This is a genomic window from Vibrio kyushuensis (genome assembly GCF_050337325.1).
GTDB lineage: Bacteria > Pseudomonadota > Gammaproteobacteria > Enterobacterales > Vibrionaceae > Vibrio > Vibrio kyushuensis.
On record NZ_JAKJSV010000002.1, the window covers coordinates 230,687 to 461,372 of the forward strand.

Here is a 230,686-nt window from a genome sequence, read left to right on the forward strand (position 1 = left end):
TACCGGCGGCTAAATACGGTTTAATTAGTACATTGATCGTCGTGTTTACGCTGGTTGTTTGCGATTTTGGTGTCGCGAAGGTCATTGGTGGTAGCTATAACGTTTTAGCAACGGATATATTCAAGCAGGTAGTAGGGCAACAAAACTTCTCAATGGGCGCAGTGATTAGTATTGTACTGCTGTTACCAGCCCTACTTGCGTTTACTGTAGACCGTTGGGTTCAGAAAAAGCAAAAAAGCTTGTTTGATACCCGCTCTGTTGCCTACCAACCAGAGCCGAACAAAGTACGAGATGGAATCTGTTTTATCTACTGTTTAGCTGTTTCTGTGATTGTATTGGCTATTTTGGGCATGGCGGTTTATGGCTCATTGGTAACCTTTTGGCCTTGGAATAAAACGTTAACTCTAAGCAACTATAATTTTTCTGAAGTGAGTGCTTATGGTTGGGCACCGTACTTTAACTCATTAACGCTAGCGAGTTGGACGGCTCTGTTCGGGACGGTCATCATTTTCGTCGGCGCATACTGTATTGAAAAAGGACGCTCATTTGCGCCAGTGAGACAATTCATGCAAATGATGTCGGTAGTGCCAATGGCCGTTCCTGGTCTAGTGCTCGGTTTGGGATATATATTCTATTTTAATGACGCCAATAACCCACTTGGCTTCCTTTATGGGACCATGGCATTTTTGGTCATCAATACAGTGGTTCACTACTATACCGTTGGCCATATGACGGCAATTACAGCATTAAAGCAGCTCCCGGCAGAACTAGAAGCAACAGCAGCAGCGGTCAAACTTCCTCAATATAAGTTGTTTTTTAAAGTGACGCTCCCAGTTTGCTTACCTGCGGTGTTAGATATAGCCATTTACCTTTTTGTAAATGCGTTAACTACAACATCAGCGGTGGTATTTTTGTATTCAACTGACACAATACCTGCGTCGGTATCAGTTTTAAATATGGATGATGCAGGCCAAACTGGTGCGGCGGCAGCGATGGCTGTTATGATTATGATCTCCGCAGCAACAGCGAAGTTAGTGCATGTTGTGATCAGTAAATTGCTGGAAAACAAAACTCAAGCTTGGCGCAAGCGCTAATGGTAGTTCAAGTTAACGAGACAAGGGCATATAGTGCAGTACGTTAAAATTAAAGACTCAATTGTTGAACAGATTGCATCGGGCATGTTGGCCCCAAGACAAAAGTTACCCGCTGAACGTAAATTGGCGGAGTCATTTGATACAACACGTGTAACGTTGCGTGAAGCGTTATCGCTATTGGAAGCGGAAGGTACTATTTACCGTGAAGATAGACGTGGTTGGTTTATTTCACCAACGCCACTTAGATACGATCCGACCCAAACATTGAACTTTACTAACATGGCTCTGGCGCAAAACCGTGTTCCTAAAACAGAACTACTAGCTGCAAAAGGGATGCTGGCAAACAAACAGGCGTCTAGCTTGCTCGGTCTAGAACCTTTTGCCAATGTATTTCGAGTTGATCGTGTTCGATATTTGGAAGATCGCCCTGTCGTGTATGTGACTAATTATGTTCGCCCAGAGCAGTTTCCTGATTTACTCGATCATGATCTTTCAAAATCTTTGACTGAGATTTACCGTGAACATTACGGCGTTATATATCAAAAGATCCGTTACCGTATTTGCAGTAGTTCGTTAATCGGAGACGTTGCCCAAGCGCTTCGGGCGACTTCAGGAACGCCTGCTATGATCGTCGAACGGATCAATTACAGTTCCAAAGGCGAACTTATTGATTGTGATATTGAATATTGGCGTCATGACGCGATAAACATTGCTTCAGTAGCAGAGCTTATCGAAAGAAGCTAGCGAAAAGAAATACCGTGAAGGCCAATGCCGAAAAACGTTTCAATTGATACGTTCTTCGATTGGCCTTAATTATTTTTGCCGCTTGCATATGCGGTTACTCTCCCTTTAAAGTACCTACCTAATTGAACTCACATTTAAGGCCAAGTATGTATCTCGTGTTGTATTGCCATAACATAGGCATGACGGATTTCTCTTTTTTTGAAACGGAAGATTTCGATAGGGAAGAGGGCTATGTTGTTCGAGGAAAATGGCCGAATGAGAAAGCATTTAGGGAATATTTGAAAGGCGAATTTGGTGATATGGCGGACGTTCAAGTTCTTGACTTCATCTCTGAAGGTCAGAAAGCGGAAGGTTATTCTCAATCGGACCTAGTGCGCTTAGCTCAGCTTTAAGTTCATTAGTATTTGTTTATGGATAGGTAATGAGACGCCATTGTTATCTGTTTAGTTAAACCTCAAGAGTAAAGGGAGAAACTCTTATGATTACTGCGCTTTACGCGTCTGTATGTGCTTGCTTGATGATATGGTTATCAATTGAAGTGATTAAACAGCGCCGAACCCATAAAGTGGCCTACGATGATGGCGACATTAAATCATTACAGATAGCGCGAAGTGCGCAAAGTAATGCGGTCGAATACATCCCAATCACTCTCATTTTAATGGCGTTTCTTGAATATAATTTAGGGGTGGCAGTCTGGCTGCATATCATTGGCGTTGTCTTTGTTTGTGGTCGATTGATGCATGCGAGAGCTATTTTAACCAATACGTTCCCTGGTAGAAAACTCGGTATGCTACTGACATTTTCAGTCATGGTGGTGTTAATCGTATTAAACTTTGCTTATCTACCATTTGAAAAGCTTTGGTAATGCAATGACTCTACGTTTTCCTGCGCCTTGGGTACTAGTACTAATTGGTTTGATTCTTAATGTTATGGCGATTTTGATGTCTAGTGTCGTGCTTGATAGGTTGGGTGCTAGAATTGAAACGTTGTCGCAAGAAGAGACTCAAAATGTGTACTCTATTCAGCTTGCTTGGAAAACGGTGGAGGCGCTCGAACGAAAAAGAGAATCATTGCTTCTGCACATCCAACTTTCTGAAAATAATGATGCCTCTGATGAGTTACAGTCGGTACTTAAAACTCAACTTAGTTATTGGGTGGCAGATGAAGTTCCATCATTTATTAAAGCGAATCTACCTTCATTAATGACGTTGATAAACCAAGCTCAGCAGAATTCACGCGATCAGATTGATGACCACTACTTACGGAATTTGACGCTGATGGATGAGATGAATAGCCTGAAAGACAAAATAGCTTGGTACAAGAACATCGGGTTATTTTTACAAGTATTCGGTTTAGCGTTGATTTTGGCGCGTGATTTGGCAAAGCGTTAGGGGGCGGTTGAGTTTAACTCGATGTGTTTAAGTTCTGATAGAAAGAAAAAGACGCCTTTAGGTTACTGTTAGTAGCATAGGAGCGTCTTTTCTAATTAATAAATACTAACCTTAGGTTAGCTTTTTGAATATCAGTGATGTGTTAATTCCGCCGAATGCGAAGTTATTACTCATAATGTAATCGGTATTCAACTCGCGGCCTTTATCTGTGATGTAATCTAAATCCCCACACTGAGGGTCTAGGTTATCGAGATTAAGGGTAGGGTTAAACCAGCCAGTGTGCATCATTTCAAGGCTCAGCCATGCTTCAATAGCGCCACACGCACCTAGAGTATGACCGAAGTAACTTTTCAAAGAGCTGATCGGAACTTTACCGAGGGCATTGGCTGTTGCGTTACTTTCCGCAATATCGCCACGATCTGTTGCTGTACCATGTGCTGATACAAAACCAATCTTGTCAGCGGGTAGGTTAGCGTCGCGTAGCGCCATTTCCATACACGCTTGCATCGTTTCCATTTGAGGTTGAGTCACGTGCGCCGCATCGCAGTTACTCGCAAACCCAATGATCTCAGCATAGATAGTTGCACCGCGAGCTACAGCGTGTTCGTACTCTTCTAAAATAAGCGTTCCCGCACCCTCGCCAATCACAAGACCATCGCGATCACTATCGTATGGACGTGGCGTTGTTTTAGGGGCGTCGTTTCTTAGACTAGTAGCAAAAAGGGTGTCAAATACCGCAGATTCTGTCGGGCAAAGTTCTTCACCTCCACCTGCCACCATCACGGTTTGATAACCATGTTTGATCGCTTCATACGCGTAACCAATCGCTTGGCTACCAGATGTACAGGCACTGCTGGTCGGGATTACACGGCCTCTAAGACCAAAGAACAATCCGACATTAACTGCACTGGTGTGTGGCATCATTTGAACGTAAGTCGTTGCTGTGATCGCTTTGGTTGTTTTCTCGTTTAGCATGACTCCGAAAGCACCAATCGCGTCGGTACTGCCTGTTGATGAGCCGTAAGCAACCCCAGTTTGTCCATCAGTCAGTACAGAATGACCAATTAAGCCTGCTTGTTCTAATGCTTGTTCTGTTGCTACTGTCGCAAGCTTAGACACTCGGCCCATTCCTCGAACTTGCTTACGCTTGTAATGCTTTGGTAGTTCGAAATCATCAATGGGCGCTGCGAGTTTAGTGTTTAGACCATCGTATTGCTCATAAGATGGCATGTACTGTGTAGCGTTTTCACAGTCACGTAATTTAGGTTCAATGGTTTGCCAATCATTACCAAAAGCGGTAACTCCAGACATACCAGTGACAACAACCCTATGGCTCATATTAAACCTCCATTTACCGAAATAACTTGGCGTGTAACATAAGCTGCAATGTCAGACATTAGGTAGCTTACGAGGCCGGCCACTTCTTCTGGTTCGCCCATACGACGAAGTGGAACTTGCGGTAGAGCATGTTCTTTTACATGTTCATCAATCATGCCTGTATCAATTAAACCAGGCGCGACACAGTTGACGGTGATTTTTCGTTTTGCTAATTCAAGAGCGAGAGATTTTGTCGCACCAATAACACCGGCTTTTGCTGCACTGTAATTCGTTTGGCCTCGGTTTCCCATTAAGCCTGAAACGGAAGCAAGTGTGATAATACGTCCACCTTTACGTTTTTGAACCATAGGCATTACGCAGGGGTGAAGCACATTGTAAAAACTATCGAGGTTGGTATGGATAACGCCATCCCACTCTTCTTCTGTCATCGCAGGGAATGCGGTATCTCGTGTGATACCTGCGTTATTGACCACACCATAATATGCGCCGTGCTCTGCAATGTCTGCTTCGAGTTTAACTCGGCACGTTTCTCTGTCACTAATATCGAATTGAATTAAGCGACCCTGCCCACCATTTTCTTCAATAGTAGCAAGGGTGGCATTTGCGCCCTGTTCATCACCCATGTAATGCACGGCAATGGTAAATCCATCTTTAGCCAATTGAATTGCAATGGCCTTGCCGATGCCTTTGCTCGCACCGGTGACTAATACCTGTCGGGTCATGCTTGATTCCTAATTTTCATCTCTTGTAATTTTTGTTCGCTTGGCACGTAAACGTTAAGCTGGCACTTCGCGACTTGTAGACCGTTATGTTCAATATAAGCAGAAAAAACGGCCATACCATTATCTTCCATCACTTGTTCAGCGTAAATATCTAACGTCTGTCCTTGTGAAAAGGTGTCACAGTTTGCGACGTAGCGTCTGCTACCTAATAAAAAACCAATAGGTGGCTCTTCATTTCGCAAAGTCGCATGATATCCAGACCACGCTGCGACAGATTGAGCCATAAACTCAATGCCCAAATAAGCGGGAACAGAATTCGTTTCTTTATTAAAAAAGAGGTTATGCTCGTCAATATCCACTTGGCAATGGATAGACTCAGCTTCAACTGAGAGAGCACGATCAATTAAGATCATTGGCTTCTCATGAGGAAGTAATTGTTCAATAGTGGGGATGTTACTCATCGGCATAACCAAAAATAAGACTAATATTATTGCCACCAAAGGCAAACGAGTTGCTTAAGATGGCTTTTCTGTGAAGTTTCATTGTACCTTCAACCAATTTAATGTCGATATCGTCAGCTTTGTTGAGACAATTTTGCTGAGGAAGTGGTAGATCATGGTTAAGGATATGCCATGCAATCGCGCCTTCTGTAGCGCTCGCTGCACCAAGAGTGTGGCCTGTTAGTGGCTTGGTTGAACTAACGGGCACTTGGTCTTTGAAAAGGTTAAATATCGCTTTGCTCTCCATAGAATCGTTCAATGGTGTTGCCGTTCCATGGGCATTGATATAACCAATTTCACTGGGCTCTAAATTAGCATCGAGTAATGCTTTTTGCATCGCTTCTTCTGCACCTTTACCTTCAGGGTGTGGTGCTGAAATGTGGTGAGCGTCAGAGCTATCCCCAACACCTAAAAGAGCAACTTTGGGCTTAGCTGAATTGCAGTCTACAGGCTTATTGCTGAGCAACATAAATGCTGCAGACTCACCGATGTTAATCCCTTTACGTTGAGCACTAAAGGGTTGGCAAAGCGTATTTGAAAGTGCTTCTAGGCCATTGAATCCATTTAACGTTAGCTGACAAATGGTATCTGCACCGCCAACAATAACAGCATCAACAAGCCCCGCATTGAGCATTCGTTTCGCGCTAATAAATACGCGACCACTAGATGAGCACGCTGTTGAAATAGCGTAGCACGGCCCAGTTATGTCTAAGTACTTCGCTATAAACTCACTTGTATTGCCTAGCTCTTGTTTAGAGTAGTGAAAGTCGGCTGGAAAGGCTTCATTTTGAAGCATGCTATCAAATGCCACCTCACCATCAGCGATGCCTGAGGTACTCGTACCGACAATCACGGCTACGCGGTCGCTGCCAAATTGTGAGATTGCCGCTTGTATACTTTTTTCGATTTGCAGGAGCGCGGTAAGTGCGAGTTGGTTATTACGAGACTGGTAAGCTTGCAGTGAACTTGGAATCGACGCTAGGGGCGTGGTTACACGGCCAATAACGGTGTCTGTGGCGGTGTTCAATATCGATTTTTCTAGCAGCATGTTTGCTTTGCTAGGGTCTGCCAAAGTTTGCTGGATTTGCTCAGTATTACTGCCTATAGCACTGACAAATCCACAGTCTTGAATGTAAATGGGCTTTGAAGCTTGAGTCGTTAAATTAGGAGTTGTCATCTTACTGTCTTTCTAATCGTTAATTGTGTGCGTCAACAATGTCGGCATTAAGTGTTTGGATAGAAATCGTGTAACCGAGGTGTCGGTTTTCAAATTGAATCAACCCAGACAAAGGATCTGAATTTTCATATTCGATGACGATGACGGTGCTTCCTGCTGCATCAAAGATAGTTCGCTGATATTCCGTTTCTGATATTTTCCACTTTACCTGATTTAATGGGGCTTCCCAAGCGCTGATCGGCCAGAGAGTGATCATTAAATTAAATAGTATTTGCTCTGGAGCGGGAAGCGTGTTTTCTAACCCGCTTAATACGCTAGTTTCGATATTATCTTTTTGATAATCAAGAGATAAAATTCGAGTGCCCCAAGAAGAAAAACCAGCTAAAACTATCTGTTGTTTTGTTACTTCTAGGTGAACAGGCAATTGCTGATTTTGAGTTTTTCCAGAATTGCCCTCAACCGGCCACGTGGCTGAAATTAGCTGACCGGCAGTGACGTTGTAACCTAACTGGTCGGGTGAAGGAAGCGGTACAAAAACAGAAGGGCTGATTTCCACCAAAGTTGATGACGGAGTAGAGACCAATGAACAGCCACTGAGCAGAAATGCGGTTGATATACATGCCAACAAAGGAATCGTTTTTGTTAGGTAGTTATGGAGTGTACTAATGTTCATACCAGATCCTGTTCGCGCTTCTGCTGATGTAGATTGTTTGAGGATATTGCCAGCGGTGCAAGCAACCAAGCCACAAAAATGCCACTTAATACCGTAATACCAAAACTGTGAATCGCATGTGTATCACTAAGAGAAAGTAACCCAAAAGAGAGAAGGGTCGTCATGGCTGATAAAGTAATCGCAAGTAAGGTACTTTGACTGCGAGCTTGTTCTGCAAAAAACAGCGTATAGTCGATACCAATACCTATGATTAATATTAACGCTAGAAGGTTGAATAGGTTAAGCGTTGAGCCCGTGATCACCGTAACAGCGAGACCTGCGAGACAGGCGATAAGTGACGGAAGTAAGATCTTAAAGCTCTGAGTAGCGCCATATCGAACACTGAGTAGTGAGGCAATGATCAAGATAGCAATGCCTAATAACTCCATAATCTTCACTCGATATTGAGCAAACAGAGTCGATATCTCTTGAGCCTTATTCAAGTAGCTAATATGACCACTACTTTGAACAAAGTCAGTGATGGCTAGAGCATCGCTAACATCTTTAATTAATACCACTGCAGAGACTTGTTCATCTAATTTCCCTAAATACAAAAAGCGTGTCGGCTCAGAGACTGAGCTTTCTAAGTAGTGAGCCAGCGTTGTTGGCTCGAAGGTGGCTTCAAACCTAGGAACATCAGACAGTTGAAGAGCATCGGCAAGGCTTTGTGCTTGATTGTGATACAACGATTGAATAAGGGTGAAGTTGTTCTGCTGCTTCTCTTTTGAACTGGTGTATTGATGAAGGCTTTGATAGCCCGATATCACGCCATCACTTTTCCACTGAGTAAGAGTATGGGCCAGCTTTTCAGTTGCTTGGAGCAATTGTTCATCATTGTCTGCAGTAACGACTAACATTTGCTGGGATGACTGTATTCCGGTGATCTGCGCAATAAACTGCTCTTGACTCTTTAACTGCAGAGGCATCGCTTGAAGTTGGTGGATATCGTCATTGTATTGTACTTGCGTCATCGCAAGTGTGCTGACGGCAATAATTGAAGTAGGCAGGCCAAATCGAACCGTCGGTTTTTCCCACACTCTAAACCACCAAGTCCAAAATTGCTGTCCGGGAAGCGCTCTGTCTTGGCTTGGAGCATGAGCTAGGATCGGATACCAAGCAACCACTGTTGCATAGGCAGCTGCTAGCCCAATAGCAGAGAACAGAGCGAGTTGCTGCAACCCAGGGAATGGAGCAACGAGAAGGCCGAGATAACCAATTAAACTCGTAATCAGCCCCAACGTAATAGCTGCGATAATATGCTTAAGTGCTTTAACACTGTGCCAACGCTTTCCGGCTGCGAGTCGATCGGTAAGGTAGTGAAAGGCATAATCAATAGAAACGCCAATAAGGCTTGCCCCAAACACTAAGCTAAATAGATGCACTTGGCCAAAAATAAGGGTGGTGATTGATAGTGCAACGAACAAGCCAATGCTGATTGACAGTAACGCGAGCAATAGTGGCGTGGTACTGCGAAATACGACATAGATAAGTGCAATGACACCAAGCAGAGAAAAAACGCCTATGGTGCTAATTTCAGACTTAGCACTACGAGTACCAAAGTCGGCATAAAATAGCACACCAGTGTGATTAATCTCGACACTGTACTGCTGTAAGATTTGTTGCTGCCATTGCGCGATTTCAGGCACGCTTTTTTGGGCTTGAGCACTGTAGGGCGAGTCCGAAAGTTGTGCCGTGATGAGTAAGTAATGTCTATCGTTGTACTGGGTTACGAGGTAGTTATTATCGAGTGAAAAATTAGAAGATGACGCTGAGACGTCTTGTAAGTAATCTCGAAATAACAGAAAAGGGTCGCTGGCGAGTTCTTGCCCTGTTACGCCGGAAAATGGGTTGTAAATAGCCTGAACAACGGATTGAACTAGGTTCTCTGGCTCTGTTGAAAGTCTTCTTTGCTGCTCATTGGTCAGTTGGTTAAAGCGTGCATTATAATAATAGCTGGCCCATTCTCGCTGAATTGAGGGATTAACTTTGGACCGAACGACTTTAAAGTAGCCACTTTGCTCTAGTGTGTTTGCAAAGCTATCCGCCGCTTCAAATAGAGTGGTTTTATTATTACTGTCTTTTGCGTTGGCAGACTCTTTTGGGCTAGCAGAAAGTACGAAGACAACTTGGTCACTCATGCTATTGGTGATTTTATCAAACGCTTGGCTAGCAACGGGATCTTGTTGGTTGGTTGGAAGCAGCTTTAGAATGTCGGTTTCAATTGGTGAATCTGGGTTGACCACCCACTGCTTGACTAATAAACCAAGGCAAAAGACTACGATAGCGACCCATGAAAATGCCAGTATCTTTTGCTGCTTTGGCATTGAACTTAACACCGAGGTGCTTTTTTTTGATTCGGTGTGATTAGAACTCAAACTGCGCCTGCTCATCATCGGTTAATTTTTCTGGTAGATGATTCTGATTGGTAAACAGTATTTCTGTTTTATCACCTCTAAGTTCAACCAGAGTTAAGGCATCAATATCTTGCGAACCCTTTAGATTAATCTGTTCAAATACTGCATTGAGTGGTGCTTGAGTCGGTGTCAGTTTTAGAGTCCATTTGTCCCCTTCAGAAGAAAATCCAAGGTCAAATTGTTCTTTTAATTTGTCAGTGTTGCCGTGAAATACCGAGAGAAATATATGGCTAAAATAAAAGGCCATTGGGTTCTCTTTTGCTGTGATGATTTGTGATGGTTGGTCGGAAAAAGTTTGGCTCAGTCTGTTTTTAGTTAAGACTAAGTTCACCGGAAAGGGGGTGTTTTGCTGCCAAAGTAAGCCCTCTTCTTTATCAAGAGTAAATTGACCAGATGACGATAAGGGTTGCTTGAACATTTCAAGGTGGCGTAGTTGGGTGAAGTCGCCGCGTACAACTTGATATTGCGAAAGTTGATGTTGCAAAGCGTCGAGATCATTTATTGATGCGATACTCTGTGGCATCACTCCTAATGCGATAACACACGTAAACAATTGAACGCTTAACTTGCGTACTATTTTCGTGAACTTCATCGTTACTCCCATTACGTTCAAGGCTGCATCGACCATATTAAAGTGTCCCGTTTTGATGCCATTGTGCAACTTTGTCTGTGAATATTGTTGGAGAAACAAAACACATCTCTTCGTTTTTCATTTCAACCGCGACTTGCATCGTGTGCGCTTTGCACATGCGTTTATGGGTATTAGCGTCATAAATCACGTAATCCACGCGTAGGCGATTTTCCCACTCGGTAAGCTGGGCTGTAATACGAATTTCATGATTAAACGGAATTGCTTTCACGTATTTAACTCGTGTATCAATGATCGGCCACATGTAGCCAGATTCACTCATCGCTAAGTAGCCATATTGAATCTTTTCCATCAAGATACGGCGAGCTTCTTCGAAGAATCGAAAGTAATTGCCATGATAGATAACACCCATTGGATCGGCATCTTGAAATGAGGTGACTAATGTCACCTCAGAGTTCAGTGGATAAACGATATCGCTCATTATTATCCCTAGTACCTTATTTTCTAATACAGCGGCCAATGACGATTTTGGATTTGGCTGATAAAGTGTCGCAGATCATTTTCTAGCGGACGGTCTTCATTTACAAATTCAAACTCTTCAAGAACAGCGTCGCGAATCATCTTCAGGTTATCACTCATATGATGCTCATCAAGCTCATTGTGACGTTTACGAATTTCGATCGCTTGAGTACTTGCTAGTAGAGACGCCGCCGCAACTTGTTCTGTGAGCTCAAGAACACGTAAACAATCACGAGCTGCGATGGTCCCCATACTTACTTTGTCTTGATTATGACACTCTGTAGAACGAGAAAAAACGCTTGCAGGCATGGTGTGTTTTAGTGCTTCTGCTGTCCACGCTGAAATACCGATCTGCACAGCTTTAAAACCATGGTTGATAGGCTTTCTGTCACCTTGAGCACCGGTTAAGTTAAATGGTAAACCGTTATTGAACTTGTAATCCATTAATTGCGCCATCTGTCGATCAAGAAGATCAGCAAGATTTGCAATGCCAGTTTTTAACGTATCCATGGCCATAGCAATATGACCACCATAGAAATGACCACCATGAAGAACCCGCTCATTATCACCATCGATTATAGGGTTGTCGTTGGCGCTGTTAAGCTCATTTTCAATCATTTGACGTAGCCAAGGTAGGGTGTCTTGAACAACGCCTATAACATGGGGTGCACAACGCAACGAGTAGCGGTCTTGTAGGCGGTCACTATTACGTGGCGGTCTTTCTGCTTTAAGATCATCTCGAAGCCATGCAGCAACTTGCTGTTGACCTGGGTGAGGTTTGACGGCAAATAGAGCTTCATCAAAGTGGAAATCATTACCGTGAATACCAACAGATACCATCGCGGTGATTTTAGTACACAACTGAGTGAGGTATTCCGCACGGCTGTATGCAAGACAGGCAAGGGCTGTCATTACAGATGTGCCGTTCATTAGAGCCAAACCTTCTTTTGGTTTCAGCTTAATCGGTTCGATGTTGAGTTCTGCAAACACATCGCTTGTAGGTCGAAGCTCTCCTTTATAAAAAACCTCTCGCTCACCGATTAACGTCGCCGCTAAATAAGATAGAGGGGTAAGATCGCCGCTTGCACCCACAGAACCTTCTTGAGGGATTCTAGGTGAAATGTCTTGATTGATCAGGGTGATAATCTGATTTAGTAGATCATGCGTAACGCCTGAAACGCCTTGAGATAATGAACAAAGGCGAGTGGCAAGCACAGCGCGTGATTGCTCATGGCTAAGAACTTCACCCAAACCACAGCCGTGAAAGCGAGTCAGGTGCAAAGGAAGTTCATCAACTAAGTTAGGTGGAATTGCCACGGTACACGAGTCACCGTAGCCGGTGGTTACGCCGTAAATGACACCTTCATCTTTAAGTAAGCGTTCAAGAAAAGCGACGCCACGGTCAATCTTTGCATTAAATTCTTCGGATTGGTTAATTGTTGCCTTTGCACCTTGAGAGATAGCAACAACATCTTCAATCGTAAGGCGATCTTCGCCAAAAGTGATACTATTTTTCATTTTTTCCGTCATCTTGCTGCTTACTTAAAGTCCAAAAATTAAAGAAGTTATACCACTGTAAAGGAGCTTTAAGTGTGTAATGTTCTAGTCGTTCGGCGTAGCGCTGTACTGTTTGCTGTAAAGCTGCCTGCCTCTCTTTTCGGGGTAATGCTATCTTGTCACTAAAGTGTTCAAAATAGACGTTAAAGTGTGGTTCTTTGCGGCTATCGTCACGCAATCCAAATAATAAAAAGACCGGTGCTTTCAATATTGAGGCAAGTACAAATGGTCCTTGAGGAAACGGCGCGGCTTTGCCAAGAAAGTCTGCCCAAATAGAGCGGCTTTCTTTGCTGGTAGAAGTTCTGTCACCAACAATCACTATCCATTCACCTTGCTCTATTTTCTGTTCAAGCAATATCGCAATATCAGGCCCCATATGAGTGACTTGTATAAGGTTGAGATCTGAGTTTGGGTTCACCGCTTTCATCACGCTATTAAAACGCTCTGCATGCTCAGTAAAGACCAACGCATTGATTTTAATATGGGAGTGGCGGCGACTCATAGCACGACATAACTCAATATTGCCTAAATGAGACCCAAGCAGAATTATGCCTTGTTTATTCTTGATGATGTCATCAAATTGCTCTTGGCCATGCACGGTTAAGTTCTTAGGTGAAAAGTCACCTTTCCACGCTGCGAGTTTATCGAGTAGCGTATGGCCAAATGAGAGTAGGTGCTGGTAACTATTAAGATTGACGGGCAGTTCTAGGCCTTGCTCTTTCGCGTACTGATTCAGAGTCTCTAAGTACTGTTGTGACGCTTGTTTAGTCTGCTTGCCCGTAAGATGGTAATAGCGCATCACGACAGTCAAAAATAGATTGAAAACTTTTCGCCCCATAATGCTGTAAATCGTAAGTAATAGCTTTATTCCTAAAACTGTTCCTCTCTCTTGCTGTTTTGACCAATGCTTTTGAGTTGACGGTTGAGTGACTAAAGGTTCACTTTCTGATGATTGGTTTTTTGAAGAACGAAAATGACGTGCAATCAATTTTGGTATGCGCGGCAGCATGCCAAAGAAGAGCTTAGTGTGCATCTTGCTGATTTTGATGTTGTCATGAAGCGCATCAAAGTGGGAAATCCCACCTTCAGGGTAGATAACGTTAGTCTCAACAAAATCTATATCAATACCATCCCAATACATACGGACAAGTATTTCAGTATCGAAATCCATTCGAGTGCCAATGTTGTATTTGGCCAAAACAGCAGAAGTTTCCTGAATGGGATAGGCGCGAAAACCACACATGCTGTCTTTAATACTGAAAGAAAGGGTCTCAATCCAAACCCAGACATGAGTTAGGTAGCGCCCGTACAGACGAGCTTTCGGTACACTATCATCATAAATAGGTCGGCCTGATATGAGCCTTTGTGGCTGATCTTTCGATAATGTGATTAATTTTGGGAGTGCATTGATATCGTGCTGACCATCAGCGTCAATCTGAATGGCATGACTAAAGGCCATTTGATGAATGGCTTCGATCCCCGCCATAACAGCGCCACCTTTTCCTTGGTTAACATCAAGGGTGACAAGGTGAATGTTATCTTGCTCTGAAAGCAACAATAGCGCCTCTTTTGTTTCTAGATCACTGCCGTCATCAACTAGCATGACGGGTAAGTTAAACTCAGCTAGTGATTTTACAACCTGAGCGATAGTTGAGCCGTGGTTATAGCAAGGGATTAAAAAACAAGGAGAATAGCTACTCACTTGGTGCTCCAAGTTTCATCTTTCCTGTTGAGTGGACTACTTCCAAATCATCACGTATCGACGTGTATTTAAATGCGAGCTTTTGCTTGTCGTCATCCCAAGTTAGCGACAAACATACAGTAGCGTCGGGCAAAATGGGTTCTTGAAACTTAATCACTTCCATTCCTTTAAAGGCAGTCGGCGTGGAAAGATGCTTGATAGCATAATACAGTGCCCAATCGATTTGGGTTACGCCTGGTAGCAGAGGAAAATGCTGGAAATGACCAGAGAAATCCAAAATATCAGCGCTTACTTTAAAAGTAACCGTTGCCGATGGGTATTGGATCTCTGTATTCAAAATGGTTGGTTTTCTTTTTGCCATAATATCTTTTGAAAATAATGAATTGATTATAAAACAGCGAGCTTGCGTATTGTTTATCGCTATTCAAATAGTGTCTCTATCTGAGCAACAAGCCGTTTTCCTTGGCTATTTAAAGGGATCTCGTTAAGAATTCTAAAGCGTTTAGGTATTGAGATTGGTTCTAACCAATGACGTAGCTCAGAACGTAGCAATATCCAAAATTTACCCTTACCAATTTCAGTTAGCTTTTGCACACCGCTTTCCGTCAGTACAATCGCCGCGACTAAGGTTAAACGTGCACTCTCTTGGACTGGAACCACTGCACTTTCCTCGATCCATTGTAATTGTTCAAGCCGTTTCTCTACTTCTACCAGTGAAACTCGCTTTTCTTCAATTTTTACAACTCGATCGGAGCGGCCTTTCAGTAAAAACTGGCCATTACCTACCATCTCACATTGATCCGTTGTTTGATACCAGCGTGAGATATCGATGTAGGGTGACTTAAGCCTTAAACACCCTTCAGAGTTGAGTTCAGCATCAATGGCAGGAAACAACTGCCAAGGCTGTTCTTGAGTTTCTTGACGTCTGAAAGCAATACCACCTGTTTCGGTACTGCCAAATACTTCGACCGGATAATTGCTGAGTAGTTGCTTAGAGGTTTGTGCTGCTTTGTATGGCAGTGGTCCCCCTGAGGAGAAAACCATTCTACAAGTCGTTGCTTGTTGATTTGAGAGTCGCTTCAGTAAGGCTGGGCTAGATACGAGTAAAGTATCATTATTACTATGGGATATAACCTGTTCAGGGTATTCCAGGTTGATGGTATTAAATGCACGTCCTGCACATAGAGGCCATAAAACTCGAAATAGTAGCCCATAAATATGCTGATGAGAGACGGTACTTTCAATAACACAGCTGGCTAATTGCGGCCCCCATTGCTGTTCTAAAACATTAATCTCAGTGTCGAGCTGTTTCAGTGTCTTATTAATCGCTTTAGGCTGACCACTAGAGCCTGAGGTAAATAAAATGATCAATACGTAATCAAGTTTAAGTGGTTCAAAACTAGCAAGCTTGTCTTTTGAGTGAACCGCTAAGCTAGGCTCTAAGAGAGTGGCGGGAAGTAGCACCTGCCTTATGTTTGCACCGTTGTTCTCATTTGAGGCTGTGTTATCTAAAGAGTGAGCGATGTTTGAGTCACAAAGCAGTAGTTCGAATTGAGATGAAAGCTCGGCAAGCGCGCTTGACTGATAATTACCAGGAAGAACAATCGTTTTACCAGAATGGCAAAGAGCAAAGAAACCGACAGTAAATTGATAAGTATCTGTTGAGCACAAAGCTACTTTTTGAGCTTGGAGTCCATTAAGGTTGAGAACCAGTTGGTTTACGTCATGACGAAATTGAGTCCATGTCCAGGTATGCTCTGAAGAAAAAGCAACAGAATGGCTGTGACTGCGTGTTGCATTCATTAACTGACGTAAAGAGCAAAACAGCTCACTATTTTTAGTCATTTTACCAAACTTCCTTGAAGGCGATTTCAATATCAGCCATTCGGTTATAAACCTTTCTCTAGAGACTCATGTTTTTTTCGTACCATTAATCTTACGATCCACTCAATGGCAAAAAGCGCTCCAATTAACAGATAACTAATCAAACCGTTATAGAGAGTCCAAACTTCAATACTCTGAAAACAGGTATATAAAGCAATGGAAGCATTAATAACAAAAAACACACACCAGACCTTGGTTACTTTACGAGTATAAATAACACCGTGCACTGGAAGATCGGGTTCTTGCAGTCGAGCTAATCGCTCTATGATGGTTTGTGGCTGTTTCAGGCTATGGAAGAAAAGCGCCAACATACATAGATTCACAATCACGGGGTAAAATGTTAACCATCCGTATTGCTTAAAGATAATGCCAAATATCGTTAAACAAACGCCAGTTAACCCTGTAACCCATGCGATTTGTTTAAGTTCTTTTAGTTTTGCTTTACTGGCAGACATAATTCTTATCGCGAATAGTACAATAAGAATTATGCCAATTATCTGAATACCGAACTGTTCAATGCCGAAATAGACGGCGAAAGGGTAGGCAAGCAGCGTAATTGCAGACAAAGCTGTCAGCAATTTTTGCATTAGGCGCCTTTTAAAAGCTCTGTTACTGACTCAACGATGTCGTTGACGGTACGAACTGATTTGAATTCATCGGGCTTAATTTTCTTACCTGTCACATTTTGTAAATGGACCACGAGATCAACAGCGTCAATGCTGTCTAAATCGAGATCTTGATATAAGTGCGCGTCAGGTTTGATATCCGCTTCATCGATTTCAAAAAGTTCAACAAGTGCATCTTTTACTTGTTCAAAAACGTGTTCTTGGTTTACATCTGTCATAACGGTATCTATTTCTTATTAATTGGTTTTAGTCGAAATAAAATCAGCTAGATTTGCGACTGATGAAAAGTACTGGCGAGTATTAGAGTCGTCAGCATCAATAACGAAATTGTACTTTTTCTTAATTGCTAAACCAAGCTCTAAAGCATCAATGGAATCAAGCCCTAGGCCATCTCCAAACAAAGGTGCATTAGTCTCAATATCATCGATAGAAATATCTTCTAAATTAAGGGCATCGATGATGAGTTGTTTGATTTCGTTTTGTAGTACTTCCATTTGCACCTACTTAAATTTATATGTTCTTGGGAAAAATTGCGGTGGCTAAATATTTGTTTAACTTTCTGGCCGCCAAAGTCGCATTACTAGTTTGCTCTATAAAGGGTTCAACCTCAACTTTACCTTTTATTTCTACGTGAAAAAAAGGCTTTGTTTTTGGAACTTGATACCACTTTTTCTCTTTTGTTAAAAAGCTAGGTGTCACTGATATGTGAATAATACGCATATCTCGCCCGGTTCTCACTGCAATTTGTGCCGCGCCACGCTGTAACTTAGTTTCTTCATTTGATCGTGTACGCGTACCCTCAGGGAAAACGAGCAGAACATTTCCTTGCTCAAATTTTTGCTGACACTGTTCGACTAAGTCTTCTGGTGCTTCGTTGGGAATATAGCCCGCAGCCTTCACAACATGCTTCATGAACATATTTGACCATATCGCTGACTTGACTAGGCAGTCACATTGCTTGAGCTGTGAGGCAATTAACACGTAATCAATAAGGCTTGGATGGTTGGCAATGATCAAACAATGTTTGTCATCAGCTAAGTTCTCTGCCCCGACAATTTGATAGTCGATGGCACCTGTGAACTTCATGAGTCGACAGAATAGATCAAAACTTTGTTGAATAAGGTGCTGAACGTGGCGTTCCTGTTGTGAACTGTCACGATTAAAAAGGTGGATAAGTGGGATAAATACAAAGCTGAGAAAAAGCCCTCCAATGCCAAAAATTGAAAAGCAAAATCCGGTTGCAAATACTCGCCAGTATTGATTCAGTTTTATAAAAATCGCGTCCATTTCCATCCTTGTAGATCGCCGTTTAACTGCCACTCCGTGTGGTCTTGAATGTAGTGCTGTAAGAAGTCGAGACCCTGCGGCAATAACGAGGTTGCTGGTACGTGCTCGACGGTCGTTGACTTAATTGAAATCGAATTACCATGGCTTATAATGAGACCAAGACTGTAACCTTGATACTCTTCTTTCTCATATTGCTGATACACCTCTGGGACAGGCTCATCAAAATCAATCACTAGAACCTTATGAGTCGGGTTCTCTTCGAGGTAAAGCCAAGCATCGACAATGGCACTTTGAAAAGTATTACGTCCTGCCGCAATAGATGTCGCAGGAATCGTTTTTTTTGTGGCAATTGTCGTTAATCCTGCGGCGGTATTATGCACCGATTGGGAAAACGCCATCGGAGATGCTTCTTCACCTTGAACAATATCTTTAATAAGCGTAGCACTGCGGTGTAGCTCACCGTGTCGGCTTGCGAAAACTAAGTAGTCCACGTCATGTTTTTCTAGCAACTCCAAAGCCGTTTGCAGTGCCAATTTGCTAAGAGTGCTCATCCGACGGCGCATCATGGGCGGAATATGATTGACGTCTGCTTTGCCGTCTTGTGGCCATATGTTATTAATGGCCCATTGTTGCCACTGTTTTTTTTGATTCAACCCTGCTGACTGTGCAAAGTAGTCAACAACATTAAATGAGGCTATTTGAGTTTCATTTGACATAAGATATTGATTTGTTGCCTTACTGGCTAAATACTAGGGGCCACAATACTATGTGGTTATCAATACTATGTTAATGACAAGGACGAGTTATGAAAACAACTAAAATTATTATTTCCCTATTTTTAACGCTTCTTTTAGTGGGTTGTGGTCGAGTTCAACCTATTATGAATATTGAAGACACACCTGTTGCATATGAGATGAATAATCAACAAGTTAAAACGGTTATTCTAGAAGCCGCCATGAAACGTGGTTGGGTGATTAAAGAAGTAGCTAACAGCAAGATAACAGCAACTGTTGACGTTCGCTCACATTCAGCGACGATTGAGATCCCATACACTAACAAGTACTACTCAATTCTTTACGTCGATTCGAATAATTTAAAAGCAGATGATCAGAATATCCACAGAAGCTACAACAAATGGGTCTCAACCTTAAATCGTGATATTCAACAAAAATTGGCTCTTTTAGCCGCTTCTCAATAATCATTTAATCAATTAGGTTCAAACGTGTTAGATCAAAAAATTGACCCATTCAATGCTCTTGAAGCAAAAACTGAAGCTCAAAAACTGGCGTTCGCGCCAATCGTATTCCAAACCGCGAGAACGTTACGTGATTTGGGCATATTGGCCGCGATAGATGAAGCAGGAAGTCAGGGACTTAACGCAGAACAAATAGTTGCAGCAACTGGTGTGTCCGAGTACGGCGTAAAAGTACTGTTAGACATGGCAATAAGTGCCCACATAGTATTATGGGATGACACCAATTACTCGTTGGCAAACCTTGGGTTCTTTTTACTTCATGATGGCATGACCAACGCAAACATGGATTTCACAGCTGACGTTTGCTACGCAGCAATGATGCACCTAACAGAGTCAATTGAAGAGGGTAAACCGGCTGGCCTTAAAGAGTTAGGAGACTGGGAAACCATATATCAAGGCTTATCTCGCTTACCTGAAAAAGCCAAAGATAGCTGGTTTAAGTTCGACCACTTCTATTCGGACCGCTCGTTTCCTGTTTTGCTACAAGAAGTATTTACCTCTATGCCCAAACACATTGTTGATATTGGTGGTAACACAGGTAAGTGGGCGATGCAGTGTTGTCAGCATGATGAAGACGTTCAAATTACGATAGTTGATTTACCGCAGCAGCTAGAGATGGCTATGAAAAATGCGGAGAAGCATGGCTTTTCTAAGCGTGTGACTCCTTACCCTGCCAATATGCTTGATAAAAAGCAGAGCCTTCCGGAAAGTGCAGACGTTTGGTGGATGAGCCAGTTCTTAGACTGTTTTTCGCCAATGGAAATCTTGAGTATCTTGAAGCGTGTAAGAGCGCAGTTAAAACCCGATTCAACGGTATACATCTTGGAGCTATTTTGGGATGCGCAGAAATATGACGCAGCAGCGTTTAGTCTGAATGCCACTTCACTCTATTTTACCTGCCTAGCAAATGGAAATAGCCGTTTCTATCGCAGTGAAGATTTCTTAGAAATAGTTGAAGAGGCTGATCTCGAGGTTGTTGAACGTACTGATAACATAGGCTTGGGACATACATTGCTGCAGCTGAAAGCGAAATCTTAATCTGAGGCTATTATGATGGAAAGACAATCTGCTCAAGTTGTTATTGTTGGTGCTGGTCCATCGGGTTCTATTGCCGCCGCATTGTTGCTTAAACAAGGCATAGAAGCGGTTGTTATAGAGAAGGCTTTGTTTCCTCGATTCTCTATTGGAGAAAGCTTGCTGCCTGCTTGTATGGAAGTGATCGAAAAAGCAGGAATGAAGGCGGATGTAGAGGCTGCGAAATTTCAGTATAAGGATGGCGCAGCTTTTCGTTGTAATGGCCAATACACCGAGTTTGATTTTCAAGATAAGTTCACTGACGGTCCATGCACCACCTTTCAAGTTCAACGCGGTAATTTCGATAAAATATTGGCAGATTCAGCGCAAAAGCAGGGGATCGAGATCCGCTATCAACACGAACTCAAAAATATCGAGTTCGATTCCAGCGGTGCTGTATTAGATATATTAGTTGAAGATGGACTTCAATATCAAATACATGCTCAGTATGTGCTTGATGCGAGTGGTTTTGGACGCGTGCTACCCAAGTTATTGGATCTAGAAACACCATCATGCTTACCACCAAGAAAGGCTCTGTTTACTCACATCGTCGATAATATCGATGCTAGTCTTCATCCTCAGTATGATCGAAATAAAATTCTAGTCTCTGTCCACCCACAAAATCCAGACGTATGGTATTGGCTTATTCCTTTCTCAAACGGGGTGTGTTCATTTGGTATTGTGGGTGAGCCTAGCTTTTTTGCAAGCTACCCTCAAGACTCGATAGAAGCGATTCAAGCCTTAATCGGGGAAGAACCATTTCTAGCGTCATTACTAGCTCGAGCTGAGTTCCCGAATGCTATCGGCGAACTGAACGGCTATTCGGCTAACGTTAAACATTTAGCGACCAAATACTATGCTCTATTAGGTAATGCAGGGGAGTTTTTAGACCCTGTATTTTCATCCGGTGTCACTATTGCGATGAAGTCTGCCGAGCTAGCGACGCAATGTGTTGTCCGTCAGTTAAATGGCGAAGACATTGATTGGGAGAAGGAGTATGCAGCACCTTTGATGCTCGGTGTTGATGCATTTCGTACGTATGTTGAAGGTTGGTACAACGGGTCACTGCAAGATGTGATATTCCATCAAAATCCAAACGCTCGAATCAAACAGATGATATGCGCTATTTTGGCTGGCTACGCTTGGGATGAAAGTAACCCTTACGTGAAAGAGTCTGAGCGCCGATTAAGCCGTTTAGCGGAATTCGTGCGGTTAGATACGTAATTGTTTAGAGAGTGAAGCTTGTAAATTGAAAGGATATTAATCGAATTAATATCCTTTTTGATTTTAGGTGGCTTAGGAGCTGACTAGTTATAAAACGAAGTAGCTTATGAACTGGCTAACTTAAGGGGATGAAGTAGAAAAAGTGAGCAAAGCGGTTTCATTGCTGTTGATGTTTGGATGGGCAATATTTTGATATTCTGCGATTTCAGTTCTGAGCCCTTTAAACGTATTCAATGCGCTATCAATCGCAAGTTTATTGACCAACCAATCAGGTAATATCCCCGATGGATTTGCAAATGCGACATATTCAATATGTGTGGCGCCATTAGTTAGCTTCTCTAGCTTCCATAGCGCATTTACATCAGTGATCCTTATATAGCTGGGCTGTGTTGCTAGCATGCTTGGTGCATCTTTGATTAAAAGAACAAAAGCACCATCTTGGAAGTAGTAACGAGAGTAGGTCACCATGTCTCTATCTAATGCGGGCCAAGGTGCTTTAAACTGAGTGTATACGATGTTCTCATTTGGGCTAATCTGATGTAGAACTTGGCTTTTTTCGACGTTATCAATCCAAGCTGGAACTCGCTTAGTATCCTCTAACAAGAGTAAAAAAGCAGAATAATTTGTTGTGATGAACATTTGCGCGCGGATTTCAATTAACCCATCACTATGGGGGCGCGTATGTATTGTTATACCATCTTCGGTCTTTGCAAATTGCCAATTAACCTCTGGTGCAGAAAAAGTGAAAGTAGAGAAACAAAAGGAGAAAACCAAAAACAGTGTTCGCATGATTTTCTCCATAACCGTTACCGAAATAAGATTTTGTTTAATGGTGTTCTTTCTAATCCTAGAACTAAGATTGCAGTAAGTAAAACAGTGCCTAACCATACAGTTACGTCTTTCCAACCAAATGTTAATTCATAGAAACCTGCAACGTTAAGCATGACGATTATGACAAGCATATGGCTAACATAAATAGAAAGAACTCGTTTTGAGAGTGCAAATACAAGCGGCGAGTTTCCTAACGTCGGTTTTGATAATAACCATAAAAAGCAACAAACGGTCCAGATAGCTGTCCCTAACAAGAAATCATTGGCATTAAATGTTTGCCCTAATTGATGCAGATTCCACGCTTCACCCATATGTAAGAATAAACCAAACAGGGTTAACGCGAGTGCTTTCGAGCTACTAATGGCGATATTATTTTGGCGAATGGTGAAACCAATAGCGACCATTAGGGTTGCAAAGAAAGGTCCATTTCGAGTAAAAAATGGAGGCTCAAGGTCGGTGATGATTTGATAGCTTCCAGCAAGTAAACCATATGAATACAATACGACAGCAACAGGAATGATCAGATTCGCTTGTTTACTTTGTAGTAAAAAAGCCATGATTGCGACAGCGCTTATTAGTGCAGGTATAAACCATAAATGAACCAGCCCACCTTCAAGAAAAGAGTTTAGTGGTGAGCCCATTAAATAGTTCCAATAGCCAGAACGTTCAGCTATATAGCCATGCTCCATTAGCACCCCTAGATTAAAAGGCATTGCTAGGCTTAATACACTCCAAACTAGCCATATTTTGAGAAGAGGCTTGGAATATGCTTTTAGAGTTTCATAGGGTGACGCTAGGAGCTTTGGTTGAATTAGGTAGCCAGAGATTAGAAAAAAGAGTGGTACGGCGAATCGGGTGGATTGATTAAATATGTATCCAAACCATGATTCTCCATCTATTAGCCAATAACCAATAAACATTTGGCAGTGCATAGAGAGTATTGCCAACATCGCGACAACACGACCAAGCTCAATACTGGCTATTTTATTTGAAGAAGACATTTTGTTCATTTGAGTTGAATCATTTAGCTTATAAGAAGAGATAGGCTAATTTATCAATCTTCTACTTTATTACAATATCTTAGCTCTGCTTTATTGCTGTTTTGCTAGGCACTTTTCTTTTCGTTGTGCCTTTATGAAAACTTGATATCGATGGTGAATAAAAAGAACTCAAAAGGGCCTAGATCAGTTTTAGAGTTGAAAGCGCAAAAATGCCGATTGTGCAGGTAACAAGTGAAAGAACGGTTGTAAGAGCAATAATATTAGCAGCTAGAGTAGAGTTTCCTCCCATAGAGCTCGCCATTACGTAACTTGCCGCGGCCGTCGGTGCTGCGGCCATTAAGAAAATAAGCCCAAGTTCCTGACCATTAAAGCCAAATGCAATGGCTGCTAGGGTGGCTGTTATTGGAGCAAGAATCAGTTTGAAGCAAGTTGCAAACCAAGTTGGAAATTTATCGTGCTTAAGAGATTGAATATTGAGAGAGCCCCCGGTACACAATAGCGCGAGTGGTAGCGTCATATCCGCAAAATACTGCCCAGCATCAATGGCCATTTGGGGAATGGGAATTGAGAGGGAAAAGGCAATAACACCTAACAAAATCGAAATGATTAATGGATTACGTGTCAGCGTTTTGCCAATCACTTTAACCGCTTGTGCGCCAAAACCCTTATCTGTTTGTGAAAGAGCAATAACGGCTTGAATATTATATAAAACTGTCATGGAGGCGACATAGACGGCGGCAAGCGCAACGCCTGAAGCTCCATAAATATTGGCAACATAAGCTAAACCAATAATAGCTGTATTGGCGCGAAAGCTCCCTTGAATGATCACACCTTGATCTTTAGGGCTAGAGAACACTTTTTTGGTGATGATAGCTGTAATAATGAAGAATAGGGCGTTGATGACCAACCCAAAAAGTACTAAACCGCCGCTACTTACAAAATCGTGATCAGATTGAACAATACTTAGAAATAACATCGCTGGCAGGGTGACCTGAAAAACCAATTTTGAGGCGATATCAATGAAATTCTCATTGATCAATTGGATCCGCTTGAGAAACACACCTAGGAACAACATCAAGCAGATAGGGCCTGTTATGGATGCTGAAAACAGAAGTTGTTCAAAAAGAGTGTTCATGGTTTTCCTCAATATGCCACACAAGTACATTGTGCCTAGATTGGTAACGGATTAAAATTTAATTTGCAAAAAAGTACGAACGTGCTAAATATAATAGAGTGAATTAATATTGATGGTGAATATGAGTAAGGGAAGAGTTACTAAAGAACATATATTAAGCACTGCATTTGAGCTTGCGAGCGTCAATGGCTTAGAGAGCCTGACGATTGGCGAGCTGGCAAAGCAGTGTGGTATGTCAAAGAGTGGACTGTTCGCTCATTTTAACTCAAAAGATAATTTGCAGGTCGCGGTACTTGAACACGCCAATTTAATTTTTACAACACGTGTTATCGCTCCGGCTAGAGCACAGAATGATGTGAGTATTGAAAAAAAACTTACAGCGCTAATGGATAACTGGTTGAGTTGGAACCACTCTTTTCAAGGCAGTTGCATGTTTTTGGATGCTTGGAAAGATACAACTGCAGAACCGAGTGAGACACAGGTAGCCCTGAAAAAGACGATCTCTACATGGATAAACTATCTACAGATTCAAGTGGAGAAAGGTATTGAAAGCAATGAGTTCCATAAGGATTTGCAGCCAAGCCAAGCAGCCTTTGAACTGTATGGTCTCTATTTAAGTGCTCACCTTTTCTATTCGATACGAGGAGAAGAGGCCAGTTACGAGCACTTCTGGTTAGGTGTAAAGCGCCTATTCACTAGTTGGCGATCTGAAGTCGTCTAGAATAACGAGCGATTAAATTGTTTTCTTTTAATCTAAAATAGCACGGTCGTTCTATAAATGACGGCACATAGGAATGAACATGAGTGACAAAATCTATTTTAATACTTCTGCTAAGTTTAGTGTGAAACGAAGCCTGCTTAATGTGACGACTCGTTTGCATCATAGCGTTGCGCCTAAACATGCGAAAAAAGTAGCAAGGAAACTACTATTAACGCCCGTGCGAAGTCAGCCAAAAAATGCAGAACCGAAAGGTTTGATTAAAAACAAAGTCGACTGGAGTGGCGGTACGCTTGAAACTTATCAACTTGGGCAAGGGCCTGTTTGGGTGTTAAGTCACGGTTGGTCGGGAACAGCGAGTCAGTTCTTTCCTCTTATGGAACACATTGCAAGTAAGGGCTTTACAGCGCTTGCTTACGACCACCCTGCTCATGGTAAAAGTGATGGTGTTTATGGTCATATCCCTGTTTTTGTTGAGGGGCTTGAAGCAATTTTAGACAGTATTCCAAGTGAGATTGCGGGCATCGTCGCACACAGTATGGGAACGGCTTCAGCACTAGAGTGTCGCCACCGTAAATTAGAAAACCGCCCAATGCTGTTGATTGCACCTGTTCTGGACTACTTCGAGAACTTATTTGGCAGTGTTGCTCGCTCAGGGTATTCATTAAAATTATTCCAAGCGATAGTGTCGGAGATTGAAGAGCAGTATCACTATCCTATTCAGTCAGTAAATCCATATCAGAAGCTAGGCGTTAGGGAATCAAAAACAATTATCGTTCACGATGAAAAGGACAAGTTTGCTAATTTTGATGTTTCCATTCGAGCTGATAACGAATTTAATAAAGTCTCTTTAGAGATAACAAAAGGGCAGGGGCATGGAAGAGTGATGAATTGTCAGCAGGTTTTCGACAGTTTTGATTTGTTAAGCTGTGAATGAATTAATAAAACTATCGATTAAATCAGTCAAAAAAGTGATGAGTAATTTATTTTAATTCTCTAATTATTTCAGGGTGTTAACCGTATAAACCTTTCTGTTGATGTGGTTAACATCTTTATTAAACAAATTACTGAATTCGTTATTTATATGTAAGCATATTGTTGTCAAAACGCCCTTGTAAGGAATGATAACAATGAATAGAAATGACAGTGTGCCACTCCCCTCCAACACTCGTGAGTGGTTTTTAAATCGCAATAGCCTGATTATACTTTCCAACATCATTTTGTGTTTATTTATGTATAAAACACTGCCATTTGATCCTCAAGTTGTATTGGGTCTGAGTATGCTTACTTTCATCGCAATACTGTGGCTGACGGAAGCTTTACATGTCACCGTCACCGCCATATTAGTCCCAATACTGGCGGTACTATTTGGTGTTTTCGATACTCAAACCGCTCTAAATAATTTTTCTAACTCAATCATATTCCTTTTCCTTGGCGGCTTTGCTTTAGCAGCAGCAATGCACACGCAAGGGCTAGATAAAGTGATTGCTGACAAGGTATTAGTCTTAGCAAAAGGGCGTATGAGTGTTGCGGTGTTTATGCTATTTGGCGTTACAGCGGGCTTATCTATGTGGATCAGTAACACCGCAACCACAGCGATGATGCTTCCACTAGTGCTTGGTGTATTAAGTAAAGTAAACTCTGAATCGGGGCATAAAACGTATGTTTTCGTTCTTCTTGGGATTGCATATAGTGCAAGTATTGGCGGAATAGCAACTATAGTAGGCAGTCCGCCCAATGCAATTGCAGCGGTAGAGGTTGGATTAACCTTTACTGAATGGATGGCATTTGGTGTGCCTGCGGCAATGATCTTATTACCAGTCTCAATTTTGGTTCTTTATTTGGTGATCAAACCAGATTTAAAAGGGCAATTTGAACTAAACCAAGAAGCGGTCGAATGGGATAAGGGAAAGGTCGTTACATTAGCGATATTTGCTACAACCGTACTGCTTTGGATTTTTAGTAAGCCGATAAACTCGATGATAGGTGGATATGCTAAGTTTGACACCATTGTCGCTTTAGGGGCGATTGTGATGGTTAATTTCGCACGAGTTGTTCATTGGAAAGATATCGAAAAAACGGCTGATTGGGGTGTTCTGTTGTTATTTGGCGGCGGAATTTGTCTAAGTAATGTACTTAAAACAACAGGAACCAGTGTATTTCTCGCAAACGAGTTGAGCGGGCTAATTTCGCAGTTTGGGATTGTTTTAATAATCTTAGTTGTCGCTGCCTTTGTTGTATTTTTAACTGAGTTTGCCAGTAACACGGCGAGTGCTGCACTTTTAATCCCAGTTTTTGCAACGGTAGCTGAAGCCTTTGGTATGTCACCGGTTATTTTGTCGGTGTTGATTGCCGTCGCAGCGTCTTGCGCATTTATGTTACCAGTGGCTACTCCGCCGAATGCGATTGTATTTGGTTCAGGGCATATTAAGCAAAGTGAAATGATGCGGGTAGGGATTATTTTAAACGTAGTTTGTATAGGCGCATTAACACTGATCGCGATGATGTTTTGGGCGTAATTCTAAGAATGTAATGACCGTTTAGTCTATTTGTCGGCTTCTTTACTGCTTGTAAAGAAGCCGTTTTTGTATGGCTGGTTTATTTGTCTTCAGAGGTGTAGCTCGAATAGGAGCAGTAGTAGCAACCATTTGATTGAGGATATATTTTTTTAGCCGCACTTAACGCAGTACTGCAAGCTGTATGATAACCAAGTGGGTCACAATCATTTTTATTTGGGCTGTGGGTACATGTTGCGGTGTGAATTTCGTGGTCGCCATTCTCTTGCGCTTTCTTATCAACATAAAATAAACTCATAATCACCTCTGACAATTAATGTTCAACTTGTTGTGTAGCAATCCAGATTACTCCTATAAAACTATAGGAGGTAGCCGCGTGTGTGGATAGTTAGAAGGGCATCACTAGTATAAGTGACGATAGAGTAAAATTGAGATGTCGCTGCTAACAGGTGTTTGAGATTGAACTCGACAAGAAAGAGGCTGGAATATAAATGCCAACCTCTTTATAACCGTAATTATATTCTGATTAGCCTGTAAATGAAGGCAGCATTCCCACCATAGACATCAGATGAAAGAGAGCAGTGAAAATACCAAAAGCAATGACAGCAAACACCATTATATTGCCACCGGGTGCTCTAAAACCGTTATCTCCAGTCTCTGTTCTACGAGCTTTGTAGACAAGAAGTGCCGGAATGATACAAGTCCAAACTGTTGCCGCCGCGCCTGCGTAACCAATAGCAATAACAAAACCGAATGGAAATAGTAGGGAAAGAACTAGTGGAGGTAAAAAAGTCACTAACCAAGTTTTAGTCCGGTCTTGTTTAGTATCCCCAAATTTAAACAGATCGGCAAGGTAGTCAAATACGCCTAAACCAACACCGATGAACGACGAGAGTATTGCAGCCATTGAGAAAATGTTAATTGCATTCTCTACTTTTTCAGATTTTATAACTGAGTCCAATGCGGCTAGAAGGGCATCGACGTTTCCACCTTGCTCGATCACTGGGCCAAATTGCTCTCTAGGAAGGTTGCCGAAAATACTGAACAACCATAGGCAGTAAAGCCCCAGAGCAATCGCAGTGCCAAAAAGAATAGCGTGGCTCGCCTTTTTCTCTTCACCGTAGTAAGAACGCATAGAACTCACTGAGTGATGATAGCCAAAAGAAGTCAGCGCGACAGGTAACATAGCGAAGGCATAAGGGGCGTAGTTTGCATCTTTATTAGCGGTGTCAAAAAGGATCGACATATCAACTTTAGCGGCTAATCCTGATACACCAAAAACGAAGCTAAAGATCATAAAGGCGATTAATACAACAGAGATTCGATCAACTGCGCGTGTCGAGTGCCAAACAAAAGTGGAAAAGATCAAAACAAAGAGCACTGACGAGATTTTGCTACTGATCCCGAGTATATCTTGCAGAATTAAACCTGATGAGGTGATGTAAGCGTAGAGTAAAATACCACCAACAAAATAAACCATCAGGTTATTAAACATATTTACTTTTTCACCAAGGATGTCCTTGGTTACGGTATTGAATGAAGCTTTTAAATCATAGGTTTTAAATGCTTCAAGTAGCATCCAACCTGAAATCGTCATTACGATCATGGTTAAGCTGATTGCAATAATTGACCATACCGTCCAAGTTCCGGCACCCGCACTAGGAAGACCAAGCATCCCTGCACCGACACACACGCTGGCGATAATACACGCCCCTCCAATTAAAGAGGGGCTCTTATTTGTAACAGCATTGTCCACTGCTAATGTGGCGTTCTGTTCCATAAATATCCCTTTAGTTTCACGTTATTAAATTAAAGGCCCAAACCTATTCTGAAGATGGTTTTTTAGGCGGTCTATATTCAAATAGAGCCTCAAAGAGAGGCTCTATTTGAGGAAGGGGTTATGCTTCTTCTAGAACTTTATCTTCTGATTTTTGAGTAATGTTTGGCTCTACCTCTTTAAGTAAAGCGGTGAAGTGGCGCAATACTGGTGGCTCATAGGTGAACTCCAGTCCTTTTACGTTCGCCGCGTTTTCTTTCACTTTTTGGAATGCTTCGATGACGAAGTCCATGTGAGTTTGAGTGTAAGTTGCGCGTGGGATTGTTAGGCGTAGCAGTTCTGCAGGACAGGGGTGTTGCTTACCGGTAGCCGGGTCACGGCCAAGCAGTAATGAACCAATTTCTACTGCACGAATACCAGCAACTTTGTACAGTTCACAAGCCAGTGCGTGAGCTGGGAATTGACCTGCAGGAATATGTGGAAGAAGCTTTCCTGCATCAACGAATGCAGCGTGTCCTCCTGCTTGTTGGCAGACAATGCCCAAATCTTCAAGACCGTTAACAAGGTATTGAACCTGACCAATACGGTAAGCCAACCACTCTTGACGCATACCATCATAAAGGCCAACGGCTAGTCGCTCCATTGCTCCCCCTTCTAGGCCGCCATAGGTTGGGAACCCCTCTTGCACGACACACAAAGTACGGCACTCTGTGTATGCATCCATCATGGATTCGTCTTTGAAACAGAGTAGACCGCCCATTTGCACCATGGCGTCTTTCTTTGCCGACATAGCTAGTGCATCTGCATACTTGTAGGTTTCACGCGTGATCTCTTGAATGCTCCAGTCTTTGAAGCCCTCTTCGCGCTGTTGAATAAAGTAGGCATTTTCAGCGTAGCGTGCTGAATCCATGACGACAGGGATATCGTATTTCTGCGCGATTTCATACACCGCTTTCAAGTTGGCGATTGAAACAGGTTGTCCTCCAGCTGAGTTACAAGTAATCGTACTGACGATATAAGGTACGTTATTTGGCCCAGCTTCAATAATAGCGGCTTCTAACTTTTCAAGGTCAAAGTTGCCTTTGAAATCGGCATTAACGGCGGTATCAAACGCTTCTTCTGTGTAGACATTTTTGGCGACACAGCAGTTAACTTGCGTGTGCCCCTGCGTGGTGTCGAAGAAGTAGTTAGATAGTGCGACCATCTTGCTACGATCTAGTCCTTTTTCTTGTTCTCTCTTCTTAATAAGAACGGGAATATAGATTTGCTCAGCACCACGACCTTGGTGTGTTGGGATAGTATGCTCGTAACCAAAAATATCTTTAACAGCATTTGCTAGAGCGTAGTAGCTACGACTTCCGCTGTATGCCTCATCACCTCGAAGCATAGCTGCTTGCATCTCTTGGGTTATTGCTCCTGTACCGCTATCGGTTAGTAGATCAACAAAGACATCTTCACTATCTAACAAAAATGGGTTCATACCTGATTTTATAATTGCTTCTTCACGGTACTCACGCGTAGTACGTTTAACTGGTTCAATGACACGAATACGGAATGGTTCAGGAAGATGTTTAAAATCGTTCATAATAATACCTTTATATATGATTAGTGTGCTTACACACTCAACTCAATTTGTGTAATGAATTAATTTCTCATATCGTTGAATATTTATTTTTGGATGAGAAAGTCTGCACCAAATAAATATCGATGATGTGGTTAAATAGAATTAGACTAATAATTGTGACTGTAAACTTGATATGCAGAATATACTAACGCCAACACTCACATAATAAGCGAATTTTTATTAAGACGTAGCTGTTCTAGAAATCCTATAGATAGCATTACTTTGGCTAATGAAATAGAAGGTATGACCTAGCTATAACAAGAGCGTCAGTAGCAAAAAGCAATAGGTATCAAATTTAGATTGACGAAAAATCGCCGAATGAAATTATTCTGAAGAAAGAAGGAAAGATAACTGAGGATCAATAGTATACCAAGCCAACTGAGTTAGCTTCAAACGGGATTGCGCTTTAAGATACATAGTCATTTTTATGTTCCCTGTTAAAACTGCAATGTATTATTGATGAGTAAATAATAATTATAATTTATATAAATACAAATAAAATTAAAAGATATATGTGATGCATGTACAAATATTCATCACATATAAAGTGTGTACGCAAAGTTATTTCTAAAAAGTGAATGACTAAATGAACAAGGGTGACTGAAACTATATTCAGGTGAAGTGGTTGTTAATTTTAATTAGACGTAACATAAAAATAACCCCGTCTATGTTGATTGCTATCTTTGGTGTGTATATGAAAAAACTAAAGGAAAATTGGTGGAAGGTCAGGTAATCTGTTTTTTCTCTCATTATAAGTTAGTAAACATTCATGAAATACGAACCCTTTGACGACATATATTATCGTGCATCCCAACGTAAAGGGGGTGAAGCCGCACTAGAGTCATTGCTAGTTGAACCAATGAGTAATTCACAGTTGGCCACCATTTCCGATGATCGTTTCTTAGCTCAATTTACCAAGTCTATTTTTCAGTCTGGTTTTGTATGGCGAGTGATTCACAACAAGTGGCCTGCATTTGAGGAGGTGTTTTGGGAGTTTGATATCGAAAAGCTATTGTTGATGCCCGCAGATATGTTAGAGCGAAAAAGCCAAGATGTAAGAATTGTGCGCAACTTTACTAAGGTTAAAACAGTACCGGCCAACGCTCAAATGATCCGTAATATTCAAAGGGAAAATGGCAGTTTTGCTCAGTTCATCGCAAACTGGCCCGAGGAAGATATTATTGGTCTTTGGCTCTATCTCAAAAAGCATGGGCAACGCTTAGGAGGAAATACCGGGCCTTATGCATTGCGTCAATTAGGTAAAGATACCTTTATTTTGAGTAGAGATATTGAAAGCTACTTTCGAGCTCAGAACCTTATTGAGGGTGGGTTATATAGCAAACGCAGCTTAGAGGCTATCCAACGTGCTTTCAATCACTGGCAAGCTGAATCTGGCCGTAGCCTGACTGAAATTTCTCGTTTAATTGCGTATGGCGTTGGTGAGAACACCGTTCAAGCGTAATTCAGTAGTGCTCAATGTGAGCTATTGAGCACTATGTAATAGGGGAGTCGGGTACTGACATCTAGTAGAGTTATCATATGTCTAGCATCGATAAGCTTTATATCACGCCTGTCGACAGCCATAAATCGCGTGATCTAAAAGGCGATCCCCGATTTTTTCTTGATTGGTTATTATCCCCTCTAGAGTCATTCCCACTCGTTCAGCGACGGCGCGGCTAGCAAGATTATCCGTTGCTGCTGAGAGCTGTACCTTTTTCATTTCCATTTCATTAAAAGCAATATCAATCAACTGAAGAACGACTCGTGTGATGATTCCTTTTCCTTGTTCGCCTCTTGATAACCAGTAACCCACTTCTACTTTTTTAAGGCAATGGTCGATATTATTAAAGCTGCAATTACCAACGATTTTACCTTCAAAAATAATAGCGCATGTCATCGATTTTCCTTCTGCGTAGTCATGTAAAGACCGCTGAATAAACAGACGAAAATCTTGTTCAGTTTGGCAAAATGGCGGCCATGCGAGCCATTGTGATAAGTATTCAATTTGGTCATGAACAAGGTTTGCATAAGAAGTCGCAAAAGACTCCTGCACTAAGGCAATTTTTAGTTGGTCATCTATGGTGTAGGTAAACACAGTAAGGGGCTCATTCGCAGCTAGGGTTAGTTATGACGCTAGCAAACTCTCAATTATGTGACCATTAGTTTAGAGCGGAATTGTGAAAGCTGGGGGTAGATAAAAAGCATGAAGGTGAAAGAAAAAGTAGATGAATTCAATAAGTGCCATGCAGTCAAATTGTTAAACTGCATGGCTGAATAGGTGCTAGTACAGGCTATTTGTTTATGTGAGCTTTGAAGCGAGCTTTGGTCTCTTCATCTGCTTTGTCATACCAAAAGTGAAGCATCTCTTCTGCTGTGTCTGCTGACCCTGATTTTTCAGGTAATTGTACCGGAACAGGCTCGGGCAGAGTCACAGGTATAGCAACCCCCATTGCTGTAATTGCAGCAATACCGCCAGCTCGGTTGTAGTCTTCGACTTCACGTTGGTAATCGCGACCAATTTGCATACCGTCTTTCATCAACTTATCTTGTTTTACTTCAATGGATTGCTCCGATGTATTAACAAGAGCCCAATCAAGATCTTTGATCTGCGCTTGTGCTTCCCTTTCATTACGGAATGTCGGAAGAGAGAATGTTAGCTCTTCATCTTGGGCATCAAATTTAGCAATGATGGTGTCGCCTTCTACCGTAATGCGGTCGTTACTCTTATCAAAGTAAACGTTGTGTCGAAATGCGATCTGGTTTTCACCATTTGGCAGCGTTAATGTTTTTGTAGAGGAGAAAAAACCACCTGATAACTCAGGCTTTTCACCGTTTGCCGTGTATAGATCGATACTGTCTGGAATATTAATTGTGACATCAGCAAAGACAGATTGGCTAATGAGGAGTGCGCAAGTACAGGAGATTGTTTTTATTAGTTTCATTAAATTTTCCTAGCGTGAAGCTCAAAATTGACCTCATGAGATTGCCTAGTAACGGAGCTAAAGGCAATAGAGCAATGTGAGAAGTCTGAAAGTTTTTTGCTGATTATTGATGTGACTGATTGTTCTAAGCTTGAGACATTCGATGTGCTTGTATTATGAGCTATAGTCAATGTAATGGAATTACACGCAATCAAAGAGGCAGAGTCATGAGGACGTATTGTAAGCTCGACAGCACGCCACAGTTACTGCCTTGGTATAACCTTGATTATTGCTTGTCCCTTCTAAATAAACAGATCCTATAACTTCTTTTCTATCGATACGTCAGCGTATCTAAGCATTAACTGAACCGTCAAAGGTAACTGTTCTCAGCACGTAGCTTATACAGTGTTATTTGTATGAATTGCATAGAAAGGAAGTTCTCATGAAACGAATTCCGGAACCATTTCGAATCAAGATGGTTGAACCCATCAAAATGACCACATTTGAAGATAGAAAATCCGCGTTAGAAGAGGCGGGTCTTAACCCTTTTTCTCTTCGTAGTGATGATGTCTATATCGACTTACTCACGGACTCTGGTACTGGCGCCATGAGCGACCATCAATGGGCAGGTTTGATGATGGGAGATGAATCGTATGCTGGCAGCCGAAATTACTACCACTTGTGCGATGCCGTTGAGCACTTTTTCCGCTATAAGTTAACGGTTCCTGCTCATCAAGGTAGAGGGGCTGAGCAGATATTGTTTCCGGCTCTTATTGAACGCATGCGTCATGTCAGAGGCGGTGATAATCCGGTATTTATCTCTAACTACCACTTTGATACGACCGCAGGTCACATTGAACTAAACGGTGGCAAAGCAATAAATGTTCTAACGGAAGAGGCCTTTAACACTGATGTTCCATACGATTGGAAGGGAAACTTCAATTTAGAAAAACTTGAAGCGACGATTCGACAATACGGATCTGAAAATATTTGCGCCATTATAACCACGGTAACGTGCAACAGTTCAGGTGGCCAACCGGTTTCAATGGAGAACATGCGGGCCGTGTATAAAATCGCAACCCATTATGATATCCCCGTGGTCATTGATTCTGCGCGTTATTGTGAAAATGCCTATTTCATTAAGCAAAGAGAGGAGGGCTATCAAGATACAAGCATCTTAGAGATCATTCGAGAAATGTACCAATACGGCGATATGCTGACCATGTCCGCGAAAAAAGATCCGTTAGTCAATATCGGTGGTCTTTGCTGTATTCGGGATCATGAAGAGCTGTTCCAAGCAGTGAGAATTCGTTGTGTACCCATGGAGGGTTTCGTGACGTATGGCGGTATGGCTGGAAGAGATATGGAAGCCCTTGCTCGGGGGATGTATGAGGGAGCAGATGAAGATTACTTACATTACCGCATTAGCCAAGTCGCCTATTTGGGTGAACGCTTAAAAGAGGCTGGAATTCCAATTCAGGATCCCACGGGTGGACACGCTGTATTCGTTGATGCAGCTAAAATTTTACCTCATATCCCACCAGAGCAATTTCCAGCGCAAGTTCTTTGCAATGCGTTATACCTTGAAGCGGGGATAAGAGCGGTGGAAATAGGCTCTCTACTGCTAGGTCGTGACCCTAGTACAGGAGAACAAAAAACGGCAGAACTAGAGCTAATGAGATTAACTATTCCGAGGCGAGTCTACACTAATGACCACATGGACTATATTGCCGACGCAATCATTGAACTTGCAAAAACAGCGGGCCAATTAAAAGGGCTTAAGTTTGAATATGAACCACCAGTGTTACGGCACTTTACTGCAAAATTTTCCTCAATATAAGTGAGTTTATCTAACCTAATTCAGCCCTTTAGTTACCCTTTGAACAAAGGGCTGTAGCACGTATAGATGTTTTTTCCACTTCATTCTGCCATTTTTATTAAATATTGACTCAGTATTACTTTTGAGATGCAACATATTGCTAACAATTGTTTATTTTTTATTCATGACTCGAAAGTGAGTTTATTTTTTTGCACTAATAAATAAGTTTCTCGAATACTAAGGTTGATGTTCTTCAATTCCCACATTGGGAACAGAATGTGCTGGCACACGCATAAAATTGAGCAATAAAAATAGTGCCCACAACTTTATTGAAATATTCAAGGAACGATAACGATATGAATCGTATAACTATCTGTGCAGCGAGTGTCGCGATGAGCCTATCTGGCTTTGCGATCGCTGCTCCTACAGCACCTAGTGTCGACGTCTATGGATCGAATAACCTACAGTTTTCGAAAATAGAATTGGCGATGGAAACAACATCTGGTTACAACCAAATGGTGACCTACCATGATGAGGCTGATATTACTGTTAAGTTTAACCAGTGGAGTGGTGAGACTGGCGACACGTACAAAATCTACTTTGATGGTGTACAAGTTGCGACAGGGCCAATTTCAGGAGGCCAAACTGCGGCAAACTTTAAATACCCAACGGGCGGTTTATTTCAGATGGAGATCGAAGCCTGTGATGCGACCAGTTGTAGCAAAAGTAGCGCAGTAGAGATCACTATCGCAGATACTGATGGTGCACACTTAGCGCCACTTGCAATGAACATTGACACAAATAATAAAACTTATAATACCGATCCAAATACAGTTGTTGGTACCTATTTTGTTGAGTGGGGCATCTATGGACGTGATTACACTGTAGACAATATTCCTGTCGATAACTTAACCCATATTTTGTATGGGTTTATTCCTATTTGTGGCCCCAACGAGTCTGTAAAATCTGTTGGTGGTAATAGCTATAACGCATTAATGACAGCATGTAAGGGAGTCAACGACTACGAAGTGGTTATTCATGACCCTTGGGCGGCATTCCAAAAGAGCTTTACGCAAGCTGGGCATGAATACAGCACGCCAATTAAAGGCAATTACGCAATGATGATGGCGATGAAGCAGCGTAATCCAGACCTAAAAATTATCCCATCAATTGGTGGCTGGACATTATCTGACCCGTTTTTTGATTTCACCGTAAAAACAAACAGAGATACGTTTGTCGCATCAGTTCAGAAATTCCTAAAAACGTGGAAGTTTTATGATGGCGTAGATATTGACTGGGAATTTCCTGGCGGTGGCGGCGCAGCAGCGGATCTTGGTGACCCAGTTAATGATGGTCCAGCTTATGTTGCTTTGATGCAAGAGCTACGAGCTATGTTAGATGAGCTTGAGGCGGCAACAGGCCGTACTTATGAACTGACATCGGCGATTGGTGTTGGGCACGACAAGATTGAAGATGTGAATTATGCAGATGCGGTTCAATACATGAACTACATCTTTGCCATGACGTACGACTTTTACGGCGGTTGGAACAATGTTTTAGGGCACCAGACTGCACTTAATTGCGGTAGCTTTATGCGTCCAGGTCAGTGTGATGGCTCAGGCCTTGATGAAACGGGTGAGCAGTATAAAGGTCCTGCTTATACTGCTGATAACGGCATTCAATTACTATTAGCGCAAGGTGTACCAGCTAACAAGTTGGTTTTAGGTACGGCAATGTACGGTCGTGGTTGGGAAGGCGTGATGCCAGAGTCACTGACTGATCCTGCTGATCCTATGACAGGTGTTGGTAATGGCAAGTTAACTGGCACAACAGCACAAGGTGTTTGGGAAGATGGCGTTATTGATTATAAAGGCGTGAAAACTCATATGCTGGGCGCAAATAACGCGGGGGTTAATGGGTTTGAGTATGGCTATGATGAACAAGCAGAAGCGGCTTGGGTTTGGAACCCAACATCTGGAAAACTGATCACCTTTGATGACGACCGCTCAGTTAAAGCAAAAGGTGCTTATGTTCGAAGCTTAGGCTTAGCAGGGTTATTCTCTTGGGAAATAGATGCGGATAACGGTGATATTTTAAATGCTATGCATGAAGGATTGGCGGGTGGTACTACTGATCCTGTTAATCGTAAGCCGACTGCGAGTGCAGGTGTTGACCAAATTGTTGTTGGCCCCGCTACCGTTTCTTTAGATGGCAGTGCTTCAAAAGATACTGACGGAACAATCACTAGCTACTTTTGGGAGCAAGCTTCTGGTACGGCTGTGTCTTTGATTAATGCTACTTCAGCATTAGCAAGTTTTGACGCTTTAGAAGTGACTCAATCTGAAACTCTTACATTCACTTTAACAGTGACAGACAACGAAGGTGCTACAGCGAGTGATACGGTAGTTGTGACCGTTAACCCAGTTGATACCGGCCCTGTTAATACAGCACCTGTTGCAGCCGTAACCGCGCCATCACAAGTTAACGCAGGTGATGTTGTTGTGATCGATGCATCAGGCTCAACCGATGCGGAAGGTGATATTCTAACGTACTCGTGGACTGTACCAGCGTCGTTAGGTGCAACAATAGACGGTGCTACAGTGAGTTTTGTGGCGGCGGAATACACTCAAGATACAACGTTAAGCTTCTCTGTATCAGTTAGTGACGGGGCATTAAGTTCTGATGCATTAGCGAATGTATTGGTTCTGAAAACGTCGTCAGGAGGTGGTGCTTGTACCAACCTTTGGGAAACAGGCGCGGTTTATACCGGTGGCCAACAAGCTTCTTGGGCTGGGAAAGTGTACGAAGCGAAATGGTGGACAACTGGTGAAGATCCTTCTAAATCAGGAGAGTGGGGCGTTTGGAAAGAAGTTGGTGTTGCGGATTGTGCAACCAATTAATAGATAATTCGTCATACTCGATATTGTTTAATTGATATCGGTAGTAAAAAGAAAGCTCTGCTAATTAGCAGAGCTTTTTGTATTTAGGAGTAGAAGAACTTTGGCACTATAAACTAAATTTGATTGTGCATATGTCATTGCTACTACAACGAACGGAAAGTATCGCTAGAGGATTAACTCGTAGCGGTTCGAACCTTGCCTTGTTTTAAGTTTGTAAGTACTTGGTTCTTTGGCCCATCGGCAATAATACTCCCTTTTTCCATCACGATAACTCTGTCAACGATATCGAGCATAGATGTCTTATGAGTGATTAGAATTAAGGTTTCTTTTTCGGTCATTTGACCTAACTGATGTTTGATGTGCATTTCTGAACGGTTGTCCATTGCACTAGTCGGTTCATCTAGAAGGAGTACTGGAGGTCGTCCTAAAATGGCCCGAGCGATTGCAACGGCTTGGCGTTGACCACCAGACAGCAATAAACCACCTTCACCAACTTGGCGCTCTAAACCTGCAGGATCTTGCTGAGTAAAGACCGTTACACCCGCGCGATTGGCCGCGTCCATAACGTCTCTATCATCTGCAAGAGGACGACCAAGCGTGATGTTATCCCGAATAGATCCATAAAATAGGTTACTGTCTTGTGGGACACAGCCAATGTTTCGCCTGATATCGATGTGGTGCAGTTGCTTTATATCCGTATCATCAATTCTCACGCTGCCTTCTGTAGGCTGATATAAACCCATGATCAGACGCTCGAGAGTGGTTTTTCCTGAGCCAATACGACCTATAATCGCTACCTTCTCACCTGGATTAATGGAAAGGCTAAGATCACGTATTGAAGCTACGGGTGAATCAGGATAACTAAATGTCACACGGTCTAATTCGATTTTTCCCTGAACAATTGGCCTGTGTATGTATCGCTTTCCTTCTTCTTGTTCATCGGGCATTTGCATGACTTGTTCAATAATAGTCATTGAAGATTTAGCTTGGTTATAACGGGTTGACAGTAAAGAGAGCTGAACCATCGGGCCAATGGCTCGTCCACTAAGCATGGTTGCAGCGATGAGTCCACCCATTGTCAGTTCGCCTTCTGCAATTAAATAAACACCGACGATAATCATTCCAACGTTAGAGGCTTGCTGAACAAATCCGGCGGTATTTTGAATACCATCGGTAATGCGTTTACTCTTAATATTCCAATTCGCCATGTGAGCAACCGCCTCTTCCCAGCGATATTGGAATTGACTTTGCGCACCGAAAAGCTTGACGGTTTCAAGCCCCGAGATGCTTTCTATCAGGTTGGCATATTTTTGAGAGGCGAGACGAGATCCCTCTTCAATGGCTCGACGAAGTGGCCCTTGAATAAGCAGTGAGTAAATAACGAGAATTAGTACACCAACGATAGGAACATAAACGATATCACCGGCCATTAACCAGATAAGTACCAAAAACAGCAATGAAAAAGGAAGATCAATTAAAGACGAAATAGTCGCTGAAGTGAAGAACTCTCGTATTGATTCAAACTCTTGTAAATGCCGAGCAAATGCACCAACAGATGGTGGCTTAGATTCCATACGGATGCCAAGAACTTTACTAAATAGCTTCGAAGATATCAGGATGTCGGATTTTTTCCCTGCAACATCAATGAAATAACTACGAAGTAGCTTTAATGTAAGGTCAAATAAGAAGATAACGAAAATACCACTCGCCAGAACCCAGAGCGTCTCAAAGGCCAAGTTAGGGACGACTTTGTCGTACACTAAACGAGTAAACATAGGGGCTGCAACAGCGAAGATATTAATCAGAATTGAAGCGATGAGAACATCGCGATAAATCTTCTTTGATTGCCAAATTGTTCCCCAAAACCAGTGTCCTTCACGTGTTTTTAATACTTCTGGTGATCGCTCATCATAACGAAATTGCTTTTTGACTAGAAAGTATCGACCAGTAAATTGGGTCTCCAGATCCTCCAACGAAATGACAATGGGAACAAGCCCTGATTCGCCCGTTACGATCTCTGCTTCTTTGTTATCAGCATTGATGCTGTTCAATACACAGGCGTCGCCACCTTTAAGAAGCAAAACAACTGGGAGGATAAGGTCGGGGATTTCGTTAAGTTCAGCTCGATTTTCTTTTGCGACGAGGCCAGCACGCTCTGCTGAGCGTGGAAATAAAAAGGGTGTTAATTTCCCTTCTGATAACGGCAATCCATTGATCAACGCTTCAGGGGAGTTTGCTAATCCATAATAGCGGCTCACATAAATGAGCGAATTGAGTAGCGGGTCCTGCATTCAGTTAAACCTTCAATGTTATTTATCGACAATAAAGCCTTGGAAAACTTCAATAAAGTGCTCAGACAAGAAGTCGAGCTGTGTTTGCGTCTCTACTCTAGACGCGATGGTCTTAATGCCAAGGTTATGGGCAGTTCGAGAGATTGAGGTTAAAGTGAATTTCTGTTTTTCATCATCTAAATGGTGAGTGAATAGGTAATCAAGCTTCACATAGGCTGGTCTGAACTCATTAATATAATCAAGAGATTGGAAGTTTCGTCCGTAGTTATCTACACCAAATTCAGAACCAGCATTACGAACGGCATTACAAAACAGAGCCGTATGGTGTGGTGAGGTGTTGAAACATGTTTCTGGGATCTCGAAATGTAGCTTGTCAGCCACAGATTCGTGTTTAGCCAGTTTTTGTCCTATCCAACGAATGAAGCTTGGTTGAGCGATACTAGATTGCGAAATGTTGATCGCTATAGGGTCGACAAGTTCTTTGTTTTCAAGCTTATCTATCATTGCTGTAATGACGAATTCATCAAAGATGTGGCTTGCGTTTAGCTGCTCAAGAGCAAATAGATATTGGTTGGCACTAAATCGTTCGCCATCTTTTTCAATGGAAGAAAAGACTTCTCGGTGATAGGTTTGTCCCCAGCTATTGTTGGCTGCCTGAAAGCGGAATTGGAAAAGGTTATTGTGAATGGCTTCGTCAACCAATGCTTTCCACTGTTGTTTACCCATGAGGTTTTTACTGCTGTCGCTCGAAACGTACCCGTAGGCGATTTCCGGGTTTGATTTGGCGTTAGCGAGTGCATTATCAAGCAAACTCAAAATCTCAGTAGACGATTTCGATTCTTTAGTGTGAACAACGCCCAGTGACAAGTTAAGAGCAGCGGTTCCCGTTGGGTCAGAATTGATATCTTGGACATAGCTTAGCAAGCTATCAGCGACAATTTTAAGTTCACTGTCGTCCATGTTAGGGAAAATAAAACCAAACTCTTCTGTCGAGATACGAGCAATGGTGAGGTTAGGGAATGAGATTGAAATCTTTAGATGATCGGCTAATTGCTGAACCATGCCATCGCCAGATTCATAACCTTTCTCATCATACAGTTCTTTGATAAACCCAGCTTCAAGGATAGCAACCCCACCACTTGAATTTTCATTTAGCCAAGCGTTCAGCTGGTTCATATAGTAGGCGCGGTTACCGAGTTTAGACACAGGATCGATATATGCGCGTTCTCGTAATTGTTGTGCTTCCTTTGCTTGAGCTTGGAATGCTTTTTCGACTTGGGCCGACATTCGGTTGATCCCATCAACGACATAGATAAGATCTTTAGTGGCTGGTCTTGGAAGCGGTTCGCCAAATTGGTTCTTAGCGACTTGTTCCATCTTCTCTACAATGAGCTGCAGTGGTCTTAACGCGCGTTTAAGAATAAAGGCGATTGACACAAGACCAATGGTAAAAATCATGCTGAAGGCGATAACCAAGCGTTTGAGAGCAATCCAGAGTTGACTGTATGCTCCCCCAGGGTGACTAACAATTTCAACTTCCGCCAATTGCATCCAACCACTGGTTACAACGCGTCGATCGTGGATACGCTGAAAAAGATGTAAATCGGTAAACCACGTAGGAACATCGCTGGGTTTAACAGGGTAAGAGCGTAGAATCTCTTCCCCAGAGTCTAGGAAGATTAACCTAACAACAGCGTAGCTACTGCCATCGAAAAGGGCATTAATTACCGACTCAACCGCAACGGTGTCCTTATCTTCAAGATAAGGCGCAAGTGCTAACCCAACCGTGTTGATCGTGTTATTGACTTCAGAGCGTTGCTGCTGCTCTAGGTTATCTCGTGTGGTATTGAACTCGATAATAAATACTGATGCCATCAGCATAATAAATACCGCAATCATACCCGCGACAAGCTGTTTATATAGTGTCATGTTGCTTACTCATCGTAACTAACAATAGGTTTGTTAAGTTTTAGTGATCGTTCTCTTGCTCTTAGGTCGTTCCATAAGCTCAAGCGAGAGGATTTGCCAGCCAACTGGCCTTTTTTCGATTTCATCAGCCATAAGTTCTTACCGTTGAAACTGTATATTGGTAGTAGATCTTTTCGTTGTGAAGCTGGTTTAATCTGTCCGTTTATATTGTCTAAAATGACTGGTTCAGCACTTGGTGTAGAGTAGTACGCTAAAACCATATGAAACTGATTTAGTTCGATAGCTTTAACATAAACTAATCGAAGCTTTTTATCTGAAACACCTAGCTCAAGGAGGGAAAAATATTTCGCGATTGTGAAGTCTTCACAATCTCCTGCGTTACTTCCCAAAAACTCTAGTGGTGTCGCCCAGTAGTCTTTTTTTCCCCAGAGGTGAATGTCATTAACAAAATTGAGTTGGTTAAAAAATCGATTCACCTCTGTTAATTGATCTCGTTCGGGTAATCCATGAAAAATTGCGATCTGTTTGCGCCATGTTTCGACTCTTTTTCCGCCTCTTTCGCCATATGTACGACTTACGGCATCTACCCACTGTTGCTCTCTAGTATTTAGAGCAACAGAGCTAGTTGAAGTAAAAAGTACCAGTAGTAATACAAGGCAGTATTTATACATGACTACAAGTGCGTCAAAGTATTTAGGTGCACTAGGGCGATCAATTTCAGCATTTCTGATCCTTTAGAATATGAATTGTTGTCATTCTTTTAATGCGTTTTCTTTAGCACCTAATATAGGTTTTAGTAGATAATTCATGACAGTTCGCTTACCTGTAATGATATCAACAGAGGCTGTCATACCAGGGATTATGGGCAATGAATCATCTTCCCCAAGACCCGTATGTTCAGTTCGTACTCGCACAAGGTAATAACTATTACCTTCTTCATCTTGGGTTGTATCAGCACTGATATGTTCAAGTGAGCCTTCTAGTCCACCATACTTGGTAAAATCATAAGCACTAAATTTTACGATCGCTACCAAGTCTGGGCGTAAAAAAGCAATATCTTGTGGCGCTATTTGAGCTTCTACTAGCAAAGTATCTTCAGCTGGAACAATCTCGACAATGTCCATCCCTGGCTGTATTACCCCACCAACGGTATTAACGTACAGAGTTTTAACCGTGCCATTCACTGGGGATATAACAACAGTTCGATTAACTCTATCTTCAAGCCCAATCGTTGATTCGGTAATTGAAGAGAGTTTATCCTGTGCTTGATTGAGCTTTTCCTGCTGCTCAGAACGAAATTTCTGCGCGGCATCAATTCGACTGAGCATAGATTCTCTAATAGCAGACCGTAAAACGGGCACTTTTAATTCACTTGACGTCATTTCACGACGAGTATCATTCACTTGACGTTCTAACTTTAGTAATTCGATTTTAGGAACGACACCTTCATCTGCGAGAGGACGTGTAATTTCGAGTTCTTTTAGGGCAAAGCTGTAGCCTCTTTTGAGGTTTTTAACTCGAGCTTGAATTTCGACTAAATCTTGAAGTTTCTGAGTGACTTGTTGATCAATTACGGATATTTGGTTTCTCAAATTATTCAGATCTTGGCGGTACTCGGCAATTTGCCTTGCAACCAATTTAGGTTGTGCTTCGGATAAGATAGGTGGAAAGGCGAGTTTCCCATAATTTAAGGTAACGTTGGTGCGCCAGTTACTTTCATCGAAATCTTCATTAATGACAACACTAGTCATCGATGCTGATAGTTGTAGAACGTTTGCGGTTAGGTTGGCGACTTGTTGTTCGCGCTCGCGAAAATCGGAACGAAAACGAGTATCATCAATCAGTAATAGCTGCTGACCTTCCTCTACGAAGTCCCCTTCTCGCACGAGAATCTGTTTAACTAAGCCACCTTCTAAGTTCTGGATGACCTGAAGTTGAGACGAAGGAACGACTTTCCCTTGGCCCACGGTTACCTTGTCAATTTCAGCCCATGACGACCATGCGATCGCGATGATGAAGAAAAGAATCATGACCCACAACATGACTCGTGCGCTACTCGGAGTGTTTAGAAGTAGCGCAGCTGTTTTGTCATCAACATAATCTAATTCTGTAGGAGAGAGCTTTTCATAACTGCCTTTGCTCACGGTGTATCCTTACGATAACTATTATTCTATTGATTTTATTACTACTTGAGCCAAATGTTAAGGTTTTGATAACGATTATCAATCATATGTATTGGCTTTCGGTAATGCTTAGTGCCAGCTTTGTGACTCATCATTTAGTTTAGCAACCTTTTCAAAGTTCGTTTGCTGTGACATTTCTAACATCAGACTTGAGTTCTAGACGCTATCAGAGCACAATCGATGAAAAATAATCAGGAGTTGAAATGGAACTTTCAGATATTCGTCGTGAGTACGCGAAAGATGGATTGAGAAGAAGTGACTTAAACGCTAATCCAGTTGAGCAGTTCAATGTTTGGCTTCAACAAGCTATTGAAGCAAAGTTGACGGATCCGACTGCGATGACGGTCGCGACAGTCGATGAGAACGGGCAACCATTCCAGCGTATTGTGTTATTAAAAAATGCTGATCAAAACGGTTTTGTGTTTTACACCAACTTAGGTAGCCGAAAAGCACAACAAATAGGCGTAAATAATAAGGTGAGTCTACACTTCCCGTGGCACCCAATGGAGCGTCAAGTACATATTACTGGGACGGCTGAAAAATTGAGTGCGATGGAGAATATGAAGTACTTTACCTCTCGCCCTAAGGATAGCCAGATTGCAGCGATTGCCAGTCGCCAAAGTAGCCGAATCTCAGCTCGCGGAGTATTAGAGGGCAAATTTCTCGAGTTGAAGAAAAAGTTTGAGAAAGGTGAAATACCCGTACCAACATTTTGGGGTGGATTTCGAATTAGACCTGAAACTATTGAATTTTGGCAAGGTGGCGAGCGCCGCTTGCATGACCGTTTTTTGTTTTCTCAACATGACGGGCAGTGGGATATTGATCGACTAGCGCCGTAGGTCTGTTGTTTGTAAGTTATATAGAAAAGCCGCTAATCAATAGCGGCTTTGTTATTTTTATTGGTCAGAAAAGATTAGTTAATTTCTCTAATGATTCTAAACCCGACATAGTTGGATGCAGACTCTGGTGCAACAAACAGTCTTTCATGTGATGAGGCCATTGATGGAGAGAAGCTCCAAGCTCCGCCCTTTGACATGCCACGGCGATCATTGGTCCATTCCCATACATTACCAACAGTGTCATATAAGCCCATGTTGTTAGGTTTAAATGCACTTACTGGAGAGGTACTAGAGTTTGACCATGGTGTGCCACTCCAACCAGTATTCGCTTCGCCTGTTTTAAATTTGTCGCCCCACCAATAATTTGTTTCAGAGCCAGATCTCGCTGCGATTTCCCATTCATCTTCAGTAGGCAGACGATAGTTGTAACCGGTTTGTTCGCTAAGCCACTTTGTATAGGCTGTTGCGTCATTTTGGCTAATACAAACAACAGGGGAGTTCGAATATTGTTTGAAGCCAGGGTTTCGCCAGTAGCTATCTGGGATTGGCGTGATCTCAGATCGTTGAATCGTCGTACATACTTTGGTTAGCTCAGCATCAGTTTGGTAGTTGGTGCTATCGATGAAATTTTCAAACTGATTCACTGTTGTTGGTGTCGCTCCTATTGCGAAAGCATGATCAAGGTGAACTTGCTTTGAACCATGTTTTCCAATGAGATACGTTCCTGGCACAAAAGTAACTAGGCTAGGTGCAACTCCATCGCTAGACAATGCATCAGCAAATATATCGCCCGCTGCTAGTTCGTTCTGGTTCTCACGCAGAACAGCACGGAGCTGATGATCTGAATTTATTTTTAGCTCTTGGTTGAACGAGCTATAGCCTTCTTTGGCAACACTTATCATATGAGCGCCAACTGGCAGCATTATTTCAACAGGTGTACTGCCGTAGCTTACGCCATTCACTGATACGCGATCATTATGCTGATTCGAACGCACCACTAAATTAACCCAAGCGGTCTCTTTTTGCTTAACTTGGCTTTCATTGTATTGACCAGGTGCAAAACAGTACTGAGAATCAAGGCCAAGTAGGCTACAAGCAGTAACTTCAGTGGGCCTTGCATCTAATTGAACATCCATGACAGCGCGATAACGTTTACCATCATAAAAGCCTGATTCAATTGTTTTATGGCGTAATACATGAATGTTAAGAGAGACTTTATCTAGGTTCTGCTTAATCAGCTTTTCTTCTGTCGTGTCAGCAACCAACGTAGCTTGGAACTGATTGACGGATTTTTGCAGTGCAAGATCGACAGTTTGTTTGTCACATTGAGCAATCGTCATGTTGGCAGCGCAGACGTTAGTAAAGCTAACTTTTTGAGAGCCTGATTGTCTAAGTTCGTACTTTAATCGATCTGCTCGAGCGCGTAATTTAGAGCTGTCGAGGTGAGAGATATTCTCTTCGATCGCGGCGACGTTGCTTATTTTTGTCAGAAGAAGGGATTGTTGCTCTTGAAGCTTTTGCTCTGCGTCAAGACGTAAAATTTGGTTTTGCTTTACTTCAGCCCAAGCCTCTTGGTAATTAGTTTGAGAGGAAGTGAGATCGAGTTCCGGCTCATCGATCATGCGTTGATAGTCACGCTCTAGATTCGATTTCGCTTTCGCTAATGAACGATCAAGCTTTTTAGCCTGCTTATTGACGCTAGCTAATTGATCTTCTTGCTTATCAACTGCTTGCTGTTGGCTATCTCTGTCCTTTATAGCACTCGATAACTCAGCATGTTTAGTGAACAATGCATCATCTATTGCAATCACGGATGTAGGAACATCTTCTGCAATAGTAGAGGTTGCAACTAGACAAGGAGCGAGAGCTAGTAAGAGAGCGGGTAAACCTTGACGCATTGTTTTCCTACTTCATCAAATTAATAATATATGGCTGATTGTAAGTAAAACACCATTTTGTCTTAAGTCGCCGAGTGGTAGCTTGATGACAAAATGGTGTAGCTATTGAGTCCTTGTAAGAGCAAGTCGTTGTATGCTTAACCATAATTTCGACTTTCACTCAAATACCAGACTTATTAGCTTTGCTTACTTGGACGTAGTTTCACCCAAACGGTGTCATTACCATTAATAGTAAGAACACGATTGTAAGTTTCATATCCACTTTTAGATACGCTAACTTGATGACGTCCATTCGGTAGAACAACTTCAATAGGAGTACTACCGTAATCAACGCCATTGATAACGACAGAGTCATTATATTGATCTGAACGAACGGTTACGTTAGCCCATTTCTTATCGTTTTTCTTCGTAGTCGCTGCTGCTTCACCTCTTAAACAGTATCGAGGTGATACGTTAAGTAACTTACATGCTGCCACAGCTTCTGGTTTTGCTTGAAGCTGAGATTGTAGTTGGGTGAAGTACTCATTATTACCTTCAAAGCCGCTACGGATAACTTGGCTTTCTTGGATATGAATATTAAGCTGAACACCTTTAAGGTTTTGTTTCGCAATCACTGATTCAGTTAGATTGCCAAGCAACTTAGCTCTAAACGATTTTACTGCCTTTTGTTTAGTTAAGTGGCTACCTTGATTTGCACATTCGCCAAGTGTCATTGTTGTTGAACAAGTGGTTTTATAACTTGTTTCAAGAACATCACTTTCACGAAGCTCAGACTGAATTCGCTTAACTCTCGCATCGACACGAAGTTCTCTCAAATTTGAAAACTCAGTATTAAGGCGAGCTTGCTTTTGTTTTACTTGAGAAAGACGCATTTCTGCTTCAGTTATGGCTTGATCGTTTTCAAGCTTGCTCGATTGGTTTTCTTTAACCGCAGCCCAAGACTCCTGATACTTCTTCTGGAAAGAAATAAGATCAGTTTCAGGATCATCAAGCAAGCGACTGTATTGCTTGTCTAGCGCAGATTTAGCTCTGTTGCGCTTCGCATTAAGTTCTTTCTCATTGCGATTTAGACGAGCTTGCTCGTTTTTAAGCTGTTGAAGTTTGCTACCTTCAGCTTCAAATTCTGAAGAGATAGTATTCAGTTCGTTTTGCTTAATATTAATTTTTTCATCGATAGCGGCAACCGGATCGATCTGGTTGGCTTCTTCCGCGTTCACCGATAGAGATACCCAAAAAGGGATTAGCGCAAGCAATAGCGCTGGGATTCGACGTTTGATCATAGGTCCCTGCAACAAATTAACGTGTTAACCCACTTATTCATCAGTGGAAAAGACAAACTTTTGACGGGCTTTTGACTGCCTCATAACAAATATTTTGTTTCTATTTGTACGGAAAATTTATCAATAACAAGTCGATAGAAAAGTTTGGTAGATAAATTTTAAGTCGTACAACGTCCATTCTGGTCTTTATCTTAAAATATGCAAGCCTATAATTTGATGCAGCATCCATCTATATCGATTGAATAGACATGAACCGTAATTAATGTGCACTCGATCATTGTTCCTTTTGCTGTGGTGCTCAAATAAACATCAATCCCTATTGTGAGTGTGCGTATGTATTCATATTGTTATTCGTTAGCTACTCCTCATGCAATTTGCGATGGTTTTGCTGTAATATGCGAGATAACTACAGAGTAGAAAGCCTTAAATGAAAGATAATAATAAGACGACCAAATCAGATTTAATTGGCAGAGCCAATCTTTTGTCGCCAAAGCCAGCGGAATTAGTCACTCTACCGTCGTATATGGACTGTCATGACCATCAATACACTCAAATTGTGATTGGGCTAAAAGGAAAAGCCGAGTTTGAAGTTGCTGGCAAAGGCAACCTAGTTGGCCCAGGGCAAGGTTGTGTTGTGACATCAGGAAGTGATCATGCTTTTGGTGCTTTCGTTGGGAATTCACAAATATTGGTCTTGAATATGCCAATGCCTAGTGACGATGATCCTCTAATCTTGCAGAAGCTCAATCAACTGGCTAATTCGGACACTTACTTCCAGCTAGATGGACAGATTCAAAAAATCATTCAAATGTTGACCGTCGAAATGCAGTTGAACCCCGATGACCAGTTATTAAGCAGAGCATGCAATGACACGGTCATAGCGCTATTTCAGCGCCATATTTCTCATTTTGAGCACTCTAAAAAGGAATCTCGCTTTGATTTGGACGCTATTGAGCGCTATGTCGAACAGCATCTGACGCAAAAGATCTCGGTCGCTCAACTCGCTGGCAGCGTGTTTTTAGCTGAAAGCCAGTTCCATCATTTATTTAAAGAGCAGATGGGAATTACTCCTCATCAATACGTATTAGGTAAACGAATCGATCGGGCCAAATCTTTAATTGAGAAAGGGCAATACTCTTTAGGACAAGTGGCAGAGCTATCTGGGTTTTCTGGGCAAAGTACCTTCACTCACAGCTTTTCAAGGTTGCAAGGTATGTCACCAAGACAATATAAAAATATACATAATGTTAAGTGAAGCCAAATAATCCACACATTACATTGCTTAAATGAATGTGATTTTGTTTATGTTCTGTTAATTATCGTAGAAAACAGCAAAATACTCGGAGTTTTTGACAAGTAATCAACTCAAGCTCAAAATACACTGCCAGCCATGGTAGGAAATCTAAAGATTCTCTTTGGATGTGAGATTGAGGAAAACCATGTTTACAGCTACTGATGTGTTGAAAGCAGAGTTTATAGATCAGCCACTTGATACTTTGTGGTCACTGATCTCGCCACTCTATATGGTCGATGAATCCCAATGGCTTGAGCAATTATTACCTCTAGCAACGTCTTCTAATAACGAAAAACAGCAAATTGAAGAAAAGACGACGCTGCTAATTGAAGCTATTCGTGCGGATAAAAAATCGATTCAAATGATTGATGCGTTGCTACTTGAGTACAGCTTAGATACTCATGAAGGCATTTTATTGATGTGTTTAGCTGAAGCATTAATGCGTATCCCAGACAGCGCGACGGCTGACGCATTAATTAAAGACAAACTAAGCATTGCTGACTGGAAATCTCACCTGAAGAATTCAGACTCCGTATTTGTAAACGCCTCGACTTGGGGGCTGATGCTCACGGGTAAGGTTGTGGGGTTGTCTGGGAAAGAATCTAGTAGCCCGACTCAAGCGGTGAATCGCTTAGTGAATAAATTGTCAGAGCCGGTCATTCGCCAAGCCATGAATCAAGCCATGAAGATTATGGGGCATCAGTTTGTTCTTGGTCGAAGCATCGAGCAAGCACAGAAGAACGGAAAGCCACTGGTTGATAAAGGTTATAGTTACTCTTTTGATATGCTAGGTGAAGCAGCTCTAACCACAGCAGATGCGAATAAGTATTTCAAAAGCTACCTTATGGCCATCGAGTCTGTAGGGCGTCAAATACAGAGTCAAGCAAGCGGTTTACCTTCTTCTGTTTCGATCAAACTTTCAGCTCTTCACCCTCGATACGAAGTGGCTAATTCAGAACGTGTACTGACTGAGCTTTACGACACAGTCATCCAACTACTAGATCGCGCTGTTGAGCTAGACGTCGCTATATCGATTGATGCAGAAGAAGCCGACCGCTTAGAGTTATCACTGCACCTATTTAAAAAGCTGTATCAAAGTGACAAAGTAAAAGGCTGGGGTAAACTGGGGATCGTTGTTCAAGCTTACCAAAAGCGTGCATTGGCGGTTCTTGCGTGGTTAACGAAGCTTGCAAAAGATCAAGGCGACCTGATTCCACTTCGTCTGGTTAAAGGCGCGTACTGGGACACGGAAATTAAGTTGTCACAACAAGGTGGCTTTGCCAATTACCCAGTTTATACCCGTAAGGAAGCGACAGACGTTGCTTATTTAGCCTGTGCTCGCTTTTTATTAAGTGACACAGTGAAAGGCAATATTTTCCCTCAGTTTGCTAGTCACAACGCTCATACCGTTACCGCTATTTCAGTGATGGCGACTCATGATCAATTTGAGTATCAGCGACTGCATGGTATGGGTGACTCGCTTTATCATCATGCGAAAGAAGCTTATAAACAGTCTGTTCGTATTTATGCTCCCGTTGGAAGCCATAAAGATTTGTTGCCATATCTCGTTCGTCGATTGCTAGAAAATGGTGCCAACAGTTCTTTTGTCCACCGTCTGGTTGATGCTCGCTGCCCTGTTGATAGCCTAACTCAGCACCCGGTTGATATGCTCCTTGCGTACGACTCTTTAGGTAACCATAGCATCCCACTGCCTGGTGATGTTTTCCCTGAAAGAAAGAACTCTGCGGGCGTCAATATTGATATCGAAAGCGAAGCGACTCTGTTTGATGAAAAAGTTGCCTCATTCCTTGATAAACAGTGGCACGCTAGCCCAATCATTAACGGTGAGGATAAGAGTTCTATAGACGTTGTGACGGTTACTGCACCGTATGATCGTCGTATTGATGTCGGTAGTGTTGGTTATGCTAGCCTTGATCATGTTTCCGAGGCGATTGAGTGTGCCTCTGCTGCATTTAAAGGGTGGAATGAAACCGATGTAAGTGAGCGTGCTCAAGCGCTAGATACGCTTGCTGAACTGCTAGAGAGCAACCTCGCGGAGCTTGTTGCACTTTGTCATAAAGAAGCGGGAAAAACGATTCATGATGGTATTGACGAAGTTCGTGAAGCGGTTGATTTTTGTCGCTTCTATGCAAAACAGATAGAGAAGTTAGGCCCAACGAAAATACAGGGCTTTGATGGTACTCAGCAGATTGCTTCTAGAGAAGGCTTAGGCGTGTTTGTTTGTATCAGCCCTTGGAACTTCCCACTCGCAATATTCTTAGGCCAGATTACCGCGGCTTTGGTTGCTGGTAATACAGTGGTTGCAAAACCTGCGGAACAAACCAGTTTAATAGCAGATTTTGCGGTTAAATTGATGCATCAAGCAGGCTTTGCAAAAGACGCAATTCAATTGCTGCCAGGTAAGGGTAGTGAGATTGGTACTGCTCTAACCACGCACCCGGCCATTGCGGGGGTCGCGTTTACTGGTTCAACCATAACAGCCCAACGCATTAATCAATCTCTAGCAAAAAGAGATCAATCGCCAGTTCCATTTATCGCTGAAACCGGTGGCCAAAACTGCATGATTGTTGACAGTACGGCTCTGCCTGAGCAGGTGGTTCGTGATGTTATTCGTTCAGCATTTGCCTCCGCGGGTCAACGATGCTCAGCACTTCGTGTTTTATACGTTCAAGAAGACATTGCTGACCGTATCATTTCACTGATTCAAGGTGCGATGAATGAGCTCAGTGTTGGCGCTCCTTATCTACACAGTACCGATGTTGGACCTGTCATTGACACCTTGGCTAAAGAGAAATTACAAGCTCATATCGATCAAATGATGGTGACGTCGAAAAAAGTTGCCCAATTAACACTGGATGAAACGTGTGAGTTTGGTGACTTCGTTGCGCCATGTGCATTTGAAATAGAGAATATTTCGATTTTGGATCAAGAGCACTTCGGGCCAATTTTGCATATCGTCCGCTATAAAGCGCAGGAGTTAGCTCAAGTGGTTGAACAAATCAATCAGACAGGCTTTGGTCTCACAATGGGTATCCACAGTCGAAATGAAACGACATATCGATGGATAGAAAACCACGCAAGGGTTGGAAACTGCTATATCAATCGAGACCAAGTTGGAGCCGTGGTAGGTGTGCAGCCTTTTGGTGGTCAGGGCCTTTCAGGTACTGGACCAAAGGCGGGTGGGCCACATTACCTTTACCGCTATACACAATTGAAACTCACGGAAACGTCGGTTTAGGAGAAAGATCATGATGCATCAAATTACTCGTTACTCTGACTCCTATCTCGCGTGGGAAAGTTGGAATCAAGTCGATTATAAACTCAGAAGTAAGTACCTGCTATCAGCACAAGCAGAGATTGAAAAGGCAAAACCATCTCTGAGTGCTGTAATCAAGTTTCACGAACAACACGCTGCTAACTTTCTAAGCCAGTCGCATCAGTTGGTGGGGCCAACTGGAGAAACAAACGAGCTATACACTTCTGGTCGTGGAGTGGCGCTTATCATCCATGACAGTACGATTGCGAATTCTCGACTAGCCGTTGTTGCGCAACTATCAGCGGCATTATTAGCTGGCAATAGTGTGATTATGTGTAGTGATGATATGGAGTTGGTGTCGCTGCTAGAAAAATCGTTTAAAGCGGCATTGCTGCCAAGTAACGTATTGCAGTTTGAATCGCTAGAAGCCTACCAACCGTTACTTGAGACCAATATTCGAAGTGTTGGGTACATTGGTTCCATTGATACTGAAATTGGGATTAATCGCAAGCTGACAGCCCAAGAAGGCGCGATTGTATTACTGACAACAGAAACGGACATGTCAAAGCTAACAAGTGCGCAAGATCCTGCTTTATGCTTGCGCTTTATTACCGAACGAACTCGAACCATCAATATCACCGCAGTGGGCGGCAACGCTACATTGCTTGAGCTTGGAAACGAAGCTCACTAACAACGACAAGCAACAAGCTCTTTCAAAATGGCGCCCCGAACTATTGGGGCGTTCATGGAAGATTATTTTTATATAAGAGGAACAAAACATGGAAAATAGCTTTGCTATTACAACCACTTTTATTGCATATCTGATTATGATGATGGCAATAGGGATCATTGCATACCAACGTACGAAGAATTCTACCGATTACTTTTTAGGTGGCCGTTCATTGGGGCCGTGGCCTGCTGCACTTTCTGCAGGCGCGTCGGATATGAGTGGTTGGTTATTGCTTGGATTACCGGGCTATGCTTATGCCGCGGGTATCGAAGCGGTTTGGCTAGCGGGTGGTCTACTCCTAGGTACATGGGCTAACTGGTATATCAACGCTAAACGTCTTAGAACTTATAGCATCACCACTGATGCTCTAACACTACCTGAATTCTTATCGAGACGTTTTAACGATAACTCAAAGCTGATCCAGACTATATCTGCGTTTTTCATTTTGTTGTTTTTCCTTTTTTATACAAGCTCAGGTTTAGTGGCTGGCGGTAAATTATTCGAAACAGTATTTGGCTTAGATTACACCTACGCGGTGATTATCGGTACGTTATGTGTTGTTTCGTATACATTATTTGGAGGTTTCTTAGCTGTATCCTGGACCGACTTAGTGCAAGGGCTGTTGATGGCGGCGGCATTGATGATCGTTCCTGTAGCCGCAATGCAAGGCGGATTAGGTCAATTAACAACGGATTTAACTAATATCAACCCTGAGCTACTAACACTGTGGAATGACACGAAAGGTGAGCCACTATCAGCCATTGCCATTATTTCATTGGTTGCGTGGGGCTTAGGTTACTTTGGTCAGCCGCATATCTTGGCTCGTTTTAAAGCAACTCGCTCAAATAAAGACCTGACTACCGCTCGCCGTATCGCAGTGTTATGGACAGCATTGTCAATGGTCGGCGCGTTACTCGTAGGGTTGGTTGGTCTTGTTTATGTAACAAACTCGCCAATGGAAACCTTAGCAGACGGTGAAACAATATTTATGCTTCTAGTCGATGCGATTTTCCACCCGGTTATTGCTGGTATGCTTCTCGCTGCGATTCTAGCGGCAATTATGAGTACTGCAGATTCACAATTATTGGTGTCATCTTCTGCTTTAGCCGAAGATTTTTATAAACAAATCATTAATAAACAAGCAACGTCTGAAGAAATTGTCCGTATTGGTCGTTTTGCTGTTGTAGGGATATCTCTAGTTGCTCTTTTCTTAGCAATGAATCCAGATAGCTCTGTGCTTGATTTAGTTTCTTACGCATGGGCAGGATTCGGTGCAGCATTTGGCCCTGCGGTTGTACTTAGCCTTTACTGGTCGAAAATGAACCGTAACGGCGCATTGGCCGGCATTATCGTTGGTGGTGTGACCATTGTAGTGTGGAAGCAAATAAGCGGTGGATGGTTCGATGTGTATGAGATTGTCCCAGGGATTATTCTTTCAACAATCAGTATTGTGGTTGTTAGCTTAATGAGCGGAGAGCCTGAAGAAGAAGTGGTTCAATTACACGCTAAATTTGAAAAACAGTTGCAAGAATTAGACTAATAAATGAATGAACTGACGGGCTATTGTCAAACTTGAAGAAACAATGACCACAGCCTGACTGTTTAGACCGTTTTGCGTTTTAGTATCCACAATGTCCTGTTTATAGCAGGACATTGTTGTATTAAATATGAGACCCAGACGGTTTAGCTATTGTAATTAACGAAAGCACGGATTTTCTTTTTGAACTTCGCTCACGTTTTTCAAACTAATGTTTGGGTCAATTGAACTTACACATACACAATGTGTCAATTATCAATAACCCTATTATTGTTCTGGAGAAATGAAAATGTCGAAGGTCTACTGCAATTGTTGTCGCAAGCCAACTCACCACAAAGTTGTTATGAAGCGTTGTCAGTCAGAGAAACAAGAATCGACATTTCAAGGAATTCAAATGCTGTTTACCAGCTTATTCCAAGGCGATCATTACGTAAAAATGGAAAAGCAGGGTTTTTGCCGTGACTGCAATAGTCGTTCAGAATTAACGGCTACCAATTTTTCAGATATAAGAGTGATCTAAGCCACGCTCTAACGCTGATTGTGCATGTGTTTAGCGTTAACTAGGTCTGCTTAGTATATTATCAAAATCAAGTTTGATAGGTATGCGTATGAAAATGGACTTAGATCGAATTGACCGCGAAATATTAAGAACGCTTCACCTTAAGGGGCGTTTGTCGGTAGTAGAACTGGCAAAGCAAGTAAACCTCACCACCTCACCGTGTTCAGACCGTGTTAAGCGCCTTGAAAAAGAGGGCTATATAAACGGTTATCATGCTGAACTAAACCCTGAGAAACTAGGGTTAGATGTGCAAGTATTTATCCATATCCGTCTCGACCAGACAAGCTTCTCTATCTTTGAAAAGTTTTCAGATGCCGTATCCGTTATGCCTGAAATAGAAGAATGTTATTCGCTATCAGGTGATTTTGACACCATGATAAAAGTGCGTGTAAAAGACATGAAAGCATATCAAGTCTTTATGTCGAGCAAACTGGGGACTTTACCCGGAGTGATTCAAACACGAAGTGAAGTGGTTATTGAAGAGCATAAGCATGGCCTTGGTGTTAACCCTGAGCTGCTTTCGACGTTATAAGCCTTTAACTAAATAAACTCGTTTCGATATGAAAGAAAAAAGGAAAATACCTGAATATTTTCCTTTTTAAGTTTAAGTTGTTTTTTTGATTGGCCGTTTTGTTAAAGGACCAATGAAGAAATGATACCGATAAGACCACCAAGAATACCACCCCAAACGACAAGCCAACCTAAATGGGTTTTGATCATGGTTTGAACCATAGATTTAACCAGTTGAGGCGTGAGCTCATTAAGTCTTTGGTCGATGATATTTTCAATGTTGGTGGTGATCTCACTCATCATTTCTGGTGATTCAAATTGTTCTTTAATAGCTTGCTTAACCGTATCGCTTTGGCTGATTTCAACAACCGATTGCTGCATTTTTTCAACAAACGGTTCTTTGAGTGGGACTAATGCTTCTGTACCACCAAACATCGCTAACATTCCGCCAAATGAAGAGTTTGCGATAACCTCAACGAGTGAATCAAACGTTGGGTTGAAGTCTATCTTCTCAAGTATTGGTTCGAGGTTTAGAGATTTATCTCCGGCCATCTCTTTATTCAAAAAGCGATCGATGTTCTCTTCTGTAAAAAACTGTTCCATCATGAGCGTTTTTATCGCAGCTTTAAATTCTTCAAAGCGAGCTGGGATGATACCTGAGCCATAAAGCCCGGGTACCTTTTCAAATAGCATGTGCACAGCGAGCCAGTTAGTGACTGCTCCAGAGAAGGCAAACAGCCCAGCAAAAAAGATGATGTCGTTATCGAAGTAGTAACCACCGATAAGAATAATCAGCGCGATTAGGTTAGTAAGTAAGCTTTTGTTCATAGTTTTCGCGAAAAAGTAAATTATGGGCCGATATTAAGAGATCTTTTACCAATAAAAAAGGGTAGAAGTGCTTTTGTCCCTAAAGGATGAAAAATAGTTAGAATTTATAAAAACTTATGTCAATTAAATGCAAAACTCGACTAGTAACAAGTCACATAGTTGGCAATAAAGCTGTGAGGTTGATGTAATCATAAACAGGACTTTGTTTTGTTAAGCTGACTTGTTTGCTAGAATCCTGATAATTTTTTAAGCAATTGCACTGATGGAAGTATGGAAGAAAGAGTAGTAGTTTCAGTTTCGTCTATTCACGGAACTCGACATTTTCATTTAGGAAAGTGGATCCGCCACTTTCTAAAAGGGCTAGGCTATTTCTCGTTAATTGCGATTGTAGTGACAGCAGGTGTGATCTATCACCTGGTAGATGAGGTCGACTTTGCTAAGCTTAAGCAACGTGAGCTAGAAACAAAGTCAATGTCATTGACGGAAGAGGTCTCATCTCTTCAAGAATTAAAGCTAAGTCTGGAGAGTGACCTAGTGGTTCGTGAAGAACGTATGAACTTGGTCTCAGATAGGTTGGGAGACTTGGAAAAGGTTCTCGGTATGAGTGATACTGAGAACGAATTTGAACTGGAGTCACGCTTAGACACAGCAGCGATTACATCTTCGGTCAGAATGGTGATGTTGACTCAGATTCCAAGCGGTGCGCCTGTTCATAACGCTCGAATTTCGTCAGGATACGGGAAACGAATACACCCAGTGACGGGTGTGGTTAAAACACACCGTGGACAAGATTTCGCTGTGAATACTGGAACGCCAGTTTACGCACCAGCTGACGGTGTCGTTGAGGTCACAAGACCAAGTAATAAAGGTTCGGGTAATTTTCTTCGACTTCAACACAGTTATGGATTTACCAGTTCTTATTCACATTTAAATAAATTTTTGGTTAAAAGTGGCGATTTTGTTCAGAAAGGGGACTTAATTGCTCATTCAGGAAATAGTGGATTGTCTTCAGGTCCACATTTACATTATGAAGTTAGATTTGTTGGTCGTGCATTAGATCCTAGGCCCTTCGTGGATTGGGGTGTGGATGAATTTGAGACCATATTCAGTAAAGTAAGAGGTATCCGATGGGAATCTTTAGTAAACAAGGTCGAGTTAAGAGTCAGCAGTCAGCTACAACTGTCATCGCAAAAGGCTGTTCGATTGAAGGACAACTCAGGCTAGAAAGTGATCTACAAGTTGATGGTGCTGTGGATGGTGAAATCCGTGCAGAGCATACATTAACAATTAGCGAAACGGGCATTGTTAGCGGAGAAGTCTACGCAGAACGTGTTCTAGTGAATGGAAAGTTTGAAGGTACTTGTCACGCTGAGACAATTGAAATCCTTGCTCGCGGTAGTGTCGTTGGTACCATTTACAGCGATAACCTCAGCATTCAACCTGGCGGTAAATTTACCGGTGTGACTCACGCGACACCTGAACAACAAGTTGTTGAGCTTAGCGATGCAAAAAAGTTGGCTGACAATAACGTTGTGGAAAACAAAGTTGTTGAGAATAAGCTAGCTGAAAAGAAAATCGCCGATAAAAAAATGGCTGAAAAAAAAATAGCTGAAAACACTCGTCAGTGCAGTAACGCTAAGTAATCGATCTTTTTACTACTCAATACTATCCAAACCTCGCAATTATGCGGGGTTTTTTGTTGAAATACTCCCTAGAAATTGTCTATGTGGTATTTTAAACGCAAGACTATAGATAAGGTTCTTTTTCATATATCTACGTATAATTGAATTAGAGAAAGTAAAAAGTGTCGGTATTTCTCAATATTTTCATCTAATGACCGATAACTAAGCATCATAATATAAGAATTCGACGTATGAGTATTATAGGGATTGCGATTGGCGCAACCGGTTTATCATTGATTCTAGCCTTTCTGTGGATGCTTTCACTATCACTTCGCAGGAAGAGACTAGACGAAGAAAGAAAGCAACGAGAAGTGGCTTATCGTAAAGCGCTAGAAAAGTCTCGCCAGCTAGAAAGACAAGAACGTTTAGGTAAAGCTGAAAATGGTCATATTCCCACTATTCTTTTTCTAGCGAAAGAAGCGGAAAGAACAAACGTAAAAGAAGCATTGTATTGGTACGATAAAGCCGCTGAACTTGATAACGTAACGGGCATGTACGGTGTTGTTCGAATAAGTCAAAAAATGCGTGAAGACCTTATTCTCAAAGAAAAATCGAAGTTTTGGCAAACTTGTATCACAGCACTAGAAGGCAGTACCAAAGCCAAATTTGATATGGGGATGGCCTTGTTGAAAGGTAAGGGGACAGCGATTAATGTAGATAAAGCTTTGGAGATGATTCGAAACTCGGCGGAAGACAAACACCTGCCTGCAATACTATTTATGGGGGATTGGTGTACTTCACCAACTAACCCAATGCCTAGCCCGAAAGATTCAAATTTCTGGTACACAAAAGCTTCAAAGTTAAATAGTTCAGAAGGGCGGATGAAACTTGGTCTTAACTATTTGAATGGCATTGGGGTCGGTGTAGATCATAGTAAAGGGTGTTATTGGCTAGAGCGCGCTGCTGAAAAGGGTCATGCCCAATCTATGTATCACGCAGGAGAGGCTTGGATTGATAGAGGAAAAACAGGCAATGCTATAGCCTATATTTGGTTGTTTTTGTCAGCGCACTTTGGATATGAACCTGCGAAAGTTTTGAGGGATAAAGTTGGAGGCAACATTGGTGTAGATTCAGTTGTTGGCCTTCAATCACTTGCTAAGCCATTGATCCAAAAGATCACCGCAAAGAAAGTGGGTAAACATTCAATCATTAAAGCTCTGAATAAACTGTATAAGCGCGGTGTCTACCTTCCTGAGAAGGCTGTTCGAGTTGGTGCAGAGACAGAAACTAACGATACGAGTATGGCTGTTCCAGTCGAAAGTCATTCAGAAAAACTGGATGGAACAGAAAACAGCGCGAGCAGTGAGGTAAGTCATGATTTTGATTATTCTACGAATCAAATGGATAAACCAATAAACTAACGCTCACTGCGTATCGAGGGTAGATGAATTTAGATGCAATCGCGAGATTAAACTCGCGGTTGGTATTCGTATTTAAAACGGTTAATAAAACCACCCTGTCCTAAATGATACGCCGACTACTACAAATAAAATCGAAATTATGGTGACAGGAATGATATGCCATGCCATTAACGGCAGGGTTTCTTTTCCTAATTTAGGGTCACTTAGTTTCGGAACAACACGAAATCGAGCGCTTAGAGCAAAACAGAAAGTAACGAGAAGCAAAGTTAGCTTTAGCCAGATGACATGAATCAATGGATTGGAAAAGTCGAGCCAAAGCATAAAGTCTGGCGCTTTTTGGTAGGCAAGAGAAACCCCTGTCACTATTTGTATTATGAGTGCAGGCATGCCGATTTTTTCGAATACAGACTCGAACTTAAGCAGTTCTTCGGGGCTTTTTTCTTTGAGGATCCTTGGCAGAACGACGAATGCCAATACAATGTGCCCTCCAGTCCAAATGGTGGCACCTAAAATATGTAACAGTAATAAAAATCCAAACACCTGAGTTATCCTTCACTTTTTTCTAAAATTCGTTGCAGTCTTGGCCTGCTAATTTTGAGAATATCGCAAGCTTTCCCTTTATGACCAGAAACACTATTGAGCACACGTAATACGTGGTGGTATTCGTTATTTTGCAGGCTAAGGTTTGGTTCTTCAAATAGTTTATTCTGGTTTAGTTCAACTGTAGGTTTAAGTTCAGCAAATAGGTCAGCGCTAAGTATATTACCCGGACACAGAGCTATCGCTTTGGTTAAGGTGTTTTCTAACTCTCGAACATTACCCGGCCAATGGTATTGGCATAGCAGCTCCATGGCATCAAGCGCCACTTTAGCCACTTTTGTACCCAGCTCTTTATTGGCGCGAGCGAGTAAGGCTGGAATGAGATCTTCTAGGTCTTCACGTCGATCTCTAAGAGGTGGAATGTGAATACGCACAACTTGTAGGCGGTAGAAGAGATCTTCTCGAAATTCTTTGTCTTTGATCGCTTGCTCAAAGTCAACATTGGTTGCCGAGATGATTCGAGCAGACGTTTTTACGGTTTGTTTAGCCCCAATTGGTGTGAACTCTTTCTCTTGTAACACTCGCAGTAATTTGGCCTGAATTTGCGGAGTCAATTCACCCACTTCATCGAGAAACAGTGTGCCCTTGTTGGCAAGTTCAAATTTACCGGGCTGGTCAGAAACTGCACCTGTAAACGCCCCTTTCTTATGGCCAAACATTTCTGACTCTAATAGGTTTTCAACTAGGGCTGCACAGTTGAGAGCAACAAAAGGTGAGGTGGTTAATCTTCCTGCATTGTGAATGGCTCTGGCGACCATCTCTTTGCCTGTACCTGATTCACCGGTGATCATAATTGAAGCGTTAGTTAAGGCGACACGGCCTATGGTCTTGTAGACCTCTTTCATTGCATGAGAAGACCCCACCATAGAGTGGCCAAAGGCTTCAGGTATAATGACGGCATCAAGGTCATTGGAGGCTTGATATTCAAGCGCTTTAATCACGGCCTGATCAAGCTCATCAATATCAATCGGCTTGTGGATATATTCATCCGCCCCTTTTTGCATTGCTTGAATGGTGCTGTCCATGTCATGAAAGGCGGTGATCATGATCACTCGAGCTTCTGAGCATGCAGCCTTAAACTCGGGCAGCCCGTCAATCCCTGACTTTCCCTCCATGCGAATATCTAAAATAATCACATTTGGTTGCAGTGATAGCGCAAGTTTAACGCCGTCATCAACACAGTGTGCGATCTCAACGGTGTGTGATTGGCTTTGGTAATGGAGCTGTAAAGTTCTGCTAATACCAGAATCATCATCGACGATCAATATTTTACTCATGTCATTATTCTCGCAGTCCTTTGTTCATTAATTCATGCTTCTTGTACGTCTAAGCATTCTTGCTCATTTGTTGTTGGTGCAATTGTGGTTCGTGGTGGAGATGTTGGAATTCTAATTCTGGTTTGCGTGCCGGAAGGCATTATTGGACTTAAATGTATTTGCCCTTGGTGTGTGTCAATAATTCGTTTTACTATTGCGAGGCCGAGCCCAGTCCCTTTAGCTTTTGTAGTAAAAAAAGGTTCAAACACTTTTTCAGTTAAGCATGGATCAATGGACTGTCCGTTATTTTCGATGTCGATAAGAAGTTGAGTCGATGAATCTGTGATCATAATGTTAGTACAGACTTTCACCTGAGCTTTGTGCTTTGTGGTTGATTGCGAGGCTTGTATGGCATTGACCAAAACGTTTTGCATTGCTTGACGCAGTTTTATTGGGTCAGCATACACCGTCGGAAGATTTGGTTGGAATAACAAAAGCAGTTCAACGTTTGATTCTTGAGCCATCTTTTGCTGGCTTGCAATTAATGTTTCCAAAAGCTTATTTATATCGATCCATTCTGGTTTGAATTGATCGGGGCGAGAATACGTCAGTAGCTCTTCAAGTATCGCTTCCATATAGCGCACTTGCTCCAATGAAATATCAAACATCTCATTTTTCTCGTTACGAGCATGGATCTGCAACACCATTTTAATGGAGCTGAGTGGATTTCTAAGGTCGTGGGCAATCATGTTCACTACCTTACCGACTACAGCGAGTTTTTCGTGTTGAATGCGCTCTTTAGTTTGTCTTTCTACCTCTTTCGCAAGTCGCTTCTCTTCAGTAATGTCTTGTTTAACTGCAACGTAATAGAGTGGTCGACCTTCGACATCTTTTACTGGTGAAATGCGTGCTCGCTCCCAATAGAGTTCGCCATTTTGCTTTCGATTTTGAAACTCTCCACGCCATTCATTGCCGGTTTTAAGTGTTCGCCACAGTAATTCGTAACCTGAGTCAGGCATTTCTCCTGATTGTAAAAATTTCGGACTTCGGCCTATCACATCATCTCTTGAGTAACCTGTAAGTTCACAAAATACAGGGTTTACGTAGAGGATACTGCCATCAAGATCGGTCACCATCACAGAGTTTTGGCTTCTCTCTACAACATGGCTAAGCTGCTGTAATTGATCTTGGGCCATTTTTTGCTCAGTAACATCTTCCCCTAAAAGAGTGAGGCTTATAGATGCGTCATTGGATTCGGTAAAAGTCGATGTCCATGAGACCAGATGTATCTCTCCTGATTTACTTAATACTACGCTTTCACTGTGCGGCTGATGAGCTTGATGGCGAATGGCTTCTGTTAGTGCTTCTTGAGCCTGAGCCTGCAGGCGTTTAGGGATAAATCGTTCAATCCAATTAAATCCAACTACCTCGTTTTTGCTGTACCCCACCATATTCAAAAAGAAATCATTACAGAAGGTTATGACTCCTTTATGGTTGATACTCACTGCTGCTAGTTGAATGTTTTCTAACGTGTGACGAAATTGCTGTTCATAGCGCTGTTGTTGTCTTAGGTATCGAGTATGAACTCGGTAACGGCTAAATGAGATCGTGGATATGGTGGCGATGAGCAAAGCCAAAGCGTATAGCAAGGAGTACTGATTGCTGAAGGCGAGACGAGAAAGATTAAAGCGGGCTGTTGGAAAAACCGAAACGACGGTCCAGTTACCATTGTTAGGAGCACTTATCTGGGCGTAGGTGTAGTAATCGGTTTCAAATAGGTTCTGCCCTTCACCTCTTTGCTTTAAAAGCTCTAAGGCTTCTGTAGAGATATCTCGATTGGCATTAATGGCAAAGTTGGCTTGCCCATTGTCGCTGGGGTGAATAACAGCAACGCCCTGTGGATTATAGAGATAGACATGATTGGTAAAGCTCGGCGCGACAGTAAAAAGCTTATTGATTAACTGGCTCCCTTTATAGTTGAGGATAATAACGCCGAGTCTCTTTCCGTTATTGTCAAATACAGGAGTACCAACACGTATGGTTGGCTTTAACGGTTTTTGGATCTCTCCGCCTTCAATATTGAGGTCCATTGGAGAGATATAAACTTGACCAGAACTGAGCTTGCTTGAATGTTGCCAGTAATATCGGTGGGCTTTGTTTTGCAACAGTGCCTGAGGCACCAAATTGATCATGCCATCGACATTGTTAATGCGAAGCTTTTCATCACCGAAGCTATCAATGTAGCGAATTTGGTCGTAGTTATGGTTATTAGAGCTTAACTGGCTAAAAAACTCGGCTAATGCTTGAGTTTGATTGGAGTTGGTAGAGATCAGTTCACTGGTAATATACGACAGGTTTTTCGCATCGGCGCTCATTCTAACGAGAGTTTCACCAAGTACTTCTTTAATCAAGTCGACAATCACACGCTCATTATGTAGAGCGTATTGTTTGTCGTTCTCTACGCTAAGTAAGTAGTGAAAGCTCATAATTACAGCGAGAGCAATATACGCAGGGATCGCCCATATTAACCATTCGGTAATAAAAGCGCGTTTTGTTGGTACGTTGATATCGTTATCCATAACGTGAATCCCTGAGAATATAGCATTGATAATACTAATGAAATGGGAGGCGAACATCTGTGTCGTCTCCCATCTTTTTTGGATTTAAGTTACAAGTTTTTTGATTAAGATTTAGGTTAGCATTTCACCCAATAATTTAATGGCGTTAGGTTGTCTTTGATCGGCAAGCGTCATGAGCTTTTGATTAATTAACATTAAGATCGGCAACTTAAAGCGTTTAAACATCGTATTAGCAACGCTGTGTGACTCTTCATCATTTAATGCCAGATTTAATAAAGGTTCTAATTGCTCAGGTGTAATTATCTCGTCTTTTAACCTTAAGCAGCAAAGTCTCAAGGCCTGCTTTCTGACACCGCCTGCAGGGTCTTGAAGTGCTTTATAGATTGCTATTTTAACTTCGTCTCTGTGAGTGAGCTTGATTTTATCTAGATGTAACTCCAAAGAATTTAGACAGGTTAAGCGAACATGTTCATTGTCATCATTAAGGCCAACGAGTAGTAATGGAATCGCCTTACTGGTTGGCATGGTTGATAGAAAATGGCCAGCGGCTTGTTTGAGTAGTGGATCGCCGTGATGGATTGCATTACCCGCTGCCCCAATGCCGTTATCGATCTGTTTATCTTTCTTGTTACGTTTTTTTTGTAGCGTTAATGCTTGGAATATTTCACGCATTTCATTGGGCTCTGCCCCTAGAATAGATTCAACTAACCACCGGGTGGCAAGTGGGTGATGCGATTGACCGAGAGCTTTAACCCCAATTAAGCGATTGTCTAAGTTAGGCAGTTTGGCAATTTTTCTGCGGTTCATATCTAGGTGTTCTGCGCTATCAAAGTGCGCTTTCACAATGTTCGCATAGTTCTCTAGATCCCCGTCTAGCTCTTCGACCATCTCAACGATATTTTTTTGCTGATCTTCATGCTTCTTATCACTGCTTTGATTAGGCTGAACCAAAACAGACTCGACGTTTGCTTGCTGGATCATCCCCAGAGTTGAGCTCGGAGAGTTAGTATTACTCATCGGCTCAGCAAATTTTTCGTTGTGTTCATCGAGCAGCGCAGCTAACTCTGCTTGCTGCGCTTCTTCGGCTGAAGATGTTTCTGATTCTTGTTTGTCGTCAACAACGTTAATGTCAATCGCATTTGGATAAGCTTGTGCACCAAAGAGTGTGGTTTTTAGCATATGTTCGCAGCTTGGATGAGCTGAATGGCTAAGGGTATCGAAACAAGCCTGTCGTATACTGGATTCGTAAAATGGATGGCCATTTTGTTCATCTTCACGATGAATGAACTTTTCTAGTAGAGTAAGTGAGCGCTCTTCATGATCTTGAAATAGGGGTAGTTGACGAATGAGCTGGATCTGAACATGTGTTTCGGCTCTAAGGTCGGCTAAGTGAGTAATAAGACAATCAAGTAGTGTGCCTTTATGCTGGGAATTAAAGGTAATGCTATCCCAGTGTGATAAAAGAGCAGTGAGAGAGTGTGGGTTCGAACTGTTGGCTTTTTCTACTATTCGATCAATGTCATTCACACTAAGTTGCTGATTAAGGCACAGCTTTAATAGTTCTGGGTAGGCATTTGAAGAAGCATTTTCCAAATATCCAATGAGACGCCCGGTATCTAGGTTGTCTACTTGAGAAAAGCTATCCAAGGCCAAGATAGCTTGCTGTTGAACAAGTGTTGAGTCGTCTTGTAAGCATTTCACAATATCCCAGAAATACTCGCTCGCTTGTTTATTAGCTAGAGCAGCAATGGATGTTTTTCGAATAACAGCATCGTTATCGCGTAAATGTTTATACAGAAAAGCTCTCGCTATCTGGGTGTTGGAATGATTGAGCGACTTAAGCAATTTACGCTTTTTCATCAATGGAGCATTTTCTAGCTCTTCGATGATCCAGTTAGGATCTAGCTTCGCAATACCGTTGTAGATAAGCGCTTCAAGTTCCGGCTCTGGATCAAGATCAAGGATCTGTTTCAGTAACGGTAAGCTATTTTTCGTTGCATGTTCTACTAACACTGAGACTGCTTTTATTTGGATATCCCACCAATCGTCCCAATCACTTGCTAGCCCCCATTGGTCGTTTTGTTGTCTGCCAAGGGCAAAGTCCTCAAATAATACTCTGACGCTTGCATTTGAAAAGTGGTGGCTAAGTGCATTCAACGCTGCTAGGCGAGCATCACCCTCTGGATGGTTTCTTGCTACATCTTCTAAAGCGGCAACATCACCACTATTTAGCTGGGCTAGCGCATTGACACAATCAACGACAACGTCTGGATCGGCATGATATAGGCTCTTGTTAAGTTCGGCATCGGCTGCTGCTATTTGACTTTGGCCAATTGCTCTTGCGCTGTAGCACTTCTGTGCTTCGTCTCCGCTGGCGAGTAATTCGATGAGTAACGATTGAGATTTTTGGTTAGCGGCTTCGATTTCCACTTCTTTTAGTTCAACATCATGCATTCTCATATCCCTATTCCTTGATTGATCTGCTGTTACTTATATTTCACTAGCTCTCTTTGCTTATATGCATTTAAGCAGTTTCCATGCCTACTCTGTTGGTGGCTGTATATTTAAATGAAAACAACAACTTAGTTGGGTGTTGCTGCGTAATGGTATCGATACTGAAGCAAGATTTAACGTTTCGTTCAGATTCACTATTGATAAATACCACAAAACGTTCAATTTCCACTGGTGAGACCTAGCTCACAGTGGCCGTAACTGGTTGTTTTTCCAGAATAAATGAGGCGATCAAAAGTTGGCTCAATTTATGCTCTAGCTAGCTTGGAAAAATATAAAAATGTTGCATAAGGAATTGGAACCGAGTGCAACGATAGCTGGAAGCTAAGGAGCATAACAATGAGAAAAATGCTAATCCTTGCTGCGACTGTAAGCCTCTCTTTTTCAACTTTAAGTCAAGCGGATACCAATCAGTTTGGACCGTTACCTGAAGTTAAAATAGATGCAGCAAAAGCAGAGTTGGGGAAACGCCTATTCTTTGATACTCGTTTATCGGGTAACACTGCGCTGTCGTGCGCATCTTGTCACAATCCAGAAAGTGGTTACTCATATCCAGAAGCATTGGCCCCCGCTTACACGGGAAGCAAAGGCTTTAGAAACGTGCCTACTTTAATTAATACAACCCACAAAAAAGTGTGGTTCCATGATGGTCGTATTGGAACTAACTTAAATGATGTAACGCGTGAAAACATTACCGAAGATTGGTTAATGAACATGGACATGCGTTTGATGCAAGAGCGTCTTAAACAAGACTCAACTTATGTGAAAATGTTTAAGGAAGCGGGCTATGGCGAGCCGTCTAATGGCAGTGTACGTAAAGCGATTCCTGAATACTTAAAAACTCTTACCTCGACACCATCAGCATTTGATACCCAGCAATTGAGTGATCAAGCGTCAACTGGCTTTGCACTATTTAAAGGTAAAGCAGGGTGTGCATCGTGCCATAACGGTCCACTATTTACCGATCAAAACCCTTACAACACGGGTGTACCAGAAAACTTCGATATCTTCCGTGATCCTAGTCGTCACCATACGTTCATTGCATTTAACATGTTTATGGGTAATGAAAATTACATGAACTTAAAACGTGACGTTGGTGCGCATGTTCAGACGCACAAAGCAGATGGCACAGATATGGGTAAGTTCATCACTCCAACATTGCGTGAACTCAAATACACCGCACCTTATATGCATAACGGCATGCTTGAGAGTTTGGCTGATGTCGTGGCGTTCTATAACCATGGAGGTGGTGATGATTCAAATAAAGATCCGCGCATTAAACCGCTTAATCTAACGTGGAAAGAGCAAAAAGCCTTGGTGGCATTCTTGGAGTCGTTGTCTGGTGAGCCATTGACGACTGAAAAGCATGTTTGGATGAAGTCTGACTACAACTATGAGCTGATCACTGATTGGCGCAATGTGAAGAATTAAGGAGGACAGCATGAAAACGAATGCAATCAGCTTGTCTGCAATGGCTGCGATGTTATTGACCATCACTGCATTGCCAGCTTGTGCGAAACAAGAAGCGAAAGAGGTTGAAACGAAAATAACGGCTGAAGAAGTAGCGGCAGCGTTACCTGCAATTGAGCTCGATGGGAAGCAGTATCCAGCATTAGCTCCGTTAGGTGAAGTTCCGACACCTTTAGATAACCCGACAACACCTGAAAAAGTGGCATTAGGATATCAACTGTTTTTCGATGGCCGATTAGGTGGGGATATGTCGTCGCCATGTTCTGCTTGTCACAATCCTGCGCTGGGTTGGGATTTTCCAGCGGATCTATCACTTGGTTACCCTGGCACGGTTCACTGGCGTAATAGCCAGACCATTGTTAACTCGGCTTACTACCAAAAGCTGTTCTGGGCGGGATCTTCTAAGTCGTTAGAAGGTCAGGCGAAAAGTGCAGCAAAAGGCGGCGTAGCGGGTAATGGTGAAGACGACATCATGGAAGCGCGTTTGGCACTCGTGCCCGAATACGTCGAACAGTTTAATGACATCTTCGGTGATAACTATCCAAAAGTCAGTAATGCATGGAAAGCCATCGCAGCCTTTGAACGTACTTTGGTTCAAAAAGATACCCCATTGGACAAATACCTTCTCGGTGATAAATCAGCCCTGAGTGAGCAGCAACTTGCAGGTAAAACTTTGTTTGAAGGTAAAGCGAAGTGTATTGCTTGTCATAACGGTGCACTCGCATCGGATCAAAAAAACTACAACGTAGGTGTGCCAACAAACTTGCGCTGGGAAAACGATCCATTGGCACAAATTACTTTCCGTTACGAGCTATATGCTAAAGGCTCTAACGAGAAGATGTACCGTGAAACTAAGGCTGATCCCGGTATTTATTTCCGTGGTAAGCGAAAAAACATGAAAGGTAAATTCCGTACACCAAGTATCCGTTACACCAAATACACTGCGCCATTCATGCATAACGGAACCATTGCAACACTCTCTGACGTCGTGGATTTCTATGACCGTGGTGGTGTAGCCGCTGATGGTCGCTCAACGGATTTCCCTCAAACTAAGAGCCCGTTAGTGACACCTCTTGGGTTATCGGCAGAGGAAAAGTTGGATTTACTCGCGTTCCTCGATGCCTTCTCTGGAGAGAAGCTTGTTATGGACTATCCGGTAATACCTGAAGATAAACGTCTGTTCAGCGAGGAAGAGCTGATGGAGGTGAAAAAATGAGTATCGACAAAGATAAATCAAATAACAAAGAGAGTGCGTCGGAACATCGCAAATGCATGATGTCACGAAGAGACTTCTTAATGTATTCAGGCGCAACTGCCGGAACGGCAAGTGTCATGTCATTAACGCTCTTCCCGGGTACAGCCCAAGCACAAGGAACTCAAGCTCGAGTTGTAGGTTACCCAAGAAAGTTATTGGGCAAGTTAAGTGAGCTTAAAGAGAACGAACCTATGTATTTTAACTACCCAGACGATGGCCCTAATTCACAAGGTCTACTCGTTAAGATGGGTGTGCAAGCGGGTGGGGGTCTTGGGCCTAAGCAAGATGTTGTTGGCTTTTCATTAATGTGTACGCACCAAGGTGGACCTATGAATGGCCAGTACAAAGTCGTTGGCGAGCATCGAGTGTTAGGTCAGTGTCCTTTCCACTTATCGACCTTTGATATGCGTCGTCACGGCATTATCGTCTCAGGCCAGGCTTATGAAAGCTTACCTCAAGTGCTTCTTGAACTTGATGGTGATGAGATCTATGCCGTGGGCATTATGGGGCTGCTATTTGGTCGAACGGATAACATCATTGCGATGCAGGAGGCGTAACAATGACCACTAACTTTTATATTCCAGAAGATCACGCTCCGCTTCCCCCTAAGAATGCCGATGTGATCACAACCGCTTGTGACTATTGTGTCGTTGCTTGTGGTTATAAGGTTTACCGTTGGCCGTTAGAGCAAGCCAATGGTGGACAAAAGGCTGATGAAAATGCATTTGGAATTAACTTTCCAAGTGCGCCTCTTCAAGCGTGGGTTGCACCTGCTCAGCATAATGTAGTAATGCACGAAGGCAAACCACATAACGTTATTGTTGTACCCGATAAAGACACCAAAGCCGTAAACAAAATGGGCGATTCGTCTATGCGGGGTGGCTTGTTGGCTCAAAAACTCTATAACCCGTCAACGGGTACACGTGACCGTTTGACTCAGCCACTGGTTCGAATCGGTGGTAGCTTACAACCTGTACCTTGGGACTTTGCGTTAGATATCGCCGCAGAGGTTGGTCAGCATGTTATTGATACTCACGGCACTAATGCATATGGCGTAAAAACTTTCTCATATCAGTATATTGAGAATACATACGCGATCACCAAGTATGCACTTCGCCATGTGAATACAGCTAACTTTACCTTCCACGATACCCCATCAGATGTAACGTCAACACCGGGTTTCCGTGACGCGGGTTTTGATAACTTTGGTCCAAGTTACGATGATTGGGGCGCTGCTGACACCTTGATGATTTGTGGTACCGACCCATACGAAACGAAAACCATTATTTTCACTCAGTTCATTATGCCTGCAGTTCAACGCGGTATGAAAACAGTCATGCTGAACCCACGTGAAACGGCTGGTATTGCGTGGCTTAAGAAACACGGTGGCTTGCATATCGACTTAAACCCAGGTTCCGATAACTTGGTTGTTGGGGCGATTATCCGAGTGATCCTAGAAAATGGCTGGGAAGACAGTGAGTGGATCCAAAACTGGGTAAACAATAAATGGGAATCCAGTTCCGGCTTTGGTCAAGGTACTCGTAACACACCTTGGCAATGGCGCACCACTTGGGGCAAGTTCCAAACCGATGGCTTAGAAGGCTACAAAAAATGGAACTTCGATCAGAAAGAGTTTGATCCAACCTACGCAGCTGGAATGGCCGGTATAGATGTCGATAAGATCTATAAAGCAGCAGAAATGTTGGCTAAACCAGTCGATGGCGTACGACCTAAAACCTCTATTGGTATCGAAAAAGGTTTTTACTGGTCTAATAACACGGGTAACACCAACGCTATCTCTTCACTTGCGACCATTGTTGGCGCGGGTGGACGGGAAGGTCGCGTTGTTGGTCGTTTCGGTGGTCACCAACGTGGAGGTCAATCAGGAGGTAAACTGCCAAGAAACAAGTCACCAGAGAAAGTACCGGGACGCCGTCGTCGTTCGATAGATACTGACCGTTATTTGTACTCAGGTCATACTCGGTTTGCGCATGTTATCGGCACAACGTGGATCCAAGCGATGTGTGGCAGCCAAGGTTTGCAGAAGAAATTCTGGGAGTTGGTTACTGCCAATCCACATCAGGTCTATAGCTACGATAAGCAAGAGATCATTGATACGCTGAAAAAACGAGCGGATTCAGGCGGTATGGTAGTTATTAACCAAGATATCTATCTGCGCGATCCTATTGGGGCCAAATTTGCGGACATCGTTTTCCCAGCAGCAACATGGGGTGAAGAGGATTTCATGCGTGCTAATGGTGAACGACGTTTACGTTTGTACCAGAAATTTGCAGATGCGCCGGGTCATGCAAAACCAGATTGGTGGATCATTTCCCAACTAGCGACCCGTATGGGTTATGACGGTTTTGATTGGAATAACTCGAACGACGTGGCTGAGGAAGCATCTCGCTTTAGTCGCGGTAGTCGTAAAGACTTCCATATGATCAAGGTGGCTGCTCACGCAGAGGGTAAAACTCTGCATGAAAAGCTCAGAGAATATGGGACGGATGGTATTCAAGGGCCGGTGTTCTATAACTACGACACCAAAGAGCTGGTTGGCACCAAGCGTCTACATGACACTGAAATGACTCAAGCTGAGTTAGACAAAAAAGGGTTAGCGGATGGTCCGCAAGGCGCCAATGTATTGAAGAAACAGCTCACCGGGTTTAACAGCCAAACAGGTAAGGTCAATCTGCAGAAACACCCTTGGGATCTGTTTAGTGATTTTTATGCATGGCTGCAACCGAAAGAAGATGAGTTGTGGTTCTCGAACGGTCGAATCAATGAGATTTGGCAGTCAGGTTTTGATGATGTTGAGCGCCGTGCTTACGTTATTCAACGTTGGCCTGAGAACTGGGTTGAGATACACCCTGAGGATGCCAAGAAACGTGGTATCGAATCTGGTGATCAGGTGATGATGTACTCCGATCGTGTCGCTAACTTCAAAGACACTATTTTGGGTGTTCATGGTGACGACTTTCAGTTCAGTAGCCTGATGAAAAATGGGCATATTAAATTGGATAAGGCCGCTGTAACTGCTGTTGCTATCGTGACTCCAGCAGTTAAGCAAGGCGCGCTTTACGCCAATATGATTGATATGCGCCAACCCTCTAACTCACTGACAACACGTGTTGTTGACCAAATCAGTGGCAACTATAACTTTAAGATCGGGGTCGCCAATATTAAGAAGCTTGGTGAATCCAAATATAAAAATGAGTTCCGTGCATTCTCGTTTGCACCAAGGAATATCGTTTAATAAAGGAGCATAGCTAAAGGGAGGCGCCGAATGTGTAGGGCATTCGGTGCTTTTTCTTTTTTTGATTCAATAATCATATGTTGTCTAAATAATAAAAGAGACAAGGAGAAATCAATGAAAAATGGTCTAGCCTTAGTAATCGCAGCGTCTGTTCTTGGGCTTGCAGCTTCGGGTTCAGCGATTGCAGCAGATGCCAGTGCAGGTAAAGCAAAGGCGGGCACTTGCATAGCGTGTCATGGTGCAAATGGCATTTCACCAATGGATTTATATCCAAATCTAGCGGGTCAAAAAGCAGGGTATTTAGTCAAGCAGATGAAGGCGTTTAAAGACGGCAGCCGTAAAGATCCAACTATGAACGCAATGGTCGCTGCATTAAATGACGATGATATAGCCAATATTGCGGCGTTCTATGCTGAGATGAAATAAGCCTTTACTTCATCATTTCGTTTAAGTGTCTTGGCAGCTTTGTGGTGAAGCTGCCTTTTTTATTGTCTTGCTTCATCTTCCACAATAAATATCCTTTTGCTAGAATGCCGCCTCAAATTTGTAACCTGTTTCGATATGCTCAAGCAGTGTGTCACCAAAGCCACTTGTAGGCTGTAGAGATCAATTATGACAAAATCACGCGTTACCATTGGGCTGACTAACCCTAAAAGCCCATCAAATGTTGGTGCAGTAATGCGTGCAGCAGGGTGCTATCAAGCGGACGAGGTTCAATATACCGGTCAGCGCTATGAAAAGGCCTCTAAGTTTCAAACTGACACAAAAAACATAACCAGTAAGATTCCGTTGAATGGCGTGGATTCATTTCTCGATAATCTATCAGAAGAGACTCACATTGTTTGTGTGGATTTTGCAGAAGGTGCAACACCACTACCTGAGTTCGATCACCCTGAGAATGCGATTTATATTTTTGGTCCTGAAGATGGTTCAATTTCTCAAGACGTAGCAGATAGAGCGCATCATGTGGTCTACGTACCAACCATTGGTTGCATGAACTTAGCCGCTTCTGTCAATGTTCTGCTATATGATCGCCTTGCTAAGTCGCCTACCATAGATACGAGTGATACGTTAATTAAATCAAGCCGTGATAATCGCAATCACCTTGTTGTGAAAGGCTAACTCGCGAAAATAGATATAATGTCGCCAAACGTAATCGCCGAGTACAACTTACTCGGCTGATTGAAAGAAAGTTTTAGCCAGTTCATCACACCACTTTTTAATGTGTTGAATGGTACTGCTCTGTTCTTGACCTATCTGATGGAAATAGCCAAACCCAATCCTTACATCGTTAGCTAAAATATTGCTCTCTAACTTAGTCAACTTCACTTTATTCACTTCATCGTTTGCATAATCATTGGGTAAGATCGCCCAGCCATCGTTTTGTAAAAGGTGGACAATAAGACGATTGCTGCTGACCTGCCGTGTCTGAGATGAGAACTCTTTAATAATGCCATCAGCCTCCCATGCATTTTCGCTAAGGTACTGAGTCTCAAATTGCCCATCTTCAAGTGTAAACACAGCTTTGTTCGCTAATCGGGAATGTTTGCCGACATACAAGCCGTAGGATATGTACCCAAGCAATGTAAATTGCAAAGGATATTCAGGTTCAACTCGATTTCGGGTCGGTAAAATAGCGAAATCTAATGTTCCTTTCGCAATTAAAGGAACACCCTTTAGGCGAGTGGTTTTTCTCCAATGTACAGTTAGGTGTGGATACTTGCCATGTAGTCTTCGTTCTAGCTCCGCAATAAACTCGAACGGAAAGTCAGCGTCATATCCAATATTGATGATGCTTTTAGGCGTGGTGTATATAGATTTACTGTATTCGGTCAGCTTGGAGTTCTGTCTAAGAACTAAGTAAGCCTGTTTCACTAATTCAGTTGCGTAGGGAGTGGGGTGAGCTTTTCTCCCTTGGATCTCAAATAAAGAGAAACCAAGGTTGTCCTCGTATGATTTAACCAACTCTCTAATTGTAGTTCGGTCTTTATTTAGCTTACGCCCCGCAGCGCTATACGATTTTTGCTCAAAAACGGCAATGAAAGCGTGAAGTTGCTCTAAAGTATGCATGAATTGCCCTCTCTTGAACGTAATACCCCTGCATAAGTGGGTTTTAATGTTGAATCATTCGAATCATAATTGCGAGCGATTTTTATTTTAGCTGGAATGGTATTGTGTCGACTTCTTATTTAGCAGAGCAAAAAAACAGGTGGTTTGATAAGGCATTACTCGTCAGTATATTGAGTATTGCGATTCCTGTTACCTTGCAAACCATCCTTTTTTCAAGCAAGGGATTGATTGATCTGATTATGATCGGTCAGTTGTCTGAGCAGGATATTGCAGCCGTCGGTGTGGCGGGTCGTGCTTTGTTTGTCGCAACGATATTATTGTCGGGTGTTACAACGGGTGGGGCGATGCTAGCCGCGCAATATTTTGGTGCCAAAGACTACCTTGGTGTTACTCGTAGTATTGCGCTGAGTTGGATGATGGCATCGGTTGCCGCTCTTATACCATTAAGCCTGTTTTGGCTGGTTGGTGATTTTATCATTGGGCTCTCTTCTTCATTGGAGCTTGTTCAGCAACTCGGTCATGAATATCTTCAAATCACCGGATTGAGTCTTTTTTGTGTCGCCTTTTCGGGCAGCATCGCGGCGGGTCTGCGTTCAGCTCATCAAGCGTCTACGAGCACATGGCTTAGTGGGATTGGTGTAGGTCTTAATATCTTTTTAAACTGGGTACTGATCTTTGGTCATTTTGGAACTCCAGCTTTAGGTTTGAAAGGGGCGGCTATTGCAACGGTGATTAGTAGCGTCTTAGAAGTATTGATTACCATTGCCTACCTGCGTTATCGCAAGCACATATTGTGCTTTGGGATTAAGGACTTAAAAGCCGCACTTTGTTCAAAGCGCATTCGTCAGTTTACAAAGCTCGCATTTCCAACAACGGTGAATTTCCTATTATGGTCAGCGGGCTTATTTGCATATACCGCCATTATGGGTAGAAGTGGTGAACAGGGGTTAGTGGTATTTGCTGTTATCACGCCAATTGAGGCGTTTTCACTTAGCTTCTTGGTTGGTATTGCAAATGCGTCTTCTGTCATTGTTGGCAATCAACTTGGTGCTAACAAACCAGAAGCGGCTTATTCGTTGGCGATACAATTTACCATCATTGCATTTTTTGTCACCGTAGCAGTTTCTCTCGGACTGTACCTTTGTAAAGACCTAATTCTTGGAATGTTTGGGGCATTAGAAGAGGACACAAGGCAGTTAGCTGACAAGTTCTATTCCATTCTTTGTATTGGCATCATTTTGCGATCTCTTCCGACGACAATGGTTATTGGAGTCTTACGTGCTGGTGGGGATGTGAAGTTCTGTTTGTATCAAGATTTGTTTACCCAATGGCTGTTTGGTATTCCGCTAGCTGCGATTGGCGCGCTTGTTCTAGGGTTTACCCCTGATATTGTCTTTGCAATGTTTTTCCTAGAAACAATATTTAAATGGTTTGCTTGTATCTACCGATTCCGCAGCAAAAAGTGGATTAATTGTTTAGCAGATTAACTGATTGTTAGATTGAATTTATAAGGTTATTACTATGAATATTATGAGTTTATATGAAGCGTATGGTGTGACGATTGCGTTGGCTGTGTTTTTGGCAATCTATGTATTTATCCATATCAAATACATTCGCCATCATGAAGCGCATAAACGCTTCTTAGCTGCGCTGTGGGAACTGATGAAAAACACTATTCACGGTGAGCATATCCGTACCATGGGCTACAAGCACGAAAAAGAGCAACAAAAAAACGGAGAAAAAAACTAGCATTTTCAACCTAATGTTTGCTATTAGAATTTTAAACAAAAGCCCCAGATAATCATTTATCTAGGGCTTATTGGATTTATCAGCTATTACGGCTTTCGCGGTATTTATATTGATAATCAACTTCCACAACTGCGCGGTATTGTATTTTTCCACGCTCCTCAGAAAACTCTTCGATGGTTACCTTTGTGTTCGTGACCTTTACCGTTGGGCGCTGAACATTGTTTTCATAAATCGGCAACTCTTGCATAAGTTGATTAGTCGGCATTGCTTTGAACTCGTCCATGAGGTCATACCCTGCGTAATAGGCTTGTTCTTGTGTTTCAAACGCATCTGTTTTGAACTTGGCTTCAGAGGCTTGAGTGTTCACTGCAGCAAAGCTGGTTGAGCTAACCATAAGTGTTGCGATAAGTAGGATTTCTTTTTTCATCATAATTCTCCGGTGAATTCTTCTATCTACAAGATAAGAGGGAAATGTCCAATGAGTTGGCACAATCGATACTACGCATCGCCTTGTAAGGGGTCAGTCAAGCTAAGTAAGTTTTCGTCTAGTTTTCGTCTAGTTTTCGTCTAGTTTTGGTAATGGGTTTACTGACGTTGATTGCCTGTATGTTAAAGCGTTGTGTGCACAGCAGTGAATGTCAGCATGGCAACAAAATTAGGAATGTAGTTCATTAGAAGTTGGTGATAGATGATTTACGTATCGTGAGATATGCGACTTTTGTTATCGAAGAAAACTTATCTAGCGTAATCACTCGCTAACTTACACAGGTTTATGCCGAGTGATAAATTGTGACATGGATTGTTATTTTATCTCTTTGAGTTACAATGCGCGTTCGTATTTTTTTAGGTACATTCGTATTTGTATCGACATCAATATTGAACTCTAATTTAGACATGTTTTGTTGCTAACAAAACATATTACTGAACATGTGTTGCTTGGTATGCAACACCACTGTAAAGGACAAACAATGCCTATTATTACTCTTCCTGACGGCAGTCAGCGCCCATTTGAAAACCCTGTATCAACTTTAGACGTTGCTCTATCTATCGGACCTGGTCTTGCTAAAGCAACCATCGCCGGTCGTGTAGATGGTAACCGTGTTGATGCTTGTGATCTTATTGAAAATGACGCTAGTCTAGAAATCATCACAGCTAAAGATGAGAAAGACGGTCTTGAGATCGTTCGCCACTCATGCGCTCACTTACTGGGTCACGCTGTAAAGCAACTTTTCCCAGAAGCTAAAATGGCGATTGGTCCGACAATCGACAATGGCTTCTATTACGATATCGATTTAGAGCACTCTTTAACGCAAGACGATCTAGATAAGATCGAAAAGCGTATGAAAGAGTTGGCTAAGACTAAATATCAAGTTGTTAAAAAGACGGTTAGTTGGCAGGAAGCACGCGATGCATTTGAAGCTCGCGGCGAAACGTACAAAATTGAAATCTTGGATGAGAATGTTTCAAAAGACGATCGTCCAGGTCTTTACCACCATGAAGAATACATCGATATGTGTCGTGGTCCACACGTTCCACATATGGGTTTCTGTCAGCACTTTACTCTACTTAACGTAGCGGGTGCTTACTGGCGTGGTAACAGCGACAACAAAATGCTTCAACGTATCTACGGTACGGCTTTCCACGATAAGAAAGCTCTTAAGGCGCACTTAACGCGTCTTGAAGAAGCTGCTAAGCGTGATCACCGTAAAATTGGTAAGCACTTAGACCTTTTCCACATGCAGCAAGAAGCGCCGGGTATGGTGTTCTGGCACCATAATGGTTGGTCTATCTTCCGCGATCTAGAAGTGTTTATTCGTGAGAAACTGACAGAATACGATTACCAAGAAGTAAAAGGTCCATTAATGATGGATCGCGTTCTTTGGGAACGTTCAGGTCACTGGGATAAATACGCTGAAGCAATGTTCACAACCTCTTCTGAGAACCGTGAATACGCAATTAAGCCAATGAACTGTCCAGGTCACGTTCAGATTTTCAACCAAGGTTTGAAATCCTACCGCGATCTACCGCTACGTATGGCTGAGTTTGGCTCATGTCACCGTAACGAACCCTCAGGCGCACTACACGGTATCATGCGTGTACGTGGCTTTACTCAAGATGATGCACACGTATTCTGTACTGAAGAACAAGTACAGCAAGAAGTGAAAGCGTGTATTGAGATGGTTTACGATACTTACACAACGTTTGGTTTTGAAAACATTGTTGTGAAACTATCTACTCGTCCTGAACAGCGTGTTGGTTCTGATGAAATGTGGGACCGTGCTGAGGCCGATCTAAAGCTTGCTCTAGAATCTATGGATATCGCTTTCGAAATCCAAGAAGGTGAAGGCGCATTCTACGGACCGAAAATTGAATTCACACTGCATGATTGTTTAGACCGTGCATGGCAATGTGGTACAGTTCAGCTTGATTTTGCATTACCAGAACGTTTGGGTGCAACTTATGTGGGTGAAGACAACGAGCGTCACACGCCAGTTATGATTCACCGTGCAATTTTGGGTTCTCTTGAGCGCTTCATCGGTATTCTTATCGAAGAATACGCTGGCTTCTTCCCAACTTGGTTGGCGCCAGAACAAGCTGTTGTCATGGGAATTACTGACAAACAAGCCGAATATGTGCAAGAAATTACAAAAAAACTGCAAAAAAGTGGATTTAGAGTAAAAGCGGACTTGAGAAATGAGAAGATAGGCTTTAAAATCCGCGAACATACTTTGAAACGTGTACCGTTCATGTTGGTTTGTGGTGACCAAGAAATGGAAGCCGGTGAAATCGCAGTTCGTACTCGTAAAGGCAAAGACCTAGGCAAATTTAAAGTGGATGACTTTATTTCATACATCCAAGCCGAAGTTTCAAGCCGTAAGCTCAATCTGGAGGAATAGCTATTAAAGGCGGAAGACGTGGCCAACAACCGGCCAAGCAAAACCAGCACCGTTTAAACGGTGACATTCGTGGCGTTCGTGAAGTTCGTCTAACTGGCGCTGACGGCGAAGCCGTTGGTGTAGTATCAATTGCTGAAGCACTTGAAGCTGCTAATGAAGCTGGTATGGATCTCGTAGAGATCAGCCCTAACGCCGAGCCGCCAGTCTGTCGTGTGATGGACTACGGTAAGTTCCTCTTCGAGAAGAGCAAAGCTGCGAAAGAGCAGAAAAAGAAGCAAAAGCAGGTCCAGATTAAGGAAATAAAATTCCGTCCTGGGACTGATATTGGAGACTATCAGGTAAAACTACGCAACCTGACTGGTTTCCTAGAAGACGGCAACAAAGTGAAGGTAACAATTCGCTTCCGTGGCCGCGAAATGGCCCACCAAAGCATCGGTGTTGACGTTCTTAATCGTTTGAAAGCGGATACTGAAGAATTTGCAGTAGTCGAATCTTTCCCAACGAGAATAGAAGGTCGCCAGATGATTATGGTATTGGCGCCGAAAAAGAAGTAATTAAAGGCCTTACAAGTAACTAAAATGCATCTGCTGTTTCAGTGGATGTGTTTTGTTCGCCCTGATTACTATGTTATTAACTACTCAACAATGCGGAGTTATTCATCATGCCTAAGATGAAAACCAACAAAGGTGCTGCTAAGCGTTTCCAGAAAACTGCTGGTGGTATTAAGTTCAAGCACGCTGGTAAACGTCACATCCTGACTAAGCGTACTACTAAGAACAAGCGTCAACTACGTCCGAATGCAATCCTTCCTAAATGTGAAGTGGCTGCTGTTCTACGTATGATGCCATACGCTTAATTCTTTTTAGTTTAATAATCGTTTATTTAGGAGAAGCATAATGCCTCGCGTAAAACGTGGTGTACAAGCTCGTGCACGTCATAAGAAAGTTCTAAAACAAGCTAAAGGTTACTACGGAGCACGTTCACGTGTTTACCGCGTAGCTTTCCAAGCAGTTACAAAAGCTGGTCAATACGCATACCGTGACCGTCGCAACAAGAAACGTCAATTCCGTCAACTTTGGATTGCTCGTATCAATGCTGCGTCTCGTCAAAATGGTCTGTCTTACAGCCGTTTCATCAACGGCCTTAAGAAAGCGTCTATCGAAATCGATCGTAAGATCCTTGCTGATATCGCTGTATTCGACAAAGCTGCTTTCGCAGTACTAGTTGGAAAAGCTAAAGCTGCTCTTTAATTAGCAGTTATAGTTACGAAAAAGGAGAGCCTCGGCTCTCCTTTTTTATTGCGTCAAATATTTTCCTAAGAGCATGATCCACAACAGCCTGTTGGAGAGTCGTACTTTGTTTTTTTCTCTTCTTTAGTTTCTTCAACTGAACGATTCTCTGCACTCGCTTCTTGTGTTTGAACTGCTTTAGCTTCTTCGTCTTTCCCTGAAAATATTTTTTTGATAGAAAATGTCATTTTGGATTCCCGATAAACTGATTATGTGGTGATTACGAAATCAAAATACCAGACTAAAACACTCGGGTATTTGTTCGTGATCAATGTTGCATGTAAATTATTTATATTGGGAGTGCAATCATTGCATTGACTAATCATTACACTTGCTAATCATTGCTATCTATTGCTAACAGTCTTCAGGTAAGGATAATGCGGTAGCCCATTCACTGGAATATAGTAGTCGTTATGCGTCTTGATAAATTTGTATGTAAAAGCACTGAGTTCGAAAAATGTGAAGCCTTAAAACAGATCTACTCAGGGTGTGTCAGCGTGAATGGTGAGGTGATTACAGATGAGGCTACTCAAGTCCATGAAAATAATGAAATTAAAATGAATGGCATTCGATTGGAAGCTCGCGACTTTCGATACATCCTCATGAACAAGCCTTCAGGAACGATATGTTCAAATATTGATGAAGCGTATCCCTCTTTATTCAATTACATAGACGTCGACAAAGCATCTGAGCTTCACATTGCGGGGCGTTTAGATGCGGATACGACAGGATTGGTTCTGATTACAGATGATGGTAGGTGGTCGTTTAATATCACTGTGCCGAGTAAATTGTGTAAAAAGGTCTATCGGGTTAGTTTGTCGAAAGCGATAGCTGAAGATGTTGCACACAAGTTTGAACAGGGCATTAAACTACAAGGAGAGAAGCAGCTGACTGCTCCGGCTATTTTAAGGATCATTAGTCCTCAAGAGGTGCTGCTAACAATAACTGAGGGAAAGTTCCACCAAGTAAAGCGTATGTTCGCGGCGGTTGGTAATCGAGTTGTTTCACTACATCGCGAAAGCATTGGCGAGGTCTTGCTTGATGTGGGTGTTGGTGAATGGCGATATTTGACGGCGGATGAAGTAAAGTCGTTTAATAATCATAATGGTTAATTTAAACAGTTATGAAAACGAACTTCGAATTAGTCGTCACTTTGGAGTACTATGCAGCAATTGAGTTAATAGTAGATACTTATGACCATACCGATTAAAAACATAATTCAGGAAGAAGATAAAGCACCAGAGATCTTATGCTCAAACTGCCAAGCGTGTTGCTGCCGTCTCGAGGTAATGATCCTTACAGATACTGGAGTTCCGGAAGAGCACATTGCTTATGATCAGTGGGGTGGTGAGACGATGCTCCGCCTTGATGACGGGTGGTGCTCTGCGGTCGACCGTGAAACGTTAATGTGCACGATTTATGAGAATCGACCTTTAATTTGTCGAGAGTTCGAAATGGGTTCATATGAGTGTCGTGACGAAAGAGATGAATTACTCCCCCCTACGTAAAATCAAATGCCTAAGAGTAGTTAGCACTTATCGATAATCAATGCTTAAAGATTTAATAGGGACGTAAAGGCAAGTCTGCTAGAATCCTCCGCTCTTCCAGTAATCGTATTGATTGCACTGGGCTTACCTAAGACTAGGAACTATTTTGACCAATAATGATATTTTGCGCCGTATTCGCTACACATTCAATTTTAAGAACAGCTCGATGATTGAGATCTTTTCTCTAGCAGACATTGAAGTGACGGAAGAGCAAGTTGTAGGTTGGTTGAAAAAGGAAGAAGACGAGTCATATATCAAGCTTGAAAATACGGATCTGTCTTCGTTTTTAAATGGTCTAATTAACTTAAAGCGTGGTAAGCGTGAAGGGGAACAGCCAAAGCCTGAAAGTAACTTAAACAATAACATGGTGTTTCAGAAGTTACGTATCGCCCTGAACTTGAAGGCGGAAGATATCATAGAGATCTTACAGCTAGTTGATTTCCGATTGAGTAAGCATGAGCTAAGCTCGTTTTTCCGTAAACCGGATAATAAGCACTATCGTGAGTGTAAAGATCAGATTCTGAGAAACTTCCTGATGGGTGTACAACGCCAACTACGTCCAGAAGACAAGAGTGAGTTCCAAGACTAATATTGCTTTTCCGGTGAGCCGTCGAGATTATTTTACCTGTTAGATGAAGGTTAGATTCTTTATTTTTGAGTCTAACCTTTTGTACCGCTCACAAATTCCCCGCGTTTAATCCACATTCCCAGTATCAGTAACTACACTCCTATTAATTAGGGAGTAGTCAGAATGTCCGAACAATTGAAAATCATAGAAACGTTAGAGAGCTACGCACAAGCTTATTGCAATAAAGATATTAGCGCATTGATGGATGTCTTCGATAAAAGTGAAAGTATCTCTGTTATTGGAACAGGGGCCGATGAACTATGTACCGGAACTGAATCGGTTAGAGGACTCTTTTTAAGAAATTTCTCTGAAGCAACAGCGACTAAGTTTGAATGGAAGTGGCGTAACGTCATCGTTAGCGATGATCATGCAGTGGTTGCTCAAACACTCGTTATTCATTTAATGGCGGATAATGAGTTATTACAAGTACCGCTAAGGTGGACAGTGACGCTTAAAAAGGCTGAACGATGGTTATGGATGCATCGTCATGCATCTACGGCAGCAGGCTCTCAAGAAGAGGGAAGTGCGTATCCGACAGTAACGAACTGAAACTCTATGAATTGACCCGACCATTTCTCACTAAAGCTCGGCGAACATTTTTGCATAACTTACCAAAGCGATCTAATTCGTCAAAACCTGGTGATATCCCTCGATTTATTTGATGCTGCCAATACGACAACTCACCATCAACCAACTCCATCAACTTTTTAGGGCAGCCCATGCAGCTGTTATCGACACCACAGACAAATGTATCAGATTGATAGAGTGGGAACTCGGCTGTCACAGCGTCGATAATTTGTTGCATGGCATCAATTCTGTTTGGCTTGTTTGTCATAATAAACTCTTCACTAGCAAGTTGGTTATTTTAGTCCCAATATCCTCAATGCCAACCCCTAAAAAGGGTTAATCAATGTGCCCTAATAGAGCGCGGATATAGACATATTTCGTCGCTACGACTAAATTTCGAGTATGGAGGGATTTATGAACAAATCAAAGCGTACAACTGGCTCAGATTTGGAGACTAATAATATAGATTCTCCCTGTATCCGGCATTGTTGTCTAAATGAAGACGATGTTTGTTTAGGTTGCTATCGAACATTGGAAGAAATACTTGCTTGGAACTCAATGACACCGATAGGCAAACAACATGTATTAACACTCTGTAAAGGCAGGAAAAAATCTTCAAATCGGCTGTAAATATATAAAAATAAAAGAATGCTACTCATATAACGATCTTGGTTCAGCTTAATGGATTGATTCTCAAGGGGTTATTTACAGTGAGTGATCTTAATTCAATTAAAACTGGTTAGTATGAGGTTTGGGTTGTGAAGCTCAACTAATCACGAATTACAAAACAGATAGTTATATCAATTCAGTGTCAACTCGATGCGATCCACATATGCATCTATTGATTTTATCCGACTCACTTATCCTTTGTTATAAATATTTATAGTCTTTTAGTTCTTATCTATTCACCCCTTTGATATCTAATTAAGTTCGGCTTTAGTATCTCCGTTATGTATTACATGAAATTAGATATAACAAAAGTGAGATATATAAAGATGAATTCGATACAAATGAAAGGTGCTGCGTTAATAGCCAGTGCAATGCTCGCATTAACGGGTTGTAACTCTTCTGATACTACCGACACAGTAAATAGCCCCAATCCACCTTCTACGCCTGCACTAACCGAACTGGAAGTTACAGTAGATGCTTCGTATCTTCTAAAAGGTACGAAACGTACAGTCATTAATCCTGGCGTTAATGTATTAGTAGCTTCTACTGGTACATTATCAGATGGCAGCAAAACTAATGTTACTCATGAAGTGCAATGGAAGCTTAATGATGAGGATGTCGCTTTACACCAAGGTACAATTCATATTCCTAACGATTCTTCTGGCGTAGTAACTATAAGTTCAAATCACGACAGTATTGAATCTAATGTCGTGTCATTGAACATTAACTCGTTTCCAATTGAATCCGTTTCAATCGTACCCAATGGACAATATCATTACCAAGGTTCAATGCAGCAATACGCTGCTTATGGGCATTATTCCGATGGAACATCTGCAGATATTACTCCTCAGGTTCATTGGGAGAGTTCAAACAACACGAGCACAGTGATTAATGAAGACGGTTTTGCCTTTTCTATAAGCTCAGGCAGTAGTGATATTGTCGCTAAAGTAGAAGGCGTTTATAGTGATCCTGTCTCTCATGTCGCTGAAGAAGAACAGGTTCAGACTGATTCAGATGTAGTTGGTGTTGTTATTTCAAATGGTCACGCGGTGATTGAAGTTGAGAATACATTTAACTATCGCGCAGTTGCAGGCTTCACTAACGGAGATCTTCGTTATGTTACAGATGAAGTAACTTGGCACAGCAGTGACTCGTTAGTTGCGAGCATTGAAGAAGGTGGTCAAGCAACAGGTATCAAATCGGGCACGACCGAAATTTCAGCATCACTTGAAGACAAAGTAAGTGACTCTGGCACTTTGATCGTTTTAGGCGATGCAATTCACGACTCGATTGCTGAGCTATTCGTGTCACCGGATAATGCGACGATTGCTGAAGGCGATAGCCGCCGATATGTGTCTCGAGTAATCTATCATGACGGCTCAACTGCCAATGTGACAGACATTGTTGGCTGGGTAAGCACTAATGAAAACGTAGCGAGCATGTCATCAAAAGGGTTTGCTACAGGGGTTAGTCAAGGCTCTACACAAGTTTATGCAACTTTGGACGGCTATGAAGGTAAACCAGTTAGCTTGTTTGTAAGTAATAGTGCTATTGACGACATTACCATTGAAATTGACACGCATAACATGCGAGTTGGCACTACAAAGCAGTTAAAAGCGTTTGCCCATAACTCAGATGGTACTTCAGAGGATATTACAGATATCGCTAGTTGGACAGCTGGTAACCCTAGCTTGTTAACAGTTACAAATGACGGATTAGCTTCTGCTCATGATGCTGGCTTTACGACCGTTTATGCCGCTCTAGATGGTGCGAGGAGTTCATCGCTACCTATGTATGTTAACGATTCCGATATCCTAGATCTTGTATTGAATCCGGGCAAACCAATTATGGAAATCGGCGCAACTGTACCCGCTAAAGTAACGGTTTTTTACTCAGATTTTAGTTCCGAAGAGGTACAGGATGGTGTGACATGGGTAAGCAACAACAGAGATGTTGTGACAGTTACAAGCTCTGGCATATTACAAGCACAAGGTACTGGGACTGCTGAGGTTACGGCAATGTTCGAACATGCCCACAGTGATCAACCTATCCAAGTAACGGTTAAGTAACACAGTGTAATATTTATATAGCCATACTCTCAGTGAGCATGGCTATTTTCACTTAACGTATATCCATGCTGTTTAAGTGAGTATCCAGCCCTGCATTTCGAGGATCAAACTGAAGCGTTTGAGTCGGGAATGCAATGTCAGCCTCATGTTTATGGACGATAGCCAATATCTGCATTAACACGTTCTGTTTAACTTCATGGTAACGAATCCAATTGACCGTTTTGGTAAATGTATACACCATTAAATCGAGTGAAGATGGACCAAACGCATTAAAGTTAACAATTAATGTTTGCTGATTATCAATATCAGGATGGTTTTGAAGCATTGATTTTATCTCAGCGACAATAAGTTCCAAGCTTTTGCTGTCTTTGTATCGAATACCAATATCTTCTTTGATGCGTCGGTTGAGCATTCGAGACGGATTTTCAACCACGATGCTGCTGAATACGGAATTTGGAACATAAAGAGGGCGTTTATCAAAAGTTCGAATTATCGTCATTCTCCAACCAATACGCTCTACCGTTCCTTCAATTTGACGATCTGGAGAGCGAACCCAATCACCTACTTTAAATGGGCGATCAAAGTAAATCATCATCCCACCGAAAAAGTTCGATAGTAAGTCTTTGGCTGCTAGACCAACAATCAAGCCACCAACACCACCAAACGTCAAAAGACCAGATAAGCTCAAGCCGAATGCTTGCATGGTCGTAAGTAGTCCTATGGTGACAAAAAATAGTCGAGCTACCTTTGCGATTGCTTGAACAGTCGTTTCATCGCGTTTCTTTTGGCTTAAAACATAATGTTCAACGTTATGTATGAATCGCAATGTAATCCAAACAAAAATACTGATGACCAAAATGAGCTTTAACGTATTCAGCCAATTTAGCTGACTATTAAAGTGATCTTGCAGTAAAACACCAAGTGAAATGGTCGCGGGCCAACACCAAATTAGGGTACTAATCGGTGTTTTTAGTGCACTTAGAGTTAAATTATCCCACTGGAAAGAAGTTTTTTCTGTGAGTGCTTCTAAACGAGTATACGAGATACGCCATGCCACCCAAGCCAGCAAACTAGCAGCAGTAATAAAGTAAATACTGTTTCCTTCACTTTGCAGTAATGCTTGAGTAAAGATCTGAATTTGAGTCAGGAATCCATCCATAGGAATATTCTATATTGGTAAATAACGGTGTTAATTATAAAGCGTTCTCAAGGTTTTAAAAATCAAACAATTAACATAAAGAGAAAATAGTGTGATTGTTTAGAAGGGGAGGAGGGAAAAGAGAGGTTTCATGTGAATGAGACTGAACAATGCTGAAAATATATGTCTCGAATTCACGTTTTAGTTAATAGTTATATTGATCACACAGGTATGGAGTTGGGCTATTTTTTACTATTAAAGTGCTCAGATAGCGCGGCTCGCCGATTTTTACCGACCCCCGCACTATCACTATCGACGGTATGCTCATAGCCCTGTTTGATAAATCGCTTTATTGGGCCGCTTGGGTGAACACGTTTAATTTGTGGGGAATTAGGCGTTCCAGACAGTTGATAGATGAATTCACCTTGACCAGTATTGAGGTTGATTTCTTTACCGTCAAAATTAAAAGTCGTGGTAATTAATCGTTTGTTGCGAAAAACACCGTCAGCGGAGAGCGTGAGAATGTCCGTATCGTATTTAGGTGAGCCAATCTCTATCCAGCTGCCATAGACATGTTCGGGATTCACGTACTCTTGGTAGCTAAAATAGGTTAGCGAACCAAACGAAATGCCCAGAATTGTTAAGACTGTGAATAGGGCACTTCTAATGAACTGCTCTCTTGTCATCATGGACTTATGTTTTTGTTTTGGGGATGTTTTTGCTGGACGTTTCCCGCGGACCACAGCCATGAGTTTTCCTATAAATATATTTGATTGAAAAGTTAGGTTGTACTATCTGTGAGGCTCAATCAAACGGTGGATGAAAAAGTATGATCTTTAGCCCAAATGAACTAGTTAAATGATAGGTCTAAAGTTAAGTTTTGTCTGAAGACATTAGCACAGATTATCAGTTTGCAACGACGTGAACAGCATAAGAATTTGATTGTTGTATTAAAACTCTCTTGAGATTAATTTCATTTTTGGTTAAAACATTAATCTAAGCAGTTAAAGGCGGTATGCCTTTATGGTATTGAATGATTATAGGGAAGTAACAATGAATACAGATACGCAAATAAACGTAAATGAGTATTTTGAAGGAAACGTTAAGTCATTGGGTTTTTCTCAACAACAAGCTCAAAGCAGTGTTGGTGTAATGGCAGTAGGTAGCTATACGTTTGGTACAGCAGCAGCAGAAAAAATGACGGTTGTTAAGGGTGGATTGACAATTAAACGTGTTGACGACAACGATTGGGTCACATTTTCTGATGGTGAGTCATTTGACGTCATTGCTGATTCGTCGTTTGATGTAAAAGTGTCAGTGCCAACTGCCTACCTATGTGAGTATTTATAGCTTATGTTTAGATGCCCAAAGAACAGATCTGTTCTTTGGGTTACTCCGCATAGAGCATAGTCATGAATAATCTGGTCATGGAAATAGATCGACTTGGCGAGAAATTTGCTAGATATCAAGGACTACCTGTTGAAAACATGAGCTAATTAACGTTGTTTAAAGCAGAGTTTACTACACTATAAGTAACGCATGTAAATATAGGACAGTTGTTAAGGAGGAGATTATGGCTGTTGTACCTAAGCATTCAGACGCTCAACGTTACGATCCAAGCAAAGAGCTAACGACTGAGCAACGGCACCGATTTACTGATGTTGCGAACAAAGCTCAGCTGCGCAGGGACCAATACGAAAAAAATCCCACTATTATTTCTGCTGCACGAGCCGCCGCTATAAAACCTGTGATTCAACCTAAGAAAGGCAAACCGAATAATGCTAGATATATAATCTGGCTAATTGTGCTCGCTGCCGTCAGCTTGTGGGCAATGTACATGGCGGGTTAAGTGTACGGCACGCTAGTTTTTTTTAGCGGTGTTATGTTACTTTGGTCATCAGTTTCTTGTTGTACTTTTTCTTTAGCAATATCATCATGATAATAGCAATACTGGTTCTTTCCTCGGTGTTTAGCTGAGTACATAGCTTTATCGGCACATCGTGTTAGCTCTTGTAAGCTTGTTGCATCTGTCGGGTATATCGCGGCTCCAACACTGACCGTTAAAGTGTTTATACGCTGTTCAGTTTTGTAATTATCAGTAAAGATCTGACAGACCCTTTCTAGTATTCCGTTTAAATCCTTGCGCGATTTTACGTCATATAGCAGAACAACAAACTCGTCTCCAGCAAAGCGAGCTATCGAGTAATCATATTTATTTGTTCGACGATCCTTAGTTCTAATGTTATTTTTCAAACGTCCTGCGAAGTGTTGTAGTACCCGGTCTCCGACATCGTGACCATAGTTGTCGTTAATCTCTTTAAAGTTATCAATATCGATAAATATAAGTGCAGTTAGTGTTCCAGCGCTTTGTGTATCTCTTAACTTATCTACTGCCCAGTTCTCAAAGCTCCACCTATTGGCAAGCCCAGTGAGTTGATCCATGTAAGCGAGATCTTCGATCCCCTCCTTGTAGAGGCTCTGGATGTAATTGACCGCTTTTGCGTAGTAATAAGATGAAACATTACAGATCAATAAAAGGGTAAACAGGCTAAGTAACAATCGATCAGTAGAGAAGTCTGTTGGAACGATGACGCTCTCAGGGAACAAGACAGAAAAGAGTACGATGAAGAAGAAAGAGCAACTAAATAGAAGACCTACTTTAAATTCATTGATGAAAGTAATAGAAGCAATTATTGGGAACAACCATAAAACACGGTTTGCTATGCTCTCACCGTAAAGGAGAAGCACTAATGCTTGTAGCAGCAGGACGCCACTTAGAATTATCTCAGAGTAATTAGACTGTGGGTGCTTTAATAAATATGAGACGTTAATAATGACAATAGATAAACAGCCAAGATTAAATAAACCAAAAAAGTAGTGGCTGTTACTCAATTGTTCTATGGCGTAATAAAACAGGAGTAAAGCAACGATTAGAGAAGAAATGAGCACGATTCTTCTCTTTCGAGATGTACGCATATTGGCCATTTCTTCTAAATGTCGTCCTACCAGCTGTGGCATTTTTTTCACTTATTCAAATTTCACAATCACTCGATTAAAGTCTAGGTGAAAAAAATAAGTTTGAAGCAAGTCTACGAATTTTGAATGTGACAGTCATCACGTATCAGGTGTTTTTATATAAGCTTCGTCCTTTATTTGCCCCGTGAATCTATTTGCTTGTTAGGCCAAAAGGAATATTGGTAAATACACTAGGGTGCTTACTTACGTATGGAGCAGTATTTGGTGATTGCCAATCAAGTAACATAATCGCGAGTACATTTCGATGTTCCCCGTAACTTAAATCAAAGTCCCCTTTAATTGAGGGAATCATTCCCTTCTCTTCAACAATGGAACCCTGAATAGCTTGACGTGTTTTTTCTACGACAGGATCGTCTTCCAATCCTGCTAGTAAAAAGGCGATGCCTACCTCTGCAATGATGTCTTCTTTGGTTCGAAGCAAGATAGTATCGATGTTTTCACGGAAGTAATCATAGACCCACTGATGATCTTTTTCTTGGATGGGCCTTTGATAGTATTGTGAGTCTGCAAAAATGATGTGTGTCATACCGTAAATTTTATTACCGTATTGTTGTGGTGATAATGCTTTATCTTTTTCATCAGGATAAACGGATTTGAATGTATCGGTAAATTTTTCTACGACATCTTGCTCATTTAACTGTCTTAACCAATAGACTTGATTGGCGAGTTGGGCTGCCCATGCTTTGATCATCTCTGGGTTGGTGACAAAGGGTTCAAAATCGTAGCGTCGTAATACCTGTCTAAGCTTTTCATCTTTTTTATGTTTTAAACCATATTCATTAGCACGAGCCATTGAGCCTAATAAATCGACGCCCAGATAAAGGTATTCAGGGTGATGGACAGTTGTCGTATAGCGACGAACGCTACGTTCATCTGTTTGCCCTTTGTATCCAGATAATCGCTTTTCTGAGTAGACCAAAATGTCTTCGGCTGTATTTACTTCTGATGAAAATTGGTTCAATCGGCTTGCCACTCTCGCCATATCACTCCATATAGCGGCTTCATATTTTTTGTGTAATGTTTGACGGTACATTCGTAAACCATAATGCCCCTCTTTAAACGCTGGAAGAGTATAGAGTTGGCTCTCATAGGTTTGCTTAATTAAGTTTGCTGAAGATTGATAGCTAACTGTGTTATCACTGGAAATACTTTCAACAACATTGACATCACTCTCCGCAGCGTAATTCACTGACGAATCCGCAGCGAATTCGGTGTTTGCTGCCCTAACCGCAAGAGAACTTGCAAGAAGTGTTATCGCTAGGGTAACTAGGTTGAATTGCTTGGTGTTGCGCATGGTGAACCTTTCCTTTGGTGATATATAACTTCAACTTATCAGCGCTATTAATTGTCGCTGTGAGCTTAATGTCAGAGTTTAGCTTGAAATGATAATTAGTGAGGCAGGTCTAATGAAACTGCATCAATCGCCGAAGAATACTACTGACGACTTTGTCATTAATGTAGATGGAATCTACGCAAATTGAGATTCGAGAGCTATCCTAAAGAAGCGCGTTTGTTAAGTGAATAATGATGGAAAGGGCAGAGGATATTGCTCCTAGTTTGGTCATCATTGCGAGTATGACTTGAGGTATTAATGAAGTCTACAGAGCACAATCGTTTTTACATAAGCACGATATTTTTCCTCTATATTGTCTCAGCCATTGCATCCATAGAGTGGATCAATCGGGGCCAGGTTGACTATTTACGCAGTGAGCATTTATCACGAGCAAAGGAGGAGTTGTTAATTGTTCGGGCTCAGCTTGAAGCGGCTATTGTGTCTGACGCATATGTTGCTAAAAGCCTATCTGCTTTGGTTACCGTTAATCCCAATATTGAAATAGAAAATTTGAAAGATATTGCTAGCTATGTTTTGCGTGAAGGGAAGCATATTCAAGTTATTGCCCTTGCTCCGGATGATGTTGTTCGTTTGGTTTACCCTGAAACGGGAAACGAAAACATAATTAATCTTGATTATAGAGACATACCTGAACAGTGGACTTCGGTAAAAAAGGCTCGTGAGATCCAGCAGGTATTTATTTCAGGTCCAGTCGATCTGATACGAGACGGGCAGGGGGTTATAGTCCGAGTTCCTATTTTTACGGACCCTCCTTACAATACGAATTACTGGGGGTGCAGTAGTGTACTCATTGATCTTGATTCTCTATTTCATGAGGTTGGTGTTGACTCATTGAATTATAAGTACAACCTAGCCATCCGAGGTGTGGATAGCAAGGGTCTCGATGGTGAGATCATTTTTGGGTCTTCAGACGTTTTTAATCAGGCATTTGAAATTCAAACAGTGTACTTCCCTTATGGGAGCTGGGTGTTAGCTGCTTCAGTTCGTGAGAATATATTAGCTCACACCCCTTGGTATCGCGTCAACATCGCTCGTCTACTCGGGTATCCTATTACTCTGCTCTTAATGCTTTCATTCTTCGTAATCTATCGCCAATACATTAATGCTTATAATCGTTCGCTTCATGATGAACTGACTTCTTTACCAAATAGACGCTACTTTATGTACACGTTAAAAAGCTTATTTCTAGATTGCTCACAAGAAGATTGCGTCGACGCTTTTGCTGTTTTGAATATTGATTTAGACAAATTTAAAATGATTAATGATCATTACGGACACGCTGCTGGTGATAAGGTTCTTGTTGCCTGTGCTGAAAGGCTAAAAAGTGTTTTGCGCTCATCTGACTTAGTTGCGCGAGTTGGGGGTGATGAGTTTCTGGTTCTTTTAACCCGAATTTCAAATACAAACGATGTAGATGTGGTCAATATTGAGCTGCAAAAAGCACTTTGCCAAACGCCTGTGATTTATGGGAAGCATCTAATTAATATTAATGTAAGTATTGGCTATGTACTGTACCTTCATGACTATCCAGATATAGATAGTATTTTAAAAGTGGCTGATGAAAGAATGTATCAGCAAAAAAGTCGTCAACTTGAGAGCTAACTCTAATCTGATTTTCGTCTATTTTGAGATGAATATGGATGCAATCAATGTCTAATATGCGATGATTTTCTGATACTCAATGCAGTGGATGAGGACTCCTTTTAATCTGGTGTAATTGGTATGAGTACGAGTTTTAACAAACCCGTTATTTGTTAGAACTCGTTGTGAAGCAATGTTATCAGTAGCGGCTAATGCGATTAAGGACTCAAGCTGAAAATAACCTTTACACAATTCAATCACCTTTCGTGAAGCGGTGGTTGCTACCCCATTTCCTATCGCATTTTTTGCGATTCTATAACCAAGGTGCGCAGTACGTTCATCTAGGTCGATACTGTGTAGATTGATTCGACCAATGATGTTACCAATATCGTCCTTAATAAGCATAGGTAGCATCTCATCTCTTTCATGAAGGTCTAAGCACTCACTAATATGTTGAGTCATACCTGATTCCGTATAAAAGCCAGTTTCACGAGGTGGAACATAGGATTCAAACCAAGACTGATTAACTCTTTCAAACTCGAGTAATGATTGATCATCTTGATGAGAGAGTAATTCTAAGTTGAGCAGCACTTAAGGATCTCGAAAGGATAAACTTCATAAAACTGTAGCACGATTTGCTAATAGTGCGGTTAGCTAGAAAACGAATGAGTTGTAAATATTCTTAATTTGCGTTCGCATTTTGCAATTAACTTGCATCTTGCAACCGCCTTATGCATTGCGTTTGCATGAAACTGGTCGTTAATTCATCGGTTTGTATGCATTTAGCACAAAATAAAAGTTGGCACACTAACTGCATTATCTATATTGACCCTTCTTAAGCCGAGGGTCACCTAGCCAACTGACGTTGTTAGTGAACCCAATTTTGTTCACAGATATATATAGCCAATCCCCACATATTTTGGGATTGGCTTTTTTCTTTTTGGGTGTCTACTCTTCTTAGCACAACACTGCTTGGATCCTAACCTTCACATTTGCTATAACAACTTGGTTTACGTGGGCATACAGCACCGCGAGAGCAAATTACTCGAGCATCTGATTCAATTCCCCTTTCAATCCAATTAATATTCAAGATTTTGGCGATGGTTGTGAACTCTTTCTTAATGTAATTTGGTATAGCGGCACTACCACCGTTTGACACACATAACGACTTCAGATCTTCCGCAATTGAGCGAGCGTCACCGCCTTGCGCATCAATGGCCGGGTTAAGATCAATACCAGCGCAGAGTACTCGATTATTTCCTGCTGGATCGGTCATATTCACCGACTCACAGCAATAGATTCTTGGCTCATCTCCAACATTTAGAATCGATATTTGTGCGGAACTGTGGTCTTTTGGTTCTGATAGTCGTCTAAAGACTGCCCAGTGCTGGCAAGGATCATTCACTTTCCGCATATTTCCCCACGGAAGCGGAATGCCATTTCCTCGATATACTGCCTTGAGTTTGTTTTGCCCATAAGCATCAAAGTAATGCCAATGAGGGTATGGAGAAACAACGGTCATACGACGCATTGCAACAGAAGGGGATACTCCCGCTTTCTGGTGAACATCGATCTCATAGCCACTGCGGTCAAGGAGCTGTCTAAAGGGTACTTTCGGGCATAGTAACGCACCAGCAAAGAAGCTAGATTCGAAATCCCGCCACGCTTGTAAGATATCCTGTGAATTTAGCTCAGAGGTGGTAGGGCTAGAGGCGTCTTCCCAAGTGTTGGTATGGCCAACCGATAGAACGCTTTTTAGCCCCTCTTTACGATGTAAAATACAGTGACCGATGTACACCGCCAAATCATATTTTAGTCGTGTAGGGTAATCTCTTAATATTTCGTTGAGATAGATAGTGCTCGGCGATTCAAAAAATGACGTGACTAACTGTTTCGCACTGACACCGAGTTCATCAACGACATCCTGCGGTGTCCGTTTGATCCATCGAACCCTTACCCCTAAGCTTTTAGCGATATCCATAAGATCTTCGATGGCGAGGTTCAGCCTCTTAAGCCCAACTTCTTCGGCAGCTCGTTCTAAATGAGGGAAATGGTTCTGATTGCTTTCCTGATGAGCTCGAATGAGAAGATGAGCGAATTGACGGCCAGTAATGCCCGTCTGAGAGAGCATTTCCGGAATAGCAATCTGCAAAATATCATTAGAGAACAGAAAACTGGGCTCGAGCGCCATGCCGCTAATGCCCCCCCGATTCCCTTTATCTGGTGTGATAGCACTTTGTTCTGGTTCGTCATCAAGAAACCATCGCGGATCTTTTTGAAAAACTTCTGCGACAACTTCTAACATATCGACGCTAGGAACACGTTTTCCACGCTCTATCATCGAGAGGTAAGAAACCGAAGGCGCGTACTCAGGATTAACACGGATACATCTCGCAGAGAGATCTTCCATGGTTAAGTGATTGCGTTTTCTCAGGTTTCTAATCTTAGTACCTAAGAAATGGGACTGGCGAACTAAGCTTTTTGATAGAGACATTTTGTAAAATTCACATTGTAAAATTTTTGTTGTGAAATTGTAGTCAAAAATTAGCTAATCTTCCAAGTAAGCAAAGTCACATATTTACAGAGAAACGAAAGTAAATTTTGAATATTTGCTCTAAATGAGATTTTACACAGTAGTAGCTATCTATTTTGCAGGAGCGATCCAATTCAGTAGTAGCAATCTATTTCAAGAGTGCAGAAATTGTTACCGAACTTAATTGGATAAACAGAGGGAAAGACTATGAATATGCTTAGATTCGATAAAAAAGAGATGAACACAAACAATAAACCATTTATCGCTGAAGCCGTCTTTGCCGTCGAGACTATCAGTGCGAAACAACAGAGTGAAAAACAAACTAAATCAAAGCAGCTGCTTGATAGTCTTTTTCCCCTACAAAATGGCTCTCATCAAGACGTAACCGCTTATATGATTGATTACAGACATATGGTTGCTTACTTCAAAGATGGTACACACAGTGGCTTACAGAGCAATAAACACTTTGTTGCCTACACAGGAGAGAAAGAAGATCCATGTTCAATTCTTTTAAAAGATGGTAATGGCAGCCATGTGGAAGTGATATTTGGTTGTCATAAAGGGACAGGGTGCGTTGAGCTGGTGGAAATAGATGATATTGAATTAGAGACCTGTACAACGTTTACTCAAGAAATGGTAGCGATGCGCCACTGGATTAGCTTGGTTCAAGGTGATGAGAAAGGGAAACCAAGAGCGTGTAGCGAAGACAAAGAGTTTAAAGCAAAAAGTGGCGAGGACTACACCTTAGAATATTGCTATAATATTTAGCTAAGCCTTTGTTTAAATATTAAAAATATTTGTTAATAAACGCTCACTTATCAGTGGGCGTTTTTGTGTGAGTAAGGGAAGCGAGTGAAACCTGTTAGCAAAAAGAACGGAGAAATCTGTTACCCATTTATCTATGAAGATAGCCCCATTTGCGACTTCGAGATCATCTCTGATGAGTTATGTAGTCGTATTGGCTTAGTGTTAACGCTTGATTTAGATGATGTTAGCCGTGACGTTTTACAACGTTTGCAGCCGAATGTTTATCATCTCAATGGATCGGCTCGTGGAAAGCTAGCGATCACAGAAGATGAACTTGAAGAGTTGTATCGGGATTATGACCTTTTGCGTTCACTGTTAGATGGTGGCTTCAAAGGCTTCGTTCTTCCTGGTGGTCATAAAATAGCGGGTGAACTTCACTTGTGTCGGACCAATGCGAAGAAAGTGGTTCGAGCTCTTGTGGCGATAGAACATGCTGGTAAGAAAAGCCCTGCACCTATTCTGTTTCGTTACGCAAACTTGATTGCGAACGTAATGTATACATTAGCTTCTTATACTAATTTCATTACTGACACTCAAGAAGTCGAGTTTGTTAGTAAAAGCTATTCGATGCCTAAGTAGAAGGTAGATTAAGTAGCTAGTGTGCCAGTAAGTAATGCTTCAGCTACTTACATTTTAGAAAGCAAAAACCCCTAGCAACCTCATTTACTTAATTAGTAAACAGAGTATTCCTAGGGGTTACATTGAGTTATTGAATTGTAATCAGTCAAAGATAGATATATATCTACTTAAGCATTCAGTTCAACACCCGCTTCTTGGTGTAAACGACGACACGCTCTGCCATCACTATGGAATAGATGACAACGATGAGCTGGAATACCTATCTCTAATTTGTCACCGACTTCAACTGGAAGTGTATCTGGTTGACGATAGTTAACATCAGCATCTGCGCCTTCCAAATTAAGATAAACTTGAGTTTCGTTACCTAATTTTTCAACGATCATTACTTCACCTTCGATGGTCGCATCACCGTCAGTTGCAGCAAGAAGATGCTCAGGACGGACACCCATTGACATGCGGTCACCTCGGTTAACCGTTGTACCATCAACTGGAATCCAGAAAGACATGCCGTTGGAAAGTTGTACTTTGACACGCTCGGCTTCAACTTCGTCAATAAAGACGCTCATGAAGTTCATCTTTGGAGAGCCAATGAAGCCCGCAACAAAGCGGTTCTGTGGGTAATGGTATAGCTCTAGAGGCTTACCGACCTGAGAGACAAAGCCATCATCTAATACCACAATTTTATCAGCCATAGTCATCGCTTCAACTTGATCGTGAGTTACGTAGATCATGGTGCAACCGAGTTTGCGTTGTAACTTGGTAATTTCAGAGCGCATCTGTACTCGAAGTGCGGCATCCAAGTTTGAAAGTGGTTCATCCAGTAAAAAGACATTTGGTTGAGAAACAAGAGTTCGGCCAATGGCAACACGCTGACGCTGACCACCAGAAAGAGCTTTAGGCTGGCGTTCAAGAAGATGAGTAAGCTGTAAAATATCGGCAGCGTGAGCAACACGCTTGTTGACTTCTTCTTTATCTGCTTTGGCTAGCTTTAGACCAAACGACATATTGTCAAATAGGTTTAAGTGAGGATATAGCGCGTAAGATTGAAACACCATACCAACACCACGTTTGGATGGTTCGATGTCGTTCATTCGCTCATTACCAATGTACAGATCACCAGAAGTGATGTCTTCTAGACCGGCAATACAACGAAGAAGAGTTGACTTACCGCAACCAGATGGACCGACGAATACAACAAATTCGCCCTCGTGTATCTCTAGATCAACATTTTTAGAAATCAAAACATCGCCATACGCTTTACTAACATTTTTTAACGTGACATTCGTCATCTAGCTCGTCCTCGATCAATCATATTTATTCGTTACTGCCTAGTCATGTAGGAATATTGGCAGTAATTATTGTAATTTGTTGGATGGAATACTTAACCGTCTGATTCCATTTCCTTGAAACCTATTTACATTGAAGCCTATGTACCTTGAAGTAAAGTCGGCACTAGGGCAAGAAAAAGGGGTGAGAGCACTTCTTTATTGAATCGAAGCATACTAACACCCATCAAAGCCAATATTTGGTTTCCATCCCCCGTTAATATTTGATGTTTCCCCCAAATTATTCATCAATTGCTATTGCTAGTTCTCAGCAAGTAGAGCAAGAGATAAACATAGAAAACAAAACGCAAACATCTTTTTAATAACTGGAAACCAAATCGGCATTGTAAACCAGAGCTATATTCCGCCATTAACCTTGAGGCAAATAGAGCATTAGTCTCTGGAAAGGGTTCCTACCATCCACTCTTGGATGACTTAAGTGTCGTATTTAATGCCATTTGATACATCCTCCTAGATGAAAATTGTCTAGGGGGAGTAGAAAAGGAGGAGGCTGAAGGGGAGGAGAAACCTATAGAGCGATCAAGCTCAAAGAAATATGCCACTCATGAGTGAGAACTGTCACATAAAGTACCTATTTTGTGACGGCGTACGACATAGTGAAATGCTAAGGATCACGAAAATGCGCCATAATAGCAAGGGCGTAGGGAGTGGGAGGATGAGCTAGCTTGTTTTTTCTAACATTATGTATGTCGAAATACGGCAAACCTCTTGGTAAGCCCTACAACACAAAAATAAAAAGGATATAGACATGAAAAATGCCCTAAGCACTGTAGCGCTAAGTACATTAGTTGCTCTTGGCTCTTTTGGTGCAAACGCTGCTATCGATGAAGGTCAACTTACTATCTGGATTAACGGCGATAAAGGTTATAACGGACTTGCTGAAGTAGGTAAGATGTTTGAAGAAGAGACGGGCATTAAAGTGACCGTTGCTCACCCAGATGGTTTGCAAGACCGCTTTCCTCAAGTAGCTGCAACAGGCGATGGCCCTGATATCGTGTTTTGGGCACATGACCGATTTGGTGGTTATGCGGAATCTGGTCTATTGACAGAAGTTAACCCTTCAAAAGAAATTAAAGACGGCATCGTTGATTTTGCATGGGATGCGGTTAAATACAACGGTAAGCTCATTGGTTACCCAGTAGCAATTGAATCACTTTCTCTTATCTACAATAAAGATTTAGTACCAAACCCACCAAAAACATGGGAAGAAGTTGAAGCTCTGAACGCTAAATTAGCGAAAGATGGCAAAACTGCGATCATGTGGAACCTAAAAGAACCATACTTCACATGGCCTTTAATGGCTGCTGATGGTGGTTATGCATTTAAATACGGCGCTGAAGGCTACAACGTAAAAGATGCAGGTATTGCTGTTGATGGCGTGAAAGACTCCATGAATTTTGTAAAAGGTCTAGTCGATAAAGGTGTTATTTCACCAGATATGGACTACTCAGTTTCAGAGTCTGCCTTTAACCAAGGTAAAACTGCAATGACGATCAATGGCCCTTGGGCTTGGGGTAACATTGAAACATCAGGCATTAACTACGGTGTTACAACGCTACCTAAATTTAACGGTCAGTCTTCTAAGCCATTCGTTGGCGTACTAACTGCGGGTATTAGCACGGCTTCACCAAATAAAGATCTAGCGGTTGAGTTTATCGAAAACTACCTACTGACTAACGATGGTCTACGTAAAGTTAACGATGATAAGCCACTAGGCGCCGTTGCACTAAATTCATTCCAACGCGAGCTTGATTCGGACAAACGTATTGCAGCGACAATGGACAATGCAATGAATGGCGAAATTATGCCAAACATCCCACAAATGAACGGATTCTGGGAAGGCGCGAAGAACGCAATCATCAATATTGTTGATGGTCGTCAAACTGTTGATGAAGCATTAGCAGATGCTGAAAAGCAGATGACACGATAACAAGCAACACCATTTTAAGGAGAGGGTAACCTCTCCTTCTTTTCTATTTTTATATCTATATCTATCGTTAGTAGGTTCCTCTATGCAGTCAGTTCAAGGTACAGATGCTATGACATCAGCAACAACGAATTTGCCGACAAGCAAGAGTGTATTCATCAAATGGGCACTTTTAGGTTCACTCGGTCTCGTTAATGGTTATGCCACCATTTTAATGTACTCTCGTGGTGAAACCGCGTTCGCACTTTTAACCGTCATTCTCACAGCATTAGCACTGTATATTTTTGGTAGCAAAAAAACTTACGCTCATCGCTATATCTACCCAGGCATTGCTGGGATGATCCTCTTTATTATCTTCCCTTTGGTGTACACCGTAGGGCTCGCGTTTACTAACTACAGCGCAAAAAACCAACTCTCTTTTGATCGCGCCCAAAGTGTTCTATTAGATAGAACTTATCAAAGTGGAGAGAGCTATCCATTTACTCTATATAGCACCGATAATGGTCACCGAATTGCGATAAAAAAAGGTGAGCAGCTATTAGCAACCGATAGTTTTGATCTTGCTACTCTCTCGATCACTGATATGGATTTGTCTGTCGTTGATTCAGTGACTGGTGACAAAGAAAAAATCAAAACCATTATTCAAAATCGAAGCAAGCTTAACGGAGTCGATTTACATCTACCAACGGGTGAAGATATCCGCATGAGCGGGCTGAGAAAGTTTGCCGCTGTTGTTCCTGTTTATACTCTGCAAGAAGATGGTGAATCATTATTAAATAATGAAACGGGCGACATACTTCGCGCTAATATGGAAGTCGGTTTCTATCAACCGGTTGACGAAGCCGGTGAGTTTACAGGCTCAACCGTATCACCAGGGTTTATCGTAGGCATTGGCACACACAACTTCGAACGAGTTTGGAAAGATGACGGAATTAAAGAACCATTTATCAGTATTTTTATCTGGACGGTTCTGTTTTCGGTAGTTTCGGTCATTGCAACCCTAGTCATTGGCTTGGTTCTCGCGAGTATTGTTCAGTGGGAAGCCCTAAAGGGACGCGCTATTTATCGCGTGCTACTTATCTTGCCTTACGCTGTACCAGCTTTTATCTCTATCTTGATCTTTAAAGGTTTGTTTAACCAAAGCTTTGGTGAGATCAATATGGTCTTACAATCGATATTTGGTATCAGCCCTGCGTGGTTCTCTGACCCATTCTTAGCGAAATCGATGGTGCTGATTGTGAATACGTGGTTAGGCTTTCCATACATGATGATTCTATGTATGGGACTACTGAAGGCGATTCCAGAAGATCTTTATGAAGCGTCGGCGATTGATGGTGCGAATTTTATTCATAACTTCACCAAAGTAACGCTGCCATTGATGATTAAACCATTAACACCGCTTCTAATTGCAGCTTTCGCGTTTAACTTCAATAACTTTGTAATGATTCAGCTGTTAACTCAAGGTGGTCCAAACATGATTGGCACTTCTGAGCCAGCAGGTTACACCGATCTATTAGTGAGCTACACCTACCGAATCGCATTTGAAGGCGCTGGTGGCCAAGACTTCGGCTTAGCAAGTGCAATCGCAACGTTGATTTTCCTACTTGTTGGTGGACTCGCACTACTCAACTTACGCTTTACTAAGCTATCTCAAGATTAAGGATATTTATAATGGCAATGGTACAAGGTAAATCCTTAAAATATCGTGTTTGGGCGACGCATATCGCACTGTGGCTATTCTTAGCGATGATCATATTTCCACTGTTAATGGTGATTGCAATTTCGTTCCGTGAAGGCAACTTCGCAACGGGTAGCTTGATCCCTGAGAATCCATCGCTTGAACATTGGAAGTTAGCGTTAGGCTTTACAGTCACTCATGCAGATGGCTCTGTAACACCACCTCCTTTTCCTGTTTTAACGTGGTTATGGAACTCTATCAAAGTGGCGGGAATCACCTCTATTCTAATAGTGGCGCTTTCAACTACATCGGCCTATGCATTTGCGAGAATGCGTTTCAAAGGCAAGAACACCATCTTGAAAGCGATGATGATCTTCCAGATGTTCCCTGCGGTACTGGCATTGGTGGCGATTTATGCGCTGTTTGACAAGCTTGGGCAATACATCCCATTCCTTGGCTTAAATACTCACGGCGGTTTGATCTTCTCTTACTTAGGCGGCATTGCCTTGCATGTGTGGACCATTAAAGGCTACTTTGAGTCTATTGATAATTCGCTAGAAGAAGCGGCGGCACTCGATGGTGCAACACCGTGGCAGGCGTTTAGACTGGTATTATTGCCATTGTCAGTGCCAATTCTAGCAGTGGTGTTTATTTTGTCGTTTATTATGGTGGTCGGTGAGGTTCCTGTAGCATCTTTACTACTTTCTGATGTAAACTCGTACACACTAGCGGTTGGAATGCAGCAGTACTTGTACCCTCAGAACTATCTATGGGGTGACTTTGCAGCAGCAGCGGTACTCTCTGCATTACCTATCACTATCGTATTTTTGCTTGCGCAGCGTTGGCTTGTCGGAGGACTTACAGCCGGCGGTGTGAAAGGATAATAACGATAAGGGCGACCCTAGGGTCGCCCATTTGTTCGAAGCTTAACACTTTCAGGTTTGGCCGCCGATCCGTTAAGTCTAAGAGCAGTTCTGGCGTTACGCATAGCTGGCTGTTAGCTTGATTCCTTACTAAAATTTTACTAACAGTTTTTGTAACCAAAACCCGAGCATTGCTTGGGTTTTTTTATATCTAATGCTTGAGTAGGGCTTTAGATACGTAGATTCACTTATACCAAAGTTACTTGGCTAACCAGATCCTAGTTTAATTAGAAAAAGTAAATTAGAGACTAAATGGAACTGTAATTAGAGTGAATGGTAACAACAGGAATGAGTATAGAGTGTTGTAACAAACAGAACAGCCTTCGGATAGGAGCATGCGAGTGATCATCAAAATGAATATGTAATGAAGGGTTGAGTTACATATGAGTGTGATTGAGTCGGTATTTCGGGATAATCGATTTAAGTTTATAGCTCCCGGTTGGAAGGAGCACAGCCAAGGTATTGCAAAAGAACGTAGATACTTTCTTGCTTTAAAGCAACTTTTCGAAACAGATCGGCAAAAGTGTCATCACCACCAAAACAGGTTTGAATGTAATGGTTGATTTCAGAATCGTTATAGCCTCCAACGTACATAGTACGGACCCATTGATACTCAACCGCTTTAAGGTTGTTAATTGTGGCTTCACTTAATGTGGTTTTTCCAAGTTTCAAGTAGTTATCCTTTAAATCGCGAGCTCGACATTGATAGCGAATTAAAGCAAACCTAGATGAAAGAAAAATGACAGATAGGGTTATTGACACAAAATTGAAAAATAAAAACCCAAGTTATCAAGATAATGAAGTGCTTGGGCTTTCTAGTGTTCGGTTTTAGCTTATCTATTACAATAAATAATGAAAAGGCTACTTTAAATACTTAACGTGAGCTTCCATCTCTTCGCCAATCTCTTTTCGCATATTGATCAGTCGAAGTGCAGAATCACGCAAGTGGATGTCTTCTTCCGTTGTTGGAATCCATTCTGGGACCTGAGTTGAGTTCCCATTTTCGTCGACCGCTACCATGATCACAATACAATGGGTCGTAAGGCGGTTATTAAGCTCTTTGGGATCGCTCGCTTGAACGTCAATGGCGATATGCATAGAACTTCTGCCGGTGTATATTACCTTAGCGCTAACTTCAACTAGGTTCCCAACATGAATCGGTGCAACAAAACGAATCCCGCCAGCGTACGCCGTAATACAATATTTACCGCTCCATGCAGCAGAACATGCGTAGGCGGCTAAATCGATCCATTTCATGGCCGCACCCCCGTGGACTTTACCACCAAAATTTACATCACTCGGTTCAGCTAAAAATCGCAATGTTATTTCTCTTTTTCCACTGCTCATACTTCAATCCTTTATTGTTATATGTCTACTAACATTCAATACACCCATTTAGGCGCTTAAAAGTTAACAAACTGTAACATATTCATGGCCACCTGGCTGTTAGGTTTAATGTTGTGCTTAAGGTAAAGCGTAGTTTATTTGAGGGGTTTAGGGATAATCGATGAAACAGAGAAAATTCTAGAGAGCTTAAGAGGGAAGAAAAGAGCCTACCTTTTATTACGTCCTATTCAGTAAAAACGTAGCGAAGTTAGGCTCATTTCAGGGGGAACTGTTTTAGTGTGAATACTAAAAGCGTTATGCGTTTTTGTTTACTTCTTCATATTCGCCATCAATCGTATTGGTATTGTTGTTTACAGTTGATTGGCTATTCATATTTGAATGGGCGTTGGCGTATTGAGTCTGGCCATCAAAACTGAAAGTACGATTATTCATTTGATTCTGCATCTGCTTCTGAAGGCGTTTACCTGTGATCAGTGCAACGATAGTTAATGGAATAGCCATCACCAATGCAAACACTAGAGTGAAAAAACCTGTGATTAATGCCAGCGTGCTTACTATCAATCTATTCATTTATATTTACCTCTTACGTGATTTAAGCATTCTAATGGATAGTAGATGAATGAAAGATGAACGATTAAAGTAAGTCAATGTGACCTTATTGGGTTTATATTATATGTGGATGTATTGAGTCATATTGACATTGTTATATATGGGGTCTTTCGTAAGTTGTTGTTTTTATACTAATTGTAAGGTTGGCATGTATCGTGCTCTATAGGGCTAGCGCTAAAGAAAGAAAAATAATAGCGATAATCAAATTGAGCAAGTACGCAATATAACAACACTGGAGCCTTAAATGTTCTGTATTCAATGTGAACAAACAATTCAAACCCCTGTTTCTAAAGGGTGTTCTTACACTCAGGGTATGTGTGGTAAAACGTCTGAAGTTTCAGACCTGCAAGATGTATTAGTACACTCACTTCAAGGTGTCTCTTTCTGGGCTGATTTGGGTCGCGCTTGTGGTGTGATTGACACTGAGATTGATGAGTGGGCGCCAAGAGCCTTCTTCGCAACATTAACCAATGTGAACTTTGACCCTGAACGAATTGTTGAATTTGCACAGCAATCTCAAGCGTATAAAAAGCGCTTAGAACAAAAAGTACAAGCAGCTTCAATCGCGACTGGCTTTATCATTCCAGAGCTATCGGTAGCGGCCAAATTTAACTTACCTGAAGATGTTGAGTCTTTACTGGCATTAGCCCCGATGGCTGCGGTTAACCGTGGTCACGATTCTCAACATGAAGATGTGATTGGGTTACGTCTGTTGTGTCTTTACGGATTAAAAGGCGCTGCTGCTTATATGGAGCACGCGCTTGTTCTTGGTCAAACGGATACCGAGATCCAAGCCGAATACCATGAAATTATGGCACTTCTAGGGACTGATCCAACAGACCTACAATTGCTTTTAGATACATCAATGAAAATTGGTTTGATGAACTACAAAGTAATGGAGATGCTTGATAAAGGCGAAACCCAAACTTTTGGACATCCAGAACCAACAAGCGTGAATGTAAAAACCATTAAAGGTCACTGTATCTTAGTTTCTGGTCATGACCTTCATGATCTTGAAAAGATCCTTCAACAAACTGAAGGTAAGGGTATTAACGTTTATACCAATGGTGAAATGTTACCGGCACACGGCTACCCAGAATTGAAAAAATACCCTCACTTAGTGGGTAACTATGGCAGTGCATGGCAGAATCAACAGAAAGAATTTGCTAACTTCCCTGGCGCGATTGTGATGACATCTAACTGTCTTCTTAACCCAGATGTTGGTCAATACCGAGATCGCCTATTCACGCGTAGTATCGTAGGTTGGCCGGGTGTCGCACACGTTGAAGGGGATGATTTTTCACAAGTTATCGATTGTGCTCTAGCGCAACCAGGCTTTACTCAAAACGAGATTGAACAGAACATCACTGTTGGCTTTGGTCGTAATGCACTTATGGCTGCTGCTCCTGCGGTTATTGAGCAAGTTAAAGAGGGCAATATTAAACACTTCTTCCTTGTTGGTGGTTGTGACGGTGATAAGTCAGAGCGTAGTTACTACACTGACTTCACGAGCCAAGCGCCAGATGACACGCTGATCCTTACACTTGCATGTGGTAAATTCCGTTTTAATAAAAACCAATTCGGTGACATCAACGGTATTCCTCGTCTTCTCGATGTAGGCCAATGTAATGATGCGTACTCTGCAATTCAGTTGGCGTTAGCGCTAGCGGATGAGTTTGACTGTGGCATTAATGAACTGCCATTGACGCTTGTTCTTTCTTGGTTCGAGCAAAAAGCGATTGTTATTCTATTAACTCTGTTTGCTCTAGGTGTAAAAGGTATCTATACGGGTCCAACAGCGCCTGCATTCCTGACAGAAAATCTATTGAAGATCATTCAAGATCAGTTCGATATGCGTTCTATTTCTACAGCAGAAGAAGATCTAGCAACTATTTTAGAAGTTAACTCTTAGTCTTTGATTTAATGGAAGCCTCAGTTCGCTGAGGCTTTTTAGTATGTGTCCAATCGTTTATAAAAGTGAGTACTAAGAGTATGCAGGCTTGGTCAAATAATGGGTCAATCGAACTTATCTGTTTAAAGAAATGGCAAGAAACTCCTGATACGGTCAGCCTCGAGTTGGGTAGTCGAAGCTCAGAGTTAACCTTTGATTTCAAACCGGGACAATTTATTACGCTCGGTGTGAATATGCCTGATAAGCGAGATTACCGTGCTTATTCAGTAAGCTCTATCCCTGGTGATAATTCGTTAAAGCTGACGGTTAAACGTGTTGAAGGAGGCTTAGTCTCTAACTATATCGTCGATCATTTAGATGAAGGGGATGAAGTCGACGTCTTAAAACCAGCTGGAAAATTTAATAATGTAGACTGTTTGCCAACAAGTTCGAATAAAGTGACGTTGGTGAGCGCAGGGTGCGGAATCACACCCGTCACAGCAATGGCACAAGACTGGCTTTCAACCAATGGCGATATCGAGATAGATTTTATCCATATGGCCCGTAACAAAGAGCAGGCTATCTATTATCATCAGCTTGTCGAGTTAGATAAGCAGCATCCAAATTTCAATTTTAAACTATTGCTTAAAGACAATAGCGATACGCCTTTTCCACAAGGGCGTTTAGATAAAGAGTGGTTACTTACTTTAAGCCCTGAAATCAAACAAAGTACCGTCTATTTATGTGGCCCAGTAGGCTTTATGAAAGATGTTGAACGCTACCTTGGACAGATTGAATTCGATATGTCTAAGTTTCATCAAGAGAGCTTCACTCCCGAATTTGAATCAGCGACACCTTTAGATTCTGCAATAGCGGAAAGCAATGCGTCAGTAAAAGTTATGGTGCCAAGTTTTGGTGTTGAACTAGAAGCAGATAAGAACAGTACCCTAATTGACGCTTTAGAAAAAGGTGGAGTCCCTGTAATAGCGGCCTGCCGAAGTGGTATTTGCGGATCATGTAAATGTAAGGTGACCAAAGGAAGCGTGACCTTAACGAGTACTGAAACACTTAGTGAACAAGACCTAGCCGAAGGGTTTGTGTTGGCGTGTTCGAGTAAAATTGATGGTGATGTAGAAGTTGCATTGAATTAGCAGGTTGTTGTTCACTATCAACCCGATAGTCCGCATCTTCTAGTATTAAAGAGTTTTCAAGGAGTCAGAATATTCTGTTCTGACTCCGTTTCCTTCAACTCGTTACAGCCAGCCCTTTTATACTTGAAGGAATTAATCACGAGTATTAACGCGCTTTATAATCAATTAAATACCTCAATCCCACCTCTACCCATTCCCAATGGCTCTTGTAAAGCAGCCATAACTAAAAACGACGACATTTAAGCATGACCAATGTGTAGATTAATGGGGCCAGCCCCTTTATTTGTCGATGCCTTTAATTCATAAATTGGTCATAAAAACATCGAAAATACGTCAAATAACTGCGTTGTAATACCGTTCAATTTGTAAATAGTTACTTGGAGAATGGGTATGGCAATGAGCGCCCCTGAGTTGTCGATTGTCTCAGACAGCTTTGAGCAGTTACAGCAAGATTTTGGTCGAAAGGTTTTAGAGGTTGAGAATCTTTCTAAGTCTTATCAAGAAGGAAAGGTCGTATTAGACGGCGTGAGCTTTGAACTGCGAGCTGGTGAGCTTGTCGCGATTGTTGGGCGATCTGGTGCAGGTAAATCGACGTTACTTCATACACTAAATGGCACTATTCCAGCAACGGATGGCAGTATTTTCAATGTTCATCGTGATCAAACCGTCGATAACGTATTAAGCATGAACCGTAAAGGACTGCGCGAGTGGCGTACTCATTGCGGTATGATCTTCCAAGACTTCTGCTTAGTTCCACGCTTAGACGTCATCTCAAACGTTTTGCTCGGACGTCTTAGTAATACCTCAACCTTAAAATCGCTATTGAAAATATTCAGTGACAAAGATCGAGCTCAGGCTATTCAACTATTAAAGTGGCTCAACATGTTGCCATATGCATTGCAGCGCGCTGAAAACCTCTCCGGTGGTCAGCAACAACGCGTCGCGATCTGCCGAGCGATGATGCAGAACCCTAAGATCCTTTTAGCCGATGAACCTGTAGCCTCTCTTGATCCGAAAAACACTATTCGCATTATGGAAGCATTGCAGAAAGTCAGTAACGACGGAGTTGCTGTCATGGTGAACCTCCACTCAATCGAATTAGTTCAACAGTACTGCACTCGCGTTATTGGCCTTGCAAAGGGGCAAGTTATTTACGACGGACACCCTTCTGGACTCGATGAGCAAGTGTTACATCGCCTCTATGGTGACGAGATCGACCAAATCCACTAATTATTTAATCAATCCGATATAGACAATCAGACATTACATTTAAGGACAAAAAATGAACAAGCTTCTATCAGTTGGTATTGCAGTGGCGTCAGCGCTAACTTTTAACGTAAATGCAGCAGCGCCAACCGAAATTAACCTTGGTATTTTAGGTGGACAGAACGCGGCTGACCAAATTGGGGATAACCAGTGCGTCGCCGAATTCATAAAAGCAGAGCTTGATGTAAAGACAAACATTCGTAACTCGACGGATTACAACGCCGTCATTCAGGGGCTCCTTGGGGATAAAATAGATTTGGTGATTAATATGTCACCTAAATCGTATGCTGAAATATATCTAAATGATCCTACAGCGGTTGATCTAGTCGGTATTACGGTCGATAACACCGATAATTCTCGTGGATACCACTCGGTTATATTGGTAAAAGAAGAGAGTGAATACCAATCAATTAGTGACCTGAAAAACACGACATTTTCATTTGCCGATCCAAACTCAACGTCTGGTTACTTGATTCCAAATAACCAACTAGAGCAGACGCTAGGTGGCAATATGGATAATAAATACAATGGCTTCTTTGATTCAGTGAATTTCTCTGGTGGTCACGAGCAAGACATTGTCGGTGTTCTTAACGGTCAGTTTGACGCTGCAGTTACTTGGACGTCGATGGTAGGAAAAAAAGAAGAGGGCTACAGTGCTGGAGCATTAACTCGCTTTGTCGAGCATGAGCCTGATTTGATGAAGAAAATCCGTATCATTTGGGAATCACCACTTATTGCCAACGGCCCAACCATCGTTAGTAACCGACTAGACCCTGACTTCAAAAATAGCCTTGTTGCTACGGTTAAAAAGTTAGCGAGCGAAGAAAATGAATGTTTTAGTAAAGCCGCTGGTGGTTCACTTCACCTAGCAGAAACAAGCGTTGCTGAGTACCAGTCAATTATTGATTTGGTCAAAGCGACTAAGTTTGCTCACCGCTAAACTCTTTCTTATCGCCAAAACCTTTCTCTAAATAAGTTGGCTGTCTTTCAGCCAACTTAATACTTGTACGGTCTCATACATGAAATTTGAACAATATTATCAGCAGGTAAGTCGTAAGAAAAAAACGGACGCTTTGATGTGGTCTTCGGTTTTTATGTTGCTCTATCTGCTCTCTGGGCATTACGCCGAATTCAGTTTATTTACCATTATTAATAATGCCCCTGCGTTGTTTGATTATATCTACGATACGCTGCCAAACCTCTCTTGGGATGTCTTGTTTTCTGGCAGAGATGAAAATGGTAGGGCGGTACCCGGCTCTTTAATCTATTGGGGTTACAGGTTACACATTCAAATCCCTCTTCTTTGGGAAACCATCAATGTAGCCATTGCAGCAACGCTAGTCTCTTCTGTCATCGCCATCGTACTAGCATTTTTGGCCGCTACAAACGGCTATGCCCCGACATCGGTTCGAGTGGGTGTTCGCTCGTTTGTGGCGTTCTTACGTACAATGCCTGAATTGGCATGGGCGGTTATGTTTGTAATGGCTTATGGGGTTGGTACTTTCCCCGGATTTGTTGCGCTCACGCTGCATACAATAGGCAGTTTGACCAAACTATTCTACGAATCGATTGAGACGATCTCAGATAAACCAGTGAGTGGTTTGACGGCTTGTGGTGCAACCCCGATTCAGCGGCTAAGGTTTGCGTTTTGGCCTCAGATAAAGCCAACCGTTTTATCGTATGTGTTCTTGCGTTTTGAGATTAATTTTCGTTCGTCGACCATTCTTGGTTTAGTCGGAGCGGGCGGCATCGGTCAAGAGTTGATGACCAATATCAGTTTAGGTCGACATGACCAAGTCAGTATTACACTACTCTTGATTATCTTGGTGGTCGCGCTGATCGACACCACTTCCGGTGCGCTTAGAAAGAAAGTGATCAGTGGGGATGTAAAATGACGCAACTGACTTTAGATCAAATCAAACTCGACAATAAGGCTATCTTTGCTAAACAAAGACGTTACCTAACATGGGTATCGTTAGCCGTAATGGCGGTCGTAATTTACTACATTCTATTTTTCGGTTTTTTCGGTGTTTCCTCAAAACAGTTTGAGTTGGGCAATACCAAAATCATGAGTTATTTTTTACATATGTTTGTTTGGCGAGACTTCTTTGATTGGCCATTTGGATATTATTTTAAACAGATTGGTATCACCTTAGCTATTGTGTTTGGTGGCACACTCACAGCATCTTTGGTTGCACTTCCGCTCTCATTTTTTGCAGCAAGAAATGTGATGACTGGGCCTTGGGGAATCGTGGCAATCGCAATGCGGCGTGTATTTGATGTGCTACGCGGCGTTGATATGGCAATCTGGGGGATGATTTTTGTTCGTGCAGTCGGTCTTGGTCCATTAGCGGGTGTGATGGCTGTATTTGTCCAAGACTTGGGGCTGTTTGGCAAATTGTACGCAGAAAGCCATGAAGCTGCAGACAAAAAACCGTCTCGTGGGTTAACGGCTGTCGGGGCAAATAATCTCCAAAAGCATCGATTTGGTATTTTTACTCAGTCTTTTCCTACGTTTTTAGCGTTGAGCTTGTATCAGCTTGAATCAAACACGCGTTCAGCTGCAGTACTTGGTTTCGTTGGGGCTGGTGGTATCGGTTTAGTCTATGCCGAAAATATGCGTTTATGGAATTGGGACGTGGTGACGTTTATCACGCTTGTTCTGGTTGTCATCATTATGGCTTTTGACAAAGTCTCCAGCATTCTGAGAAATAAATACATAGTGGGTGAAAATATCCCATTGTATGAAAAGCGTTAGATCTTTAATGTGAATATAGTTGGCCTATTTCTGGGCCAACTTATTTTACATTCTGTATTCCCCCCAAACGACTCTTTAATTATTACCTTCCCTAGACTATTTCCTGAAATAGATTCCTTTCTGATTTTTAATACCTAATGCCTAATACCTAGCGATATATAAATTCTAGATGGTTTTATGAAAAGAGAGCGTATGACTAGAAAAGTCGTGAGCGATTATTAGGTTCATTCGCCTTCTAAAAATTGACGTTATCAAGTGCAAATATCATCACATTACAATGAATAGAGTGCCTATATAAGTTACGCGTTTACTTTGTTATATCTCGATTTTTCATTTAAATAACAACGGTTTGATGTTGTCTAGATAAGTTGCGTGTCTAGTGTGTCTATCTTTATTTTGTAAACTTTTCGACACCAAACGTTCATCTTTACACGTCAAAGTGTTCCTACACCCCAAAACGCCAAACGGAATTAAAGGTTTACTAATTATGCCAAAAATAATTTCGTGGTTTATTCCCACTTGTCTAGATAAGTGACGTTGGAATTGAGTGAGAACACTATGCCAGTCTATTTACAAATAGCCTCTCAGTTAGAGCAAGAAGTAAAGATTACCTTTATGCCGGGGGACTACCTCCCTTCGGAATCAATATTGGCAAAGCGTTTCGAGGTAAATCGTCACACTGTTCGACGAGCCATTGATGAGCTCGTGAGTGGCGGATTAATTCAGCGTCATCAAGGTAAAGGCAGCATGGTAGTGCGCCAGCCTAGTGAGTATCGAGTTCACTCAGGCGCACACTTTACTAAAAACTTAGTGGAGCTGGGTGAAATGCCTCGTTGTGAAATGCTGAAATCTCGCCTAATCACCGTTCCACCAAAAGTTGCGGGTTACTTGAATATCGAAGAAGGAAGCAAGGTCATCCATATTCGTACCTTTCGTAAAACCAACGATACCCCTAGAACCATCATTGATCACTACCTGCCTGATTTAACGTGGTGGCCAGTGCTCAAAAACTTCACTAACGGCTCGTTACACCAATTCATTAAAAGAGGGCTGGGAATCGAATTAGAGCGAAAAGAGACGCGAGTAGGCGCGAAGATCCCTTCTGGTGAGGAGTGTCGACTACTGCAAATCAACACCGGCACACCGCTGCTAAAAATCAAAACAAAAAACGTAATTAAAGGTACGGCGACGATTGCTGAGTTCTCAAGCTCAAATACTCGCGCTGACGTAACAGAAATAGTAATGGAGCATTAAATGAAAGCTGCAACCAAGCGACAACATTGGATGTCAGTTCTAGCGAAAAGTCAGTATTCAGAACTGAAGGGTCGTTGGGAGGAACTCAATTTGACACCGGATTACGCCATGGTACGCCAACCAGAAATTGGCTTAGCGCAAGTACGTGCACGAATGGGCTCAACTGGGCGTCAATTCAATATTGGTGACACGACGATTACACGTGCTGTCGTGAAGCTCGATTCGGGTGAATTAGGCTACAGCTATTTACAAGGTCGAAATAAATCGCACGCTGAAATTGCGGCTGTTATCGATGCATTAATGCAGATGCCACAACATGAAGAGTCGCTGAGCACACAGCTAATTGAGCCGCTTGCCGCATTGAAAAAGCAACAGCATAGCCTACGAGCTAAGGACGTGGCGTCAAGCAAGGTTGATTTTTTCACTCTTGTACGCGGGGAAGATTAGTGTTCACTAAAAGTGTGAATGCATCAATGTTACGAATTTATATTGGGTTTGATAACGCTATTTAAACACCATCAATCCAGCTGAAAATTAAATAATACGAACAGGTTTAAACAAATTAAATGAGTATGATTTCTCCAGCATTTGAAGATGCAGTCCATGACAGTCAGCAGTGCTTTCGCTTGCTACTTAAAGCGATGTCCGAGCCGGGAACAATCGTAAAGCTCGATAAATGTGATGGCTTTGGCAACATGATGAGCGGAGCGGCACAAGTCTTATTATCGATGGCCGATAACGCAACCCCTGTTTGGCTATCCTCTGCTTTTAGCCAAGACCGAGCAGTCAGTGAAAACATCAAATTTCATGTCAGTGCCCCAATCGTCAATACATTGTCAGAAACTGGCTTTGCTCTCTTTTCACAGCATGATTTATTTGATCAGGAGTGGAGTACGCTGTCGTTCAATCTAGGCAATGAAGAGTACCCAGACACATCAACCACGGTTGTTGTTGAACTTGATAGTTTAACTGAAGGGAATGAAATAGTACTGACTGGGCCGGGTATTGAAAACGAACAGTGCATCGCTATGAAAGGATTACCCAGTGCATTAATTCAATACCTTACGACACGCCAAAACCGATCGGCATTTCCTCTAGGCATCGATTTTATTTTTGTCGCTGGTCAGCAAGTGCTGTGCCTACCAAGAACAACCAAAGTTGAGGTTTCAGTATGTACGTTGCAGTAAAAGGTGGCGAAAAAGCGATTCGCCAAGCGCACCAGCTTCAAGCTAACAAGCGTCGTGGGAATCTAGAACTGCCAGAATTAAGTGTCTCTCAAATCAGTGAGCAGCTATCCGGTTCAGTCGATCGTGTTATGACTGAGGGTGGCATCTATGACAAAGAACTTGCGGCACTTTCAATCAAGCAAGCTGCCGGAGATTTAGTCGAAGCTATCTTTTTATTACGTGCCTATCGCACCACATTGCCTCGTTTAATCACAGCTGATCCAGTCGATACGTCAGCTATGCGGATTGAACGTCGTATTTCGGCCACCTATAAAGAACTTCCGGGTGGTCAGGTATTAGGCCCAACCTATGATTATACCCACCGCTTGCTTGATTTTGCTTTGCTAGCGGAAGGGGGAAGCCCAAGATCAGAGAAGAAGCAAGATACGGCATTACCTGACGAAGAGAATGCATTAGACGTGTGCCCACAAGTGACGAGCATTCTAGAAAATCTCGATATGATGCTCACCGAAGACGATAACCAGCAAGAGCCTGAAGATATCACACTATCACCGGTGAATTATCCCTGCGATCGCAGTGCTCGTCTGCAAAACTTAGTGCGTGGTGATGAAGGCTTCTTACTGGCTCTTGGCTATTCCACTCAGCGTGGCTACGGTCGAAACCATCCGTTTGCCGGTGAAATTCGTTCAGGCTTTGTCGACTTATCGATTACCCCGGAAGAGCTCGGTTTTAGTCTCGACATCGGTGAAATTGAGCTCACTGAGTGTCAGATGGTCAATGGATTTGTTGGTGGTAAAGCCATTAAGCCAAAACTGACGCGTGGCTATGGCTTAACCTTTGGCGCAACAGAGCGCAAAGCGATGTCAGTCGCCCTTGTTGACCGATCATTACAAGCGCCGGAATATGACGAAGCGGTGGATGGCCCAGCTCAAGATGAAGAGTTTGTGCTTTCTCATTCAGATAACGTTGAAGCTGCAGGTTTTGTGTCACATCTAAAACTTCCCCATTACGTTGACTTCCAAGCCGAGCTTGAGTTACTGCGAAAAATGCATAAAGAGCACGATGAGATCACAGCGCAACAAGGAGAGCAGGCATGAGTCATTTAGACGGTAATCAACCGAGTGTAGAAGGTTATAACTACGGCTATTTGGATGAGCAAACAAAGCGAATGATTCGTCGATCCTTATTAAAAGCGGTCGCGATTCCCGGTTATCAAGTCCCTTTTGGTGGGCGTGAAATGCCAATGCCTTATGGATGGGGAACCGGTGGCGTTCAGATCACAGCAGCTATTATTGGCAAGCCAGATACCCTAAAGGTAATTGATCAAGGTGCCGATGACACCACTAATGCCGTGTCTATTCGTGAATTTTTCAAATCGGTAGCGGCGGCAAAAACGACCGAAAAAACGACTCAGGCGAGCATTATCCAAACCCGACACCGTATTCCAGAAGTTGCCCTAAGAGAAGATCAAATATTGGTTTATCAAGTCCCAATCCCTGAGCCATTACGATTTATTGAGCCAAGAGAGACCGAGACACGCAAGATGCATGCGCTGCAAGAATACGGGATCATGCACGTTAAGCTTTATGAAGATATCGCTCGATTTGGCCATATCTCTACGGCGTATGCGTATCCAGTGAGAGTCAACGATCGTTACATTATGGATCCGTCACCTATTCCGAAGTTTGATAACCCTAAAATGGACCACATGCCCGCTTTACAGCTCTTTGGTGCCGGGCGTGAAAAACGTATTTACGCGATTCCACCTTATACAAAAGTGAAAAGCCTCGACTTTGAAGACCATCCCTTTGAAGTACAGAAATGGGATGATCCATGTTCCATTTGTGGATCAACAGACACTTTCCTTGATGAAGTCGTTATGGATGACAAGGGAACCCATTTATTTGTCTGCTCAGATACTGATTATTGCTCAGAGCAGGTACAGAGCGCTGAGGAAAAACAGATGCTTGAGAAGGCTGCTCCCCTACAACCGTCTGAACAGAAGGAGGTCTTCGCATGAGCGTAGTAATGGCAGCCGTTAACGACCAACCGCTACTTACCGTTAATAATCTCACTAAATTGTATGCACCGGGCAAGGGCTTTCAAAACGTTTCCTTTGAGCTGTTCCCAGGAGAAGTCCTCGGCATTGTTGGTGAATCTGGCTCGGGTAAAAGTACCTTGTTGACGTCACTCTCTGGTCGTCAAACCCCAGACAGTGGTGAAGTTCTTTACTTAAAGGGCGATAGCAACACACAAATATCTCAGCTAGAAGATCTTTACTTAATGGCGGAAAGCCAGAGAAGGCAGCTATTACGAACAGAGTGGGGTGTTGTCCATCAGCACCCTATGGATGGTTTACGTAGTCGAGTGTCAGCTGGTGGGAATATTGGTGAGCGCTTGATGGCGGTCGGCGAACGAAATTACGCGAACATCCGTGAGAAATCATCAAAATGGTTAGCGGATGTTGAGATCCCTCACGATCGAATGGACGACATGCCAACCACGTTTTCTGGCGGGATGCAGCAACGTTTGCAGATCGCACGTAACTTGGTCACCCATCCCAAACTCATTTTCATGGATGAACCAACAGGTGGGCTAGATGTGTCGGTGCAAGCGAAGCTACTGGATCTGCTTCGCCGTTTAGTAAATGAGCTTGACCTTGCTGTGGTGATTGTCACTCATGATCTCGCAGTCGCGCGCCTGCTTGCACACCGCTTAATGGTCATGCGACGCAGTGAAGTAGTGGAAAGTGGGTTAACCGACCAAGTACTTGATGATCCGCAGCACCCTTACACCCAGCTATTAGTCTCTTCCGTATTACAGAATTAAGGATGATCAACGTGAATAATTCATTAACGGGCACTAAACAACGAACGCTCAACGCTCAAGTGACAGGCCAAACCAAGCTCCGAGTAACGGACGTGAGTAAAACCTTCGTACTGCACAATCAAAACAGTGTGGAGCTTTCTGTGTTAACTCATGCTTCACTAACGGTTAATTCGGGCGAGTGTGTGGTACTTCATGGCCATTCTGGTTCAGGTAAATCAACACTGCTTCGAGCGCTGTACGCCAATTATTTAGTTGATACCGGTTCTATTGAGGTTGAACATCAAGGCCAATGGATTGATCTCGCCAGTGCAACGCCTCGTGACATTATCAATGTTCGAAAGCACACCATGGGTTGGGTGAGCCAGTTTCTTCGTGTCATTCCACGCATCAGTGCATTAGAGGTAGTGATGCAGCCAATGTTAGAGATGGGCGGGGATTTCATTGAAGCGGAAACACGCGCAAAGAGTCTATTAACACGGCTGAATGTACCGGAACATTTGTGGAACTTGGCGCCGGCAACGTTCTCTGGTGGTGAACAGCAACGGGTTAATATCGCGCGTGGGTTTATTGTTGATTATCCGATTTTATTGCTTGATGAACCAACGGCTTCTCTTGACGCAACAAACAGTGCCGTAGTGGTGAAATTAATTGAAGAAGCCAAGTCTCGGGGTGCGGCAGTCGTGGGTATTTTTCATGATGAGCAGACTCGAGATCTAGTGGCTGATCGTTTATACGATGTAAAAAACAATCAAGATATTGTGACTAACACACTGACCCGCGTTTGCGCTTAGTAGGAACCCAAAATGATTATTACCAATGTCAATCTAGTGCTTAAAGATGAAGTCATTCGTGGTTCGGTGGAGTTACGTGATGGTGTGATTGTGAGTGTGTCAGATACCACCAGTCAGCTGCCAAGCGCGTTTGACGGTGAGAATGGTTACCTTACGCCGGGATTAATTGAACTGCATACCGATAACCTTGAAAAGTACTTTACGCCAAGGCCCAAAGTCGACTGGCCCCCGCTTTCTGCAATGAGCGCCCATGACACCCAGCTGATCGGTTCTGGCATTACAACAGTGTTAGATGCGGTTGCGTTAGGGGATTGTCGTGATGGACATCGTCAGCATAACCTTGATCTGTTTATTAATACCGTCGCTGAGAGTCAAAAACGCGGGCTAACCCGGGCCGAACATCGCTTGCATCTTCGTTGTGAAGTTCCAAATGAGAGTACGGTTAGTTTGTTCCAGCGCTATGCCCATTTACCAGAAGTACAGCTTGTCTCTTTGATGGATCATGCGCCCGGTCAGCGTCAGTTTGTTAATTTAGAAAAGTACCGCACCTATTATCAAGGCAAGTACAATTTAAGCGACGCCGAAATGACCAAGTTTGAATGCGAACAAGTGGCTCTGTCAGAGCGTTGGTCAAAGCCCAATCGTGATGCGATTTGTCAGCAGTGTCGTGATCTGAACATTCCACTGGCAAGTCATGACGATGCAACGGAAGCGCACGTAAATGAATCAAAAGAACTGGGTATGGTCATCGCAGAGTTTCCAACCACAGTCGAAGCGGCGCAACAATCCCACCAGCTTGGGCTCAAAGTGATGATGGGGGCACCAAACGTGGTTCGTGGTGGCTCTCACTCGGGTAATGTGGCAGCGCATCAACTCGCTTCACTTGGCGTGCTTGATATTCTCTCTTCAGACTACTATCCAGCCAGTTTACTTGATGCAATTTTTAAGCTGTCAGAGGATGATCGCAACACCTTAAATCTTGCTCAAGCGGTTCAATTGGCAACCCGTAATCCGGCACAATCACTAGGCTTAGATGACAGAGGGGTGATAGCAGAAGGAAAACGTGCGGATCTGGTGCTGTCGCATACGGCAGATGATCATCATTTAGTCTCTCGTGTTTGGCGTGAAGGGAAGAAGGTGTTTTAGTCATGTCTCAACATGTTATTTCAGACCCTACTTTGGAACATACTGAAGAACCTATTGCACACGATCATCTTTGCTCCGGTTATGAGTTAGTCGCTGAAAGTGAAAATAAAGGGCTCGTTTATTACGTCATTGGGCCATCCGGTTGTGGTAAAGACTCTCTGATCACGGCGATTAGGAAAGCTTTTGTTGATGATGTTGTGATAGCACATCGCTATATAACTCGCCCCGCAGATGCGGGGGGAGAAAACCATATCGAGCTAACAGACACTGAGTTCAATACTCGTTATTCACGAGATATGTTCGCAATGAACTGGGAAGCACATGGTCTTCGTTATGGGATTGGTCAAGAAGTTCACTATTGGAATGATCTTGGGTTGAATGTCGTAGTAAATGGTTCTAGAGCTTACCTTGAGGTCGCAAAAGAGTTGTTTGGCGAGCGATTGATCCCGGTTGTTATTCATGTCGAGCTTGGGGTTTTGGAGGCTCGTTTAATAGGCCGGGGAAGAGAAACCGGTGAGCAGATAGCTGAACGATTGAAAAGAGCCAATGACTATCGCGTTACTGATAGTGCAGAAGTTTTTTACATCGACAATAGTGGCACCATTGAGCAGAGCCTAGTGCAGTTTTCACGACTAAAAAGTGAAAGGGAAAATGAACTGAAAACAAACGCTCTAACCGCTACATCGGAGAAATAACGTGAAACTGACGCTTATTGGCACAGGCAACAGCGCAACGATTCCCGTTTATGGATGTGATTGCTCTGTTTGCAGCAAGGCCACGAAAGATCCGAAGTTGAGAAGAGAGAAAGCGTCGGCGTATATCGAGCATCAAGGGAAAACCTTGTTGCTTGATGCCAATGCGCCAGACTTAATGCAGCGGTTTCCAAGGGGAAGCATCGATGCGATCTTACTGACTCATTACCACATCGATCATGTACATAGCTTGTTTGATCTCCGTTGGGGAGTCGGTGAGTGTATCAAAGTGATTTCACCGGATGATCCTCTTGGGTGTGATGATCTGTACAAACATCCGGGGATTCTCGACTTTTCCACTCGTTCTCAGCCATTTCAATCATTTGAATGGCAAGGTATCACAGTGACCCCGCTGCCACTCATTCATTCAAAAATATGCACCGGCTTTTACTTTGAATGGCAAGACCAATGTATCGCGTATTTAACCGACACGATTGGGCTACCAGAGCCAACATTACAATGGTTACAAAAGCGAAAGATAGATTGGATGATCATAGATTGTAATCACCCACCCATTGAGTGCGAAGAGCAGAGGGCCAAAGCGAACCACAATGATTTTAATCATGTCTTGGCAATCGAAGAAGTGGTCAAACCTAAGCATGTTGGTCTGACTCATTTAAGCCATCGCATGGTTGAGTGGGCCGAAAATAACCCTCAATATTTTTCCAATTATCGACGCCTGCTTAACGATGGCGAGGAGATAAAATGACGACTCAACCCCTTTCTCAAGTGTTAACTTCAGAGCCGAATATCGACAAGAGTAGCAAGTTACATGACGTGGTATTGGGTCGATGGACTGAAATTGCCGAACGCTGCATTTTGAATAATGTTTCGGTTGGAGATTACAGCTACATTCAAAACGACTGCAATTTGATGTTCGCAGAAGTCGGAAAATTCACTTCTATTGCTTCATCGGTCCGAGTCAACCCTAGTAATCATCCTTGGTGGCGTCCAACGCTGCACCATTTTACTTATCGCCCTGGAAAATTTGGCTTTGGCTCAGAAGCTGAAACTTTAGATGAAGAGGTCTTTTCGTGGCGTGAAGAAGATAAAGTGATCATCGGGCACGATGTTTGGATAGGGCACGGTGCGATTATTTTACCGGGAATTACCGTTGGCAATGGCGCCATTGTTGGCGCGGGAAGTGTTGTTACTAAAAACGTTCCTGCGTATTCGATCGTCGTGGGAAACCCTGCAAAGGTACTGCGCCCAAGGTTTGAAGATACTAGTTACGCAGCCCGATTAGACAAATTGGCTTGGTGGGATTGGAGTGATGAAAAGATCGCTCAAACTCTTCCTTTGTTTCAAAAAGATTGTGGTGAGTTCCTGGCGTCTGTTGAACCCGTGTAATTTGTGGAATGAAAAAAGCCACTGCCTGTCGTTCGATTAAGAACGGTGGGAACAGTGGCTTTATAGTTTTGCCGATTATAATAGATTAGCCGCTTATAATCGTTGAGCCAGCTATATTAATCGCCGAGTGGCTGACGCTCTAAGCCGCCTCGGTGAGAGTCTAACGCCATCTTAAGTCGTCTTAGTTTGTCTCTAGAACTACGTTTATGAGCGACGGCTAACTCAAGAGATATCACATCCACCAAAGCTAACATCGCATAGCGAGAAGCGGAGGGTTTATAGATGAAGTCCGTCTCGTCGTGTTGAATCGGCAGAACCAGATCAGCGCTTTGGGCAAGGGGTGTATTTACGGGCGTAATCGCAATCACCTTCATGCCGTACTTCTTGATAAGTTGGGCCGTTTCCACCAAAACAGGCGTATAACCGGTCGCAGAAATGATCACAAACACATCATTCTTATCTGCGGTTGCAGCAACCATTTGAGCCAGCATGCCATCGTTGTAAGCAACAACGGCGTAGCCAAATCGGAATAGACGGTGTTGCAGCTCTTGAGAGGCGATGGTTGAACCGCCACCCATGCCAATCGATACAATCTGTCTGGCTTCGTGGAGCCAAGTAATCGCTGTCTCAATATCTTGCTCATTGATTAAGCTTCGATTGATGTCCAATGACTGCTTTATTGATTCATAGACACCTTGGTAACCCGTTTGATCGGGCGGCTCCAAGATAAATCGCTGGCCAATAGTAAGAGACTGCGCCAACTTGAACTTCATATCTCGCACGTTGCTGCAACCAATCGCCTTAGCAAAGCGGGTGATCGTTGCTTCGCTAACCTGTGCATTTTCTGCTAGCTCAGTAATGCTCGCATTGGCGGCGAGATTAATGTCGTCCATGATCAGTTTAGCTACTTTTTTCTCGGCGTCACGCAGTGCACTAAAACGCTCGGTGATCTGAGAAACAATATCTACTTCAAGAGTCAAAATTACCGTCCTTCTATTTGATATCTTGCTGTAGATATCGTTCTTTGATGTTTATATCAGTATTGGTAAAACATGCCAATTAAAAGCAAGTTTCAACCCAGTGAGTGACCATAAATTCATCATCACAAACTGCAATATGACGCCATTTATCAAAGGTTAAGCAAGGGTGGGAAGTCGAGAAGGCAATCATGTCACCCACTTGAATATCGTTCTCAGCGTCAACTTCAATGAAGGTGTGCTGGTCCATCACGTCAGTTGAAGTGATACCGGCCACTGAAATTGGTTTTCCGTTACTGTAGCCACGCTCTGCGATAGGTAAACCCGCATCAAAAGCCACATCGCGTTTTCCCATACCGACGATCGCTTTCGTTGGCTCTGGTCTTGAAATGACATACGCCCAAATCTCTAATGAAGATTCAAGATCGCCACCGAGTTCGCAAGCGTAACCATTGTTCGCTTGAGCGCGGTTCATCACTTTGCTTTGCGCATCGAGATAGATCCCCGTGTCATGAATGGCATAGCAGCCCGGGCGAATGATCGCGGTCGCGTGGGTTAGGTTTGAAAAACACTCAGCAACGACGTCATACCATGCGGAACCTGCCCCCGTGATAATTGGCTTCTCACTGATTAAGTTGTCATTTGACAGTGTTTGAACCAACGCGAGTGTGTCGTTTAAAAACTCACGAATCAGCTGCTCTTGGTTTGGGCCTTGAATAACGCCCTCATAGACTTCGATACCCGCTAACTTTAATGATGACATTCCTTGCATAGTGTCAGCGAGTTCTAGTAATTCTTCTCCGCTACGGCAGCCACAGCGCCCACCTTGTACGCCACGTTCTAATAGAACATTAAGCGTATGGTTAGTTTGAGCAAAGAAGCTATCCAGTTGATCGAGGTTGATCATCGAATCGGCGCAGCAATAGAATTCAACATCAAACTGTTCAATCAAATTCGCAACGAGCGCCATGTTTGCTTTACCAACAAGCTGGTTGGCCATGATGATGTTCTTTGCACCCGCTAATGCGGCTACCTCTGCTTGAATAGGGGTAGCAACTGTGACCCCCCAAGCGCCATTTTCTAATTGCTGCTGAATAAAATCTGGCGTCATTGAGGTTTTACTGTGTGGTGCAAGCTGAACATGATGGTGATCAGCAAAGCGTTGCATCCATTGTAGATTATTCTGCAGTGACGACTGTTTTACCACGGCAGCAGGTAGCGAAATATCTTCGTTAATAAGGCTGTATTGGACTTGCTCTTCTAGCGTTGCTGCACGGCCTTTTTCTCCTAGCGCATTCAGTCCAAGTAGGTCTTTCTGATAGTTTCTATCATTCATTGTTGTTGTTTCTCCGGCGTTTAAAGTAAACTAACATACGTTAAGTTATTGTTTTTCTGTATTTATTGGCTTTTATATTGCCATCTATGTTAGAAAGTATCAAACATTACCTTTGTTTTTGTGTGTGTTATCACTGAATTAATTCGGGGGAATTATTAAGATAGCTACAGTAGAAATGAGGCTTAAGAGAGTAGACATGTTATTCGATACCATCATAAAAAATATAGAGGTGTTCGATGGCTCTGGTGAAGAGGCATTTTTCGCCGATGTTGCAATCCGCGATAACCGTATCGAAAAGATAGGTAAACTCGATTTGGAAGAGTGCAGTCATGTCATTGAAGGTCATGGCCTTGCATTAGCACCGGGTTTTATTGATGTTCATACTCATGATGATACTAACGTTATTCGTTACCCTGAGTGCTTACCAAAGATTAGCCAAGGTGTAACGACCGTTATCGTGGGAAATTGTGGCATTAGTGCTTCACCTGCGGTATTGGAAACCGCGCCACCAGATCCAATGAACCTGCTTGGCGAGCAAAAAGATTTTAAATACCCTTCGTTTATCGCGTATGCGGAAGCGGTGGAGAAAGCAAAACCCGCAGTCAATGTTGCAGCGTTAGTTGGCCACACTACCTTACGAAACCAAGTAATGGACCGCTTAGACAGAACCGCTACTGACGGTGAAATAGCGCAGATGCAATCGTCGTTAACCAAAGCGATGGAGCAAGGTGCATTAGGTTTAAGTTCTGGTCTTGCTTATGCGAGTGCTAAACAAGCCACGGCAAATGAAGTTATGCAGTTGTCTGAGGTTTTAGCCGAACATGGTGGTATCTACACGACTCACATGCGTACTGAATTTGAAGAAATTATCAGTGCGATGGACGAAGCGTTCGAAACCGGAAAACACGCTCGCGTACCTGTTGTTATCTCACACCTAAAATGTGCGGGCGCAGGTAACTGGGGTAGAACGGTAGAGGTGATTGATCACTTAGAAACCGCGTCAAAGCATCAAGATGTTTCGTGTGATTGTTACCCGTATTCAGCGAGCTCATCAACATTAGATTTGAAGCAGGTTACTGATGAAATTGATATTTTCATTACATGGTCTGAAACCTTGCCACAATATGCGGGCAAGATGCTTAAAGATATTGCTGCTGATATGGAGTTGCCATTAATCGATGCAGCGAAAGCGTTGCAACCTGCGGGTGCTGTTTATCACTGCATGGATGAAAATGATGTGAAGCGTGTATTGAAATACAAACTCACAATGGTTGGCTCTGATGGTCTTCCTAATGATCCTCATCCGCACCCTCGTCTGTGGGGAACTTTCCCTAAAGTACTAGGGCACTACTGTCGAGATGAAAAACTATTTTGCATGTCGGAAGCCATTCACAAAATGACAGGGCTATCGGCGAAACGTTACAACTTAGCGCAACGTGGAATTATTAAAGAGGGAGCTTATGCTGATTTGGTTATATTTAATCCAAATACGGTTAAAGATACCGCAACTTTTGAAAATCCTATATCAGCTTCACAGGGTATAGAATATGTTTTTGTAAATGGTGAGCTGTCATATTATAAAGGGGCAGTGCAGAGCAAACGGTCTGGTGTATTTATATTTAATAACAATTAAACAAATACATATCCAATATTAATTTAACAATGAATAATCTTTGATTATTTTAACTGGAGTAGAAAAATGTCAATTAAACGTTATGGTGTAGAAGGCGGTACTGGTACTGGTGGTCAACATTTACCATTTGCAAGAGCAACTGAAGCTGCTGGTTTCTTGTATGTATCAGGTCAAACACCAATGACAGATGGCGAAGTAGTTGAGGGCGGCATTGTTGACCAATCTCGCCTAGCAATTCAAAACTGCGTAGATATTATGACTGAGTGTGGGTATGAGCTTGAAGATGTAATGCACGTTAAAGTAGTGCTGACGGATTCTCGTTACTTCCAATCTTTCAACAAAGTATTTAAAGAATTTTTTGGAGCAAACCCTCCTGCTCGTATCTGTATGGTTTGTGATTTAGTTGTTGATGTGAAAGTTGAAGTTGACGTTACTTGTTACCGCAAAGACCGTGCATAATAAGTAATAGATAAAGATCCAATATAGATATTAGGTGTCAATACAATAATATAAGAAATTGTAAATGTTGCGCCTAATATCTAATTCCCTACAAATATAATCGAAAAGAAATATTAAATATAAAGTTATTGTTGATTATATTACTCAATAAATAAACGAATGATAAATTCGTATATTGGAGATCTGCACAATGGATAGTTCGTTATTTCTTACATGTTTTGGCCTGTATGTCTGTTTTCTTATTTGGTTAGGTTGGTTCGTGTCTCGAAACCAAAAATCAGGTGAAGACTTTTTACTTGGTGGGCGTGGCCTACCTATGTTCTTAGTACTAGGTACTACTGTTGCAACCATGGTCGGTACTGGCTCAAGTATGGGCGCTGTTGGTTTTGGTTACGCAAACGGTTGGGCGGGTGCTTTATACGGCATCGGTGGTGCAATCGGTATTTTATTACTCGCGCTTTGGTTTGCTCCAGTTCGTAAGCTCAACTTCATGACCATGAGTGAAGAGCTTGCGTATTATGTTGGCGCGAACAAGATCGTTAAAAACGTTGTTGGCCTACTTATCTTCATCGCTTCTATCGGTTGGTTAGGTGCTCACATTCTAGGTGGTGGTATGTACCTAGCGTGGATTGCTGATATTGACCTTAATCTAGCAAAAATCATTATCGCAGCAGCATTTACGATTTATGTAGTGATTGGTGGTTACACAGCCGTAGTATGGACAGATACGATTCAAGCAGTCATCCTTTTTGCAGGTTTCATTTTAATGGCTGTTATGTCGGTGGATTACATCGGTGGTTTAGACAATCTTTACGCAGCGATGGACCCAGCGGCAACAAGTTTCTTAGCGATTGAAAAACTAGGCATCATCCCAGCAGTATCACTGGCTGTGGTTATCGGTGTCGGTGTACTAGCAACGCCTTCATTCCGTCAGCGTATTTACTCGGGTAAAGACGTATCAACTATTCGTCGCTCGTTTGTTGCTTCAGGTATTCTTTACCTATTCTTCTCAATCATTCCTGCAATCATCGGTATGGCTGCGCATGCGATTGACCCTACGCTTGATAACCCGAACTTCTCATTCCCTTACATCGCAGCCACTATTTTACCTGTCGGTGTTGGCATGATTGTTCTAATTGCCGGTCTATCTGCAACAATGTCTAGTGCAAGTTCAGACGCAATTGCTGGTGTTTCAATCTTACTTCGTGATGTCTACGTGATGTTTACTGGTCGAGTGCCGAACAAAGAGTCAATGTTGAACTACTCTCGCTTAGCGTTGGTTGTTGTTATCGGCTTCGCACTAATATTCGCTCTAACATCTAACGATATCATTGGCTACATCACTAAGATGATTTCAACAGTTATGTCTGGCATGTTTGTTTGTGGAATGTTGGGTAAATTCTGGAGCCGTTATAACTGGCAAGGTGCTATTGCAACATTAGCGGGTGCTTCAATCGCTTCATTCACAGTAATGCTAAGCTCTGACTTCACGGCTTTCTGGGGTAACCCTGTAATCCCGTCTTGCTTAACGGCTCTAACTGCTGGTGTGATTGTTAGTTTGCTAACGCCTGCGAACGAAGTAACACCTGAAATGGCAAAAGCTATTCTAGATGATGAACGTGCACTAATGGAGATGAGCACATCTGATAAAGGGCAACTTGATAAAGATGACGCATCATCAAACCGCCCAGCCGTTCAAAATAGCTAATAACTATTAATATTGAGGCTCGATTCAGAGCCTCATACTCCCTTCAATAAAGCGAATAAGAATAAGGTTCAAAATGGTTAATCAGACGACATCAAATCAACTTAAAATCGCCTTTTTTGGTGAGTGTATGGTCGAACTAAGTGGTTCACCGATTCGCAAAGCTTTTGGTGGCGATACGTTAAACACTGCACTTTATCTTTCTCGCCTTACGGCTAATCAAGCGGTATCAGTATCGTACGCAACAGGGTTAGGGGTTGATGAGTTATCAAAAGAGATGATTCAACAATGGCAACAAGAAGGCATTGATACCAACCTTGTGACTCAGTTTGAAGACAAACTACCAGGCTTATATATGGTAGAGGTTGACGATACTGGCGAGCGTCAATTTCTTTACTGGCGCGATAATGCTGCGGTGAAATCATACTTTAGCGGTCAGCAAGTTAGCGCTCTAGAAACAGAAATGCAGACTAAGAGCATCGATGTGATTTACCTGAGTGGCATTAGCTTTGCTATTTTGGATATCGTATCTCGTCAGCATCTTCTGACTCTTATTGAACAGTTTGCTCAACGCGGTGGCAAGGTGGTTTTTGACAATAATTACAGACCTCAACTTTGGTCGGTTACTGATGCAAAGTATTGGTACGGTAAGTTACTTCCATTTGTTGATATTGCACTAATCACTGAAGATGACGACGTGTTGGTTTGGGGTGAAGAAGAGAGTGTAGAACAGCGCTGTTTGCGTCTTGGTTGCAAAGAGATTGTTATTAAGCGCGGCTGCGAACCATGTAAGTTAGTACTTAATAACACTGATGACCTTGCTGAGCATTATGTATCTGCTGAGAAAGTAACAAACGTAGTGGATACCTGCGCTGCAGGTGACTCTTTTGCAGCAGGCTATCTAGCAGCAAGACTGACGGGTAGCAGTGCTATTGAATCAGCAGAGCTAGGTCATAAAATGGCGTCGATTGTAATTCAACATCCCGGAGCCATTATTCCTAACTCAGCAATGGAAGCTTTAGTCAAATAAAAAGACGAGCTAATAAAAAGACTGGTTAAGTAAGCGTTATCTCATCCGTTTCAATGTAAGCATGATAATAAAAAATAAGTGGTAAATTTATGTCTCAAGAAATGATCAATCAACTTAAGCAATACAAAGTGATCCCTGTTATTCAAATCAACAAGGTTGAACACGCTGTTCCGCTAGCGAAAGTACTGGTGGAAAATGGTTTACCCGTAGCTGAAGTGACATTTAGAACCGATGCAGCAGCCGAAGCTATTCGTCAAATGCGTGAAGCGTACCCTGAAATGTGTATCGGAGCGGGTACTGTATTAAATGCTCAACAAGTTGATCAAGCAAAAGAGGCGGGATCAGAGTTTGTGGTTTCTCCTGGTCTAAACCCGAATACTGTTCGTTACTGCCAAGAAGTAAACATGCCTATCGTACCAGGTGTAAATAACCCAAGCCAAGTAGAACAAGCGCTAGAGCTAGGTCTTAACTTCTTGAAGTTCTTCCCAGCAGAAGCTTCTGGCGGCATCAGTATGGTGAAGTCTTTGCTTGCACCTTACGTTGACGTTAGCTTTATGCCAACGGGTGGCATTGGTAAGAATAACGTCAATGATTACCTTGGTATTGACCGCATTGTTTGTTGTGGTGGTACGTGGATGGTTTCTCCTGCGTTGATTGAAAGTGAACAGTGGGATGAGATCGGTCGTTTGGTCCGTGAAGCGGTTGAACTCGTAAAGTAACACTCTAAAACCCCATCTGCCGTATTAGTTAATTATTCATATTAATACGGCACTAAATATAAATACTAAAAATGTACTTTGAAGAGTAGGGATACTCACATCATAAAGAATGGATTCTACGGTATTTAAATAATTACCCCCAATTAATAATAATGATTATATAAGTAGTGAATCATGAATAAAATATTACCTGTTTCTTTATTAGTACTTCTTCCAATTACAGCAACTGCTGGTGGTTATGTTGATCTTCGTACCGAGCACCGTACTACAACGGATCAATATAACAGCCGTTTTATTATCGGTAACCACTTTGACAACGGCTACGGATTAGAAACGTTAACGAATATTCGTCACGCAGCGGGTGCATACGATGAGACCCGAGTAATCAATACTGAGTTTACTCACTATTACACTCATGCAATCAACGATAATTTTATGCTGAATCCAGGTTTGGTGATGAACTTTCAAGGCTCCAACACTTTTTTAATGCCTTACCTAAAGCTGAATTATAACTTTGATAACGGTTTGTTTGTACACGGTCGCTACCGTTACGACTTCTCGACGGAAGCGTTAGAGAATGATTACGGTAATGAAGAGACAGCTAAGCGTCACCGTTATGATATCTGGACAGGATACAACACAGACAGCTACCAAATCTCTTACGCATTTACTTACTTTGATCAGATTACTCACCACACCAATGAGCTGGCGACTGGTGATCTTCATGCACGCGAGCACACAGTAAAAGCGGTCTATAAATGGAAATCAAACATCCGTCCGTATGCTGAAGTTGTCGATGCCGATACGATTGCTTCAAATGATCCAGATATCAACGGCAAAACCGATTGGCGCTTCCGTTTAGGTGTGAATTTCTCTTTCTAAATTAATGAAATATTTAAATTGTGATTTAAGTCTATAAATGCAATGTATCTAAATTAAATATGTAAAAATTATATATTATAGGAATAAATAGAATGAAAAAAACGATATTGTCTTTATTAATATCAAGCACAATGGTTTCTCCTATGGCACTAGCAATGGCACCAAATACAGATTTAAACCTTATGCCTTATCCACAAACTGTGGAATTAAAAAAAGGTCAGGTAACAGTTGATAGTGAATTTAAAGTCTTTATTAAAGGCTTTAATTCAGACCGTGTTGAATATACCGCTAAGCGTTTTATTGATCGTCTTGAAAGACAAACGGGTGTACCTACACTGAATTGGCAGGCCGAGAATGAAAAAGAAGCCAATTTAGTTATCGACATCAACCGTGCTCCTAAGACAGAAGTTCAAAATATCGAATCAGACGAGTCTTACCGCATCACTACTCGCGGTGACCGCATTGTACTCACTTCTGAAAGCCCATACGGAGCGATTCGCGGTATTGAAACCATTCTTCAGCTTGTCCAGTCAACGTCGACGGGTTACCACATTCCTGCGGTAAGCATCGTTGATGAGCCTCGTTTCCAATGGCGTGGTGTGTCTTACGATACTTCTCGTCACTTCATCGAATTTGACGTTTTGATTCGTCAGCTAGATGCAATGGCATCCGCAAAAATGAACGTATTCCACTGGCATTTCTGGGATGACCAAGGTATCCGCATTAAGACTGATTCGTGGACACGCTTATGGTCTGAAAGCTCTGACGGCAACTATTACACCAAAGATCAGGTTCGTTACCTTGTTGAGTACGCACGTAACCTCGGTATTCGTGTGATTCCTGAAGTCTCGTTACCAGGTCACTCTTCTGCGGTTGCTGTTGCTTACCCTCATCTTATGTCGGGTGGCGAAGGTCAATCTTACGAGCAAGAGCGTGAATGGGGTGTATTTGAGCCATTAATGGACCCGCTAAACCCTGAACTGTATGACATGCTGGGTGATGTGTTTGACGAAGTTGTCGCTCTTTTCCCTGATGAGTATTTCCACATTGGCGGTGATGAGCCAAATTACTCACAATGGGTCAACAGTGAAAAACACCAAGCTTTCATTGAAGAAAATAATATCGATGGAGAGCGTGGCTTACAATCTTACCTAAACGTTAAAGTTGAAAAGATGCTTGAAGAGCGCGGTAAGAAGATGACTGGTTGGGATGAAATTTGGCACAAAGATCTGCCAACTTCAATTGTAATCCAAAGCTGGCAAGGTCACGACAGTATTGGTCGAGCAGCGAAAGAAGGTTACCAAGGTATTCTATCGACAGGTTACTACCTAGATCAGCCTCAACCAACCAGCTACCACTACCGTAATGATCCGATTCCAAAAGGGATCACGGTAGATGATTCCCTTCATGCTGGTGAGAGCTTTGTTAGCTACCAGTGGGAAAAGCCGCGCACTAAGGGTGGCCCACGTAAGGGACTACTTACTATCATTGAAGCGAAAGATGGTACGCCACGTGCGTTTGTAGACTACAACGGAAAATCTCGTGAAGAAGTGTTCATTAAAGAGTATCAGGCTGGCAAGTCTCTAGTCGCTTACTTTGATAACTTCATGTCATATACAGAGTTTAATTTAAACTTAGATCAAAATGGCTTTAGCGAAGGTAGCTACCAGCTTATTGGTAATGTTCGTTGGCCAACGACAGCGGAAATCGTTGCAAGTAGCTCAATGAAAGGCAGTGTTATCCCTGAGCCAAACGGTGGTTACCCAGCAGAGCTTACTGAGAAAGAGAAAGAGCTTATTCTTGGTGGTGAAATCACCATGTGGCTAGAAAATAAAGACACGCACACAGTAGAGCAGTACCTATGGCCACGTAGCTACGCGATTGCTGAGCGTTTATGGTCAGATGCTTCATTGACTGATGAAGAGAGCATGTACCAACGTATGAGCGTAATGGATACTTGGTCTGAGGTTTCAGTAGGTCTTCGTCATCATGCTGACGCTGATATGCTATTGAAGCGCCTTGCTAAAGGTCAGAACATTCAATCACTTCAAGCGTTAGCAAAATACATTGAGCCAGCTCAGTACTATGCTCGTAACTGGGAGAAGTGGATTTCAACGGAGAATCATGGCGATCTTTACAATCAACATGAACGTCTAAACCGTTTTGTCGATGCGCTAGTGGTAGAAAGCTACGCGGTGTACGACATGGACAAATTGGTCAGCGATTTTGCTGCAGGAAACAGTGCTTCATTGGTTGAATTAGAAACTCATTACCAAAATGTACGCGACGCGGCGGTTGCCTCTCAGCCCATCTTTGCTAATCACATCGCATCGGTTGATAGCGTTATCATCGCTGAAAAAGCACAGTTAGTAGCTGATCTTGGTCTGACTTTGATTGAAAAAGCGAAGAAGGGTGAAACGATTCGCAGTGAAGATGCACAAGCTTACTTAGCGGTAATCAGTGAGTCTGCGAAGATTTACGATGAAGCAATTGTAGCTATTGTTCGTCCTACTGAAGCCTTGGTTCGTCATTTAGCTAAGTAACTAAGTAGCTTAGTTACTGGCTACTTTAGTCAGTGAAAAGTTAACTCACTAAAGTACGATATTTTAGTGTAAAAAAGCCGCTGGTACTGGAAACCAGTATCAGCGGAAAATCAACGAGAAGTACTAGCTCATCCATGAATTGTTAGTGGTTAAAGACTATCGATTACAGGGTGAGCTTTTTTATTATTGTAGTTGTGGAGGCTTAATTTATTTGCGTGCTCAACTTGCTATAATGAAGCTGGATACGTCTTGTAGCGAACATCCATCATCTGTTCCATACAGTGAACAACTTGGCAGCTGTAGCCAAATTCGTTGTCATACCAAATGTAAACAACACAGCGGTTATCTTGTGCAATGGTGGCAACGCCATCAACAATGCCTGCATGACGTGATCCTACGATGTCGCTAGATACCACTTCAGTAGAGTCTGTGTAATCAATTTGTGCTGAAAGTGGCGATGTAAGGGCCATTTCACGTAAGTAAGTGTTCAGCTCCTCTTTCTCTGTATTTGACTCAAGGTTTAGGTTTGCAATTGCCATAGACACGTTTGGTGTTGGCACTCGAATCGCATTACCGGTTAGCTTACCTTCAAGCTCTGGTAGTGCTTTAGAGACCGCTTTAGCAGCACCAGTCGAAGTAAGAACCATGTTCAATGAAGCACTACGTCCACGGCGATCACCTGAGTGGAAGTTATCAATTAGATTCTGATCATTGGTAAATGAGTGAACAGTTTCGATATGGCCAGAGATAATGCCGTATTTATCGTTAATTGCCTTTAACGTAGGAGTGATTGCATTCGTCGTGCAGCTAGCCGCAGAGATAATTTTATCTTCAGGAAGAATATCGTTCTCATTCACGCCAAAAACAACGTTTTTAATCGTATCTTTACCTGGAGCGGTAAGTAGAACCTTCTCTGCACCTTCACAAGCTAAGTGTTGGCTTAGGCCTTCGGTGTCTCTCCATGCACCCGTATTATCAACCACTAACGCATTACTAATGCCATAATCGTTGTAATTGATCTCTTCAGGCTTATTGGCGTAGATAAACTGAATGTAGTTACCGTTGGCTATGATGGCTTTACGCTCTTCATCAACAATGATGCTGCCGTTAAATTGCCCGTGAACAGAGTCGCGGCGCAATAAGCTCGCACGTTTTTCTAAATCACCTTTTTTACCACCACGAACAACAACGGCGCTCAGGCGAAGTGGGTAACCCGGTCCGCTCTTTTCTACCAATAGGCGAGTCAGTAGGCGACCGATTCGACCAAACCCATATAGAACCACATCACGAGGCTCTGAGATTGTCTTGCCATCCATCGCTTTTAATAACGCAGTATGAAGAAAATCGTTCAATGCGTGAGTGTCGTCGTGATCTTTCCAGTATTGCTGAGCAAGCTGACCAACATCGATTCGGCTAGGAGACAATTCCATGGCGGCGAGGCATTGAATAATAGGGAAGGTTTGTTGAGGAGTCAGTTGTTGGTTAGTAAAGTGGCGAGAAAGTCTATGAGCCTTGATGATATCGATAGTGTCTGCATTGACGAGGGTTTTACCAAAGAGGATAACTTCGACCCCTTTCTCTCGATATAACTGACCTAACAAAGGGGAAGTAGATTCTGCAATCGTTTGGCTAGTCTGCCAATCAAGAAGGTGCTTCTCAGCGTTCTGTTTTGCTAAAGGCATAGTCGTGGGGGACCTTTTCGTTATTTGAGCTTATGTTATTGGAATGTACTCGATAGGTTTTTAAACCTTAGGCACAAAGCTAACGGCTCTCTTTGGGGGAAGATGAACAGTTAGTATTACTGTTGTAATTATTATGGGGCAGGATTGTAAAGGGCAATGCGTTATTCTGCTAGGAAAAATAACCACGAGATATTCGACTGGTATTGGGTTGATTTCAGGAGTTTAGTGCCAACATTAGCGGTCTAATAGCTAATTGACTTTTTAAAATAACGCGACTTAATTTTAGATGATATCGCTCTGTAGCACGGTTTTAATGAATTAATTTCATTCAATTAAATATTATTGCGATCTAGATCGTTTAAACAACTTAAAAAGTAAACGACATGCCAATAGAAACGATATTTGCTGAGTGTTCGTAAGAAGATGTCATTTGTAGCTCAGTGAAATGACTATTGATCATTTCTTTTCGGCCTACAATGTATTGCCATTCGACGTTCAGGTTGAGTTGACGTGTGATGTTGTATTTAGTTCCAATCAGGTATGACTCACTTTTTAAATTACTACGTTGCTGCCCATACTGAATATATGGCTGCCAGTCACCTAATGGATAATCTAACCCTGCATACCAGTTTGCATCAAAATCATCGGCAAATAAGATTTCAGTTTGGAAGTGAAGTAAGTCTAAGTAGTAACTCATTCCTAGCGTTAATAAGTCGATATTATATTGGCTCGTGCCAATAGGCTGAGGGGCAGTTAAAGTAAGATCGGTACGTATATAGGTAAGTTTGAATTCATTCTCGTTGTAGTAAATTTGAGAGCTAATTCCGCCACTATGTCCTGTCTCTATGTGACTTTCTAACCCATAAAGCACCTGTGTGCTGTTTGAAGACGATGTATAAAACGGAGTTATAATCAGCTGCACCTCATCTGAGAGATCGACATTCCAATCTAGCCTTGCACCATCAAAATGTGTAATGCCTAAATCAAAAGAATAGACATCAATAGGTAGGCGAAGCCAAGGATAGGCTGAGGATACGTAATAGACCTCAGAATACATATAAAGTGGCAGTCTTAATCTGCCGACTTTGATTTGATAATTGTTATTCGCATATTCAACAAAGGCTTGTTCAAGCTCAGGGCTAGAGAATTCATCCTGTGGGCGCTTTACTACTTGCGCCGAAGCTCGCCAAAGGTCAGTGAAATCAACATCAAGCTGCAAGCCGAGTGTAGTATCACAATCAAAACACCAATCCTCGGTGATCTCTCGGTTACCAATGACTGGGGTTTGTGTATCAACTTTGGCGGCGGACACAGTACCAAAACCACTCAATCGAATAGAGTCTGTTAGGTTAAGCTGCGCAGCGGAAAAAGGCGCATATAATAACAATAATAATGTATACCAAGCCTTCATATTCTAGCCTTAATTATCTGTTTTATAGAGAATATTCATATCAATCGTAACGTTGCCAATCGGTAAGTAGGCGATGCCGTTTTTGTGTTTTTTGAGCCATTGAATAATATCTAACGGGCTCTCTGACGCGAGTTCAAAAGGCGCTTTGGCCTTTCCTGAGAAACTTTGCCTAGCCCAGATGGCATTCATTTGAGAAGGGTTTTTTCCTAAAACCTTTTTGTAGAACTCTTCGCGTTGTTCTGAAACAGAGGGTAAGTCTACTAACCGCATGCGTGTGCCATTTATTGAGGTAAGCCGTCCCCGATAAAGCATCTTAACTTGGCTAGTTCTTAGTGAAGGGAAGTCGTGATTAAGCGAGACAACGGCATATTCATTGGCTATTGAATGAAAGGAAATCAAATAGAGAACAAATAGGCAGACAAATCGACTCAAGAACACTCCTTTGAAACTGAATCTGATGAAAATATGTTAAAAGTCTTATATGCAACGCAATATTGACTACTATTAAACATAGGCTAGGAACTGATAGTTTCAAGGAAAATAACTACATGCTTTTAACAAAATTGTCGATAAAACTTAGGCTTATCGTTTTATGTTTAGTCCCGTTGGTGATTATTATAGGCTTCTCATACTCGTCAATTGGTATGATTCAGGGGCGGCTACACAGCTATACAATAACGACAGAGAAAGTCGAATCTCTCGAACTACTGTCCGGTATTAGCAATAAAATTTACCAATTACTTACCTCAAAGTTACAGCAAGATACAGCTACATCTGCGATGAAACTTAAAGAGATTGATTCAGAGCTAGATACACTCGCTTCTATTGCTCATACCGGTGAACATAGTCACCACGGCATGCAAAGCAGTAACTTAGTTATTCTTCAGATCGAAGATTTAAAGTACCTAGTTCAGGATCTTGAACAATCGGCTAATGATGAAATGATTGATTTGGGCAATCTGATATTTGAAGTGGTTTACGAGCTTAATAGTGAACTACACAAAGCCAATAGCCATGCATCCTCATTAAGTATTCATGAACTAGAGTTAGTGTTTAGTGACTTAAACTGGTTTTTATTTTGGATGCAACGAGAAGCTTGGCTTGTACAGGCCATCGCTTATCAAAATTTGTCATACGCAGATTATCGTCATGATTATTTCCAAGTGTTTGAGCGTCAGCAATTCTATTTAGATAAATTCATAACTGGTGCCGATAGTGGACAATTAAAATCATTGGTTTCTCTTTTTGCTCGAAAAGAGTTTACTCAAGGCAGTATGGTTAAGGAGAAAGCACTAAATGATCAAATAACTGCGAGTGGGCTAAAAGGATATATCAGTAATATTGAACAACGACATAGTTTGGTCAAACAGCAAATTTCCATGTTTACTGATTTATTGTCTTCTAATTTAGAAATCAGTGTTAAGTCGGCCAAGCGACAGATATTGGCGATCTCATTAGCTGGGCTTGTTTTTGTGGTGTTTATGTTCTTTTGGGGTACAAGTACCCTTTACCGAATTAACACTAAGCTTAAGAGAATATTGACAACAATGGGGTCAATTGGTCAATCAAAAGTTGATTTGATTGTTACGGATGGAAACGATGAGTTTACCCGATTTGCTCATGGGTTAAATAGAATTATTGCTGAGCAAAAAGAGCACGAGCAAAAGCTAATTCAGGCAAAAGAAGCAGCCGTTTCAGCTAATAGGGCCAAAAGTGCATTTCTGGCGAACATGTCACATGAGATTCGTACCCCTCTTAATGGCATCATAGGCATGACGGAAATTTTGTCTGAAAGCCACCTAAATACAAGCCAAAAAGATGTCCTTGATGATATCGATACATCATCTCAATCACTCCTTGTTCTTCTTAATGATATTTTGGATTTATCGAAAATTGAGTCTGGTAATTTGGTGTTATCACCAAATGACATTGATATTAAAGAAGTTGTGTATGAATCGGTTAATATGATGACCGGAAAATCAATCAGTCAATTGGTCGAACTTGCCATCGAAATTGATGAGAACATTCCTGCTCGAGTTCAAGTTGATGAATTTAGATTAAAACAGATCTTGATGAACCTACTATCTAATGCCGTAAAATTCACAACTCGCGGATTGGTTACCACTAAGCTGAATATTTTTATGGAAGGCGAACAATCATTTATAAAAATTAGAGTGATTGATACAGGTGTTGGCATCGATAAATCGAAACTTAACACGATCTTTAATCCATTTACTCAAGAAGATGGAAGTATTACCAGGAAGTACGGTGGTACAGGGCTTGGTTTAGCAATATGTTGTCAACTTATCGAATTAATGAAAGGAACCTTAACGGTAGAATCAACGAAAGGGCTTGGTAGTAGCTTTGAATGTAAGATCCCCATTACGGTATCGGAAACTCAGCCAGAACCAAAAAATATTGGGTTACGTGCATTATTAGTATCTAACAGCTCAAACTACGCTGATATGATCAGCCGAGAATGTCAGCAATATGGAGTCGCTGTTACTCATTACCTCGATGTTGAAAAGTGTAAGGCAGATATAACACCTTATGAGTTGATTCTTTATTGTAAGTCGGGGGATGCAAGTGCTCATCAAGACGTTACAAAACTAAGAGATCAATTCCCTACGGCAGAAATAATAGCTTGCCAACATCACCTTCATATATCTCCAGATCTTGCTGCTTTAGTCACGGCCAGTATAACGCTACCCATCCTGGGGCGTAGATTCGCTAATACGTTATCTAAATGTGCCAGTAACCGTACATCGGCTTCTGCTACGCTGATTGAAGCCGCTTCTATGTCACAGCCCCCGTATATAGGTAATCGTGTATTAGTGGTTGAAGACAATTTAATGAACCAGAAGATCGCGAGCTTTTTCTTAGACAAAATAGGAATGGAATACAGTATTGCGAGTAACGGTTTAGAGGCAGTAGAAGCTATAACGAGAGGTGAAACGTTTACTGCAATTTTAATGGACTGCATGATGCCTGTGATGGATGGACTGACCGCAACTAAAAAAATCAGGGAGTGGGAGGTTAAAAATAGTAAAGCTAAGATGCCAATTATTGCACTCACCGCGAGTGTATTAGATGAAGAGATTGCGAGCTGCTTTGATGCTGGTATGGATGCCTATTTGCCCAAACCATATAAATCACAGCAATTGTTCGATATTTTTACTCAGTTGAAGCTTGCGTAGATTTAGCACTAAGCACTAAGCACTAAGCAGTAAACACTAAGCGAAAAATGAAAAAGTCTCGTTTAAGGCACTAACCTTGAACGAGACTTTATTACTTGAAGTGATAAATAGCGTATTTAATATAGCTACTTCAGCGAATCTAGCGGAAGCCAATTCACCTTAACGCCTGCTTGCAAGAACATATCTTGGCTTATCTTAATCTTGTCGCCCCAACGTGATAAAAAGTCTTCTGTCTGCTCCGGGCAATGAACCGAAGACATACCTGTTTGAATGATCTTTGCTGCGCAATTAGGGCAAGGAAAGTGGGTCACCCATACTTCACATCCATCAAGGTCTCGTTTTGCGAAAAGAATGGCATTCTCTTCTGCATGCAGAGTCTTCAAATACTTCATATCACGGTCATCCGTATCTGCACTATCAGAGATACCATGAGGGTAACCATTAAATCCAACAGAGACGATGCGATTGTTTTTCGTAATCACTGCACCAACTTGAGTTGATGGGTCTTTACTCCAAGAGCCGACCAGTTCAGCCATTTGAAAAAAACGTTGTGACCATTTTGAGACCATTGAAGCTCCTTAATTGAAAATCTAATTGGTGACGTCAGTGACCAGTATATCGTCTTAATGATGCTATTCATCTAGTAATTTAAGTGAATATCGTATCATTCGATGACAATGTTGTATGCAAAACGCCCAATTGAAAGGAACACTTTACCTAGGGTTTTCTAGTTTAGCGACTAGGCTTGTGCGAGATCTCTTACAATGCTGTGAGATTATAGAAGCATCGTACGAAGATAACTGCAGTGTTGTGATTTTAAGTTGTTGTTATTATTGGGTGTGTATGTTAATTGAACTATTTGGATGGTGCGATTTATGTAATACGATAATTGCCCGAGAGCAGGGATAAGCGTATTCTAACCATGTTGTCAGCAGGGAGCAGACACGGAACAGGAAAGACCCAAGGATTGGTCATCTTCAGGACGAAGATATGATTATTCAGGATGAGTAATCAGCAAGGATTGCAAAGGACATTAGCTGGATGCTAGTAACTTGGATGGTTACCGGATAGGTTAATGGACGCTTAAAGGAATAAGATAAATCTTTATCAGGATGATGAAGTTAGGACACTACTCAAGGATTGGGTGATGTGAGTTAGCGAGGATAGCTAACGGGCAGGATTGCCAAGGACACCGCTAGGATGGCGATGATAAGGAAAGCGCTGAAGGAATCAGCCTACTATCAAGGATTCGATGCAGGGAGCATCATTTGTAGCCGGATTGCTGCGAGTAAGAACAGAAAACCCACTAAGTGAAAGCTTAGTGGGTTTTTTCTTTTATTATTCTGAAAAATGCCGATCATCAGAAAGTGTTCAAATCCGACAAAATTTCATATCAAATCACTTTTATTTCACAGAATATTGAATCTAGCTCACCCTATTAATTTGAATATTTATAGTAGACTGGAGCTATAAGCTCTTCTAACTAAATAAAAATTAAGGGAATGAATGGATTTTAATATCGGATGCTATAGCGATGGTCTTGAGTCTAGTGAGGGAATGCTTCGTGTGGAGTTAAACCAGAACACTGGTAAATTGATACACAAGCATGTGATGCTACAAACTAAAAATCCTTCTTATGTTACAGCGACAGCACAAGCCGTTTATACCGCCAATGAAGTAGAGAAAGCCTGCCCACCACAATTACATACGTTGATTGGTTCTACACTGCATGCCATTGACTTAATTGGTGACTCTCCTTGCCACTTAGCGATAGACAAGCAGCAGCAATTCATTGCGATTGCTCATTATGGTTCAGGGAACGTTAATATTTGTACCCTTGATACTAATGGACAGCCACAAGAGTTAGTTGCGGATCTTTTTGTTGATGGCAGCAGCGTTAATCTCGATAGACAGACGTCTCCTCATGCTCACCAAGTTACTTTTCTTTCAACTCGTGACCAGTTAGCGGTTGTTGATCTTGGCGCTGACGTGATTCACTTTTATCAATACGACCGTTCAACCCTCACGTTTAATGCCTTGCCAGTTCAAAGTGTAGCGATGCCTGCGGGTAATGGTCCTCGTCATATGGTGTTTAATGCATTAGAGCAAACCGCATATGTGGTGTGTGAGCTTTCAGAGACCCTAATTACATTAAAAGATATTGATGATGAATGGCTAGTCGTTGATGAAACCGACTTGCTACCTGAACAAGAAAAAGGTGAAGCGGCATCAGCGATAAAGTTATCACCTGATGAACAGTTCCTTTACGTATCGTGTCGTCATCAGAATCAGATCTCGATATTTTCAGTTGATGGGTCGCTGCCTAAATGGCAAGAGTCTGTATCAACCGAAGGGAAGTTTCCTAGAGACTTTGCTATTAGTAGTGATGGCTTATGGTGCGTGGTGGCAAATCAGAACTCCAACTCGTTGGTGAGTTACAAGCGAAACGTTGAAACAGGATCGTTAACGTTTAGCGGGAGTACTTTAGAAGCAGTTACGCCAGTTTGTGTCTGTCAGTCGAACTAGACTAGACCGCTGACTTAGAGAATAAGTCCATAGATAGCAAAAGAGAGCGATAATTCGCTCTCTTTTTAATTAACAGTACGCCCGACTAGCGTTGTTCTTTAATATCTTTGTTTACGTTTAATCTCTAGGCTCGCGCTTATGCTTAGGCACGTAGTTCAAAATTGAAATCGGGACTTCTTTGCTTGGTGTGAATCCTTCAATCTCACGACGCTCAATTAAATGGCCTAAACGGCTTTCAATCATGCACAAGTTCTTAAAGTTGTCTCGTGACACAAATGAGATCGCCTCACCTTTAGCACCCGCACGGCCCGTACGACCAATTCGGTGAACATACTCATCTGCTGGGAATGGAATGTCGTAGTTCAACACTCGAGTGAGGTTTTCAATATCGATACCACGAGCAGCAACGCCTGTAGCGACTAAGAACTTGATGTTGCCATCTTTAAAGTCAGTAAGCAGTTGAGAACGAACGTCTTGGCTTCGGCCACTGTGGAAAGACTCCGCAGGAATGCCACGTTTTTCAAGTTGTGATACAAGCTTGGCTGCGCCTTTCTTCGTTTCAATAAAGATCAGTGCTTGGTCCCAATCGTTCTCTTGGATTAGGTGGCTCAGTAGCGCAGATTTTTTATCTTTATCAACGGTAATCAACCACTGCTCAATACTGTCTTTTGATGCGCTGTGCTTAGCAATAGAAATTTCAGCTGGACTATCAATTGCTGTTCTAGCAAGCTCACGAACAGGATTAGACAATGTCGCAGAGAACAGTAAGTTTTGAATGTTTTGAGGCAGGCGAGCAATGATCTTATTGATGTCTTCAATAAAGCCCATGTCGAGCATTCTATCTGCTTCATCAAGAACAAATGTTTCCACTTCTTCAAAGTGAACTGCGTGTTGACCGTACAGATCCAATAGACGACCTGGAGTTGCAACTAGAACATCAATGCCATCAATCAGTAATTGCTTCTGAGGCTTTTCGCTCACGCCACCGTAGATTGCTGTTGAGGTTAGGTTAAGGTGCTTACCATATTCGGTAATGCTGTTATTAACCTGAATCGCCAGTTCGCGAGTCGGTGTCAGGATCAACGCACGGATACGTTTCTTACGCTGCGTTTCACCTTTACTCAGCATTTCTAGAATAGGTAATACGAAACTTGCTGTTTTACCAGTACCAGTTTGAGCCGCAGCAATCAGGTTTTGCCCTGATAGAACAAGCGGGATCGCCTTTTGTTGAATCTCGGTTGGTTTGTCGTAACCCAGTTCATTGATGGCTTGTAGAAGTGGATCGCTTAATCCTAATTTAGAAAATGGCATTGATTGTCTCGGTATAAGTAATTGGTATAGATAAAAGAGCTAACTCGATTTTTAGCAATCTAGCTTTTGGCAAAACAGCTAAGCCGCGCAGTGTAACACGCGTGTATGGCATTCCAAGTGCTTTCAGCCAATGGAGCTAGAACTGAACTATTGTTTCGCCTTATGCAGCAGCGCATCAACGGAAGCCTTTTGGGTTTTACTGATTGTTTTCATAAACGAAAAACTGGCTTCATCGGAAGTCACCGATTCAACATCATTCACCATAGAAAGCCACAATTTGGCGGTCATTTCTGAATCGGCTAACGCTCTGTGAAAAACGCCGTCATTTTCTATTTGGCGATGCTTAACCAGCTCACCCAACTTATGGCTTGGAGCGTCTTGAATTAACCGTCTTGCGACTAATAAAGAGCAAACAAACTCACCGTTGTAGTCTCGATTGATTAATTCTAGCTCGGCATCAAGAAATCGTTTATCGAACGAAGCGTTGTGTGCGACCAAGTGGCTGTCTTGAATAAAATCGCAAAACTCATTCATGACTTGAGCGTTACTAGGCGCTTGCGTCAACATGTTATTGGTAATGCCAGTATAGTTTTCAATAAAACTGCTCACGCGAAATCCTGGGTTCATCAGTTGCTGGAAGCTATCGACAACCTGACCGTTTTCAAGTTTCACCGCACCAATTTCAATGGCTCTATCTCCCATGTTTGGTGATAAGCCCGTGGTTTCGAAATCGAGAATAATAATGGATTTAGCGGAGGTGGGGATCATTAGACGCCTGTCGTTATTTATAAAGTAAAATTTCATGAATTCGGCGCGAATTATAGCAAGGATCGCATCGCTTAAACTAGCGTTTTACTTACTTAGCATTTCTGAATAGATTGAAGGTAGATACCCTTAGCTAAGGCGATGGAATGAAAAGGAAATTTGATATTATTGGTGCGCCGTTTAATCTTCTGGGCTGCCACCCTACAACAGAAAACACGGTAGATGGACTCCGAGAACTTAATGAACAGAGTTGGATTGGACTAACTGACTGGATCCATGTTCGTAACACGCGTTGGGGGGCAGATATTAAGGATGTAGGAGATATCATTGCGTCTTCGGAAGTCCTAGAGCTCATTGACCAAGATAGTAAAGAACAAGCACTAGCCACTTATTGTCGTCAACTCCAACAGCGAATCGAACGTAGTTTAAATGATGGGCGTGTCCCTATCACCGTTGGTGGTGATCATTCTATTGCCTTAGGAACGGTGCAAGCCATGCTAACTCACTACCAACAAAAGCAGGGAGAAAAGGTCGCCGTTGTTTGGGTCGATGCTCATGCTGACTGCAATGATAGCTTGGCGAGTAATTTACACGGCAAGCCGCTTGCGTTGCTAATGGATCGCTATCCACACCACAATTGGCATGTGGCCCCAGATATCACCTTATCTTCAAGTGATGTTTATTATGTCGCAGTCCGTGATTTAATGCTCAATGAGCATCAACTGATAGAGTCATTGGGCATCACTAACTACAATATGCAGCAGATAGACGAACGAGGATTCTCTGTGGTTCTCCGTGAGCTAATGATTAAATTAGAACGAGAGTACGACCGAATCTATTTATCGTTTGATTATGATGCTTTGGACGGCTCAATCTTTCGTGCAGTTGGTTCGCCTAATGTGGGTGGTTTAACGGCAAGAGAAGCTTTAACTTTGGTACATACGCTGGCACAGAGTCCAAAATTTGTTGGTGCGGATTTTGTCGAATACCTACCTAGCTTAGACAAAGATGGCGTATCCAAAGAGTTGATGGTTAAGTTAATTGATGCTGTGTGGGGCTATAGAACTTAGTTGGTGTATCAGAGAATAAGATAATGCCAGCTAGTATTGAAAAATAAATGCGCTGAAAACCAGTATATTGATGAGCAAACAGAGTGATGAGAAATATGACGAAAGAACAAATCTATTTACAGCTGTTTCACCGAGAATCAATTAGTTCTCCAGCAATAGACGTTGATGCTGTCGATCGCCAATGGTTAGAGATAGAAGAGTATAAGCAATGGCTTGCGACTAAAAGCGATATTCAGAGAAATGAAGTGCTCGATTCCCTTTGGATTAAATCCTGTACAGGTGGTTATATTACAGAGCTGAATCTTAAATCTGATGGAACGTTAGATGAGTTCAAACTGTTCGATCGTTTACATACCACAGGGGAATGGGTGCTAGTGGATGGAATGCTCACAATTTCGATTGTAAAAGGCGATAACCGTTATCAATTCAATGTGATTGGGTCGAGCGAAAACAGCATTTACTCCGCTATTGAGTATAAAAACGGCGAGCTACACTCATACCTTAAGGTTATGCCAACAAGGGTTAGATGATATTGGGTGTAAGTTTTATTCATTAAATTTATTAAATTCATTGAGCTTATTGAAAGTGTTAAATTCATTGGTAAATCGATGCTGGTTAGAAAAATCAGAATAATATTCATGCTATCTTCGCCTCTAAATTAAGTTATGGAAGTCTTAAGGAAAAGAGTCAATGTTAGCCAATCGATTTACCCTACAGTCACGATTGATATTTGTGATTTTATTACCCTGCTTAGCATTAATCATCGTCGGCTTAGCCAGTTTCAACAGCATGTCGAAAATCCATAATCAGTCAGAACAACTCTACTTAAATACCTCAGCGCCAATGCGTTCAATGGCGGAGGTGGCGTCTCGGATCCCTCGTATGAGAGTGGGCATTGATATGATGTTACTGCAAGATCAAGACACCTTATTACGTGATGAAAAGGGGGTGCTAACGAGAGTTAAAGAGACGCGTGTAGAAGATATTCCAGAGATGCGTCAAGCCATTGAACACGCGGTGAATGCTCAAGTTGATCCACAAAACAAGAAAGAAGTAGAGCGATTATTAAGTAGCTTTGAGTTGATGGTTCAAACTGAGCTTAACCCTATGTTAGTAGCATTTGAAGCGGGGGATATGGATGCGGCTCGTCAGGTTTATCGATATAAATATGCAAAGACCTATGGCGTTTTACGTAAACACGCGAATGCAATTTTAGACTCGCTTCTTTTGCAGGCTGAGCAGCAGAATCAAATTAGCCAACAGCAATACCAATCGGGTAGAGATGCCATGATTGCAATTATTGCTATCGCGATGCTTCTCTCTTTCTTCACGTCAGCCTCTATGGTTATCAGTCTTAAAAAGCGTGTCGCCTTTCTGCAGCAGGCGATTGCGACTGCCGCAGAGAAAATGGCATTGGATACTCGTATCGATTTGAAAGGAAAAGACGAGTTAACGGCAATCAGTAATAGTTTTAATGCCTTTATTGAAAAGGTTCATCAGTCAATTAAAGAGGTCGCTAAAAGCTCGAATGAATTAGCGATCACGGCAAATGAAGTATCTGAACGTGCTCAGCTGACGCAAAATAACTGCGCCTCTCAGCGAGATAGTACGGTACAGGTTGCCACGGCAATACATGAGCTTGGTGCAACGGTGAGTGAAATTGCCAATAACGCCGCTCAAGCTGCGGGTGTTGCAAAGCAGGCAACCAATCAAGCTGAAAGTGGGCGAGGAGTGGTTAACGAAGCGCGTGAGCAAATTACCGAATTAACCGATGATCTTGATCAAGCGACGCAAGTCGTTGTATCACTGGCGGGCCAAGTAGAAGACATCAGTTCGATACTAGACACGATTCGAAGTATATCAGAGCAAACCAATCTGCTTGCTCTTAATGCTGCAATAGAAGCAGCTCGTGCAGGTCAACAGGGCAGAGGCTTTGCAGTTGTGGCAGATGAAGTAAGAAACCTAGCGAGTCGCTCTGCAAGCTCTACTGAAGAGATTCAAGGTGTTATTAATCGGCTACAAAGTGAATCGAATCGAGCGGTTAGTGCGATGTCTCAAGGTAAAGAGCAGAGCTTATTAGTGGTTGAGCACGCAGATAACGCTAATCGTTCACTTCATCAGATCAGTACTCATATTGATCACATTAGCGATCAGAACATTCAGGTAGCGACGGCCACAGAAGAGCAATCAAGTGCGGTGCATGAAATTAACCGCAATATTGAAGGAATAAATCAATCGACGGTTGAAACGGCGGAAGTGGCGGAATATCTGACAACGAGTAGTGTTCATTTAAAACAATTATCAACTCAGCTAGATACGTTGGTAAGTCAATTTAGATTGTGACACTTTTGACCCATCCACTTTTTCGTTAGTAAAAGGGAGAGTTTAAAGCTCTCCTTTTCCTCAACATCCCCATTATCTACTTCGTTAATTTTAAATCCAACCTCATTCATATGATTCTCTTTTGTACATTTTTCTAAGGGAACTTGTCGCTAAACCATCTCGTCGGTAGCACCCCGTTGAAAATACGTATTTGTGACAGTGCCATTACAGGATGTTAATTTTTGGTGTTATAACAATCCTGATCTAATTTACTCGAGAATTGGTTGGGAGGGATTGATGAGAAACTGTGATACCTATAGATCTGGTGTTAGGGCTTTTATATGAAGTGGTCAGGAATTGGTTTTCGACTCATACTTGCGTTTGGTGTGCTCTCATTGACGACTCTACTAGTCGCGACGATGTCTTTTCATACCTTCAAAGAGACTCAAGCACGGCTGACCAAAATTCAGGAACAAGACATGGCGGCGCTGGATGCGGCTTCGCGGCTTAATGAGATGGGTAGACGAATCATCGCGACGTCATCGGTTATTCTCTCTTCAGAATCAAACATAGAACGTAATAAAGCGATAAAGGACATAGAGTCATATATCGAGACCATGAATAAAATTATGGTCAACTTCCCTGATTACAATAATTACTTTAAAGAGCTGATCACTCAGATCGGTAATAGCCTTAATTTACTTTATCTAAGCGAAGCGAAATCCCAACAATTGAATAAAGAGTTTAGAAGCCTACTCGATGGGCTTTTTCCTTTGCTGTTTGAATCGGTGCAATTATTGCGGCAACTCCCCGACGGCGACCAATCAAAAATAGACTACCCTCGTTTGAAAGCACTGTTGTATTACCAAGCGGGCTTGGCAGAAAAGCTCTATAACGACCCAACCTACAATGAATTAGATAACACTATGATAAGGCTCGAAGAGCTAGGTGCGGAGTGGTTAGCTCTGTGGAATCAAGGGAACTTAGCCCTAAACTACCCTGATCTGAATGAACGCTTAAATACAATGATCAACGTAATGTCGAGAAAGGGCCGATTGTTTGAGCTGAAAAACCAGCTTTTGGATCTTAGCTACCAAAAAAGCTTTTTACTTGATAACAGCCAAACGCATTTGCATCAACTGGCGGTGCAAATAGAAAGCTATGCCGCGAGAGTGAACAAGAAAATAGACTCGGCTATCGCCCTTACGGGGAAAGAGCTGACTCGAAACAACCGTTTGTCGCTCATTCTTGCACTATTCAGTCTGTTGGCGGCGGCAGGGATCTCTTGGTTCTATGTAAGAAAGAATATCCTAGAGCGGGTTAAAGCGTTACAACTGAGTATGCGTTCTATCGCCTCCGGCAAGCTTGATACCGAAGTTGAGCTGAAGGGGCGTGACGAAATGACCGAAATGGCGAAAGACGTTCGATTTTTCCAGCAAACCGCTCAGGAATTAGAGCAAACCAACCACCAGTTATTGTCCACGCAGAACGAACTTGTACAGGCGGGTAAATTGGCCGCTTTAGGGGAATTAAGTGTTGGTATTACTCATGAGATCAATCAACCATTGACCGCGGTTAATAGTCACTTACACAGCGCATCTTTATGGTTAGACAAGGGGCAGCCAGAAAGAGCCAAAACCAATCTGACGAAGATCGCTAAGCTCATTGAAAAAACGTCCACCATCACCCGTCACCTTAAGTCTTTTGCTCGAAAATCTGATGGCAAACTGGAACAGGTTAATGTTAGAGCGGTGACGCTTGAAGCCCTAGAGTTACTGGAATCTAGAATTAATGAGCTGAACTGTCGTATTGAGATGGCCACTGATTCAGAACCTGATGATCATGTGTCAGTGCTGGCAAATGGAATACGCTTTGAACAAGTCATTGTGAATGTGCTGGGTAACGCATTGGATGCGGTAGAAGAGAGCGAGAACCCGACGATTCGGATTCAAATCAAGCAGCATTCTCAGCAGGTTTTATTATTGATTAAAGATAACGGAAGCGGTATCGACCCCGATGATTTGTCTCATATTTTTGACCCCTTCTACACCAGTAAAAGTGTTGGCAAAGGGCTTGGGTTGGGGTTATCCATTGCTTACAACATAATCAGAGATTTTGGTGGTAGCTTATCGGCTGACTCTCAACTGGGGGAGTGGACGGAATTTAGCATAGGGTTACGTAGTTATGATTCAGCCCAAGGGCAAGGAGAGCAACAAGATGATTAAGCAGGTGGTATTAATCGACGATGAAGTTGATGTGGTTGACGCCTTGAGTGAAATGCTGGAACTCGAAGGTTTTGCCGTCAATGCTTTTACCAATGCAAAGCAAGGGCTGACCTTTCTAAGACCCGAAAGCCCTGCCGTTCTACTATGCGACGTTAAAATGCCAGAAATTGACGGTTTATCTTTACTGAGCTTGGTCCATGCACGAGTGCCGGGGTTGCCCGTGATTTTAATGAGTGGGCATGGCGACATCCCGATGGCGATCGAAGCGATGAAAATTGGCGCTTTTGATTTTTTAGAGAAGCCTTTGTCACCTCAAGTGTTGGTGGCCAAACTAACTAAGGCATTAGAGAAGCGTCAGTTTGAATTGGCTCAAGGCACATCGACTAATCGCGACACAGAAACCATTGAGGAGGTGGTTATTGGAGACTCTGCGGCGATGGAGTCTATTCGACAGCAGATCCTAGTGCTTGCCAAAACAGGAGTGGATACCATCATTAATGGGGACACAGGAACAGGCAAGGAAGTTGTCGCCCAAGCCTTACACCGCTTTAGTCGTAGAAAAAACAAACCCTTTGTGGCGATAAACTGTGGGGGGATGACAGAAAGCATTATTGAGAGTGAGCTGTTTGGTCATGAAGCGGGCTCATTTACCAGTGCTAACAAAAAGAGAATAGGAAAGATAGAGCAGGCCAATGGTGGAACGCTTTTTCTCGATGAGATCGAAAGCATGCCTATTTCCGTCCAGATAAAATTGCTTCGGGTACTTCAAGAGCGAGTGGTGGAACGGGTTGGTGGCAATGAACTGATCCCCGTCGATCTGGTGATTGTTGCTGCTAGTAAAGCCGATCTTGCGAAGCTCGGTGAAACAGGGGCCTTTCGCAAAGACCTTTTCTATCGACTTAATCTCGCCTGTATTAACTTACCTAAGCTTAATCAGCGACTGGAAGACTTGCGTCCACTATTCAAACATTTCGTCCTGCAAGCTTGCCACAAATATCAGCTAGAACAGCCTGAGTTTCACCCTGAGCTTTTAGGGCAACTGAGTAAGCATGACTGGCCGGGTAATATTCGAGAACTACGAAATGTGGTTGATAGGTTTGCTTTAGGTATTGTGGGAGATGGGTTCAATCTGGACAAAGGCGTGCAATCTCCTCCTGGGCAAGAGCTGGATTTTGAGATGCAAATGGACAGCTACGAAAGAGAGTTGCTCACACAGGCTCTGCTCGACACTCAGGGAAACATTAATGCGTCAGCAGAAAAGCTCTGCTTACCAAGAAAAACGCTGTACCGAAAGTTGAAAAAACACAATATCGATAAGCACGATTTTAGAACGGGGACTTCTGATTAGAGTAAAAAATAACAAATGATCACTCACTGAAAAAACGAGTGGACATAAGTGACCCAAACAACCAATTTCAAACGGGACATAAGTGACTCAAATCAAGATGAAACTTATTGGTCTGATTTTAACTGATTGATATTTATTATGATTTAAAGTTGGCTTGCTAGTTGCAATAAGCCATGTTGATTAACGTGAAATAAACATTTAATTAACATAAGGAAGTAAAATGAAAAATGTTACCAAAGGATTTCTACTAGCCAGCTCATTGCTATTGCCTTCGCTTTCCTACGCAGAAACTTGTTCTAACCATGGCGTTTTAGACGATAAGTTTTGTGATGAAAATAATGATTTGGTTGCTGACACGCCCAAAAATCCAGATGAGTGGCGTGATCCGAGTACACTGGTTTTCACTTATACACCGGTAGAGGATCCTGCGGTTTATAAAGATGCGTTTGCTGATTTTCAGGCCCACCTTTCGAAGGTGACAGGTAAGAAAGTCATTTATTATACCGTTCACTCAAACTCTGCTCAGGTAGAAGCCATGCGTTCGGGTCGTCTTCATGTTGCTGGTTTTTCGACAGGTCCTACGGGTTACGCCGTTAACCTCGCTGGCTATGTCCCAATTGCAGTTAAAGGTACAGCAGATGGTTTCCAAGGTTATAACCTCATCACCATTGCTCGCAAAGATGGCCAAGTTCAGGATATGTCTGATCTGAAGGGCAAAAGGGTTGCACATACTTCTGCATCATCAAACTCTGGTAACCTAGCTCCTCGTGCTCTATTCCCTTCAGAAGGAATTGTTCCAGACCAAGATTACAAGGTTCTTTACTCGGGTAAGCATGATCAATCAATTTTAGGTGTATTTAACGGAGACTATGACGCAGCACCCGTAGCATCGGACGTCTTTGATCGAATGGCGGATGCGGATCGTGTTGATGAAGAAGAGTTAAATATTATCTATCGAAGCCCCCGATTCCCGACATCTGCCTTTGGTTATGCACATGACTTACACCCAGATTTGGTAGCGAAGATAAGAGAAGCATTTAATACCTATCGATTTACTCCTGAAATGTCGGCGACGTTTAAAGGTGCAGACCGCTTTGCTCCAATCACTTATAAAGAAGAGTGGCAAGTAATTCGAGATATCGCTCACGCTACGGGTACCGCTTATACCAAAACGGGCCTTAAAAAATTAGCTGAGAAAGATGCCGCTAAGCGCGCGAAGAAAAAAGCAGCAGCACTCGCCGCGGAAGCTAATAAAAGTTAAGACTAGAACAACCTAAATTAAACCAAGCCAGTTCCTTTTAAATGTGTGCCTTAACCGGTAGGGCACTGGCTTGCCAAAATTAAAAAATAAAGGATTAAAACAATGACGGTGATGAGTTCTAATGCAATTCAAATCAATAACCTACATCACGAATATATAGTAGGGAAACCTGTACTCAAAGGTATTGATATTGATATTAGTGAACCAGGTATTGTCGCAATTATAGGCCCGTCTGGGACAGGGAAAAGTACACTATTGAAGTGCATCAATAGGCTCAATGATCCTATTGACGGCGAAATTATGTTTGATGGGGCAGATCTGACCAAAGTCAAAGGTAAAGAATTGCGTAAGCTGAGACGCCATATTGGCATGGTCTTTCAGGAATATAATTTAGTTGAACGCTTAACCGTACTGGAGAATGTATTAAGTGGGCGCTTAGGTTATATGAGTTCTTGGGATGCTTGGCGCCGAAACTACAGTGCAGAAGATTTAAAGCAAGCGTTTGAGTTATTAGAGTTTGTAGGTTTGAGTGAGTTTGCAAACCAAAGAGCAGACAGCCTGTCGGGCGGTCAAAGACAACGTGTTGGTATTGCAAGAGCTGTAATGCAAAACCCTTATATATTACTGGCAGACGAACCCACCTCATCACTCGATCCAAAAACGGCTGTGGAGATCATGGAGTTAATGGAGGTGTTCTCAGAACGAAATGACATGCCCGTACTAGTTAATATTCATGATGTGAAGCTGGCGCAGCGATTTGCCAAACGCATCATTGGCATGTGTAACGGAAAAATACATTTTGATGGTGCGCCGAGTGACATCACTGAAGAAGATCTGAAAGTCATTTATGGGGGTGAGTCATGGATGGATTAAGGCAAGCTGCTTCGATAGATAAAAGTAACACCATCGACAAAGAGAACCCTTTTAAACCTTCGCTAGTGAATAAGGCTATTTGGATAGGAATTGCTGTTTACTTGGTCTACAGCTTTAGCACGCTAGGGTTAACAGTCGATAGGGTTTTAATTGGTTTCGGTGAAAGTGAGCGCTTATTAAGTCGCATGTTCCCGCCGGATTTCTCCCGTACTAGTCTTTTAATTGGGGGCTTGTTAGAAAGTTTACAAATCGCCATTATTTCAAGCTTTTTCGGCATTATGATCTCTTTGGTACTAGGGCTACTAGCTGCCAGAAATATGATGCCAGCGGTTGTGAGCACACCCGTTCGTTTGTTTATCGCACTGTGCCGATCGTTCCACCCTGTCATTATCGCCATCATTTTTGTTAAAGCGGTGGGGTTTGGTGCATTAGCGGGCATATTAACGTTGATTATTGCCTCTATCGGTTTCATCGCAAAATTGTTTGCAGAAGCGATAGAAGAAGTCTCGTTTAAACCGGTTGAAGCCATTAAAGCCACGGGTGCGAGCTACATGAGTGTGATTTTGTACGCGGTGATGCCTCAAGTTTTCACTCGATTTATTGGTTTTTCTAGCTACCAATTAGACTCTAACCTTCGTAACTCAACCATGGTTGGCATAGTTGGCGCAGGTGGGTTAGGAGGAACGCTATTCTCTGCTTTCCAGCGTTTTGATTATGATTTTGTATCCGCCATTCTTATTACTATTATTGCCGTCATTTTGGTCGGTGAGTTTCTTTCTAATCTGGTCAGGAGGATCTTCTAATGACAACTGCGAGTATAGATAGAGAGTGGCAGAGGTTTACTCTGTCGGAAAAGCTATCCCGATTTTCCGTGTACTTTGCGATTGCCGCAGCGTTGATTTGGTCTTGGCAAACCGTAGAGGTTATTCCTGAGTTTCTTTATGACGCACCAGAGCAGTTCGTGGATATGTTTAAACGCATGACGCCAGTGGATTATGGCTTCTATCCGACAACGGTGCATGCGGCTCTGATTGAAACCTTACATATCGCGACGTTAGGGACCTTATTTACATTGGTACTAGCGGTTCCTTTGGCGTTATTGAATGCCCCAAATATTACCCCCAATAAAACCATAAACTGGTTAGCTCAGGTGGTACTCGTATCCACCCGTTCAATCAACTCACTGGTTTGGGCACTGTTATTTATTGCTCTTTTTGGACCGGGTGTTTTGGCTGGGATCATGGCGATCGCAGTACGAAGTATTGGTTTCGTTGGCAAACTACTTTCGGAAGCATTAGTTGAAGTTAATATGGGCACAATCGAAGCTATTAAAGCCACGGGTGCTCCTAAGGCTAGTATATTAATGAAAGGCTATTGGCCTCAGGTAATGCCCGCTTTTTATTCAATAGTACTGTTTCGTTGGGATATCAATGTACGGGAGTCTGCAGTATTGGGGTTAGTAGGGGCTGGAGGCATTGGTGTCGTGCTTAACGATGCTCAAAACCTCTTTGAATGGCAAAAGGTGTCTATGGTGCTAATCAGCATCTTCGCTGTTGTCATTATTGCGGAAGCGATAGTCGTGCAAATTCGTAAGCGCTTGTTGTAGATAATCAATATTGTCATATCTATTTCAATAGATGTATCTAAAAATGAAAACCGGGCTGAAGCTCGGTTTTTTGTTTTCTACGAATGGGATAACAATGTTTCATATAATGAAAAGAAAAGTTACTTAATATATAAGCAAGTCAATTTAAATGATTGTTCTTGTGAACCTATATAGGTTTTTTTCCTAGAAAGGAGAGCTCTATGCTCTCCTTTTTATTTATCAATTAGTTATCAATTTCATTAAAAATCATTAACGCCATATCCGCCTTTAAACAACTAATTTATAGAGTTTTGAATCACATTCCCTATTACCTATTCAGGGAATAATTACTTCATCAATTTGACGCTGAATATTATTAACAACAGCAAATAATTGAATTCAGGGAAATAACAATAATAGGTAATAAAATGAACATGAAACTTAAAAGTGTAATGATCGGAGCCGCAATGATGTCTGTCGCAGCTATTCCAGCAGGTGCTGCATTTGCGAAAGATTACCCGCCAAAAACATTATCGTTTGTTGCACCGTCTGGTGCTGGCGGTGGTTGGGATTTAACTATTCGTACTGTTGCTAAAACACTAAAAGACACTGGTCTAGTAAAAGCAAATATGCCAATCACAAACCGTCCTGGTGGCGGTGGTGCGGTTAACCTTGCCTATATGCAAACACAGCAAGGTAGCGACAAATTAATCTCTGTTTACTCACCACCAATTCTGCTAACAAACCTTACCGGTGCAAGTAAATACAGCTACCAAGATACAACGCCATTGGCTCGTTTAATTACGGATTATGGCGCATTCGTTGTGTCTAAAGATTCGCAATACACGTCTATTAACCAAGTAATGGAAGCACTAAGCAAAGATCCTAAGAGTGTTAAGGTTGGCGGAACATCTGCAGCCGGCAGTATGGACCACATTCAGTTTCTTATGATTGCAAAAGCCGCGGGTGTCCCGAATCTTAATCAAATCGATTACATATCCTTTCAAGACGGTGGTGCTGTGGCTCAAGTATTGGGTGGACACGTTGACCTCATTTCAACCGGTCTTGGCGACGTTGCTCAGTTAGTAGAAAGTGGTCATTTATCCGCTCTTGCACATACTGCTGACAAGCGTGTTGGTAAAGGCGCAGTTGCTGAAATTCCAACGGTAAAAGAGCAAGGTATCGACGAAACATTTGAAAACTGGCGTGGTCTGTTCGCTCCAAAAGATATGCCAGCTTACGCGGTTGAATATTGGACTGAAACGTTAGAAAAAATGGTTGAAACACCAGAGTGGGCTGAAGCGCGTGAGCGTAACGGTTGGGATGATGCATACCAAAATGGTGCTGAATTCACTAAGTTCTTGGCTACAACCAATGAAGATTATAAAGAAATCCTAGCTGAAATCTTTAATAAGTAATTCATCATTCGTTTATTAATAATAGAGCGCCTGATGATTGGCGCTCTCAAATATATTCGAGTCCTCGTTAGCCTTAATCATTATTAGAGAAAGGATATTATATGGAACAGCAAAAAATCCGACCAAATTGGGATGCATTTACCGGTTTATTCAGCATTGCATTTGGCCTTATCTATGGGGGCATGACTTACGCTATGCCAAGGGCTGCGTTTGGCAATCCTTTAGACCCACTATATTTCCCGGCGGGCGTAGCTATTTTAACGCTAATTGTAGGTGTCATTTTATTGCTTCGAAGCAATATGAAAGCCTCAATACAAGCTTACGTCAACCTTATCAATGAAGACGAAACTAAGAAGTACGATCGTAAAAGAATTTTATACACCTGCATAGTATCTATTGGCTACGCGATGATATTCGACACGCTTGGCTATGTGATCAGCACATTCTTATTCATGTTCGCGATGCTTACTATCACTGGTGGTAAAGAAGTTTGGAAGAGAAGCACAGTCGTCGCACTTGTGTTTGCCGTGACCGTATTCTTTATCTTTAGCACGCTGCTAAGCATCAGTCTTCCACCATTACCATTTATGGAATAGGACGAAATAACTATGAGTGAAATTTTAGCTAACTTAATGAATGGTTTCGGTGTGGCTCTCCAGCCTTACCATTTATTACTAGTAACTGTGGGCGGTGTACTTGGTACTATCGTTGGTATGCTCCCGGGTCTTGGCCCTGCAACGGGCGTTGCGGTATTACTACCAATGACGTTTGCAATGGGCCCAACTGCTGCTTTGATCACTATGACTGGTGTATACATCGGTGCAATGTTCGGTGGCTCGCGCAGTTCGATTCTAATCAATACCCCTGGGGACGGCGCTGCACTAGCCGCCACTTTTGACGGCTATCCCATGGCGATGAAAGGGCGAGCAGAGTCTGCATTGGCTATCTCGGCAATAGCATCACTGATTGGTGGTACGATTGCTGCAGTACTAATGACACTACTTGCTGAACCGGTTGCTGGCTTTGCTTTGAAATTTGGTCCTGCTGAGTATTTCTTGCTAATGGTTGCGGCACTGTCTATGACGGCATCTATGTCAAAAGGCAACATGCTTAAAGGCTTCCTATCAATGGTGATTGGTCTTGCCATAGCAACCGTTGGTATTGATGCACAGTCAGGTACAGAACGCTTTACATTTGGCAACCTACACCTTCAAACTGGTATTGATTTCTTAGTTGTTATCATCGGTATCTACGCGATGGGTGAAGTATTCAAAAGCTTTAGCTCTCTAAGTAAAGGCACCAAGAAAGCGCAAACTAAATTCAAACGTATTTGGATTGAAGGTGATGACTGGAAACGTTCTAAGTGGGCTATTCTACGTAGTGCTCCAGTTGGCTTTATCATCGGTTCATTGCCTGGTGCTGGTGGTACGATGGCTTCGCTTATGTGTTACAACAATGAAAAGCAGCTCTCTAAACACAGCGATGAGTTCGGTCAAGGTGCTATCGAAGGTCTTGCTGCTCCTGAGTCGGCAAACAATGCCGCTTCTATTGGTGCGATGATCCCTATGTTATCACTGGGTGTACCGGGTTCAGGTACAACTGCGGTAATGATGGGTGCACTACTGATGCTGGGTATTCAACCTGGTCCACTACTGTTTGTTCAACACGCTGACGTTGCATGGGGTCTAATTGCTAGTATGTTTGTTGCAAACATTATTCTAGCAGTTGTGAACATCCCTCTAGCTGGTGTGTTGGTTCGAGTACTGGCAATTCCGCCTAAAGTTCTTTACCCAATTGTACTAGGCCTTGCGTTCATCGGTTGTTACGCAATCAGTAACTCAACGATTGAGTTCTACATCTTAGTAATCCTAGGTGTGGCCGGTGTTGTAATGAAACGTACAAACATCCCAACAGCACCAATGATTCTAGCGGTAATCGTCGGTGGTACGATGGAGCAGTCATTCCGTCAGGCATTTAGAATCTCAAACCAAGACTTTGCTATCTTTGGTAGCTCAACAGTGTCTCAGGTTCTTATTGCAATCACTGTACTTTCGATTGGACTTCCGCTACTTGGAATGTACAGAAAAAGCAAAGCGGATCAAAAGCCACAAACTGCTTAATATAGAAATCGTTTAACATTTCATTAAGTCAAAATGAGAGCCAATCCTTATCACTTTAAGGGTTGGCTTTTTTATATACATTCGTTTTTCTATATGGGTTGGGTATATGGTTTGGGTATGTGTTGAGTTGAAAGTATTTGTATGGCCTATTTGTTGTGATATTTAGGGTTAAGTTGTTAATAACTAGAGAAAATCGAGATTAAATCATTTACGTCATTTAAATTCATAGTGTGCTACTGGAGATATGACTAAACTCAACTTTTATACGTCCAATAAATCCGATAATTTAAACGTGAATTTTCTAAAGAGAAAGGTCAGTGCTCACTTCATACAGTTTTGAACAAATCAATAAAACCAATGCGAGAAGAATGGAAAAGGTTAGAGCCTTCTTAAGCATTATGGGGTTGGGAGTGGATTTGGATGTCGAACTCTTTGTTATTGCTTACGCGAATGGAAAAGTGATTGCCTGTGGTGGACTTGCGGGTAGCACATTAAAATCGATTGCCGTTGATGCTGAATATCAGGGAACTGGATTATCAACTAAGTTGCTGACAGAGCTCGTTACAAGAGCCTATGATTTAGGTCGCTACAACTTGTTTATTTACACCAAGCCTGAAAATTATGCGATGTTCCACAGCGCTGGGTTTTATCAGCTTACCTCGGTTAAAGACCGAGTCATCTTGCTTGAAAATAGCAAGACACGTTTGTCGAGCTATTGTTATGACCTGTCTCAGCATAAGAAGCCCGGTGACATGATTGGTAGCATTGTAATGAATGCAAACCCTTTTACTAATGGTCATCGGTATTTGGTTGAACATGCAGCGAAGCAGTGTGATTGGGTTCATCTGTTTGTGGTAAAAGAAGACCGTTCGTTTTTCTCCTATAAGGATCGACTCACAATGATTCGTGCTGGCCTCAAAGATCTGACCAATGTGATCATTCATGAAGGTTCTGATTACATCATTTCACGTGCAACCTTTCCAAGCTACTTCTTAAAAGACGAAGGCGTGATCAACTATTGCCATACTGCTGTGGATTTGCAGCTATTTCGTTCTTATATTGGTCCGGCTTTGGGGGTGACTCATCGCTTTGTCGGGACAGAGCCTATTTGTGCGGTAACACGTTTTTATAATCAGCAAATGCAGCAATGGCTATCAACCCCAACACTTGATGAACCTGCAATTTCTCTGGTGGAATTACCGCGTACAGAGTGCACTAGCGAGCCTATCTCTGCGTCGTTAGTTCGCAATTTACTGTTCGACAACCAGTGGGATATGATTGCTCAGTTAGTGCCTGAGAGCACTTATAATCATCTAGAGCAACTCTTCAAATTAGAAACGTCTGTTTACCAAGTAAAAAGAAGAGCAATGACATTAAAAGAGAAACAGAGCGCTGTGGCTTAGGTTCAAATTTAGACATTTAGTTTATAAAAAAACGCCAACATTGAGTTGGCGTTTTTTTATATCTGCATTGAATATTCTATTTATCTAAAGCGTGTTGCCCTTAACGAGTTGGTTCAAATAGGACTTACATGTTTATCAGACAGCGATAAAATCATCGTCTGTATTTCCTCTAGAGAATGACGATTGTTTCGACGACAAGATTGTGCTGATTGAGAGCAAATAGGACACTTGCGAGGGATCATATTGCACGACTTTCTTGAAATCATCTTACCTTGATGGTTCATTACGTCGAGATTGAACAGTGTACCTAAAGGGTGAGTACGCTCAATCTCCATCATATGTTTTTTAATATCATTCGCTGATTGAGAGTCCATCACAAATAGAGCCTCAGAGCCCAGTGCACTGTGGGTGATTTGCCGAGTGAGTATATCGAAATTGAGTTCAGAAACTTTAGCTTTAATCGCATCTAAAGCGTCATGAAAAATAATATCTGTGTACTTTTCTTTTGCCAATGAACTAGGGATGTTTAACGTTAGCGTCATTATTGGTTTGCCAAACTGTCTTAACAAATTGCTCTGCTGCTCATTTCGTATAGCTATATCGTTGAAATATTCATTTATATTATTTGTGTTTCTCATACCAATCTCTTTATCCATCAGGTGTCCATCTAAGGACCATATCTACTTTTTCCTAAAATATACTCGAGATCAAAAGCAGTTATTAACGACGTTTGAGTTTTAAATGGTGTTAATGGGGTTAACTAAATACTGGGATTTTTGATGGTTTTTATTGGGGTAATTTGTGGTTAATTAATTAAATAAAAACACCTCAAATAATTAAATTAATTAACGCCATTTAAGTTGTTTTGCCGTGTAATTTGAATGATGGGCTTCACGATGTAGCATCAACTTGACCAGTAGACTCTACAAACATTATTCAACACGGATTAAGAATGATTATGAGTCAAGACCCAATTATTTATGAAGGTTTCACTCTCATGGCGTTAGGCATGGGGTTTGTATTTTGCTTTTTATGTCTATTGGTAGGGGCTATTCGCGTACTAACCAAAGTCTCTTCCTACTTTGTACCGCCAGCAGAGCCAGCTCCTCCGGTTTGTACTCAAGTACCAACAGCATCAAACGACACTCTTGTCGCCGCCATCTCAGCTGTACTTCATCATCATAAGAAAAAATTTAGTTAATTACTGTTTTAGAACATAGGGAATTTTCAATGTCTAATATTAAAAAGCCGCTTGGAATCACAGATGTAGTTTTGCGCGATGCTCACCAATCACTTTTTGCTACTCGTTTGCGTCTAGACGATATGTTACCCATCGCGTCAGAATTAGATGAGATCGGTTACTGGTCACTGGAAACGTGGGGTGGTGCTACTTTTGACTCGTGTATTCGTTTCCTTGGTGAAGATCCTTGGCACCGTCTACGTGAACTTAAAAAAGCGATGCCTAACACTAAGCAGCAAATGCTGTTTAGAGGACAAAACATTCTGGGTTACCGTCACTACGCTGATGACGTGGTTGATAAATTTGTAGAACGTGCTGTGTTTAACGGCATGGATGTATTCCGAGTGTTTGATGCACTCAATGATGTACGCAACATGAAGCAGTCAATCGCAGCGGTAAATAAACAGGGTGCGCATGCACAAGGCACGATCTGTTATACAACCAGCCGAGTTCACACAATGCAGTCGTGGATTGACGTTGCTGAGCAGCTTGTAGAGTGTGGCGTTGATTCAATTGCAATCAAAGACATGGCGGGTGTCATGACCCCGTATGAAGCATTTGAATTAGTATCGACCCTTAAAAAACAGCTTGATGTAGATCTTCATCTGCATTGCCATTCTACAGCAGGGTTGGCTGACATGACTTTGCTAAAAGCTATTGAAGCGGGTGTTGACCGTGTTGATACGGCAATTTCTTCAATGAGCGGAACCTATGGTCACCCATGTACTGAATCGATTGTTGCAGCGCTTGAAGGTACAGATCGAGAAACGGGTATGAACATTGGCAAGCTTGAAAACATCGCGGCATATTTTAGAGAGACGCGCAAAAAGTATCACGAGTTTGAAGGCCAACTAAAGGGCGCCGACTCTCGCATTTTGGTTGCTCAAGTGCCTGGCGGCATGCTGACGAATATGGAAGCACAATTAAAGCAGCAAAACGCTCTCGATAAGATGGACCAAGTATTAGAAGAGATCCCACGTGTACGTGAAGACCTTGGCCTTATTCCATTGGTAACGCCGACATCTCAAATTGTAGGTACACAAGCTGTCATCAACGTCATGATGGGTGAACGTTATAAAACGGTTACTAAAGAAACGGCAGGTGTTCTAAAAGGTGAATATGGTCAAACGCCTGCGCCTGTAGATAGTGAACTACAAGCAAAAGTGTTGGACGGAAGTGAAGCCATTACATGCAGACCTGCTGATCTGATTGCACCAGAAATTGAAAAACTTTCATTAGATGTTCAAGAGCAAGCGAAAGAGAAAGGTATCTCACTCTCTGATGACATTATTGATGATGTGCTAACCGTTGCTTTATTTGACCAAGTAGGTTGGAAGTTCTTAGAAAATCGTAATAACCCTGATGCTTTCGAACCGTTCCCCGTTGAAGCCGATCCAGTGGCTAACTCAGCGAAAGCGTCTCAAGTTAACAAAGAAGACGAAGCGGTTTATACCATCAATGTTAATAACCAAAGTTACGTCGTACAGATAAACGAAGGTGCTGATCCTGAAGTTCTTGCAGCTTCGGCTTCACAGAATCAAACGAGCTTAAATTCATCCCCCAATGCAGCGCCTGCTTCAGCACCCTCTAGTGCTCCTTCTGGAAATGCAGAAACAGTCGCTGCCCCTCTTGCTGGTAACATTTGGAAAATTCCAACGAAAGTCGGGCAAGAGGTGAAAGAAGGTGAAGTACTTCTAATTCTAGAAGCGATGAAGATGGAAACTGAAATTCGTGCATCGCGTGATGGCGTAATTCAAAACCTAACGGTATCTGAAGGTGATTCAGTGCAGGTAGGTGACTCACTACTCGCACTAGCATAAGGGTAAATTATGGACAGTATTTTAGCCTTAGTAAGAGACTTCGGTTTCCTACATTTGCAAATGGGCCAAGCAGCAATGATCGTTATCGGTCTCGGCCTGCTTTACCTTGCGATTGTTAAAAAGTTTGAACCACTACTGCTTGTACCAATTGGCCTTGGTGGCATTCTTGCAAACTTGCCAGAAGCGAACCTAGCAGTCAGTGGTGTGGAAGCGGCTATTTATGCAGGTAAAGCTGAAGTTATGGCGGGTTTTGCAAGTATCTTGGAACTTGCAGATGCGTCACCGGATGTCATTAAGTACGCGTTAGATTCTGCCACACCTCAGCAAAAGATGGGCTTACAGCTATTGGCTGAACAGTTCAAATACAGTGATGGAATGTTGTATACCTTCTACAACGTAGTCATTGCGTCTGGTGTTGGTCCACTAGTGATATTTATGGGGGTGGGTGCGATGACCGATTTTGGTCCTCTACTCGCTAACCCTAAAACATTACTATTAGGTGCAGCTGCGCAGTTCGGCATCTTTGCCACCGTGTTAGGTGCATTGGGTCTTAGCCAGCTAGGGTTAATGGATTTTAGCGTGGCACAAGCTGCGGCAATTGGCATTATTGGTGGCGCTGATGGCCCAACGGCTATCTACGTTTCTAGCATGCTTGCTCCTGAACTTTTAGGCGCAATCGCTGTTGCAGCTTATTCTTACATGGCTTTGGTTCCAATGATCCAGCCGCCTATTATGAGAGCGTTAACAACAGAAGCGGAACGTAAGATCACAATGACTCAGCTTCGCACAGTGAGCAAAGTTGAAAAAGTCTGCTTCCCGTTAATGCTGCTTATACTGATTGCTATGTTACTCCCTTCAGCAACACCACTACTGGGTATGTTCTGTTTTGGTAACCTGATGCGTGAGTGTGGTGTGGTTGAACGTTTAAATGAAACAGCTCAAAACGGCTTAATCAACATTGTGACTATTTTCCTTGGTCTATCTGTTGGTTCCAAGCTTATGGCTGATAAGTTTTTACAACCACAAACACTTGGAATTCTAGCATTAGGTATCGTGGCTTTCTGCGTGGGTACAGCGACTGGCTTGATCATGGCTAAACTAATGAATAAAGTCTGCAAAGAGAAGGTCAATCCGCTGATCGGCTCTGCTGGTGTTTCTGCTGTACCGATGGCTGCACGAGTGACCAACAAAGTGGGCCTAGAAGCGAATGCACAGAACTTTCTACTGATGCACGCAATGGGTCCAAACGTCGCTGGTGTTATTGGCTCGGCAGTAGCTGCCGGTGTAATGATCAAGTATGTGATCGGTGGTTAAGCAAACTATTAAAAGGGAGGCATCAGTGCCTTCCTTTCTATTGATATTCTTGTCAGAATAATAATTCAATATTTTGGATGAATATAGAATTAATAAAGGGAGCCTTTGTGTATGAGCACTACCTCTATGCAATTAATAGCAAGAGTAAAAAGCGGTTTATCATTTAGAAATCGAGTCTTTATATTAATTTTTGCATTAATGATGGTGCAACTGATCTTTGTAAGTATAAATTTCCACAAAGGTCTTCTCGATACTTTAGAGCACCAAGTTGGAACGCGTGCCTTAATTCAAGCAAAAGAAATTGCCAGTGATCCCGAGTTAATTCAAGAAGTAAGAATTAAAAATGTCCCAGCGATAGAGCGAGTAATAGATAGACTGCATAAGATCTCTGATGCTAGCTTTATTGTCATTGGTGATTCGAATGGCATACGGTTATCTCATCCAGTAAAAAGTCAAATTGGATTTCCGATGCAGGGGGGTGATAATGCGGGCGTTTTAGAACGCGGCGAAGCATATATTTCGCTAAAGGAAGGAAGCCTTGGTTATGGTGTTCGTGGAAAAGCCCCAATTGTTGATTTCGATGGTGAAATAATCGGCGTTATTTCAGTTGGTTATTTATTTGATCGATTTGAACAGTGGGTTGAATTTTATTTTGAACCTGTCGTGTACGAATTCATATTGATGTTCTTTCTTACTATCGTGGGAGCGTGGTTCTTTTCAAGCCATATTAAGAAAAAAATGAACGGTATGGAGCCTTCTGAAATTGCTATGGCGCTCTATTTGCAAAAATCCATTTTGTCTTCCGTTTATGAGGGTGTTATCGCCATAGATAAAGAAGGGACGATTCTCACGACAAACCGTAGTGCACTAGATATCCTAGGTGCGAATGGCAATGTTCAAGGCGTTACCTCTCGGTCGATTACTAACCTCGTTAGCAACTCACAGTTTTTTTTCCAAACCCCTTTCGATAAAAACATAAAAGATGAAATTGTCTCAATTAATAACCAAACAGTTATAGCAAATCGTGTTGCAATATTTGATAAAGAAGATTTAATTGGTTGGGTTGTCAGCTTTAGGCACAAGAATGATATCAACTCATTAACAGCAGAATTAACACAAATTAAACAATACACCGATAACTTACGAGTTATGCGTCATGAGCATGCTAATAAACTATCGACAATAAGTGGTTTAATTGAAATAGGTGAGAATCAAGCAGCATTAGAATTGATCAATAGTGAAAGTATTAGAAAACAGCAATTAATTGATTTTGTAAGCTCTAGAATTAAATTAAAGCAGATTGCGGGGATTTTACTTGGTAAATATTCTCGATCTTGCGAACTTGGTCTAGATTTACAGTTTGATCCTACCTGTCAATTATATCAATTAAGTGAGAAAATAGATCCAAACGAATTGTCTGCCATTATTGGAAATTTGATTGATAATGCATTCGAGGCAACTCTAAAAAACCCTGAAAGTAACAAGATTGTTACAGTGTTAATTACCGATGCAGGTAATGACTTAGTTATTGAAGTTGGTGATAACGGTTGCGGAATTTCAGCTGATATAGCCAGTACGATATTTAGTCGAGGGGTTACCAGTAAAAATGATAATGAAGGCCATGGAATAGGTCTGTACCTAATTAACAGGTACGTAACAAATGCTGGAGGAGTTATATTAGTCGACGATGCAGAACCGAAGGGAACCATATTTTCGATATTTATTCCGAATAAGGTGAATGAAGAATGAATATGATCGATGTATTAATTATTGAGGATGAAGTAGGGATTGCTGAACTGCATGCACAATTTTTTCGTCAAACGGTAAGGTTTAACCCCATTGGTATCGCTTCAAGCGTCGCCATGGCAAAAACCATGATCCGTATCCACAAACCAAAACTGATTATTTTAGATAACTACCTGCCAGACGGCCTAGGAATAGATCTTTTCCGAGACGTGATTGCGGAGAAAGGGAATTACAAACCAGACTTTATACTGGTAACGGCCTCAAGTGAGATGGACACCGTTAAAGATGCGCTTCAGTGTGGTTGTTTTGACTACCTTTTAAAGCCAATCTCTTATGATCGATTGCAAGAAACGCTGAACCGATACTTAAAGTACAACTGTGCAATTAAAGCGTTTGATAATATTAGCCAACGTCATGTTGATGATCTTTTTAATATTCAAGCTAGAGACAAAGAATCGAGTCGATTACCAAAAGGAATTGGTGAGTTAACGCTGGACAAGATCAAGCAAGTCTTTAGCCAGAATTGTGGTTTTAAATTTACTGCAGAGAGCTTAGGCTCAGAAGTTGGCATTAGTAAAACCACCGCAAGACGCTACCTTGAATACTGTTCGGCAAGTGGCTTTTTGGCTGTTGAAAATGAACACGGTCGAGTTGGTCGCCCTGAAAGAGTTTATGTTAAAAACGATTAGTCGATCCTAAACTTAGTTGTCTCTAAAAAAACGCCACTTTCTTAATAAGAAAGTGGCGTTTTTATGCGTACAACGCTGCCATTCAAACACTAAAACCCTCTCTTCATACGAATTAAAGCCCTAAAACTAACCTTCAAAGTGGTTAAATTCATTAACTCCATTAATGGTGTTTACCCTATGGCGAAACTTGAACTTCATCCCCTTATAACAGCAACTGATTAACGACAATATCCTTAGTCGGCAACAGCTCTTAACTTCGTCTGTTACCTGCCCAAATTAAAGATTTCCAATAGCCGTATCTTAAGGATTTGTTATGAATATTAGTCAGCGATCTTACGCTGGAACACTAGAGTCAAGTGACTTGCTGGTCGAGGTTACCCCTTGTAGCAGTGGGCATTTAGAAATTGATATTACCAGCTCTGTTGAAAAACAATTTGAACCACTAATTCGACGCGTTGTGAAAACAACACTCGAGGAGATGGGTGTAACGTCTGCGATTGTTGTCGTTAACGATAAAGGCGCACTTGATTGTGTGATTCGGGCTCGCGTGCAAGCTGCGGTTATGCGCGGCGCTGGTATTGGTAGTGAAGATATCATTTGGGGAGCAGTGTAATGAGTAAGCTACGTAGAAGTATGTTATTTGTGCCGAGTTCAAATGCAGCAATGTTAAGCAACTCATTTATCTACACGCCCGATGCAATCATGTTTGATCTTGAAGACTCCGTTTCAATTCGTGAAAAAGATACCGCGCGTATGTTGGTCTACAACGCGTTGCAACATCCGTTGTACGCCGATATTGAGACTGTCGTTCGTGTTAACGCTTTAGAGTCTGAGTTTGGTCGCGCTGATGTAAGAGCGGTGGTTAAAGCGGGTGTTAATGCCGTTCGTCTACCAAAGACTGATACGGTTCAAGATGTCATTGATATGGAAATGGTTATTGAGCAAGCCGAAATTGAGTTTGGTCGTGAGCTAGGCAGTACAAAAATGCTTGCTGCTATTGAATCAGCGCAGGGCGTTAATAATGCCGTTGAGATCGCATGTGGTTCAAAACGCTTGATTGGTATTGCTCTTGGTGCTGAAGACTATGTACGCGATTTACGTACGCAGCGTACTCCACAAGGCACTGAGTTACTGTTTGCTCGTTGTTCAATACTACAAGCGGCACGCGCTGCAGGCATTATGGCCTTTGATACGGTCTACTCTGACACTGCCAACGAAGAAGGCTTTTTGAACGAAGCAGAACACATCAAAGATTTAGGCTTTGATGGCAAGTCACTGATCAACCCTCGTCAAATCGAAATGATTCATAACGTTTTTGCTCCCTCACAAAAAGAAGTTGACCACGCCATTGCTGTGATCGAAGTTGCCGAAGAAGCAGAGCAGCAAGGATCGGGCGTTGTATCGCTAAACGGAAAAATGGTGGACGCGCCAATCATTGAACGCGCTCGTTGGACACTTGAAAAAGCAAAATCTGGAATCAAACAGTAAGGCAGCAGCGCTATGAATAACGAAAACACCCTATACATTGATTTAGAAAAACAGAACCTAACCCCTTATTCTGGGCCGCATGCTTTAACACCTCACTTACTTGATAGAGAGAATAAGAAAAGCCGCAAGATCTTAAAAAGTGTTGAAGATTCGGTCAAAAATAGTGGCTTAAAAGATGGAATGACTATCTCTTTTCACCACTCGTTTCGTGGCGGAGACAAAATCATCAACATGGTGATGGACGTAATCGCCGATCTTGGGTTTAAAAACTTAACCCTAGCCTCAAGCTCATTGTCCGATGTTCACGCGCCACTGGTTAGACATATTGAAAATGGCGTGATCACGCAGATCTATACGTCTGGATTACGTGGAGAACTTGCAGAAAAGATCTCGCGTGGATTACTTGATCAGCCTATCCACATTCACTCTCACGGTGGGCGCGTTCACCTTGTTCAAAGTGGTGAACTGAATATTGATGTAGCGTTTCTTGGCGTATCAACAACCGACGAATTTGGTAATGCCAATGCTGTTAGTGGTAAAGCACGCTGTGGTTCACTAGGTTATGCACAAATTGATGCGAAATATGCTAAGCATGTTGTGCTGCTAACGGAAGAGATAGTTCCATTTCCAAACCATCCAGCTTCGATAGCTCAAGACGATGTCGATAGTGTTGTCGTTGTTGAGAGCGTTGGAGATGCTTCGAAGATTGGCGGTGGTGCAACTCGAATGACAAGTAACCCTCGTGAACTATTGATAGCACGTAAAGCGGCGGATGTGATTGAACATTCGGGCTATTTTAAACCTGATTTCTCAATGCAGACTGGCTCGGGTGGGGCGTCATTAGCAGTGACTCGTTTTCTTGAAGAGAAGATGGTAAGAAAAGATATTGCCGCGAGTTTTGCGCTTGGTGGTATTACGTCAACCATGGTGGATTTGCACGAAAAAGGGCTGATTAAAACCCTACTAGACGTGCAATCGTTTGATGCCAATGCAGCAGACTCTTTAGCGAGAAACCCAAATCATATCGAAATTTCTGCAAATCAATACGCGAATCCAGCCTCAAAAGGTGCGGTAGTTGACAGGCTTGATGTGGTGATTCTCAGTGCTTTAGAAATCGATACTGATTTTAACGTCAACGTTATTACCGGATCAGACGGTGTTATTCGTGGTGCATCGGGTGGTCATAGTGATACCGCTGCTTCTGCAAACTTAACAATAATTGTGGCTCCCTTAGTTCGTGGGCGTATTCCAACGGTGGTGGATTCGGTTCTTAACGTTGTCACTGTTGGCAGCCTGATTGATGTTCTCGTAACCGATCACGGCATTGCAGTGAACCCAGAGCGTAAAGACATTCAACAGAAGCTTGAACAAGCAGGCGTTGAATTAATGAGTATCGAACAGCTTCAGCAGCGCGCTGAGTTGTTAACAGGCAAAGCTCGTCCGATTGAATATAAGAAAAAGATCGTGGGCTATGTACGTTATCGCGATGGATCGGTTATAGACACCATCAATCAAGTTCGAGATTAGCGTTTGTACCGCGGGCCTAAAGTTACTTTGCATCAAGTCCTTGAGGGCAAAGAGGAACGCGTTCGGCGGCAAAGAGAGTGGATGGCAGTCCATTCTCTTCCGCTTATTTCTTTTACCATCAATATGCTAGGAGAAGTAAAGCAGAACAAGATAGCAAAAATCGCCTTTGGATCAGGTCATCAGGCCATTATTGAGAAATGCAAAGAACATCAGATCAATATTTCGGGCGTCGGAATCAAAATTGCTGTTACTGGTTATGAGTTGATATTTGCCATAGATGTGAATAGCGCACAACAACTGAAACAGCTAATGGTTGAAGTAGAAGAAGATCACCCGTTTGGACGTTTATTCGATATTGATGTTATTGACCTAGACGGATCTCAGATCTCACGCCAACAGCTAAACCAACCTCCAAGACGATGTTTGATATGCGAACAGCAAGCTAAAACATGCGCTCGCAATCGAACCCACTCTCTTACCGAAATGATCAATAAAATGAGTGAGATAATAAATGAACGCGACTAAAACTTTAGAATGGCTCATGGACGATTGCCCCCTGTATCGTTCATCGGAAAAAGGTGAAGCCCAGCTAAATATCTATGAATTAGCCGGTAACTTGGCTTACCACGCCATGATGTTAGAGGTACACCTAACGCCAAAAGCGGGTCTTGTTGACTGTGTTTCAAGTGGTGCTCATTGCGATATGGATATCGACACCTTTATTGCGAGTTCTAACACCCTTAGGCCGTACATGAAACTGTTCGTTAAAGCGGGCTGTAACATGCATGAAAAACCGGCGAAAGAACTGCTACCGGGCCTACGTAAAGTCGGCATCCAAGCGGAAAATGCCATGTTCCGAGCAACGAATAATGTGAATACCCATAAAGGGATGATATTTACTCTTGGGCTTATCTGTGGCGCTGTCGGTTGGCTTCATAAAAAGGGGATCAGTTATGACGCTGCGCGGGTTCGAGCTGTGATTAAAGAGTGCTGTGCTGATTTGGTGTCTAAAGAATTAAAAGACGCTATCGGAACCCCCAAAACAGCCGGCGAACGTGCTTATCATCAACATGGATTAACGGGCATCCGTGGTGAAGCGGCAAAAGGGTATCCAACCATCTTTAAATACAGTCTTCCCCTTTATGAAGGATGTATTCGCAGTGGACAGTCTGAAGAACAAGCGATGTCCAAAAGTTTGTTGTCTTTAATGGCACATAATGATGACAGTAACTTAGTTAACCGTGGCGGTATTGAAGGTCTTAATTATGTTCAATTGCAAGCTCAAGGCTTACTGCAATGTGGAGATCTTGCACCTGAGTATTTGGAGCAGAAAGTCACTTTGTTTGATCAGCAATTGATTGAAAGAAACCTAAGCCCAGGTGGTAGTGCTGATTTACTTGCTGCAACGTGGTTATTAGCTCAACTTAACGTTTGCTCACAAATTCTAGTCAATAAGCGTTAATTGTTTCGTCGAAAGAGGGCTGTGAATACTCGTGAAAATATCCCATAGCAGTCAATGAATGAGTTGAAAATTAAAATAATCCAGTCAATAAACTGGAAATAGTCAGAGTCATAGCCAGCAAAAATAAGAGGAAGAAAGCATGCTTAGTTTAGGCATCATAGGAAATTTTTTAGGGCATCTAAGTGGTGCAGAAAGTGTCTCAGAGGATCGTTTACCTAACGGAATATTTGTTATTGATTGTGAGCACCCTGACACACTCAGCAGCAATGAGATTGCAAAATACCCGGAGCAGGGCAGTAAGGTTGATATAGAGCCAGAATTCGTATTACGTTGTCAGGTGAGTTACGCCGGAGGCAAAGTGAGCGCGCTAATGGCGAAACAGATGACGATTGGAAATGACTTTACCATTCGAGACCTACCGGGTTCAGAGAAAATAGATCAACGGAAATCGTGGGGCGCACAATCTAAGGGCATCAACGCTCATTGGTGGGACATTTTGAGATTAAGCCCCGCCAATTACGGTGAAAATTTTAGGCTCATTTCCTTTATTGAGCGAAACGGAGAGATGATCTTAGCAACGCCTGAAGTTAACTGTACAGAGTTGAAAGTGTTTTACTGTCATTTGATGGCTTGGATGGTGGATAGAATCAACAACCAAAAGGACGAAGGCATGTACAGTGCCATCTTACCAAGCATTGCAAAGTTAGGTTATCCAAGTGAGTTGATTCTATATACCGGCGCGCCGAACTATACACCTTGGGGTGAGCAAAACTTCGTTCAAAAAGGTGATAAAATTCATATCGCAGGTTATGACGCTGAGCTTGTCGATTGTGCACTTGTGAAAGAGATGTTTAACCGTAATGAAACTGACAATAACGATTATCTTCTCTCATTCACACAAACCGTCGAATAGTTTTAAGCCGTAGATAAATAGATAAATAGATAAATAGAGAAATAGAGAAATAGAGAAATAGAGAAATAGAGAAATAGAGAAATAGAGAAATAGAGAAATAGAGAAATAGAGAAATAGAGAAAAAGGGCTTAATAACTAAGCCCTTTTACATTTTTCTTATGCTTTATTTAAGTTAAGTCAATTACTTAATCAAACCAATCTCACGATAGTACTTTTCCGCACCAGCATGCAATGGAGCAGATAGACCATCTTTCATCATCTCTTCTTTCTTCAAGTTGGCAAATGCAGGGTGAAGACGTCTAAAGTCGTCAAAGTTTTCAAAGACAGCTTTAACAATGTTGTAGACGACATCTTCTGGTACTTCCGTTGAAGAAACAAACGTAGCACCTACACCAAATGTTGCTGTGTCGTTGTCGTTACCACGATACATACCACCGGGAACGCTAGCTGTACGATAGAAGCTATTGTCAGAGACTAGCTTATCGACTTGCTTACCAGAAACAGAAACCACGACACTGTCACATGATGTTGTCGCTTCTTTAATCGCCCCACTTGGGTGGCCAACCGTGTAGATCATTGCATCGATTTTGTTATCACACAGCGCAGAAGACTGCTCAGATGCTTTTAACTCTGATACCAATTTAAAGTCGTCATTTGTCCAGCCATACTCAGCCATCAACACTTCCATGGTACCGCGTTGACCAGAACCAGGATTACCAATGTTTACACGCTTACCTTTAAGATCTTCAAATGTTTTAATTCCAGAATCGGCTCTTGCTACAACCGTAAAGGGTTCAGGGTGAACAGAGAATACTGCGCGTAGCTCTTTAAAAGCCCCTTTATCAGCAAACTTGCTGGTGCCGTTGTAAGCGTGATACTGCCAATCTGATTGAGCAATACCGAGATCGAGTTCACCCGCACGAATGGTATTGATGTTGTAAATTGAACCGCCAGTACTTTCTACTGAACAGCGAATATGGTGTTCACTTCTAGACTTGTTGACTAGACGACAGATAGCACCGCCTGTTGGGTAATACACCCCAGTAACACCTCCTGTGCCAATTGTAACGAATCGGTCTTGAGCTACCGCAGTGCTTGCCGCACCAATCAGTAAAGTTGCGGTTGTAGCGGTGACGAGTGACTTAAGTCGCTTCATGGTATTTCCTTATTTCTCTGTTAGTACAGTGACTCAACGGGCAACAGGTTATTGAATAATTAGATTCCTGTATTCGTTGGCGTCATAGGTTCCAATGTTGAGTTGGGTTAATAGATCTTTCAGTTGTTTCACTTGCTGATCATTGCTAATAGCAGGGTGTCCAAATACATCTAAGTGGTTATTTTCAAAACCTATTCGAACATCTCCCCCTAAAAGCGCTGCCGCAGTAAGAGAGTGTAACTCTAGGGAGCCAAACGCGCATACTGCCCAACGGCAAGAAAGCTGTTGCAAATATGGGAAATAAGGCAACAAGTCAGTTGGGTTGGACAATAATTGGTCGTTATATCTACCTAAGACTAGCAAAAGATGATGATTTTGCTCTGGAAGTATCTGATTTTCTATGAGATCTAGGTAACGTTTAAGCTCATTAACTGAATAAACGATATATTGAGGAATGATCGATTGCTCAGCCACCCAATGGAAAAAACCTCTTGCCGTTTCGTTGTGGTTATCATTGGGGATGAGTTCTTTGATTGCGAAAGAAGCCGCCTCAGGCTTCACCGCTTTAACTAATAACATCTGTTGCTCTGGCGAATATTGGCCCACTGCTTCAGTGGTCAGCTGAACTACTATGTCGTTTCCAACTCGTTCTTTTACGGCTCTATAAGTGTTGATATTGTCTGCGATCTCTAGCGAATGCTTGCCTTGTGCATCCCTTGAGTGAAGATGAACCATGGCCGCACCTTGGTGGAGACATGCTTCAACGGTATCGGCAATTTGTGTTGGCGTAATAGGCAGAGCAGAGTGTGTGCTAGTGGTCTTTGTTGCGCCATTTGGGGCAACGATGATTCCGATTGCTTTTGGTGTCACGACACTTGTCTCTGATATCACGACATTCTCCTTGGACATCAGGTTACCCTTTATTTAGTTGGCGCATTACTTTTTGCAGTGTGACGTTAAGCTTATCAACGATCTCATCCGACTGGTGGTCATCAATAATAAACGGAGGTGCAAGGAGAATATGGTTACCCTGAGACCCATCAATAGTCCCCCCCATTGGGTATATCATTAAACCTTCGTCCATTGCTGTTGCTTTTAATTTTTTAGCCAGTTGATCAGAGGCCGGGTGAGGCTGCTTCGATTCTTTATCTTTAACCAGTTCAAGACCAATAAAAAGACCACGACCACGTATCTCGCCGATGTAGCTTTGATGGTTGAGAGTATCGTGTAGTTTTTCTTGCAAGTTTTGCCCTACTAGTGCGACTTGTGTGATTAGATCGTTATCTTGAATATAATTTATAGTGGCAAGGCTTGCTGCACATGCCATTGGGTGGGCCATAAAAGTATGACCATGCTGAAAGAAACCACTTCCTTGAGCAATCGCGTCGTAGATTTTACTACTCACAAGAGTTGCACCAATAGGCTGATAACCAGCCCCAAGCCCTTTTGCCATAGTGACTATATCAGGGACAATATTTTCATATTCAAAAGCGAAAAAACGCCCACTTCGACCAACGCCACACATCACTTCGTCCAGAATAAGTAAGACATCATATCGATCGCAGATTTTACGTATTTGAGAAAAGTAACCTGCACTCGGTACGACGGCTCCAGAGGTTGCGCCAACAATAGGCTCAGCAACAAAAGCCATGACATTTTCTGCCCCTATTTCAAGTATTGAAGCTTCAAGTTCACTAGCAGAACGAAGGGCGTAGGCATCATCACTCTCTCCTTGAGCTTGAAACCGATAAGGGTAGCAAGGATTGATATGATGCGAAGAAGGCATGATGGCTTTGAACGGATCCCGACGCCAATGATTCCCTCCAACAGATAGAGCACCAAGCGTATTACCGTGATAGCTTTGATGCCGAGCAATGAACTGAGTTTTTTGAGGTTTACCTTGCTCAAGGAAATACTGTCGGGTCACTTTTAATGCGGCTTCAACAGCCTCTGAACCACCACTTGTAAAGTAAACATGATTGAGAGAGTCGGGTGCTAACGACGCTATTTTCGTCGCTAGATCTTCCGCCACTTGGCTAGTAAAAAAACCGGTATGAGCGTAAGGGACATCATCAATTTGGCGTTGTATGGCTTGCTTTACGTGAGCATTGTCGTGCCCTAAATTAGACACTGCCGCTCCCCCGCAGGCATCAAGGTATTTTTTACCGCGAGTATCGTAAAGATAAGCACCTCGACCGTGAGATATTGTAGGTAGTGCCGACTGGCAATGACGATGAAAAATATGAGACATATCCGTAACCTTTGGACAACTGACTATTGGAGAATAGTTGAGGATTTGACGCTTTCCAGTAGCACGGAACAATTGTTTGTGACTTGATATATAGCTCACGAATAAAGTTATGCTAACAATGTATGAATCTGTCTAAATATGGTCGAAATGCTAATTTTCCTTCTCATTCAACATTTGCAGTGTTATACATATATATAACACCGAATCAGCCAAGGAAACTACTCATGATGCATTGGCATGATCGCCAACCGATTTTTCGTCAGTTGGCTGATCAGATCACTCAACAGATACTGCAAGGCATTTGGAAAGAAGGTGAAGCTTTGCCTTCAGTACGAAGTGTTTCTGCGGATATGAAGATTAACCATTTAACGGTAATGAAAGGTTATCAACTGCTGGTTGATGAAGGGTTAGTAGAAAAGAGACGTGGCCAAGGCATGTTCGTTACCCTAGGTGCAAAGCAAAAGCTTCTTGCCGATGAGAAAGCCAGTTTTCTTCAACAACAAATTCCTCAAATTGCTGCCACATTACAACGTCTGGGCATGTCGCTCGAAGAGTTCAATCAGCAACTTAAACCACACATTAAAGGTGAAGAATGAGCGCATTAGTCAGTGTAAAAAACTCCTCCAAGCTTTATAGCAAACAAGGAGGGCAAAAGCAGGGTGAAGCTCTACATGACGTCAGTTTTGAACTGCAAGCTGGTCAGGTACTTGGCCTTCTAGGTCATAATGGCGCAGGTAAATCGACGCTTATTAACGCTCTACTTGGTGCTCACGAATGCCAAGGTACGATTCGTATTAATGGTTTTGAACCTATCGCGCAGCGCGACAAGATCATGCAGAGTTTATCGTATATCTCTGATGTCAACGTTTTGCCCGGTTGGATGACCGTTGCGCAGCTGCTCAGCTACTCTGAAGGGGTTCACCCTGCCTTCAACCGAAGTAAAGCGGATGAACTACTTCATCAAACCGATATCAAACCGCGTGCTCGAATTAAATCACTCTCAAAAGGAATGAAGGTACAGCTGCATCTGGCCATTGTGATTGCGACCAATACCCAAATCCTTATCTTGGATGAACCGACGTTAGGGCTTGATTTAGTCTACCGCGATACTTTTTATCGCCACTTGTTAGAGTGGTTTCATGATGGTGAACGCGCACTGATTATTGCAAGCCATGAAGTTGATGAGATTGAACACCTGCTAACTGATGTATTGATTCTTAAACATGGTCGGTCGGTGCTACAAACGTCGATGGAAAGCATCAGCGAAGATTACTTCATCCTTGATGCCAGCGACGAGCATCGTGTGCAGGTTGAAGCTTTAAAACCACTCTCTTCACAAAAGGGGCTAGGTACAACTAGGTGGCTGCTCTCATCTCAACATGCTGAACAAGTGGACGGGCTTGGTGATATTTATGGCGTTAAGTTATCCGATCTATTTTTGGCCTTGCAGAAGGAGGCAGCGTAATGCGTTCAATCTTAGCTATGATGCGTAAAGAGTGGTTAGAAAATCCATTAGTGACGCGTATTCCTTTATTCATGTTTGCTTGCGGTCTACTACTGTTTATTAGCTTAATTACTAGCTCAACCTTGCAGCATAATATGTTTTTCCAAATGAGCTTTAGCGGTGATGTTAGTGATATCCATAAAGAGTTGGGTGACGACGTCAATATGCTCGTCGCGGGCGGAGTGGGGTTATTATCCATCTTGATGAGTGTGCAATATTTCCCAAAAACACTGCGTAAAGAACGCTCTGAGGGGAGTATTATGTTTTGGCGCAGTATGCCAATTAGTGATATTAAAACTCACTTAGTGAAGCTAGCCTTTGGTTTATTAGTCATTCCTTTGGTCTGTTCGATACTGGTCTTTTCTGCAGATTTTATGTTGTGGGTTTTGAACATATCCACTGACCATCAGCTGGCTCTGTTGTATCGTCAAGCATCATTAGGTTACGTGTTGCTGAACTGGATAGAGTTTTTATTTAGAATGATCGTAGCAGGGGCTCTGCTGTTGCCTCTAGCACTCGTAGCGATGGCGATATCACAGAAAGTGAACTCGCCGCTTCTGGTGATCTTAATTGCCGTTTACGCACTGCGCTGGATGCCAATAGCAATGTTCAATAACTATGGATTAGATCAGTTCTTCTCTGAAATATTCTACTTACCACTGCACGCTATTCTTGCGCCAAACCCATTTAGCGCCATTCCTGAAGCGGGTTGGATAAATGTTGCTATTTACGCTGTCATCGGTGTATTAGCATGGTTAGCGAGCCTTAAATTTAGCCGAACAGTCAGTTAGATTAAACAAAAAAGGACGAACAACAGAGTACCAATAAGACCCTGTTGTTCGTTGATGCTTCAGCAATGTTTACTACTTGGTGTTGTACATTTTTTCGTTGGCCTTATCTTTGTCGGACCAAAAGTTAATATTAAATTGCGCATCATTACTCATTTCAATGCGATGCCAATATTGCGGAGGGCTTGTAACAACCCCTTAGACTCAAGTGAAAAAAGGCTACCCATGCAGGGTAGCCAATTAGTTGTACCGTTAGTCATAATTATGTGTATGACTGGTCTTGCTTAAAGTTGACTATTAATGGCGACAATTTCTTCTCGCCACTGTTTTTGTAAACTTGGTTTTTGATGCTTAGGTCTTCGCTGTAAATCGTTTTCCAATAGTGACTCAAGTTGTAGCAAACGCTTTAATAGCTGGTCCTCTTCTGATGGTTCTTCACTTAGGGTAGGGGCTGCTTTTTTAACTATCGGCTCATTACTGACGATTGAATGTTCACTTCGAACAGTAAGTTGCAGGTAGACCTCTTCCACTGATAAGTATTCAGTTAGAGTCCCATTTTGAATTAGCCAGAAACGATTACAGCTTTGTTCTATTAAGCTACGATCATGACTGACCAGAACCGTTGCCCCATCGAATTCATTAAGCGTTTCAATCAGCTCCTCTTTTCCTTCCATATCTAAATGGTTGGTAGGCTCATCAAGAAATAGCAGGTGATACCTTGCAAGTGTCAGCCCAACGAACAGTAATCGTGCTCTTTCGCCACCGCTCAGTGATGAGATTTGTTGACCATGCCTGACATACTTAAAACCAGCACTAATTAATGCTCGCTTACTTTGCTCGGTATTGATTGAAGCAAATTGACTTAAAGCATCAGTCAGTGTGTCTTCATCATTAAGCTGCTCAAGTGACTGATCGTAATAACCTAAACGACAGCGCTCATGAAAAGTAATAGAGCGCTCTGAACCATTTAAGGAGCCTGCATCTTCTGCTTGTTCTAGAAGGTAATGCCGATGTAGGAAATTCAGTAGTGTTGATTTACCACACCCGTTACTGCCTAATATTGCAATCCGATCACCGCTTTTAATACGTAAATTGGGCATATTAAACAGTGCGAGTGAGCTTTGTGGTGGCTTTATGGTAAAAGGGGCAATCTCGATTAAACGATTGGCAGCCAACGCCTCTCCTTGAAGCTTCAAACGCCAGGGCGGACCTTCGCTAACTTCTGTTTGCTCCTCTTCCAAACGCTCTTTTCTGGCAAACATGGTTTTGGCTTTGCGAGCCAAATCTTCGTTGTCGTATACCTTGCCCCACACCGCTAGGCGTTTGGCGCTTTTCTCTATACGGTCGATTTCTTTCTGTTCACTAAGGTGACGAGCTTGGTCTTGCCTATCTTTCTCAACCAGTGCTTCTCTTGCTTTAGAGCATGGCAAAGCAAAATGGTGAAGAGATTGGTCACGCATAACCCATGTTGTATTGGTTACCGAATCAAGCAAGGTTTGATCGTGAGAAACTAACACAAATGATCCCTTCCACCGCAATAGAAACTGCTCTAACCACATAAGAGAGGGTAGATCTAAGTGGTTACTTGGCTCATCGAGTAACAACAAATCGGGATCTTTGATTATTGCTCTGGCAAGTAAAAACCGCATTTGTTGACCGCCACTGCAATTAACCACTGGCATATTCCAAGTCGATTCAGAAAAGCCTAATTCGGATAGAAGTAATTCTGCACGCCATTGCTCTCCCTCATCTAAGGTTTCGGCTAATGCAGTTAGAACGGTCTTAAACTTCAGTTCGTCAGGAATGTGCTGTTCAACATAACTTAGAAGGCACTGTTTGGCTTTTGAGATATGCCCTTCACTGGGTTCGTATTGCCCATCCAGCAGCTTAAGCAGTGAACTTTTTCCGCAACCATTATGTCCGATAAGGCCAATCTTATCGCCACGATTAACGGTGATAGACAGCTCTTTGAATAGTGCGCTAGAGGTGTAGGAAAGTGTAAGGGATTGTGCTGTTAAAAATGTACTCATAATTGTCTCAAGAATTTTGGGCGCAAGACGCCATTGTCTGGGTTGACAATAATTCTTCGAGCTTGAGGGGAACTACTCGTGTAACGTTTTCTGTAAAGGTAATTATTCGCTCAAGTCGAGATTATCGCAACGCGATATCAGTAACTATTGAGCGAGCTGTAATGCCAAATAAACGTGGGTTGATTGAAGACCACAAAGACATAGATTCCTCCTTAGATTATTTGTGAAAATGTATCCATTTTCGATTATTCGGTAACCATAATTCTATTGTTGTTTTGAGCAAAGTAAAGAAATTTGAAATCTGAACATGCGTACTTGCTACTCAGTACTGTATTAGTGAAAACTTTCAGTGCGGCAGTGATGACGCTGATATTGTTTTGGTGTTAGCCCAAAGGCTGCTTTAAATAAGCGAATGAAGTGCGAGATATTGTCGTAACCCACTGCCATTGCTGTGTCGGTAACCGACGAGTGGCCTAGCAATAACTTGGCTTGATCCAATTTTAAATCCTTGAGGTATTCCTTTGGTGTTTTATCCATAATCGCCTTAAAACGTTGGCTGAAGTTGGATGAAGACATACCCACTTCTTCTGCCACATCTGACACCGTCATCACTTTACCAAGATCAGAATTCATAAGCCGTACAGCTCGATTAATCGGATGATGATTATGGTTACGAATGATATCAAAGCACCCTTGCTGTTTAACAAGCTCATAGACCATTTCTTGGCTGTTTAAGTTGAGTAAGAAAGGGATGTTTACATCGTTATTATTTAAAATTTCTAGAGTGCGTTGATGCAAAGTACTCATTCGACCGGACACTTTATTGTGTTGAAACTGTGAGTAATTCAAATTACTGAGTGTATTGAGCTCTAAGTTGTCTGAAACTAGCTGTAAAACGCCATCAATGATCCGATCGTTAAATTCATAGACCAACGCTTGCGTTGATTTTGGCATCGACATGTAGACACAAGAATCAGGCGGCAATAACACGAACTCATCTTTATGGTATTGAAAGCTTTGAGATTGATTCACGCTGACCTCTTTTGCACCATTCAATATGGTACATAAGCGTGGTTGGTTATAGGTATGGTACTCGTCTTGAAAAAATTGAGGCAGCTCGTAGTAGAGCAGGTTTATGTCACTGGTCGTAATGGCGTACTCTCGTTCTGCTACTCGGCTGAAATTTTTTATAGTTTTCATCTTTAAATCTAGGTGATAGCAATAAGCAATTTTCGATAGTAGTCAGCGAAGGTCGTTAATTCTATGATCTAGATTAGCTTGGTAACAGACAAAAAGACCCCACAGCCATAACTGTGGGGTCTCTATCACTTCAAACGTAATTCGTTATTACCTAACCTCTGCTCGGGATAATTTAAGCCAGTCAGCCCAGCTTTTTTAGTATCTAACTTCGTTAAAATCAACACAATAGACTAGCTATTGACTTATGATTTTGCCTTGTTATCCAACTAAATTAGCCACACTGACTTATGAATTAGCCCAAGCGATGAAATTTCGATTATTGTCGACTTTCTTATCCCGAGCTGAGGTTACATGGCATGAGACAGTATTTTCACGATCTCTTCATGTGTTGCTTGTTTTGGATTGGTGAAACCACACACGTCTTTCAGCGCGTTCTCAGCAAGTGTGTTGAAGTCATCGACCTTCACACCTAACTCTTCCAAGCCTGCAGGGATTGAGACATCTTGAGATAGCTGTCGAATAGCGTTTAGACCGGCTTCTGCGGCTTTTTCACTAGTCATCCCCTCAATGTTAACACCCATTGCTTTTGCAACATCACCAAGACGTTTTGGGCTAACTTGCGCGTTGTACTCTTGTACATGAGGCAACAAAATCGCGTTACATACACCATGAGGAAGGTCATAGAATCCACCAAGCTGGTGAGCAATAGCGTGTACATAACCAAGAGAAGCGTTGTTAAACGCCATACCCGCCATGAACTGTGCGTAAGCCATGTTGTCTCGCGCTTTAATATCATCACCGTTGGTCACAGCTTGGCGTAGGTTTGCTTGAATCATCTCAATGGCTTTGATTGCAACAGCGTCAGTAACGGGCGTTGCAGCGGTCGAAACATAAGCTTCAACGGCGTGGGTTAGCGCGTCCATCCCTGTTGCGGCGGTTAATGATGCGGGCTTATCGAGCATTAGCTCAGGATCGTTGACTGACATGATTGGTGTCACGTGTTTATCAACAATAGCCATTTTAATGTGATGCTCTTCATCGGTAATGATACAGAATCGTGTCATTTCAGAAGCAGTACCAGCGGTTGTGTTGATTGCGATAAGTGGCGCTTGTGGTTTAGCTGATTGATCAAGACCTTCGTAATCTTTGATTTCGCCGCCGTTAGTTGCAAGCAAAGCAATACCTTTTGCACAATCATGCGGAGAGCCGCCACCTAAAGAGATCACGCTGTCGCAGTTTCCTTCTTTAAACATGGCAAGGCCATCATTGACGTTAACTATAGTTGGGTTTGGCTTTGTTTCATCATAAACCACACATTCAACGTCAGCTTCTTTTAGTAGGGTAGTCACTTTAGCAACTAGGCCGATTTGCACTAATACATTATCTGTCACGATAAGCGGTTTTTTGTATCCATAAGATTGAATACTTGTCACTGCTTCTTTTAAGCAACCTTCACCAATCACGTTCACTGCCGGTATGTAAAATGTGCTAGACATGTTTTTTGCTCCAGATTTATTAAGTAATTTGGTCGAGAAGACAACCTTCGTTATCCCTCTTAATGATTGGAGTCTATCAACCTGTATTTTTCTCAACTAGCTGGTATTTTACGAAAGTAGTCCGTTTTTAATATCTTCTGCTCAACCCTTGAATTAGCACTGTTTTTCTTGATATGTCTCAATCTTTTAGTGTAGAAAACGGCGTTTGAATAGAGGGTAAACGGGCAGGCATAAAAAAGAGCAACGATAATAGGCATCATTGCTCTGTACCCAATAAAACAATCCCTACAAGGATCTATAGACTAGAGACTTAACTCGGCTGGAATAACAGTTGCTTGCTCATCTAATTCAATTTGGGTTAAAAAACTGTTGCTGTGCTCTTTACACAGTGGCACAACGAATAGGGCTTCTTCGCTAAACGCGGATTGTTTTACTAATACACCGTGGTGGTGCTCGTTCGTGCAATTATGTTCAGCACAAAAGCTATACTGGCTCTGGTTAAAATGCTTCCAGTAACTTAGCCAATGCTGCTTGGATTCTTCACTTAGATTCTCGTTGAATGCGTTCGTCACAATCATTATTTTGTCCTGTTGATTAGCTTGGAATCCATATTACCTGCGAGTGAAAAAGTGATGTATGAGTGAGCACTCATGTTTGTGTGGAGGTTATACCTTTATTGGTCGAAATGAATTTAATTAAATGAGAGCGTTTTGTCGCCGTGACTCGATAGATTTTAGATGTTTTTAGTTGTGACCAGACCTATTCATCCTTATTATGTCAGCCTGTTAGTTACTCACTTGGCTGGTTTGATGCCCGTTCATTTTATTAAGATATTTTGGTTAACGATTTTTGCGCTGCTATTGCCATCGCAAGCATTCGCGAACCTGATACAAAGTGATAGCATTCATGAATCAAAGCTAGAAAACAGTGAGCTAACTTACCACCATCAACCTTTGTTGATGGTAGATCAACCATCGCCTCACACATCTCTACAATCTCTTTTTGATTCAATCGTTTTTGAATCTACCGAGGAAACGCCTAAGCCACTAGCACCAAGGCCGGTGTCACAAACTGAAGTTATTGATAGTGCAATCGCCATCATTAACTCTAGCCGTTGGTCTGCTTCTTCTACTCAGATTGAAGAGGCCAGTGAGCCAAGCAGTGAATTCTTCGACGATCTTACTCATGTGCCACATTATAAACGTTATCTACACGCTATTTATGATGTCGATTTTTGGGTAGGTGACGCTTTTGCATCAGAGCACCGCATTTCAGGCTGGAAAGAGACCAACGCTCTTTATGTCGCATTAAATAGCCAGTTCTAAATAGATAATCTTTACTCCCCTTAAATAAATTTATTCATTTTGATGAGCACGTCGGTTGTATTACATCGACGAGGCTGGTCAACGCTATTTATAAAACTTGATCTTGCGGTCAAGGGACGGTTTATCTATGAAAAATCTTTCTCAAAAGAACACGGCCAAACAGAGTTTAGACAGTAAGAAAAAAGCGAGAAAAGCGAACTCTGCTCGCCTGCTTAATCACTATCCTGTGTGGAAATACATTGTACTTATCACTACCATCATTGTTTTGGCATTGAGTGCCATTCCTACGTGGTATGGTGAACAACCGTCTATTCAGCTTTCACTTTCCAAAGAGACAGTGAGTAACGAACTCAACAAAACATCGAACGCGGCATTTCAACTATCACGCCTTCTCGAGTCAGAAGGTATCTCGACGAATCAAATCGAGCAGGTAGGCAATAATTTCACATTAGTCTTTGATTCAGAGACGGATCAAAGTAACGCTCGCATTATTTTAGACGACCTGATTAGTGAGCAAGACAGCATTAGTTTCTCTTACCTTTCAGTGGCACCAAAATGGTTTACCCAGTTCGGATTTAACCCTATTAAGTTAGGTTTGGATTTACGTGGTGGCGTCCAGTTTCTGCTTAACGTTGATGTTGATAAAGCGTTTGAAGAGCAACGCGATACGATGGTGGAAGAAGTTAGAGACTCATTACGCCAAGAGCGCTTACGGGGTGTAAAACTAACCAAGCTAGGTGTCGATGGTTTTGAGGTATCGACGTCGTCTTCATCTTCACAGGCATTGAACAGTGCAAGTGCATTTATTAAAACCAATTACTCAGGTTGGGATATAAAGAACCACTCAGACTATCTAACCGTTTCTCCATCTGCGCAAAACCGAACTGAATTTCAAACCATTACGATTCAGCAGAACTTAAAAATAATGCGTGACCGTATTGAAGAGCTTGGTATTACTGAAGCATTGGTACAGCGTCAGGGTGAGCACGGAATACGTATTGAGCTACCGGGTGTACAAGATCCAACCCAAGCGAAAAACGTTATCGGTGCAACTGCGAGTTTATCTTTCCATCAGGCGAAATCGACCACTGACGGTATGACTCGTTCTGACATGATATTAAAAGATGAAAGCGGTCAACCTGTGATGCTAGCGAAACGCCCTGTATTAACTGGTGAGCACATCGTTAATGCCCGTGCAGGGGTCGATGAAATGGGGATGTCAGAGGTCAACATCTCTCTTGACCACGCTGGTGGCAAGATCATGAGTGATTTCTCTCGCACCAATATTGGCAAGCCAATGGCAACGGTGTATCGCGAGTACACCACTAACGCTAAAGGTGAGTCTCAGCGCAGCGAAAAAGTCATTTCAGTCGCAACTATTCAGTCTCAGCTAGGAAGTCAGTTCCGAATTACAGGAGCAGGCTCGATGGCTGAAGCACAAGAGCTGGCTTTGTTGCTGAGAGCCGGTTCACTCACCGCTCCGGTGACGATTGTTGAAGAGCGTACCATCGGTGCATCTTTGGGCGCTGAAAATATCAAAAATGGCTTTGCGGCGTTAGCGTTAGGCATGGGGTTAACCTTAACCTTTATGGCGTTGTGGTATCGACGCTTGGGCTGGGTTGCCAATACGGCTCTGATCACCAATATCGGCTGTCTACTTGGCTTAATCGCTTTATTGCCCGGTGCAGTCCTTACTCTGCCGGGAATCGCTGGACTGGTATTAACCGTAGGTATGGCGGTGGACACCAATGTGCTTATATTTGAAAGAATACGAGATAAGCTTGCAGAAGGGAGAACATTCGCGCAATCCATCGATCTTGGTTTTAGCAGCGCGCTTAGCACTATATTAGACGCCAACATTACCACCATGATCACTGCTGTAATTCTTTACTCTATCGGTAACGGTCCTATTCAGGGGTTTGCATTAACTCTCGGTCTCGGTCTATTGACCAGTATGTTTACAGGTGTCTTTGTTTCACGCTCTATCATCAATCTAATTTGGGGTCGCGATTCTCGTCGTGAAGTAAAGGTTTAATCATGACTAATCGCATCATAAAGACAAACAGCAATATCGACTCAACCAGTAATATCGAGACAAATGGGAAAACAATGAAAGTGAATCCATTTAAAAAGAACATTCGAAAAATACGATACTTCACCAGTTATGTTTCTCTTTTCTTAATGGTGATCTCCGTTGCTGCCCTTGGAATGAAAGGGCTTAATATGGGCCTCGACTTTACCGGAGGAATGGTGACTGAAGTCAGGGTTGACTTTGGTCTGACTAACGGGGAGTTAGTCGATACATTAGCTCCGGAATTAGGCGAGTTAACGACAGTAACGCATTCAGGTGAAGAGGGACGTTGGGTTATTCGTTACCCTATTCCAGATTCTTCCATTGAACAATCAGCCGTTGAACTGCCGAATATAGAACAACTGCTGAGTGGAGTTTCAAACAATGTCGAAGTCATGAGTAACAGCATGGTGGGATCCCAAGTAGGGGATGATCTAGTGAATCAAGGCGGACTTGCATTAATGATCTCTATGTTGACCATATTGGCTTACTTATGCTTTCGTTTTGAATGGCGGTTAGCCAGTGGCTCGTTGCTTGCACTGCTGCATGATGTGGTATTGGTGCTTGGATTCTTTGCTGCAACTCAGATGGAATTTAACCTTACGGTCTTTGCGGCAGTATTGGCAATATTGGGTTATTCATTAAATGACTCAATCATCATTGCCGATCGTATTCGTGAGCTGCTGGTGGCGAAACAAGACAAACCAACTGCAGAGGTGACTGATAGTGCCGTCATCGCAACGTTTTCAAGAACAATGGTAACTTCAGGGACGACGTTAATTACTGTTTCTGCGCTTTGGTTCATGGGGGGCAGTGCTTTGGAAGGTTTTGCTACGGCAATGTTTATCGGAATACTATCTGGCACGTGGTCTTCGATTTCGATTGGTACGGTATTACCAGAATGGTTAAAGCTACAACCTATACATTATTTACCTGTAGAGATTGATACTGCGCCTTAATGCGCTATGGCCCGATATATAAAGGGTTTACATTGTAAACTATCAAAACAGAAGAGCCATTTATATGGCTCTTTTTTGTATTCATTGTGATATTTTTTGTCGAAGTGCGTGTCTATGATTGGTCAGGCTTTCTAATCTATTTCCTGCTGCAATTGAGAATTTATACTTAGTGTTGTCTCCTTCTATTTTTTCCTATCCTTACTCCTAATCTTTCGTTTTCTTGTGTTTTCTTTCTTTTGTTTGCTATTTGTATTTACATTTCATTTCACTTCGATCAATAATAAACGAAATCAATTGAAGGAATAGGTGGTGGAATGAAAAATATCGTTAAGGCTCATGGTAGCAAAGGGAATGTAGGAATCTGTTCAGTGTGCTCTGCTCATCCTTGGGTGATTGAAGCAACGCTCAGATTTGAGCTAGCATCGACCAATAAGGTTCTTATTGAGTCAACGTCAAACCAGGTGAATCAATTCGGTGGCTATACGGGAATGGTTCCGTCGCAGTTCAGAGACTTTGTGTTTGAGCTGGCGAATAAGATAGGCTTTCCAAAACAGAGAATTATTCTTGGCGGTGACCACTTAGGGCCAAATTGCTGGCAATCAGAGTCGGCGGAATCGGCAATGCTAAAATCTGAAGCTTTGATTGATGCATATGTATCAGCAGGTTATAGCAAAATTCACCTTGATACATCGATGTCATGCGCTGGTGATCCCGTGCCCCTTGACCCAATGGAAGTTGCTCGAAGAGCGGCAAGATTGGCCAAAGTAGCAGAGGCTTCTGCATCGCCTGAGTTAAAAGAGATCCTAACTTATGTTATTGGTACGGAAGTACCTGTACCGGGTGGTGAAAAAGAGGCCATTAAGGCTGTTCATGTCACTGAAGTGGACTCGGCGCGCATGACCATTGAAACGCATAAACAAGCTTTTGAAGAGTTCGGTATTTACCATGCCCTTGACCGTGTTGTTGGTGTAGTTGTACAACCCGCGGTTGAATTTGACCACTCAAATGTCATTCACTATAAGTCAGAGCAAGCTCAAGAACTTTCAAAGTTCATCGAATCAACGCCGTACATTTACGAAGCTCACTCAACAGACTATCAAACCAAAGAAAACCTACAGCAGTTGGTACGCGATCACTACGCAATTTTGAAAGTGGGTCCTTGGTTGACGTTTGCCATGAGAGAGGCCATTTACGCGCTGGCTGAAATAGAGAAAGAACTCGTTGATGCTGCAAAGCAGAGTCATGCGAAAGATGTGATCAACCAAATATTGATGGATGATAAGCGTTACTGGGAGCAGTACTACAGTACTACTTTTTCAGATGCTCGCGTTCAACTGAGTTTCAGTCTGTCGGATAGAATCCGTTATTACTGGGCAGATGAACGTATTATGAAAGCATTGGATACAATGATCAGTAACCTTGATGATGTTGAGATTCCGCTGGGCCTATTAAGCCAATACCTACCCGTACAGTGTGGAAAAGTACTCTCAGGAGAGATGAAAGCAACGCCGATGGAAGTCATTTACTCTAAAATCCAAGAGGTGTTAGAACAGTATAGTTTCGCCTGCGTTCCTCGTGAGTGCGCTTAGAATATAAATAATTATGCCGGCACTGATTAACGAGTTGCTGCATTCTAATTAAAAGTCTAAAAAACACCCAATGCTAATTCATTGGGTGTTTTTATTTAGTCTTTGTCTCGCTATTGATTAGTCTATTAGCCAACGAAGGGAATCAGTTAACTCGGGAAATTACTGTCTATGTAGTGATCGACAAGACGGTTGTATTGAGTTGAAAGTGCTTTGTATTGAATGTGATTGTTTTGATTCGGTCTAATCGTTTTGGAGTCATCAAACTCGACAAATTTTTTACAGACTGTCGATATGTCGAGTTTATTGGACCCATCATTCTCTTTTGCCCAATAGGCTTGTAATGCACCACCAATAGCTGCAGCTTCTGTTGATAGAGGAGTAATAAGCTCAAGGTTTGTTACATCAGAAATCATTTGGCGCCATACTCTACTGTTCGCGCCACCACCTATAACGCAAGCTCGGTTAAATTCGACCCCGGACTGTTTTAACACATCTATGCCTCGAGCAAGATTATAAGTTACCCCTTCAACAGTTGACCTAACTAGGTTTTGTTGTGTCAGGTTTGATGCGGATATATTCAGCAATGCACCTTTTGCACTGGGTACATTGGGAAGTCTCGCTCCATTGTAAAAAGGGAGCGAGAGTAGATCTTGCGAACCAATAGGAGCGCTGTCTAATAATGTGTCAAAATCTGAAATGCCTTTGCCAATTAAATTAAGAATTTGATTATTCGCAGTAGTGACATTCATGGTGCTCACTAGTGGTAAATAGCCATTAGTAGAGGAGCAGAACGCATTAAGATCCGGAAATCTCCTACTATCAACCTGATTATGAGTGTGAGCGAAGGCGGTTCCAGATGTGCCTAAGCTTACCGTTAACATACCTTGGTCTACATTTCCGGTACCAATGGCTGCCATCATATTATCGCCACCACCACTTGATACAATAACGCTTGGGCTTAATCCTAAACTGGCACAAATATTAGGCCTTAACGTTCCGAACACCGCTTCTGATGAAACCACTTCAGGTGTTTGATAACTTGTTGGTAAATCGAGATATGAAAGTAGCTCATGATCGATTGATTTAGTATGGGTATTAAACCAACCTGTTCCTGATGCATCGCCAGACTCTATAGCGTAACGCCCTGTTAAACAGTAATTAAGGTAGTCATGAGGCAGCATGATTTTGTGTATGCGTGAGAAGGCGGATGGGTTATTTCGCTTTACCCAGAGTAATTTTGCAATGGTGAAAGCAACGGGGACTTGAATTCCGAGCCTTTCATTTATTTCAGTATTATGAAATCTTTCAAACTCTTTCAGAACGTTTTCAGGCCTAGTGTCACACCAAAGCAGTGCATCACAGATGATTTGGTCATTTTTATCGAGTAGCACTAATCCATGTTGTTGCCCAGAAATACCGATACCTTTTAAGGACCTCTTGCCACTTTCAAAGCCTTTAAATGCAAGCTTTATTGAGTTATACATCGCATCAAGCCAGTCCTGCGGGGCTTGCTCTCTCTTTCCTGTCGAGTCCTGTACAAGTTTATGTGGTGTATAAGCAGTATTTAAAACGTGCCCTTCATCCCACAGGACTGCCTTGGTCCCTTGCGTGCCGCAATCTATTCCAATGTACATTCTTTGATTCCATCCATTTGTTACTAATTTGATTGTTTTTGTGATCCAACATTAATATTCGTAATATTACGTTGGCTTTCGAAAGGTATTGTACATAAAGTAGTAAGAAATCGAAAGATAAAATAAAGTTATGAAACTAAGTTAAGGGTAAGGGTCGTTTGAATGCTAAGTATCGCGGTTAAATCAAACAAAAAACTTGAGGTCGCCCACATCGCACAGCCGGAAGTTGAAGACAATTCGGTAATTGTGAAGGTGCACTTCTCTGGATTATGTGGATCAGATCTTCCACGTATTTTTTATGATGGGGCTCATTTTTATCCCATCGTTCTAGGGCACGAATTCTCGGGGGAGATTATAGAAATAGGAAAAGGAGTCGCTGATCTAAAAGTTGGAGATCGCATAGCGTGTGCCCCGCTTATTCCTTGTGGTGAATGTGAACAGTGTAATGAAGGCAACTACAGCTTATGTCCAAATTACAGCTTTATTGGTTCGCGTATTCAAGGCGGTAACGCTCAGTATGTAAAGGTTCCAAGCAAGTGCTGCTTTAAGCTTGCTGATGATGTGACATCTCAAGATGCCGCATTTTTTGAGCCGTTAACTGTTAGCCTTCATCCAATTTTGATGGCTGATGGATGTGAAGGGAAAAACGTAGTTATCGTTGGCGTTGGAACGATTGGTCTACTAGCAGTTCAAGCAGCAAAAGCACTGGGTGCAGTTAGTGTTACTGCTATCGATATTGATCAATCTAAGTTAGAAAAAGCGATGTCGATGGGGGCTGACTTTGTTATTAACTCCGGTACAGAAGACGGAATTGCACTAGCCAATAATATAGAGACTCCCCATGGAGCTCAGCTGATATTAGAGACGGCCGGTAACCCACAAACGGTAAAACTGTGCATAAGCATAGCAAAACCAAAAGCGACTATTGCTCTTATAGGTACGTTACATCATGACCTTACAATGTCTCATCAAGAGTTTGGTCAAATACTTCGTAAAGAACTGAAGCTATTCGGCAGTTGGATGAACTACTCAGCACCTTATCCAGGTAAAGAGTGGGAGCTTGCTGAAAGTCTTTTCTCATGTGGTTTGATTAAAACTGACGCCTTAATAGATGGTTTATACAGTCCAAGCAATTTTGTGGAAAGAGTAAGTGAACTTCAGGGGCAAAGCCCATCAGGAAAAATTCTATTAGATTGGAGCCAACAGTAATGAGCCTTACACACACTAAATTTTTATTAGAGCACGCTCAAAAGTATGGGTACGCGGTTCCCGCTTTTAATATTCATAATCTTGAATCGGTACACTGTGTATTAGATACCGCAAAAGAGATGAATTCCCCTGTAATTTTAGCGGGCACGCCTTCTACCTATAACTACGCAGGAACACCGGAGTTAGTCGCGTTAGTTTCAGCAGCGGCAAGAGACCGGAATATGCAAGTGGCCTTGCATCTAGATCATCATACGAGCATTGATGATATTGAAGTAAAGATACAGGCAGGTATACGTTCAGTAATGATTGATGGGTCACATGAATCATTCTTAAATAATATTTCTATCACTAAACATGCCGTTGAATTATGTCATCGTTACGGCTGCAGTGTTGAGGCGGAATTAGGCCAATTAGTGGGCCAAGAAGATGACCTGATTATTGAGTCGGTTGACGAGCCATATACAGATCCTATGCAGGCTGCAGAGTTTGTTGCCAAAACGGGTATTGACTCATTGGCCGTTGCGATTGGTACTGCGCACGGTCTTTATAAAGAAGAGCCTAAACTCGATTTCGAACGACTCGCGGCGATTGCCAAAGTGGTTTCTATTCCTCTCGTTCTTCATGGGGCGTCAGGCATTTCAGCAGATGATGTATCTCGTTGTGTCTCAATGGGAATTACCAAAGTTAATGTCGCTACCGAACTTAAAATTGCTTATGCAAACACATTAAAAGAAGTGTTTGCCAACGACCCATCAGTCAATGATCCACGCATATATAACGTAGAAGCAAAAAAGGCGATGGCAAGTGTTATTCGCCAGAAGATCGATATATGCGGAAGTGCAGGTCGTTTATAAGGAATCAATGTGATGCTTAAAAATGTCAACTCAATAATAGAGCCAGAGCTTTTATACATACTGGCCAAAATGGGCCACGGAGATGAAGTGATATTGTCGGATATTCATTTCCCTGCTCATTCATTTAATAACAATGTTCTGCAAGCCAGAGGCTGTGAAGTTTCTGATCTTGCCAATGCGATTACGGATCTTATCGAGCTAGACCAGTATGTCGTCGACAAGGCCGTCATGATGCAAACCGTTGGTGATGATGTTCACCCTGAAGGGCTTGTTGAAGAGTATGTTGCCAATTTACCAGTAGGCACCGAAATTTCATTTATTGAGCGCTTTGCGTTTTATGAACGAGCAAAAAATGCAAGTTGTGTGGTAGTAACGGGCACGACTAGAAAGTACGGGAATCTAATTCTCAAGAAAGGTGTGACTCCGACAAACTAAGGAATAGTTATGTGTAGTCCAATATTAACAATGAGTGGAATCTCTAAGGCATTTACGGGCGTGCAAGCTCTAAAAGATGTCAATTTTCAGCTTCGTGCTGGTGAAGTTCACGCCCTAATGGGTGAGAACGGAGCGGGTAAGTCTACTCTAATGAAAGTATTGATTGGTGTACATAAGGCCGATGAAGGGCATATCACCTATCAAGGTCAAAGTATTGAATATAGCTCAGTGTTAGATGCTCAAAAAGCAGGGATATCCATGATATTTCAAGAGCTTAATCTAATACCTCACTTGTCGGTGGCTGAAAATATCTTTTTTGCACGAGAGCCCCTTAAGCATGGATTAGTAGACTATAAAACCATGCGCCATGAGGCGAGCAAATTGCTTGATATGTTTGATATTGATGTCAAACCAACGGACATCGTAAACACGCTATCTGTGGCGAAACAGCAGATGGTTGAAATTGCTAAATCGCTTAGCTTTGATGTTGAAATCCTAATAATGGATGAGCCAACATCTGCCTTAACTGATCGAGAAATTGATGCTCTGTTTGTGTTGGTTGAGAAGCTGAAATCGCGTGGTGTGGCAATCGTATATATCTCTCATCGAATGGATGAATTAAAACGTATTTGCGACCATATCACCATCTTCCGTGATGGCCAGTACGTCTCTAATCATCGGTTTAGTGAGATTTCCATGGATGACATCATTGCCAAAATGGTAGGGCGCTCCCTTGATAATCACTTTCCTGCAAAAAAAGCCGTGGTGACCGATGAAATGATCTTATCGGCAATGAATGTCACTCGCTATGGTGTATTTAAGCCACTTAACTTCGACTTACGTAAAGGTGAAATTCTCGCAATAACAGGACTTGTGGGAGCGAAAAGAACAGAGCTTGCAAGAGCACTGTTTGGAGCTGACCGTCTGTCAGATGGTGAGCTTTTTGTTCACGGCGAGAAAAAGACGATTAAGACCCCATCTGATGCAATAAAAGCGGGTGTGGCGTATCTCTCTGAAGATAGAAAGCTGAATGGCGTCGCAGTAAAAATGTCGATTCGTGAAAATACGACCATGGCGTCAATGGATAAAGTAAGCAGCCGTTTAGGCATTATTTCAACGAAATCTGAAACCGATGCTGCAAAGCAGTACATCGATAAGATGGCCATCAAAACCCCAACCGTTGAGCAGATTGTTGGCAACCTTTCAGGTGGTAATCAGCAAAAAGTGGTGATCGGGAAATGGTTATTTAGAGATGCCAAAGTAATGATTTTTGATGAACCAACACGCGGAATCGATGTTGGCGCAAAATACGCGATTTATGAGTTGTTGGATGAGTTAGCTTGCCAAGGAGTCGGCGTCATTATGATTTCGTCTGAGCTACCAGAAGTACTAGGCATGTCCGATAGAGTCATTGTAATGAAGGAAGGAGAGATGACAGCGATGCTAAATACCGCTGATACATCTCAGGAGGAAATTATGCAGTACGCAACAGGAGTGAAAAACATGTTCCCTTTACTTGAGGAGGCTATCTAATGAGCGAACAACATAAAGCTTTGCTACAGAAACTGGCTTCGGTGGGGGGACTGCTCGCATTGATCATCGCCTTCTCTTTTTCAAGCCCGTACTTTCTAACGATGAATAACATTATGACGGTTGGTCTACAAACGTCGACGATTACCATTATTGGCATCGGTGTCATGCTAACCATTCTGACTGGCGGAATTGATCTGTCGATTGGCTCTGTGATGGCTCTTTCTGGCGTGACTGCGGGTATCGCGGTTAACGCAGGCTTACCTGTGCCACTTGGTATGGCTGTGGGTGTGGCAACAGGGACATTTTGTGGTCTATTGAATGGGCTATGTGTTTCAAAGCTTCGTCTTCCTCCTTTTATTGCCACTCTTGGAATGATGATGATTGCACGTGGTGTCGCACTGTACATCACCAATGCAGCGCCAGTTTCAGGAATGCCAGAATCCTTTTCATACTTAGGTAATGGCGCACTATTTCGAGTGGTTGAAATGGGCGCTAATGGATTTCCTATTGTGAAGTTTGCGGGCATTCCGTATCCAGTTATTGTCATGCTGTTAGTTGTGGCTGCGTTTTCTTTCTTGCTAACCAAAATGCGTCTAGGACGCTATCTGTATGCAATAGGTTCAAATGAAGAAGCTGCTCGCCTATCGGGCATTGATACTCAAAAAGTTAAGACTGCTGCTTATATGGCATCAGGCATGCTTGCAGGACTTGCAGGCGTCATTATTGCTAGTCGACTTGTCACCGCACAACCCAATGGTTCTGTTATGGCTGAGTTAGACGCAATCGCATCAGCCGTTGTGGGGGGAACATCATTAATGGGCGGAGTTGGTACTGTAACCGGTGCAGTTATTGGCTCATTCATTATTGGTGTATTACGCAACGGTCTGAACATGAACGGAGTGAGTTTCTTCGTTCAACAAATAGTCATTGGTGGTGTGATTATCGCTACCGTTGCATACGACCAATACCGTATGCATAGAACAACGACTGTAAAACAACCTACAAAAAACACGACAAAAAATCCAAAACGGATGGAGATAATATGAAAGTTAATAAATTAGCTACGCTTGCTGCTATGGGACTTGCAATCACTTTTTCTGGTGTGTCAGCTGACGCTACTGCCGCTCAAAAGGAAATTGCAGTTGTTGTTAAAACAGAAAACTCAAATTTCTGGCAAAACGTGAAAGGGGGGTCAGTTGATGCGGCCAATGGACTGGATGACTACAACATTACTTTCCAAGGACCAGCTGCTGAAACGGCTGTTGATGAGCAAGTTAACATGATTCAAAATGCTTTGAACCGTGGTGTAGCGGGCCTTGTTATAGCTCCAACGGATCCTAATGCCTTGGTTCCAGCACTAAAAGCAGCGTGGGAGCGTGGTGTACCGGTTGCTCTGATTGATTCAGGTCTAAACGATGATGATAAATATCACCAAGCTTTCTTATCTACCGATAATCGTGAGGCTGGTAAATTAGCAGCTCTTAAAATGATTAAAGCGCTAGATGGCAAAAAAGGTAAAGTTGCAATGATGAGCTATACCGCAGGTTCTGGTTCAGCAATTGACCGTGACGGTGGCTTCCAAGAGACAATTGAAGCGGCTGGCTATGAGGTTGTTGGCCCGTTCTACTCAAATGCTGACATGGTTACAGCGTTAAACCAAACCGTTGATGTGTTGGCATCAAATGAAGATTTAGTCGGTATCTTTGGCTCAAATGAACCAACAGCAGTAGGCATGGCTCGTGCAATTGAACAACGTGGTTACACAGGTCGCATCGTAGCGGTTGCTTTTGACGGTAACGCCGACATTCAAAAGTTCATTCGTGATGGAGTGCTTGATGGCGCAGTAGTTCAGTCTTCATACGGTATGGGCTTCATGGGTGTAGTAACAGTAGCAGAAATCTTAAATGGTAAAAAAGCAGAACCGTTTATCGATACGGGTGTTGTCTATGTAACACAAGACAATATCGACAGCAAAAAGGCACAAGCAGTACTTTACTAATAGGACTCCCCCCTTTGCTTAGGTAAAGGGGGACACATGGAGAAATACAATGTCTTTATCAACACTTGAGCGCACGGTCGACATTAACAAAGTACCAACCAAAACATTGCGTACCGGTGCGATTATGCCTGCGATTGGTCTTGGAACATTTGGTTCAGATAGATTTACTGCAGAGCAGGTTTCAGAAGCGGTCATGGGCGCTCTCAAAGCGGGTTATCGATTCTTAGATTGCGCTTCAATCTATGGCAATGAAGACCAAATTGGTAAGGTGCTGAGTGATGCAATGGCGGATTTAAACCTGCCAAGAGAAGCGTTCTTTGTCACCTCCAAAGTATGGAATGATCAGCATGATGATGTGATTAATGCTTGTAAAAAAACGCTGGCTGATTTGCAGGTAGATTATCTAGATCTCTATTTAGTGCATTGGCCATTCCCTAATTTTCACCCAATTGGTTGTGATGTTGATTCTCGCAGCGCAGACGCAACACCTTATATTCATGATGAGTTTATGAAAACATGGCGTCAAATGGAGCAGCTGGTTGATATGGGGATCGTTAAGGCGATTGGTACATCTAATATGACCATCCCTAAAATGGAGCTATTGCTGCGTGATGCTCGGGTTCTTCCTTCAGTTAATGAAATGGAGTGTCACCCTCTGTTTCAACAGCAAGATCTCTACGACTATTTGACAGAAAACCAGATTGTACCTGTTGGATTTTGCCCTATTGGTTCTCCATCAAGGCCTGATCGTGACAAAACTGAAAATGATTTGGTGGATACGGAGCATCCGGTGATCGTTAATGCAGCGAAACGACTTGGTGTGCATCCTGCGATTGTTTGCTTGAAGTGGGCAGTTCAGCGTGGTCATGTTCCGATTCCTTTCTCGGTTAGAGAGAGTGAATATGTTTCGAATTTAAAATGTGCAACGGAAAACCCGCTTACAGATCAAGAGATGAGAGATATTTCGAAAATAGATGCAGACAATCGACTCATTAAAGGTCAAGTATTTCTTTGGCAAGGTGCTAAAGGATGGGAAGACTTGTGGGACTTAGACGGTACCATTACTAAATGAACGTCGATTAAGTCATTATAAAGTTAGAATTTGCCTAATTAGATTGCAGTTTGCTTCAGGTCATGTTGAAGTGGACTGTAATCGCTTGGAATCGAAATGAAACGAAAGTTTGATGATTGAAATTGTAAGGTTGGTAAATGAATCCATTAAAACGTAAAGAGAAAATCCTCGAACTTCTGAAGACACAAGAGCAGGTGTCCGTTAAGGAGTTGTCGACACTGTTTAAGACGTCTGAAGTGACACTTCGAGCCGATTTAAAGAATTTAGAGAAACAAGGCAAACTAAAGCGGTTTTTTGGCGGTGCTCAATCTATCAACTCTCTGCCTCTAACTCAAAATGATGATGAAGTTCAGTTAGACAGTCGCTATGACATGAACAAAGATTCAAAAAGCAAAATTGCTCAAGCTGCGGCTGACCTTGTATCAAAAGGCGATTCCATCATTATGGATAGCGGTAGTACAACTCACTTGGTTGCCGAGCAATTGGCTGGCGAAGGTGGTTACACTATTATTACCAATAATTTAGCAGCGTCTTCAGCTCTGATGGAAGCGCAAGATACGACTTTGGTCATTGTCGGTGGCACTTATCGAGCTAAGACAAAATCACTTCACGGATATCAAGCGGCTCAATGCCTAGAAGGTGTTCAGGCGGATGTGCTGTTTGTCGGTGCTGATGGTATTGACCCTAGCAAAGGGATTACGACCTTCAACGAAGGCTTTGCAATTACTGATGTCATGGCAAAGTGCGTACAAAAAGTCATTGCTGTTGTGGATTCTTCAAAACTTGGGCGCATCGGTTTTAATAAGGTACTTGATGTATCACGCATAAATACGCTGGTCATTGATAGTGGAATATCAACCGAAATGAAGCAACAATTTGAATCTTCAGGTGTTGAAGTGATCGTTGTGTAACTTTGTTGAACGATGGATCGCTTATCAACGGACTGTTGGTCAGTGGGCTGTCGATCAATAGATTGTCGTTAAATAGAATTCTTGATGAGTTAATAGTGTCACTGTTAACTCATATCTCACTGAGATGTTGCCGTTGTTATGGGTATAGTTTGGGCTTTAGTTATTGTTGTCGTTGGCTTTTTATTAGGTCTGGTTTTTCAAAAAAAGAACCCAAACCATAGCCGAAAAGTGAGTATTCTATTTTCTAAATCTTCATTATTCTTTTTAATTCCATTCAGTGTTTTAAGTTCACTCTGGCAAATGCCGAGAATTACCGCTCAGCTTATCTACTTACCGTTGATTGGTGCTGCTGTTATTGGTGTTGGTGCGGCAGTTGGGTTTATTTATCGCCGTTATTTTCAGCTAACGGCTCATCAGTTTGGTGCGCTTCTTCCCGTCACCACTTTCTACAATTTAGGTGCACTGGGAAATCTTATTGTATTTGTCACCATAGGTGAGAATGGGGTTGCTCTGCTTGCTTTGTTTAAATTGTGTGAAGAGTTAATCTATTTTGGATGGGCATTTCCCTATTCACGAACATTAGGCCGAACCAGCTCTGTAACCGGGGACGAAAAGACACGATTTTGGAAGGATCCTATTTTCATCATCGCTATTAGTGCGGTCGTCTTGGGTATCCTCATGAATCAATCCCAAATAGCTCGCCCTACGATATTTACTGAGATTATTCAGCTAACCGTTCCTTTAAGCAGTTTTTTGATGATCATGGCTGTCGGTATGACATTCAATATAATTGGTGGAGGAAAGTGGATAAAGCTTGGTATCTTTTCTTCGATCATGCGCTCAACGCTTTCTGTTATCGTCGTGATGACATTGATTTCTCTATTCGATCTCTGGAGTGTATATCAAGGGGATCTTGCTCGGGTGTGTCTATTGCTTGCTGTGATGCCCACGGCATTTATGTCAGTACTCCCGTCGGTGCTTTATGATTTAGATAAGAGCCTAGCCAATACAGTCTGGCTAATTAGTTTTCTAACCTCTGTTGCGGTGATCCCCTTTACAATTGCTTTGTTTCCGCTGTTGGGGATATAACATTAGTGAAGCTGGTAAAATACTAGGTAATATAGGTTGTTCAGTACTTATTTCAGTTATTGTTTTTTAGCATAGCAACAGACTCGATTACGCCCCGAGTTTTTGGCTTGATAGAGTGCTGAATCTGCGCGCGCCAATACATCGGTGAAATTGGCATCTGTGTCCTTAGGGGTTGATATACCAATGCTAATCGTACAGCGGAGCTGTTGTTCTTTGAAATAGACAACCATTTCTTCAATCGATTGTCGGTATTTATCAGCAAGTGTTGCCGCATCTTCTTCAGTAATGTTACTGAGTAACAAAACAAACTCTTCTCCTCCAATTCTCGCGAATAGATCGTTTTTACGTTTTATATTTTGGATTTGTTTTGCCATTGCAATAAGTACTTCATCCCCACCTAAATGCCCATGTTTATCGTTGAGTAGTTTGAAGTGATCGATATCGATAATTAATAAAGCATGGTTTTTATCAAACGCTCTCGGTTTATCATTGATAAGTTGGGTTGCTTCAAAGAAAGCGCGTCGATTCATAATCCCAGTTAACACGTCAATATTAACCAAGCTTTCCATCTTAACAATTTGTTCCTGCACGCTTATCTGAGAGGCGATCCAACTGACTAAGCTTGAGAGAACATGTGCATCTTGATCATTAAAATGGTGTTTATCTTGGTGTCCAATATTAATCGTACCAAAACACTTATCATTGCTAACCAGTGGTGCGTCCATACATGAGAGTAGACCGCCTTCGGCTAACCACTGACAATCTAGCAGTGTTTCGCTACTGGTATCATTGCAAATAGCCAGCTTTTCGTTAGCAAAAACACGTCCAACCATAGTGTTTTCTATTGGAATAGGTCGTTCAAGTGGAATTGCTTCATTGCCACTTAACGCGAATAACGAAAGGAACTCAGGCTCTTTGTGCAAAGCAATACTGACGCGGTCAGAGTGAAAAATCTGTTTGATCCAATAGGAAGTGCTATGAAGTATGTCGCCAAGAGTTTTGGCTTTAGATAGCTCATCAAAAAACTCTAGGGGGAAATAGGCGTGTTTACTGTGATTTTCCTTTGCAGGTTGTAAAGGAGAGACATATTTCAATTCTGGTATCCTCTTGTTAACAACCGTTTACCCTCATTTAAAGTCTAGTGAGTATAACAGGAAATTACCAATCTCATTATTGAGTAACAGATTAATTAATTCAAAATTAGGTATGCGTCAAGTTGAAATGGGCTGCAGATGTTCTAGCAAAGTTTGATTACATCCTTTTATAAAATGATTACACTTGCTGACAGACATAATAGGAGCAACCATGAAGTACGATTGGATTTTATTTGACGCTGACGAGACCCTGTTTCATTTTGATGCCTTTAAAGGGATGCAGCTGATGTTTTCGCGCAAAGGCGTAGATTTTACTAAGCAAGATTACGCTGTGTATCAACAGGTTAATAAGCCACTTTGGGTTGACTATCAAAACGGTGATATTACCGCACATCAACTAAAGCATACGCGTTTCGAATCGTGGGCTGAAAAGCTAAATACGACAACAGCAGAGCTTAACTCAGCGTTCTTAGAAGCGATGGCAGACATCTGCACGTTATTGCCTGGAGCCAAAGAACTTATGGAAGCTTTGTCTGGCAAGGCCAAAATGGGCATCATCACTAATGGTTTTACCGAACTTCAAGCGATTCGTTTGGAACGTACGGGCATGACCGATTATTTTGAACATGTAGTGATCTCTGAAGAAGTGGGCATGGCCAAGCCTGATTTGGGTATTTTCTCGCATGCGTTGGAACGTATGGGGAACCCGTGTAAATCGAAGGTTCTAATGGTGGGTGATAACCTTCATTCTGATATTGTTGGTGGTATTAATTTTGGTATCGAGACATGCTGGTTAAACGCAGCAGATAGCCTAGCTTCTAGTGACGTTAAACCACATTATACGGTGAATTCTCTGCATCAGCTTAAGAGTATACTTCTAGGTTAGAAGGCGAATTAAAAGAAATAGCACCGAGTATTGAGTCAATGACATTCGGCGCTATTTTTTCTTATTCTTACTCGCTAATTTATTTCTACTGACTAGTAGGTAAATGCAAGCTGAGCAGAAACACCGTAGTTATTGTCACTTCCTGCTTGTGCTGCGATATCAAGACCAAGCACTCCCCATGGTCTAAAGCCAAGCCCTACCGAAATTAGGTCATCAGCGTGATCAGTCAAGCTATGCATGTAGCCGGTTCGAAACTGAGCCCAACCCCAAGCATCAAGCTCAGCACCAAAACGAGCGTACTGAGTTTTATAATCAAACTCTTTCAAATATTGCTTACTATTTAGATCAAAATCTGCAGCAAGCCGAACCCAGTTTCGATCGTAATTAATCCCTAGTACATACTCGGGTTCAACGAGAAAAGTTGCCGATTGGCCATAGAGTTCGTTCGTACTTAGTTCATGACTAATTAGGTTACGAGCAGTAAAGCCAATGTTAGTTTTTTCTGTTAGATCATAAGACAGTCCGAAATCCATGTTGAATCCGGATTTTTCAGTATAATCTTCATCCCACTCAAATGAACTATCTTCCATATCGCTTAATGATTCGACGTAATTCAGTGCATAGATTTGCTGAAACTTTGGTGAGAACCCTAGAAGAAACGCATGCTCTCCCCATTGTATTTCTCTAGCGAAAGTCAAACCAATATCCAAGACTGCTCCTCCCGCTGACTGAGCGCTTGAAAAGAGCTCATCTTGCGTTGGGTCAGCTGCCGCCAAGTCCCGTTGATCAACCATTATAGCCGAAACAACAGAGACTTGACCTTTAGTGAAGAAATTCGTACTTAACACACTGTTTGGAATAGCAACGGCCATACCAACGTTAGCTTCAACATTAACCACCCCTTTGTCCAAAGAGCGCATAGCTTGTCGCCATTCTTGAAGTAATTGTTGATCACTTGGGTTGAGTTGTAGTTTGTCATCTAAATCGATAAAGCTATCTAGTTTATCAATGGTGTCATCGCCATCATGAACGCGCGCGCCCACCATCGGTAGGATAAAACCAAATCCATGATCTTGTTGATCCTTTGCTGCTAGAGCCGGGTTGTGGAAGCTAGATGTAAGAAAGTTAGCGGAAGCAACACCTGTCCCCCCCATACCAACACTTCGTGTATCAAATGCGGTCATTGCATTAATGCTACAAGGAACCAAAAATAGACTCATGAATACTGACTTTTTCATTTACAACCCACTACTTAATTATATTTATACCGAATGGTATTTTTGTGGGGGCGATGATATCCATAGTGCAATTATTTGTATATTGGAAATGAGCGCTCAGAAACAGTTTGAAATGCTTTTGTCAGAATTTGGTGATTTTTTGGTTCTTTTTTGGTGGGTTGGAACTGATGTGTAAAAATATAGTTCCAAATAGACGTGCACCGCAACTAGATTAAGTGCGATGTTTTGTTTGATGTGACAGGTGGAACCTATAATCTTCAGGTTCGCTTTTATCGATTACCATTAAAGTTTGAAAACTAGCAAAGTTTAATCAGGCGGTGAGTACTGGGCAATATAATGAGTAAGGGATTTGGAATCACTAGTTTCAAATCCCTCTTCCAATACAGCCAAAGATTCAATTCTATCCAAACGAAAATGACGATAATCATCCCTAAGCTCACACCACGCGACAAGCGTCCAGTTCTTACCCCAAAATATCTGTCCTAATGGCTGCAACACCCGTTCGGTTTTAGAGCCGTTCTCTGCGGTATATAACATCGAGACTTTATGCCTTTCATCGGTTGCGTGGCGCAGCAATTGCCCCCGTTTCGCCGTATCGGTTTGAATGTGATAATCGGGTACTAGAATAGGAAAAGATTCGACTTGTTGTTTGAGTTTATCTGGCAACACGGAAAGTATTTTAGCGGAGGCGCTTCGTGATGCACCGGCGAGCTCTTCGTCTGACCATGCTCTGACCATTCTCATGCCAAGTTCAAGTGCCATCATCTCTTTTTCTGTAAACATAAGCGGTGGTAGGTGAGAGCCAGCTTGCAGTACATAACCGACCCCAGCCTCTCCATGTATGGGAACACCGGAGCTGATAAGGGATTGAATATCACGATAAATAGTACGTTCACTGACTTCCATTGTCTCAGCGAGCTGCGCGGCAGTGGTTGCGAAGCGCTTAGAGCGTAGTAGAGTCAGTAGTTCAAATAGTCGTTCTGATTTACTCATTTCAATCCCTATTCATTGTTATTCTCTCGCTGCCTACCCTTGGCATGAACTCATTTTAATCACTTGGTGCTTCATATCTACTGATTCAGGGTCAATCAGTGACATAAGAGGCTGACAATCAGCGCAATTCATAAATTGCTCTCCTGCAGACTTTGCTTCTTCCATCGATTTCCAATAAACAGTGTCAGTCCAGTGACCACTTTCTTCATTGTGACTAAGTGAGCGGTATAAAAAACCAGGCAGGGTAGAAACAAAAGCTTGGCTCTTTTCAGAAGCTTGAATAAATTCTTGTTCGTTAGCCGTTGATAGAAGGTTAAAGCTGACCATTTCAATTACTTGACTCATGTTATGTCCTTATTTAGTTAGGTTGTGTTGCGTTCAAAACAATCATACGAGTTGCGTGTGTCAGAACGTGTCAGTAGAGAATGGGTAAAAAATTGTGCTAGAAGCTTGCCTATAGTTGAATATGCAACCTAAGCTCAATACAGTTCGATAATTAGCCATAAATTAAGAATTGCCTAAAGGTGATCGAAATTGGTGTCGAATACGTCATTGGTTTAGGAAGGAGCAAGCGTTGGGCGATCAATGCTTGTAGGGGAAGTTACTATGTCTATAGTAGGTAAAATTGCTGAGTGGGATGATATTAAGGGCTACGGTTTCATCTCGGTTGACAGGCAAGCACCGCGTATTTTATTTCATCTCTCTGATCTGTCTGGTCACAGTCAAAGGCCTCGTTTAAATGAACGGGTGCATTTTACGTTAACGAAAGATGTTCACGGCTCGTTTATTGCGAAAGAAATCGAACGGCCAGTAATATTTAGTTTTTCTTTGGCGGTCACTGTCTGGTTTATCACTATATTGGGATCGGCTGTGTGGCTGCTTCATTACCCTTCGATTGCGTTATTGTATTATGCGTTTCTTAGCTCTGTTACTTACCTTGTCTATCTTTATGATCGGTCAGCTACGATAGATAAGCATACTCGAATGCCTGAAATTTTCCTTCATACTCTAGCTATTTTGGGTGGGTGGCCTGGTGCTGCTTTGGCCCAGTCGTTTTTAAGGCATAAAAGCATCGGTACGAGTTTTCGGTATGGCTTTTGGGCAACCGTTGTGTTGAACGTATCGCTTTATGCTTGGACATTTACCAAAGCTGGCGAAATGAAGCTCTATGAAATTATCAATACATTACAGGTTTATATGATGTAACTCTGTAATTGTCTTCTATAAACAAAATTAGGCGGCTTATGCTGCCTTTTTCTTTTTGTCACACATCTATAGTCACTTCTATTTATATTTTTCTTGTATGAACCTTAAGCTGTTTAATGACATTTCCTGAATTATGAAGCGACAGGGTACCGTTGTTTTTCATTCTATTTAATTTTCGATCTGGATTATATTACTTGTAAATACAATGAGATAGCATTGGGTTTGAGTGGTGTTATCTAAGGGGAAACCTTTTGGGGAACACCTTTTGTAACGACTTTAGATTAGGCAGTGTAGGTTTATTACACTAGAATACGGCGCAAATTATTCTTTGCTCCTCCAATTACGGTAGTAGAGCTTAGGGGAATAGTTGCCCATTTTAAGTCATGCAGACATATTCAATATCATCCTTATTAGATGCAGGCGCTTACGAAAAAATAAGTCTGGCTAGATATTGATTAAATATTGCCAAGCTGCATAAAGGCGATATGTACGTGATTAGAACAATTTCAGTGGATGGAGTAATTCTGCTCGGTTCACTTTAAAAGCACTCAAAGAAATCAGTGCTTTTATTCCTATGGCAATAACTAAGGAGTTACTTATTAGTAACGACATGATGTCTCCTGATGGCAAAGTATCAGCAATTTCAACCGACTATCAATTAGGTCAAGATAATATCGCACTTAAAGTCGGCCCATTTGGCTTAGACATCCATAATCGAGTCTTTCTCATCTCCGCTATATCCATTGTGCTTTTTGTTCTATTTACCCTCGCTCTTGGGGAACAAGCTGGCACACTATTCAACGACCTTAGAAATTGGGTTACCTCCAAAGTTGATTGGTTTCTATTATTAGCGGGCAATATTTTCATACTAGTGTGTCTTGGTCTTTTGGTTTCACCATTAGGTAAAGTTCGTATTGGCGGTACAGAAGCAACGCCTGACTATTCCTATAAAGCGTGGATATCAATGTTGTTTGCCGCTGGGATGGGTATAGCGCTGATGTTTTACGGTGTAGCTGAACCGCTTGGTCACTATAATGCAGCGCTTGGTGGCATCGTTATCGAAGATGGTGTGAGAACTGACTGGGCTCCGATTGGCGCAGCTGCTGGCGATATGGTCGCGGCACAAAGCCTTGGCATGTCAGCGACTATCTTTCACTGGGGTTTAAACGCGTGGTCTATCTATGCTGTTTTGGCTCTAAGCTTAGCGATCTTTGCTTTTAATAAAGGCTTACCGTTAACGATGCGATCTGTTTTTTACCCTATCTTTGGTGAAAGAGTTTGGGGTTGGACAGGCCACGTGATTGATATTTTAGCGGTTATCACGACACTGTTTGGTTTAGCGACTTCTTTAGGATTTGGCGCCGCGCAAGCAGCCGCGGGTCTTAACTATCTGTTCGGTATCGATAACTCGGTAACAACACAGGTGGTGTTGATTATTGCTATTATCTCTATTGCTGTTGTTTCATGCTGTGCTGGATTAGACGCTGGCGTTAAACGCTTATCTGAATTCAATATGGGGCTTGCTGCTCTATTGTTGATTTTCGTTGTTATTGTCGGTCCAACGTTAGCCATTGCGACAGGTTTCTTAGACAGTCTACTTTCTTACGCAAAAGATCTTCCAGCATTATCAATGCCATTTGGTCGTGAAGATGCAAACTTTAGTCAAGGTTGGACAGCGTTCTACTGGGCTTGGTGGGTTTCTTGGTCTCCGTTTGTTGGCATGTTCATAGCGCGTATTTCTCGTGGCCGTACGGTCCGTGAATTCATGACATGTGTATTGGTTGTTCCAACTTTGGCGTGTGCGCTTTGGTTTACCTCTTTTGGTACAACGGCAATCATCAAAGTTCAGCAAGGGTTTGATAGTATTTCTGATGCTGAGTTGCCAGTGCAGCTGTTCGCAATGCTAGACACGTTACCGCTATCTCAGATGACGTCAGTTATCGCGATTATATTGGTGATTGTGTTCTTTATTACTTCTTCTGATTCTGGTTCGCTTGTTATCGATACCATTTCAGCGGGCGGTAAAGTAGACGCACCAGTTCCACAACGAATCTTTTGGTGTAGCCTTCAAGGGTTAGTTGCAATTGCACTGCTTATTGGTGGTGGATTGGGCGCACTTCAAGCGATGGCAATCTCGACAGGTCTTCCGTTTACCGTCATTTTGCTTCTTGGCTGTGTGTGTTTAGTCAAAGGCTTAATGAGTGAGCCAAGAGTAAGCTAATTAATGATTAGCCAAATAGCCACGGTGATGTGGTTATTTGGCTCTTGCTGCCATTCCGTGGTTTACATTCACCGATCAAGCGTAAGCGACACTTCTATTCAAACGAGTCTAGATCGATTTTGTATTTTTCCAACACCTCTTGCATCTGCAATTTCTTTTGCCCCGCAGCTACAGCCATTACCTTTGCCGTTACATCTGAAATCTCGCCTTTAGTAATCCCTGCTTTTTTTGCTTGGGTTAAATAATAACGAGTGCAAGGTAGACAGTTCATTGCCATTGCTGCTGATAAACCTACCAATAGCTCAGTTTTTGTGTCTAGGTGGTCATTATCGTGGGTCGAGCGATAAAACGCTCCATAAGCTTCTTGGTGCTTTCCTAGCATAAGGTTCTCCTTTGGTGTGCCAAGGCATATTTCCTGAACTTATTTGCTATTAATTTCTTGAGGCCATTGGGTGTTCAGGGTTCAACTGAAGTAGATCCCATAAGTTGCCATAGAGATCTTCAAATACCGCGACGGTTCCGTAATCTTGCTCTTGAGGTTCTCGAATGAACTTGATGCCATCGGAGATCATTCGGTTGTAGTCACGCCAAAAATCATCAGTGCTAAGAAACAAGAAAACGCGACCACCAGATTGGTTGCCAATGAATTCGTCTTGTTCTGGTTTGGAAGCACGAGCAAGTAAAAGGGTTACGCCATTCGAACCTGGAGGTGATACCACAACCCAGCGTTTATCTTGTTCTGGCTGATATGTATCTTCTACAAGCTCAAAGTTTAATTTGTTGACATAAAAATCAATCGCTTCGTCATAATCCTTAACGACTAAAGCAATATGTACTATTGATTGTTTCACTTTACTACCCTTGATCATGGTTAACGTTGGTTAGCTCTATAGCGCCTACTTAACATACATGGCTAAAACTCTACGCCTAGTTCTTTCTGTTTACGCTTACTCAAGCCTAATGAAACTATGCGATAGGACTCCGAGATATAATATCTTAGTTCTTCATCTAACGATCCTGTTGTATCCGTTTGCTGTATCCATTTCATGCCACGGTTAGCAAAGTATGGTGCAGGTTGATAGCCATTGTATTCACTTAGAAACTCAAAGTTTCGAGGTGATGTTTTGAAGGTGTAGGCGGGTTGACCATTCTTATCACGAAATCCAATCGCGAAAACTTTACCGCCAATTTTCCAAACATCCGAATTACCCCATTGAACCACATGGGTCGTTGAAGGGAATTCTCGGCACAGTTGATTGAATTGGTCATGATCCATATTTATACCTTTTTGGAGTCAGGTCTGAGTACTGATTCAACACGCTTATTTACCTAGGCTAATTGCTTTAACGAAGATGGAACGATAACTTTATGAACAGGAGCAACGAAAAACATGTAAATCTTGCCCCATATATTATGCACATGAACGACGGTGGTGGCATGAATGATGGCTTGTTCACCTTTGGGCTCAATTAAAAAGGATAAACGTACATCTAAGTGCTTATCACGATCTTCCATGACTATTTCATGTTCTAAATTAGCTACAACTTTGAAAATGCCTATTGTGTCTCCTGGTTTAAAATCTTCACGTGTTTTCTCATGATCAAACTCGTTCATTTGTCCAAGATGTTTTAATCCAAGCTTTGAGACAATCCAATTTCTGAGTGCCATGAGTCGTATAACCCAAGCCGGGGTTTTTTGGGCGATTTGTGAGTAGATATCAAAAGCGCTCTCGCCGCTATATGGAATGGTCTTAGTGTGGCAATCTTTAAAGTAAGCAGTGCCTAACGAATCTTGAAGTAGGGTATTACTTGGAATATCCACCGATCTCTCCTTGTATCTTGGTGTGGGAGTTGGTTATAAAGTGAGCTTATACAACATACCACAATAGAGTTAAGGTGTTATTCTGATTGCCTATAATTTGCCAATAGTGATTCAAGATTGAGATCATCTTGGTTTACGCAAAGTTTAAATATAGTTAATGTAAACATCCCTATCAGATGGGGATTCTTATGACATCGTCATTGTCACTTCAAACAGAAGGAATGTATGAGACTTATGAACAGCACAATTGAAACCATTTTAGGCCATCGCTCTATTCGTAAATACACCGAACAGCCAATAGAGCCGAGTCAATTAGAGGTTATTATTCAAGCAGGGCTCGCAGCCTCTTCATCAAGTTTATTACAGGCCGTTTCCATCATTAGAATTACAGATAAAGAAAAACGACACGCATTGGCGCAATATGCGGGAAATCAAGGCTATGTTGAAAGCGCCGCTGAGTTTTTGATTTTCTGTATCGACTTTCAAAGACACGTTGCCATCAACCCAGACGTTCAGGCTGATTTTACCGAACTCACTCTTATCGGAGCGGTGGATTCCGGCATTATGGCGCAAAACTGTTTATTGGCGGCAGAGTCTATGGGGCTAGGTGGCGTGTTTATTGGCGGCTTGCGCAACAGTGCTGCGCAAGTTGATGAACTTCTTGCGATGCCAAAGAATACGGCTGTTCTGTTTGGGTTATGTTTAGGTCACCCAGACCAAAACCCAGAAACTAAACCTAGATTACCGGCGCAGGTTATCATGCATGAAAACCAGTATGAGCCTTTGAATTTAAAGGATGTTGAAACGTACGATGAAACAATGAAAACGTACTATTCACACCGTTCAAGTAATCAAAAACAGAGTAGCTGGTCACAGCAAATTACTGGGAAGCTTTCAGGTGAATCAAGACCACATATATTGCCTTACCTGAATGCTAAAGGTTTGGCAAAACGTTAAGAGACGTTAAGCGTATTGATACAATAAATGTAGAAAGCCCTAATCATATGATTAGGGCTTTGTCTTTTAGTGCTTTAAACCGGTTGAGTAATTGAGGTATTAGCTCTCTGCTTCAACCAACTCTGGCTGCTCTGATTCTTTAGCGGCAGCAAGCATCTTACGAATGACGACTGAAGATACAAACGCGATACCCACCATAACAACCGCTAGAACTGTTAATAGTTGGAAGTAATCACCGTAAACCGTTTGAACGATCTCTTGAGTCAGCTCTTGACCTTTCTCTAGTGCTATCGACGTAGAGAATACTGCGCCAACGATACCACTTAGCGCGATAGCCACCGAGAAAAGGCTCACAGAGAAGTTCTCGATGTGCTTAGGCGCAACGGAAAGAATAAACGCAACCACGAGACTTCCCACAATAACTTCAGCAAAGGCTTGGAAGAAGTGAATCACTAAGAATACTTCAGGTCGAATAACGACATCTTCACCAACACCCATTACAGCCATTGTCAGTATGCCGAATGCAATCGCCGTGCAGATGAATGAGAAGCCAATCTTTGTAGCCGTCGAGAAGCTAATACCGCGTTTTTCAAGTGATGAAAAACTCATTGAAATAACAGGGCCAGCAACAATACACCATAGAGGGTTCATCGCCATTGATGCTTCAGGCGCAATTGGGATGATACCAAACAGATCACCGCGCATGGTGTTAATGGTCACCATGGTCATTGATGTCATCATTTGGCCGTAGTAAACGAAGAAACAGGTGGTCAGTACAACCATAATTAAGATGGTGCCCATCTTAAGTGCGTCAGATTTACTTGATTTCAGCATTAGTGAAATGAAGTATAAGATCGCTGCTGCGCCGATTGCGTAAACAATGTTTTGGCCAATATCCATGTTAGAGAACATGAAGAACACCAAGCCAACCATTGCAGCGGAAAGCCCAAAGAAAGCGATCCAGTTTTTAGTACTTACTGGTGCTTTATCAATGTCAGCAGCAACATTGACTAGCTGCTTGTTGAAGATGATCAGAGTGATAAATGCAAAACCTGCCATTACAGCGGATAGCATAAAGCTGCCGTGGAAGCCAATCACCAAAACGAACATTGGGAATAGGTATTGGCCTAACAGCGCGCCTACGTTATTAACGGAGTAGTTAACAGGGTAGCCATTTTCGAAATCTTCTTCAGTAGAAAAAGTGCGTTTGTACAAACTAGGATATGAAGGAGACATTAGGCCACGAGCGTAACTTGCTAGTGCAATACCAACTAGGGCTAGCGGTACATTGGTTGTCGACGCCCCAAGAATGAGCAAGCCATAACCCACTGAAAACGTACCGTAGGCGATCGTTAGTGAACGGTATGAGCCAAGGAATTTGTCAGCTATAAATCCGCCGGCGATAGCAAATAGGGGGCCGATGGATGAAAATGCACCGACAACCATCATCGTATCTGCTTCGCTATAACCTAGGTCTTCGAGAAAAAAGCGGGTCAGAATGACCATGACACCATAGAAAGATAAACCAAACATCATTTGGCAGAACATCATTGATTTGTTGAGCTTATTCCACATAATCACCTCGTTAAATTACTTAAAGATAGAATTAACATCTAGCAACTCTATCATTTGCAGATAGACATAAACTGAAACAATTATCGCAGAAAAAGCTATTTAGTCACGAGGATTTCTAATGTATGGATTCGTTTATCTAATGTGAATGTCGATATTATGCTTATTATTAACACGTAACCGATTGCATTTTGAATTAGAGAGACTAATGGAAACACTGATTTCATTATTGGTAGGGTGATTCGAGATGTTTGAACGCTACTAACGCCCACTTTTGTGGGCGGTAGAAAGAAAAGGAACAAGATAGGTTGGAGTATTGGTTACTCGCAGGGCGGAGCTTGATAAATGGTTGCTAGTCCTCCGAGTGATGTTTCTCGGTACTTTCTATTCATGTCCTTACCTGTTTCATACATGGTTTCAATGACCTTATCGAGCGAAATTAAGCATTTGCTGGTTCGTTTCAGAGCCATACGTGAAGCATTGATCGCTTTCATTGCTCCCATCGCATTACGTTCGATACATGGTACTTGAACAAGACCGCCGATTGGGTCGCAAGTCATACCGAGAGAGTGTTCCATCGCGATCTCTGCTGCAATGCACATCTGCTCGTTACTACCGCCTCTTAGGGCTGTTAAGCCAGCAGCAGCCATAGAAGAAGAGACGCCAACTTCACCTTGGCAGCCGACTTCTGCGCCAGAAATCGACGCGTTGGTTTTATACAAAATGCCAATGGCACCAGAAACTGCGATAAAGTCCTTGAGCTGCTTGGTATCAAGCTCTTTAATAAAGCGATGGTAATACATCAATACGGCTGGAATAACACCAGCCGCACCATTGGTAGGCGAGGTAACAACTTGGCCACCTGCTGCATTCTCCTCACTAACAGCGAACGCAAATAGATTAACCCAGTCGAGGATCTCCATAGGATCGTTCTCAATTGCGGCATTCGCTTCAAGTTTTTTGAGCAGATTTGGTGCGCGTCGAGTTACATTTAAGCCGCCATCTAAGATACCTTCTGTATCAAAGCCACGCTGCATGCATAAAGACATCACCTTCCATATTTGGTCGGCTTTCGCGTCAATCTCAGCAGGTTTTAAAAAGCTCTGTTCATTTTTTAAAATCATTCCACCAAGGCTTAAACCAATACTGTCCGCAGTTTCGAGCATTTCTTGCGCAGAACTAAAAGGGTGGGCGACGTTAACGTCAACCTTTTGATCTTTACTTTCAAGTTCGGTCGCAGTCGCGATAAAACCGCCGCCAATGGAATAGTAGGTTTCAAAGCCTATTTGGTTGGCCTGATCATCAAAGGCGGTGATGGTCATGCCATTTTCATGTAATGGCAGGTTGGTAGAATGGAATAAGATGTCACTGTCGTAATTAAACTTAATGTTGTGGTCACCGGCAATGCACAGAGAGTTGTCATCAATTGCGGCTTGCATTTCAACATTCGCTGTAGTGACTTTAATAGTGTCAGGTTTGTATCCAAGCAAGCCCAAAATAGTGGCTCGATCGGTATGGTGACCAATACCAGTGAGTGACAAAGACCCGTAGAGATCAACCTGAATACGAGTCACTTTGGATATCTGTTCTTTGATAAGACGAGTAAATCGGTAGCCCGCAATCATCGGGCCGTTAGTATGTGAGCTAGAAGGGCCAACGCCAATTTTATAAATATCAAAAATCGATAGCATAACTTCGTCCTACCTTGGTTGTGTCTGTTAAACTGGGACAACTAATTAAGTTTAGCTGTTAAGTGAATGAGTGTGCGTCTGTTTTATCGATTTAATCTAACTCAAAAGGTCATTTATTCATCTATTCAACAACGAGAATTGAGACATCAGTGATGGGTATTGAGAAAGTTATTATTGTGCTAGGAAAGCGCCTTCAGAATAGTCAATTGACGTTAGAAGGAAAAAGCCGCGTAGATGCTTTGATTGATTACTTGCCAAGTCAAAGTCCATCTCATACAGCATTGTTGTTCTGTGGTGGAACAACCAAAGGGCAGAGTATCTCAGAGTCTCAGGCAATGTTTGGTTATTTTCAGATGCACGCTGGTTCGATTGAATTTCCTACGCTACATATCTTATTAGAACAAGACTCAACGAGCACCGTAGAAAATATTCAGCACGGCTCAAAAGCATTACTTGATAGCGGTCTCATTAAAAATGATGCTCAACTTGAGGTTGTGTTTGTATCAAATGATTATCACTTATATAGAATTTTTGAGATTCAACAGTTGATGGATGAGCAGGGGCTTCTAGGTGTGTTACGCGCTAAGTGTCTGGCTCAAGGGGTAACACTAAATATATCCTATCGATTAGATGATCATGTATCTGTACCGATTCCATATAACGATGTTAAAGCCGATCTATTTTTGCATGTTGAAGCACTAACGACCTATCGCGTGTATTTAGAAGGGGTGGTGAGTGGTGTGTTTCGTAGGGATTTAACAGAGGTTCGAAAACAGCCACTTAAGATAGCAGAACAAGCTCTGATAGCACTTAATCAGCAATTAACAGGGAATGATGAATTTATGATGCTAGCGTTGTTGGTTCAGACGCTAGAAAAAGCGGTGTTTGAGACTATGCCTAATATGCCAATAAAAAAGGTAAGGGAGTATCTCGCAGTGTTAGATACAAACCTTACCTTATTGAATCGATATCTTGACCCTGAGAGTCAATTAGAAACTCGTTGGTGGCGCTGATAACTCGCCAGATTGATTACTTCTCTTTCTTTTGCTCTTGAGCATTACGGTAGTATTCCCACTGCTCTGTACGCTCTTCTTCTGAAATCACACAGTAAGTCACGCGCATTTCATTTTCAGACACGGTTTCAAGTTCACCGCCTTGCTGTACACAGTAAACTGACGCTGGGTTAGCAATAGACGTATATTCTTTAACCTCATATTCATCAGGTTCGCTTGAGCAGCCAGCTAACACAGCAACGGCTGCTAAACTCGCAAAAATATAGGTTTTTTTCATTATTATCTCCAAATAAACACCTTTATGTCTTAGGTCAGTATAAAAGAACCTTTAAAAAATATTGTGTTAAGTTTGTCAAAAAATTGAACATGTCTAGAATTAATACAAACACCACAGTAATTACACATTGATCCAATTAATGATGTTTGACTCAGTGAACATAAATACCAAGTAAGGATCTAGGTATGTCAGTGAATAAATTTCGGCTTGTTACTCGTAGCGATTTCGATGGGCTAGTTTGCGCTGTACTATTAAAGCAACTTGATTTGATTGAAGACATTACATTTGTTCACCCTAAAGATATGCAGGATGGCAAAGTAACGATTACCGAAAATGATATCGTGACCAATCTTCCCTACGTTCCTCAAGCTCACCTTGTTTTTGATCATCATCTTTCAGAGAAATTGCGTAACCCTGGTGAACACACCAATCACATTATTGAACCCGACACCCCATCAGCTGCGAGAGTGGTTTGGGACTATTACGGGGGAGTTTCAAAGTTTCCGATACATTGGATTGAGATGATGGAAGCGGTCGATAAAGGGGATTCCGCAAACTTTACTCGTGATGAGGTTCTAGACTCAACTGGCTGGAATCTACTTAATTTTCTAATGGATGCAAGAACAGGTCTGGGGAGGTTCCGAGATTTTAGAATATCTAATTATCAATTGATGATGGACCTTATCGATTTTTGTAAATCCCACACGATAGATGAAATTCTACAGCTCCCTGATGTTATTGAACGGGTTTCTATGTATCGAGAGCATGAAAACCTATTCAAAGAGCAAATTGTTCGCTGTGCAAAAGTATACGGCAACTTAGTGGTTTTAGATCTCACCAAAGAAGAGACAATATACGCAGGGAATCGTTTTATGATTTATGCGGTATTTCCACAGTGTAATATCTCGATTCATAAAATGTGGGGATTTCAAAAACAGAACATTGTGTTTGCTACAGGTAAATCGATCTTTGATAAAGGCTCAAAAACCAATGTAGGTGAGTTGATGCTTAAACATGGTGGAGGTGGGCATAAAGCCGCTGGAACCTGTCAAATCAATATTGAGAAGGCAGATGAAGTTGAACAAATCTTGATAGAAAAAATAACAGCTGATGGATAACTAACTAAGTATTTGGTTGTCAGATTCGAATAAAATAAGGGCTCAATATATACTATTGAGCCCTTATTTTTTCTAACTATTATGTTACGTCTTAAAGAGGCATTACACGATTTCTTCCTAATTGCTTCGCCTCATAAAGCAATGCATCCGCACGATCTACTAACATTTCGACAGAGTCACCTCTTTGATATTCAGCCACCCCAAACGAAGCGGTAATATTCGCAATCTGCTTTCCAGAACGGCGATCTTTTATCGACAGCTTTTCAATGCCACGGCGAACTGTTTCTGCAAATTGACGAGCAATTCTAATGGATTTATTTGGAACAATAAGCGCGAACTCTTCTCCACCAAATCGATAAGCTGTAATACCTTCACGACAGCTGGTTTGCAGCCGTTTTGCTAAAGCTCGAATAACGGTATCACCAAATAGATGACCATAATTATCGTTGAAGTTTTTGAAGTGATCGATATCGAGCAAAATAAGAGACATCGGCTGCTCTGCACGGCACAGCGAAAAAAGATCAGCATCAAAGGCTCGACGGTTGTATAGGCTCGATAAGCTATCAAATAGCGCGTCTTGTTGAACTTCTGCTAGTTGGGATTTTAAGCGAGATATTTCTTGGGTAGCGGTACTAAGTTGACCATTGAGGAAATCGGTCGAATTACGGATCTCTCGTGACTCAGAGACTAGTTGACGAATTACCCCCATTACTTCATCGAGCGATAATCCTTCTTTTTCTACGCGGCTAAGATCGGTAAAACTCTTATCAATAAATTCTGAAAATGAAGAGGTGTCGGAAAGAGTATCAGTCATCGAGCTAGCGACTTCGTTGACCAGTAGTTCGATATTTTCTCTCAGATCTGTTAGATCAGTTTCAGCTTGATCGGCAACATAGTTGTTATAAAGCTCTTTGCCCGCAGCAGGCGGACACACACCAAAATTCTCAACAACCATGTCGAGTTCTTGATTAAGTTCAGGGTTACTTTCATCGACGTAGGTGTACCACACTGCATAATTCGCGGGCGTCGCGGCAACATGGTTTTTCATCATCAATGGAACTGCCTTTTTTAAATTAGCAGTCGATTTTTTGAAGTCGTCGCTCGTCATTTCTATTTTTGCTGCCATAACTAACAATTACTTATAAGCCTAAGATTAGTTGATTAATTGAATGTTTGCTTCAATATTCTTTGTCTATTTTAGCAAAAGCAACAAAGCTGAGTAACCATCAAAATCAAGCTTTAGCTAACTTTTACGGAAGATGGAGACTTGACTTGTCTAATCGCAATAATAATCTGAGGTAATAGGGAAGTAGCTATCATACTAAGCATCAATGTATATTGATAGAGTGTAAATGAGTCCCCAATCAGTATTAATCCACTGACGATTCCAGCGATAGGGTTTGCGATGCTACCAAATGTAAAGTCAACGACAGACATTCTTTGTAAGAGCCAAACGTACATGCCATAGCCAAGCGCGGTATTAAAACCAATAACCCAAAGTAGGCCCATAAAGTTTGCGCTATTAAAGTTCTCATATACGGCAATATATGGGGCAGAATCGACAAAATAGTGGAAGCCAGAAGCAAGAGCTAGAATAATGCCACCGATTAATAACTGCCAAGTTAGTACACTCCACCAGTCCATTTTGCTGCCAAGTGATTTCGTAATACTACTGCCAACAACAATACACATGATCGCTGCCAACATCGCCGCTAAGCCAATAGGGTTCAGGCTAATTGAGCTAGGATCAAACAGTAACCAAGCTAATATCACCAACGCAATACCTGAGAGTGCCTGCAGCACGTTGGGTTTTTTATTTCCAATTAACCAATGAAAAATCATAGCAAAGACTGGTACTGAAACCATGCCGACACCGGAAATCGCTGATGGTAGTGTTAGTGCCATCACAAAAATTAGCCCAAAGAATGTCGCAATATTAATGAGGCCTAAGCTGAAGAGAACTTGCCACTCTCCTTTTTTGGGTAGGGTTGGCTTTACCATTAGCAGCAGTAACCCAGCAGGTAGCGCACGCAAAGCCCCTAGCAACAACGGTGGCCAGTTAGGAAGCGTATACTGCGTTACCGCATACGTTGTGCCCCAGAAAAATGCGGGGATCATTGCTAAAAGTATATTCATAAAATCAATTATCTTCACATTAAGATATTTTTGTGTGAACTTACGCCTAAAATCACTATTTGTAAAGTATCTTTATGTTAAGATATTGAGGATCTGATCTATTTTTTAAGGGAGAGTAAATTAATTATGGACGCAATTGAACGTGTTGTAGAGCAGTGGGCCACCGAGAAACCAGAGTTAGATACGCAGCCAATGGCAATGCTAGGGCGTTTATTGCGTGTTTCCAAACACTTAGAAACACACGTTGCAGAAAAACATAAGCAATATGACTTAAAATTAGGTGAATTTGATGTACTGGCCACGTTGAGAAGAAGTGGCAAACCATACAGCCTAACGCCATCTGAATTAATAGACTCAATGATGCTGACTTCGGGTGCGATGACCAATCGTCTCGACAAGTTAGAAAAGAAAAGGCTTATTGAACGTACTCACAGTAAAGAAGACCGTCGTAGCGTATTCGTAAAGCTGACGAAAGATGGATTAGTCCTCATCGATGAAATGATGACAGAGCATGTCGCCGTGCAAACCAGTTTGGTTGACTCTTTATCGCCAACTCAGAAGAAGCAATTAAATCAATTGTTAACAACATGGCTAGCTCAGTTCGAATCATAAGGTTACAGCTAGTTGCGGTAAGAACACTTTGACAAGGAGGTAGTGGTGGAGAGTAAACAACTTGAAGAGTTCTTAATGGCGTTTGTCGCAGCAGAGCAGGACTTCCCTTTTGGCGTTGAGGTTTTAGTTCTGAAAGTGAAAGGTAAAATGTTTGCGCTTATTAGTGAACGTAATGGAAGAGAAACCGTAAACTTAAAGTGTGCCCCTGAAGATGGAGAAGTTTTAGTCAGTCAGTTTGATGGTATTTCTCCTGGGTATCATATGAATAAACGCCATTGGATAACGGTTGACCTCAATAGTGATGTTGAAGAGTCCCTTATCAAAGAGTTAAGTGAGCGATCTTACCAACTCGTAGTAAGCAAACTCAAAAAATCAGAAAGAGAGATGCTCAATGTAAATCAGAGCCAGAAATAGAAACGCAGAGTGAGCTACTCTGCATTTTTCGGCCTATTCCAAATTCAATAAACGGGCTAAACGGGTTGTTTACTCTCTTCGATATGCTTAGCGCCTTTCAGCATCGCTTGTATCAATTCGCCCGCATTAAATTTTTCCAACGCTTCATGAGCGCCCACTTGATGTGCTCTCTCAATACAAATCTCACTCGATAGCGACGTGTGCAAAATGCAGTAAGCGCTATCAAGATCTGGCGAGTTTTGTACTTCAAATGCAAGCTCGTAACCATCTAAACCCGGCATTTCAATATCACTAACTAAGAGATCTATTGCCTGAACAGTTGAAGACTGAGCCTTCATTAACTCAAGTGCTTCCAGTCCGTTCTTACAAATTTGATAAGGGATATTGATTCTATCCAAAGCATCTGCGAGTTGTTTTCTAGCAATTGAAGAGTCGTCCACAAGTAGAATATTCAGAGCTTTTAAACGCTCACGTTCAATATCTGTAAGCATTGGGATATTGGCGGATTCATATTGTGGGTAGATTTTTGACAGTAATAACTCAACATCAAGCATCTGCACGATGTGCTCGTCGTGACGCGTGATACCCGTTACGAATACATCCTTACCAGTTGTTTCAGGTGGAGACTCAATAGAGCGCCAGTTACATTCAATGATCTTTTCAATTGAGCGCACCATAAAGGCAACAATCGTACGTAAACAGTCGGTCACAATGAGATAGCTGTCATTGTATTCTTCAGGTTGAATCGGTCGAAAACCAATGGCTGCAGCCATATCGATTACAGGAACTGTTAAGTCACGAATGGTCACCGTACCAACGACATGGTGATGTGAGTAAGGAATTTGAGTTGTAGGCATATAGGGAACAATTTCCCGAACCTTTAATGTCCCTATAGCGAACAGTTGTTTCTGTGCATTCAGGGTGAACATAAGCATACCTTGGGATTGGTTTGCTTTACTGGGTGTTTTAGCCATGACGTGTCTCAAAATGAATCTACTACTATTAATAGTAACGTATTTTCTTTATGGAGCAATGCTAACGGATGTGGAATTTGGCACCAGTGAAACGTTTATTGATCTGACAAGGTATGCGAGTTGGGTGAAGATCTCGATTGGTTGAGGTAGAATCGCAGCCAATGAGTAGTTAGACATTAAAAGTAGAGCAAAAACATGGCGAGCACCGCAGCGGCACTTCACATCTTAGTGAAGCATAAAGAACAAGCAGAAGACATCATCAAGCAGCTTAAAAAGGGCGCAAAGTTTCAAACCTTAGCGAAGAAATACTCAAATTGTCCATCAGGTAAAAAGGGTGGCGACTTGGGTGAGTTTCGTAAAGGGCAAATGGTGCCTCAGTTCGACAAAGTCTGTTTTAGTGGCGAAACTCTAGTCCCTCATCTTGTCAAAACTAAGTTTGGCTGGCATGTGGTGAAAGTGCTTTATCGTACTTAAATTGATTACTTAAGAGTATTTTCCTATTAGTGGATTCGACCTTATTTTTACCTTTGATGAATAAGATGTATCTATGGATGACCAACTTAAAAATTTAGACTTAAGACTTTTAATGTTATTGAAAGTTTTGGTTAAAACCAAAAGTACCTCAAAAGCCGCAGAGCAATTAGGTATATCTCAATCTTCTGCGAGTAAAGGGTTGGAGAAGTTGAGAGCGGTATTTGGCGATCATCTATTTATTCGCAAATCTTATGGAATCGAACCGTCTGAGATGGCGGTTAAGCTTGCCGAAGCTATGGACGCGCTCTTATTGCCTGTATCGAATGTATTAAGAGAATACCAAAACTTTGATCCATTGGAATACACTGGCAATCTCTCTATCGTGGCTAATACATTCTTATTAGAAGTCGTTGGTGCAGAGATTATCCTCCATTTAAAAAAAACATTTCCCAAAGCAACGTTTAATATAACCAGTTGGAATGAACATAGTGTGGCGGAAATATTGGAAGGCAAGCATGACTACGGCATTCAACTAGAACAAGTTCCTCTGCCACAGAATATATACAGTCAAAAAATATATTCAGAAGACAACTTAATCTTTGCTAGACAAGATCATCCCCTGCTAGATGGTTCAATGAAGTGGGGAGACATTGCAGAGTTGCCTTTGGTTATTTTACGCCAACCAGTTCAAAGCATGGCCACATTACCTTTGCTGAAAACCTATCGAGATCTTGGGTTTGATCCAGAAATTCAACTCATTTCTACCAGTCTATCTGCCGCTAATGCTTTTTTGAAAACATCAGATGCGATTATGTACGCCACTGAAACGCTTGTACATTTAACTGATGGACTCCGTTGTTATCCTGTGCCGAATGAAAGGAACCCGATTGGAAAAACGGTATTAAAAGGCTGCCTATTGCAAACACGTCGAAACTATCCAATGTATAAGTATTTACATCGTGAGATGAAGGCGTTGTTTGCCACTTTGTAGTTCTTACCGATTTAACTATAGCTTTCTAATTTCTTAAAACGATATGTACTGCTTATGGAAGTATGTATCGTTTGCTTTGCTACTATTTAAAGAAGGGATGTTTACAGCAACGCTTTAGATTTTACTTAGAAATAATGTCTTAACGAAGTACCATACAAAAAATGAATTTAAACAGCTACTGGAATAAGTTTTAATATGGATGATCGCCTCAAGAATCTTGATCTTAGACTTTTAATGCTCTTGAAAGTGCTAGTTAAAACCAAAAGCACCTCTTTGGCTGCAGAGGAGTTAGGGGTAACTCAGCCAACAGTCAGTAAAGGTTTAGATAAGCTAAAAGCAGTATTTGGAGAACATCTATTTATTCGTCAGTCGCGTGGTATTGAACCCTCAGAGATGGCGATAAGGCTTGCAGAAGCGACGGACGCATTCTTAACACCGATTTCTAATGTCTTAAGAGATTATGAACAGTTTGAGCCGTTAGAGTACTCAGGCAGTATATCTATAGTAGCAAATGCGATCTTATTAGAGGTCATAGGGGGGGATATTGTTCTTCGCTTGAAAAAGATGTTCCCCAAGGCAAAGTTTGAGATAACAAGTTGGAACGAGCACACCATAACAGATTTCCTAGAAGGTAAGATAGACTATGGTATTCAAGTAGAAGAGATTTCTTTACCACAAGATATATATAGTCAAAAAATTTACTCCGAAGATAATGTTATTTTTGCTAGGCATAATCATCCGGCTTTCCTTCAATCATTCACCTGGGAAGATGTCATTTCATTACCTTTGGTTAGTTTATGGCAACCCGTAAAAAACTATTCGAAGAACCAGTTGAACAAATCGTATCAAGATATAGGTTATGTTCATGAAATTGATCTCATCTCTAGTACCATTTCGGCCGCAAATGCGTTCTTAAAAGACTCTGATGCGATTATGTTTGGTACAGAAACTCTTTTTAGATTAACCGATGGACTCCGTTGCTACTCTGTACCGAGTGAAGGGATGCCAATTGGAAAAACGGTGCTCAAAGGGTGTTTATTACAAACGAGACGGAACCACCTGATGTATGGATACTTGCATCTGGAAATGAAGAAGCTGTTTAGTACTTTTTAGCTATTGATTTTCACCCTTTTCGATAAGGCTGGAATCCATCGACCTTAAGTTATTTCTTTTTTCCTTTTAAAGGGCTCTGCCATAACCTTTATTAGCCAACTAAATTCAATTTCATGCTCGCGTTGCTTTAGGCTGAGTAGAAGAGTTTAAATCAGGCTCAAGTTCTATTGGCATTTGTAATTGCACTACCCCGGCCATAACGAAAATTCCTCTTCTGTTGATTTAGAATAGCGCACCATTGGAAATAGGTCGTCATTGCTGCGAAGTTTCATCAACATTGATTCGATTCTTGCCTATCGAATACCGTATTACGATGAAGTCTCTGTTGATCTAAACGTATGTCTATCAGAGGTTTATCTAGGTTTAAAAGCGGGATGTAAATAAGTATAGGTGAGAATACGAGATGAAATGCTTCAACGTCACTGTTTTTCGACTAATGGGTATTTGTCATTAACTAAGCAGAAGACACGGGCGTAGGCGGATTGTAACCATCGTCTAAAAGTCCGCTTAATAGCATCGCTAAAGAGCTCTATTTCAAGTGGAAAATGGTTCTATAACGTTGCTGTAATGAGAAATTAATAGGTGTTTTGCCGCTCGCTGCTTCCATGTTTTACCTGATATTCACTATCTAACGGAATAGATTTCGAGTATCTGATGATTTGAGATCGTCCATTTTGTTTAGCGTAGTAAAGCGCTTTATCCGCCTTTCTTAATAGTTCATCTAATGAGTCGACTGAGTCAATACTGTCGGCGACTCCAGCACTAAAACTTACCGTTGTTAATGTCCCTGAAGGGGTAGTCAACGGTAGGGCTCTGACCGTGAGCAAAATGAATTCTAGTTCTTTTAGATGCGTAAGAGAATCGGCGCCATTGTGGATGATGCAGAACTCTTCTCCACCAAGGCGAGCAAAAAATTGCGAATCGGTTAAATGCTGATGGATGTGCGTAGCAAAAGCTTTTAATACATCATCACCAAAACAATGGCCATAGGTGTCGTTACAACGTTTGAAATGGTCGATATCAATAATGCTAACCGCGCAGTTTAATTCGTTATTTGCTTGTTTCATCTCATTGAACTTAGCAAACAGCGACCGTCGATTTGGGATATTAGTGAGCTGATCAACGTGGGCGAGAACATGCATTTCATGGCTATACTTCTCAAGCATGGTTGATGAGCTACGAAGCAGCTGTTGCGACTTTTTCAACTGAGTGACTTCTTGCCCATGTGCAACGATAAGGTTAGTGATTGAGCAATAATTGAAGGTGAACTCATAAAGCATACGACAACGAGCTTGTGCAATTTCAAGTGTAAACTGATGTGTGCTCTCTTCTCCTTCAACATATTGGCTAAGCATATTTTTAAGCTTACCAATCAAGACACTATCGGAAGGCTCTTGTTTACTGTTGCTGAGTTCAAATAGTTGAAGGCTGCACTCGTTGAGAAACACCGAGCGTTTTGTTTTTGGGTCAAACAAAATGATGGGTGCAGGTATTGAGTTGAATAAATCAAATCTATCTTTCATGTTCAATACTCTCTCTAGCCGAGAATTAACGTTTTTTTCGTTGTTATAGTATCAAGTAGTTGCTTAATGTCGTGGCTTTCAACACCAAAGCTTGTGAGTACTTCTTGTAATATCGAGACCACTTCAGACCATGCATCTTCGCTGATAGAAAACCGGCTGTGAGCGTTTAATAGCTCTCTGTCATCATAGTTTTGTGGGCCACCCATGATGGAGCTGATAAAGTTAACTTGATGATCAATCAGCGCATTAAAGTTGGTATTCTTGAAATAGGGACTTAGCGTCTCTGAAGCCAACACTTGATCAAAAAACGCTTCCACGATTTGGTGCACTTGCCCAAAACCGCCGTACTTTAGGTATAAAGAAGAACTCAATGTGTCATCTCCATGCTACTTGATGCGTAATGTCTTTAGTTACTGTAACTATAGGATAACTGTATGAAATGGCGACCTTAGAGCATGTAAAATGTCAAAAATTGAGTACTCACGTCGTTATTGCTAAGAGTTCTGGTGTGAGGTTGAAATTATGCAATTGGTGTCTTTGATTGGTACTTACCATGACTGGGGCTGTGTATCTTCATATCGTTTGAGTAAAGTAGTTGTCCCTCCATTTTATGAAGGGACATAGTAGAAGCCATCAAGAACGTGTTAAATGTAGCTAGAGAGCTATAAGTAGCACGTTAGATAGATTGGTGTTGATTAAGCCACCATCTCATCACAAAACAGCTCTGCATGACTTATTCCATCAAGCGCACAACTTTCGTCAACGTCAGAGACATCACCACTGACACCCACAGCACCGAGTACCGTATTTTCCTCATCACGAATCAATAAACCGCCCGGTACAGGCACCATGTTTCCGTGAGCGAGAACATTCACAGCAGAGATAAACGCAGGACGTGTATCTGCATCTTGAGCGAGCTTTCTTGAAGAGCAACCGAGCGCTAAAGCTCCCCATGCTTTTGCAACCGCAATATCAGGTCGCATCATACTCGATCCATCTTGGCGCTGGAGTGAAATAAGCTTCCCACCGCTATCAAGTACTGCAACGGTAAGTGGTGCACTATTGGTTTGTTGCCCTGCGTTTAGCGTGCCGTCAATAATGGTCAACGCTTGTTGAAGAGTTAAACTTCCCATGTTATCTCCTAAGTCTATGATCGCTATCGGTGCTTTTTGAGGAGTAAGAGTGCCTATAGATAAAGCTTATAGGCGACTAGCTCCTTTAAGAAGCGGATAGCTTGGTAAAGTTAGGAAGTTGGCAAACTGTTTTGCTGTTGAAAGATCGTAAAATAGATCGGCGGTTTCTTTAAATCGCCCAGCAGCATAACGAGCTTCTCCAACTTCTTGTGAAATTGTATCGAGCTCTTGATAGAGCCATTTATGCAAACGTTCTTTGTCAAAAGGTTGGCCATCATCTAGAGTGATGCCGTGGTGGATCCACTGCCAAATGTTAGCTCGTGAAATTTCAGCAGTAGCAGCGTCTTCCATTAATCCGTAGATTGGTACACAGCCTTTTCCTTGAATCCATGACTCGATGTAATACAGCGCAATACGTATGTTTTTACGAACGCCTGCCTCATCGCGTCTGCCGGTACAAGGCTTAAGCAGAAGGTCTGCATCTATTGTGTGTGTAGGGCTAGCAAAATCCAGTTGATTGGCTTTGCCATTCATGTGCTTGTTGAGGGTAGACATAGCAAGGTCAACAAGAGCTGGGTGAGCCACCCAAGTACCATCGTGACCATTGGTGACTTCGCGTTGTTTATCTTCAATCACCTTCGCAGTGACTGCCGCCATTTTTTGAGGATCTTTATTTGGAATAAAGGCTGACATTCCCCCCATAGCTAGTGCGCCACGAGCATGACATGTGCGAACCAATAATTGACTGTAGGCGTTCAAGAAATCTTGATTCATGCCAATGCCGTGTCTGTCTGGCAAAATTCGGTCGGCATGATTTTTCAGTGTTTTGATGTAGCTGAAGATGTAATCCCAGCGGCCACAGTTCATCGCAACGATGTGGTCACGCATAGCGTAGAGAATTTCGTCCATCTGGAAAGCAGCAGGTAAGGTTTCAATTAATACTGTTGCTTTAATGGTTCCGCGTTCCACACTGAAATAATCTTCAGTAAAACGGAAAACATCATCCCACCATTGCGCTTCTTCCATGCTTTCTAATTTGGGAATGTAGTAGTAAACGCCCAATCCTTTCTCAGCACGGCTTTGATAGTTATGAAAAAAGTACAGCGCGAAGTCCATTAGACAACCCGCAATAGCTTCATCATTAAAGTTAATGCCTTGCTCTGGTAGATGGATGCCACGGGGGCGTGCAATCAGTTGGGAATGTTCTGCATTAAGCTCGTATTGTTTGTTCTTTGCTTCATCTGAATAGCTGATCGTACCTAGGTTGGCATCGCGCAGGTTAACTTGACCATCAATCATGTTCTCCCATGTAGGCGCAGAGGCATCTTCAAAGCAGCACATAAAGACCTTTGCACCAGAGTTCATGGCATTTATGACCATTTTTCGATCAATCGGGCCGGTTATTTCTACTCGTCTATCGAGTAGTGGTGCGGGAATTTGCGCAACACGCCACTGTTTATCTTCACGTATTTGGCGTGTGTCTTGTCTAAAATCAGGTAGAGCGCCTTTATCATATTCTGCTTGGGCAATATCTCTTGCAGTTAATAGGCTGTTTCTACGATCTTGGAAGGTCTCTACTAGTTTATGTAGAAAGGTAATAGCAGGCTTAGACAGGATCGATTTGTACTCTGGGTTACAATTATCACCTAATATTTCTAGCTTCGACTCCGAAAGCTTTGGTGTAGAAAAATCAGTGCGATCCGCTGTGTCATTTGAATTCATTGTTCGTCTCCTTAAACAATACCGATTGAATTTGTATACAAAATCAAATTTACATGTCTACTTATATTGTAATTCTAGTAAACAATCAAAGTAATTTTAACAAAGTATTATCATTAATATTTGAGTGAAATTAATTTAACGTAAAGATAGTTTATATAAAGCTAAGTGGGTTAAGGTCCTTGAGGTTAGTAACCACTTAGGAAGGCGTGTGGTTGTTATTTTGATGTTAAATTTGTTCTTGCCAAATTCTCAGAAAAGCTCATAGTGTACAAAGTCGTTTTAAATTGTATACAATCCGAAAGGGAGATTCACATGGCTAGAATGAAAGCAATAGAAGCTGCAGTTGAGGTAATGAAACTAGAAGGTGTTGATATCGCCTTTGGTGTTCCAGGTGCAGCTATTAACCCAATGTATGCCGCAATGAAAAAGCTGGAAGGTATTGATCATGTGCTGGCACGCCATGTTGAAGGTGCTTCCCATATGGCGGAAGGGTATACACGTACCAACCAAGACAACATCGGTGTATGTATAGGTACATCAGGCCCAGCGGGAACAGATATGATCACGGGGCTTTATTCTGCATCAGCGGATTCGATTCCAATTCTATGTATTACAGGCCAAGCACCACGCGCAAGACTGCATAAAGAAGATTTCCAAGCAGTAGACATTGAAACTATTGCTAAGCCAGTAACCAAATGGGCAACAACCGTACTAGAGCCAGCTCAAGTACCGCGTGCTTTCCAAAAAGCGTTCCATATTATGCGCTCAGGCCGACCTGGACCGGTTCTACTTGATCTACCCATTGATGTTCAGCTAGCTGAGATTGAATTTGATATCGAAACCTATCAACCTCTAGAAGCTTACAAACCTAAAGCGACAAGAGAGCAAGCTGAAAAAGCAATGTCGATGATGTGTGATTCTGAGAATCCTCTTATTGTCTCTGGTGGTGGTGTTATTAATGCTGGAGCGTCTGAGTTGCTTCAGCAGTTCGCTGAAATTACCGGTGTTCCTGTTGTTCCAACGTTAATGGGTTGGGGAACGATTCCTGATGACCATGAGCTGATGGCGGGTATGGTAGGGCTTCAAACTGCGCACCGTTACGGTAATGAAACCATGCTTCAATCAGATTTCGTATTTGGTATTGGTAACCGTTTTGCAAACCGTCATACGGGTTCATTAGATGTTTACACCAAAGATCGTACGTTCGTTCACGTTGATATCGAACCGACGCAAATTGGCCGCGTATTCTGTCCGGATCTAGGTATCGTATCTGATGCGAAATCGGCACTTGAGCAGCTAGTAGAAGTAGCGAAAGAGTGGCGTGACAAAGGTATTCTGCCGAATCGTAGCCAGTGGGTGAACGAGTGTCAGCAGCGTAAAGCAACCATGCTGCGTAAAACGCACTATACCGAAATTCCTGTTAAACCAATGCGTGTTTACGAAGAGATGAACAAAGCGTTTGATCGCGAAACTTGTTACGTAAGTACGATTGGTTTGTCGCAAATTGCTGCAGCGCAAATGCTTCACGTTTATAAGCCGCGCCACTGGATCAACTGTGGTCAAGCTGGCCCTCTAGGTTGGACTATTCCTGCAGCGCTAGGTGTACGTGCTGCAGATCCAAGCCGCCCTATTGTTGCTATCTCTGGTGATTACGATTTCCAATTCATGATCGAAGAGTTAGCGGTTGGTGCGCAATTTAACCTTCCATACATCCACGTTGTCGTAAACAACTCGTACCTTGGCCTGATTCGTCAAGCACAGCGACAGTTTGATATCGATTACTGTGTTCAATTAGCTTTTGAAAACCAAAATGCTCCAGAGCTTGAAGGTTACGGCGTAGACCATGTAGCGGTTGTTGAGGGTCTAGGTTGTAAAGCGATTCGAGTTCGAGATCCTGACCTATTGCCACAAGCTTTTGAAAATGCAAAAGCGCTAATGAACAAGCATAAAGTGCCAGTTGTCGTTGAAGTAATTCTAGAGCGCGTTACGAACATTGCGATGGGTGTTGAGATTAACGCCATCAATGAATTCGAATCTCTAGCTGAAACACTTGAAGATGCGCCGACAGCGTTACGTAACAACTTAAGCCAATAGATTAAGTAAATAGCTTATGTAAATAACGTAAGCAAATGGCTTAGAGAGTTACGAATAACACAAGCTTAAGAACCAATACTATTTCATGTAATGCACGCTACTAGTAAGGGCTGTCGCACATAAGGCTCCACCAACGTTATCAACAGCGGTGTTATGTGTGATGGACTTTACGCGAGGTGGCTTACATGAAAATTAAGGAGAACATCATGCCAAAATTTGCTGCCAACTTATCGATGCTTTTTAACGAAGTTGATTTTTTAGATCGCTTCAAAGCTGCCTCAGATGCGGGTTTTCAAGGGGTAGAATATCTATTTCCTTATGACTTTAGCGCACAGGAAATTAAACAAAACCTGGACACATACAAGCTGGAACAGGTTCTGTTCAATTTGCCTGCTGGCGATTGGAATGCTGGAGACAGAGGTATTGCAGTTGATCCTAGCCGTGTTGCCGAATTCCAATCAGGCGTAGCAAAAGCGATTGAATACGCGAAAGTACTCGGTTGTACGCAAATCAACTGTTTAGCGGGTATCGCACCAAAAGGTGTGACTGAGCAAGACGCCTATTCAGTGCTCGTGATTAACCTAAGATACGCGGCTGAAGCATTAAAAGCTCAAGGTATCTCTATGGTTATCGAGGCGATTAACACTCGAGATATTCCGGGCTTCTTTATTAATAACACAGAGCAAGCAAAGGGTATTATCAAAGAAGTTGGCAGCGATAACTTGTCACTTCAGTATGACATTTACCACATGCAGATCATGGAAGGCGACCTTGCACCAACCATGAGTCATAACATCGCTCAAATTGGCCACGTTCAGCTGGCTGATAACCCAGGTCGTAATGAGCCGGGAACAGGCGAAATCAACTATCCATTCGTACTTGCTCACCTAGACAGCCTTGGTTATACCGGTTGGGTTGGGTGTGAGTACAAACCAAAGACAACAACGACAGACGGTTTAGATTGGCTTAATCAATATCGTTAATTGAATCGTGATAACTGAAAAATCGAGTTAAAGCAGAATATTCAATAATGAGTTATGGAGAACAAAGTATGAAAATAGCATTTATCGGAACAGGAATCATGGGTAAGCCAATGGCTGAAAATCTGCAAAAAGCAGGTCATCAGTTGGTATTTACTGACCACTTTAACCCAGCACCACAAGATCTTGTAGCAGCTGGCGCTATCGTGACTCATTCACCAAAAGAAGCAACGCAGGTTGCTGACGTTATTATCTTGATGGTGCCAAATACACCGCAAGTGGAAGACGTTCTATTTGGTGATAACGGTGTTGAGCAAGGCTTAGGTGACAACGCAGAAACGAAGCTTGTAATTGATATGAGTTCAATCTCACCAATGGCAACGCAAGCTATTGCTAAACGCGTTAAAGAGAGTGGCGCTCAATATCTAGATGCT

215 protein-coding genes and 1 pseudogene (2 of these 216 cut by a window edge) are annotated in these 230,686 nt (G+C 42.2%); 130 read left to right on the plus strand and 86 right to left on the minus strand.

Annotated features, from left to right (window positions below):
- The 5 genes from L4D20_RS01030 to L4D20_RS01050 form a co-directional block, all read left to right on the plus strand.
- On the plus strand, positions 1-1,094 hold the 3' portion of the coding sequence (locus L4D20_RS01030) for a putative 2-aminoethylphosphonate ABC transporter permease subunit (RefSeq protein ID WP_428799706.1). 628 nt of this gene lie to the left of the window's left edge; the window shows 1,094 of its 1,722 coding nt (coding positions 629-1,722); its start codon lies beyond the left edge, outside the window; the stop codon is at positions 1,092-1,094.
- A gap of 33 nt (positions 1,095-1,127) precedes the next feature.
- A complete protein-coding gene (gene phnR / locus L4D20_RS01035) occupies positions 1,128-1,838 on the plus strand; it encodes a phosphonate utilization transcriptional regulator PhnR (protein WP_428799707.1) in 711 nt (236 codons plus the stop codon).
- Between the two features lie 146 nt (positions 1,839-1,984).
- On the plus strand, positions 1,985-2,230 hold the full coding sequence (locus tag L4D20_RS01040) for a hypothetical protein (RefSeq protein WP_428799708.1): 246 nt from the start codon (positions 1,985-1,987) through the stop codon (positions 2,228-2,230).
- An 86-nt stretch (positions 2,231-2,316) separates the two neighbouring features.
- Complete coding sequence (locus L4D20_RS01045) at positions 2,317-2,703, plus strand: MAPEG family protein (protein ID WP_428799709.1); 387 nt, start codon at positions 2,317-2,319, stop codon at positions 2,701-2,703.
- Between the two features lie 4 nt (positions 2,704-2,707).
- Positions 2,708-3,229: a DNA mismatch repair protein gene (locus L4D20_RS01050; protein WP_428799710.1), complete on the plus strand. Its 522-nt coding sequence runs from the start codon at positions 2,708-2,710 to the stop codon at positions 3,227-3,229.
- A 111-nt stretch (positions 3,230-3,340) separates the two neighbouring features.
- Here L4D20_RS01050 and L4D20_RS01055 read toward each other — a convergent pair whose 3' ends face one another.
- The 17 genes from L4D20_RS01055 to L4D20_RS01135 form a co-directional block, all read right to left on the minus strand.
- Positions 3,341-4,567: a beta-ketoacyl-ACP synthase gene (locus L4D20_RS01055; RefSeq protein ID WP_428799711.1), complete on the minus strand. Its 1,227-nt coding sequence runs from the start codon at positions 4,565-4,567 to the stop codon at positions 3,341-3,343.
- Positions 4,564-5,289 carry a 3-ketoacyl-ACP reductase FabG2 gene (locus tag L4D20_RS01060; RefSeq protein ID WP_428799712.1) on the minus strand — a complete coding sequence of 242 codons (726 nt, stop codon included), beginning with the start codon at positions 5,287-5,289 and terminating at the stop codon, positions 4,564-4,566. Before L4D20_RS01060 ends, L4D20_RS01055 begins: the two co-directional genes overlap by 4 nt.
- Positions 5,286-5,750, minus strand: a complete 465-nt coding sequence (locus L4D20_RS01065; protein ID WP_428799713.1) for a hotdog family protein — start codon at positions 5,748-5,750, stop codon at positions 5,286-5,288. Before L4D20_RS01065 ends, L4D20_RS01060 begins: the two co-directional genes overlap by 4 nt.
- Complete coding sequence (locus L4D20_RS01070) at positions 5,743-6,966, minus strand: beta-ketoacyl-[acyl-carrier-protein] synthase family protein (protein WP_428799714.1); 1,224 nt, start codon at positions 6,964-6,966, stop codon at positions 5,743-5,745. The genes L4D20_RS01065 and L4D20_RS01070 overlap by 8 nt, the downstream gene beginning before the upstream one ends.
- Positions 6,967-6,985: 19 nt before the next feature.
- The gene (locus L4D20_RS01075) at positions 6,986-7,639 is read right to left on the minus strand and encodes a DUF3261 domain-containing protein (protein ID WP_428799715.1); all 654 of its coding nucleotides are present in this window, start codon (positions 7,637-7,639) and stop codon (positions 6,986-6,988) included.
- Positions 7,636-10,071 carry an MMPL family transporter gene (locus tag L4D20_RS01080; RefSeq protein ID WP_428799716.1) on the minus strand — a complete coding sequence of 812 codons (2,436 nt, stop codon included), beginning with the start codon at positions 10,069-10,071 and terminating at the stop codon, positions 7,636-7,638. Before L4D20_RS01080 ends, L4D20_RS01075 begins: the two co-directional genes overlap by 4 nt.
- The gene (locus L4D20_RS01085) at positions 10,043-10,615 is read right to left on the minus strand and encodes an outer membrane lipoprotein carrier protein LolA (RefSeq protein ID WP_428800727.1); all 573 of its coding nucleotides are present in this window, start codon (positions 10,613-10,615) and stop codon (positions 10,043-10,045) included. The genes L4D20_RS01080 and L4D20_RS01085 overlap by 29 nt, the downstream gene beginning before the upstream one ends.
- Before the next feature lie 106 nt (positions 10,616-10,721).
- A complete protein-coding gene (locus tag L4D20_RS01090; RefSeq protein ID WP_428799717.1) occupies positions 10,722-11,162 on the minus strand; it encodes an acyl-CoA thioesterase in 441 nt (146 codons plus the stop codon).
- A 23-nt stretch (positions 11,163-11,185) separates the two neighbouring features.
- Positions 11,186-12,718 (minus strand): HAL/PAL/TAL family ammonia-lyase, encoded by a 1,533-nt coding sequence (locus L4D20_RS01095; RefSeq protein ID WP_428799718.1) that lies wholly within the window; start codon positions 12,716-12,718, stop codon positions 11,186-11,188.
- Positions 12,708-14,459, minus strand: a complete 1,752-nt coding sequence (locus L4D20_RS01100; protein ID WP_428799719.1) for a glycosyltransferase family 2 protein — start codon at positions 14,457-14,459, stop codon at positions 12,708-12,710. The genes L4D20_RS01095 and L4D20_RS01100 overlap by 11 nt, the downstream gene beginning before the upstream one ends.
- Positions 14,452-14,820 carry an ApeI family dehydratase gene (locus L4D20_RS01105; RefSeq protein ID WP_428799720.1) on the minus strand — a complete coding sequence of 123 codons (369 nt, stop codon included), beginning with the start codon at positions 14,818-14,820 and terminating at the stop codon, positions 14,452-14,454. Before L4D20_RS01105 ends, L4D20_RS01100 begins: the two co-directional genes overlap by 8 nt.
- 59 nt (positions 14,821-14,879) lie before the next feature.
- Positions 14,880-16,304 (minus strand): AMP-binding protein, encoded by a 1,425-nt coding sequence (locus L4D20_RS01110; protein WP_428799721.1) that lies wholly within the window; start codon positions 16,302-16,304, stop codon positions 14,880-14,882.
- A gap of 44 nt (positions 16,305-16,348) precedes the next feature.
- The gene (locus tag L4D20_RS01115; protein WP_428799722.1) at positions 16,349-16,930 is read right to left on the minus strand and encodes a COG4648 family protein; all 582 of its coding nucleotides are present in this window, start codon (positions 16,928-16,930) and stop codon (positions 16,349-16,351) included.
- Positions 16,930-17,187, minus strand: a complete 258-nt coding sequence (locus L4D20_RS01120) for an acyl carrier protein (RefSeq protein ID WP_428799723.1) — start codon at positions 17,185-17,187, stop codon at positions 16,930-16,932. Before L4D20_RS01120 ends, L4D20_RS01115 begins: the two co-directional genes overlap by 1 nt.
- Before the next feature lie 18 nt (positions 17,188-17,205).
- Positions 17,206-17,463 (minus strand): phosphopantetheine-binding protein, encoded by a 258-nt coding sequence (locus L4D20_RS01125; protein ID WP_428799724.1) that lies wholly within the window; start codon positions 17,461-17,463, stop codon positions 17,206-17,208.
- A 16-nt stretch (positions 17,464-17,479) separates the two neighbouring features.
- On the minus strand, positions 17,480-18,256 hold the full coding sequence (locus L4D20_RS01130) for a lysophospholipid acyltransferase family protein (RefSeq protein ID WP_428799725.1): 777 nt from the start codon (positions 18,254-18,256) through the stop codon (positions 17,480-17,482).
- Positions 18,238-18,972: a beta-ketoacyl synthase chain length factor gene (locus tag L4D20_RS01135; RefSeq protein ID WP_428799726.1), complete on the minus strand. Its 735-nt coding sequence runs from the start codon at positions 18,970-18,972 to the stop codon at positions 18,238-18,240. The genes L4D20_RS01130 and L4D20_RS01135 overlap by 19 nt, the downstream gene beginning before the upstream one ends.
- A gap of 89 nt (positions 18,973-19,061) precedes the next feature.
- Between L4D20_RS01135 and L4D20_RS01140 the strand changes: the two genes are divergently transcribed.
- The 3 genes from L4D20_RS01140 to L4D20_RS01150 are packed head-to-tail and all read left to right on the plus strand — an operon-like array spanning position 19,062 to position 21,809.
- Complete coding sequence (locus tag L4D20_RS01140) at positions 19,062-19,454, plus strand: hypothetical protein (protein WP_428799727.1); 393 nt, start codon at positions 19,062-19,064, stop codon at positions 19,452-19,454.
- 24 nt (positions 19,455-19,478) lie between these two features.
- Complete coding sequence (locus tag L4D20_RS01145; protein WP_428799728.1) at positions 19,479-20,549, plus strand: class I SAM-dependent methyltransferase; 1,071 nt, start codon at positions 19,479-19,481, stop codon at positions 20,547-20,549.
- 15 nt (positions 20,550-20,564) lie between these two features.
- Positions 20,565-21,809: an NAD(P)/FAD-dependent oxidoreductase gene (locus L4D20_RS01150; protein ID WP_428800728.1), complete on the plus strand. Its 1,245-nt coding sequence runs from the start codon at positions 20,565-20,567 to the stop codon at positions 21,807-21,809.
- 120 nt (positions 21,810-21,929) lie between these two features.
- Here L4D20_RS01150 and L4D20_RS01155 read toward each other — a convergent pair whose 3' ends face one another.
- From L4D20_RS01155 to L4D20_RS01165, 3 genes are all read right to left on the minus strand, one after another.
- Positions 21,930-22,598, minus strand: a complete 669-nt coding sequence (locus L4D20_RS01155) for an START domain-containing protein (RefSeq protein WP_428799729.1) — start codon at positions 22,596-22,598, stop codon at positions 21,930-21,932.
- Between the two features lie 17 nt (positions 22,599-22,615).
- Positions 22,616-23,641: an acyltransferase gene (locus tag L4D20_RS01160; protein WP_428800729.1), complete on the minus strand. Its 1,026-nt coding sequence runs from the start codon at positions 23,639-23,641 to the stop codon at positions 22,616-22,618.
- A gap of 178 nt (positions 23,642-23,819) precedes the next feature.
- Positions 23,820-24,776, minus strand: coding sequence for an AEC family transporter (locus tag L4D20_RS01165; RefSeq protein ID WP_428799730.1), 957 nt, complete (start codon positions 24,774-24,776; stop codon positions 23,820-23,822).
- A gap of 121 nt (positions 24,777-24,897) precedes the next feature.
- Here L4D20_RS01165 and L4D20_RS01170 point away from each other — a divergent pair, with 121 nt between their 5' ends.
- The 3 genes from L4D20_RS01170 (at position 24,898) to L4D20_RS01180 (ending at position 28,013) form a co-directional block, all read left to right on the plus strand.
- Positions 24,898-25,497, plus strand: a complete 600-nt coding sequence (locus tag L4D20_RS01170) for a TetR/AcrR family transcriptional regulator (protein ID WP_428799731.1) — start codon at positions 24,898-24,900, stop codon at positions 25,495-25,497.
- 79 nt (positions 25,498-25,576) lie between these two features.
- A complete protein-coding gene (locus tag L4D20_RS01175) occupies positions 25,577-26,431 on the plus strand; it encodes an alpha/beta hydrolase (protein ID WP_428799732.1) in 855 nt (284 codons plus the stop codon).
- A gap of 193 nt (positions 26,432-26,624) precedes the next feature.
- Complete coding sequence (locus L4D20_RS01180; protein ID WP_428799733.1) at positions 26,625-28,013, plus strand: SLC13 family permease; 1,389 nt, start codon at positions 26,625-26,627, stop codon at positions 28,011-28,013.
- A gap of 79 nt (positions 28,014-28,092) precedes the next feature.
- Here L4D20_RS01180 and L4D20_RS01185 read toward each other — a convergent pair whose 3' ends face one another.
- The 3 genes from L4D20_RS01185 to tnaA form a co-directional block, all read right to left on the minus strand.
- A complete protein-coding gene (locus L4D20_RS01185) occupies positions 28,093-28,308 on the minus strand; it encodes a hypothetical protein (RefSeq protein WP_428799734.1) in 216 nt (71 codons plus the stop codon).
- A gap of 228 nt (positions 28,309-28,536) precedes the next feature.
- Entirely contained in the window at positions 28,537-29,790 is a 1,254-nt protein-coding gene (locus L4D20_RS01190; protein ID WP_428799735.1) for an aromatic amino acid transporter, read from the minus strand.
- A gap of 118 nt (positions 29,791-29,908) precedes the next feature.
- Positions 29,909-31,372 carry a tryptophanase gene (tnaA, locus tag L4D20_RS01195; protein WP_428799736.1) on the minus strand — a complete coding sequence of 488 codons (1,464 nt, stop codon included), beginning with the start codon at positions 31,370-31,372 and terminating at the stop codon, positions 29,909-29,911.
- Between the two features lie 808 nt (positions 31,373-32,180).
- On the opposite strand from tnaA, the gene L4D20_RS01200 reads away from it, so the two are divergent.
- Positions 32,181-32,873 carry a DNA-3-methyladenine glycosylase I gene (locus tag L4D20_RS01200; RefSeq protein ID WP_428799737.1) on the plus strand — a complete coding sequence of 231 codons (693 nt, stop codon included), beginning with the start codon at positions 32,181-32,183 and terminating at the stop codon, positions 32,871-32,873.
- A 102-nt stretch (positions 32,874-32,975) separates the two neighbouring features.
- Here the strand turns inward: L4D20_RS01200 and L4D20_RS01205 are convergent, their stop codons facing one another.
- Together L4D20_RS01205 and L4D20_RS01210 are read right to left on the minus strand one after the other, a co-directional pair.
- Positions 32,976-33,506, minus strand: a complete 531-nt coding sequence (locus tag L4D20_RS01205; RefSeq protein WP_428799738.1) for a GNAT family N-acetyltransferase — start codon at positions 33,504-33,506, stop codon at positions 32,976-32,978.
- Between the two features lie 196 nt (positions 33,507-33,702).
- Positions 33,703-34,353, minus strand: a complete 651-nt coding sequence (locus L4D20_RS01210; RefSeq protein ID WP_428799739.1) for a DUF2057 family protein — start codon at positions 34,351-34,353, stop codon at positions 33,703-33,705.
- A 421-nt stretch (positions 34,354-34,774) separates the two neighbouring features.
- Between L4D20_RS01210 and L4D20_RS01215 the strand changes: the two genes are divergently transcribed.
- Both L4D20_RS01215 and L4D20_RS01220 read left to right on the plus strand, forming a co-directional pair.
- Positions 34,775-36,172 (plus strand): tryptophanase, encoded by a 1,398-nt coding sequence (locus tag L4D20_RS01215; RefSeq protein WP_428799740.1) that lies wholly within the window; start codon positions 34,775-34,777, stop codon positions 36,170-36,172.
- Positions 36,173-36,507: 335 nt separating this feature from the next.
- Positions 36,508-39,051 carry a glycosyl hydrolase family 18 protein gene (locus tag L4D20_RS01220; protein ID WP_428799741.1) on the plus strand — a complete coding sequence of 848 codons (2,544 nt, stop codon included), beginning with the start codon at positions 36,508-36,510 and terminating at the stop codon, positions 39,049-39,051.
- Positions 39,052-39,224: 173 nt separating this feature from the next.
- On the opposite strand, the gene L4D20_RS01225 is transcribed toward L4D20_RS01220, so the two are convergent.
- The 4 genes from L4D20_RS01225 to L4D20_RS01240 all read right to left on the minus strand — a co-directional run bounded on the left by L4D20_RS01225 (position 39,225) and on the right by L4D20_RS01240 (position 45,415).
- Positions 39,225-41,342 carry a type I secretion system permease/ATPase gene (locus L4D20_RS01225; RefSeq protein ID WP_428799742.1) on the minus strand — a complete coding sequence of 706 codons (2,118 nt, stop codon included), beginning with the start codon at positions 41,340-41,342 and terminating at the stop codon, positions 39,225-39,227.
- 18 nt (positions 41,343-41,360) lie between these two features.
- Positions 41,361-43,271 (minus strand): bifunctional diguanylate cyclase/phosphodiesterase, encoded by a 1,911-nt coding sequence (locus tag L4D20_RS01230; protein ID WP_428799743.1) that lies wholly within the window; start codon positions 43,269-43,271, stop codon positions 41,361-41,363.
- Between the two features lie 5 nt (positions 43,272-43,276).
- A complete protein-coding gene (locus L4D20_RS01235) occupies positions 43,277-43,942 on the minus strand; it encodes a transglutaminase-like cysteine peptidase (RefSeq protein ID WP_428799744.1) in 666 nt (221 codons plus the stop codon).
- Between the two features lie 81 nt (positions 43,943-44,023).
- On the minus strand, positions 44,024-45,415 hold the full coding sequence (locus L4D20_RS01240) for an HlyD family type I secretion periplasmic adaptor subunit (RefSeq protein ID WP_428799745.1): 1,392 nt from the start codon (positions 45,413-45,415) through the stop codon (positions 44,024-44,026).
- A 242-nt stretch (positions 45,416-45,657) separates the two neighbouring features.
- On the opposite strand from L4D20_RS01240, the gene pdxH reads away from it, so the two are divergent.
- Positions 45,658-46,293, plus strand: a complete 636-nt coding sequence (gene pdxH, locus L4D20_RS01245; RefSeq protein WP_428799746.1) for a pyridoxamine 5'-phosphate oxidase — start codon at positions 45,658-45,660, stop codon at positions 46,291-46,293.
- A gap of 74 nt (positions 46,294-46,367) precedes the next feature.
- On the opposite strand, the gene L4D20_RS01250 is transcribed toward pdxH, so the two are convergent.
- Together L4D20_RS01250 and L4D20_RS01255 are read right to left on the minus strand one after the other, a co-directional pair.
- Positions 46,368-48,191, minus strand: a complete 1,824-nt coding sequence (locus L4D20_RS01250; RefSeq protein ID WP_428799747.1) for an SUMF1/EgtB/PvdO family nonheme iron enzyme — start codon at positions 48,189-48,191, stop codon at positions 46,368-46,370.
- A 176-nt stretch (positions 48,192-48,367) separates the two neighbouring features.
- Positions 48,368-49,471, minus strand: a complete 1,104-nt coding sequence (locus L4D20_RS01255; RefSeq protein ID WP_428799748.1) for a PEGA domain-containing protein — start codon at positions 49,469-49,471, stop codon at positions 48,368-48,370.
- Positions 49,472-49,898: 427 nt separating this feature from the next.
- Here L4D20_RS01255 and L4D20_RS01260 point away from each other — a divergent pair, with 427 nt between their 5' ends.
- The 6 genes from L4D20_RS01260 to L4D20_RS01285 all read left to right on the plus strand — a co-directional run bounded on the left by L4D20_RS01260 (position 49,899) and on the right by L4D20_RS01285 (position 57,400).
- Positions 49,899-50,726, plus strand: coding sequence for an AraC family transcriptional regulator (locus tag L4D20_RS01260; protein ID WP_428799749.1), 828 nt, complete (start codon positions 49,899-49,901; stop codon positions 50,724-50,726).
- Between the two features lie 184 nt (positions 50,727-50,910).
- Positions 50,911-54,024 carry a bifunctional proline dehydrogenase/L-glutamate gamma-semialdehyde dehydrogenase PutA gene (gene putA / locus L4D20_RS01265; protein ID WP_428799750.1) on the plus strand — a complete coding sequence of 1,038 codons (3,114 nt, stop codon included), beginning with the start codon at positions 50,911-50,913 and terminating at the stop codon, positions 54,022-54,024.
- Positions 54,025-54,034: 10 nt separating this feature from the next.
- Complete coding sequence (locus L4D20_RS01270; RefSeq protein WP_428799751.1) at positions 54,035-54,733, plus strand: 1-pyrroline-5-carboxylate dehydrogenase; 699 nt, start codon at positions 54,035-54,037, stop codon at positions 54,731-54,733.
- Positions 54,734-54,821: 88 nt separating this feature from the next.
- Positions 54,822-56,312: a sodium/proline symporter PutP gene (putP, locus tag L4D20_RS01275; RefSeq protein WP_428799752.1), complete on the plus strand. Its 1,491-nt coding sequence runs from the start codon at positions 54,822-54,824 to the stop codon at positions 56,310-56,312.
- Between the two features lie 286 nt (positions 56,313-56,598).
- The gene (locus tag L4D20_RS01280) at positions 56,599-56,829 is read left to right on the plus strand and encodes a hypothetical protein (protein WP_428799753.1); all 231 of its coding nucleotides are present in this window, start codon (positions 56,599-56,601) and stop codon (positions 56,827-56,829) included.
- Between the two features lie 94 nt (positions 56,830-56,923).
- Complete coding sequence (locus tag L4D20_RS01285; RefSeq protein ID WP_428800730.1) at positions 56,924-57,400, plus strand: Lrp/AsnC family transcriptional regulator; 477 nt, start codon at positions 56,924-56,926, stop codon at positions 57,398-57,400.
- A gap of 101 nt (positions 57,401-57,501) precedes the next feature.
- Here the strand turns inward: L4D20_RS01285 and L4D20_RS01290 are convergent, their stop codons facing one another.
- Positions 57,502-58,206, minus strand: coding sequence for a DUF445 domain-containing protein (locus L4D20_RS01290; protein WP_428799754.1), 705 nt, complete (start codon positions 58,204-58,206; stop codon positions 57,502-57,504).
- 270 nt (positions 58,207-58,476) lie between these two features.
- On the opposite strand from L4D20_RS01290, the gene L4D20_RS01295 reads away from it, so the two are divergent.
- The 3 genes from L4D20_RS01295 (at position 58,477) to L4D20_RS01305 (ending at position 61,249) form a co-directional block, all read left to right on the plus strand.
- Positions 58,477-59,430, plus strand: coding sequence for a M23 family metallopeptidase (locus L4D20_RS01295; RefSeq protein ID WP_428799755.1), 954 nt, complete (start codon positions 58,477-58,479; stop codon positions 59,428-59,430).
- A complete protein-coding gene (locus L4D20_RS01300) occupies positions 59,334-59,849 on the plus strand; it encodes a bactofilin family protein (protein ID WP_428799756.1) in 516 nt (171 codons plus the stop codon). Before L4D20_RS01295 ends, L4D20_RS01300 begins: the two co-directional genes overlap by 97 nt.
- Positions 59,850-60,079: 230 nt before the next feature.
- Positions 60,080-61,249 carry a tetratricopeptide repeat protein gene (locus L4D20_RS01305; protein WP_428799757.1) on the plus strand — a complete coding sequence of 390 codons (1,170 nt, stop codon included), beginning with the start codon at positions 60,080-60,082 and terminating at the stop codon, positions 61,247-61,249.
- An 81-nt stretch (positions 61,250-61,330) separates the two neighbouring features.
- Here L4D20_RS01305 and L4D20_RS01310 read toward each other — a convergent pair whose 3' ends face one another.
- From L4D20_RS01310 to L4D20_RS01325, 4 genes are all read right to left on the minus strand, one after another.
- Entirely contained in the window at positions 61,331-61,789 is a 459-nt protein-coding gene (locus tag L4D20_RS01310) for a CopD family protein (RefSeq protein WP_428799758.1), read from the minus strand.
- Positions 61,790-61,794: 5 nt separating this feature from the next.
- Positions 61,795-63,126 carry a sigma-54-dependent transcriptional regulator gene (locus tag L4D20_RS01315; protein ID WP_428799759.1) on the minus strand — a complete coding sequence of 444 codons (1,332 nt, stop codon included), beginning with the start codon at positions 63,124-63,126 and terminating at the stop codon, positions 61,795-61,797.
- A 32-nt stretch (positions 63,127-63,158) separates the two neighbouring features.
- The gene (locus L4D20_RS01320) at positions 63,159-65,684 is read right to left on the minus strand and encodes a PAS domain S-box protein (protein ID WP_428799760.1); all 2,526 of its coding nucleotides are present in this window, start codon (positions 65,682-65,684) and stop codon (positions 63,159-63,161) included.
- A 111-nt stretch (positions 65,685-65,795) separates the two neighbouring features.
- A complete protein-coding gene (locus tag L4D20_RS01325; RefSeq protein ID WP_428799761.1) occupies positions 65,796-68,144 on the minus strand; it encodes a HEAT repeat domain-containing protein in 2,349 nt (782 codons plus the stop codon).
- 390 nt (positions 68,145-68,534) lie between these two features.
- On the opposite strand from L4D20_RS01325, the gene L4D20_RS01330 reads away from it, so the two are divergent.
- The 6 genes from L4D20_RS01330 (at position 68,535) to L4D20_RS01355 (ending at position 75,298) form a co-directional block, all read left to right on the plus strand.
- Entirely contained in the window at positions 68,535-69,626 is a 1,092-nt protein-coding gene (locus L4D20_RS01330) for a cytochrome-c peroxidase (RefSeq protein ID WP_428799762.1), read from the plus strand.
- A 10-nt stretch (positions 69,627-69,636) separates the two neighbouring features.
- Positions 69,637-70,881 carry a cytochrome-c peroxidase gene (locus L4D20_RS01335; protein WP_428799763.1) on the plus strand — a complete coding sequence of 415 codons (1,245 nt, stop codon included), beginning with the start codon at positions 69,637-69,639 and terminating at the stop codon, positions 70,879-70,881.
- On the plus strand, positions 70,878-71,477 hold the full coding sequence (locus L4D20_RS01340) for an arsenate reductase (azurin) small subunit (protein WP_428799764.1): 600 nt from the start codon (positions 70,878-70,880) through the stop codon (positions 71,475-71,477). Before L4D20_RS01335 ends, L4D20_RS01340 begins: the two co-directional genes overlap by 4 nt.
- A gap of 2 nt (positions 71,478-71,479) precedes the next feature.
- Positions 71,480-74,176, plus strand: coding sequence for an arsenate reductase (azurin) large subunit (locus L4D20_RS01345; RefSeq protein ID WP_428799765.1), 2,697 nt, complete (start codon positions 71,480-71,482; stop codon positions 74,174-74,176).
- A gap of 114 nt (positions 74,177-74,290) precedes the next feature.
- Entirely contained in the window at positions 74,291-74,602 is a 312-nt protein-coding gene (locus L4D20_RS01350; protein ID WP_428799766.1) for a c-type cytochrome, read from the plus strand.
- Between the two features lie 186 nt (positions 74,603-74,788).
- Positions 74,789-75,298, plus strand: a complete 510-nt coding sequence (locus tag L4D20_RS01355) for an RNA methyltransferase (RefSeq protein WP_428799767.1) — start codon at positions 74,789-74,791, stop codon at positions 75,296-75,298.
- A 48-nt stretch (positions 75,299-75,346) separates the two neighbouring features.
- On the opposite strand, the gene L4D20_RS01360 is transcribed toward L4D20_RS01355, so the two are convergent.
- Positions 75,347-76,246 carry a LysR family transcriptional regulator gene (locus L4D20_RS01360; protein ID WP_428799768.1) on the minus strand — a complete coding sequence of 300 codons (900 nt, stop codon included), beginning with the start codon at positions 76,244-76,246 and terminating at the stop codon, positions 75,347-75,349.
- A 104-nt stretch (positions 76,247-76,350) separates the two neighbouring features.
- On the opposite strand from L4D20_RS01360, the gene L4D20_RS01365 reads away from it, so the two are divergent.
- Positions 76,351-77,733, plus strand: a complete 1,383-nt coding sequence (locus tag L4D20_RS01365; RefSeq protein WP_428799769.1) for an MATE family efflux transporter — start codon at positions 76,351-76,353, stop codon at positions 77,731-77,733.
- A 34-nt stretch (positions 77,734-77,767) separates the two neighbouring features.
- Positions 77,768-77,995, plus strand: coding sequence for a hypothetical protein (locus L4D20_RS01370; protein WP_428799770.1), 228 nt, complete (start codon positions 77,768-77,770; stop codon positions 77,993-77,995).
- 79 nt (positions 77,996-78,074) lie between these two features.
- On the opposite strand, the gene L4D20_RS01375 is transcribed toward L4D20_RS01370, so the two are convergent.
- Positions 78,075-78,425: a DUF3316 domain-containing protein gene (locus L4D20_RS01375; protein WP_428799771.1), complete on the minus strand. Its 351-nt coding sequence runs from the start codon at positions 78,423-78,425 to the stop codon at positions 78,075-78,077.
- 538 nt (positions 78,426-78,963) lie between these two features.
- Here L4D20_RS01375 and thrS point away from each other — a divergent pair.
- From thrS to rplT, 4 genes are all read left to right on the plus strand, one after another.
- Positions 78,964-80,892: a threonine--tRNA ligase gene (gene thrS / locus L4D20_RS01380; protein ID WP_428799772.1), complete on the plus strand. Its 1,929-nt coding sequence runs from the start codon at positions 78,964-78,966 to the stop codon at positions 80,890-80,892.
- A gap of 65 nt (positions 80,893-80,957) precedes the next feature.
- On the plus strand, positions 80,958-81,446 hold the full coding sequence (infC, locus tag L4D20_RS01385; protein ID WP_427916962.1) for a translation initiation factor IF-3: 489 nt from the start codon (positions 80,958-80,960) through the stop codon (positions 81,444-81,446).
- Positions 81,447-81,553: 107 nt separating this feature from the next.
- Complete coding sequence (gene rpmI / locus L4D20_RS01390) at positions 81,554-81,748, plus strand: 50S ribosomal protein L35 (RefSeq protein ID WP_428799773.1); 195 nt, start codon at positions 81,554-81,556, stop codon at positions 81,746-81,748.
- A 40-nt stretch (positions 81,749-81,788) separates the two neighbouring features.
- Positions 81,789-82,142, plus strand: coding sequence for a 50S ribosomal protein L20 (gene rplT, locus L4D20_RS01395; RefSeq protein ID WP_017034714.1), 354 nt, complete (start codon positions 81,789-81,791; stop codon positions 82,140-82,142).
- 65 nt (positions 82,143-82,207) lie between these two features.
- On the opposite strand, the gene L4D20_RS01400 is transcribed toward rplT, so the two are convergent.
- On the minus strand, positions 82,208-82,369 hold the full coding sequence (locus tag L4D20_RS01400) for a CCGSCS motif protein (RefSeq protein ID WP_428799774.1): 162 nt from the start codon (positions 82,367-82,369) through the stop codon (positions 82,208-82,210).
- Positions 82,370-82,594: 225 nt separating this feature from the next.
- Here L4D20_RS01400 and L4D20_RS01405 point away from each other — a divergent pair, with 225 nt between their 5' ends.
- The 4 genes from L4D20_RS01405 to L4D20_RS01420 all read left to right on the plus strand — a co-directional run bounded on the left by L4D20_RS01405 (position 82,595) and on the right by L4D20_RS01420 (position 84,905).
- Positions 82,595-83,293, plus strand: a complete 699-nt coding sequence (locus tag L4D20_RS01405) for a pseudouridine synthase (RefSeq protein WP_428799775.1) — start codon at positions 82,595-82,597, stop codon at positions 83,291-83,293.
- 81 nt (positions 83,294-83,374) lie between these two features.
- Complete coding sequence (locus tag L4D20_RS01410; RefSeq protein WP_428799776.1) at positions 83,375-83,689, plus strand: YkgJ family cysteine cluster protein; 315 nt, start codon at positions 83,375-83,377, stop codon at positions 83,687-83,689.
- 145 nt (positions 83,690-83,834) lie between these two features.
- Positions 83,835-84,317 carry a YehS family protein gene (locus L4D20_RS01415; RefSeq protein ID WP_428799777.1) on the plus strand — a complete coding sequence of 161 codons (483 nt, stop codon included), beginning with the start codon at positions 83,835-83,837 and terminating at the stop codon, positions 84,315-84,317.
- A 162-nt stretch (positions 84,318-84,479) separates the two neighbouring features.
- Positions 84,480-84,905 carry a nuclear transport factor 2 family protein gene (locus tag L4D20_RS01420; protein WP_428799778.1) on the plus strand — a complete coding sequence of 142 codons (426 nt, stop codon included), beginning with the start codon at positions 84,480-84,482 and terminating at the stop codon, positions 84,903-84,905.
- A 4-nt stretch (positions 84,906-84,909) separates the two neighbouring features.
- Here L4D20_RS01420 and L4D20_RS01425 read toward each other — a convergent pair whose 3' ends face one another.
- Positions 84,910-85,191, minus strand: a complete 282-nt coding sequence (locus L4D20_RS01425; RefSeq protein WP_428799779.1) for a hypothetical protein — start codon at positions 85,189-85,191, stop codon at positions 84,910-84,912.
- A 146-nt stretch (positions 85,192-85,337) separates the two neighbouring features.
- On the opposite strand from L4D20_RS01425, the gene L4D20_RS01430 reads away from it, so the two are divergent.
- Positions 85,338-85,553 (plus strand): DUF1289 domain-containing protein, encoded by a 216-nt coding sequence (locus L4D20_RS01430; protein WP_428799780.1) that lies wholly within the window; start codon positions 85,338-85,340, stop codon positions 85,551-85,553.
- 365 nt (positions 85,554-85,918) lie between these two features.
- Positions 85,919-87,661, plus strand: a complete 1,743-nt coding sequence (locus tag L4D20_RS01435; protein ID WP_428799781.1) for an Ig-like domain-containing protein — start codon at positions 85,919-85,921, stop codon at positions 87,659-87,661.
- A gap of 52 nt (positions 87,662-87,713) precedes the next feature.
- Here L4D20_RS01435 and L4D20_RS01440 read toward each other — a convergent pair whose 3' ends face one another.
- Positions 87,714-88,820 carry a mechanosensitive ion channel family protein gene (locus L4D20_RS01440; protein ID WP_428799782.1) on the minus strand — a complete coding sequence of 369 codons (1,107 nt, stop codon included), beginning with the start codon at positions 88,818-88,820 and terminating at the stop codon, positions 87,714-87,716.
- 221 nt (positions 88,821-89,041) lie between these two features.
- The gene (locus L4D20_RS01445; RefSeq protein ID WP_428800731.1) at positions 89,042-89,485 is read right to left on the minus strand and encodes a DUF2850 domain-containing protein; all 444 of its coding nucleotides are present in this window, start codon (positions 89,483-89,485) and stop codon (positions 89,042-89,044) included.
- 367 nt (positions 89,486-89,852) lie between these two features.
- Between L4D20_RS01445 and ppnP the strand changes: the two genes are divergently transcribed.
- The gene (gene ppnP / locus L4D20_RS01450; protein ID WP_428799783.1) at positions 89,853-90,149 is read left to right on the plus strand and encodes a pyrimidine/purine nucleoside phosphorylase; all 297 of its coding nucleotides are present in this window, start codon (positions 89,853-89,855) and stop codon (positions 90,147-90,149) included.
- A 223-nt stretch (positions 90,150-90,372) separates the two neighbouring features.
- Positions 90,373-90,648, plus strand: a complete 276-nt coding sequence (locus tag L4D20_RS01455) for a hypothetical protein (protein ID WP_428799784.1) — start codon at positions 90,373-90,375, stop codon at positions 90,646-90,648.
- Here L4D20_RS01455 and L4D20_RS01460 read toward each other — a convergent pair.
- Positions 90,645-91,817 (minus strand): diguanylate cyclase, encoded by a 1,173-nt coding sequence (locus L4D20_RS01460; protein ID WP_428799785.1) that lies wholly within the window; start codon positions 91,815-91,817, stop codon positions 90,645-90,647. The two genes, L4D20_RS01455 and L4D20_RS01460, sit on opposite strands and share 4 nt — an antisense overlap.
- A gap of 148 nt (positions 91,818-91,965) precedes the next feature.
- Entirely contained in the window at positions 91,966-93,129 is a 1,164-nt protein-coding gene (locus L4D20_RS01465) for a DUF3541 domain-containing protein (RefSeq protein WP_428799786.1), read from the minus strand.
- Between the two features lie 297 nt (positions 93,130-93,426).
- On the opposite strand from L4D20_RS01465, the gene L4D20_RS01470 reads away from it, so the two are divergent.
- Complete coding sequence (locus tag L4D20_RS01470) at positions 93,427-94,791, plus strand: diguanylate cyclase (protein ID WP_428799787.1); 1,365 nt, start codon at positions 93,427-93,429, stop codon at positions 94,789-94,791.
- Positions 94,792-94,842: 51 nt separating this feature from the next.
- Here L4D20_RS01470 and L4D20_RS01475 read toward each other — a convergent pair whose 3' ends face one another.
- Positions 94,843-95,361, minus strand: a complete 519-nt coding sequence (locus L4D20_RS01475; protein ID WP_428799788.1) for a GNAT family N-acetyltransferase — start codon at positions 95,359-95,361, stop codon at positions 94,843-94,845.
- 388 nt (positions 95,362-95,749) lie between these two features.
- Entirely contained in the window at positions 95,750-97,264 is a 1,515-nt protein-coding gene (locus L4D20_RS01480) for a DUF3612 domain-containing protein (RefSeq protein ID WP_428799789.1), read from the minus strand.
- A 246-nt stretch (positions 97,265-97,510) separates the two neighbouring features.
- On the opposite strand from L4D20_RS01480, the gene L4D20_RS01485 reads away from it, so the two are divergent.
- Together L4D20_RS01485 and L4D20_RS01490 are read left to right on the plus strand one after the other, a co-directional pair.
- Positions 97,511-98,071 (plus strand): aldolase/citrate lyase/malate synthase family protein, encoded by a 561-nt coding sequence (locus L4D20_RS01485; protein ID WP_428799790.1) that lies wholly within the window; start codon positions 97,511-97,513, stop codon positions 98,069-98,071.
- An 84-nt stretch (positions 98,072-98,155) separates the two neighbouring features.
- On the plus strand, positions 98,156-98,689 hold the full coding sequence (locus tag L4D20_RS01490; RefSeq protein WP_428799791.1) for an ATP:cob(I)alamin adenosyltransferase: 534 nt from the start codon (positions 98,156-98,158) through the stop codon (positions 98,687-98,689).
- 167 nt (positions 98,690-98,856) lie between these two features.
- On the opposite strand, the gene malK is transcribed toward L4D20_RS01490, so the two are convergent.
- A complete protein-coding gene (gene malK, locus L4D20_RS01495) occupies positions 98,857-99,978 on the minus strand; it encodes a maltose/maltodextrin ABC transporter ATP-binding protein MalK (protein ID WP_428799792.1) in 1,122 nt (373 codons plus the stop codon).
- Positions 99,979-100,783: 805 nt separating this feature from the next.
- On the opposite strand from malK, the gene malE reads away from it, so the two are divergent.
- From malE to malG, 3 genes are all read left to right on the plus strand, one after another.
- Complete coding sequence (gene malE / locus L4D20_RS01500; RefSeq protein ID WP_428799793.1) at positions 100,784-101,965, plus strand: maltose/maltodextrin ABC transporter substrate-binding protein MalE; 1,182 nt, start codon at positions 100,784-100,786, stop codon at positions 101,963-101,965.
- An 82-nt stretch (positions 101,966-102,047) separates the two neighbouring features.
- Entirely contained in the window at positions 102,048-103,622 is a 1,575-nt protein-coding gene (gene malF / locus L4D20_RS01505; protein ID WP_428799794.1) for a maltose ABC transporter permease MalF, read from the plus strand.
- 11 nt (positions 103,623-103,633) lie between these two features.
- Positions 103,634-104,524, plus strand: coding sequence for a maltose ABC transporter permease MalG (gene malG / locus L4D20_RS01510; RefSeq protein WP_428799795.1), 891 nt, complete (start codon positions 103,634-103,636; stop codon positions 104,522-104,524).
- 465 nt (positions 104,525-104,989) lie between these two features.
- Here the strand turns inward: malG and L4D20_RS01515 are convergent, their stop codons facing one another.
- The 3 genes from L4D20_RS01515 to L4D20_RS01525 all read right to left on the minus strand — a co-directional run bounded on the left by L4D20_RS01515 (position 104,990) and on the right by L4D20_RS01525 (position 106,480).
- On the minus strand, positions 104,990-105,235 hold the full coding sequence (locus L4D20_RS01515) for a hypothetical protein (RefSeq protein WP_428799796.1): 246 nt from the start codon (positions 105,233-105,235) through the stop codon (positions 104,990-104,992).
- 189 nt (positions 105,236-105,424) lie between these two features.
- Positions 105,425-105,910, minus strand: coding sequence for an acyl-CoA thioesterase (locus L4D20_RS01520; protein WP_428799797.1), 486 nt, complete (start codon positions 105,908-105,910; stop codon positions 105,425-105,427).
- A 294-nt stretch (positions 105,911-106,204) separates the two neighbouring features.
- Complete coding sequence (locus tag L4D20_RS01525) at positions 106,205-106,480, minus strand: FxsA family protein (protein ID WP_428799798.1); 276 nt, start codon at positions 106,478-106,480, stop codon at positions 106,205-106,207.
- Positions 106,481-106,763: 283 nt separating this feature from the next.
- Here L4D20_RS01525 and hcp point away from each other — a divergent pair, with 283 nt between their 5' ends.
- The 17 genes from hcp to L4D20_RS01610 all read left to right on the plus strand — a co-directional run bounded on the left by hcp (position 106,764) and on the right by L4D20_RS01610 (position 122,894).
- Complete coding sequence (gene hcp / locus L4D20_RS01530; protein WP_428799799.1) at positions 106,764-108,431, plus strand: hydroxylamine reductase; 1,668 nt, start codon at positions 106,764-106,766, stop codon at positions 108,429-108,431.
- A gap of 80 nt (positions 108,432-108,511) precedes the next feature.
- Positions 108,512-109,561, plus strand: a complete 1,050-nt coding sequence (locus L4D20_RS01535) for an FAD-binding oxidoreductase (RefSeq protein ID WP_428800732.1) — start codon at positions 108,512-108,514, stop codon at positions 109,559-109,561.
- Between the two features lie 390 nt (positions 109,562-109,951).
- The gene (gene phnC / locus L4D20_RS01540) at positions 109,952-110,791 is read left to right on the plus strand and encodes a phosphonate ABC transporter ATP-binding protein (RefSeq protein WP_428799800.1); all 840 of its coding nucleotides are present in this window, start codon (positions 109,952-109,954) and stop codon (positions 110,789-110,791) included.
- A 52-nt stretch (positions 110,792-110,843) separates the two neighbouring features.
- Complete coding sequence (gene phnD / locus L4D20_RS01545) at positions 110,844-111,767, plus strand: phosphonate ABC transporter substrate-binding protein (protein WP_428799801.1); 924 nt, start codon at positions 110,844-110,846, stop codon at positions 111,765-111,767.
- 79 nt (positions 111,768-111,846) lie between these two features.
- Entirely contained in the window at positions 111,847-112,722 is an 876-nt protein-coding gene (gene phnE / locus L4D20_RS01550) for a phosphonate ABC transporter, permease protein PhnE (protein ID WP_428799802.1), read from the plus strand.
- Entirely contained in the window at positions 112,719-113,585 is an 867-nt protein-coding gene (phnE, locus tag L4D20_RS01555; RefSeq protein WP_428799803.1) for a phosphonate ABC transporter, permease protein PhnE, read from the plus strand. The genes phnE (L4D20_RS01550) and phnE (L4D20_RS01555) overlap by 4 nt, the downstream gene beginning before the upstream one ends.
- Before the next feature lie 558 nt (positions 113,586-114,143).
- Positions 114,144-114,839, plus strand: coding sequence for a phosphonate metabolism transcriptional regulator PhnF (gene phnF, locus L4D20_RS01560; protein WP_428799804.1), 696 nt, complete (start codon positions 114,144-114,146; stop codon positions 114,837-114,839).
- Positions 114,840-115,286: a phosphonate C-P lyase system protein PhnG gene (phnG, locus tag L4D20_RS01565; protein WP_428799805.1), complete on the plus strand. Its 447-nt coding sequence runs from the start codon at positions 114,840-114,842 to the stop codon at positions 115,284-115,286.
- 119 nt (positions 115,287-115,405) lie between these two features.
- Complete coding sequence (phnH, locus tag L4D20_RS01570) at positions 115,406-116,026, plus strand: phosphonate C-P lyase system protein PhnH (RefSeq protein WP_428799806.1); 621 nt, start codon at positions 115,406-115,408, stop codon at positions 116,024-116,026.
- Positions 116,011-117,123, plus strand: coding sequence for a carbon-phosphorus lyase complex subunit (locus tag L4D20_RS01575; RefSeq protein WP_428799807.1), 1,113 nt, complete (start codon positions 116,011-116,013; stop codon positions 117,121-117,123). The genes phnH and L4D20_RS01575 overlap by 16 nt, the downstream gene beginning before the upstream one ends.
- Positions 117,120-118,046 (plus strand): alpha-D-ribose 1-methylphosphonate 5-phosphate C-P-lyase PhnJ, encoded by a 927-nt coding sequence (locus tag L4D20_RS01580; RefSeq protein ID WP_428799808.1) that lies wholly within the window; start codon positions 117,120-117,122, stop codon positions 118,044-118,046. The genes L4D20_RS01575 and L4D20_RS01580 overlap by 4 nt, the downstream gene beginning before the upstream one ends.
- The gene (gene phnK, locus L4D20_RS01585; RefSeq protein WP_428799809.1) at positions 118,043-118,855 is read left to right on the plus strand and encodes a phosphonate C-P lyase system protein PhnK; all 813 of its coding nucleotides are present in this window, start codon (positions 118,043-118,045) and stop codon (positions 118,853-118,855) included. Before L4D20_RS01580 ends, phnK begins: the two co-directional genes overlap by 4 nt.
- Before the next feature lie 59 nt (positions 118,856-118,914).
- A complete protein-coding gene (gene phnL / locus L4D20_RS01590; protein ID WP_428800733.1) occupies positions 118,915-119,646 on the plus strand; it encodes a phosphonate C-P lyase system protein PhnL in 732 nt (243 codons plus the stop codon).
- Positions 119,647-119,658: 12 nt separating this feature from the next.
- Entirely contained in the window at positions 119,659-120,792 is a 1,134-nt protein-coding gene (gene phnM / locus L4D20_RS01595) for an alpha-D-ribose 1-methylphosphonate 5-triphosphate diphosphatase (RefSeq protein ID WP_428799810.1), read from the plus strand.
- Between the two features lie 2 nt (positions 120,793-120,794).
- Positions 120,795-121,487 carry a ribose 1,5-bisphosphokinase gene (phnN, locus tag L4D20_RS01600; RefSeq protein ID WP_428799811.1) on the plus strand — a complete coding sequence of 231 codons (693 nt, stop codon included), beginning with the start codon at positions 120,795-120,797 and terminating at the stop codon, positions 121,485-121,487.
- Position 121,488: 1 nt separating this feature from the next.
- Entirely contained in the window at positions 121,489-122,253 is a 765-nt protein-coding gene (gene phnP / locus L4D20_RS01605; protein WP_428799812.1) for a phosphonate metabolism protein PhnP, read from the plus strand.
- Entirely contained in the window at positions 122,250-122,894 is a 645-nt protein-coding gene (locus L4D20_RS01610) for a DapH/DapD/GlmU-related protein (RefSeq protein ID WP_428799813.1), read from the plus strand. The genes phnP and L4D20_RS01610 overlap by 4 nt, the downstream gene beginning before the upstream one ends.
- Before the next feature lie 116 nt (positions 122,895-123,010).
- Here the strand turns inward: L4D20_RS01610 and L4D20_RS01615 are convergent, their stop codons facing one another.
- Together L4D20_RS01615 and L4D20_RS01620 are read right to left on the minus strand one after the other, a co-directional pair.
- Positions 123,011-123,874, minus strand: coding sequence for a MurR/RpiR family transcriptional regulator (locus L4D20_RS01615; protein ID WP_428799814.1), 864 nt, complete (start codon positions 123,872-123,874; stop codon positions 123,011-123,013).
- Positions 123,875-123,953: 79 nt separating this feature from the next.
- On the minus strand, positions 123,954-125,207 hold the full coding sequence (locus L4D20_RS01620; protein WP_428799815.1) for an amino acid deaminase: 1,254 nt from the start codon (positions 125,205-125,207) through the stop codon (positions 123,954-123,956).
- A gap of 196 nt (positions 125,208-125,403) precedes the next feature.
- On the opposite strand from L4D20_RS01620, the gene L4D20_RS01625 reads away from it, so the two are divergent.
- From L4D20_RS01625 to L4D20_RS01655, 7 genes are all read left to right on the plus strand, one after another.
- The gene (locus L4D20_RS01625) at positions 125,404-126,840 is read left to right on the plus strand and encodes an N-acyl-D-amino-acid deacylase family protein (protein ID WP_428799816.1); all 1,437 of its coding nucleotides are present in this window, start codon (positions 125,404-125,406) and stop codon (positions 126,838-126,840) included.
- A gap of 66 nt (positions 126,841-126,906) precedes the next feature.
- The gene (locus L4D20_RS01630) at positions 126,907-127,299 is read left to right on the plus strand and encodes a RidA family protein (protein ID WP_428799817.1); all 393 of its coding nucleotides are present in this window, start codon (positions 126,907-126,909) and stop codon (positions 127,297-127,299) included.
- Between the two features lie 190 nt (positions 127,300-127,489).
- Positions 127,490-129,007: a sodium:solute symporter family protein gene (locus tag L4D20_RS01635; protein WP_428799818.1), complete on the plus strand. Its 1,518-nt coding sequence runs from the start codon at positions 127,490-127,492 to the stop codon at positions 129,005-129,007.
- 73 nt (positions 129,008-129,080) lie between these two features.
- Positions 129,081-130,034, plus strand: coding sequence for a sugar kinase (locus L4D20_RS01640; RefSeq protein ID WP_428799819.1), 954 nt, complete (start codon positions 129,081-129,083; stop codon positions 130,032-130,034).
- A gap of 89 nt (positions 130,035-130,123) precedes the next feature.
- On the plus strand, positions 130,124-130,753 hold the full coding sequence (locus L4D20_RS01645) for a bifunctional 4-hydroxy-2-oxoglutarate aldolase/2-dehydro-3-deoxy-phosphogluconate aldolase (RefSeq protein ID WP_428799820.1): 630 nt from the start codon (positions 130,124-130,126) through the stop codon (positions 130,751-130,753).
- A 174-nt stretch (positions 130,754-130,927) separates the two neighbouring features.
- Positions 130,928-131,635: an oligogalacturonate-specific porin KdgM family protein gene (locus tag L4D20_RS01650; protein WP_428799821.1), complete on the plus strand. Its 708-nt coding sequence runs from the start codon at positions 130,928-130,930 to the stop codon at positions 131,633-131,635.
- A 92-nt stretch (positions 131,636-131,727) separates the two neighbouring features.
- On the plus strand, positions 131,728-134,178 hold the full coding sequence (locus L4D20_RS01655) for a family 20 glycosylhydrolase (RefSeq protein ID WP_428799822.1): 2,451 nt from the start codon (positions 131,728-131,730) through the stop codon (positions 134,176-134,178).
- Between the two features lie 227 nt (positions 134,179-134,405).
- Here L4D20_RS01655 and L4D20_RS01660 read toward each other — a convergent pair whose 3' ends face one another.
- The 3 genes from L4D20_RS01660 to L4D20_RS01670 form a co-directional block, all read right to left on the minus strand.
- The gene (locus L4D20_RS01660; protein ID WP_428799823.1) at positions 134,406-135,860 is read right to left on the minus strand and encodes a glyceraldehyde-3-phosphate dehydrogenase; all 1,455 of its coding nucleotides are present in this window, start codon (positions 135,858-135,860) and stop codon (positions 134,406-134,408) included.
- A gap of 367 nt (positions 135,861-136,227) precedes the next feature.
- Positions 136,228-137,271, minus strand: a complete 1,044-nt coding sequence (locus L4D20_RS01665) for a porin (RefSeq protein WP_428799824.1) — start codon at positions 137,269-137,271, stop codon at positions 136,228-136,230.
- Between the two features lie 9 nt (positions 137,272-137,280).
- Complete coding sequence (locus tag L4D20_RS01670; RefSeq protein ID WP_428799825.1) at positions 137,281-137,703, minus strand: hypothetical protein; 423 nt, start codon at positions 137,701-137,703, stop codon at positions 137,281-137,283.
- Positions 137,704-137,819: 116 nt separating this feature from the next.
- Between L4D20_RS01670 and L4D20_RS01675 the strand changes: the two genes are divergently transcribed.
- Positions 137,820-140,468 carry a hybrid sensor histidine kinase/response regulator gene (locus L4D20_RS01675; RefSeq protein WP_428799826.1) on the plus strand — a complete coding sequence of 883 codons (2,649 nt, stop codon included), beginning with the start codon at positions 137,820-137,822 and terminating at the stop codon, positions 140,466-140,468.
- Positions 140,469-140,593: 125 nt separating this feature from the next.
- On the opposite strand, the gene L4D20_RS01680 is transcribed toward L4D20_RS01675, so the two are convergent.
- Positions 140,594-141,037 carry a dCMP deaminase family protein gene (locus L4D20_RS01680; protein WP_428799827.1) on the minus strand — a complete coding sequence of 148 codons (444 nt, stop codon included), beginning with the start codon at positions 141,035-141,037 and terminating at the stop codon, positions 140,594-140,596.
- Positions 141,038-141,974: 937 nt separating this feature from the next.
- Here L4D20_RS01680 and L4D20_RS01685 point away from each other — a divergent pair.
- Positions 141,975-142,994 carry a lactonase family protein gene (locus L4D20_RS01685; RefSeq protein WP_428799828.1) on the plus strand — a complete coding sequence of 340 codons (1,020 nt, stop codon included), beginning with the start codon at positions 141,975-141,977 and terminating at the stop codon, positions 142,992-142,994.
- A gap of 117 nt (positions 142,995-143,111) precedes the next feature.
- Here the strand turns inward: L4D20_RS01685 and L4D20_RS01690 are convergent, their stop codons facing one another.
- The gene (locus tag L4D20_RS01690; protein WP_428799829.1) at positions 143,112-144,305 is read right to left on the minus strand and encodes a DEAD/DEAH box helicase; all 1,194 of its coding nucleotides are present in this window, start codon (positions 144,303-144,305) and stop codon (positions 143,112-143,114) included.
- Between the two features lie 147 nt (positions 144,306-144,452).
- A complete protein-coding gene (locus L4D20_RS01695; RefSeq protein ID WP_428799830.1) occupies positions 144,453-145,073 on the minus strand; it encodes a 3'-5' exonuclease in 621 nt (206 codons plus the stop codon).
- 143 nt (positions 145,074-145,216) lie between these two features.
- Here L4D20_RS01695 and L4D20_RS01700 point away from each other — a divergent pair, with 143 nt between their 5' ends.
- From L4D20_RS01700 to citC, 13 genes are all read left to right on the plus strand, one after another.
- Positions 145,217-146,140: an arginase family protein gene (locus tag L4D20_RS01700; RefSeq protein WP_428799831.1), complete on the plus strand. Its 924-nt coding sequence runs from the start codon at positions 145,217-145,219 to the stop codon at positions 146,138-146,140.
- Positions 146,141-146,235: 95 nt separating this feature from the next.
- A complete protein-coding gene (locus tag L4D20_RS01705) occupies positions 146,236-146,670 on the plus strand; it encodes a hypothetical protein (RefSeq protein WP_428799832.1) in 435 nt (144 codons plus the stop codon).
- A gap of 160 nt (positions 146,671-146,830) precedes the next feature.
- Complete coding sequence (locus tag L4D20_RS01710) at positions 146,831-148,483, plus strand: methyl-accepting chemotaxis protein (RefSeq protein ID WP_428799833.1); 1,653 nt, start codon at positions 146,831-146,833, stop codon at positions 148,481-148,483.
- 320 nt (positions 148,484-148,803) lie between these two features.
- The gene (locus L4D20_RS01715; RefSeq protein ID WP_428799834.1) at positions 148,804-150,687 is read left to right on the plus strand and encodes an ATP-binding protein; all 1,884 of its coding nucleotides are present in this window, start codon (positions 148,804-148,806) and stop codon (positions 150,685-150,687) included.
- Positions 150,680-152,035 (plus strand): sigma-54-dependent transcriptional regulator, encoded by a 1,356-nt coding sequence (locus L4D20_RS01720; RefSeq protein WP_428799835.1) that lies wholly within the window; start codon positions 150,680-150,682, stop codon positions 152,033-152,035. Before L4D20_RS01715 ends, L4D20_RS01720 begins: the two co-directional genes overlap by 8 nt.
- Before the next feature lie 220 nt (positions 152,036-152,255).
- Positions 152,256-153,296, plus strand: a complete 1,041-nt coding sequence (gene phnD, locus L4D20_RS01725; protein WP_428799836.1) for a phosphate/phosphite/phosphonate ABC transporter substrate-binding protein — start codon at positions 152,256-152,258, stop codon at positions 153,294-153,296.
- Between the two features lie 102 nt (positions 153,297-153,398).
- Entirely contained in the window at positions 153,399-154,169 is a 771-nt protein-coding gene (gene phnC / locus L4D20_RS01730; protein ID WP_428799837.1) for a phosphonate ABC transporter ATP-binding protein, read from the plus strand.
- A complete protein-coding gene (gene phnE / locus L4D20_RS01735; RefSeq protein WP_428799838.1) occupies positions 154,157-154,972 on the plus strand; it encodes a phosphonate ABC transporter, permease protein PhnE in 816 nt (271 codons plus the stop codon). The genes phnC (L4D20_RS01730) and phnE (L4D20_RS01735) overlap by 13 nt, the downstream gene beginning before the upstream one ends.
- Complete coding sequence (gene phnE / locus L4D20_RS01740) at positions 154,972-155,775, plus strand: phosphonate ABC transporter, permease protein PhnE (protein WP_428799839.1); 804 nt, start codon at positions 154,972-154,974, stop codon at positions 155,773-155,775. Before phnE (L4D20_RS01735) ends, phnE (L4D20_RS01740) begins: the two co-directional genes overlap by 1 nt.
- A 407-nt stretch (positions 155,776-156,182) precedes the next feature.
- Positions 156,183-157,172 carry a tripartite tricarboxylate transporter substrate binding protein gene (locus L4D20_RS01745; protein WP_428799840.1) on the plus strand — a complete coding sequence of 330 codons (990 nt, stop codon included), beginning with the start codon at positions 156,183-156,185 and terminating at the stop codon, positions 157,170-157,172.
- Positions 157,173-157,273: 101 nt separating this feature from the next.
- Positions 157,274-157,768 carry a tripartite tricarboxylate transporter TctB family protein gene (locus tag L4D20_RS01750; RefSeq protein ID WP_428799841.1) on the plus strand — a complete coding sequence of 165 codons (495 nt, stop codon included), beginning with the start codon at positions 157,274-157,276 and terminating at the stop codon, positions 157,766-157,768.
- Between the two features lie 12 nt (positions 157,769-157,780).
- A complete protein-coding gene (locus L4D20_RS01755; protein WP_428799842.1) occupies positions 157,781-159,292 on the plus strand; it encodes a tripartite tricarboxylate transporter permease in 1,512 nt (503 codons plus the stop codon).
- Between the two features lie 317 nt (positions 159,293-159,609).
- Positions 159,610-160,695, plus strand: coding sequence for a [citrate (pro-3S)-lyase] ligase (gene citC, locus L4D20_RS01760; protein ID WP_428799843.1), 1,086 nt, complete (start codon positions 159,610-159,612; stop codon positions 160,693-160,695).
- Between the two features lie 113 nt (positions 160,696-160,808).
- Here the strand turns inward: citC and citX (L4D20_RS01765) are convergent, their stop codons facing one another.
- Complete coding sequence (citX, locus tag L4D20_RS01765; protein WP_428799844.1) at positions 160,809-161,333, minus strand: citrate lyase holo-[acyl-carrier protein] synthase; 525 nt, start codon at positions 161,331-161,333, stop codon at positions 160,809-160,811.
- A 320-nt stretch (positions 161,334-161,653) separates the two neighbouring features.
- On the opposite strand from citX (L4D20_RS01765), the gene L4D20_RS01770 reads away from it, so the two are divergent.
- The 11 genes from L4D20_RS01770 to L4D20_RS01820 all read left to right on the plus strand — a co-directional run bounded on the left by L4D20_RS01770 (position 161,654) and on the right by L4D20_RS01820 (position 172,894).
- On the plus strand, positions 161,654-161,896 hold the full coding sequence (locus L4D20_RS01770; RefSeq protein ID WP_428799845.1) for an OadG family protein: 243 nt from the start codon (positions 161,654-161,656) through the stop codon (positions 161,894-161,896).
- A gap of 29 nt (positions 161,897-161,925) precedes the next feature.
- A complete protein-coding gene (gene oadA / locus L4D20_RS01775) occupies positions 161,926-163,755 on the plus strand; it encodes a sodium-extruding oxaloacetate decarboxylase subunit alpha (protein ID WP_428799846.1) in 1,830 nt (609 codons plus the stop codon).
- Between the two features lie 9 nt (positions 163,756-163,764).
- Positions 163,765-165,069 carry a sodium ion-translocating decarboxylase subunit beta gene (locus tag L4D20_RS01780; protein WP_428799847.1) on the plus strand — a complete coding sequence of 435 codons (1,305 nt, stop codon included), beginning with the start codon at positions 163,765-163,767 and terminating at the stop codon, positions 165,067-165,069.
- A 111-nt stretch (positions 165,070-165,180) separates the two neighbouring features.
- Positions 165,181-166,818 carry an ATP-binding protein gene (locus tag L4D20_RS01785; RefSeq protein ID WP_428799848.1) on the plus strand — a complete coding sequence of 546 codons (1,638 nt, stop codon included), beginning with the start codon at positions 165,181-165,183 and terminating at the stop codon, positions 166,816-166,818.
- Complete coding sequence (locus tag L4D20_RS01790; protein WP_428799849.1) at positions 166,815-167,504, plus strand: response regulator; 690 nt, start codon at positions 166,815-166,817, stop codon at positions 167,502-167,504. The genes L4D20_RS01785 and L4D20_RS01790 overlap by 4 nt, the downstream gene beginning before the upstream one ends.
- A 313-nt stretch (positions 167,505-167,817) precedes the next feature.
- Positions 167,818-168,117, plus strand: a complete 300-nt coding sequence (gene citD, locus L4D20_RS01795) for a citrate lyase acyl carrier protein (protein ID WP_428799850.1) — start codon at positions 167,818-167,820, stop codon at positions 168,115-168,117.
- A complete protein-coding gene (citE, locus tag L4D20_RS01800; RefSeq protein ID WP_428799851.1) occupies positions 168,117-168,992 on the plus strand; it encodes a citrate (pro-3S)-lyase subunit beta in 876 nt (291 codons plus the stop codon). The genes citD and citE overlap by 1 nt, the downstream gene beginning before the upstream one ends.
- A 12-nt stretch (positions 168,993-169,004) precedes the next feature.
- Entirely contained in the window at positions 169,005-170,519 is a 1,515-nt protein-coding gene (gene citF, locus L4D20_RS01805; protein ID WP_428799852.1) for a citrate lyase subunit alpha, read from the plus strand.
- A 27-nt stretch (positions 170,520-170,546) separates the two neighbouring features.
- Positions 170,547-171,044 carry a citrate lyase holo-[acyl-carrier protein] synthase gene (gene citX / locus L4D20_RS01810; RefSeq protein ID WP_428800734.1) on the plus strand — a complete coding sequence of 166 codons (498 nt, stop codon included), beginning with the start codon at positions 170,547-170,549 and terminating at the stop codon, positions 171,042-171,044.
- The gene (citG, locus tag L4D20_RS01815; protein ID WP_428799853.1) at positions 171,031-171,981 is read left to right on the plus strand and encodes a triphosphoribosyl-dephospho-CoA synthase CitG; all 951 of its coding nucleotides are present in this window, start codon (positions 171,031-171,033) and stop codon (positions 171,979-171,981) included. The genes citX (L4D20_RS01810) and citG overlap by 14 nt, the downstream gene beginning before the upstream one ends.
- A gap of 139 nt (positions 171,982-172,120) precedes the next feature.
- Complete coding sequence (locus L4D20_RS01820; protein WP_428799854.1) at positions 172,121-172,894, plus strand: DUF5718 family protein; 774 nt, start codon at positions 172,121-172,123, stop codon at positions 172,892-172,894.
- A 181-nt stretch (positions 172,895-173,075) separates the two neighbouring features.
- On the opposite strand, the gene L4D20_RS01825 is transcribed toward L4D20_RS01820, so the two are convergent.
- From L4D20_RS01825 to L4D20_RS01835, 3 genes are read right to left on the minus strand one after another with little or no spacing between them, the layout of a single operon-like run.
- A complete protein-coding gene (locus L4D20_RS01825; RefSeq protein WP_428799855.1) occupies positions 173,076-174,050 on the minus strand; it encodes a TAXI family TRAP transporter solute-binding subunit in 975 nt (324 codons plus the stop codon).
- A 48-nt stretch (positions 174,051-174,098) separates the two neighbouring features.
- A complete protein-coding gene (locus L4D20_RS01830; RefSeq protein ID WP_428799856.1) occupies positions 174,099-174,959 on the minus strand; it encodes a beta-keto acid cleavage family enzyme in 861 nt (286 codons plus the stop codon).
- A 4-nt stretch (positions 174,960-174,963) separates the two neighbouring features.
- Entirely contained in the window at positions 174,964-176,301 is a 1,338-nt protein-coding gene (locus L4D20_RS01835) for an aspartate aminotransferase family protein (RefSeq protein ID WP_428799857.1), read from the minus strand.
- Positions 176,302-176,525: 224 nt separating this feature from the next.
- Here L4D20_RS01835 and L4D20_RS01840 point away from each other — a divergent pair, with 224 nt between their 5' ends.
- From L4D20_RS01840 to L4D20_RS01850, 3 genes are read left to right on the plus strand one after another with little or no spacing between them, the layout of a single operon-like run.
- Positions 176,526-176,897, plus strand: a complete 372-nt coding sequence (locus L4D20_RS01840) for a GntR family transcriptional regulator (RefSeq protein ID WP_428799858.1) — start codon at positions 176,526-176,528, stop codon at positions 176,895-176,897.
- Complete coding sequence (locus L4D20_RS01845; RefSeq protein ID WP_428799859.1) at positions 176,894-177,766, plus strand: ABC transporter ATP-binding protein; 873 nt, start codon at positions 176,894-176,896, stop codon at positions 177,764-177,766. Before L4D20_RS01840 ends, L4D20_RS01845 begins: the two co-directional genes overlap by 4 nt.
- On the plus strand, positions 177,766-178,596 hold the full coding sequence (locus tag L4D20_RS01850) for a hypothetical protein (protein WP_428799860.1): 831 nt from the start codon (positions 177,766-177,768) through the stop codon (positions 178,594-178,596). The genes L4D20_RS01845 and L4D20_RS01850 overlap by 1 nt, the downstream gene beginning before the upstream one ends.
- Before the next feature lie 72 nt (positions 178,597-178,668).
- Here the strand turns inward: L4D20_RS01850 and L4D20_RS01855 are convergent.
- The 5 genes and pseudogenes from L4D20_RS01855 to L4D20_RS01875 form a co-directional block, all read right to left on the minus strand.
- A pseudogene (locus L4D20_RS01855) lies at positions 178,669-178,782 on the minus strand (DUF1971 domain-containing protein); the annotation flags it as partial.
- 95 nt (positions 178,783-178,877) lie between these two features.
- Positions 178,878-180,623, minus strand: a complete 1,746-nt coding sequence (locus L4D20_RS01860) for an ABC-F family ATP-binding cassette domain-containing protein (protein WP_428799861.1) — start codon at positions 180,621-180,623, stop codon at positions 178,878-178,880.
- A gap of 333 nt (positions 180,624-180,956) precedes the next feature.
- On the minus strand, positions 180,957-181,823 hold the full coding sequence (locus tag L4D20_RS01865; protein ID WP_428799862.1) for a helix-turn-helix transcriptional regulator: 867 nt from the start codon (positions 181,821-181,823) through the stop codon (positions 180,957-180,959).
- 347 nt (positions 181,824-182,170) lie between these two features.
- Positions 182,171-183,319, minus strand: coding sequence for an L-threonine dehydrogenase (yiaY, locus tag L4D20_RS01870; protein ID WP_428799863.1), 1,149 nt, complete (start codon positions 183,317-183,319; stop codon positions 182,171-182,173).
- Positions 183,320-183,621: 302 nt separating this feature from the next.
- Positions 183,622-183,897 (minus strand): hypothetical protein, encoded by a 276-nt coding sequence (locus L4D20_RS01875; protein ID WP_428799864.1) that lies wholly within the window; start codon positions 183,895-183,897, stop codon positions 183,622-183,624.
- Between the two features lie 159 nt (positions 183,898-184,056).
- Between L4D20_RS01875 and L4D20_RS01880 the strand changes: the two genes are divergently transcribed.
- The 4 genes from L4D20_RS01880 (at position 184,057) to gatZ (ending at position 189,263) form a co-directional block, all read left to right on the plus strand.
- On the plus strand, positions 184,057-184,644 hold the full coding sequence (locus L4D20_RS01880; RefSeq protein WP_428799865.1) for a hypothetical protein: 588 nt from the start codon (positions 184,057-184,059) through the stop codon (positions 184,642-184,644).
- Positions 184,645-184,771: 127 nt separating this feature from the next.
- Positions 184,772-186,679, plus strand: a complete 1,908-nt coding sequence (gene secD, locus L4D20_RS01885) for a protein translocase subunit SecD (protein WP_428799866.1) — start codon at positions 184,772-184,774, stop codon at positions 186,677-186,679.
- Between the two features lie 74 nt (positions 186,680-186,753).
- Complete coding sequence (gene secF / locus L4D20_RS01890; RefSeq protein ID WP_428800735.1) at positions 186,754-187,674, plus strand: protein translocase subunit SecF; 921 nt, start codon at positions 186,754-186,756, stop codon at positions 187,672-187,674.
- Positions 187,675-187,988: 314 nt separating this feature from the next.
- Positions 187,989-189,263 (plus strand): tagatose-bisphosphate aldolase subunit GatZ, encoded by a 1,275-nt coding sequence (gatZ, locus tag L4D20_RS01895; protein ID WP_428799867.1) that lies wholly within the window; start codon positions 187,989-187,991, stop codon positions 189,261-189,263.
- Between the two features lie 146 nt (positions 189,264-189,409).
- On the opposite strand, the gene xylB is transcribed toward gatZ, so the two are convergent.
- Complete coding sequence (gene xylB, locus L4D20_RS01900; RefSeq protein WP_428799868.1) at positions 189,410-190,897, minus strand: xylulokinase; 1,488 nt, start codon at positions 190,895-190,897, stop codon at positions 189,410-189,412.
- Positions 190,898-191,059: 162 nt separating this feature from the next.
- Here xylB and L4D20_RS01905 point away from each other — a divergent pair, with 162 nt between their 5' ends.
- The 9 genes from L4D20_RS01905 (at position 191,060) to L4D20_RS01945 (ending at position 199,999) form a co-directional block, all read left to right on the plus strand.
- Positions 191,060-192,106: an alcohol dehydrogenase catalytic domain-containing protein gene (locus L4D20_RS01905; protein WP_428799869.1), complete on the plus strand. Its 1,047-nt coding sequence runs from the start codon at positions 191,060-191,062 to the stop codon at positions 192,104-192,106.
- On the plus strand, positions 192,106-192,960 hold the full coding sequence (gene gatY, locus L4D20_RS01910) for a tagatose-bisphosphate aldolase subunit GatY (protein WP_428799870.1): 855 nt from the start codon (positions 192,106-192,108) through the stop codon (positions 192,958-192,960). The genes L4D20_RS01905 and gatY overlap by 1 nt, the downstream gene beginning before the upstream one ends.
- A gap of 12 nt (positions 192,961-192,972) precedes the next feature.
- The gene (fucU, locus tag L4D20_RS01915) at positions 192,973-193,395 is read left to right on the plus strand and encodes an L-fucose mutarotase (protein WP_428799871.1); all 423 of its coding nucleotides are present in this window, start codon (positions 192,973-192,975) and stop codon (positions 193,393-193,395) included.
- Between the two features lie 9 nt (positions 193,396-193,404).
- On the plus strand, positions 193,405-194,928 hold the full coding sequence (locus L4D20_RS01920) for a sugar ABC transporter ATP-binding protein (protein WP_428799872.1): 1,524 nt from the start codon (positions 193,405-193,407) through the stop codon (positions 194,926-194,928).
- Positions 194,928-195,974: an ABC transporter permease gene (locus L4D20_RS01925; RefSeq protein WP_428799873.1), complete on the plus strand. Its 1,047-nt coding sequence runs from the start codon at positions 194,928-194,930 to the stop codon at positions 195,972-195,974. Before L4D20_RS01920 ends, L4D20_RS01925 begins: the two co-directional genes overlap by 1 nt.
- A complete protein-coding gene (locus L4D20_RS01930; protein WP_428799874.1) occupies positions 195,971-196,927 on the plus strand; it encodes an ABC transporter substrate-binding protein in 957 nt (318 codons plus the stop codon). The genes L4D20_RS01925 and L4D20_RS01930 overlap by 4 nt, the downstream gene beginning before the upstream one ends.
- Positions 196,928-196,976: 49 nt before the next feature.
- Entirely contained in the window at positions 196,977-197,999 is a 1,023-nt protein-coding gene (locus L4D20_RS01935; RefSeq protein WP_428799875.1) for an aldo/keto reductase, read from the plus strand.
- 137 nt (positions 198,000-198,136) lie between these two features.
- Positions 198,137-198,910: a DeoR/GlpR family DNA-binding transcription regulator gene (locus L4D20_RS01940; protein ID WP_428799876.1), complete on the plus strand. Its 774-nt coding sequence runs from the start codon at positions 198,137-198,139 to the stop codon at positions 198,908-198,910.
- Positions 198,911-199,048: 138 nt separating this feature from the next.
- On the plus strand, positions 199,049-199,999 hold the full coding sequence (locus L4D20_RS01945; RefSeq protein ID WP_428799877.1) for an AEC family transporter: 951 nt from the start codon (positions 199,049-199,051) through the stop codon (positions 199,997-199,999).
- Between the two features lie 56 nt (positions 200,000-200,055).
- On the opposite strand, the gene L4D20_RS01950 is transcribed toward L4D20_RS01945, so the two are convergent.
- Positions 200,056-201,093: a sensor domain-containing diguanylate cyclase gene (locus L4D20_RS01950; protein ID WP_428799878.1), complete on the minus strand. Its 1,038-nt coding sequence runs from the start codon at positions 201,091-201,093 to the stop codon at positions 200,056-200,058.
- A gap of 211 nt (positions 201,094-201,304) precedes the next feature.
- Between L4D20_RS01950 and yjjG the strand changes: the two genes are divergently transcribed.
- Positions 201,305-201,979, plus strand: a complete 675-nt coding sequence (gene yjjG / locus L4D20_RS01955) for a pyrimidine 5'-nucleotidase (protein ID WP_428799879.1) — start codon at positions 201,305-201,307, stop codon at positions 201,977-201,979.
- 92 nt (positions 201,980-202,071) lie between these two features.
- Here yjjG and L4D20_RS01960 read toward each other — a convergent pair whose 3' ends face one another.
- The 3 genes from L4D20_RS01960 to L4D20_RS01970 all read right to left on the minus strand — a co-directional run bounded on the left by L4D20_RS01960 (position 202,072) and on the right by L4D20_RS01970 (position 204,555).
- Positions 202,072-203,217, minus strand: a complete 1,146-nt coding sequence (locus L4D20_RS01960) for a conjugal transfer protein TraF (RefSeq protein ID WP_428799880.1) — start codon at positions 203,215-203,217, stop codon at positions 202,072-202,074.
- Between the two features lie 306 nt (positions 203,218-203,523).
- On the minus strand, positions 203,524-204,210 hold the full coding sequence (locus L4D20_RS01965) for a helix-turn-helix transcriptional regulator (protein ID WP_428799881.1): 687 nt from the start codon (positions 204,208-204,210) through the stop codon (positions 203,524-203,526).
- Between the two features lie 33 nt (positions 204,211-204,243).
- Complete coding sequence (locus L4D20_RS01970; RefSeq protein WP_428799882.1) at positions 204,244-204,555, minus strand: hypothetical protein; 312 nt, start codon at positions 204,553-204,555, stop codon at positions 204,244-204,246.
- A 261-nt stretch (positions 204,556-204,816) separates the two neighbouring features.
- Between L4D20_RS01970 and L4D20_RS01975 the strand changes: the two genes are divergently transcribed.
- Together L4D20_RS01975 and L4D20_RS01980 are read left to right on the plus strand one after the other, a co-directional pair.
- Positions 204,817-205,416, plus strand: a complete 600-nt coding sequence (locus tag L4D20_RS01975) for a DUF1294 domain-containing protein (RefSeq protein WP_428799883.1) — start codon at positions 204,817-204,819, stop codon at positions 205,414-205,416.
- A 574-nt stretch (positions 205,417-205,990) separates the two neighbouring features.
- A complete protein-coding gene (locus tag L4D20_RS01980) occupies positions 205,991-207,637 on the plus strand; it encodes a BCCT family transporter (RefSeq protein ID WP_428799884.1) in 1,647 nt (548 codons plus the stop codon).
- 94 nt (positions 207,638-207,731) lie between these two features.
- Here L4D20_RS01980 and L4D20_RS01985 read toward each other — a convergent pair whose 3' ends face one another.
- The 4 genes from L4D20_RS01985 to L4D20_RS02000 all read right to left on the minus strand — a co-directional run bounded on the left by L4D20_RS01985 (position 207,732) and on the right by L4D20_RS02000 (position 209,458).
- Complete coding sequence (locus tag L4D20_RS01985; protein WP_428799885.1) at positions 207,732-208,019, minus strand: carboxymuconolactone decarboxylase family protein; 288 nt, start codon at positions 208,017-208,019, stop codon at positions 207,732-207,734.
- 49 nt (positions 208,020-208,068) lie between these two features.
- Entirely contained in the window at positions 208,069-208,488 is a 420-nt protein-coding gene (locus L4D20_RS01990; protein ID WP_428799886.1) for a VOC family protein, read from the minus strand.
- A gap of 62 nt (positions 208,489-208,550) precedes the next feature.
- Entirely contained in the window at positions 208,551-208,913 is a 363-nt protein-coding gene (locus L4D20_RS01995; RefSeq protein ID WP_428799887.1) for an MmcQ/YjbR family DNA-binding protein, read from the minus strand.
- A gap of 53 nt (positions 208,914-208,966) precedes the next feature.
- On the minus strand, positions 208,967-209,458 hold the full coding sequence (locus L4D20_RS02000) for a DUF2867 domain-containing protein (RefSeq protein WP_428799888.1): 492 nt from the start codon (positions 209,456-209,458) through the stop codon (positions 208,967-208,969).
- 234 nt (positions 209,459-209,692) lie between these two features.
- Between L4D20_RS02000 and nfsA the strand changes: the two genes are divergently transcribed.
- Positions 209,693-210,415: an oxygen-insensitive NADPH nitroreductase gene (gene nfsA, locus L4D20_RS02005; RefSeq protein ID WP_428799889.1), complete on the plus strand. Its 723-nt coding sequence runs from the start codon at positions 209,693-209,695 to the stop codon at positions 210,413-210,415.
- 99 nt (positions 210,416-210,514) lie between these two features.
- Here nfsA and L4D20_RS02010 read toward each other — a convergent pair whose 3' ends face one another.
- Positions 210,515-211,990, minus strand: a complete 1,476-nt coding sequence (locus L4D20_RS02010; RefSeq protein ID WP_428799890.1) for a peptide MFS transporter — start codon at positions 211,988-211,990, stop codon at positions 210,515-210,517.
- A gap of 317 nt (positions 211,991-212,307) precedes the next feature.
- A complete protein-coding gene (locus tag L4D20_RS02015) occupies positions 212,308-213,678 on the minus strand; it encodes an L-serine ammonia-lyase (protein ID WP_428799891.1) in 1,371 nt (456 codons plus the stop codon).
- A gap of 152 nt (positions 213,679-213,830) precedes the next feature.
- On the opposite strand from L4D20_RS02015, the gene L4D20_RS02020 reads away from it, so the two are divergent.
- The gene (locus L4D20_RS02020; RefSeq protein WP_428799892.1) at positions 213,831-214,691 is read left to right on the plus strand and encodes a YdcF family protein; all 861 of its coding nucleotides are present in this window, start codon (positions 213,831-213,833) and stop codon (positions 214,689-214,691) included.
- Between the two features lie 16 nt (positions 214,692-214,707).
- On the opposite strand, the gene L4D20_RS02025 is transcribed toward L4D20_RS02020, so the two are convergent.
- Positions 214,708-214,968, minus strand: a complete 261-nt coding sequence (locus L4D20_RS02025) for a putative hemolysin (RefSeq protein WP_428799893.1) — start codon at positions 214,966-214,968, stop codon at positions 214,708-214,710.
- A 185-nt stretch (positions 214,969-215,153) separates the two neighbouring features.
- On the opposite strand from L4D20_RS02025, the gene L4D20_RS02030 reads away from it, so the two are divergent.
- Positions 215,154-216,086 (plus strand): exopolyphosphatase, encoded by a 933-nt coding sequence (locus L4D20_RS02030; RefSeq protein ID WP_428799894.1) that lies wholly within the window; start codon positions 215,154-215,156, stop codon positions 216,084-216,086.
- Positions 216,087-216,177: 91 nt separating this feature from the next.
- On the opposite strand, the gene L4D20_RS02035 is transcribed toward L4D20_RS02030, so the two are convergent.
- Both L4D20_RS02035 and L4D20_RS02040 read right to left on the minus strand, forming a co-directional pair.
- Positions 216,178-217,194: a GGDEF domain-containing protein gene (locus L4D20_RS02035; protein ID WP_428800736.1), complete on the minus strand. Its 1,017-nt coding sequence runs from the start codon at positions 217,192-217,194 to the stop codon at positions 216,178-216,180.
- A gap of 131 nt (positions 217,195-217,325) precedes the next feature.
- Positions 217,326-218,222 carry an EamA family transporter gene (locus L4D20_RS02040; protein WP_428799895.1) on the minus strand — a complete coding sequence of 299 codons (897 nt, stop codon included), beginning with the start codon at positions 218,220-218,222 and terminating at the stop codon, positions 217,326-217,328.
- Positions 218,223-218,348: 126 nt separating this feature from the next.
- On the opposite strand from L4D20_RS02040, the gene L4D20_RS02045 reads away from it, so the two are divergent.
- Both L4D20_RS02045 and L4D20_RS02050 read left to right on the plus strand, forming a co-directional pair.
- Entirely contained in the window at positions 218,349-218,834 is a 486-nt protein-coding gene (locus L4D20_RS02045; protein WP_428799896.1) for a MarR family winged helix-turn-helix transcriptional regulator, read from the plus strand.
- Positions 218,835-218,879: 45 nt separating this feature from the next.
- The gene (locus L4D20_RS02050; protein WP_428799897.1) at positions 218,880-219,248 is read left to right on the plus strand and encodes an MmcQ/YjbR family DNA-binding protein; all 369 of its coding nucleotides are present in this window, start codon (positions 218,880-218,882) and stop codon (positions 219,246-219,248) included.
- Between the two features lie 56 nt (positions 219,249-219,304).
- Here L4D20_RS02050 and L4D20_RS02055 read toward each other — a convergent pair whose 3' ends face one another.
- On the minus strand, positions 219,305-220,222 hold the full coding sequence (locus tag L4D20_RS02055) for a chemotaxis protein (RefSeq protein ID WP_428799898.1): 918 nt from the start codon (positions 220,220-220,222) through the stop codon (positions 219,305-219,307).
- Positions 220,223-220,417: 195 nt separating this feature from the next.
- Here L4D20_RS02055 and ppiC point away from each other — a divergent pair, with 195 nt between their 5' ends.
- The 3 genes from ppiC (at position 220,418) to L4D20_RS02070 (ending at position 222,800) form a co-directional block, all read left to right on the plus strand.
- Complete coding sequence (ppiC, locus tag L4D20_RS02060; protein ID WP_248009694.1) at positions 220,418-220,696, plus strand: peptidylprolyl isomerase PpiC; 279 nt, start codon at positions 220,418-220,420, stop codon at positions 220,694-220,696.
- A 73-nt stretch (positions 220,697-220,769) separates the two neighbouring features.
- On the plus strand, positions 220,770-221,687 hold the full coding sequence (locus L4D20_RS02065; RefSeq protein ID WP_428799899.1) for a LysR family transcriptional regulator: 918 nt from the start codon (positions 220,770-220,772) through the stop codon (positions 221,685-221,687).
- Positions 221,688-221,882: 195 nt separating this feature from the next.
- Positions 221,883-222,800, plus strand: a complete 918-nt coding sequence (locus L4D20_RS02070; RefSeq protein ID WP_428799900.1) for a LysR family transcriptional regulator — start codon at positions 221,883-221,885, stop codon at positions 222,798-222,800.
- 575 nt (positions 222,801-223,375) lie between these two features.
- Here L4D20_RS02070 and L4D20_RS02075 read toward each other — a convergent pair.
- The 4 genes from L4D20_RS02075 to aceB form a co-directional block, all read right to left on the minus strand.
- A complete protein-coding gene (locus L4D20_RS02075; protein ID WP_428799901.1) occupies positions 223,376-224,323 on the minus strand; it encodes a GGDEF domain-containing protein in 948 nt (315 codons plus the stop codon).
- Between the two features lie 14 nt (positions 224,324-224,337).
- The gene (locus L4D20_RS02080) at positions 224,338-224,694 is read right to left on the minus strand and encodes a group I truncated hemoglobin (RefSeq protein WP_428799902.1); all 357 of its coding nucleotides are present in this window, start codon (positions 224,692-224,694) and stop codon (positions 224,338-224,340) included.
- A gap of 324 nt (positions 224,695-225,018) precedes the next feature.
- The gene (locus L4D20_RS02085; RefSeq protein ID WP_428799903.1) at positions 225,019-225,456 is read right to left on the minus strand and encodes a GlcG/HbpS family heme-binding protein; all 438 of its coding nucleotides are present in this window, start codon (positions 225,454-225,456) and stop codon (positions 225,019-225,021) included.
- 66 nt (positions 225,457-225,522) lie between these two features.
- Positions 225,523-227,178: a malate synthase A gene (aceB, locus tag L4D20_RS02090; protein ID WP_428799904.1), complete on the minus strand. Its 1,656-nt coding sequence runs from the start codon at positions 227,176-227,178 to the stop codon at positions 225,523-225,525.
- Between the two features lie 312 nt (positions 227,179-227,490).
- Between aceB and gcl the strand changes: the two genes are divergently transcribed.
- The 3 genes from gcl to L4D20_RS02105 form a co-directional block, all read left to right on the plus strand.
- A complete protein-coding gene (gene gcl / locus L4D20_RS02095; protein ID WP_428799905.1) occupies positions 227,491-229,272 on the plus strand; it encodes a glyoxylate carboligase in 1,782 nt (593 codons plus the stop codon).
- A 206-nt stretch (positions 229,273-229,478) separates the two neighbouring features.
- Positions 229,479-230,255, plus strand: coding sequence for a hydroxypyruvate isomerase (gene hyi, locus L4D20_RS02100; RefSeq protein ID WP_428799906.1), 777 nt, complete (start codon positions 229,479-229,481; stop codon positions 230,253-230,255).
- A gap of 47 nt (positions 230,256-230,302) precedes the next feature.
- A protein-coding gene (locus L4D20_RS02105) for a 2-hydroxy-3-oxopropionate reductase (RefSeq protein WP_428799907.1) crosses the window boundary here: on the plus strand, positions 230,303-230,686 show its beginning. Its footprint extends 531 nt past the window's final position; the window shows 384 of its 915 coding nt (coding positions 1-384); its start codon is at positions 230,303-230,305; its stop codon lies off the right edge, out of view.

Coding starts and splice junctions, on each gene's coding strand:
- citG (WP_428799853.1), top strand. CDS start 171,031: ATGAACGCGACTAAAACTTTAGAATGGCTCATGGACGATTGCCCCCTG.
- L4D20_RS02040 (WP_428799895.1), bottom strand. CDS start 218,222: ATGAATATACTTTTAGCAATGATCCCCGCATTTTTCTGGGGCACAACG.
- L4D20_RS01610 (WP_428799813.1), top strand. CDS start 122,250: ATGACGACTCAACCCCTTTCTCAAGTGTTAACTTCAGAGCCGAATATC.
- L4D20_RS02085 (WP_428799903.1), bottom strand. CDS start 225,456: ATGGGAAGTTTAACTCTTCAACAAGCGTTGACCATTATTGACGGCACG.
- L4D20_RS01115 (WP_428799722.1), bottom strand. CDS start 16,930: ATGCAAAAATTGCTGACAGCTTTGTCTGCAATTACGCTGCTTGCCTAC.
- L4D20_RS02075 (WP_428799901.1), bottom strand. CDS start 224,323: ATGAAAGATAGATTTGATTTATTCAACTCAATACCTGCACCCATCATT.
- malG (WP_428799795.1), top strand. CDS start 103,634: ATGGCAATGGTACAAGGTAAATCCTTAAAATATCGTGTTTGGGCGACG.
- L4D20_RS01105 (WP_428799720.1), bottom strand. CDS start 14,820: ATGGCAAAAAGAAAACCAACCATTTTGAATACAGAGATCCAATACCCA.
- L4D20_RS01830 (WP_428799856.1), bottom strand. CDS start 174,959: ATGTCCAAGGAGAATGTCGTGATATCAGAGACAAGTGTCGTGACACCA.
- L4D20_RS01705 (WP_428799832.1), top strand. CDS start 146,236: ATGACGAAAGAACAAATCTATTTACAGCTGTTTCACCGAGAATCAATT.
- L4D20_RS01920 (WP_428799872.1), top strand. CDS start 193,405: ATGTGTAGTCCAATATTAACAATGAGTGGAATCTCTAAGGCATTTACG.
- L4D20_RS01170 (WP_428799731.1), top strand. CDS start 24,898: ATGAGTAAGGGAAGAGTTACTAAAGAACATATATTAAGCACTGCATTT.
- phnM (WP_428799810.1), top strand. CDS start 119,659: ATGATTATTACCAATGTCAATCTAGTGCTTAAAGATGAAGTCATTCGT.
- L4D20_RS01965 (WP_428799881.1), bottom strand. CDS start 204,210: ATGAGTAAATCAGAACGACTATTTGAACTACTGACTCTACTACGCTCT.
- L4D20_RS01630 (WP_428799817.1), top strand. CDS start 126,907: ATGTCAATTAAACGTTATGGTGTAGAAGGCGGTACTGGTACTGGTGGT.
- L4D20_RS01625 (WP_428799816.1), top strand. CDS start 125,404: ATGTTATTCGATACCATCATAAAAAATATAGAGGTGTTCGATGGCTCT.
- L4D20_RS01535 (WP_428800732.1), top strand. CDS start 108,512: ATGCAGGCTTGGTCAAATAATGGGTCAATCGAACTTATCTGTTTAAAG.
- L4D20_RS01210 (WP_428799739.1), bottom strand. CDS start 34,353: ATGAAACTAATAAAAACAATCTCCTGTACTTGCGCACTCCTCATTAGC.
- phnE (WP_428799802.1), top strand. CDS start 111,847: ATGAAATTTGAACAATATTATCAGCAGGTAAGTCGTAAGAAAAAAACG.
- L4D20_RS01405 (WP_428799775.1), top strand. CDS start 82,595: ATGCGTCTTGATAAATTTGTATGTAAAAGCACTGAGTTCGAAAAATGT.
- L4D20_RS01370 (WP_428799770.1), top strand. CDS start 77,768: ATGAATATTATGAGTTTATATGAAGCGTATGGTGTGACGATTGCGTTG.
- L4D20_RS01350 (WP_428799766.1), top strand. CDS start 74,291: ATGAAAAATGGTCTAGCCTTAGTAATCGCAGCGTCTGTTCTTGGGCTT.
- L4D20_RS01905 (WP_428799869.1), top strand. CDS start 191,060: ATGCTAAGTATCGCGGTTAAATCAAACAAAAAACTTGAGGTCGCCCAC.
- malF (WP_428799794.1), top strand. CDS start 102,048: ATGCAGTCAGTTCAAGGTACAGATGCTATGACATCAGCAACAACGAAT.
- L4D20_RS01125 (WP_428799724.1), bottom strand. CDS start 17,463: ATGGAAGTACTACAAAACGAAATCAAACAACTCATCATCGATGCCCTT.
- gcl (WP_428799905.1), top strand. CDS start 227,491: ATGGCTAGAATGAAAGCAATAGAAGCTGCAGTTGAGGTAATGAAACTA.
- phnG (WP_428799805.1), top strand. CDS start 114,840: ATGAAAGCTGCAACCAAGCGACAACATTGGATGTCAGTTCTAGCGAAA.
- L4D20_RS01820 (WP_428799854.1), top strand. CDS start 172,121: ATGCTTAGTTTAGGCATCATAGGAAATTTTTTAGGGCATCTAAGTGGT.
- L4D20_RS01455 (WP_428799784.1), top strand. CDS start 90,373: ATGGCTGTTGTACCTAAGCATTCAGACGCTCAACGTTACGATCCAAGC.
- L4D20_RS01465 (WP_428799786.1), bottom strand. CDS start 93,129: ATGCGCAACACCAAGCAATTCAACCTAGTTACCCTAGCGATAACACTT.
- L4D20_RS01750 (WP_428799841.1), top strand. CDS start 157,274: ATGGAACAGCAAAAAATCCGACCAAATTGGGATGCATTTACCGGTTTA.
- L4D20_RS01320 (WP_428799760.1), bottom strand. CDS start 65,684: ATGGATAACGATATCAACGTACCAACAAAACGCGCTTTTATTACCGAA.
- L4D20_RS02035 (WP_428800736.1), bottom strand. CDS start 217,194: ATGACGAGCGACGACTTCAAAAAATCGACTGCTAATTTAAAAAAGGCA.
- L4D20_RS01960 (WP_428799880.1), bottom strand. CDS start 203,217: ATGAAAAAGTCAGTATTCATGAGTCTATTTTTGGTTCCTTGTAGCATT.
- putA (WP_428799750.1), top strand. CDS start 50,911: ATGTTTACAGCTACTGATGTGTTGAAAGCAGAGTTTATAGATCAGCCA.
- L4D20_RS01945 (WP_428799877.1), top strand. CDS start 199,049: ATGGGTATAGTTTGGGCTTTAGTTATTGTTGTCGTTGGCTTTTTATTA.
- L4D20_RS02045 (WP_428799896.1), top strand. CDS start 218,349: ATGGACGCAATTGAACGTGTTGTAGAGCAGTGGGCCACCGAGAAACCA.
- L4D20_RS02065 (WP_428799899.1), top strand. CDS start 220,770: ATGGATGACCAACTTAAAAATTTAGACTTAAGACTTTTAATGTTATTG.
- L4D20_RS01940 (WP_428799876.1), top strand. CDS start 198,137: ATGAATCCATTAAAACGTAAAGAGAAAATCCTCGAACTTCTGAAGACA.
- L4D20_RS01865 (WP_428799862.1), bottom strand. CDS start 181,823: ATGAAAACTATAAAAAATTTCAGCCGAGTAGCAGAACGAGAGTACGCC.
- citX (WP_428799844.1), bottom strand. CDS start 161,333: ATGAGAAACACAAATAATATAAATGAATATTTCAACGATATAGCTATA.
- L4D20_RS02015 (WP_428799891.1), bottom strand. CDS start 213,678: ATGCTATCGATTTTTGATATTTATAAAATTGGCGTTGGCCCTTCTAGC.
- L4D20_RS01790 (WP_428799849.1), top strand. CDS start 166,815: ATGAATATGATCGATGTATTAATTATTGAGGATGAAGTAGGGATTGCT.
- oadA (WP_428799846.1), top strand. CDS start 161,926: ATGTCTAATATTAAAAAGCCGCTTGGAATCACAGATGTAGTTTTGCGC.
- L4D20_RS01130 (WP_428799725.1), bottom strand. CDS start 18,256: ATGGACGCGATTTTTATAAAACTGAATCAATACTGGCGAGTATTTGCA.
- L4D20_RS01860 (WP_428799861.1), bottom strand. CDS start 180,623: ATGAGTACATTTTTAACAGCACAATCCCTTACACTTTCCTACACCTCT.
- L4D20_RS01685 (WP_428799828.1), top strand. CDS start 141,975: ATGGATTTTAATATCGGATGCTATAGCGATGGTCTTGAGTCTAGTGAG.
- phnE (WP_428799803.1), top strand. CDS start 112,719: ATGACGCAACTGACTTTAGATCAAATCAAACTCGACAATAAGGCTATC.
- L4D20_RS01140 (WP_428799727.1), top strand. CDS start 19,062: ATGAAAACAACTAAAATTATTATTTCCCTATTTTTAACGCTTCTTTTA.
- L4D20_RS01155 (WP_428799729.1), bottom strand. CDS start 22,598: ATGCGAACACTGTTTTTGGTTTTCTCCTTTTGTTTCTCTACTTTCACT.
- gatY (WP_428799870.1), top strand. CDS start 192,106: ATGAGCCTTACACACACTAAATTTTTATTAGAGCACGCTCAAAAGTAT.
- L4D20_RS02010 (WP_428799890.1), bottom strand. CDS start 211,990: ATGTGGAATAAGCTCAACAAATCAATGATGTTCTGCCAAATGATGTTT.
- L4D20_RS01780 (WP_428799847.1), top strand. CDS start 163,765: ATGGACAGTATTTTAGCCTTAGTAAGAGACTTCGGTTTCCTACATTTG.
- L4D20_RS01045 (WP_428799709.1), top strand. CDS start 2,317: ATGATTACTGCGCTTTACGCGTCTGTATGTGCTTGCTTGATGATATGG.
- L4D20_RS01260 (WP_428799749.1), top strand. CDS start 49,899: ATGAAAGATAATAATAAGACGACCAAATCAGATTTAATTGGCAGAGCC.
- L4D20_RS01165 (WP_428799730.1), bottom strand. CDS start 24,776: ATGAACACTCTTTTTGAACAACTTCTGTTTTCAGCATCCATAACAGGC.
- L4D20_RS01340 (WP_428799764.1), top strand. CDS start 70,878: ATGAGTATCGACAAAGATAAATCAAATAACAAAGAGAGTGCGTCGGAA.
- malK (WP_428799792.1), bottom strand. CDS start 99,978: ATGACGAATGTCACGTTAAAAAATGTTAGTAAAGCGTATGGCGATGTT.
- phnD (WP_428799801.1), top strand. CDS start 110,844: ATGAACAAGCTTCTATCAGTTGGTATTGCAGTGGCGTCAGCGCTAACT.
- yjjG (WP_428799879.1), top strand. CDS start 201,305: ATGAAGTACGATTGGATTTTATTTGACGCTGACGAGACCCTGTTTCAT.
- L4D20_RS01835 (WP_428799857.1), bottom strand. CDS start 176,301: ATGTCTCATATTTTTCATCGTCATTGCCAGTCGGCACTACCTACAATA.
- L4D20_RS01330 (WP_428799762.1), top strand. CDS start 68,535: ATGAGAAAAATGCTAATCCTTGCTGCGACTGTAAGCCTCTCTTTTTCA.
- rpmI (WP_428799773.1), top strand. CDS start 81,554: ATGCCTAAGATGAAAACCAACAAAGGTGCTGCTAAGCGTTTCCAGAAA.
- L4D20_RS01700 (WP_428799831.1), top strand. CDS start 145,217: ATGAAAAGGAAATTTGATATTATTGGTGCGCCGTTTAATCTTCTGGGC.
- phnN (WP_428799811.1), top strand. CDS start 120,795: ATGTCTCAACATGTTATTTCAGACCCTACTTTGGAACATACTGAAGAA.
- phnH (WP_428799806.1), top strand. CDS start 115,406: ATGAGTATGATTTCTCCAGCATTTGAAGATGCAGTCCATGACAGTCAG.
- L4D20_RS01270 (WP_428799751.1), top strand. CDS start 54,035: ATGATGCATCAAATTACTCGTTACTCTGACTCCTATCTCGCGTGGGAA.
- L4D20_RS01110 (WP_428799721.1), bottom strand. CDS start 16,304: ATGACTAAAAATAGTGAGCTGTTTTGCTCTTTACGTCAGTTAATGAAT.
- L4D20_RS01485 (WP_428799790.1), top strand. CDS start 97,511: ATGAATATGCTTAGATTCGATAAAAAAGAGATGAACACAAACAATAAA.
- L4D20_RS01360 (WP_428799768.1), bottom strand. CDS start 76,246: ATGCATACTTTAGAGCAACTTCACGCTTTCATTGCCGTTTTTGAGCAA.
- L4D20_RS01850 (WP_428799860.1), top strand. CDS start 177,766: ATGCGTTCAATCTTAGCTATGATGCGTAAAGAGTGGTTAGAAAATCCA.
- L4D20_RS01315 (WP_428799759.1), bottom strand. CDS start 63,126: ATGAGTAAAATATTGATCGTCGATGATGATTCTGGTATTAGCAGAACT.
- gatZ (WP_428799867.1), top strand. CDS start 187,989: ATGAAAAATATCGTTAAGGCTCATGGTAGCAAAGGGAATGTAGGAATC.
- L4D20_RS01085 (WP_428800727.1), bottom strand. CDS start 10,615: ATGCCACAGAGTATCGCATCAATAAATGATCTCGACGCTTTGCAACAT.
- fucU (WP_428799871.1), top strand. CDS start 192,973: ATGCTTAAAAATGTCAACTCAATAATAGAGCCAGAGCTTTTATACATA.
- L4D20_RS01580 (WP_428799808.1), top strand. CDS start 117,120: ATGAGTCATTTAGACGGTAATCAACCGAGTGTAGAAGGTTATAACTAC.
- L4D20_RS01325 (WP_428799761.1), bottom strand. CDS start 68,144: ATGAGAATGCATGATGTTGAACTAAAAGAAGTGGAAATCGAAGCCGCT.
- L4D20_RS01930 (WP_428799874.1), top strand. CDS start 195,971: ATGAAAGTTAATAAATTAGCTACGCTTGCTGCTATGGGACTTGCAATC.
- L4D20_RS02030 (WP_428799894.1), top strand. CDS start 215,154: ATGTCAGTGAATAAATTTCGGCTTGTTACTCGTAGCGATTTCGATGGG.
- L4D20_RS01190 (WP_428799735.1), bottom strand. CDS start 29,790: ATGGAACAGAACGCCACATTAGCAGTGGACAATGCTGTTACAAATAAG.
- L4D20_RS01440 (WP_428799782.1), bottom strand. CDS start 88,820: ATGGATGGATTCCTGACTCAAATTCAGATCTTTACTCAAGCATTACTG.
- L4D20_RS01235 (WP_428799744.1), bottom strand. CDS start 43,942: ATGTATAAATACTGCCTTGTATTACTACTGGTACTTTTTACTTCAACT.
- L4D20_RS01055 (WP_428799711.1), bottom strand. CDS start 4,567: ATGAGCCATAGGGTTGTTGTCACTGGTATGTCTGGAGTTACCGCTTTT.
- L4D20_RS01650 (WP_428799821.1), top strand. CDS start 130,928: ATGAATAAAATATTACCTGTTTCTTTATTAGTACTTCTTCCAATTACA.
- L4D20_RS01300 (WP_428799756.1), top strand. CDS start 59,334: ATGGGAATCTTTAGTAAACAAGGTCGAGTTAAGAGTCAGCAGTCAGCT.
- L4D20_RS01425 (WP_428799779.1), bottom strand. CDS start 85,191: ATGACAAACAAGCCAAACAGAATTGATGCCATGCAACAAATTATCGAC.
- L4D20_RS01680 (WP_428799827.1), bottom strand. CDS start 141,037: ATGGTCTCAAAATGGTCACAACGTTTTTTTCAAATGGCTGAACTGGTC.
- L4D20_RS01250 (WP_428799747.1), bottom strand. CDS start 48,191: ATGCGTCAAGGTTTACCCGCTCTCTTACTAGCTCTCGCTCCTTGTCTA.
- L4D20_RS01525 (WP_428799798.1), bottom strand. CDS start 106,480: ATGAATAGATTGATAGTAAGCACGCTGGCATTAATCACAGGTTTTTTC.
- L4D20_RS01305 (WP_428799757.1), top strand. CDS start 60,080: ATGAGTATTATAGGGATTGCGATTGGCGCAACCGGTTTATCATTGATT.
- L4D20_RS01075 (WP_428799715.1), bottom strand. CDS start 7,639: ATGAACATTAGTACACTCCATAACTACCTAACAAAAACGATTCCTTTG.
- L4D20_RS01745 (WP_428799840.1), top strand. CDS start 156,183: ATGAACATGAAACTTAAAAGTGTAATGATCGGAGCCGCAATGATGTCT.
- phnC (WP_428799837.1), top strand. CDS start 153,399: ATGACGGTGATGAGTTCTAATGCAATTCAAATCAATAACCTACATCAC.
- L4D20_RS01620 (WP_428799815.1), bottom strand. CDS start 125,207: ATGAATGATAGAAACTATCAGAAAGACCTACTTGGACTGAATGCGCTA.
- L4D20_RS02055 (WP_428799898.1), bottom strand. CDS start 220,222: ATGGCTAAAACACCCAGTAAAGCAAACCAATCCCAAGGTATGCTTATG.
- L4D20_RS01400 (WP_428799774.1), bottom strand. CDS start 82,369: ATGACATTTTCTATCAAAAAAATATTTTCAGGGAAAGACGAAGAAGCT.
- L4D20_RS01285 (WP_428800730.1), top strand. CDS start 56,924: ATGGACTTAGATCGAATTGACCGCGAAATATTAAGAACGCTTCACCTT.
- L4D20_RS01375 (WP_428799771.1), bottom strand. CDS start 78,425: ATGATGAAAAAAGAAATCCTACTTATCGCAACACTTATGGTTAGCTCA.
- L4D20_RS01230 (WP_428799743.1), bottom strand. CDS start 43,271: ATGACACTATATAAACAGCTTGTCGCGGGTATGATTGCGGTATTTATT.
- L4D20_RS01175 (WP_428799732.1), top strand. CDS start 25,577: ATGAGTGACAAAATCTATTTTAATACTTCTGCTAAGTTTAGTGTGAAA.
- L4D20_RS01995 (WP_428799887.1), bottom strand. CDS start 208,913: ATGGATCATGACCAATTCAATCAACTGTGCCGAGAATTCCCTTCAACG.
- L4D20_RS01710 (WP_428799833.1), top strand. CDS start 146,831: ATGTTAGCCAATCGATTTACCCTACAGTCACGATTGATATTTGTGATT.
- L4D20_RS01180 (WP_428799733.1), top strand. CDS start 26,625: ATGAATAGAAATGACAGTGTGCCACTCCCCTCCAACACTCGTGAGTGG.
- citD (WP_428799850.1), top strand. CDS start 167,818: ATGAATATTAGTCAGCGATCTTACGCTGGAACACTAGAGTCAAGTGAC.
- L4D20_RS01280 (WP_428799753.1), top strand. CDS start 56,599: ATGTCGAAGGTCTACTGCAATTGTTGTCGCAAGCCAACTCACCACAAA.
- L4D20_RS01335 (WP_428799763.1), top strand. CDS start 69,637: ATGAAAACGAATGCAATCAGCTTGTCTGCAATGGCTGCGATGTTATTG.
- L4D20_RS01480 (WP_428799789.1), bottom strand. CDS start 97,264: ATGTCTCTATCAAAAAGCTTAGTTCGCCAGTCCCATTTCTTAGGTACT.
- phnD (WP_428799836.1), top strand. CDS start 152,256: ATGAAAAATGTTACCAAAGGATTTCTACTAGCCAGCTCATTGCTATTG.
- L4D20_RS01290 (WP_428799754.1), bottom strand. CDS start 58,206: ATGAACAAAAGCTTACTTACTAACCTAATCGCGCTGATTATTCTTATC.
- L4D20_RS01090 (WP_428799717.1), bottom strand. CDS start 11,162: ATGAGCGATATCGTTTATCCACTGAACTCTGAGGTGACATTAGTCACC.
- L4D20_RS01215 (WP_428799740.1), top strand. CDS start 34,775: ATGAAACGAATTCCGGAACCATTTCGAATCAAGATGGTTGAACCCATC.
- L4D20_RS01430 (WP_428799780.1), top strand. CDS start 85,338: ATGAACAAATCAAAGCGTACAACTGGCTCAGATTTGGAGACTAATAAT.
- phnF (WP_428799804.1), top strand. CDS start 114,144: ATGCCAGTCTATTTACAAATAGCCTCTCAGTTAGAGCAAGAAGTAAAG.
- L4D20_RS01845 (WP_428799859.1), top strand. CDS start 176,894: ATGAGCGCATTAGTCAGTGTAAAAAACTCCTCCAAGCTTTATAGCAAA.
- L4D20_RS01660 (WP_428799823.1), bottom strand. CDS start 135,860: ATGCCTTTAGCAAAACAGAACGCTGAGAAGCACCTTCTTGATTGGCAG.
- hcp (WP_428799799.1), top strand. CDS start 106,764: ATGTTCTGTATTCAATGTGAACAAACAATTCAAACCCCTGTTTCTAAA.
- L4D20_RS01435 (WP_428799781.1), top strand. CDS start 85,919: ATGAATTCGATACAAATGAAAGGTGCTGCGTTAATAGCCAGTGCAATG.
- L4D20_RS01645 (WP_428799820.1), top strand. CDS start 130,124: ATGTCTCAAGAAATGATCAATCAACTTAAGCAATACAAAGTGATCCCT.
- L4D20_RS01255 (WP_428799748.1), bottom strand. CDS start 49,471: ATGATCAAACGTCGAATCCCAGCGCTATTGCTTGCGCTAATCCCTTTT.
- L4D20_RS01420 (WP_428799778.1), top strand. CDS start 84,480: ATGTCCGAACAATTGAAAATCATAGAAACGTTAGAGAGCTACGCACAA.
- L4D20_RS01355 (WP_428799767.1), top strand. CDS start 74,789: ATGACAAAATCACGCGTTACCATTGGGCTGACTAACCCTAAAAGCCCA.
- L4D20_RS01135 (WP_428799726.1), bottom strand. CDS start 18,972: ATGTCAAATGAAACTCAAATAGCCTCATTTAATGTTGTTGACTACTTT.
- L4D20_RS01695 (WP_428799830.1), bottom strand. CDS start 145,073: ATGATCCCCACCTCCGCTAAATCCATTATTATTCTCGATTTCGAAACC.
- L4D20_RS01040 (WP_428799708.1), top strand. CDS start 1,985: ATGTATCTCGTGTTGTATTGCCATAACATAGGCATGACGGATTTCTCT.
- L4D20_RS01935 (WP_428799875.1), top strand. CDS start 196,977: ATGTCTTTATCAACACTTGAGCGCACGGTCGACATTAACAAAGTACCA.
- L4D20_RS01060 (WP_428799712.1), bottom strand. CDS start 5,289: ATGACCCGACAGGTATTAGTCACCGGTGCGAGCAAAGGCATCGGCAAG.
- L4D20_RS01980 (WP_428799884.1), top strand. CDS start 205,991: ATGGCAATAACTAAGGAGTTACTTATTAGTAACGACATGATGTCTCCT.
- putP (WP_428799752.1), top strand. CDS start 54,822: ATGGAAAATAGCTTTGCTATTACAACCACTTTTATTGCATATCTGATT.
- phnC (WP_428799800.1), top strand. CDS start 109,952: ATGGCAATGAGCGCCCCTGAGTTGTCGATTGTCTCAGACAGCTTTGAG.
- L4D20_RS01095 (WP_428799718.1), bottom strand. CDS start 12,718: ATGAAAAATAGTATCACTTTTGGCGAAGATCGCCTTACGATTGAAGAT.
- L4D20_RS01770 (WP_428799845.1), top strand. CDS start 161,654: ATGAGTCAAGACCCAATTATTTATGAAGGTTTCACTCTCATGGCGTTA.
- L4D20_RS01470 (WP_428799787.1), top strand. CDS start 93,427: ATGAAGTCTACAGAGCACAATCGTTTTTACATAAGCACGATATTTTTC.
- L4D20_RS01715 (WP_428799834.1), top strand. CDS start 148,804: ATGAAGTGGTCAGGAATTGGTTTTCGACTCATACTTGCGTTTGGTGTG.
- L4D20_RS01120 (WP_428799723.1), bottom strand. CDS start 17,187: ATGACAGATGTAAACCAAGAACACGTTTTTGAACAAGTAAAAGATGCA.
- L4D20_RS01520 (WP_428799797.1), bottom strand. CDS start 105,910: ATGAGCAGTGGAAAAAGAGAAATAACATTGCGATTTTTAGCTGAACCG.
- aceB (WP_428799904.1), bottom strand. CDS start 227,178: ATGAATTCAAATGACACAGCGGATCGCACTGATTTTTCTACACCAAAG.
- L4D20_RS02020 (WP_428799892.1), top strand. CDS start 213,831: ATGGGTATTGAGAAAGTTATTATTGTGCTAGGAAAGCGCCTTCAGAAT.
- L4D20_RS01880 (WP_428799865.1), top strand. CDS start 184,057: ATGTTTTTAGTTGTGACCAGACCTATTCATCCTTATTATGTCAGCCTG.
- yiaY (WP_428799863.1), bottom strand. CDS start 183,319: ATGTCTAGCACATTTTACATACCGGCAGTGAACGTGATTGGTGAAGGT.
- L4D20_RS01785 (WP_428799848.1), top strand. CDS start 165,181: ATGAGCACTACCTCTATGCAATTAATAGCAAGAGTAAAAAGCGGTTTA.
- L4D20_RS01150 (WP_428800728.1), top strand. CDS start 20,565: ATGGAAAGACAATCTGCTCAAGTTGTTATTGTTGGTGCTGGTCCATCG.
- L4D20_RS01200 (WP_428799737.1), top strand. CDS start 32,181: ATGAAATACGAACCCTTTGACGACATATATTATCGTGCATCCCAACGT.
- phnK (WP_428799809.1), top strand. CDS start 118,043: ATGAGCGTAGTAATGGCAGCCGTTAACGACCAACCGCTACTTACCGTT.
- L4D20_RS01755 (WP_428799842.1), top strand. CDS start 157,781: ATGAGTGAAATTTTAGCTAACTTAATGAATGGTTTCGGTGTGGCTCTC.
- L4D20_RS01840 (WP_428799858.1), top strand. CDS start 176,526: ATGATGCATTGGCATGATCGCCAACCGATTTTTCGTCAGTTGGCTGAT.
- L4D20_RS01050 (WP_428799710.1), top strand. CDS start 2,708: ATGACTCTACGTTTTCCTGCGCCTTGGGTACTAGTACTAATTGGTTTG.
- tnaA (WP_428799736.1), bottom strand. CDS start 31,372: ATGAACGATTTTAAACATCTTCCTGAACCATTCCGTATTCGTGTCATT.
- hyi (WP_428799906.1), top strand. CDS start 229,479: ATGCCAAAATTTGCTGCCAACTTATCGATGCTTTTTAACGAAGTTGAT.
- nfsA (WP_428799889.1), top strand. CDS start 209,693: ATGAACAGCACAATTGAAACCATTTTAGGCCATCGCTCTATTCGTAAA.
- pdxH (WP_428799746.1), top strand. CDS start 45,658: ATGGAACTTTCAGATATTCGTCGTGAGTACGCGAAAGATGGATTGAGA.
- L4D20_RS01985 (WP_428799885.1), bottom strand. CDS start 208,019: ATGCTAGGAAAGCACCAAGAAGCTTATGGAGCGTTTTATCGCTCGACC.
- L4D20_RS01575 (WP_428799807.1), top strand. CDS start 116,011: ATGTACGTTGCAGTAAAAGGTGGCGAAAAAGCGATTCGCCAAGCGCAC.
- L4D20_RS01445 (WP_428800731.1), bottom strand. CDS start 89,485: ATGACAAGAGAGCAGTTCATTAGAAGTGCCCTATTCACAGTCTTAACA.
- malE (WP_428799793.1), top strand. CDS start 100,784: ATGAAAAATGCCCTAAGCACTGTAGCGCTAAGTACATTAGTTGCTCTT.
- xylB (WP_428799868.1), bottom strand. CDS start 190,897: ATGTACATTGGAATAGATTGCGGCACGCAAGGGACCAAGGCAGTCCTG.
- L4D20_RS01070 (WP_428799714.1), bottom strand. CDS start 6,966: ATGACAACTCCTAATTTAACGACTCAAGCTTCAAAGCCCATTTACATT.
- L4D20_RS01720 (WP_428799835.1), top strand. CDS start 150,680: ATGATTAAGCAGGTGGTATTAATCGACGATGAAGTTGATGTGGTTGAC.
- L4D20_RS02025 (WP_428799893.1), bottom strand. CDS start 214,968: ATGAAAAAAACCTATATTTTTGCGAGTTTAGCAGCCGTTGCTGTGTTA.
- L4D20_RS01065 (WP_428799713.1), bottom strand. CDS start 5,750: ATGAGTAACATCCCCACTATTGAACAATTACTTCCTCATGAGAAGCCA.
- phnE (WP_428799839.1), top strand. CDS start 154,972: ATGACAACTGCGAGTATAGATAGAGAGTGGCAGAGGTTTACTCTGTCG.
- L4D20_RS01345 (WP_428799765.1), top strand. CDS start 71,480: ATGACCACTAACTTTTATATTCCAGAAGATCACGCTCCGCTTCCCCCT.
- L4D20_RS01970 (WP_428799882.1), bottom strand. CDS start 204,555: ATGAGTCAAGTAATTGAAATGGTCAGCTTTAACCTTCTATCAACGGCT.
- L4D20_RS01665 (WP_428799824.1), bottom strand. CDS start 137,271: ATGAAGGCTTGGTATACATTATTATTGTTATTATATGCGCCTTTTTCC.
- L4D20_RS01185 (WP_428799734.1), bottom strand. CDS start 28,308: ATGAGTTTATTTTATGTTGATAAGAAAGCGCAAGAGAATGGCGACCAC.
- L4D20_RS01410 (WP_428799776.1), top strand. CDS start 83,375: ATGACCATACCGATTAAAAACATAATTCAGGAAGAAGATAAAGCACCA.
- L4D20_RS01460 (WP_428799785.1), bottom strand. CDS start 91,817: ATGCCACAGCTGGTAGGACGACATTTAGAAGAAATGGCCAATATGCGT.
- L4D20_RS01160 (WP_428800729.1), bottom strand. CDS start 23,641: ATGTCTTCTTCAAATAAAATAGCCAGTATTGAGCTTGGTCGTGTTGTC.
- L4D20_RS01220 (WP_428799741.1), top strand. CDS start 36,508: ATGAATCGTATAACTATCTGTGCAGCGAGTGTCGCGATGAGCCTATCT.
- citF (WP_428799852.1), top strand. CDS start 169,005: ATGAATAACGAAAACACCCTATACATTGATTTAGAAAAACAGAACCTA.
- L4D20_RS01675 (WP_428799826.1), top strand. CDS start 137,820: ATGCTTTTAACAAAATTGTCGATAAAACTTAGGCTTATCGTTTTATGT.
- rplT (WP_017034714.1), top strand. CDS start 81,789: ATGCCTCGCGTAAAACGTGGTGTACAAGCTCGTGCACGTCATAAGAAA.
- secF (WP_428800735.1), top strand. CDS start 186,754: ATGAAAGTGAATCCATTTAAAAAGAACATTCGAAAAATACGATACTTC.
- citE (WP_428799851.1), top strand. CDS start 168,117: ATGAGTAAGCTACGTAGAAGTATGTTATTTGTGCCGAGTTCAAATGCA.
- L4D20_RS01640 (WP_428799819.1), top strand. CDS start 129,081: ATGGTTAATCAGACGACATCAAATCAACTTAAAATCGCCTTTTTTGGT.
- phnE (WP_428799838.1), top strand. CDS start 154,157: ATGGATGGATTAAGGCAAGCTGCTTCGATAGATAAAAGTAACACCATC.
- L4D20_RS01925 (WP_428799873.1), top strand. CDS start 194,928: ATGAGCGAACAACATAAAGCTTTGCTACAGAAACTGGCTTCGGTGGGG.
- ppnP (WP_428799783.1), top strand. CDS start 89,853: ATGAATACAGATACGCAAATAAACGTAAATGAGTATTTTGAAGGAAAC.
- L4D20_RS01975 (WP_428799883.1), top strand. CDS start 204,817: ATGTCTATAGTAGGTAAAATTGCTGAGTGGGATGATATTAAGGGCTAC.
- secD (WP_428799866.1), top strand. CDS start 184,772: ATGAAAAATCTTTCTCAAAAGAACACGGCCAAACAGAGTTTAGACAGT.
- L4D20_RS01655 (WP_428799822.1), top strand. CDS start 131,728: ATGAAAAAAACGATATTGTCTTTATTAATATCAAGCACAATGGTTTCT.
- L4D20_RS01635 (WP_428799818.1), top strand. CDS start 127,490: ATGGATAGTTCGTTATTTCTTACATGTTTTGGCCTGTATGTCTGTTTT.
- L4D20_RS01875 (WP_428799864.1), bottom strand. CDS start 183,897: ATGATTGTGACGAACGCATTCAACGAGAATCTAAGTGAAGAATCCAAG.
- L4D20_RS01825 (WP_428799855.1), bottom strand. CDS start 174,050: ATGAAGCGACTTAAGTCACTCGTCACCGCTACAACCGCAACTTTACTG.
- L4D20_RS01295 (WP_428799755.1), top strand. CDS start 58,477: ATGGAAGAAAGAGTAGTAGTTTCAGTTTCGTCTATTCACGGAACTCGA.
- L4D20_RS01690 (WP_428799829.1), bottom strand. CDS start 144,305: ATGCCATTTTCTAAATTAGGATTAAGCGATCCACTTCTACAAGCCATC.
- ppiC (WP_248009694.1), top strand. CDS start 220,418: ATGGCGAGCACCGCAGCGGCACTTCACATCTTAGTGAAGCATAAAGAA.
- L4D20_RS01080 (WP_428799716.1), bottom strand. CDS start 10,071: ATGATGAGCAGGCGCAGTTTGAGTTCTAATCACACCGAATCAAAAAAA.
- L4D20_RS02070 (WP_428799900.1), top strand. CDS start 221,883: ATGGATGATCGCCTCAAGAATCTTGATCTTAGACTTTTAATGCTCTTG.
- thrS (WP_428799772.1), top strand. CDS start 78,964: ATGCCTATTATTACTCTTCCTGACGGCAGTCAGCGCCCATTTGAAAAC.
- L4D20_RS01225 (WP_428799742.1), bottom strand. CDS start 41,342: ATGCAGGACCCGCTACTCAATTCGCTCATTTATGTGAGCCGCTATTAT.